This is a genomic window from Agromyces sp. G08B096 (genome assembly GCF_040267705.1).
Taxonomy (GTDB): domain Bacteria; phylum Actinomycetota; class Actinomycetes; order Actinomycetales; family Microbacteriaceae; genus Agromyces.
The window spans coordinates 3,425,088-3,593,141 of record NZ_CP158374.1; the positions used below are offsets into that span (position 1 = coordinate 3,425,088).

Consider the following 168,054-nt stretch of genomic DNA (forward strand, 5'->3'; position numbering starts at 1 on the left):
CGCGATGCGGGTGTCGTTGTACGCGGTGACCGCACCGTCGAACGTCGCCGCGAGCTTGTGCACGCCGACCGGGGCGTCGGCCGCAGGCGTGACCGTGAACGTCGCCTTCGTGGCATCCTCGTCGCCGATACCGCCGATCTCGACGGGGTCGGTGACCTGCCAGCCGGCGGGCACGGCGAGGCTCACGGTCCCGCCGTCGAGCTCGCCCGCCCCCGAGCGGGCCGCGACGGTGACCTCGAAGGGCTCGCCCGGGGCCTGGTAGTACTCGTCGACCGACAGCGAGAACTCCGAGCCGAGCGGCATGCCGCCCGGGTCGGCGATGACGGCGCCGTAGAGCACGGCGTCGTCGTTGGCCGACGCGGGTGCGCTGTTCGGCTGCATCGGCACGATCGACTGCGAGACCCCGTAGCGCTGGCAGGTCGGGTCGACGAGCGCCGTCTGCATGGTGCGCGCCTGGGTCGGGTGGGCGCGGCCGCCCTCGCGGCCGACCTGCGCCCAGGTCTTGGCGGAGCCCGCCTGCTGGCCGGCGAGGTTGCCCTCGGCCCAGACGTACGGCGAGTCGTAGCCGGTCCAGGTGCCGACCACGGTGAACGGGTTCGTGGGCGCGGGCGTGAAGCCGGTGTTGCAGTTCGGCGCGAGCGTCCCGCCGCTGCCGGTCGTCATCCCGCCCGCGAGGATCTTCTTCACCCGCCACGGCTCGACCGCCCCGAGGCCCTCGAGCTGCTCGGGGAACCTCGCGGGGTCGGCTGCCGCCGCCGCGGCCTCCCAGATCATGCGTCCCTGCGCGTACTGGTGGTTGCCGTGTCCGGCGGCGAGCGAAGGCGTCGACCCGACGAGGATCTCGGGCTGGGTCTCGCGGATGATGCGCACCGTCCGGCGCAGCGTCTCCTCCGCGTCCCAGACCTGCGCCGTCAGCGCGGCGGAGGTGTTGTAGAAGAAGTCGACCCGGTCGAGGTTGAAGATGTCGATCGTGCCGGAGCGCACGTGCGAGGTGCGGTCCTCGTTCTCGCGGCGCAGGCCGAGGTCGGGGCCGGCCTCGGGGCCCACCGAGTTCGAGCCGCCCTCGCCGCGGGTGGCCATGATGATGCCGCAGCGGACGCCGTAGAGGTCGTTCCAGACCCCGCACGGCGTGGTGAAGCCGGCATCGTCGTCGGGATGGGCCCAGATGCCCATGATGTCGATCTTGCCCCGCTCGGTGTCGATCGCGACCGAGGGGTCGCCGACCTCGAGCTTCGTGGCGGCATCGGCGGCAGCCGGAGCGCTCGTCGTCGCGGCGACGGCGGGCGCAGGTGCCGCGAGGACGGCCGCGGTCAGCAGCGAGGTGAGCAGGATGGCGGGATGTCGTTTCATGCGGTCCTCCGTTGGACGCTCGGACGACGGACTTGCCGCCCGATCACTCCCCCAAGCTAGGCAGTCCCGCTCGAACAATCAAGCAGTTTCGCGCAGTTTCACGCAGCACGCCTGCGCGTAGCTGCGCGGTTCCGTGGCACACCGATCCGCGGTGCGCGCAGGCCCCCTCGCGCACCGCCCCCCGGCCGGCACGGCGCCGGCTCGCCCATCACTCGCGCACGGCGCCCTCGATCATCCCCTTGATGAAATGCCGCTGGAGGAAGACGTAGAGCACCACGATCGGCAGCGCCACCATGACCGCGCCCGCCGCGAGGAGCGCCGTGCCCTGCGTGTACTGCCCCTGGAAGAACGCGAGACCGAGCGGCGCGGTGCGCACGGAGCCGTTCGGCGACATCACGAGCGGGATGAGGAATTCGTTCCACGTCCACATGAACGTCAGCAGCACGAGCGTCAGGACCGCGGGACGGCCGATCGGCACGAGCACCTGCCAGAGGATCCGCATGGAGCCCGCGCCGTCGAGGCGGGCCGCGTCGATGAGCGCGCGGCTCGACGTGCGGAAGTACGTCCGCATCCAGTACGTGCCGAACGCGATCGACATCGCGATCTGCGGCAGGGCGACGCCCCAGACCGTGTTCGTGAGCCCCAGGATCCGCAGGTCGAAGTAGAGCGGCACGATGAACGCCTCCGTGGGCACCATGATGCCGAGCAGGAACACGGAGAACACGACCCCGGCCCCGCGGAACTTCATGGTGCCGAGCGCGTATCCGGCGAGGATCGACGCGAGCACCGAGACGACGACCACGATGACGGCGACCACGACCGAGGTCAGCATGTACTGGCCGAAGCGGCCGATCTCCCAGGCCTCGGGGAAGTTCTCCGGGTGGAACCATCCGCCCTCCCGCGCGGCCGACGCGTTCTGCGGGCCGAAGGCGAGCGAGACGATGACGGCGATCGGGCCGAGGACGATGAGCGCGAACGCGACGAGCACGACGTAGTTCGCGGCGCGTTCGATCGGCGACACCTTCACTTGCGATCTCCGATCAGGTTCACGACGCCGTTGATGGCGAAGACGATGATGGTCAGCACGACGCCCACGGCGGTCGCCACGCCGACCTCGCCGAGCTCGAACGCCCGCCGGTAGATCTCATAGCTCGGCACCGTCGTCGACGTGCCCGGCCCGCCGCTCGTTGTGACGTAGACGAGGTCGAAGGTCTTCAGCGCCGCGACGATCGTGAGCGTGAGGGCGACCGTGATCTCCCCGCGCACCATCGGCAGCGTGATGGCGAAGAACTCGCGCGCCGGGCCCGATCCATCGAGCCGGGCGGCCTCGTACAGCTCGCGCGGCACCCGGCTCATTCCGGCCATGAGCAGCACGGTCACGAGGCCCGTGCAGACCCAGGTGCCGATGAGCCCGACCGCGGGCAGGGTGAACGTGTAGTCGCCGAGCCACGGGCGGGCCAGCGCACCGAGCCCGATCAGGCGCAGGAACCCGTTGAGCGGACCGTCGGGCGCGTAGATCTGGCGCCAGGTGACGGCGACGACGACCATGGCGATGACCTGCGGCAGGAAGATCACGCTGCGGAAGAAGCCGAGCCCCCGCACCTGTGCGCGCGTCAGCAGGCTCGCGAGCAGCAGTCCGATCGCGAGCGGCAGCACCGCGTAGAAGAACACGAGCACGAGGGCGTGCCAGAACGCTTCGCGGAGACGGGGATCCTGCAGGATCTCGGCGTAGTTCGCGAGTCCCACGAAGGTGGATGCCCCGAGCCCGTCCCATTCGAACAGCGAGTACTGCGCGGCCCGGCCCAGCGGGAAGAGCAGGAACGCTCCATAGAGCAGGATGGCCGGAGCCAGGTACGCCCACGGAACCCACGCCGATCGGGCGGAGCGCCGCGTGGCGCTCCGCCCGATCGTGGTCGAGCCGTCACTCATTGCTCGCGACGAACTCCGAGTAGTCGGCCTCGAGGGTCTCGGTGAACTGCTCCGGCGTCGCCTGCCCCGCAAGCAGGTCCTGAAGGGCCTGCCCCATCGTGTCGGCGAACGTCGGCGTCGCGTAGTCGAGGTAGGGCAGCAGCGCGCCCTCACCCGTCACGGTGTCGAAGACCGTGAACACGTCGGCGAGCACGCCCTCGCTCGGGGCGAGCTCGGCCGTGCGGTTCACCGGCAGGTTGCCCGTCTCGGCCAGCACGTCCATCGCCTCGTCACTCGTGATGAAGTCGATGTACGCGGCGGCGACGTCGGTGTTGTCGGCCGCCGAGGTGATCGTGAACGGCAGCCCGGTGCCGCCCGTGGTGGCCGGAGTGCCGTCGGCGCGGTTCGGCACGAAGAAGCCGACGTCCTCGCCCATGGCGTCGGCGAGGTCGGCCGCGAGCCACGAGCCGCCGATGAGGAAGACCCCGTCGCCGCCGGCGAGCGCCTGCCAGGCCGCGTCGTAGTCGGTGCCGTTCACGCCCTCGTTGAAGTACCCGGCCTCGACCCAGCCCTGCAGGGTCGACGCGGCCTCCACGTTCTCGGGCGTGGTCCAGCTCTGACCAGCGTTGCCGAGCCCGAGGTCGGTGATCACCTCGGCGTCGACGACGTCGCCCTGGACGGGGCCGAAGACGTGCAGCGCCGGCCACTGCTCGATATTGCCGAGCTGCATCGGCGTCTCGCCGGCGGCCTTGGCGGCCTCGAGGGCCGCCTCGAACCCGGCCCAGTCGGTCGGCACCTCGAGGCCGAGGCCCTCGAGCTTCGACTTGGAGTAGAAGACGCCGACGACCTCGCCGACCTGCGGCAGGCCGTAGAGGTCGCCGTCGCCGAACACGGTGGCGTCCTCGCTGTAGGTCGAGTACTGCAGCACCGACGGCGAGTACCGGTCGAACCATCCGTAGGCCTCGGCGTAGTCGTCGAGGGGGCGGAGCTGCCCGGCTGCGACGAACTGGCCCATCGTGTTGCGGCCGTTGTTGGCCTGCACGACGTCGGGAGCGTCGGCGTCGGTGAGCGCGAGGCGGAGGGTCGTCGCGAGGTCGTCGAACGACTGCGAGTTCCGCTCGATCGTGACGTTCGGGTACTTCTCCATGAACGCCTCGTTGAGCTGCTCCATCTGCTCGTTCTGGCCGCCGCGCACCTCCTGGTCCCAGACGGTGAGCGTGACGTCGCCGACGCCGGAGATGTCGGTGCTGATCTCTCCGCTGTCGGCCGTGCCGCCGGAGTCGCCGCCCGTGCCGGGGGCGCAGCTCGTGAGGGCGACGACGAGTGCCGCGCCGCTCAGGGCCGCAGCGGTCAGTCGGGTGTTCCGTCTCATGATGTACCTCTCTTGTCGGGGAACGATCGCCGGGCTGCTGTGGCTCCGTATTCGGCGAACGGCAGGGTGAACTCGGCTCTCCGGCGTCCGGATGTCTCGTCGGGAGCCTCGTCGAGGAAGGCGAATCGGGCGGCGAGCTCGGCATCGCCGGCCGCGCGCACGCGCGAACGCCAGTCGGCGAGGTCGCCCCAGCCGGGCGCGGCGAGCGCGCCGCCGGGCTGCTCGACCGCGAGCGCCGCGCAGAGCGCCGCGAACGACAGGCGGTCGGGGAGCGCCCAGTCGCGCAGGGTGCCGAGCACGAGGGCGGCGCCGAAGACGTCGCCGGCGCCCGTGGCATCCGTGCCGCGCGCGGGGACGGCGGGCACGACGACCTCGTCGCCGCTCGCGGAATCGATCGCGACGGCGCCGTGCTCGCCGCGCGTGACGACGACGAGCGGCACGAGGTCGGCGAGCGCGCGGGCGGCCGCGAGTGCGGAGTCGGTGCGGGTGTAGGCCATCGCCTCCGACTCGTTGGGCGTGAACGCGAAGCAGTCGGCGAGCGGGGCGAGGTCGGCCGGGTCCCACCGCTCGCTCGAGTCCCAGCCGATGTCGGCGAAGATCTTCGTGCCGGTGTGGGCCGCGTCCCGCCACCAGGCGTCGGGCTCGCGGCCGCGTGCGGCGCCGAGGTCGACGAAGGTCGCCCGGGCTGCTGCCCCGGCGACGAGCTCCGCTGCGGTGTGCGGCGCGACTTCCTCGCGCGTGACCATGCTGCGATCGCTGCCGGAGGCGATCGAGACGGTGACCGGGGTGGGCCAGCCGGGCACGAGGCGCGAGCGCGCGAGGTCGATGCCCTCGTGGTCGCCGAGGACGTCCCAGCACCAGCGACCGTAGACGTCGTCGCCGATCGTCGCGGCGAGGGAGGTGGACAGGCCGAGCCGGGCGGTCGCGACGGCGAGGTTGGCCACGCCTCCGGGGCTCGCGGCGAGGCCGTCTGCGTGGACCTCGGTGCCCGGGCGGGGCGCGCCGTTCACCTCGGTGAACACCAGGTCGAAGAACACCGGCCCGGTGAGCAGCACGTCGACGCGGTCGTCGGCAGCCCGTTCCGCCACGCATCCTCCTTGATTGCGATCGCTGGCGCGATCGTCGATCGGCTTTGACTGAACATACTCTCGAATGAACGATGCTGCGTCAATCACTGCTCGAAAACGTCAACGAATGCTCGAAGTTGACTGCTACCATCGGCGTCATGCTCACAGCAACGCGGCAGGCTCAGATCCTGAACTCCCTGCGCACCGACGGCGAAGTCACCGTCGAAGAGCTCGCCGTGCAGTTCGGCGTCTCGCTCTCGACGATCCGCCGCGACCTCAACGCCCTCAGCGCCGAGGGCCTGCTGCGCCGTGTGCGCGGCGGGGGCAGCATCGAGCCCGACCAGATCCCCTTCATCGACGTCGAGCGTCAGCACGCGCCCGAGAAGTCGCGCGTCGCCGAGCGCGCGGCCGCGCTCGTCGCGGAGGGCGACGTCGTCATCATCGACATCGGCACCACGACCGCCCTGCTCGCGCGACAGCTCCGCGGCCGCCGCATCACGGTGATCACCTCGAGCCTCGCGGTCATCGACGAACTCCGCGACGACGACGTCGTGGAGCTCATCGTGCTCGGCGGCGCGGTGCGCAAGAACTACAACTCGATGATCGGCACCCTCACCGAGCAGGCGCTCGCGCAGATCCGTGCGACGACCTGCTTCCTCGGCACGAGCGGCGTCCGCGCCGACGGCACCATCTCCGACACCACGGGCATGGAGGTGCCCGTCAAACGGGCCATGATCGAGTCGTCCCAGCGCACCGTCGTGCTCGCCGACGCCTCGAAGTTCCCCGGCGTCGGGGTGCTGAGCGTGTGCGGCCCGGAGCAGATCTCCGCGGTCGTCACGAACGACGACGCCGACGCGGCGACCCTCGAGGTGCTGCGCCAGGCCGGCGTGGAGGTGATGGTCGCGTGAAGCTCACCATCATCGGCGGCGGCGGGTTCCGCGTGCCCCAGGTGTTCGAGGCGGTCGCCGCCGACGACGCCCCCGTGCGCATCGACGAGCTCGTGCTGTACGACGTGAGCGCGTCGCGCCTCGACACCATCGGCGCGATCGTGTCGCGGCTCGCGCAGGAGCGCCGCCACGCGCCGGTCATCACGACGACCACCGACCTCGAGGAGGCGCTCACCGGCGCCGACTTCGTGTTCAGCGCCGTGCGCATCGGCGGCACGCGCGGGCGCGTCCTCGATGAGCGCACGGCCCTCGAGCTCGGCGTGCTCGGCCAGGAGACGGTGGGCCCCGGCGGCCTCGCCTACGCGCTGCGCACGGTGCCGTTCATGACCCGCCTCGCCGAGACCATCCGCCGCGTCGCCCCCGAAGCGTGGGTGATCAACTTCACGAACCCGGCCGGCATCGTCACCGAGGCGATGCAGCGCGTGCTCGGCGACCGCGTGGTCGGCATCTGCGACACGCCGATCGGGCTCATGCGCCGCGCCGCCGCCGCGGCCGGCAGCGCCCCGGGTGAGATCGCCTTCGACTACGTCGGCCTCAACCACCTGGGCTGGCTTCGTTCGCTGACCGCCGGCGGGCGGGAACTGCTCCCCGGACTGCTGGAATCGGATGCCTCGCTGCAGACCATCGAGGAGGCCCGTCTGATGGGCTTCGACTGGGTGCGCGCGATCGGCGCCCTGCCCAACGAGTACCTCTATTACTACTACTTCACGCGCGAGGCGACCGCCCGCATCCGTGCGGCGGCATCGACGCGCGGCGAGTTCATCGACCGGCAGCAGTCGACGTTCTACGGTGCACCCGGCGACGACCCCCTCGCGACGTGGCTCACGGCCCGTCACGAACGGGAGGCGAGCTACATGGCCGAGAGCCGCGCCGAGGACGAGGAACGACACGAGTCCGACGTCGACGGCGGCGGCTACCACCAGGTGGCGCTCGATCTCATGGCGGCGCTCGCGAGCGGACGCTCCGCGACGATGATCCTCAACGTGCGCAACAACGCGCTGGTGCCGCAGTTGCCGGAGGACGCGGTCGTCGAGGTGGGCTGCGTGGTCGACGCCGACGGCGTGCACCCGTGGCCGATCGCCCCCGTCACGGGCGAGATGCTCGGGCTCGTCTCGCAGGTGAAATCGGCGGAGCGGCTCGTCATCGGTGCCGTGCACGAGCGCTCGCGCCAGCTCGCGTGGCGCGCGTTCGCCGCGCACCCGCTCGTCGACTCGGTCGCGGTCGCCCGGTCGCTGGTCGACCGCTACACGCAAGGGTTCCCCGAGATCGGCGAGCTGCTCGCGCGGGCGTAGGCGCACGCAGAGGGCTCTCGGCGGCGCCCGCCGCATCGGAGGTCCCGCCTAGGCTCGAAGCATCGACACCACCGTTCCCCGGCGGCGCATCGGCGCCGTCGACCGAGACATCCTGCGCCTCGCCGTGCCCGCGCTCGGCGCGCTCATCGCCGAGCCCCTGTTCCTGCTCGCCGACACCGCCATGGTCGGCCACCTCGGCGCCGAGCCGCTCGCCGGGCTCGGACTCGCGAGCGCCGTGCTGCAGACGATCATCGGGCTCATGGTGTTCCTCGCCTACGCGACGACCCCGGCGGTCGCACGGCGCCTCGGCGCCGGCGACGAGCGCGGGGCGGTCACCGCGGGCGTCGACGGGCTCTGGCTCGCGCTCGGGCTCGGCATCGTGCTCGCCGTCGCCGGCTGGCTGGCGTCGCCCTGGCTCGTCGGGGTCTTCGGCGCGTCGGAGGCCGTCGCGGACGAGGCATCCGTCTACCTGTCGATCTCGATGGCCGGACTGCCGGCCATGCTCGTCGTATTCGCGGCGACCGGGCTGCTGCGGGGGCTGCAGGACACGCGCACCCCGCTCTGGGTCGCCGGCGTCGGCTTCGGCGCGAACATCGCGTTGAACTTCGTCTTCATCTACGTCGCCGGGCTCGGGCTCGCGGGGTCCGCGCTCGGCACCGTCGTCGCCCAGTGGGCCATGGTGGCGGTGTATCTCGTGGTGATCGCGCGCCACGTGCGGCGGACCGGGGCGAATCCGAGACCGCACCGGGCCGGACTGCTGCGCGGCGCGGCGTCGGGGGGCTGGCTGTTCCTGCGGACCGCAAGCCTGCGGGCGGCGCTGCTCTTCGCGACCTGGTCGGCGACGGCGCTCGGCCCCGACGAGCTCGCCGCGTACCAGGTGGTCATCTCGCTGTACTTCACGCTCGGGTTCGCGCTGGACGCGCTCGCGATCGCGGCGCAGGCACTCATCGGCCGCGATCTCGGCGCGGGCGACGTCACTGCGGTCCGCCAGGTGCTGCGCCGATGCGTGCAGTGGGGCGTCGGCGCGGGCGCCGTGCTCGGCCTGGTCGTCATCGCCACGGCGTGGGTGCTGCCCGGCGTCTTCACGTCGTCCGCGACGGTCGCCGCGCTTCTGCCGCCCGCCCTCGTCGTGCTCGGCCTGTCAGCACCGCTCGGCGGCCTCGTGTTCGTGCTCGACGGCGTGCTCATCGGCGCCGGCGACGCGAGATACCTCGCCTGGACCGGACTCCTGAACCTCGCCGCCTACGTGCCGCTGGCCGTGCTCGCCGTGTGGCGGTCGACCTTCGGCGACGTCGAGGCATCCGTCTCGCTGGCGCTCGTGACCGGTGCCTTCGTGATCGGATACCTCGCGGCCCGCGCGGTGACGCTCGCGTTCCGTGCGCGGGGCGCCGTGTGGATGGTGACCGGCGCGGCGTGACCGCCCCGCACGGCGAGGTCAGTCGAGGAACGCGCGGAGGAACTGCCCCGCGACTCCGGCGACACGGGCGGCCGCCTCCCAGTCCACCCGCTGCCTGGCGTCGTCCGGAGTGTTCCAGACGAGGAGCAGGCCGGCGGTCGTCTCGACCACGAGGCCGATGCACACCATGAGTTGTTTCCGGAGCAGGTCGAGCGGGAAGCCGTCCTCGAACGGGATGGCGGCCGCGATCGTCACGTCCCCATCGCCGTCGATGCCGAGGGCCGGGAGACCGAACGTGTCGGCGTTCGCGCTCGCGAACACGGTCGCATCGGTGATCGTGACACCCATGATGTAGGCGAGCACGACGAGCCGGGTCGGCGCGACCCGCGAGGTGACCCCGTCCTCCCACTCCTTCTTCTCGGCGACCTGCAGCTCGATGCCGTCGACGACGAGGTGGTAGAACGGATTGCCGTCGGGGGCCGCGCGCCGAGTCAGCGGCACCTGATTGGCCGAGAAGGGCCAGCCCTTCGCCGGGTCGAAGAGATCGTCGAGCACCAACGTCGGCGTCAGCATGAACCGGACGTTACCCCGTGCGGGAACTGACTACCAGCCCCGGTTCGGGAGGTGCGAGCCTGCGGCGTCAGCCGGCGACGCGGGCCGTCGTGTCGCCGATGTGCAGCGTGCTCGTGAACGCGACCGACTCGGGCTCCTCGCCGGCGAGCAGCCGCACCACGGCCTCGCCGGCGGCGCGTCCCTTCGCCGCGGACGGCTGATCGAGCGTCGTGAGGTCGTGCTGCAGCCCGTCGACGCGGATGCCGTCGAACCCGATGACGCTGAGCTCCCCCGGCACGTCGATGCCGAGTTCCTCCGCGGCCTGGATGACGCCGGCGGCGAGCAGGTCGGACTGGGCGATGACGGCCGTGGGCCGCTCGCCGGGCGCGACGTCGAGCAGCGCGAGCCCGGCGACCCGCCCTTCCTCGATGGAGCTCGCCGCCGTTTCCACCGCGGGGGCGTCGGGGTAGACCTCCCGCGCGCCCGCGAGGCGTTCGAGGGTGACCTCGTTCGTCGCCCCGGCGAGGGCCTCGGCCGTCACCGGGCCGCGCGTCCGCACGGTGTCGAGCGGCAGGGCCACCACCGCGACGCGCTCGTGCCCGAGCTCGCGCAGGTACTCGGCTCCGCGACGGGTCGCCTCGAGGTTATCGATCGTGATGCGCGGGATGCCGCCGCCGACGGCGCACTCGATCGCGACGGTCGGGATGCCGCGACTGCGCAGCGCCTCGACCGACTGGGCGCTCCGCAGCCCGCACCAGAGCAGGACGACCGCGTCGACGGGCGCCGACTCGATCGACACCGTCGAGTCGCCCTCGCCGAGGTCGGGCAGGAGCAGCAGGCCCGCGCCGAGGGGTGCGATGCCCTCGGCGATGCCGTCGAGCGTGCGGATCTTCACGGGGTCGAGGAAGGCCGCGCGCACGCGCTCCTCGAGCACGACGCCGACGATGCCGGATCGGCCGCGGCGGAGCGACCTGGCTCGAGGGTCGGGGCCGGCGTACCCCAGCTCGGCTGCGGCGGCGAGCACGCGCTCCTTCGTGGCATCCGAAACCGGGCCCGACCCGCTGAACGCGAGCGACGCCGTCGACCCGGAGACGCCCGCCTTCGCGGCGACGTCGGCGAGGGTGGGATGCCTCGGCGCGGACTCACGGGACATGGCTGGTCGCTCCTCGGGGCGGCGGCCGTCGGCGGTCGCCGACACGCCCGATTGTAGGTCATCCGGCTCGAATCGATTCGAGCTTGGCTCCCGTCCGCCGATCGATCACTCAGCGCCGTGCGCCGACACCGCGGCGCGGAGCACGTCGACCAGCCTGGGGATCGCGGTCTCGTCGGCGCGCGCGTGCGCCGGGTCGAGCTGGCCGATCGACATGCCCAGGCAGTCCGGATGCCGCCACAGCGTGCGCAGCGCGGGCTCCAGCTGGGCGAGCGACGGCCCGCTGTTGCGGCCGTTGAGGTTCTCGGCGATCGGGGCGTCGAGGAAGTCGAGGACGTCGACGTCGAGGTGAACGACGAACGCGCCAGGCGACAGTGCGTCGAGGGCCGCCGCGGCCGCGGCCGCCGGCTGCCCGGAGAGCTCCGACTGCGGCACCACGCGGATGCCGAGCGCCTGGACCTGCGCGCGCTCCCAGTCGGTGCCCCCGGTCGGGTCGACACCGAGGTACACGAGGTCCTCGGGGGCGAGGAGACCAGGGCCGCCTGCGGCTGCGACGAGTTCGTGCGCGGCCCCCGGCAGACCGAGGGCATGGGCCATGCCCATCCAGCTCAACGAGCCGTCCGTGGTCGACGCGGGCGTGTTGAGGTCGAAATGGCGGTCGACGTAGACGAGGCGCGGTCGCCGCCCCGACCGGGCGACTGCGGCGCACAACCCGAGTGCGGCCGTGCAGCTCCCGCCGAGCACGAGCAACCGATCGCCGTCGGCGAGGAGCGGCGCCGCGGCACCTGCGAGCTCGTCGAGCGCTTCCACCTCCTCGTCGAGGTTCTGCACGAAGGGACGCTCGCGGTCTGGCGACCACAGCCGGGTCGTGAGGTCGCCCGCGTCGACCACGTCGTCGCCGCCGGCCGCCAGGGCCGTGACGAGCCCGGCGTCACGCAGCACGCCCGGCGCGCGCTCCACCCCGACGCAGTACGCCCCGGAACTGCTCGGGACCCCGAGCACCGTGATCTTCATGAACGCCCCCCTCGTCCCCGTCAGTCAAGCATCGGCAGCCCGAACGGGCCACCCCTGACGGGCGGCCGGGTCATCCGTCGGCGGCCGCGCTCGCGACCGGCGTCGGCGCCCCACGCGACATGATGCGCCGGAGCACGGCGTCCACGATCGCCCCGACCACGGCCGCCACGACGACGGCGAGCACGATCGCGAGCAGCGGCTGGTCGTGCAGCCAGTGCCCGGCGACGATGCCGAACAGCGCCGAATAGGCCGCCCACGCGACGCCCGCCGCGATCGAGAGCGGCAGGAAGCGGGCGAGCGGGTAGCCGGTCGCGCCCGCCGTGGCGTTCACGGCGATGCGTCCGACGGGGATGTACCGCGCCGTGAAGATGAGGAGGGCGCCGCGACGATCGAGACCGCGGCGCGCCCAGGCGATGGTGGACGCGACGCGGCCCCTGCGCATCCACCGGAACCGCGTCGTTCCGAGCCCCCGGCCGAGCTGGTACGCGATGTTGTCGCCCAGGATCGCACCCACCGCTGCCGCGGCGATGAGGAGCACGAGGTTCGGCTCGCCGGTCGCCACGGAGACGGTCGCCGCGCCGACGACCACCGTCTCGCTCGGCACCGGCGGGAAGAAGCCGTCGATCACGCACACGGCGATCACGACCGCGTACACCCACGGGGAGGCCGCGAGGTCGGTCACGAGGTCGGTCAGCTGCGCGATCAGGTCCATGTCGGCGACGCTACGAGCGGAGCACGGGGCCGCACATCACCCCGAGGTCAGGGCCCACCCCTGACCTTCGTCGGGGGTGCGCGCACCTCCTCGTTCCTACGATGGAGGGATGCAGCAGCGCGTCGACCCCGACCGTCGGGGGATGCCGGTCGCGGTCGGGGTCGCCCTCCTCGCCGCCGCGACCGCGACGACGCTCCCCGTCGCGCGCTGGGGCGACTCCGCCGTCGTCCTGCTGGTGGTGCCCGCGGCCGTCGCCGGATACGTCGCCGGGCGACGCCTGCCGACGCTCGCTCCCGCCGTGCTCACCTTCACGCTGATGCTGGCGGCGTTGCTCCCGACGTCGTTCCTCCTTCCCGACGGCGCCCCGCTCGGCGACTGGCTGGTGAGCGTGCTCATCGCGCTGCTCGCCGTGGTCGCGCCGTGGTGGGTCGGGCGATACCGATTCCTGCGCGCCGAGCAGCGGGAGTCGGACGCCGCGGTCCTCGCCGAGCGGGCACAGGAAGAGGAGCGCGCGCGCATCGCCGACGATCTGCACGACACCATCGGCCACGAGCTCGCGCTGATCGCCGTGCAGGCCGGAGCGCTTGAGCTGTCACCGGAGCTGGCGCACGACCAGCGCGAGCAGTTCCGCGAGCTCCGGGAGGCCGCCGTGCGGGCGAGCGGGCGCCTTCGCGACGTGGTCCGGATGACTCGTCCCGACGGCCCCAGCCGGCTGACCCCGGCCGGCGGAGTCGACCTCGACGCGCTCGTGGCCGGGGCGCGCGACGCCGGCATGACGGTCCGCGCCGAGCTCGACCGACGCGTGCTCGCGGAGGCGCATCCGCTGCTCGCCGAGCTCGCGGCCCGGACGCTCCGGGAAGGGCTGACGAACTCCGCCCGGCACGCTGCCGGGGCCGCGGTCGACGTCGAGCTGGTTGCCGACCCCGGCGGCGGGTTCATCCTCTCGGTGCGCTCGGCTGCCATGCCCGAGCCGGGCACGCTCGACGCTCCAGCACACGCCGAGGTACTGGGCGGGCCAGGTGCCGGCCACGGCATCCCGAGCCTCCGCCGCCGCGCAGACGCCCTCGGTGCGAGCCTCGACGCCGGGCCTGCCGACGACGGCTTCCTGCTCCGGCTGCATGCCCCGGCGCGACCGGCGCCGACCGGATCACGCGCCGCCGAGCCCGCCGACCCGGCGCTGCGGTCGAACGCGCGAGCGGTCCGGCGCCGAGCGCTGCAGGCCTCCGTCGTGCCGGGGCTGATCCTCGCGCTCGCGCTCGCCGGATTCGTGGTGGTGCAGGCGGTCACGGTCACGCAGACCGCGATCTCGTCGGCGACGTACGACCGCATCGACCTCGGCACGCCGCGGTCCGAGCTCTCCGGGGTGCTCCCCGCCGGGCTTCCCGCCCCCGCCCCCGTCGTCGCCGAACCGTCAGCGCCCGACGGGGCCGACTGCGAGTACTACGCCGCCCGCGACGGGTGGCTGCACTTCACCGATGCGACGTACCGCCTCTGCTTCCGGGAGGGCGTGCTCGTCGAGAAGACCGCGCTCGGGGAGGCGCCGTGATCCGGGTGCTGATCGCCGACGACGAGGCCATGATCCGGGTCGGCGTGCGCTCGATCCTCCAGTCGGATCCCGGCATCGAGGTCGTCTTCGAAGCCGTCGACGGGCGGGAGGCGATCGCCGGGGCCCGCAGGCACCGGCCCGACGTCGCCGTGCTCGACATCCGGATGCCCGGCGTCGACGGCCTGGCCGCGGCCGCCGAGCTCGCCGCGACCGTGCCCGACACCCGAGTCGTCATGCTCACCACATTCGGAGAGGACGACTACGTCGAGCGCGCGCTCGGCGGCGGCGCGCTCGGGTTCCTCCTGAAGGCCGCAGACCCGCGCGAGCTGATCGCCGGGGTCAAGGCGGTCGCCGCCGGCGGCGCCTACCTCTCGCCCGAGATCACCCGCCGGGTGATCGCCCCGTACCTCGACGCCGCACCCAGCCGCGACGCGCGGGCGGCCGTCGCCTCGCTCACCGCTCGGGAACGCGACGTGCTCGCCCTCCTCGGCAACGGAGCGTCGAACGCCGAGATCGGCGACCGGCTGCACCTCGTCGAGGGCACCGTCAAGGGACACGTCAGCGCGATCCTCCTGAAGCTCGGCGCCCGCAACCGGGTCGAGGCCGCCGTCGTCGCGCACCGCGCCGGCCTCGTCCCGGAGTGACCGACGGCGTCTCGTCACTCACGCACCCGTCGGTCACCCGCATCCGTCGGTCACCCGCACCCGTCCGCCCCCCGTTCGGACGCGATCGGGCGGGCTCACGCGCCCTAGGCTGACCGCATGACCACCGCCCTCATCACCGGCGCCAGCTCGGGGCTCGGCGCCGAGTTCGCCCGGCAGCTCGCCGCCAAGGGCGCCGACCTCGTCCTCGTCGCCCGCGACCGTGAGGCGCTCGAGCAGGTCGCCGCCTCCGTCCGCGACCGCTTCGGCGTCGACGTCGAGGTGCTCCCCGCAGACCTCCTCGACCCGACCGACCGCGATCGCGTGGTCGCGAGGGTGGCGGATGCCGCCCGCCCCGTCGAGGTGCTCGTGAACAACGCCGGCTTCGGCCTGCCGCTCGACTTCGCCCGGAACGACGTCGACGACGAGGTCCGCCACCTCGGGCTGCACGTCGAGGCGCCGCTCCGGCTCATGCACGCCGCGTACGGCCCGATGCTCGCACGCGGCCACGGGCGCATCATCAACGTCGCGTCGGTCGCCGGGTTCATCCCGCGCTCGACGTACGGCGCGTGCAAGGGCTGGCTGATCTCGTTCAGCCGCTGGGCGAACGACCGCTACGGTGCGGAGGGCGTCACCACCACGGCCGTCTGCCCCGGCTTCACGCACACGAGCTTCCACGAGCGCATGGGGCTGCCGCCGGGCGAAGAGGGCATCCCCGGCTGGATGTGGCTCGACGCGCGCGCCGTCGTCGCCGAGGGACTCCGTGATGCGGCGCGCGGCAAGGCCGTGTCGGTGCCGTCGCTGCGGTACCGCCTGCTCGTCGGGCTCGCCGGACTCCTGCCGGCACGCATCACCGCCCGCGTCGGCGAGCGCGGGCGCTGACCCGGGCGACCGCGGGCGCTGGCCGCCCCGCCGCGGCGTGCACCGACGCCGGTTCCGCTCAGCCCCCGAGCACCTCGTCGCGCGCCGCGGCGAACGCCTCGACGCACCGGCGGATCTCGTCTTCGGTGTGCGCGGCCGAGAGCTGGACGCGGATGCGTGCGAGTCCCTTCGGCACCACCGGGTACGAGAACGCGGTGACGTAGACGCCGCGCCGCTGCAGGGCGTCGGCGATGCGGGCGGTCACGGCGGCGTCGCCGAACATGACCGGCACGATGGCGTGCTCGCCGGGGAGCAGCTCGAAGCCGGAGGCATCCATCAGCTCGCGGAACAGCGCCGCGTTCGCCTTCAGCCGCTCGCGCAGCTCGCCCGACCCGGCGAGCAGGTCGAGTGCCTGCAGCGTGCCGGCGACGATCGCCGGCGCCAGCGTGTTGGAGAACAGGTACGGGCGGGCGCGCTGGCGGAGGAGGTCGACGATTTCCTGACGGGCTGCGACGTATCCGCCGGATGCCCCGCCCAGCGCCTTGCCGAACGTGCCGGTCGTGATGTCGACCCGGCCCTCGACGCCGCACGCCTCGGGGGTGCCGCGGCCGTGCTCGCCGACGAACCCGACGGCGTGGGAGTCGTCGACGAAGACGAGCGCGTCGTAGCGGTCGGCGAGGTCGCAGATCTCTGCGAGGGGCGCGAGGTAGCCGTCCATCGAGAACACGCCGTCGGTGACGATGACGCGGCGGCGGGCGTCGGCGGCCTCCTGCAGCTTCGCCTCGAGGTCGGCAAGATCGCGATTGCGGTAGCGGAAGCGGCGCGCCTTCGAGAGCCGGATGCCGTCGATGATCGACGCGTGGTTCAGCTCGTCCGAGATGATCGCGTCCTCGGGCCCGAACAGCACCTCGAAGACGCCGCCGTTCGCGTCGAAGCACGACGAGAAGAGGATCGTGTCGTCGTAGCCGAGGAAGTCGGCGACCTTGCGTTCGAGCTCGAGGTGCTGGGTCTGCGTGCCGCAGATGAACCGCACGCTCGCCATGCCGTAGCCCCACTCGTCGAGGCCGCGGTGCGCCGCCGCCACGATGCGCGGGTCGTTGGCGAGTCCGAGGTAGTTGTTGGCGCAGAAGTTGAGCACCTCCTGGCCGGCGACCTCGACCTCCGACGACTGCGGGCCGACGATGCCGCGCTCTCGTTTGGTGAGGCCGGCCGCCTCGATCTCGTCGAGCTCGGCTCGCAGCTGCTCCTTCACCGATCCGTACATGCTCAGACCTCCGTCCAGTCGAGGATGACTTTGCCGACGCCGCCGGACTCGGCGGCGTCGAAGGCGGCGCGCCAGTCTCGCGCCGCGAAGCGATCGGAGATGATGGAGGCCACCCGCTCGCGGAGCACGTCGCTGGTCTGCAGCATCGCGCTCATCGAGTTCCAGGTCTCGAACATCTCGCGGCCGTAGATGCCCTTCAGAGTCAGCATGTGGGTGACGACTTTGCCCCAGTCGATCTCGAACGGCTCGCTCGGCAGGCCGAGCAGGGCGATGCGGCCGCCGTGGTTCATGTTGTCGATCATCTGCGGCAGCGCCTTCGGCGCCCCGCTCATCTCGAAGCCGACGTCGAACCCCTCGCGCATGCCGAGCCGGCGCTGCACGTCGTGCAGGTCCTCGCTGCGCACGTCGACCGCGGCGTCGGCGCCCATGCGCTCGGCGAGGGCGAGCCGGGCGGGCGAGACATCCGTCGCGACGATGAACCGGGCGCCCACGTGGCGGGCGACGGCGATCGACATGAGCCCGATGGGGCCGCAGCCGGTGACGAGCACGTCTTCGCCGACGACCGAGAACGACAGGGCCGTGTGCACGGCGTTGCCGAAGGGGTCGAAGATCGCCGCGACCTCGGGCTCGACCGGCGCGTGGTGCACCCAGACGTTCTCGCCGGGGATCACCACGTACTCGGCGAAGGCGCCGTCGCGGTGCAGGCCGAGGCCGAGGGTGCGGATGCACATCTGCCGGCGGCCGGCGCGGCAGTTGCGGCACATGCCGCAGACGATGTGCCCCTCGCCGGAGACCAGGTCGCCGACCTCGACGTCGTGCACGAGCGGGCCGACCTCGACGACCTCGCCGGCGAACTCGTGGCCGGCGACGAGCGGCGTGCGGATGGTCGACGCGGCCCAGTCGTCCCACTGCTCGATGTGCAGGTCGGTGCCGCAGATGCCGGTGCGCAGCACCCGGATCTTCACGTCCGCCGGGCCGGGCTCCGGCTCCGGGCGGTCCACGAACTCGAACCCCGCGCCGGGGGCGGGCTTGAAGAGGGCCTTCATCGATACCTCGTCGTTCAGAGCACGAGCCACTGGGTGCGGCGGCTCATGCGGGTGGTCCGGTGGGTGCGCCGGATGACTCAGCCATCGTACCGACGCGCGGGTCGCCGGTCAGGCGGGCACGGATGCCTCGACCTGGCCGCGCTCGAAGTAGGCGACGAGGTCGGGGTCGAGCTGAGGGACCGCGAGCGCCGACCCGTCGCCGCGGAGCGAGGTGGTGGCGAGGATGCCGGCCGCGACGGCCTCGCGTGCGGCGACGGGCGAGGTCTCGGTGAGACCGCCGTCGCGGACGAAGCGGAGGAACTCGGCGATGAGCAGCGCGTCGGCACCCTCGTGCCCGGCGTCGGCGACCTCGGGGACGATGAACGTCTCGTCCGCGGGCGCGGCGCCGTGGTGGCGCCGGTTCCAGAGCCGCACCTCGCTGCCGGCCGTGTCGCCGAGGTTCTCGATGCGCCCCTCGGTGCCGATGACGGTGTAGTTGCGCCAATAGTCGGGCGCGAAGTGGCACTGCTGGTAGGAGGCGAGCACGCCGTTCGCGAGGTGCAGGTTCACCATGGAGACGTCCTCGACGTCGATGACGGGGTTGAGCCCGGTCATCGAGGCGGGCGGCCAGTTGTCGAGGCTGAACCAGTCGGGCATCCGTTCTCCGCTGCGGTCGCGCCGGTCGGCGATGTCGCCGTAGACGCTGAGCGACCCCATGGCCGCGACCCGGTCGGTGTACGCGCCGGCGAGCCAGTGGATGACGTCGAGGTCGTGGGCGCCCTTCTGCAGCAGGAGGCCGGTGGTGCGGCGCCGGTCGGCGTGCCAGTCCTTGAAGTAGTAGTCGCCGCCGTTGCCGACGAAGTGCCGGCACCAGACGGCTTTCACCTCGCCGATGCGGCCCTCGAGGATGAGGCGGCGCATGAGGGCGACCACCGGCATGTGGCGCATGTTGTGGCCGACGTAGAGTCGGGTGCCCGTGCGCCGCGCGGTCTCGAGGATGGCATCGGCGTCGGCGAGGTCGATCGCGAGCGGCTTCTCGCAGAACACCGCGACGCCGGCCTCGAGCGCCGCGATCGCGATGCGGGCGTGGGTGTCGTCGGGCGTCAGCACCATGACGGCGTCGAGGCCGGCCGCGAGCAGCTCGTCGAGCGAGTCGGTGACGAGCGCGTCGGGGTACTCGGCCGCCGCGGCGGCGCGGGCGCGCTCGTCGAGGTCGCAGACGGCGACGACGCGCGAGCCTTCGCCCGGTCGGTGCGTCTCGCGACGCAGGCTGGCACGTGCGCCGAAGCCGACGATGCCGATCTTGAGGTCCACTGGTGGTGCTCCTTACAGCTGGTGGTGGAGAGGATGCCGCGGGCGTCGGGGGCCGGACGACCCCGGGCGACCGGCGAGCCGGCACCGGGGCGAGCCGCGGGCGAGCCGGCACCCGGTCTGGCCGGCGGCGCCGGTCAGGCCGGCCGGCGGGCGGCGGGCGGTGCGTCGAGGTCGGTGGATGCCCCCGGGAAGAGCGACCACGGGAACTCGTGCAGCTGCCCGCCCGAGGGCTCGGGGTCGAGCGCGCGCCCGACGATGATGCGCGCCTGGCGGTCGTAGAAGTCGGTGGGGCCGACGGTCGTGAGCGTCGGCGCGACGAGCCGGGCGTCGGGGGTGTTGCCGACGCCCACGACCGCGACATCGTGCGGCACCCGCAACCCGAGCATGTGCGCCGCGTTGATGGCCGCGATCGCCGCGAAGTCCGTCGTCGCGTAGATCGCCGTCGGCCGCTCGGGCGCAGAGAGGAGCTCGACTGCGGCCGAGAACGCGCTCGCCTGCGTGTCGGCGAAGGCCGCCGTCCACCGCGGGTCGGCGCGGAGACCGTGCTCCCGCATCCGCTCGAGGTACGGCGTCACGCGCGTGACGCCGCGCTCGGCCCCCGCGACGGCGCCGGCCGCGGCGAGGCATCCGATCGCGGTGTGCCGCTCGAGGAGGTGATCCATCGCGAGGTAGCAGCCCGGGATCGCGTCCGAGCGGATCACGTCGTAGCCCTCGGGCTCGAGCGTCTCGGAGAAGACGACGAGCCGCTGGCCGCGGTCGACGAGGTCGGCGAGCTTCACCCGCGCGTCCCCGTCTGCGCCGGCCGCATCGAGGTAGGCGACATCCGATTCGACCCGGTCGAGCGCCGTGTGCCAGTCGCCGTCGGCGAGGATGAGCGTCGTCAGCCCGTGCCGGTTCGCCTCCGCGTTCACGGCGTCGGCGACCGCGAGCGACCACGGGTCGCTCAGCATGTGCAGCGAGAGCTGCACCATGCCGCTGCGCCCCGTGCGCATCGCGCGCGCGGCGCTGTTCGGCCGGTAGTTCAGCCGCTCGGCGGCGTCGAGCACCCGCTTCGCGGTCTCCTCGGCGACGCCGGGACCGTCGGAGCCCGACCGACCGGAGAAGACGTACGACACCGTCGCGGTCGACACCCCCGCGAGCTCGGCGACCATGCGGAGCGTGGGCCGCCGGCGGCCGTTGCCTCGAGCGACGGCGTCACTGGTGCGTGGCATCCGTCACCCCTTCGTCCCCGAGAACGCGATGCCCTGGATGAACTGCCGCTGCAGGATCATGAAGGTGACGAGCATCGGCAGCGTCGCGAGCAGGGCGCCCGCCATGAGCACAGGGTAGTCAGTGCCGTGCAGGCCGACGAGCTGCGACAGGCCGACCGACAGCGGCATCCTGGCCGGGTCGGTCGTCACCACGAGCGGCCACAGTAGGTCGTTCCACGACCACAGCACCGTGAACACCGTGAGGGCGACGATGCCGGGCTTCGCGAGCGGCACCATGATGCGCCAGAACGTCTGCCACGGGTTCGCGCCGTCGATGCGCGCCGCCTCCTCGAGCTCGGCCGGCATCGACATGAAGAACTGCCGCATCAGGAAGGTGCCGAAGGCGCTGAAGATGCCCGGCACGATGAGCGCCTGCAGGGTGTTCAGCCAGCCGAGTGACTGGATGATCTCGTACTGCGGCAGCAGGTAGAGCTGCGACGGCACCATCAGCACCGAGAGGAACAGCACGAACACGACGTTGCGGCCCCGGAACGGGATGCGCGCGAACGCGTAGCCCGCCATCGTGCAGAGCACGACCTGGCCGACGGTGCGACCGACGGTGAGCAGCACCGAGTTCAGGAACATCTGCGCGAACGGCATCGAGTCGAAGACCTCGGCGAAGTTCGTGAACACCCACGGGTCGGGGAGCACGATCGGCGGCACCTGCGCCGAGTCCTGGAAGGTCTTGAACGCCGTGAGGGTCTGCCAGATGAAGGGGAAGACCATCACGATCGCGCCGGCGGCGAGCAGCAGGTGGACGAGCCAGTGGCCGCGCCCGGTGCGGCGGCCCGGGCGGCGCGCACGGCCGGCGGATGCCCCGCGCCGGCCTCTGCGGCCCTCCCCGGTCGCCGCACCGGTCATCGCGCGCGTGTCGAGGGAGAGGTCACTCATAGTGCACCCACTTCTTCTGGAGCCGGAACTGCACGACCGTGAGCACGAGGATGATCAGCAGCAGCAGGAACGCGATCGCCGCCGCGTAGCCGCGCTCGTTGTCGAGGAAGCCGGCCTCGTAGAACAGGTAGACGATGGTGCGGGTGTTCGGCATGGCGGGGTTGCTGCGGCCGAGCATCATGTAGACGAGGTCGAACACCTGCAGCGCGCCGATCACGCTGATCACGCTCACGAAGAAGATCGAGGGGCTGAGCAGCGGAATGGTGATCGAGAAGAACTTCCGCACCGGGCCTGCGCCGTCGAGGTCGGCCGCCTCCATCACGGTGTCGGGGATGCCCTGCAGGCCCGCCAGGAAGATGACGATGTTGGTGCCGAGGCCCGCCCAGATGCCGACGACCGCGATCGAGACGAGCGCAGTGCTCGGATCGGTGAGCCAGCTGCGGCCGTCGATGCCGACCAGGCCGAGCACCTCGTTGAGCACGCCGTAGTCGCCGTTGTAGATCATGCGCCAGACGAGCGCGATGGCGGCGGGCATCGTCACGACGGGGATGAAGTAGAGGGTGCGGTAGACGCTCCGGCCGCGCAGGCCTGCGGTGTTCAGCAACGCGGCGATCGCGACGGCGATCGGGATGCCGACGAGCGCGATGACGGTGTAGATCGCGCTGTTCCGGAGCGCGCCGATGAGCTCGGGGTCCTGGAACAGGCGCGCGTAGTTCTCGAAACCGACGAACTCCGAGCCACCGAACGGACCCGACTTCGTGAACGACAGGATGAGGGTGCGCACCGTCGGCCACAGGTAGAACGCGAGCAGGCCGAGTGCGGTCGGGCCGATGAACAGCACGGCCCACCAGGCGGACTGGCCGGGCCCGCGGCGCCCTCCGCCGCGTCGTCGCCCGCGGCCGCCGGGCCGGCCGGGAGCGGCCGCGGGCCGCTCCCGGTCGAGCTCGGTGATCGGCGCCGCGGTGCGCTGCGCGATCAGGTCGGTCATGCGATCACTCCGACTCGGCGTCGAGCGCCGCCTGCATCTCGTCGGCGAGCTGGGCCAGACCGTCCTCGGGGGTGACGGTGCCCGCCCACACCTGGGAGAGGATCTCGCTCTCGATCGAGGTCCATGCGCTGGTGTTCTTCGAGACCGGGTAGGGCACGGCGGTCTCGAGCGCGTCGATGTAGACCTGCAGGTCGTACTGCGGCAGCGCGTCGACCCAGGCCTGCTGGGTGCCGGTGAACGCCGGGATGACGGTGCCGGTCTCGGCCTGGATCTTGGCGGCCTCCTCGGAGCTCGCGAACGCGGCGAACTCCTTCGCCAGGTCGAGGTGGGCGCTCTTGGCGTTGGCGACGTTCGCGACGCCGTGGATCACGCTCTGGTTGCCGTCGGGGCCCGCGGCGAGCGGTGCGACGTTCACCTTCTCGGCGATGTCGGGGTTGTCGGCGTAGGCGATGGCCGCCCACGAGCCGTTCTGGAACATCGCGACCTTGCCCGACAGGAAGAAGTCCTCGGGGTTGGTGTCGGTCATCTGCTGCGCGGTGGGCGACGAGCCGGCCTCGATGAGATCGGTCCAGAGCTCGATGCCGGCGAGCGCCTCGGGGCTGTCGTAGCCGGTGGTCGTGCCGTCGGCGGAGATGACCTCGCCGCCCGCCTGGGCGATGGAGTTGTAGTAGTTCTCCTGGCCGTACTGGCTCGCGGCGATGCCGTACTGGCCGGTCGCCGGGTCGGTGAGCTTCGCGGCGGCGGCCTTCAGGTCGTCCCAGGTCCAGCCGGCGGAGGGGTACTCCACGCCAGCGGCGTCGAACAGTTCGGTGTTGTACCAGAGCGCGACGGTGTCGAAGTCCTTCGGGGCGCCGTAGAGCTCGCCGTCGAAGGTGTAGAGGTCGATGAGGCCCTGCGGGTAGTCGGCGGGGTCGAGCGCGTCGTCGCCGAGCGGGGCGATCACGCCGTTCCCGGCGTAGAGCTGGAAGTTGGGGCCGTTCATCCAGAACACGTCGGCCGCCGAGCCGCCGGACACGGCCGTCTGCAGCTTGGTGAAGTACTCCTTGTACGGCGTCAGCTGGATCTCGATCTCGACGTTCGGGTGCTCCTCGGTGAACGCGTCGGCGATCTGCTCCATCGCGGGCTGCTGGTTCTGATCCCAGATGGCGTAGGTGAGCGTGACGTCGCCGCCGGCCTCGGCGTCGGCTCCGCCGGCGCAGCCGGCGAGCACGAGCAGGCTGGCACCTGAGACGGCGATGGCCGCGGCGAGGCGGCGCTGTGGGACGTGGCGCATGTGACTCCTTCGTCGGTGATGGCGGATGCCGCTCACGATCATGTTAATCGTTTAGCACGGCAAGATATCTGCGCCCCCGGCGGACGCGCAAGCATCGGATCCGATGCCCGGCGTGCACGCCGACTGCGCGATTCCACGGGTCCGAGAGACCCGGCCGGCCGCCGTGGCGCGTGATCGCGGCGATGCCCCGCGCGCAGTCCGAGTGCGCGAACGGAGCTCCCGATGCGCGAAATCCGTTCCAGCCCGAGCCGCCCGTCGGCAGCCGAGCAGCGCGCTGCCGTTTGCCGGTCGCGTCGACGCCTGCTAGCGTCCTGCAGATCGTGACCCGTCGACAGGAGGTGAGACCCATGAACGCAGCAGCAGTGGGTGCTCCCCAGTCGTCCACGATCGTGCGGCCGAAGTAGTCGTCGCCGGGAGCGCCGCATCGGCATCCCTCGAAAGGCGACTCCCATGGACCGCACCCCTTCCCTTCCTCCTCGTCCGCAGATCGACGCGGCCGGACGCATCCCCGCCGGTGAGCGCGCGCTCGTCCTCGGCGGCGGCGGATCCACCGGCAACGCCTGGCTGATCGGCGTCGTCGCCGGCTTGCACGCAGCCGGCCTCGACGTCACCTCCGCGGATCTCACGATCGGCACCTCGGCCGGATCGACGGCCGCGGCCCAGTTCGCCGGCGCGAGCCCGGCCGACCTGTTCGCCGCGACCGTCGCCGCCGTCCCGCCCGGCCGGGCCGGGCGCCCGGGCTCGGCAGGTCGCGTGCAGGCCGCGGCCGACCACATCGACCGGATGACCGCGACCGTGGCGGCGGCGCGCGACGCGGATGACCTGCGCCACCGGATGTGCGCCGCCGCGCTCGACCGGCCCGGATCCGCGGACGCCGAGCTGCAGGCCCGGTGGCGCGCCACGGTCGCGGCCCGGCTGCCACGGCCGGACTGGCCCGAACGCGCCGTGCTCATCACGGCGGTCGACGCCGAGCGGGCCGAACCGGTGGTGTTCGACCGGCTGAGCGGCGTGGAGCTCGCCGACGCGGTGGCCGCCAGCTGCTCGAGCGGGTTCGCGTACCGGATCGGCGACCGCCGGTACGTCGACGGCGGCTACCGGCGCAACGCGGAGAACGCCGACCTCGCGGCGGGGTACGGGCGCGTACTCGTGCTGTCGCCGTTCGGAGGACGCTCCTTCGCGCCGGCGGAATGGGGCACCGACCTCGCGGCCCAGGTCGACGAGCTTCGCGCGCAGGGCAGTCGCGTGGAGACCGTCACGCCCTCGCCGGACGCCGAGCGCCTGTTCGGCGCGAACGCGATGGACCTCTCGCTTCGGCCCGACGCGGCACGCGCCGGATTCGCGCAGGGTGAGGCGCTGGCGGGGCGGCTGGCCCGATTCTGGGCCTGAGGGCGAATGGCGCTCGACGCGGCCGCGGTCGAGCGCTACGATCGAATCGATTCGAGTCGAATCGATTCGAGCCACCTTCTTCAGCCCACCCCGACCACCTCAGCGAGGAGCACACGATGGCGCACGAGGCATCCGTCGATAGCGTGGACGCCGTGAGCGACCGCGGAACCGAGCGAGCCGGCCGGCCGTCGCGGGCGCCGCACGGCGCACGCGCCTGGCGCAACGCGGTCTTCGCGGTGTTCTTCCTCAGCGGGCTCAGCATGGCCAGCTGGGTGGCGCGCATCCCCGCCGTCCGCGACTTCACCGATCTCTCGACGCAGGGCGTGGGCCTCGTCATCCTCAGCATGTCGATCGGCTCCATCGTCGGTCTCGTCGTCGCCCCGCTCGTGCTCGCGAGGTGGGGCACGCGCATCGGCGAGACGGCCATGCTCGGCACCGTCTCGGTGGGGCTCGTGCTCATCGGACTCGGCGGCTCGGTGGTGCCCTCGGTGCCGCTGGTCGTCATCGGGCTCGTGCTCTTCGGGTTCGGCAACGGCGCCGTCGACGTCATGATGAACGTCGACGGGGCGATGGCCGAGAAGGAGATCGGCAAGACGCTCATGCCGCTCATGCACGCCTTCTTCAGCTTCGGCACGGTCGCGGGCGCCGGTCTCGCCGTGGTCGCCTCGGCCATCGACCTCGCCGTCATCTGGCACCTCGGCGCCGTCGCGGTGCTGATCGCGGTCGCGGTCGGCATCGCCGTGCGGTTCGTGCCCCGCGACTCCTCCGACTCGGTCGCGCAGCAGCGGGCGGATGCCTCCGCCCCGCGCCGCCCGTGGCGCGAGCGGGTCCGCGAGAGCCTGTCGGTCTGGGCCGACCCCGGACTCCTGCTCATCGGCGCGATCATGCTCAGCATGTCGTTCGCCGAGGGCAGCGCGAACGACTGGATCGCCCTCGCCGCGGTCGACGGGCACGGCTACGACCAGACCACGGGCGCGATGGTCTTCACCGTCTTCACCATCTCGATGACGGTCGCCCGCGTGCTCGGCGGTCCCGTGCTCGACCGGTTCGGCCGGGTTGCCGTGCTGCGCGTGCTGTCGGCGACGGGCGTGGTCGGCCTCGGCCTGTTCATCTTCGGCACCGAGCCCTGGATGATCGTCATCGGCACGGCCCTCTGGGCGGTCGGCTGCTCGCTCGGCTTCCCGGTCGGCATGTCGGCCGCGGCCGATCACCCGCACCGGTCGGCGGCGCGCGTCTCCGCGGTCGCGATCATCGGCTACTGCGCCTTCCTCGCCGGCCCGCCGCTGCTCGGCTTCCTCGGCGAGCACTACGGGCTGCTGAACGCGCTGCTCGTGCTCATGGGGCTCATGGTCGTGGCGGGCCTGCTCGCCCCCGCGGCCCGCGAGCACTCGCGGCGCCTCGGCTGAGCGGGGGGGTCGCGTGAGCGGGCGGGTCGACTGAGCAGGCGGGTCGCCGGCGCGTCCTAGACTCGAACGGTGCGTCTCGTCATCGCCCGCTGCTCCGTCGACTACGCGGGGCGCCTCTCGGCGCATCTGCCGCTCGCGACCCGGCTGCTCATGGTCAAGGGCGACGGAAGCCTCCTCGTGCACTCCGACGGCGGCAGCTACAAGCCGCTGAACTGGATGAGCCCGCCGTGCACGCTCGCGACCTCCGAGCCCGACGAGGAGCAGCGTGCCGCCGGCATCTCCGAGGTCTGGACCGTCACGCACAAGAAGACGGCCGACCGCCTCGTCGTCTCGATCCACGAGGTGCTGCACGACTCCAATCACGATCTCGGCGTCGACCCCGGTCTGGTGAAGGACGGCGTGGAGTCGCACCTGCAGCAGCTGCTCGCCGAGCAGATCGAACTGCTCGGCGACGGCTACCGACTGGTGCGCCGCGAGTACATGACGGCGATCGGCCCGGTCGACATCCTGGCGACGGATGCCTCGGGCGCGAGCGTCGCCGTCGAGCTGAAGCGCCGCGGCGACATCGACGGCGTGGAGCAGCTCACCCGCTACCTCGAGCTGATGAACCGCGACCCGCTGCTCGCACCCGTCACCGGGGTCTTCGCCGCGCAGGAGATCAAGCCGCAGGCGCGCACGCTCGCCGAGGACCGGGGCATCCGCTGCGTGGTGCTCGATTACGACGCGATGCGGGGCATCGAGGGCGGCCACGCGCGGTTGTTCTGACCGTTTCCTGAGCGGTGCTCGGGATTCGTGCGCCTAGGATGTCACGGTGACCTCGACGCTTCCCACCCGAACGGCCCAGGCGCCCGCGCGCACCTGGACGGCCGTGCTCTTCGACCTCGACGGCACCATCGTCGACTCGGAGACGGAGATCACGAACTCCCTCGCGCACATGTTCGTCACGATGGGCCTGCCCGTGCCCGACGACGAGACGCTGCGCTCGTACGTCGGCCCGCCCCTGCTCGACAGCCTGCGCATGACCGCGGGCTTCACCGACGCGGACGCGTGGGAGGCGCTGCACGTCTACCGTGACCACTACGACGAGCACCTGCTCGCCTCGCCCGTGTTCCCGGGCGTCGCCGGCGTCCTCGAGCGGCTGCACGCTGCGGGCATGCCGATCGCCCTCGCGACCTCGAAGCCCGAGTCGATGGCCCGTCTCGTCCTCGAGCACACGGGGCTCGCGAAGTACTTCGACGTCATCGCCGGCGCGAGCGAGGACGAGGAGCGCAGCACGAAGGCCGACGTCGTGGCCGAAGCGCTGCGCCGGCTGCAGGCCCAGGGCGTCGACACGGCCGATGCCGTCATGGTCGGCGACCGCGGCTACGACACGCTCGGCGCGGCGGCCAACGGCGTGCCGACGATCCTCGTCGAGTGGGGCTACGGCTCGCCCGCCGAGGCGCAGGACGCCTTCGCGGTGGTGCACTCGGCCGACCAGCTGCGCTCGCTGCTGCTCGGCTGACCCGGACTACTCCTCGGCGTTCACGACCTCGACGGTGAAGGCCACCGACTCGCCCGTCGCGGTGTTGTCGAGGGTCACGTCGGTCTCGCCGACGGCGAGCGCCTCCAGCCCCGGATCGAACTGCGCGCTGCCGTCGTCACGGCCGGGCGTGAACGAGACGATGGACTCGTCTGCGATGTCGGCCGTCCACTCCGTGTAGGTCTCGTCGTCGCCGGTGAGGTCGATGACGTTGCCGACCTGCACTTCGACCGTGGTGCCCTCGAGCTCCGCGATCTCCACGACGACCGGCGCGGGCAGCCCGTCGGAGCGTCCATCGGTCGGCTCAGGCGTCGCGTCGCCTCCCGATCCGGCCGTGCATCCGGCGAGCGCGAGCGCCCCCACGACAGCGATCACGGATGCCACGAATCCGATGTTGCTCCGCATCTCGTCCTCCCCCTCGAACGATCGGCGCCTCCCCCGACGCACCGGGTTCAGGCTAGCGCGGCGGTCGCGGACGCAGACGAGCCCGGCACCCCGCACGGGAATCCTCCAACAGTGAGTCATCCTCATCGAACAGCCTTCGAGCTGCGCTCGTCTTCACGCAGCATCCTTGTGCGTCGCGCACGATTCCCGCGTCTTCCTCGGAACATCGGCGGTTGGGTCTTCCCCCCGAGTGGGGGTCACCGGCAGGATGCCTGCTACGTCCGTCCACTCGGCGGACGTCAGTCGTGTCGAGCGGATACCCCGCACGACACTCGGAGGGAGAACCAATGTCACATCGCACCACGCGCGCGCGCAGGCGCGCGGTGGCGTCGATCCCGATGATCGCGCTCGTCGCCACCGGCCTCACGGCCTTCGGCGCGAGCGCGGCCTCGGCGGAGACGTCACGCCCGGCGGCGCCCGTGATCTCGGACGACGAGTACTACATGAACTACGTGGCCCCGCGGGCCGAAGCCGTCGTCGGCAGCGACGAGGAGGCCGTCTACGACATCAATGGCAACAAGGTCGTCGGCACCGGGTCGCCCGACGAGACCGCGGCCGCCCTCGAGGCCGCCACCGCGATCGACCAGAAGTTCGCCCAGGGCAACCCCCAGGCGGCCGAGGGCCTCGCCATGCTCGAGAGCCAGTCGATCGAGACCGGCAAGAGCCCCAAGGAGCTCAAGCAGGAGAACCGCGGCACGGGGCACGGCCACAAGAAGCCGAAGAAGGACCCCAACTACAAGCAGGCCGACGAGACGCAGGAAGCCAAGCTCCTCACGATCCTCGTGGAGTTCGACGAGAACGCCAACGACGACTTCTCCGACCTCTACGTGCCCACCGAATGGGGCGGCACCGAGTGCAAGCCCGGCGACGTGCAGAACGGCCCCCTCCACAACAACATCCCGAACCCCGCCGACTACGAGCTCGAGGACAACAACTCGATGTGGGTGCCCGACTTCAGCTCGGAGCACTTCAACAAGATGCTCTTCACCGACGAGGGCATCACGGAGCGCGTGCGCACCGACCTGACCGGCCCTGACGGGAAGCCCGGCTTCGACATCTCCGGCTACACGATGAAGAACATGTACGAGGAGATGTCGCACGGCGCCTACACGGTCACCGGCGCGGCGACCCCCTGGATCAAGGTGCCCCACTCCGAGGCGTACTACGGCGCCACGGTCTGCCACCTGAACGAGGAGGGCGTGTACGAGGCCGGCCCCATGCAGGACATGCAGGGCCACCCCGACAACCCGCTCGGCCCGGGCCAGCTCCCGATCGACGCCGTGGGCGCCCTCGCCGAGGCGCAGCCCGACTTCCCGTGGGCCGACTACGACATCGAGGACCAGGGCGACCGTGACGGCGACGGCAACGTGCTCGAGCCCGACGGCGTGATCGACCACGTCGTGCTCGTCCACGCCGGCGAGGACAAGTCGGGCGGCGGCGGGGCCGAGGGCACGTACGCCATCTGGGCGCACTCCTCCGCCGTCGCCGGCGGCGCCGACATCCCCGGCACCGACCTCAAGCTGTCGAACTACATCGTGCAGCCCGAGGACTCGGGCGTCGGCGTGTTCGCGCACGAGTACGGCCACGACCTCGGCCTGCCCGACCTCTACGACACGTCCAACGCGGCCAGCTCCGACGTCGACTTCTGGGACCTCATGAGCTCCGGCTCGCACGCGGGACCGATCTTCCAGTCGATGCCGACGCACATGGGCCTCTGGGACAAGTGGGTGCTCGGCTGGGCCGACCCGCTCGAGGTGAACCCCGGCGACGACGAGCTCACCGTCAAGGTCGGCCAGAACTCGCGCCCCATCAAGGGCACCGAGGACGGCGTGAAGATCAACCTGCCCGACAAGGTGATCACCCTCGCGACCCCGCACAGCGGCGAGCACATGTGGTACACCGGCGCCGACCAGGACTGGGCCGACCTCCGGCTCGGCCGCACGATCGACGTCCCCGCCACCGAGCCGAAGTTCTGGATGTGGAACGACTTCGTGATCGAGGAGGACTGGGACTACGGCTACGTCGAGGTCTCGACCGACGGCGGCACCACCTGGACCGAGCAGAAGGTCTTCTCCGAGGACGGCACCGAGGTGTCGACGCCCGACGGGTACGCCGACCCGAACGGCCGCATGGCCGACTTCGGCGCCGCCGAGGGTGCGCCCAAGCAGTACGGCCTCACCGGCTCGAGCGAGGGCTGGCGTCACGACTACGTCGACCTCACCCCGTACGCCGGCACGACGGTGCAGCTGCGCCTGCGGCTCGCGACGGACGCCGCCTACCAGGACCGCGGCTGGTTCACCGACGACCTCGCGGTCACGAGCGGTGCGGACGTGGTCTGGAGCGACGACGTCGAGTCGGGCGACGACAACGGCTGGACCAAGGAGGTCGCCTCGTTCACGACGACCACCGGCCCCGGCTGGCGTCAGGACACCGGCACGTCGGTGAAGGCGCAGTACTACCTGGCGGAATGGCGCAACTTCGACGGCTTCGACGAGGGCCTGAAGTACGGCTACAACAGCATCTACCAGGACGGTGCGTGGAAGGTCGAGAAGCTCGCGTACAACGCGCCGGGCATGCTCGTCTGGTACCGCGACACCACGTACGGCAACTCGAACATGATCACGGCCAACGAGACCGCGCTGCCGAGCTACGGCGCCAAGGGCGGTCTGCTCGTCGTGGACAGCCACTTCAACCCGCTGCAGCGCACGGGTGAGGCGGCCGAGGCCGACCCGTCGACCATGAACGCGATGCCCTCGCGGGCGCAGTCTTCGAATGCGGCCTTCGGTCTGCAGGCGACGTACCCCTTCACGGAGTGCTTCATCCTGACCGACCCGAGCGACGAGTACTGCACCGACATCCCCGCCCTCGACCCGGTGCGCACCTTCACCGACGACCAGGGCTGGGTGCCGGGCTTCGCGCTGAACCCGCAGACCGGCCAGCTGTACTACCGCGACCGTGACGCCTCGACGGTCGTGCCGTCGGTCGGCAACGCGCAGTACACGACACCGCTGTACGACCTGCAGGGCAACCGCCTGCCGCAGTACGACGGCGTCGACGTCGGCTACGGGCCCTTCGGCTCGGGCAACCCGGCCGACTCGGGCGTGGGCTACGGCACGGTCATCTCGGTGAAGAAGGCCATGAAGGGCAACACGTCCGCGCTGTTCAGCATCACCCCGCCGAGCGCGGAGTGAGGCCGACGGCCTGAACCGGCGGAGGGCCGGAGCCTGCGGGCTCCGGCCCTCCGTCGTGCGGGCAGTAGGCTGACGCCGACCCGAGGAGGTGTCGTGCCCGAGACCCGAGGCATCCGTTCACCCGAGCGCGAGCTCACCGCACCCGTCTCGCTCACCGGCGCCGACGGGCGGCTGAACCGCGACGCGGTGGGGTGGACGAGGCATCCGCTGCACGACACCGGTGGCATCGGCCACGGCCGCACCGCGTGGGGGCGCAACAAGCGCTGGGAGTACTGGGCGATCACGTCGCCCGAGCTCATCGTCGCGGTCACCGTCGCGACGCTCGACTATGCGACGCTCAGCCAGGTGTGGGCGCTCGATCGCCGCACCGGCGCCGAGATCGACCGGTCGGCCGTCACCCCGCTCTCGCGTGGCGTCGAGCTGCCCGGCACCCTGGGCAAGGGGCTCGCGACGGCACGGGTTCCGGGCATCGAGGTCGACCTCGACGAGATCGAGGGCGGCACACGCATCCGGGCTCGGACCGACCGCGTCGACCTCGACGTGGTCGCGGAGCGGCCGGCCGGGCACGAGGCGCTCGGCGTGGTCGTGCCGTGGAGCGACCGCCGGTTCCAGTACACGGTGAAGGATGTCGCGCGGCCCGCGCGCGGCACCGTCGCCGTCGACGGGCACCGCGTCGAGCTGCCCGCCGGCGAGAGCTGGGCGGTGCTCGACCACGGGCGCGGCCGCTGGCCGTACTCGATGCGCTGGCATTGGGGCGCGGCATCCGGGATCGAGCACGGTGTGCGGATCGGACTGCAGCTCGGCGGCCTGTGGACGGCGGGCACCGGTTCGACCGAGAACGCGCTCTCCGTCGACGGGCGGCTCTCCAAGATCGGCGACGAGCTCGACTGGCGCTTCGACCCGGGCGACCACCTCGCGCCCTGGACGATCACCGGGGAGCGGGTCGACCTCGTGTTCACACCGTTCCACGACCGCCACGCGAGGACGGCGCTCGGCGTCATCCACTCCGAGACGCACCAGTGCTTCGGCACGTACTGCGGCACCGTGATCGACGACGACGGCAAGTCGCAGAGCGTCGACGCGCTGCTCGGCTGGGCGGAGGTCGTCAGGAACCGCTGGTGACGTCGACGCGGACCCGGCGACGACGGTCGGCCGCGACGCGCTCGGCCGCGAGCTGGATGGCGAGCGTCAGCACGCCGCCGATGATGATCGACGTGAGGTTGATCACCAGCTGCAGGCTCGAGGTGCCCACCTGCGCCCATTCCGCCGACGCCACCGCGAGCGCGATGGCCCCGGCGGCGGGCACCGTCGTCACCGAGATCAGCACGCCGATGAGCGCCCCCGACTTCGCCGACGTGAGCGAGAGCACCCCGGCGATCCCGGCGAGGAACGCCACGACGTAGCTCAGCGCGTCGGGCTGCCAGATGAACTCGGTGAGCGGATGCTCCTCCGCGAACGGGTCCGGCGGGAAGACGCCGAGCAGCCGGAGCAGGAAGACGAATCCGATCGTGACGAGGATGGCGAATGCGAACCCGGAGAGCAGCGTGCCGGTCGAGCGCCACACCACCTGCGGGCGACGGCGGACGATGCCGACGGCGATCGCCGCGAGCGGGCCGAAGTCCGGTCCGACGACCATGGCCCCGACGATGAGGATCGGCTGGTCGATGACCACGCCCACGGCCGCGATCATCGTCGCGACGCTCATGAAGGCGAGGAACGTGGCCGAGAGCCGCACCTCGTCGTCCGTTCTCGACTCGACCTCCTGCCAGACGACCGCGTCGTCCTGACCGCCGAACACGGCGACGGCGTTCCGGCGGTCGCGGCGCGACATCGCGAGGTCGACCTGCTCGGCGGTGATCGAGCCCGTCTCGTCGAGGCCGATCGCGTGCAGCCGTTCGAGCACGCCGCTCGCCTGCGCGCGGTCGACGTCGCAGATGATGACGTCCCCGGCCGGGCTCACCGCCGCGCCGGGCAGCACCACGACGTTCGAGATGCCGGACTCGGGGTCGGCGACGATGGCGTCGACGGCGTCCCGCAGGTCAGCGGGGACGATGAGGCGGAGGTGCAGCACGGCGCCAGTCTCGCCGACGAGGACGCGGGGCGCGCAGCGGCGCGCGGTGCGTCCGCGCTCAGCGCGTCGAGGCGATGCCGGCAGGCACGAGCCATCCGTCGACCAGTCGGCCGACGGCGGTGCGGAACTCGGTCTCGTCGCCGGTGCGCAGCCCCAGTGCGGCGCCGGCGTCGGTGATGGGATGCTTCGTCTCGTCGCTCCACAGGGTCGCGGAGGCCGGCTCGGCCGGGGCATCCGACCAGGCGGTCTCGAGTGCGACCTGCCCGAGGACGTGGGCGAGCAGGGCGTGCGCGGCGCGGGCGGCGTCGTCGCGGTCGAGACCCGCCGCAACGAACGATGCGCCGAGGCCCTCCGTCAGCGCGAGGGCGACCGGTCCGTCGAGCGGCCCGCTCGTGACGAGCGCGACTGCTCCGGGGTGAGCGCGGAGGCGGACGCGTAGCGCGGCGGCGGTCTCGACGAGCGCCGAGCGGGCGACACCGGCTGAGTCGGTGTCGCCGTCAACGGTGACACCGCCTGAGACGGTGACGCCTGCGAGCAGCTGCTCGACCATCGCCGTGAGCAGCGCCTGCTTGGCCGGGAAGTACGTGTACATCGCCGTCGGCGTGAGCCCGAGCGCCCCGGCCACGCCTCGCACCGACACCGCGGCGAAGCCGCGCTCGGCGAGGATCTCGAACGCCGCGGCGACGATCTCTGACTGGCTGATGCTTCGGCGGGGGCCGGGTTTCATGGTGCTCCTCGGGGTCCCGACTACGGTACCCGGGCGCACGGCCGGTCAGCGGACGAAGCGGACCTCGCGCACCTGCCAGAGCTCGTCCCACTTCTCGGTGCCGTCGAGCTCGAACCCGTTGCGGCGATAGAAGGCGTGCGCCCGCGGATTCCGGTCGAGCGCCCAGAGGAAGGCTGGCCGGTCGCCGAGCGCCCGGTCGAGGAGCGCCTGCCCGACGCCGGCGCCGTGGAAGGACTGCAGCACGTAGAGGCCCTCGAGCTCGAGGGCTCGCGGCAGGTCCTCGCCCCGGCCCGCGCTGGTGTTCGCCCAGCCCACCACCTCGCCGTCGACCTCGGCGACGAAGATCTCCATCGCGTGGAAGCCCTCCGGCGGCGGGAACACGCCGGACGCGATCGCGGTGTACGCGCTCCACGCGCCCACGCGGTCGCGCATCGTCCACGCCTCGACTCGCTCACGGCTGACGAGCCCGGGTTCGACGTAGGCCTCCTGGTGGGAGATCCAGTGCACGCGGGCGATCGCCGGCGCGTCGGCGACGGCGGCCGGGCGCACGAGCACGTCGTCGACGGCCACGCGGCTACCCGGGCAGCGCCGACTCGATCGCGGCGATCACCGCGGGATCGTCGGGCTCGGTCGTCGGGCGGAACCTCGTCACCGAACGGTCGGGCGCCACGAGGAACTTCTCGAAGTTCCAGGACACCCGGCCGGCCTTGCCGGAGGCATCCGGCGTCTTCTTCAACTCGGTGTAGAGCGGGTGCTCGTGCTTCCCGTTGACGCGAACCCGGTCGACGATCGGGAAGGTGATGCCCCACGTCGTGGAGCAGTACTCGGAGATCGCCTCGTTGGTCGAGAGCTCCTGCAGGAACTGGTTGCTCGGGAAGCCGATGACGGTGAACCCCCGGTCGGCGTACTGCCGCTGCAGTTCCTCGAGCTTGCCGTACTGTGGCGCGAGCCCGCAGCGCGAGGCGACGTTCACGACGAGCACCGCCTTTCCTGCGTAGTCGGCGAGCGACGTCGAGCCGCCGTCCATGGTGGTGATGGGGATGTCATCGATTCCGGTCATCTGTACCTCCGCGTCGAGCCTACGTCGGAGGCGAGCGGCGATGGCCGGCTCGCAGGCGCTATCTGAGCGCGCCGGCGCGCACGGCGGCCTCGGTGCGGGTGGCCGCCCCGAGCTTGCGGAGGATCGCGGAGACGTGCACGCTCGCCGTCTTGCCGCTGATGAAGAGCCGCTCGCCGATCTGCTTGTTGCTGAGGCCCTCGGCGATGAGGTCGAGCACCTGGCGCTCGCGGGCGGTGAGCTCGACGAGCGACGGGTCGGCGGACGCCTCGCCCCCGCCCGTGGGCGGAACGGCCGGCGCCGGCGAGCCGCCGCCGGCGAGGCCGGCCGCGCGCGCGACGCGCTCCACATGGGATGCCACGAGCCCGACGCCCGTCCGCTCGGCGAGGTCGCCCGCCGCTCGCAGGCTCGCCCGCGCCGCGACCCGGTCGCCGGCGGCGATCTCGGCCTCGGCGAGGCGGAACCTCGCGTACGGCGCGAGGAAGACGTGGGATTCGGGCACCTCGGTCGCACGCTCCGCCGCCTGCCAAGCGCGGATGCGCTCGGACGGCTCGGTGAACTCCGTCAGCTCGGCCTCGAAGAACGCGGTCCAGAGCGGGGTCGTCGGCCACGCGGGAAGCCCGTTCAGGACGGCGCGGAGCCGTTCGGCCTCATGGCGGGCGTCGGCGACCGCCGGCGTCTCGTCGATGCTCGCCTCGGTGGCCGCGAGCACGCGCGCGCCGACCCAGAGATAGGGCAGCGTGTAGCCGGGCGAGAGCGGCAGCCGCTCCTCGAAGATCGGCGCCACCCGGCGCCACGCCTCGGCGAGATCGCCCGACTCGAGCGCCAGCTCGGCGGCGACGCGGCCCACGCTCATGCGGGTCTGCAGCTCCAGCTCCATGAGCGGCATCATCAGCGGACGCACCGCGGCGAACACGGCGGCGGCCTCCTCGAGCCGGCCGCGCCACAGCAGCGACCAGATGCGGGCGCGGTGCAGGTACACCGTGAACTGCGCGGACGGATCGAGCGCGAGCGCGCGGTCGATGAGCTCGTCGGCCCGTTCCCACTCGCCGAGCGCGAGCAGCGGGTCGACGGCATTGGAGGCGAGGATGACGCCCGAGCTGCGCTCGACGCCCTGTTCGCGCGAGCGCTCGAGGCCCTCTTCGGCGAGGCGCACGGCCTGCCGATGTGAGCCGATCAGATAGTGCAGGTCGCTCGCGTTGACCCAGTAGCGCAGCAGGGCCGACCCGTCGCCCCGGGCGAGCTCCCGCGCCTCCTCGAGTCCGGCGAGCGCCTCTTCGACCTCGCCGCGGATCGCGCGGCTGATCGACTCGATGTTCTTCGCCACCGACGCCGACCGGGCCGCGCCCACCTGCAGGGCGATCGCGAGGGCCTCGCGGGCGGTCTCGAGCGAGTCGGTCTTCGCGCCCGACACCATCTGCCGGCCGGCGAGGGTCGTGAGGACCGTGGCGCGCAGGTCGAGCGAGGCGGGATCGTCGCGGTCGCCGAGGTGTTCGAGCGCCCGCTCGAGCAATTGGGTCGCGCCCGGGCGGCCGAGGTTCGCGAGCACCAGCGCCTGATCGCGCAGCAGTCGCGGCACCTGCGGGTCGTCGCCGGGGCACTCCTCGAGCGCGGCCTTCACGAGGGCGAGGGCGCGCTCGCTCTCGCCCGCGTTGCGGAGGTGCGATGCGGTGCGCCCCATGAGCTCGATCTTCCCCATGCCCGCCATCCGCTCGGCGCCGGGCACGACCTCCCACAGCGAGATGGCGCGCTCGCCGAGCTGGGCGGCCGTCGCGTACGCGGCCGAGGCGCGGGCCTCGCGCATCGCCTGGATGGTCGCGGGGAACGCGCGCACGGCGTCGTGCGCGCCGAGCCAGTGGAACGAGATCTCGGCCGCGAGCCGCCTCGTGCCGCTCGCGGACATGGCCTCGTACGCCTCGGCGTACCGGGCGTGGAAGCGCCCGCGTTCGCCGGGCAGCAGGTCGGCGACGATCGCCTCCCTGACGAGCGCGTGCCGGAACGCGTAGTCGTCGCGGTCGACCGTGAGCACTCCGGCGAGCACCGCTTCGCGGAGCGCGACGTCGAGGTCGTCGGGGTCGCCCTGGTACACCGAGGCGAGCAGCGTGTGCGACACCCGCACGCCGCCGATGGAGAGGAGCCGGAGCACGTGCTGGGCCCGCTCGGGGAGGCGTTCGTAGCGGACCAGGAGCAGGTCGCGGAGGGTGTCGGGCAAGGCCGTGTCGTCGCGGCATCCGTCGATGCCGATGAGCTCCTCGACGAAGAACGGCACGCCCTCGCTGCGTCGGTAGACGCTGTCGATGGTGGCGTCGGTGGGCGTGTCGGAGATGAGCATCCGGGCCATCTTGCGCACCTGGGCGCGGGTGAGGCGGGAGAGCTCGCGCCGCTGCACCCAGCGGTCGCGCTCGATCTCGGTGAGGAATCCGCGGACGGGGTGGCCGCGACCGATGTCTTCGGTGCGGTAGGTCAGGACGATGAGGACGCGGCTCGAGGTGAGCGCGCGCATGAGGAAGCGGAGCAGCGCGAGCGAGGCGACGTCGATCCAGTGGAGGTCTTCGATGGCCAGCACCGTGGGCCGGTCGCGGGAGACGGTCTCGAGCAGCACGGCGATGGCCTCGTGCAGCTGCCCGGCCGCGGCGGCGCCGCCGGCCTGCGCGGACGCGGGCGCGGCGTCGGCATCGGCCAGTTCGGGGAGGAGGGCGATGAGCGCGGGTCGCCCGGGGCCGACCGCATCGAGCACCGCCTCGGCGCCGATCTCGGCCACGAGCGTGCGGAGCGCAGCCTTGACGGGCGCGTAGGGTGCGGCGACATCGCCGAGGTCGACGCTCTGCCCGAAGAGGAGGCGGACGTCGGGCCCGAGACGGCCGATGAACTCGCGGAACAGCCGGGTCTTGCCGATGCCGGCCTCTCCGCCGAGCACGACGGTGCGCGGCGCGCCCTGTCGCGCCTCCTCGAGCAAGCCTTCGAGCCACGCGAGGTCGGCCTGCCGACCCACCATCGCGGGACTCGACACCGACGTCGTCACCCAGTCATCGTGCCACGACCCGCCGACGTCCGCCGACGTGGCGGGCGCGGTTCCGCTCTCAGGAGAACGCTCCGTCTGCGCCCCGTCGGGCGTGCCGGTGGCCGACGCCGTCATGGTCGCCGTCGCCGGGACGGTGAGCGAGCCGGTCCCCTGCCCGCTCACCGAAGGGCGAGGCGGGGAAGGCGGTGCGCACGGCGGTGACGCCGTGCGGTCGCCGGGGCGGGCGCGGCGTCATCCGCGCCCGCCTGATCGTCGACGCTGCGACGCAGGCCGATCTCGCGCTCCGCGCGGAGCACGTTCGCCTCGTGCAGGTGCATCGTGACGAGTTCTGCCGAGTACTGCATGATTCCTCCAGTGGTCTCCGGGATGTCTCCAGCGTGCTCGCTAAGGCACCCCCGCCCCATCGGGCGATCGCCCTATTTCGGTGCGGCGGGGCGCGGCCGCGGTCCGACCGGCTTAAGCCGGTGCGGGGTGGGAGCCGTCCGCGGAGCCGGGAGGATGCGGGCATCCGGCCGGTCTCCCCGGCTCAGGCGGTCCGGGCGGGCAGGCGGCGGTAGCCGTCGCGGTGCAGCTGCACCAGTGACGCGCCGATCGCCGACGCGGCCAGCGCGCCGAGCGCCAGTACCAATACGGTCGCGAACATCGCGCACCTCCTCTCTCAGGTCAGGCTTCAGGACGGCGCGCCGGTCGTCGCCAGCGCGACCACCGATTCCGGGACGGGCACACCCGCAGGGGTGAGCACCGAAGCGACGGGCTCGCCCCAGGTGCGGGCGAGCGGCACGACGCCGGCCCAGCTGGAGTGGTCTTCGCCGTCGTCGGGCGACTCCGACGGACCGCCGGCGCGCGCTTTCATGACGACGTCGTCGAGCGCGAGCCGGAGCACCCGCGTGGCGGCGAGCTCCTTGCGCGTGCTCGCGCGCACCTCCCGGGCACGGCCGGGCAGCAGGCGCTCGGTGAGCAGGTCGAGGGCGGATGCCTCGTCCTCGACGGCCTCGAGCACGCCGTAGACGATCGCGCTGCGGTAGTTCATCGAGTGGTCGTAGAGCGAGCGGGCGACGACCAGGCCGTCGAGGCTGGTCACGGCGAAGGCGACGGGGGTGCGCTCCGCGGCGGCCCGGAGGGCGAACCCGCCTCCGGTGGAGCCGTGCAGCAGCAGGTGGTCGCCGGCGCGGGCGTAGGCCATGGGCACCACGATGGGTCCGCCGTAGTGGGTGGCGGCGAGGTGGCCGACGAGCTCGGCGTCGAGCAGCGCATGCAGCGCGGCCTGGTCGGTCACCTGGCGTTCGGGCATCCGTCGGATGCGGCGGTCGGGGGCGGGGGCGGAGAGGTCGGTGCTGGTCACGGCTCCAGTCTCTGGCGCATACTGGACCGGTCGGCAGTCCAGTCGACGACGGAACAACCAGACCAGTGAGGTGCCGATGGATGGCCCGCTGCTCGTCGTCGACCGCGACCGGACCACGCCGATCGGCGTGCAGCTCGTCGAGGGGCTGCGGCGGGGCATCCTCTCGGGCGCGCTCCGCGCCGGCGATCCGATGCCGTCGACGCGCGCACTCGCGGCCGAGCTGGGCGTCGCGCGGAGCTCGGTCGTGCAGGCGTACGACCGCCTCGCCGGCGAGGGCTACCTCGAGTCGCGGCAGGGTGCGCCCACGCGCGTGGCCGCGCTGGAGCGCCCGGCCGGCAGTGGATTCGCGCCGTCCGCCGACCGCGCGGACGAAGGGGCACCGGTGCCGGATGCGTCGGCACCGGCCCTCGCCCTCATCGACCTCTCCCCGGGCATCCCGTCGACGGCGCGCATCGACGAGCGCGCGTGGCGGGCGGCGTGGCGCCGCGCGGCCGCCGTGCCCGTGTCGTCGTGGTCGCCGCCGGCGTTCGGCCTGCCTGAGCTCCGCGCCGCGATCGCCGACCACCTGCGGCTCGCCCGCGGCGTGCGGTGCTCGGCCGACGACGTCGTCGTGACCGCGGGTACCGCGGATGCGCTCGCGCTGCTCGCGGTCGCCCTGCGCGCCGTCCGCGGCGAGCGCCCGCGGGTCGTCGTCGAGGATCCGGGGTACCCGTCGGCGCGCCGCACGCTCGCTCGACGGGGCGTGCACCTCCGGCCCGTCGCCGTCGGGCCGGACGGCCTCGACCTCGCGGCGCTCGACCGCGTCCGCGGTCCCGTGGACGCGGTCATGGTGACCCCGAGCCACCAGTACCCGCTCGGAGGCCGGCTGCCCGTGGCCGACCGGCTCGCCCTGCTCGACTGGGCCGGTCGGCGGGACGCGCTGGTCATCGAGGACGACTACGACAGCGAGTTCCGGCACACGGGGGCGCCGCTGCCGGCGCTCGCCTCGCTCGACGAGGAGGGGCGTGTAGTGCTCGTCGGCAGCTTCTCCAAAGTGCTGACGCCGTGGGTGCGGTTCGGCTACCTCGTGCTGCCGCCCGAGACCAGCGACCCGGCGCTTCGCGACGCCGTGACGGCGATCCGCGCCGACGAGCACGGGCCGGTGGCCGGGCCGGTGCAGCACGCCATGGCCGACCTCCTCGCGTCCGGCGCCCTCCGCCGCCATATTGCGGCCACCCGGCGCGAGTACGGACACCGGCGCCGGCTGGTGCTCGACGCCCTGGGGGGCCTCGAATCGCCGGCGCGGGGCATCCGGCTCACCGCGCTCGACGGCGGACTGCACGCGGTACTCGAGCTGCCCGACGAGGCCGCCACGGACGCCGTCGTCGAGCGGCTCGCGCGGGAGGGGGTGGTCGTCGCACCGCTGTCCCTCTACTCGGCCGCCGCGGATGTCCCGCCGGCGGCCGGCTGCGAGCGCTCCGGCTCGGCCGGGAACGCGCACGCCGGCCTCGTCATCGGCTACGCCGGCGTCGGTGACACGGCGCTCGCGGACGCGCTCGCCCGCATCCGGCGGGCGGTGCAGCAGCAGTGCGGCGACCGGTGAACGCCCTGGCGCACCGCTCCCTCCACAGGCCCCGCCGCGCATGGACGTGCGGGGGGCCCGCTGCATAGGCTGACCCGGACGGCAGGGCGACGGGAGGCCACGTGGAACGAGCGGGATCGCGACGAGGCATCCGCACGACGGCGATCGGCACGCTGGCACTCTCGGCCGCGCTCGCCCTCGCCTCGTGCGCCCCGGCGGCCGAAGAACCCGCGGCGACCGTCGTCGTCACCGTGACGGCCACGCCGACCCCCACGCCGACCCCGACGCCCACGCCGACTCCCCCGCCCGCCGCCGAACCCGCTCCCGCCCCGGCCCCGGTGCCGAACGCCCCCGCCCCCGTGTACGAGCCGGGCCCGGCGTACGACAACGGGCCCATCCCCGGCGCGATGGCCACGCCCCAGACCGACGCGTCGGGCATGCCGATCCTCTACGTCGTCGTGGAGGGCGACAGCTTCTTCGACATCGCGCAGCGGTTCGACCTGCCGCAGCAGCAACTCCTGCGGATGAACCCGCAGATCCACGACTTCGGCGAGACGGTGTACATCGGCGACCGCATCAACCTCGACTGGACCAAGACGGGCGTCGACTGATGGAGGTCGTCCTCGAGCCGTGGAACCCGTGGCCGCTGGTGTTCCCGCTGCTCGTGCTCGTCGCCGGCGCCGTCCTCGCGATCGCCGGGCGCGAGACCCGCTGGATGCGCGATGTCGGCTACGTCCTCGTCGTCCTCGGGCCGCTCTCGGCGTTCGGCCTGCTCGGCTTCCTCTCCGGCACCTGGGACCAGGGCCAGCGCCGCGACGCGCTCGTCGAGCTCGGCTACGAGCAGCCCACGTTCTCGGGCGGCGAGGGCATCGTGGGCGGCTCCCCCGGCGCGATCGACTTCCGAGCCGAGCGCGACGGCGAGATCGTCGAGGGCCAGCTCGTGCCGCTCGGCGGCGACCGGTGGCGCGTCGACGAGGGCGCGGCGCCGACGGGCGGCGACCGATGATGACCGAGGTCGTCACCATCGAGCCGTGGAACCCGTGGCCGCTCGTCTTCCCCGTGGCGGTGCTCGCCTTCGGCGTGTTCGCCTCGATCGTCGGCGCCAGGCGGCGCTCGAAGCCGCTCCGGGAGGCCGGCTACACGGGCGTGCTCCTCGGCGGGCTGGCGCTCGTCGCGATGCAGTTCGCCCTGGCCGGCATGTGGGACTCCGGCGCCCGCGTCGACGCACTGCGGGAGGCCGGGTACGACCAGGCGACCTTCGGCGGGCACCTCGCCCTCGTCGGCGACGGGCTGCCGCCGATCGCGTTCCAGGCCGACCGCGACGGCGAGCGCGTGCGCGGCACGCTGCACCACCTCGGCGGTGATCGCTGGGAGATCCACGAGGTGGGCGGGCCGGACTGACCCGCGCTCCCTCGGGTCTCAGTCGAAGAGCGCCTGGCCCACGAACTCGCCCTCGCTCGCTCCGGGCGGGACGGCGAAGATCGCCGAACCCACGTGCTTCAGGTACTCGTTCAGCCCATCGGCGGCGAGGCTCGTCTGCACATCGATGAACTGCTGCGGCGACCGCTGGAAGGAGAGGAAGAACAGCCCCGCGTCGAGCCGGCCGAGCTCGTCGTTGCCGTCGACGAAGTTGTACCCGCGGCGCAGCATGCGTGCGCCGCCGTTGACGGAGTGGTGCGCGAGCCGCACGTGCGCCGTCGGCGCGATCAGCGGCGCGCCGGTCGCGCCCTCGACCGCGAAGTCGGGTTCGCTGAACTCCGTGCCGCCCGAGAGCGGCGCGCCCTCGCCCTTGGAGCGGCCCACGAGCGCCTCCTGCTCGCCGAGCTGCACCCGGTCCCAGTTCTCGATCACCATGCGGATCTTGCGGGCGACGAGGTACGTGCCGCCGGCCAGCCAGGCGGGCCCGTCGGATGCCGCGACCCAGACGTGCTCGTCGAGCAGGTCGCCGTCCTCGGCCTTCAGGTTCGCGGTGCCGTCTTTGAAGCCGAAGAGGTTGCGCGGCGTCTGCTGCGCGCGCGACGTCGAGGAGGTGCGGCCGAAGCCCAGCTGCGACCAGCGCAGGCTCGCCCGGCCGAAGGCGATGCGGCTGAGGTTGCGGATGGCGTGCACGGCGACCTGGGGGTCGCCGGCGCAGGCCTGCACGGCGAGGTCGCCTCCGGTCCACTCGGGCTTCAGCGCGTCGCCCTGGAAGCGCGGCAGCGCCGCGAGGTCTGCCGGCCGCTGGGCGGCGAGCCCGAACCGGTCGCCGCCGTCCTCGCCCTCCCCGCCCTGGAAGAGGCCGGGGCCGAAGCCGAACGTGATCGTCAGCCCGCTCGCCGGCAGGCCGAGCGCCTCACCGGTGTCGGCCGGCGGCGCGTAGTCGGAGCCGCCGACCGCCCCGCCCTCTTCGACCTCGAGCCCCTGGGTGAGCCGGGCCGCCGCCGCGGTCCAGTCCTGCAGGAGGCGGATGAGCCCGTCGCGGTCGAGCGTGCTCGACACGTCGAACGCCGCGAAGTGCAGGCGGTCCTGCGCGGGCGTCACGATGCCGGCCTGGTGGCCGCCGTAGAAGGCGAACGGGGATGCCCCGGCCCCGCCGGTCGCCGTGGCGGCGCCCGTGACCGCCGAGGCGACGGCGGATCCGACGGCGGCGCCGCCGACGGCGCCGACCGCGACACCCGCGGCGCCCGCACCCGCGAGGCCCAGCAGCTGCCGGCGGCTCACGCCGCGCGAGGCATCCGTCTCGGTCATCAGACCCCGAGCACCGTGCTCGTCAGCTGCGACAGCGGTTCGGCGAGCGCGTTGACCTGGTCGCTCAGCGCCTTCATGTCCGCGTCGGTGAGGGTGGCGTAGTCGGCGAACCCGGCGTCGAGCGAACCGTGCACCGCGAGGGCCTCCTCGAGCGCGGCGAACTGCCCCTCGATCTCCTCGGCGAGCGCGGCACCCTCGTCGCCCTTCGATTCCGCGAGCGCACGCACGGCGCCGAACGCGACGCCGGCCCCCTGCACGTTGGCGGCGAAGTCCGACAGGTCGGTGCCCGACCACCAGTCCTCCTCGCCGGTGATCTTGCCCGAGGCCACCTCGTCGAGCAGCGCGATCGCGCCGTTCGAGATGTCGGCGAGCGAGACCGCGAAGTCGTCGGCCGTCACCAGGTCGTGGAGCTCGGTGACATCGGCGACGAGGCCGTCGGCGAAGCCCTGACGCTGCTCGGGGGTGGAGGGGCTCCAGCCCTGGAGCGCGTCCTGCCCGTCGGAGTTCAGGTCGCCCGGCTGCGGCGCCCAGAGATCCTTCTCGATCCGGTGGAACCCGGTCCAGTCGAGCCCGTCGGCGACCGCGTCGACCTCGCGGAAGTCGATCTTCGGATCGAGGTCGCCGAAGGCCTCCGCGGTGGGCTCGATGCGCTCGTAGGGCACGCGGGCCGCGGCGAAGAGCGACCGGGCGGTCGCGTCGTCGCCGGCCGCGTACGCGTCGGCGAGCTGCTGCACGAGCGGCAGCAGCTCGGCGACCTGGGAGCGCACGTACGCGAGGTACTCGGCCACCGCCTGGTCGGCCAGCTGCTGCTCGTCGGAGGAGACCGCGGCCTGCTCGCCGGTGACGGTGAACTTCGCGAGACCGATCGGCGCCCCGACCTGCTGGAACTTGCACGCGGTGTAGTACGTGCCCGGCTGGAGCTGGGCGGTGAACTCGACCTGCTGCCCGGGGGTGACGTTCTCCTTCTCGCCGACGATGCGGAGCTTGTCGTCGGCGAGGATCTCGAACTCGTTCACATCGGTGCCGGTGTTCTCCAGCGCGAACGTGACCGCGCCGGCGCCGGCCGTCGAGACGCCGACCGTGCAGGCGTCGTCGGAGAGGTCGACGGGGATCGCCTCGGCGAGCTCGCTCTTGGCCACGCAGCCGGTGAGGACGAGCGCGGTGAGTGCGGTCACGGCGACGGAGGCCGCGAGGGCGCGACGGGTCATGAGGGCTCCTGTGAGGTGAGGTGAGGCGAGTGGCTGAGGTGGTGAGCTGAGGCTGCTGAGGCGTGGCGGTCGGGCGGTCAGTGCGCGGGCACCGCGGCGGGCGGGGCGTCCGCGACTGCGGCCGGTCGCGGCCGGTGCCGTCGGCGGAGCATCCGGAGGTAGAGCCAGCCGGTGACCGCCACGTACAGGGTCCAGCCGGCCACCTGCGCCCACGTCGGCTCGGGGGTGAAGTTGAAGATGCCGCCGAGCAGGGTGTCGAGGAAACCGCCCGGCTGGACGACGCCGGCGAGGCTGTACGCCGCCGCGCCCCAGCCCGGCACGACGGCGGCCTCCTGCAGGTCGCCGATGCCGTACGCGAGGACGCCCGCGGCGACGAGGATGAGGAAGAGTCCCGTCCACGTGAAGAACGCCGAGAGGTTCACCTTCACGAGGCCCTTCGAGATGCCCCAGGAGATCGCGACGGCCGTGACGATGCCGAGCACCGCGCCGGTCGTGCCGAGCACCGGGTCGTTGCCTCCGGCGACGTTGGCCCACACGAAGAGCGCCGTCTCGATGCCCTCGCGGCCCACGGAGAGCGCCCCGAGCACGACGAGCGCGATCCACGACCGGTCGATGGCCTGATCGACCTGCCCGCGGAGCTCCTTCGACAGCCCCGCGCCGTGGGTGCCCATCCAGAAGATCATCCAGGTGACCATGGCGACCGCGACGAGGGAGAGGGCGCCGCCGAGGATCTCCTGCGCCTGGAACGTCAGCGCGTACGGGCCCCAGGTGAGCAGGGCGCCGAAGCCCAAGGAGACGGCGATGGCGAGCCCGATGCCGAGCCAGAGCCGGCCGAGCAGGTCGCGTCGGCCGAGCTTGCCGAGGTAGGCGACGAGGATGCCGACGACGAGGCCGGCCTCGAGGCCCTCGCGGAGGCCGATGAGGTAGTTCGCGAGCACGGAGGTCTCCCGGAAGCGGATGGGTGAAGTGAGCTAAGGCTAACCTCACTTCGCCGAATCGTCGAACCCGGGTCGCGTTCGGCGACCGCGAACGGCTCCGACGGTGGGCGTACCGTGGAACCGTGCTGACTCCGCCAGAGACCCCGAAGCGTCCGACGACGAGGGAGCACCACGGCGACGTGGTGGTCGACGACTACGAGTGGCTGCGCGACAAGGACGACCCCGAGGTCATCGCGCACCTGCACGCCGAGAACGCGTACACCAACGCCCGCACCGAGCACCTCGCCGTGCTCACCGAGCAGATCTTCGAGGAGATCACCGAACGCACCAAGGAGACCGACCTCTCCGTGCCGACCCGCGAGGGCGACTGGTGGTATTTCACCCGGACCGTCGAGGGCAGCCAGTACGGCATCCACTGCCGCGTCCCCGCCGCAGGGCCGGACGACTGGGAACCGCCGGTGCTGCCCGAGACCACCGGCGACGAGCTGACGGATGCCTCCTACGCGCCGCTGCCCGGCGAACAGGTGCTGCTCGACGAGAACGCCGAGGCCGAGGGCCACGACTACTTCTCGCTCGGCAGCTTCGACATCACCCCCGACGGCTCCACGCTGCTCTACGCCGTCGACGTCGAGGGAGACGAACGCTACACGCTGCGCCTCCGCGCGCTCGACGGTTCGAGCCGCACCTACGACGACACCATCGAGGGCACGGCCGCGGGCGCCGTCTTCGACCCGACGGGCCGGTACGTCTTCTACGCCACCGTCGACGAGGCCTGGCGCCCCGACACCATCTGGCGACACGAGGTCGGCACCGAGGCATCCGCCGATGTGCGGGTGTTCACCGAACCCGACGAACGGTTCTGGCTCGGCGTCGGCGTGACGCGGAGCCGCCGGTTCCTCGTCATCGAGGCCGGCTCGAACGTCACGAGCGAGACCTGGCTGCTGGATGCCTCGGACCCGACCGGCGAGTTCCGCGTCGTCTGGCCCCGGAAGGACGGCGTCGAGTACGACGTCGAGCACGTCGTCGCCGGCGGGAAGGACCGCCTGCTCATCGTCCACAACGACGGCGCGGTGAACTTCGAGCTGGTCTCCGTCGCGGCATCCGACCCTCAGGGGCCGCGGCGGATGCTGCTGCCCCACAGCGAGGCGGTGCGCCTCGAGGCCGTCGACGCGTTCCGCGACTTCGTGGCGCTGGAGTACCGCCGCGACGGGCTGCCGCGGGTGGCGATCGCCAAGCTGCCGCCCGCGGGTCTGCCGGCCGACGCGACGCCTGACGACACGCTGCACGAGCTCGTCTTCGACGAGCCGCTGATCTCGGTCGCCGTCGGCAGCAATCCCGACTGGGAGCAGCCGACATTGCGCATCGAGACGGCGAGCTTCGTCACGCCGCCCACGGTCACCGACCTCGTGGTCGCGACCGGTGAGCGCCGGCTGCGGAAGCAGCAGCCCGTGCTCGGCGGGTACGACCCTTCGCGATACACGCAGCGGCGGGAGTGGGCGACGGCCTCCGACGGCACGCGCATCCCGATCTCGCTCGTGTACCGCACCGACCTCGTCGAGCTCGGCACGCCCGCCCCGACGCTTCTCTACGGCTACGGCTCCTACGAGTTCTCGGTGGACCCGGCGTTCGCGATCCCGAGGCTGTCGCTGCTCGACCGCGGCATGATCTACGCGGTCGCGCACGTCCGAGGCGGCGGCGAGATGGGCCGGCTCTGGTACGAGCACGGGAAACGACTGAAGAAGCGGGCGACCTTCACGGACTTCGTCGCGGTCGCCGAGCATCTCGTCGACAACGACATCACGGCACCCGACCGGCTCGTGGCGCACGGCGGTTCCGCGGGCGGGCTCCTCGTCGGTGCGGTGGCGAACCTCGCTCCGAGGCTCTTCTCCGGGATCCTCGCGCGCGTGCCGTTCGTCGACCCGCTCACCTCGATCCTCGATCCGTCGCTGCCGCTCACCGTGATCGAGTGGGACGAGTGGGGCAACCCGCTCGACGACCCAGAGGTCTACGCGTACATGAAGTCGTACTCCCCGTACGAGAACGTGCACGAGAACCACTACCCGCCGATCCTCGCCATCACCTCCCTGAACGACACCCGGGTGCTGTACGTCGAGCCGGCGAAGTGGGTCGCGAAGCTGCGCGATGCGGGCGCCGACCCGCTGCTCAAGACCGAGATGGCGGCCGGGCACGGCGGCTCCTCCGGCCGGTACTCGGCATGGCGGGAGCGCGCGTTCGCGTACGCGTGGGTGATCGACCGGGCGAGGGCGCACCCGTCGGGCGAGTGAGCGGCTCGGGCGAGTGAGCGAATCCGGCACGTGAGCCGCTCGGGCGCGGGCCGGACCGCCCCGCGTTCGCCGGCAGCGAGCATGTCTGTCGGATGTCGGCGCGCGCTGGCAGACTCGCGCCATGTCCATCCTCTCGTCGCTCACCGAACGCGTCCCCGATCGGGCCTTCGGCCCCGGCTCCCCTGAGTACGACGCCGGCCGCACCGTGTTCGCCGGAGTCGGCGAGCCCGAGGCCGTCGTCCGCCCCACCACCGCCGACGAGGTCGCCATGGCGGTGCGCACGGCGGTCGACCACGGCCGTCCGATCGCCGTCCGCAGCGGCGGGCACGGCAGCCTGCCGGTGACCGGCGGCGTCGTGATCGACCTCTCCGCGCTCGACGCGATCTCGGTCGGAGCCGACGGGCTGGTCTCGGTCGGCGGCGGTGCCCGCTGGGGCGACGTCGCGGCCGCGCTGGCGCCGCACGGGCTCGCCCTCACGTCGGGCGACACGCGCGAGGTGGGCGTCGGCGGCATCGGCGTGGGCGGGGGCATCGGCTGGCTCGTGCGCACGCACGGACTCACGATCGACCTGGTGCGCGAGGTCGAGGTCGTCACGGCGGCCGGCGCCGTCGTCACGGCGAACGCCGGCACCCACCCCGAGCTCTTCTGGGCGCTTCGCGGCGGCGGGGGCAACTTCGGCATCGTGACGAGGTTCACCTTCCAGGCGGCCCGGGTGGGCGACTTCGTCGGCGGACACGTGCGGTTCGACGCATCCGACGTCGGTGCGATCCTCCGCGCCTGGCGCGACGTGACGGTGGCCTCGCCCGACGAGCTCAATTCGACGCTCATGGTGATACCGCCGTTCGGGCCCGAGATGCCCGGCGGGCCGCAGCTGGCGGTGGCGCTGCAGGGCACCGAGGAGGAGCTCCGGCGCCTCCTCGACCCGCTGCTGTCGCTGCCGTCGGTCACCGAGGTCTCGCTCGCGCCCGTCGCGTTCGGCGACCTGCTCGAGTCCGCCCCGCCCGGGCGTCCGCCGTTCCGCTTCGTCGGCAGCAACGGGTTCGTGCCCGAGCTGTCCGACGAGTTCCTTGCCTCGTGCGAGCAGGCCCTCGCGGTCGGCGCGCCCACGATGCTCATGCTCCGCGCGCTCGGCGGCGCGTTCGCCCGCGTCGCGCCGGATGCCACGCCGATCGCGTTCCGCGACGCTCAGGCCTTCTTCATGGTGAACGCGCTGCTGCCGGCGGACGCGAGCGACGACGATCTCGCCGCGCTGCGCCTCCAGCTCGATGCGCCGTTCGATCACACGTCGGGCAAGTACGCCAACTTCACCCAGGAGTACGGCGACGACGTGCTCGCGACGATCTATGCGCCCTCCGCGCTCGAACGGCTCCGGCGGGTCAAGGCGGAGTTCGACCCCGGCGACGTGTTCCGCGGGGCGCACCACATCGCCCCGGCCTGACGGGTGGGCGCAATCCGGGCCTGCAGCGGATCCGATGCAGGCGCCACTACTTTGTAAGGACATTCTGTGTAAACTGTGACGCACGGTCCGTCAACGAGGGAGTGACACGGCGCGCATGAGCACACGAGAACCGGGCTCCTTCGAGGTCCTCACCATCGGCCGCGTCGGCATCGATCTCTATCCAGTGGAGACCGGCCGCACTCTCGATGAGGTCGAGACCTTCACCAAATCGCTCGGGGGAAGTCCCGCGAACGTCGCCATCGCCGCGGCACGCCACGGCCGGCGCAGTGCGCTCGTCAGCAAGACCGGGGCCGACGCATTCGGCCGGTTCGTGCACCGCGAGCTCGAGCGCCTCGGCGTCGACGCCTCCGCCGTGGGAACGACGCCCGAGCTGCAGACGCCGCTGACGTTCTGCGAGATCTTCCCGCCCGACGACTTCCCCCTCACCTTCTACCGACGGCCGAAGGCGCCCGACCTGGAGATCGGGGCCGGCGACGTGCCGCTCGACCAGGTCCGTGCCGCCGGCGTCTACTGGTCCACGGTGACGGGCCTCAGCGAGGAACCGAGCCGATCCGCGCACCACGCCGCATGGGCGGCACGGGGCCGCGCTCCGCTCACGGTGCTCGACCTCGACTACCGGCCGATGTTCTGGCCCTCGGCCGAGGAGGCGAGCCGCGAGGTGCGCCGGGCCCTCACGCAGGTGACGGTCGCGGTCGGCAACCTCGACGAGTGCGAAGTGGCGGTCGGCGAACGGGACCCCCGACGAGCGGCCGAGGCGCTGCTCGAGGCCGGGCTCGAGCTCGCCGTCGTGAAGCAGGGTCCACGAGGCGTCCTCGCGATGACGCGCGACGAGGTGGTCGAGTCTCCGCCGATCCCCGTCGACGTGGTGAACGGGCTCGGCGCTGGCGACGGGTTCGGCGGCGCCCTCTGCCACGGACTGCTCGCGGGCTGGCCGCTCGAACGCACCATCCGGTTCGCGAACGCGGCCGGGGCCATCGTCGCCACCCGCCGGGAATGCTCCACCGCGATGCCGTCGACCGAGGAGGTCGAGGGGCTCCTCGCAGAGCGGGCCGGCACGCCGACCGGAGGAGGCGCCGATGCCATCGCGTGAGGAGTGGTTCATCGATCCGGTGCGGTTCGACGAGATGCGACGCATCCGCGCCACCGACCCCGCGGCGGTCGCCGCCGCGCACGCGTCGCGCCGGAAGCGACCGCTGCTCGGCGACACGGGCCGGCTGTTCATCCTCGCCGCCGACCACCCCGCGCGGGGCGCGCTCGGCGTCGGCGAGGAACCGCTCGCCATGGCCGACCGGTACCGCCTGCTCGACCGGCTCGCCCTCGCCCTCAGCCGGCCGGGCGTCGACGGCGTGCTCGGCACGCCCGACATCATCGACGACCTGACCCTGCTCGGCGTGCTCGACGACAAGGTCGTCGTCGGGTCCATGAACCGCGGAGGCCTCCGCGGGTCCGTCTTCGAGATGGACGACCGCTTCACCGGCTACGACATCCCCGGCATCGTGCGCGACCGCCTCGATTTCGCGAAGTGCCTGCTGCGCATCAACCTGAAGGACCCGGCGACCAGCGCCACGCTCGAGGCGGTCGCCGCAGCCGTGAGCGCCGCGGCCGCCGCCGGCGTCCCGATCATGCTCGAGCCGTTCATGAGCGCCTGGGCCGACGGCGCGATCGTCAACGAGCTCACCGCAGACGCCGTGATCACCTCGGTCGCGATCGCAGCGGGGCTCGGCACCAGCTCGGCGTACACCTGGATGAAGCTGCCCGTCGTGCCCGAGATGGACCGCGTCATGGCCGCGACGACGCTGCCGACGCTGCTCCTCGGCGGCGAGCGGGGCGACGATCAGGAAGAGACCTACGCCGGGTGGGAGCGGGCGCTCGAGCTGCCCGGGGTCCGCGGGCTGGTCGTGGGCCGCACCCTCGTGTATCCGCCCGACGACGACGTCGTCCGCGCCGTCGACACGGCCGCCGCGCTCGTCCACGATCGATGAGGGAGGACGACACGATGAACGACATCCCATCGGAGCCGCTGCACGACGAGGCATCCTCTGACGATCGCCGGACCTGGGTGCATCCAGCCGGGGCTCTCGCCCGTGACGGGTGGCAGGTCGTGGTCGACTCGTCCATCGCCGGCTGGCGGCACACGGCGCTCCGCGTGGGCGAGCCGGGCGACACCGGTCTCGGGCTCCCGGCCGCAGATCTGGAGCGCCTGATCGTGCCGCTGCACGGCTCTTTCACCGTCGGGGTCGATGCGCCGGACGACGACGCCCCCGCCACGGAGCGGTTCGAGCTCGCCGGGCGACCCTCGGTGTTCTCAGGGCCGACCGACACCCTCTTCCTCCCGCCGGGCGCGGCCGCCCGGATCACGGGCCGCGGGCGCGTCGCCGTCGCGGAGGCCCCCTCGACGACCCGCCGCCCCGTCCGGCACCTTCCCGTCGAGGCGGCCCCCGTCGAGCTCCGCGGTCGCGGACGCGCCAGCCGGCAGGTGCACGACCTCGGCACGCCCGCGGTGCTCGACGCCGACCGGCTCATCGTCTGCGAGGTGCTCACGCCGGCCGGCAACTGGTCGTCGTACCCGCCGCACAAGCACGACGAGCACCGGCCGGGCGTCGAGTCGCGGCTCGAGGAGATCTACTACTTCGAGGTCGAGCCGGAGACGGGCGGCGACGGCCGCACCGGAACGGACCCGTTCGCCCTCTTCAGCGCCTCCTCGTCACCGCAGGTGCACATCGAGATCGACGAGCGGGTGCGCACCGGCGACGTGGTGCTGCTCCCGGGCGGCTACCACGGTCCCGCGGCGGCCGCGCCGGGATACGACCTCTACTACCTCAATGTGATGGCGGGGCCCGGCGACCGGGTCTGGCAGATCACCGACGAGCCCGGCCACGCCTGGGTCCGGCAGACCTGGGACGACGAGGAGCTCGACCCCCGCCTGCCGTTCGGAGCCGCCGACCGACGGTCGGCCGACGATGCGAAGGAGCACACCCCATGACGCGCATGACCGTCGCCCAGGCCCTCGTCGAGTTCCTGGCTCACCAGTGGACGGTCGACGGCGACGTCCGCGAGCGCACGATCCCCGGCGTGATCGGCATCTTCGGCCACGGCAACGTCGCCGGCCTCGGCGAAGCCCTGCTCGCCTCCAATCGGCGCGACCCCGACGAGCTGCCGTACCTGCAGGCGCGCACCGAGCAGGCGATGGTGCACCAGGCGGTCGGGTACGCGCGGATGCGCCGGCGCCGGGCGACCTTCGCGTGCGCGGCATCCGTCGGACCCGGCTCGTCGAACATGCTCACCGGTGCGGCGCTCGCGACCGCGAACCGGCTGCCGGCCCTGCTGCTGCCGAGCGACACGTTCGCGACGCGCGTGGCCGACCCGGTGCTGCAGCAGCTCGAGCTGCCGCACGACCCGAGCGTGCAGGTGACCGACGCCTTCCGCCCGCTGTCGCGCTTCTTCGACCGGGTCGAACGGCCCGAACAGCTGTTCTCGATCGCACTCGGCGCGATGCGCGTGCTCACCGACCCCGCCGACACAGGCGCCGTGACCATCGCGCTCCCGGAGGATGTGCAGGCCGAGTCGATCGACGTGCCCGACGAGTTCCTCGCCGACCGGGAGTGGCACGTCCGCCGTCCGCTGCCGGAGCCGGGGCCGCTCGCCCGCGCGGTCGCCGCGATCCGGGGAGCCCGTCGGCCGCTCATCGTCGCGGGCGGCGGGGTGCTGTACTCGGGCGCGGAGGACGCACTCCGAACGCTCGCCGAGGCGACGGGCATCCCCGTCTCGACGACGCAGGCCGGCGGCGGGTCGATCCTGTGGGACCACCCCGCCGCCGTCGGCGGAGTCGGGGCGACCGGATCCACCGCCGCGAACCGGCTCGCGGCCGACGCCGACGTGATCATCGGCATCGGCACGAGGTACAGCGACTTCACCACGGCGAGCCGCACCGCGTTCCGGCATCCCGGCGTCGCGTTCGTGAACGTGAACGTCGCGCCGATCGACGCGTACAAGCACGGCACGAACCTCCCCCTCGTCGCCGACGCGCGCACCGCCGTCGAGGCGCTCACCCGCGACCTCGCCGGGTATCGCGTGGAGGCCGCGTACGCCGAGCGCATCGCCGCGGAGAAGCGCGAGTGGGATGCCACGGTGGACGCCGCGTTCGCCCCGTCGCACCGCGACCGCCCGGCCCAATCGGAGATCATCGGCGCGGTGCACGCGGCGAGCGACCCGCGCGACGTCGTGGTGCAGGCCGCCGGCTCCCTGCCGGGCGACCTGCAGCGTCTCTGGCGCGTCCGCGACGCGCTCGGCTACCACGTCGAGTACGCCTTCTCGTGCATGGGGTACGAGATCGCCGGCGGCCTCGGCGTGCGCCGCGCGGCGCCAGACCGGGATGTCATCGTGATGGTCGGCGACGGGTCGTACCTCATGCTGCACACCGAGCTCGTCACCGCGGTCGCCGAGGGCCTGAAGCTCGTCGTCGTGCTCGTCCAGAACCAGGGCTTCGCCTCGATCGGCAACCTGTCGGAGTCGGTCGGCGCGCAGCGCTTCGGCACGAGGTATCGCCGCTACGACCCCGCCGCGCGCGACTTCCAGCGGGGCGACGTCCTGCCTGTGGATCTCGCCGCGAACGCCCGCAGCTACGGCGTCGACGTGATCGAGATCGCACCCGGTCCCGACGCGATCGACGACCTCCGTCGTGCGGTCGAGGCGGCGAAGGCGTCGGACCGCACGACCCTCATCCACGTCGAGAGCGACCCCCTGCTGCCGGGGCCCGATGGCGAGGGCTGGTGGGATGTCCCCATGGCCGAGGTCTCCGACCTCGACACCGTCCGCACGGCGCGCGCCGTCTACGAGGAGGAGCGCCGCGCGCAGCGGCCGCTGCTCGGCTGAGCGCGCCGAGTCTCGAGCTCAGGGGTTCCGCCCAGGTCAGGACCGGTTTATGGTCGTGAGCGTGGGCGGCCGGCCCGCCGGCGCGCTCGCTTCGATGGGGAGGAGAGCACCATGGACGACCGCAATGCCGCGGAGGAGTCGGAGACCCAGCCGGACCCCGATCTCAGATCGCTGGACCGGCTGGTCGGCACCTGGACGGTGTCGGGTGAAGCCGAGGGGACCGTCGTGTACGAGTGGACCGAGGGCGGGTTCTTCCTGCTCCAGCACGTCGAGCTCGGGGGCACCAAGGGCCTGGAAGTGATCGGCCACCTGCGGGGGTACGGCGAATCGCCGAGCGCCGACATCAGGTCGCGGTACTACGGCTTCTCCGAGGGCGAGACGCTCGACTACACGTACGAGATCGTGGGCGACACGCTCACCATCTGGATGGGCGAACGCGGCTCGCCGGCGTATTACGAGGGCACCTTCAGCGAAGACGACTCGACGTTGACGGGCGCCTGGCACTACCCGGGCGGCGGTGGGTACTCGACCGTGTCGACGCGCCTCGGATAGCGCGTGCGCCACGCCGGGCCCCCGGGCCGCCGCTCAGCGGCGGAGTGCGGTGGCGTACCGGCAGCCGATCGCGATGAGCGCCGTCAGCACCGGGATGACCCACAGCGCGGCGCTCAGCGATGAGACGGCGGAAAGCATGCCGATGAGCGGCGGGCCGGCGAAGATGCCGATCCAGCCGATCCCGGAGACCACGGTCACCGCGAACCCCGGGTGGGTGCCCGGGATGCGTCCGGCCGCGCTGAACACCGTCGGAACGACGGTGCCGAGCCCGAGACCGAGTACGAAGAGCGCGGCGATCGCGGCGGGCACGGTGCCGACGAGCAGTGCGCCGGCGAACGCGACGGCCCCGACCCCGGCGAGGAGCGGCAGCAGGACGTGGATGGGGAACCGGGCGACGAGCCGGTTGCCGAACAGTCGGACGAGGACCATCGCGAGGGTGAAGCTCGTGTAGCCGAGGCCGGCGGCGGCACCGCCGCCGAGCGAATCGCGAAGGTAGACCGACGACCAATCGGCCACCGCACCCTCGATGAGCAGCGTCGCGAAGGCGATGCCGCCCAGCACGAGCATCATCGGCGACACCCGGCGCCGCGTCGGCGAGGACCGGGCGCCGTCTGAGGCGGGCTCGGCATCGGCCAGCATGCGCGTGCTCAGCCAGAGCCCGATCACGAGCGCGGGGGTGCCGATGAGGACGAGCTGGAGGGTCAGCGGTGTGCCGAGCGCGACGCCGGCCGCTCCGGTCGCCGCACCGACGAACGCGCCGATGCTCCAGCTCGCCTGCATGCCGTTCATGATCGGGCGGTCGCGGACCTTCTCCACCGCGACCGCCTGGGTCGTCATCGCGATGTCGAGCAGGCCCTGGAAGAGACCCCACACGAGCAGCGCGGCGAACAGCGCCCACAGCGTTCCGGCGAGGCCGACGAACGGTCCCGCCGCGCAGCAGCCCACGAGCGCGAGCTGCACCAGCCGGCGACTGCCGAGACGCGGGATCACGGCCGAGCTCACCCCGACCGCGAGCAGGGATCCCGCCGGGATGCCCAGCAGGCCGAGCCCGAGGGCACCGTCGTCCAGTCCGATGTGCGCCTTCACGAGCGGGATGTGCGCAGTCCAGGACGCGAAGAGCAGACCGTGCGAGAAGAACACGGCGACCACGCCCGTCTGTGCGCGCCGCCCCGCACGGTCTGCCGAGATCGGCGGACGGTGGGTGCCAGCCACGACCGCAGGCTACCCCACGGCGCACCCGGCGGTCAGCGGTCGACGAGCGTCACCTCGAACGAGTAGCGGTCGGGGCGGTAGCAGTGCTGGCCGAACTCCACGGCGACGCCCGAGTTGTCGAACACCGTCCGCGACATGGTGAGGATCGGCGCCCCGCGGGACAGGTCGAGCAGCTCGGCCTCCTGCGAGGTCGCCGCGCGCGCGCCGATGCGCTGCTTGGCGACCCGCATGGTCACGCCCCTCGCTCGCAGCAGCTGGTACAGCCCGTGCTTCTCGAGCGACTCGCGGTCGAGGTCGGCGAACGGCGCGGGGAGCAGGTTGTCGAGGATCGCGAGCGGCGCGCCGTCGGCGATCCGCAGCCGCCGGACGTGCAGCACCTCGCTGCCCGGGGCGACGCCGAGCGCCTCGGCGGCGACCTCGTCGGCCGCGACGGTGCCCACGGCCAGCACCTGCGTCTCGGGCTGCTGGCCCGACCGCTCGAGGTCCTCGTAGAGGCTCGTGAGCTCGACGTTCCGGGTGACCTTGCCGTGCACGACCTGCGTGCCGATGCCGCGCCGGCGCACGAGCAGTCCCTGGTCGACCAGGTCTTGGATGGCCCGCCGGATCGTGGGCCGCGACAGGCCGAGCCGGGCCGCGAGGGCCACCTCGTTCTCGAGTCGCGACCCGGCGGGCAGCGTCTCGTCGCGGATCGCCTGCTCGAGCCGGCTCGCGATCTGGTAGTAGAGCGGCACGGGACCCGACCGGTCGAGGTCGAGGAACAGCTCGACGGGTAGCCGGTGCTCCGGTAGCTGCGCCATGCTCACTCCAATTCGTGCGGATGTTCTGACAGTAGAGGCTCCGGGTGCACCGGCCGTCACCCGTGATCGGGGGTGTCCGCCGTGTCGAGCCGACGCCGGAAGGTCTCGATCCTCGCGGCCCCGATCACGTACTCGGCGAGGTCGACGTCGGTCTCCAGCACCGCGCCCGCCAGGTCGGTGCGGTCCCATCGCCCGGCGGCGGAGGCGGCCAGCCGCTGCGGATCGGCGCGGTAGTTCACGAACCGCGCCTCGACCGCCGGGGCGCCGGAGGCATCCGTCACGGTGCGGTACGACTCCAGCACCACGTCGCCGGCGACCTCGAGCACCGGCTCCGCAGGGAGCTCGCCGATCGCGCCGCTCGCGCCGCCGGCGCCGGCGACGCCGCCGACGACCGCCGGCCCGCCGCGCGTGCCGCGGACCACCTCGGGCTCGGAGCGCACCAGTTCGGCCCAGCGCCCCACCTCGGCCTCGGGCCAGCCGGCAGCCGACGGGAGCACGGCGAACGTGGTGTGCACGGGCGTGCCGAGGTACCGGGCGCCGGGCACGGAGAACTCCGCCCCGGCGGGTTCATCGCGGAGCGGGTGCACGTTGACGCTCATCATGCCGACGGCGCGCACGAGCGTGAGCGCGATCGCGTCGCCGCCTGACTCGGGATCGGCGACGACCTCGTACTCCGAGTGCTTGGTGACGATGAGGTTCGCGCGGCCCGCGTGCACGAACCGTGCGACCGGATACGTCGGCAACGGGAACTCGCCCCAGCCGCCCTCGCCGGAGCGCCCGCGCGCGGTCACGGCGTACTGCCCGGCCGCCTCCGAGCCCGCGAGTTCGGCGACCCCGGCCGGCACGAGCACCCGGAGCCGGTGGTCGGCCGCCGGGTTCACGAAGTCGACGCCGACGCGGAGCAGCGGCTCGCCCTCGCGGAGCTCGAGCACGGTGTCGACGACGAGCGGCACCCGCTCCGGCGAGCGCCGATCGGGATCCGCCGGGTCGAGCGTCGCCGGCACGTCGTAGCGCCGGCGTACGAGCAGTCGCCCGCGGATGGGTCCGGCCTCGAGCACGCGCACCTCGACCGACACGGGGTCGGTGATCTCCTGCCCGGGTGCCACCGGGCCGAAGTTGTAGGAGTCGCCCCGGTCGCCCTCGTCGACGAGGCGCAGCACATCGGTGAGCACGGTCCCGTCGGCCGCCTCGATGCGCACGCCGCCGCGGTCGTCGACCTCGACGCGGATGCGGGAGTTCGCCAGCGAGCGCTCGCCGACCCGCACGGGGTCGTCCGACGCCGTGGCGGTCGCGGGGTCGAGCGCGACGACGCCGAGCCCGCCGACCGGCACGCCGACGACCGCGGTCCGCCTGGGCAGGGCGATGACCTGCACCCGCCACTGGCGCACGCCCGAGGCATCCGAGGCGATGCGCCGTTCGAGCTCCGCCGTGAAGGCGGCCAGATCGAAATCGCCCACCGGTGCCTCCGCGACGTCGAACTGCAGCCCGTCGTCGCTGAACGACCACGCGTTGATCAGCTGCCCGAACAGCTCGCGCCCGTGGATCCGCGCGAGCAGCTTCGGCAGCTCGGCGGTGGTCATGGTCTCGTCGCCGAGCACCTCGGGCAGCGCGTCGAGCAGCTGCACGCCGCTGCCGAGCTCGAGCCGCTCGGGGTCGTGCAGCCGGATCTCGACGTGAGCACGGCGGGCGAATCCGGTGGGGTTCGCGACGACGTGGCGGTCGGGCGTGACGGATGCGGCGAGCCGTTCCATCGTGCGGAGCGTCACGCCCCGCGCGACGTGGGCGGCGGTCGCGAGCCGGTTCTCGACCTCGGCGGCCGTGGCATCCACCCCGCAGCCCGTGACGGAATCGTGGGCGGTGCTCTCCACGAGCCGGTACCACGCGGTGTCGAAGAAGGCGCGGTGGTCGTCGGCTCCGAAGGCGGCGTCGAGCCGCTCGGCGGTGCTGAGCCGCCGCTCGGCCTCGGCCATCGCGCGCTTGAGGTTCGTCCGGATCGAGAACACGCCGGGCAGCAGGTTTCCCCGGGCGTGGGAGCGCAGTTCGCCCGCGACCGTCGGCAGCCCGGCGAGGGCGTCGTCATCGCCCGCCGACCAGGCCGGGGCGACCCGCTCGACATAGCCCTCGATGGTTTCGACCGCCAGGCGTACGGCGCCGAGGCGCTCGTTCGCCGCGTCGACGACCTGCATGAGGTCGGCGGGCGGGGCGCTGTGGTCGGTGCCGAGCATGCCGAGCACGGGATCCGCGCCGTACCAGCCGGCGATCGAGCGCCCGTACTCGGCGACCAGCGCATCCAGTTGCCCCGGCAGGGCGAACAGGTCGAGCGCGTTGCCGTAGCCGTCGAGGAGGTACTCCGTCCGCACGGCGGAGCCGTCGGGCGCGACCCACGCGAACCCGTGCCGGTCGATGCGCGCCGGCACCCCGCGCCAGAGCGCCGCGTGCCGGAGGCCGAACCCACGCAGGAACTGCGGCATCTGCGCCGCATGGCCGAACATGTCGGGCAGGTACCCGACGCGCATCTCCGGCCCGATACGGCGGCTCGCGGCGATGCCGAGCTCGAGGTTGCGCACGATCGTCTCGCCGTCGCAGAGGAACTCGTCGAGCAGGATCAGGAACGGCCCGATCGCAAGCTGCCCGCGCGCGACGGCCGCGGCGACGCGGTCGCGCTGCTCGGGCCGGATCTCGAGGTAGTCGTCGACGGCGGCCGCCTGGCCGTCGAGGGTGAACCGGTAGCCGGGGTTCGCCTCGAGCGTGTCGAGCAGGCGGTCGAGCATGTGCACGAGGCGCAGACGGAACACGTCGTGCGGCTCGTACCATTCGCGATCCCAGTGGGTGTGCGGGACGACGACGAGTTCGTCGGGGGCATCCATCGGTGGTCTCCGGTTCGGTGCGGTGGGCTGGGCAGGGTGGGCGCGGTCGCTCGCCGGCCGTCAGGCGCTGAGCGCCATGATGCGCCGGTCGGCGAGGACGAGGTGGAACGGGCCGTCGGCCGGGTCGGCCGCGAACGACGCCCGGGCGGAGGTGACCGTGCGACGGCGGCCGGCGCCGTCGACGAGCACGAGCCCCTCGGCGTCGACGGCCACGAGCTCGCCGCCCACACGGAGGAGGGCGGGTGTGCCCATGAGGTCGGGCAGCAGCACGCCATCGGCGAAGGTGCTGCCGCCGGTCACCGCGGTGCGGCCGCGGCGGACCCCGTCGAGGATCGCCTCGGCGCTGTCGTCCTCGGCCGCGACCCAGGTCGTCGGGGTGCCGGGACGCTGCGGCTCCTCGAGCAGGTGCGTGTCGCTTCCGCCGAGGATCGTCGCCCCGGCCGGCCAGGTGCGGAACCACGCGAACGGCGCCGTCGAGATGAGCTCGTGGAACCAGGTCGAGTGCCAGAGCTCGACCCCGGCCGGGCGTCGCTCGAGGCGGTGCAGCCACGAGCAGTCGCCCGAGATCGGATGGTTGATGCTGAGGATGCCTCCCCGCCGCTCGACCTCGTCGACCCAGGTCTGCGCGGGTCGGCGGAAGTCGATCCACCCGATGTCGCCGAAGGCGTTCGCGTGCCCGAGGTGGGTGGTGACCTCCTGGCCGGGCAGCAGCGTGATGCCGTGCCTGGCTCCCTCGGCGGGCAGGTGGGCGTGGTGGCTGACCGTGTTGTGGTCGGTCACCGCCATGAAGTCGAGACCGGATGCGACGCCGAGTGCCGCGAGGCCGCCGATCGGCAGCCGGCCGTCGGAGTGCAGCGTGTGGCCGTGGAAGTCGCCCGCGTACCAGGTGAGCCCAGGGTCGGCCGGCAGGCCGCGGTCGCTGCCGCGGAGCCGCCGTTCGACGGGCGGCGCCGCGGGCATCGGCGGCACGGGGCGGGTCGCGGGGACCTGGATCTCCACATCGACGTCCACGCCCTGCGCCGGCACGCGGTGCAGGCCGAGCACGACCTTCCACTCCCCCGCTTCGGGTCGCCCCGGGAGATACCCGGGCGTCGCGGCATCCGCGGCGATCACGTACTCGGTGCGCGCGCCGCCCGACCAGCCGCGCCACCCGGCGGCGCCCTCGCAGCCGAGGTCGATGCCCGCCTCGGTCGGGTCGAACCGGATCGCCACCTCGAGCGAGTCGGTGCCCGCCGGCACGTCGAACGGCACCTCGACGTAGCGGTGCTCGTTCTGCGTGTCGAGCGTGACGTGGATCCGGCGGCGGATGACGCCCACGCCTCAGCCGATCCGCTCGGTCGAGTCCGCGTCGAAGAGCAGCGTCTTCGCCGTCTGCGGCACGACCCAGCCGCGGTCGCCTGGGGCCGGCTCCTGGTCTTCAGGCACCGCGACCTGCAGCTTCAGGTCGCCGACGTTCACGACGATGAGCACGCTCGCGCCGAGGTTCTCGACGACGCTCACCTCGGCGGGCAGGGCGCCTGCCTCCTCCGCGGTCGCCCAGCGCAGGTACTCGGGCCGGATGCCCCACACCACCTGCTGTCCGTCGCGCACGAGCCCGTCGGTGCCGGGCGGCAGCGCCACGGTCACGCCGCCGAGGGCGAGCGAGCCGCCTGCCACCTCGCCCGGCAGCAGGTTCATCGGATTCGACCCGATGAAGCCCGCGACGAACGTGTTGTTCGGGCGCTGGAAGACCTCGCGCGGCGTGCCGATCTGCTGCAGCTTCCCCGCCCGCATGACCGCGATGCGGTCGGCGAGCGCGAGCGCCTCCGCCTGGTCGTGCGTGACGAAGACCGTCGTCACGCCGAGGTCGCGCTGCAGCTCCTTCAGGAACGTGCGCGCCTCGAGCCGGAGCCGGGCGTCGAGGTTCGACAACGGCTCGTCGAGCAGGAGCACGTCGGGCCGGGTGGCCACGGCGCGCGCGAGCGCGACGCGCTGCTGCTGGCCGCCCGAGAGCTGCCCCGGACGGCGCTCGATCAGCCCCTGCAGCGAGAGCCCGTCGGCGACCTTCGAGGCCGTCGCCCGGCGTTCGTCGCGCTTCACGCGCTTGATCCGCAGGGGGTAGGCGATGTTGTCGGCGACATCCATGTGCGGGAACAGCGCGTAGTCCTGGAAGACCATCGCGACGCCGCGCTCGCCCGGCTCGGCGTTCGTCACGTCGCGGTCGCCGATCACGAGCGAGCCGCCCGTGATCGCCTCGAGGCCTGCGATGGAGCGCAGCAGCGTCGTCTTGCCGCAGCCCGAGGGGCCGAGCAGCGCGAAGAACTCGCCGTCGCGGATCTCGACGTCGATCTCGTCGACGCCGCGGACGCCTCCGGGGTACTCCTTGACGAGTTGAGTGGCGGTGATGCCGGCCATCAGGACTTGATACCTCCATGGAAGCGGAAACCGTAACGACGGTTGACGACGAAGTAGATGATGAGCACCGGTGCCGAGAACAGCAGGGCGAACGTCGAGATGAGGCGGAGATCGGCCTGGCCGCTCTCCGTGTAGAAGGTGTACATGAGCACGGCCGCCGGCTGCAGGTCGGGGCTGCGGAGCAGGATGAAGGGCACCAGGAAGTTGCCCCACACCTGCACGATGGTCCAGATCGCGATGAAGGCCAGTCCCGGGCGGGCGATCGGGGCGACCACGTCCTTCAGGATCCGGAACGGCCCAGCGCCGTAGAGCCGCGCCGACTCCTCGTAGGACTTCGGGATGGAGTCCATGAAGTCCTTCAGGATGAAGATGACGGTGGGCAGGATGCCTCCGGCCAGCACGAGCAGCACGCCCACGTAGTTGTTGATGAGGCCGAGCTGGGTGATGATCTGGAACGTCGGCACCATGGCGGCCGTGCCCGTCACGATCGACGAGAGCAGCAGCAGCCCGTAGAGGATGCCGTCGCGTCCGGGGATCCGGATGCGCGACATCGCGTACGCCGCGAGGGCGCCGAGCACGACCACCACGATCATGGTGCCGACGCCGAGGATCAGCGAGTTGCCGATCGAGCGCAGCGCGTAGGGGTTCTCGGCGAGCCTGGCGAAGTTGTCGAGCGTCCAGTCGGGCCACTCGAGCGATAGCGACGGCGTCGCGTCGAACGGCGCGAGCACGAGCCAGACCATCGGCAGCGCGAACAGCACGCCCACGAGCGCCATGAGCACCGCGAACAGGACTCGCGAGACGTAGTGCCGGACGGTGCGGTTGCGGGCGACGGTCTTCACGGGCCCGGTCTTCACGGGTGTCGCGGTCATCGCTTCCTCCTCCCCTGCGCCACGCGCACGTACCCGAGCGCGATGACCAGGTTGATCAGCAGCATGATGAGCGAGATCGCGGCGCCGAGGCCGAGCTGGCCGCCGGGGATCGCCGTCTCGTAGATGTACACCGAGAGGATCTCGGTCTTGCCGTTCGGCCCGCCCGCCGTCACGAGGTACGGGGTGAACGTGTTGAACGTCCAGAGGGTGATGAGCAGCGTGTTCGTGAGGATGTGGCCCTTGATGTTCGGCACGATCACGTCGCGCAGCTGCTGCCAGCCCGAGGCGCCGACCATCTTCGCGCTCTCGATCTGCGACGGGGGCACGGCGCTGAGCGCCGAGGAGAACAGCTGCATGGAGAACGCGGTGCCGACCCAGATGTTGAAGACGATGATCGCCTCCATCGGGTGGTCGATGAGCCAGGCGGTGCCCTCGGTGCCGAGCAATGCGTTCACGGTGCCCGAGCGCCGGTCGAGGAGCGCGAGCCAGAGGAACGAGGCCACCGATGCGGGGATGACCCACGCCGCGAGCACGAGTCCCTCGATGAGCGCCTTCGCCCAGCCGCGGATGTTGCGCACGCTCCAGGCGAGCCCGAACCCGATGAGGGTCTGGCCGACGATGCCCGAGGCGATCACGAAGATCAGCGTGAGCCAGAGCGAGTTCCAGAACGACGGGTCGGTGAGCGCCTCGACGTAGTTGTCGAGGCCGACGAAGTCGGGCGACGCAGCCTGCAGGCCCGTCAACCGGTAGTCGGTCATGCCGAGCCAGATCGTCCACACCGCAGGGAACAGCAGGAAGACGCCGATGATGATGAGGGCGGGGGCGACGAAGAGCCCGGCTCTGGCGGTGCCGAGCCCGGCGACGTCGTCGGCCCGCCGCCGGCGGGGAGCGATCGCGCTCCCCGCCGGCGTGGTGGTGCCGGTCGTCATCAGTCGCCCGAGACCGCGTCGTCTCCGACGATGTCCTTCACCGAGTCGACGTAGGCCGACATCGCGTCGTCGACGCTGCCGCCCGAGACGACGTCGAGGGTCGCCTGCTGCAGGGCCGTCGAGACCTGCGGGTAGGCGGCCAGCGGCGGACGGTACGCCGTGATCGGCAGGACCTCTTCGCTGACGTAGGTGAGCATCGGGTCCTCGGCGAGGATCTCGTCGTTCACGTCGGTGCGCGGCGTGATCGAGATCGTCGTGGCGTTGCGCGCCTCGTACGCCTCGGCCGAGTTCATGAACGCCAGCAGCTCCCACGCGAGCTCAGGGTGCTCGCTGTTCGGGTTCAGCACGCGGCCCGTGCCGCCGGACATCGAGACGAAGTCCTGGTCCTTGATGCCGGAGCCCGGCTCCATCGCGGGGATCTTCGTGTACCCGACGGCGGTGTCGCGGTCGGCCATCGGCGCGGTGCCGATGCCCTCGGCGGGGTTGATGACGCTCCGCCAGAAGTAGTCGCCCTCGAGCAGGATGCCGATCTGGTTCGACGCGAACAGCTGGAACGAGGTGTCGCGGCCGGCCGCCTCCTGCTGGAGCACGGCGTCGCCGAGGCCCTCGTCGACGTAGATCGTGCGGTACAGGTCGAGCACGTCGCGGAGGCCCTGGGTGTCGCCCACCCACTTGCCGTCCTCGTAGACCTGCTCGCCCGTGCCGACGAGCAGCGGCAGCAGGCCCTGCATCGTGGTGGCCTCGCCCATGGCGGTGCCGGCGTTCAGCTGGATCGGCGTGACGCCCTCGAGCTGCTTCAGGTCGCGGGCGGCGTCGAGCACGTCGTCCCAGCTCTCGGGCTGCCAGTCGGCCGGGAGGCCGGCCTGCGCGAACAGGGTCTTGTTGTAGTAGAGCACCCGGCCGTCCGCACCCTGGGGCACGCCGTAGCGCTGGTCGTCGAACGAGAGCGCGGCCTGTACGGCCTCGGGGATCTGGTCCCAGCCGTCCCACGAGTCGACCGCGTCGCCCGCGACATCCGCCAGCGGCTCGATGTAGCCGGCCTCGGCGAACTCGCCGACCCAGATGCCGTCCATGCCGATGATGTCGGCACCCTCGCCCGACTGCAGGTCGAGCGCGATCTTCGTCTTGTAGTTCTCGTCGTCGACGCCCTGGGGCTCGAACTCGACGGTGACGTCGCGCCCGTCCTCCTCCATCGCCGCCTCGAACTCGGGGATCACCCAGTCGGCGATCCAGTCGGCCTCGGCGGCGTTCTTGCCGCCGGTGATGGCGTTGGTGGTGATGGTGAGCGTGACGGGACCGTCTTCGGTCGCCTCGGGCTGCTCGCCGGAGCATCCGGCGAGGACGAGCGCGCCCGCGGTCGCGACGGCGAAAGCCGCCACGGCGCTGCGCCTGCTGCGGTGGATCATCTTCGACCTCTTTCTCGGTGGACCCTCGGGGGCGAGGGGTGGTGCCTCAGGGTGGATCAGGTCTCGGTGGGTGCCGACGGGTTCGGCGCTGCGGCCGCCTCCGCGCCGGACGGGAGCGGCGTGCCGGCCGCCTCCGCGATGGCTCGGATCATCCGCTGCCCGACGAGGATGTCCGCGGCGGCGGCATCGACCGACGGGCCGTCCGACGGGCGGCCTTCGAGCAGGTCGGCGAAGGCGCGGAGCTCGCGCTCGAACGCCTCCTCCTGCATGAAGCGGGTCTCGGCGATGCGGCTGCCGAGCGGGGCGACGCCGTCGACGACGGTCAGCACGGTGGGGGCGTTCAGCACGTACGGCACGGCGAAGCGGAGCGAGATGCTGCCCTGCTCGTGGTGGAACGTCGCGGTCTCGCGGTACTCCGGGTACTCGGGGATGAAGTGCCAGTCGATGGCCCACGGCACGTCCGGCTGCTCGGCGAGCCGTCCGCCGAGCGAGACCGACCCGGGGAATCCGGCCCAGTGGGCGGCCCGGTCGACGGCGCCGATGCCGCCGACGAGGTGTCGCAGCAGGCCGATATCGTGGATCACCGAGCCGAGCACCACATTCGGGTACAGCTTCGCGAGCGGCTCCTCGGTGGTGCCGATCGCGTGGAGGATGATCTCAGAGGTCTGCGCCATGAGCGCGGCGATCGTCTGCTCGGGCACATCGGCGGGCGGCGCCGCGAGGTTCGCGAAGGCGAGCTGCGCCCCGTCGGCCGGGTGCAGCACCTCGACCTGCACGTGCCGCAGGCGCACGTTCGCGAGCAGTTCGCGCGCCATCTCCGACGCGGGGTCGTGCTCCTTCATATAGCCGACGCGCACCCAGTCGGCCGGGTCGCGCCCGGCCTCCGCGGCGGTGGCCCGCAGGCGTTCGATCTCGGCGAGTGAGAAGGCGAGCGGCTTCTCGGCGAGCACTCGGATGCCTGCGGCGACGAGCCGCTCGACGTCGGGCGCGTGCGAGCCCGAGGTCGCGAGGACGACGCCGTCGACGGCGACGGCGCCCTCCGCCACCGCGGCCAGCAGCTCGTCGATGGAGCCGAAGGCTGCGACGGCGCCGCCGTGCGCGGCCGCGATGGCGCGCGCCCGGTCGCGCGACAGGTCGACGACGGCGGCGAGCTCGAGCCGTTCGGCGTTCCGGCGGATGAGGGGCAGGTGCACGCTCTGGCTGATCGCGCCGAGACCGACGACGGCGACGCGGGGCCGCGAGCCGGCGGTCATGCGAACCACCGCCGGAGGCGCTCGCGGTTGGCGACCTGGTCGGCGCGAGCGCGCTCGACGTCGGCGGCGTCCTGCAGGATCACGTCCTGCTCGACGACGAGCCAGCCGTCGTAGCCCGACTCGACGATCGCGTCGACGATCCGGTCGACGTCGAGGTCTCCGTCGCCGAGCGCGACGAAGACGCGGCGCTGCCAGATCTCCCGCATCGGGTCGTCGGTGCCCGCCGCTCGGCGGAGCACCCCGCGGTCGGCGTCCTTCAGGTGGATGTGGTTGATGCGCTCGCGCCACCGCGGGAAGTCGGTCACCGGATCACCGCCGCCGATGAGGAGGTGCCCGGTGTCGAACGTGAGCCCGATATCGGTGTCGGCGAGGAGCCGCTCGATCTCGTGGGGCGTCTCGACGTACGTGCTGGCGTGGTGGTGGAAGGTCGGCTCGAGTCCGGCGGCGCGGGTGCGGTCGGCCGCGCGCTGCACGCGATCGGCAAACCGGTGCCAGGCGTCGCCGTCGAGCTCGAGCTCGGGCGCACCGCCCGGACGGGCCTTGCGCTCGGGCGAGCCGGAGTCGGCGATCGTGGGCTTCGGCAGGCGGTCGGGGTCGGCGTCCGCCGCGGCCCGGAACAGCTCGAGCGCGGAGTCGAGTCCGCGCATGCCGTGGTCGAACTCCTCGTCGGTGCCGGAGAAGGGCAGGTCGACCCAGCCGCCGGCGAGACCCAGTCCGTGGCGGCGGAGCAGCGCCGGCAGGCTCTCGCGGTCGCCGAACAGCCCGCTCGGGCCGAGATCGACGCCGTCGTAGCCCGCCTCGGCGACCCAGGCGGCGAGTTGCTCGCCATCGGGCAGGGGCACGAGGTCGGGGCGCGACAGTTCGAAGACGCCGTAGCTCACAGGCGCGTTCGCGGTGCGGATCACGTGGGTCCTCTCGACATCGGCGTCGCAGCTCCGCGACTCCGGCGACCACGTTACTAGGTTCTGACATATTTACAACCGCATGTCAGATCTTCATCTCCGCGCCATCCCGCGTTCGGGCCGCGGGCGTGGCGCCCGCCCGGCTCAGGCCGTCGGCGGATCTTCGTGGAGGTCGGCGTCGGGCGCCGCGAGCACCCACCTGGTGAAGCGCACCTCGAGCCCCTGACGCATGGGCGCGCACACCAGCGGCCCCGCCTCCGCTCGTGCCGGCAGGGCCGCGAACGGGGCGACGCGGATGGTCCGCCACGGCCCGTCGCCGGCCCGCGCGCGGAGGACCACCGCGTCGGCCGACCGGCTGGCCCGCACCGTGATCACCTGGCCCGCCCAGTCGGGCACCGGCGCGAGGGACCAGTCGGAGACGCGGTCGGTGACCACGGCCCCGACGTGCGGCACGCCGTCGTTCAGCTCGATGCCCGCCTTGATCCACCGGTCCTCCCCGGCACGGAGGAAGATGCCGGCCTGGTCGTACAGCTCGGTGAGCGCCGACGAGTCGAACGCCACCTCCATCGCCGCATCGGCCGGCCACTCGGTGAGCAGGCCGTGCCCGTCGTCGTGCAGGAAGCCGTAGTACGTGGTGCGCCAGTAGTCGCTGCCCTCGGCCGCGGCGACGACGAGGTCGTCATCGTCGATGCGCGCGGCGACGGGCTCACGGGTCCAGGTGCCGGCCGTCCAGTGGACGGCCTCGGTCTCACGGGTCATCCCGCCACGCTAGCGCCGACACCCGACGCGCCCGCCAGCCCTCAGCCCACGAACCCCGCGAACGGGTCGTCGAGCTCCTCGCGGCGCCGCTCGGCACGACGGACGGCGAGATCGAGGTCGAGCGCGAGTTCGCGCATCCGCTCGTAGCGGGCGAGCTCGTACTCGGCGTCGACCTCGATCTCGGGCCACTCGCGGTCGAGGCGCTGCTCGATGACCTCGGCGACTTCCTCCCAGGCGGCGTCGCGCGCGCGGGCGGCGAACGCGGCGAGGTACTCGGGGTCTTCGCGCAGCTGCCAGAGGCGCTTGGCGATCTCGGCGTACACCTTCTCGCGCCGGCGCAGGTTCAGCACGTCCGCGCGATGGTAGTCGTGCTGATGCGTCGAGCGGCCGTCGCGGTTGGAGGCGGCGGCGCGCTCCTCCTGCGAGAGCTCGGCGGTCTCGTCGGCCTCCTGGACGAGCTCGTACAGGACCTCGCGTGCGGCGGCGGCGGCGCGCTGGTCGTCGTAGGGCTCCTCGCCGCGGAGCGCCTGCACGATGAACCGGTTCTTCAGGGCGAGGCGCCCGGCGGCCTCGGCCATCATCAGGCCGTCGTCGACCATGTCGTCGAACGAGGCGGGCGGCACCTCGGGGAGGGCGGTGCGATCGAATGGCTTGAACTTCGCGCGCCTGCGCCCGCGCAGTCGTGAGAACCAGCCCACTCCGATCACCTCCCCGACGCTCGCTCGCCGCTCGGCCATACGATCGCGTCGACGACGATCGCGACATCGAGCCTAGCGAGGCGCGCCGACGGTCGCAGAGGCGGCGCGGCCCGGCGCGTCAGGGGCAGTGCAACTGGGTCCGCGGAGCGGTGCGGTCGATCACATGCTCGGACATGGGCTTGCCGCAGAGCGGGCATCCCGGTGCTGCGGCGGGCTGGGCGGGCTCGTCGTAGGGGCCGAGGGGCGGCGGGCCGATCCAGGGCAGCAGCTTCGCATTGAGCCGGTCGATGAGCCCGGCGTAGCCCTTCCGGCGTGCGGGGGCGCTCGGGGAGGGCTCGGCCGGGTCGGCGTCGCGTGATCGCATATGGTTAGTGTACTAACTATTCGCCCGAACGTCATACTGGAGCCATGGCAACGCAGACCACCACCGAGCGAGCGGATGCCGCGCACGAGGCATCCGTCGACCTGCTCGCCCTCGAGAACCAGGTGTGCTTCGCCCTCGCCGTCGCCGCCCGCGGCGTCATCGGCGTGTACCGGCCCATCCTCGAACCGCTCGGCCTCACCCACCCGCAGTACCTCGTCATGCTCGCGCTCTGGCAGCGAAGCCCGCGCACCGTGCGCGACCTCGGCGCCGCGCTGCAGCTCGAGCCCGCGACGCTCTCCCCGCTGCTGAAGCGGCTCGAGGCGCAGGGCTATGTGACCCGGCGGCGGAGCGCCCGCGACGAGCGCGCCCTCGACGTCGAGCTCACGCCGGCCGGGCGGGCGCTCCGGGAACGCGCGCTGGAGATCCCGCCGCAGGTCGTCGATCGCCTCGGGATGAGCCTCGACGAGCTCGGTGCGCTGCGCGACCGCCTCACCGACGTGATCGCCGCGGTCCAGCGCAGCGCCTGACCCGCCGGGTCGTCACGACTCGGGATCGAAGCCCGCGACCCGTCCCTCGGGCGACGGGAACTTCGCCACGAGGCTCGCGTCCTTGCCGCCGTAGCCCTCGTCGATCAGCCGCCGGAACTGCTCCAGCGCGATCGCGGCCGCCGGCGTCCGCAGTCCGGATGCCTCCGCCGCGGCGAGCGCGAAGGAGAGGTCCTTCTCCGCGAGCGCGGTGGTGAAGGTCGCCTCGTAGCCCCGGTTCGCGGGGCTCGTCGGCACGACCCCGGGCGCCGGATACCAGGTGCGGAGCGGCCACGACTCCCCCGACGACACCGACGCCACCTCGAAGAAGCGCTTCGCATCGAGTCCGAGCGACGCCGCGAGCTGCGCCCCCTCGGCGACGCCGAGCAGCGACACGAACAGCATGAGGTTGTTCGCGAGCTTCGCGGCGATGCCGAGCGTCGGGCCTCCGAGGTCGAACACGTGCCCCGCCATGGGCTCGACGAGGGGCCTGGCCGCGTCGACCGCGTCGGCGCTGCCGCCGAGCATGAAGGTCAGCGACCCCGCGATCGCACCCGGGATGCCGCCGGAGATCGGCGAGTCGACGAACCGGAAGCCGCGTGCGGCCGACTGCTCGTGGCACCACCGCGACGTCTCGACGTCGACGGTCGAGGTGTCGAGCAGCAGGGCACCGGGCTCGGCGGTCGCCCACACACCGCCGGTCGCGTCGTACACCTGGCGCACGTGCTCGTTGCGGGGCAGCGAGGTGAACACCGCCCCGGCGCCCGCGACGGCGTCGGCGATGGACTCCCGCACCCGAACGCCGGCCGCTTCCGCCGCCTCGAGCGCGGCCCGGTCGAGGTCGAACCCGCGGACCTCATGGCCCGCCTCGACGAGGTGGGCCGACATCGGCCCGCCCATGTGCCCGAGCCCGATCCACGCGATGACCGCCATGGCGCCTCCTCGACTGCAGTGTCGTCGGCCCCACGCTACGACGCCGGCCGCACCGCCGCCAGGGTCGGACCCGTCAGCCGGCGAGCTGCTCGACGAACGCGAGCGGCACGCCGCGGCGCTCCGGGTCGGCCGCGGAGGCCGCCGCGGCGACGAAGCCGTCCCGGCGCACCAGGTACACCCGATCGGCGCGCAGCCGGCCCTGCACGTCGGGCGGGAACACGTGCCATTCGAGCCCTAGATCGCGCGCGATGCGCTCGGCCAGGTCGGCGGATGCCCCGTACCCGTGCACCTGCCAGGTGAGGTGCCGCAGCGGGACGTGGTTTCCGCCGGTCCACGGCAGCCGGAGGCCCACCGCCGGGTCGGCGGCGCCGCGCGTCGGCGGGGACATCCGATAGCGGATGCGGGTCTGCGAGACGTAGCCGAACAGACGCCGACCGCCGATGAGCCGGGGCAGCACCCGGATCATGAGCGGGCCGATCCTGGGCAGGACGCGGCCGCGCACGAACCGCGCCTCCGCAGACTCCGACGTGATGCGGCCGAACAGCCGGTCGGTGGTGTCGACGAGGCGTTTCGCCACCGGCCGGCGTTCGATCTCGTAGCGGTCGAGGCGACGGTCGGGCATGCCGGCCAGGAGCACGTCCGCGAACGCGCAGGCGAGGTCGTGCGCCTCCTGCAGCCCGGTGTTCATGCCCTGCCCGCCGACCGGCGAGTGGATGTGCGCCGCATCGCCCGCGAGGAAGCACGGCCCCACCCGGAAGCGGTCGGCGAGGCGGTGGTGCAGCCGGTAGGTCGCGAACCACGTCCGTTCGGCGTACTCCACCCCGAACGTGTCGCGCAGCCGGGCGCGGACGAGGTCCTCCGGGAGGGTGCCGTCGGCCGCGAGGTCGCGGTTCCGGACGACGCCGAGCAGCCGGTCGCGTCCGTCTCGCCCCATGGGGAAGGTCAGCAGCAGATCGTCGTCGGCGACGCGGACGTTCACCGCGTCCTCCACGAGGCCCGTGGTCCCGTGCGCATCGGCGACGTAGAACGTGTGCGCGTTCGTCACGCCGCTGAACGGCACGCCGAGCGCCGTCCGCACCGGCGAGTGCGCGCCGTCGGCCCCGACGAGGTACCGGGCGTGCACGACGACGTCCCCGTCGGGGCCGGCGAGGGTCGCCTCGACCCCGACCGCCGAGTCGGCGTCGGGGGCATCCGCCGCCATCGACCGGCCGTCGGCCTGCAGGAGCCGCAGCGACGTCAGCGCGTGGCCCCACAGCGGCTCAGCGCCCGCCGCGGTCAGCGCGTCGGCGAGCAGCCGCTCGTTCCGGCTCTGCTCGAGCACGAAGACCTCGTTGAACCGGCTCACGGACGCGCCCGCGCGCCGCAGATCGAACCGCCCGAACGGCCGGTTGCGATACCCGGGCACAAGCGATCCGGCCGGATGCCCCTCAGCCAGCGCGCGCTCGAGCACCCCGAGCTGGTCGTACAGCTCGAGCGTCCGCGCCTGCACCACGAGCGCCCGCGACTCGCGGGTCGGCCCGTCCTTCCCGTCGGCCACGATCGCCCGCACGCCGAGGCGCGCCAGCGTCAGCCCCAGCATCAGTCCCGTGGGGCCCCCGCCCACCACGAGCACCTCGGTCTCCAGCACTCCCCCTGCACCGCCGTCCACGGACACCACTGTCGCACCGCGGCCCGCCGCTGCCAAGGGGCGACGGATGCCTCGCCCGGTGCCAGACTCGGAGACCGGGAGGTGGCGCATGGTCGAGGAGCCGGCACCTGGGGCCGACGCGGCGCCCGTCGAGGCGGGTCGCGACGCGGCGGGTCGCGTGGAGGCCGGTCGCGATGCGCGCGCCGCCCGCCCCGCGAACGAGAGCCTCGGCACCGTGCTCGTCGCCCTCGTCGCGAACGCGCTCATCGCCGTGGCGAAGTCGGTCGCCGCGTCCCTTACCGGCTCCGCGTCGATGCTCGCCGAGGCGGCGCACTCGTGGGCCGACACCGGCAACGAGGTGCTGCTCGTCGTCGCCGAGCGGCGCTCCGCGAAGCCCGCCGACGCGAGGCATCCGTTCGGCTACGGCAAGGACGCGTACATCTGGTCGATGTTCGCCGCCTTCGGCCTCTTCACCGCCGGGGCCGTCGTCTCCATCCAGCACGGCGTGCAGGAGCTGCTCGACCCCGAGCCGGCGGGCGACTACGGCATCGCCTACGTCGTGCTCGCGGTCGCGTTCGTCCTCGAGGGCATCTCGTTCGTGCGCGCCTACCGGCAGGCGCGCGGCGACGCCCGCCGACGGCACACCGGCACGCTCGAGCACGTCGTGGAGAGTTCCAATCCGACCCTGCGCGCGGTGTTCGCCGAAGACGCCGCAGCCCTCATCGGGCTGGTCATCGCGTTCCTCGGCGTGCTGCTGCACCAGGTCACCGGCTCGCCGCTCTACGACGCGGCCGGCTCCATCCTCGTCGGCGTGCTCCTCGGCGTCGTCGCGATCGTGCTCATCGCCCGGAACCGCGCCTTCCTCCTCGGCGAGGCGATCGACGACGAGGTGCGCAGCGACGTCCTCCGCCAGCTGCTCGCCCGGCCCGAGATCGACCGCGTGACCGCGCTCCACATCGAGTTCATCGGCCCGGGGCGCGTGCTGCTCATCGCGGCCGTCGACCTCGTGGGCGATCTGCCGGAGGCCACGGTGGCCGAGAGCCTGCGCCGCCTCGAGCGAGAGATCGAGCGGCGCGAGCAGGTCGGCACCGCGGTGCTCACGCTGAGCGCGCCGGATGAGCCGTCGCTCACCCCGTCCCACCCCTGACCGCATCCTCGACCCCGGAGGCCTCGTGACCATCGACCGGTTCGACCTCGGCACGCTGCGCGTGCCCGTCATTCAGGCGCCGATGGCCGGCGGCCCGTCGACCCCGGCGCTCGCGGCGGCGGTTTCGGAGTCAGGCGGGCTGGGCTTCCTCGCCGCCGGATACCTCACCGCCGAGCGAGTCGAGGCCGACATAGCGGCCACCCGGCACCTCACCCTGCGGCCGTTCGGCGTGAACCTGTTCGTGCCGCAGCCCTCCGTGGCCGATCCCGCGCAGCTCGCCGCATACCGCGAGGCGCTCACGGCCGACGCGGCGCGGTACGGCGTCGAACCCGGCCACCCCCGCCCCGACGACGACGGCTGGGACGCCAAACTCGACGTGCTGCTCCGCACCCGGCCGGCGCTCGCGTCGTTCACGTTCGGCAGCCCCGACGCGGCGACCGTCAGCGCCCTGCAGGATGCGGGCATCGCGGTGGCGGTCACCGTGACCACGCCGAAGGAGGCGAGCGAGGCGGATGCCGCGGGCGCCGACCTGCTCGTCGTGCAGGGCCCGGAGGCCGGCGGGCACCGCGGCACCTTCGACCCTGCGGCCCCTCCGGCGACGGAGCCGCTCGACGAGCTGCTGGCCATGATCCGCACCGTGAGCGAGCGGCCGATCGTGGCCGCGGGCGGCGTGGCCTCTGCGGCAGACGTCGGCCGCGTCCTCGCCGCCGGCGCCGTGGCCGCGCAGGCCGGCACGGCGTTCCTCCGCGCCGATGAGGCGGGGACGCGAGGGCCGCACCGCGACGCGTTGGCCTCCGGTCGGTTCACCCGCACCGAGGTCACCACCGCGTTCTCCGGCCGACCGGCGCGGGGGCTCGTGAACGCGTTCCTCGCCGAGCACCGCGACGCACCCCTCGGCTATCCGGAGGTGAACCAGCTCACCGCGCCCATCCGCGCCGCGGCGGCGGCGGCCGGCGATGCGGACCGGCTGAACCTGTGGGCCGGCATCGGCTTCGCGCGTGCCGCCGCGGCGCCCGCGGCACAAATCGTGGAGGCACTCGCGCCGGCACCGTGACGTCACCTGGGGCGGGAGGCTCGGCGCGGTGCGTCCGAGTGCGGCTCAGAGGATGACGTCGCCCGGTTCATCGAGTCGCCGCCATCCGGCGGCCCGCAAGGTGGGCGGGAAGCGGTCGGCCGCGACGTACTCCGACAGGTCGAGGCCGGTGAGCGCCGCGATATCGGCGATCGGCACCTGGAAGGTCTTGAAGGGGCCGAGCTCGGGGACCCCGGCGGCGCCCGGCTCGACGGGTCGGGCCCCGCGCTCGAGGTCGCGCTCGTCGAGCACGGGAGCCTGGTCGAGCACGAAGCCCGCCGCCGCGAGCGCGTCGCCGTCGCGCCAGGCGACCACCTTCCAGAACCGCAGCGGCACTCGGATGCCCCGGTACGGCGGATCGCCCGCGGCCAGCACCGGCGCCGTGCACACGGACAGCCGCAGGTCGTTGACGTCGGCGAAGGCGAGGACCTGGTCTTCGAGCCCGAGCCAGAGCTCCTTCGACTGGTTGAACCCCGACGCCTGCGGCGCGGCGTTGGGGTACCGGAAGGTGTCGGCGTTGGCGCGCGCCGCGACGGCGGGGGCGCCCCACACCGGGTCGCGGCGCCGCACGAGGTGCCCGCGGTCGAGGTCGTTGGCCGCGTACACTTCGGGCCCGGCCTGCCAGTCGGCGGGGATGCGCTCGTCGAGCTGCCAGTCGTCGCCGCGTTCGAGGTCGAGCAGTGCGGCCCCGTCGACGTTCACCCCGGTGACCTGGGCGAGACGCCGCACGGTGTCGAGCACGACCGTGAAGTGCAGGTAGTCGAGGTCGACGCAGGCCTCGGCCTCCGACTCGGGGACTCGCGGCAGCGCCGCCTCCACACCCAGGAACCGCGCGTCGAAGCCCATGCCGAGAGTCGATCACGCTCCGCCGACATGGGTCGGGCGAACCGCCGCGAGCTGGGTCACTCGAGCTCGCGCAGTCGCGCCACCACCCCGCCGCCCTGCGCCGTGCGCCGCTCCCAGCCGACCGCGATGGCCAGCAGCACCGCCCCGGCGGTCGCCAGGGTGATCCACCAGGGCATCGCACCGACGGTGCGGTCGAGCTGCGCGGCGAACACGACGATGTTCTCGAGCGGCAGCACCGCGAGACCGAGCAGGAACGGCGCGGCGAGCTTCCGCGTCGCCCCGACGAGGATCGCGACGAGCGCCATCGCGATGACGAGGATCGGCCGGTAGAGCTGCGGGTCGGTGCCGGTGGCGAGCACCGACGGCAGCAGCGTCAGCACGATGCCCGGCCCGAGGAGCGACCATGAACCGCGGAATCCCATCGGCCAGGACGCGAGCGAGGGGCGGATGCCCGAGGCCTGCGCTCGCATCCCGATCACGCCGGCGACGACGACCGCGAGACCGAGGGGCAGCGAGAACACCTCGACCCGCAGGTCGCGGGCGCTCCAGCCGGCGACACCCGCCGCCCACGCGAGGGCGTACGTGAACCAGAACGGCGGGAGCACGGCCGGATGCCTCCGCGCGAGCGCGACCCCCGTCATCGCGACGGCGAGCAGGAGGAGCATCAGCGTCCAGAGCGACCAGATCGTGAGCCAGTCGCGGTGCGCCGCCGCCACCGGCCCCGCCACGAGGAAGGCGAGCGCGGGGGCGAGCGCCCAGCGCGCACCCGGCGCGCCCGCCCGCCGGGCCAGCAGTCCGGCCCAGGCCGCGATCGCCGCGGCGGCGACCGACACCCCGAGCACGGGGAGCATCGTCTGGTCGGCCGCGTCGACCGGCGCGGGGTCGATGCCGAGTCCCCAGCGGACGGCCTGCACCGGCCACGCACCGGCGGCGGCCACCGCCGCGACCGCGAGCGGGCGCCGGAGCCCCGCGAGGCGCTCGTTCCAGTCCGTCAGCCGGCCCGCGACCAGGCCCGCCGCCGCCAGCAGCACCGCGGCGATCTCGAGCCCGGTCGCGCGGGCCGCGCCGCCCTCAGCCCCGAGGACGAGAAGCAGGAGCGACGGCGCGACGGCGGCTCCGAGCCCCGCGAGGAGCAGCGGCCGGCCGCGGCCGCCGCGCGCGACCCCGACGACGCCGACGACCATCGCGGCGAGCGCGGGCGGCAGCGTGTACGGCTCCACCACGTCGACACCCCCGAGGGCGAGCAGGCTCCACAGCGCGCCGGTCCAGGCCGCGGCCGCAGCCGGCCACCCGTACCGGCGACCGGCGAACACCCGCGCCGCGACCGCGCCGAAGCCGAGCACCAGGAGCACGAGCGCGGCGATGCCCGGCCCCGCCGCCTCGCGCACGAGCGCGAGCAGCACCGCGATGACGGCGGTCGCGAGCGACGACCCCTCGATCGCAAGCCTCACGCCCGTGGCATCCGCGTCGGAGCGCCCGCGCCGCCGCATCGCGACCTCGACCCAGGCGCTCAGCGGCACCGCGACCGCGACGATGACCGCGATCGCGGGCAGGACGACGGGCGAGCCGCTCATCTCGAGGAACTGGGCGCCGGCGCTGACCGCCACGACCGCGAGCGCCGGCACCAGCAGCGCGGCGGCCACGGCGCGGACGACGGGGTTCAGGCCCGGGCGGCGGGTGAGCACCAGGGCGAGGGCGAGCGCGAAGATCACACCCGTCGAGAGCGCCGTCCACCCGCTGCGCTCGACGAGCACGGTACCGACCCCCGCGAGGAACGGCGCCGCCGTGACGAGGAGGATCGCGTACCAGTCGGCCGCCCGGACTCGACGGATCAGCGTCGCCGCGAGGGCGAACAGGCCGGCGAACGCCGTGGTGAGGCAGAGCACGGGCAGCCAGTCGAGGCCGGCGCGGTCGAGCGCAGTCGCGAGCACCACCAGCAGATACGCGTACGCGGCGGCGTGGTGCACGGGTCGCGCGGGTGCCGGCACCGTGCGGGCGACGAGGAGCAGCACGACCACGGCGCCGATGCCGACGGGTACCACCGTCGGCGGCGCGGTCCACGACACGAGGACGGCGCCGGCCACCGCGCTGTGCGCGAACGCGACGATCGGCGCTCGGACCGCCGCGCCCGCACGCGCCAGGCGTGAGCGCGGCACGACGACGATCAGCGTCGCGAGAACCGCCCCGGCGAGCAGAGCCGCCGCCCGCCACTCCGGTGCGAGGGCGGGCCAGGTCCCGAGCACGAGCGGCGCGGCGGCGGCGGGCCAGAGCCCCGCGATCAGCATCGTCACGGGGGTGCGGCCCCGGTCGCGACGGCGCATCACCGCGGCCGCGACGACGAGGCCGGCCGCCGCGGCGGCGAACCCGAGCGCCGCGGCCGGGATCGACAGGTCCGGGCCGGCGACGCCGACCGGGGAGGGCCAGGTTGACGCCGGCTCGGGGCTCGACCCACCATGACCGCCGCCGACCGCGAGCAGGACGTCGGACCCGGCCCGCAGCGCCGTCGCGAACGGCATGAACGTGGCCGCGGCGAGCACGGTGAGCGCGCCCCCGCGGAGTGGGGCGGCCGCGACGAGGCGCCCGGTGGCCGCCCCGGTCGCGGCCACCACGACGGCCGCGGCGAGCGGCACCAGGGCCAGCAGCCAGTCGGACTCGATCCGCTCGGCTCGGAGCGGCACGCTCACGGCGGCGGCCGCCGCGAAGAACCCCGCCAGCCAGGCCCACCAGCGACGGGCGGCGAAGCGCCCGGATGCCGCGGCCAGCACCGCGATCGACCCGAGCAGTGCCGCCGGCCCGACGAGCCGGGCGAACTCGGCGTCTGCGGGGAGGAAGATCACCTGCACGGGCACGACAGCTGCGGCAAAGGTCTGCACGACGGTGATACCGCCCCGCTCCGCCCGGAGCGTCGCGCCGAACCGGCGCCCGAACGGGCCGAGGGCGGCGAGGAGGCCGACCCCGGCGGCGACGACCGCGACATGCCCCCAGGCCGCCCACCAGCCCCCGCCCGCGTACCCGAACATCGCCGGCGTCACCGTGAGCCAGACCGACCCGAGCCACAGCCAGGTGCGCAGCCGCACGGCCCACGCGATCGCCAGCGTGGCACCCCCGGCGACGGCGGATCCGAGTCCCGCGAACAGCCAGGCGCCGGTACCCTCCGGGGCCGCGTCGGCGAACGCCTGCACGTCGAGCACGAGGAAGACCATGCCGAGGGCGCCGATCGCCTCGGCGGAGAAGCGCAGGCTCCGGCGTGCGAGCAGCCAGGCGCCGCCGAGGAAGACGGCGGTCACGATCGCGATGACGATCGTGCGCGTCGCGACGTCGAGGTCGGGGTTGAGGAAGGTGAACACGACGGCGGCCACGGCGACGAGCGCAGCGCCGGCGACCGCGAGCACGGACTGCACGCTCACGAGCGAGGCGGGCGCGTCGGGCGACGTCGTGGCGGTCGCCGCGGCGGGCAGCGACCCCGCGCGGGGTGCCGGGTCGGCGGGCGGAGCGGGCGCGGCCGTCTCGGCCTCGGCGGCTGCCGCGGTCGCCACCGGCGCGACGCGGGGCACGTCGGCGACGGCAGCGACAGGCGCCGCCGCCTCCACGGGAGGAACCGCCCACGCCCGAGCGGACGGCGCCGGCGCGGCGACGGCGGCGGTCGGCACGAGCGCGAGCAGCGCGGCGCGCTCGCGGATCGCGTCGGCGGCACGCACGGATGCCGCGTACACCGCCGCTCCCTCGGATCCGCCGAGCATCGCGCCGCACGTCCGGCAGGTCTGCGCATCGAGCACGGCGCCGCAGCGGGGGCAGCGCTCGGCGTCGAGGAGATAGGCGGCCGCCCTGGCGTTCCAGTCGTCGGTCATCCCCGGAGTCCAGGGACGATGGGCACTCAGGCACCGTTTTCCACACCCCGCGCGAGCCGAGAACGGCGAAGCGGGATGCCCCGTCGAGGCATCCCGCTTCGTATTCGGTTCAGGCGGCGGCGACGCGCGTCGCCTTCGCCAGGTTCGCTTCCAGCTCGGCGACGTCCTGCCGGGGGGGCGTACGCGGGCTGGTCGCGCTCGACGCGCCAGCTCTCGGCGAGGGAGCCGATCACGACGGTGTCGAACCCGAGCTCGTCGTAGAGGCGGGTGACGAACTCGGCGGCCTCCGGGAAGTCGCTCGCCGTGGCGAGGGCGCGCCGTCCGGGGGTGCCGGCGGGCGACCCGGTCGACCGGATCTCGAGCGCCGCGATGTGGTTGAACGCCTTCGCGACCTTCGAGTCCGCCAGGTGCGCCTGCAGCAGGCCCGAGCTCGTCGCCGCGCCGCGGTCGAGCTCGTCGACGTGGCCGTCGCGCTCCCAGTAGTAGTTGTTCGTGTCGAGCACGATCTTGCCCGCGAGCGGGGCGACCGGGATGTCGCCGATGGCGTGGAACGGCACGGTGACGACGACGACCTCGCCGGCGGCCGCCGCCTCCTCGACCGTCGCAGCCGTGGCGAGCGGGCCCAGCTCGGCGACGAGTTCGGCGAGCGTCTCGGGCCCTCTCGAGTTCGCGATCACCACCTCGTGTCCGCGCGCCGTGAGCGCCCCCGCGAGCGTGCCGCCGATGTTGCCGGCCCCGATGATCCCGAATCTCGTGTTCGTCATGCGCATCGGCAACGCGGCCGCGACGGCGGGCATTCCCGGATGGTCGTACCGTGACGCGTCCACTGGGTCATCGGCGACGTCAGCCGGCCGCGAGCAGCACGCCGCCGAGCGCCGTGCCGGCGACCACCAGAGTCGAGATCGCGCCGAGCGCGACGGGGCGGAGCCCCACCCGGCGGAGCACCGAGATCCGCACGTTCGCCCCGAGCGCGAACATCGCGGCGGCGAGCAGCACCGTCTGCACGATCCCCGCCGCGTGCACCGCCTCGACGGGAACGAGCCCGGACGAGCGCACGAGCATGAGGGCGATGAAGCCGACCACGAACAGCGGCACGATCGGAGGCCGCGCGGCCGAGGCATCCGTTCGACGCAGCTCGCGCCGGCGCCGGAACGACACGATCGCGAGCACGGGGGCGAGCATGAGCACGCGCGCGAGCTTCACCACCACCGCGGCCGCGAGCGCGGCGCCGCCGAGCGCGGACCCCGCGGCGACGACCTGGGCGACCTCGTGGATCGACCCGCCCGCCCAGAGGCCGGCGTCGACCTCGGCGAGCCCGAGGGCGCCGGCGGCGAGCGGCACGAGCGGGATCATCAGCGTGCCGAACACCACCACGAGGGCGAGCGCGGTGACGACGTCCTCCTCCTCGGACTCGACGACGCCGTCGACGGCCGCGACGGCAGCGGCACCGCAGATCGAGAAGCCGCAGGCGATGAGCAGGCGCTGCGCGGGCGGCACGCCGAGCCAGCGCCCGGCGGCGAGGGTCGCGCCGATGCCGACGGCCACGATCGCGACCACGACGGCGATCATGCCGGGCCCGAGGGCGAGGATGTCGCCGAGCACGAGCTGGAGTCCGAGCAGCACGATGCCGATGCGGAGCACGCGCTTCGCGGCGACGGCGAGTCCGGGCTCGAGCGCGGCGGGCAACGGCAGCAGATTGCGGGCGAGCACGCCGAGCACGATCGCGACGAGCAGCGCGCTCACGGCCGGCAACACGAGGGTCGCCGCGAGCGATGCGCCGGCGGCGAGCGCGGCGACGGCGAGGCCGGGTGCGAGGGTCGCGGCCCGGCGACGCAGGGATGCCCCGGGCGCGGTGGTGCTCATCGTTCCAGCGTCTGCGGCGTCGGGCGCCCGCGGTAGCCGTCGGTTCGGCATCGAGGCATATCATTCGGATATGACTGACCCGCGGCATTCGCGCGCCGGCCGCGGGGCCTGGCCCGATCTCGCGGTGCTCGAGCTGCTCGTCGCCGTCTCCGAGCACGGCGGCCTCGGTGCTGCGGCCCGCGCCATCGGGATGGCGCAGCCGAACGCGAGCCGCGCGATGGCCAGGCTCGAACGCTCGCTCGGCCTCGAGCTGCTGGAGCGCCACCCGCGCGGTTCCCGCCTCACGCCTGAGGGGGCGACCGTCGCCGACTGGGCACGGCGCGTCCTCGACGAGGCGCGCGAGCTCATGACGGCGAGCACCGCGCTCCGAGCCGGGCGCGCGGCCTCGCTCGACGTCGCCGCGAGCATGACCGTCGCCGAGTACCTCGCGCCGGCGTGGCTCGCCGAGCTCCGCCGGGTGCGGGCGACCGAGGTGCGCCTGCGTGTGGCCAACTCGACCGAGGTCGTCGACCTCGTCTCGTCGGGCGCGTGCGAGGTCGGGTTCATCGAATCGCCCGACGTCGCGGGCGGCCTCCGCAGCGCCACGGTGGCGCACGACCGGCTCGTCGTGGTCGTCGCGCCGGGGCATCCGTGGGCGCGCCGGCGGCGCCCCGTGACCATCGCCGAGCTCGCCGCGACACCGCTCGTGGTCCGCGAGGCCGGGTCGGGCACCCGAACGACGCTCGCGTACGCCCTCGCCGGCCACGAGGTGGTGCCGCCCACGCTCGAGCTCGGCAGCAACGCGGCCGTACGGGTCAGCGTGGAGTCGGGAGCCGGGCCGGCCGTGCTGAGCGAACTCGCGGTGGCGGGCTGGATCGACCGCGGTGAGCTGGTCGAAGTGCGCATCGACGGGCTCGACCTGCGGCGGAGCATCCGTGCGGTCTGGCGGCCGGGTGCGCAGCCGACGGATGCCGCGGCCGAGCTCGTCGCGATCGCCGCGCGCTCCCGCCACGCCCGCCCGGCCTGAGGCGCGCCGCTCCGCCTCCGCGCACGCACCCTCCGCCTCCGCGCGCTCGCGCGTGCTCGCACCCTCCCCCGCCGCGCCAGTTCGCGGCGACTGCGCCACCCCGCCCGCACTCCCGCCCCGCCTCCGCGCCGGCGACCGAAGGCGGGCGACCGACCGGCACGACGTGGAGCGCGGGCCCGCGCATCCGAACATTGAACTTTTCGGTTCAGTGTTCTACACTGAACCACATGGTTCAGCAACAGGCACTCGATCGGACGTTCGCCGCCCTGGCCGACGAGACGCGACGGGGCATCCTCATCCGCCTCGGCGACGGCCCGGCCACGATCAGCGAGCTCGCGCAGCCCACGGGCATGACGCTCACCGGCATCCGCAAGCACGTGGACGTGCTGGTCGACGCCGGGCTCGTCGCGACCGAGAAGGTCGGCCGCACCAGGCGGTGCCGCCTCGGCACCGAGCGATTGGACGACGCCATGGCCTGGATCGGCTTCTACCAGCGGCTCTGGGAGCGCCGCCTCGACGGCCTCGACGCGTACTTCACACTGCGCGCCGGCACCGGCCGACGCCCGGGTGACGAGTCCGGTCCGCAACGGACCGGCAACGCCGACGCCGACACCACCGACACCGACACCACGAAGGGAACGGAATCATGACCGACGCCACCGAGGAGGCCATCGGCCTCACCATGTCGCGGGTGCTGCCCGCGACGCCCGAGGACGTCTTCGACGCGTACACCGACGCAGAACAGCAGAAGATCTGGTTCTCGATCCTCGACGAGGAGCCCGGGATCGTGGAGATCGAGGTCGACCTGCGGGTGGGCGGAGTACAGACCGCCGTCTGGGGCCCCGACCGCGACACCCTCTTCCGCGAGGTGCAGACCTTCCTCGAGATCGACCGGCCCAACCGGCTCGTCACGTCGTCCACGGGCACCGACCCGAGCGGCCAGGAGATGAGGACCCGCGTCGAGGTCACCTTCGAGCCGGTCGACGGCGGCACGCTGATGACCGTGCAGCAGACCGGCTTCCCGACGCCCGAGGTGCGGGACTTCTTCCAGACCATGGCGTGGGTCGGCGCGTTCGACCGCATCCAGGCCTATCTCGAGCGCCGCTGACGCGCCGGTGCGGATCCGCCGTGCCGGATCCGCACCCCGCTGTCAACGCCTCGACGGGATGCCTCGCCCCGGCGCAGCATCGAAGCACGGGCGGCCGTGAACCGGCGCGAGGACCCGAGCAGTCACGAGCACCACGGGAGGACGAGATGAGCGACGGACCCATCGAGGAGGGCGCGACCGAGGCGTCGCGCGAAGAGCAGATCCGCGGCATCCTCAACCAGGTGCAGGAGGACGTGCGCATGGGGCATGCGCACGACGAGGAGGAGCTGCTGCGTCAGCGGCTCCACGAGGCCGGCATCTCGGTGCGGGAGGACGAGCTGCGGCTCTACCTGCAGTAGCCCCTGCAGCCCCATTCGCATACGCTCACGCAACATCGGGCGCGCTTGGCTGGGCTCATGCCAGCCAGCACTCCCCTGCACGAGGCCGACACCCGCACCGAGCCTGCGACCCGGGGCCGCGGGTTCGTGGCCGTCCTGTTCGCCGTCTACCTCGCGCTGCTCGTCTGGCTCGTGCTGTGGAAGCTCCAGCCGCCGTGGATCGGCACCGACGCCGACCGCGTCGTGAAGCTGGTGCCGTTCGTCGCGGCGGGCGGCGAGGGGGCGAGCAATCCACGCGAGGTCCTCGCGAACCTGCTGCTGTTCGTGCCGTTCGGGCTCTACCTCGGGCTGCTCGCACCGCGATGGCCGTGGTGGCGCAGCACCGCGGTCCTCGCCGGCGTCAGCCTCGGCCTCGAGCTGGCCCAGTTCGTCCTCGCGGTGGGCAGCACCGATCTCACCGACGTCCTCGTCAACACCGCGGGCGGCGGCGTCGGGCTCGCGCTGCTCGCGCTCGCCCGCCGAGCGCTGCGGGGACATACGGCCGCCGTGCTCGGACCGGTCTGCGCGGTCGGGACGGCGGTGGCGGTACTCGCCACGGTGCTGGTCGTCGCCTCCCCCGTCCGCTTCGGGCCGCCCGATCGCGGCGGCCTCCGCGACGCCGAGCCGGCGCCGCACTCACTGACGCCCTGATCCGGCGGCGAGCACTCCGGCGCTGGACGGCGGGCGACGCCCGGCGGGGGTGGACCTCCCGTCGGCCGATGATGCGACGATGGCGTGATGAACGCGAAGCGCATCCTCTTCATCGGCGGCACCGGCGTCATCAGCTCGGCGTGCGTCCGGCAGGCCGTCGCCGCAGGACACGAGGTCAGCGTGCTGAACCGCGGCACGACCTCGACGCGGCCGCTGCCCGAGGGCGTCCGCTCGATCGCCGCCGACATCCGCGACCCCGAGGCGACGGATGCCGCGCTCGAGGCGGCAGGCAGTGACTTCGACGTCGTCGCCGAGTTCCTCGCCTTCACCACCGACCAGGTGCAGGCCGACCTCGACCGCTTCGAAGGCCGGGTGGGCCAGTACGTCTTCATCAGCTCGGCGTCGGCGTACCAGACGCCGCCCTCGCGGCTGCCCGTCACCGAGTCCACGCCGCTGCGGAACCCGGTCTGGCAGTACTCGCGCGACAAGATCGCGTGCGAAGACCTGCTCGTCGCGGCGTACCGCGATCGCGGCGTCCCGGCCACGATCGTCCGGCCGTCGCACACCTACGACGAGACCCTGCTGCCCACGCTCGGCCACTGGACCGACATCGCCCGCATGCGGGCGGGCAAGCCCGTCGTGGTGCACGGCGACGGCACGAGCCTCTGGACCATCACGCACGCACGCGACTTCGCCGTCGCCTTCACGGGCCTGCTCGGCAACCCGATGGCGGTCGGCGAGGCGTTCCACATCACGGGCGACCACGCCCCGACCTGGAACCAGATCTACGGATGGCTCGGCGACGCCGCCGGCGTGGAGCCGGAGCTCGTGCACGTGGCATCCGAGACCATCGCCGCCGTGCATCCGGAGTGGGGCCCCGGCCTCATCGGCGACAAGGCGAACTCGATGGTGTTCGACAACGCGAAGGTGCGCGCGCTCGTGCCCGAGTTCCGCACGACGGTGCGGTTCGACGAGGGCGCGCGCGAGATCGTCGAGTGGTACGACGCGCACCCCGAGCAGCAGGTCGTCGACCCCGTCGCCGACGCCGCGTTCGAGCGGATCCTCGCGCTGCCGCGCGGCTGAGCGTCCGCTCACGCCGCGCGCGACACCTCCGCTCAGGCCGCGCGCGACTCCCCCGCTCGCAGCAGCCGACGGCTGAGCGCGCTCGCCTCGGTGACCTCGAGCAGCCTCGCCGCGCCGTCGAGCGGGTCCGACGTGCCCACGCGGATCGCCGCCCCGGGGAAGACCTGGCGCACGGCCGCCTCGAACCCGGCCGCCACGTGGGCCGACCGGAACACGCCGCCGACGGCGCGGACCTCCGGCGCGGCGGCCAGATCCTCGCCGACGCGGCGAAGCCCGGTCACCGCCGAGAGGGCGAGCTCGCGGGCGGCGCGGTGCACGATCGCCGCCGCGACGCGGTCGTCGGCGGCGAGTGCGGTGACCGCGCGCGCGTACGCCGCGATGCGCTGCACCCGGTCGGGCGCGGCCTGCAGCTCGATGTAGGCGCTCTCGAGGTCGTCGAAGTCGGCCCGGACGGCGTCGGTGAGCGCGGTCGCCGGTCCGCGACCGTCGACCTCTCGCATGACGGCCTCCAGGGCTTCACGCCCGATCCAGTAGCCGCTGCCGGCGTCGCCCATGAGGTTGCCCCACCCGTCGACGCGCGCCACGTCGCGGGCGCCGACCGCGAGGGTGACCACGCCGGTGCCCGCGGCGGTCACGACACCTCGCTCGTCGCCGAGCGCACCGAGGTAGGCCGTTACGGAGTCATGCGCGAGCGTGACCGATCGGGCGCCCAGCGCCCGGGCGGCGTCGAGCAGCGCTCCGGCGTCGGCGTCCCGGTCGGTGAGCCCCGAGACGCCGACGCCCACGGCCTCGGCGCGTACCCCGCGCGCGCCGGCGAGGGCCAGCACGTCGACGAGCTGGGGCAGCAACGGCAGGTCGGTGCGGATGCCCGGCGCGGCCCACTCCTCGGAGGTCCCGTCGACGAGGTGCCTGACCTTGATGCCGGTCTGGCCCGCGTCGATCGCGAGCACGGCGCTCATGCGGAGGTCCTCGCGCGGTACGTCGCGCGCAGGAACTCGCCCGCGGGCTTGCCGTACGGGCAGTAGTCGTCGTTGCCTGGGGCATCCGCTGCGTCGTAGAGCGCGGCGGGCCAGTCCCACAGCATGACGCCGCCGACCCATGCTCGCTCGTCGCACGCCTCGAACATCTCGCGGTAGTACGCCAGCTGCGCCTCGCCCGACGGCTCGCCCGCGAGGGTCCAGTCGTTCGGCCGGGCCGGCGAGCCGACGCGCGAGGGGCAGCCGGCCTCCATGAAGAAGAAGGGCTTCGCGGATGCCGCGACGACGGGTTCGATGCGATCGAGCTCCGCCCGCCAGCGGTCGATCGGGTAGTACCCGCTCGAGCTGATGACGTCGACCGCGTCCCACCAGGTGAGGCGGTCCTCCTGGTATTTGTCGCAGTTGTACGTGATGGGTCCGGTGTACACCTCGCGCACGGCGCCGATGAGGGCGCGCCATTCCGCCTCGCGGGCGTCCGCGCGCACCATCTCGCAGCCGATGCAGAGCAGGTCGCAGCCCTCGGCCTCGGCCAGTCGGGCCGCGTGCAGGATGAACTCGCGGTACGACGCGAACCATTCCGCCCAGGTGGGCTCACCCGGGACGTCCTGGTCGAAGAACCCGATGTGGGCGCGCCAGGTGCCGTCGGCGACGTTCACGACGGGCTTCAGGCACACCTTGAGCCCGAGCGCCTTCGCCTCGCGGATGGCGGCGACGATCTCGGCGTCGGTCACGGTGGGCTCGTCGCGGAAGCGCACCTCGGTCGACTGCGCGGTGTCCTGGAGGGCGGCGTAGGCGAGCGCGGTCCAGTTCACGCCGTGCTCGGCCATGCGGCGCATCGACTCGGATGCCTCGGGCTTGGCCCAGCTGCCCCGCACTCCGGTCCAGCCCCAGGTCATGCCCGCGACGTACGGGACGAGCCGAGACCCCGCCTCGACGGGCGTCACCGCGCGACCAGTTCGTTCATCGTGCGGAGCACGCGGGGGTCGGCGAAGGCGCCGGGCTCGATGGCCCTGCGGTGCGTGACGACGAAGGACGCCGTCTCACCGGGCAGCAGCGTGACCAGTCCGTCCTCGGTGGAGGCGCCGGGGTCGAGCTTGTCGACGAGCAGGGCGAGGTCGCGCACGAGGTTCGCCGCGCGGACCCGCACCTCGGTGCCGCCGTCGATCGGCAGGGCGTCGACCGCGAGGCGGGCCGGCTCGAGCATCGAGTCGCGCGGCTCGGCGAAGAACCACAACCCCCGCTCGGTGCCGGCGTCCGCGCTGAGCAGCTCGGCCGACGCATCCCTCGGCTGCGCGACACCCCCGTCGATCGGCACGGTCGCCGTGCCGTGGGCGGGCACGTGGAAGGGCACCGACTGCTCGGCGAGGGTCGCGCCGTCGAAGCCGAGCCGGCGCACGACGAGGTCGCCCGACCACGGGGCATCCGTGTCGTTGCCGAGCACGGCCCCGAGGCCGCCATCGCGCGGTTGCACGCTGACGACCCGCGGCGCGAACGCGATGCGGAGGGCGTGCCACAGCGGCTTCAGCCGCTCGTCGCCGTCGATCGCGGCCCACGAGGTGACCGGCCAGCAGTCGTTCAGCTGCCAGACGACGGCTCCCATCGTGTGCGGCGCCGAGGCTCGGAAGTGCTCGAGCGCGAACCGCACGGCGTCGGCCTGGTTGAGCTGCATCGCCCAGTGCCACGTCTCCATGTCGCGGGGCACGCGCAGGTGCGGCACGAGTCCGCCGGTGAGCTTGGCGTTGCCCTCCATGGCCTTCTGGTGCACGATCATGCCGGGCGACTCGGGGGTCAGCGGGTCGTCGGAGATCGCGCGTGTGAGCGTGGACCAGGCCGGCGGGCCCTGCCAGCCGAACTCCGCCACGAACCGCGGCCGGTGGTCGCGATACGTGGTCCAGTCGAGCCGGTTCCACTGCTCCCAGAGATGCATCGAGCCGTGCGCCTCGTCGTTGGGATGCCGCGCCTCGCCGTCGGGCCCAGCCGGGCTGAACGGGCTGCCTGGCGTGTACGGCACCTGCGGCGCGAGCTCGGCGACGAGCGACGGGAACAGCTCGTCGTAGTACCAGGCGCCCCACGTCGCGCCGTCGAGCGCAGCCTTCCAGCCCCAGTCCTCGTATCCCCAGAGGTTCTCGTTGTTGCCGTTCAGGAGCACGAGCGACGGGTGCGAGGCGAGCCGCACGATCTGCTCGCGCGCCTCGGCTTCGATCTCGCTCCGCAGCGGCTCCTCCTCGGGATATGCGGCGCACGCGAAGAGGAAGTCCTGCCAGGTGAGCAGGCCGAGCTCGTCGCAGAGATCGTAGAAGTCGTCGGACTCGTAGAGGCCGCCGCCCCAGACCCGGATGAGGTTGAGGTTCGCCGCCACCGCCTGGCGGAGCCGCCGCTCGTATCGGGCCCGGTCGACGCGCACCGGCAGGGCGTCGTCGGGGATCCAGTTCACGCCCTTCACGAAGATCGGCCGGTCGTTCACGACGAGCGTGAACGGGGTGCCCGCCGCATCGGGCTCGGTATCCCAGCGCACGGTGCGGAAGCCGACGACGCGGTGCGTCGCGTCGAGCGGGTCGGGCGCGTCGCCGTGGAGCCGGACGTCGACGACGTATCTCGGCTGCTCGCCGTGGCCCACCGGCCACCACCGTTCGACCTTCGGCAGCGTGAGCGTCACGCGCGCCCGGTCGCCCTCGATCTCGCCCGTCGTCGCGGGCAGCGGGCCGTCACCGAGACCTGGTCCGTTCACCGCGACGCTGACGAACGCAGAGATCGCCGTGGCATCCGTCGCCGAGGCATCCGCGTCGCTCGCCCGTTGGATCGTGAGGTCGACCTCGACGGTGCCGCCGTCGCCGTCGGGCATGGCGACCACGCGCACCTCGGCGAGGCGGGCCACAGACCACGACTCGAGCCGAACCGGCCGCCAGATGCCGCTCGTGTACGTCGCGATGCCCCAGTCCCAGCCGAAGTTGCACGCCGACTTGCGGATCGCCTCGTACGGCATCGGGTACGGCCGCGGCCGGGCGCCGAGCGCGAGGCTCTGCGCGTTCGCGTACCGCACCGGGGAGCGGAACGCGACCTCGAGCGTGTTCTCGCCCTCGACGAGCCCGTCGCGCACGTCGACCCGGTACGAGCGGTGCTGGTTGGCCGACTCGCGCACGACGCGCCCGTTCAGCCGGACCGTCGCGACCGTGTCGAGCCCGTCGAAGACGAGGTCGTGTCGCTCGTGGCCGTCGGGCCGCCAGTCGAAGCTCGTCTCGTACGTCCAGTCCACCTGGCCGATCCAGGCGAGGAGCGCCTCGTGGTCGTCGAGGTACGGGTCGGGAATGAGCCCGGCGGCGAGCAGATCGGTGTGCACGCAGCCCGGCACCGCGGCGGGCACGAGGGCGTCGGCGATCGGCTCGGGCACGGACCCGGCCGCGGCGCGGAGGCGCCAGCCGTCGTGCAGGTCGCGGCGGACGAGGTGCGGCTCGGTGGGGTGGGGCATGGCTACTTGACGGCTCCGGAGGTCAGGCCCTTGTAGATCCAGCGTTGCAGCAGGACGAAGGCGATGATCGTGGGGATGATGACGAGGATCGTGCCGGCCGCGATGACCTCCCACTGTGCGCCGAACGGTCCCTTGAACCGGAACAGCGACGTCGAGATGAGGCCCTCGGACGGCAGGTAGAGGAAGGGCAGGTAGAACTCGTTGTACACGGCGATGCCCTTGATGATCACGACGGTCGCGATCGCGGGCTTCAGCAGAGGCAGGATGATCCGCCAGTAGATCGTCCACCGGTTCGCGCCGTCGATCATCGCCGCCTCGTCGAGCGAGACGGGGATCGCCTGCATGAACTGGATGAACAGGTAGATCGCGATGATGTCGGTGCCCATGAAGAGCAGGATGAGCGCGGCCTTCGTGTCGTACAGCCCCAGCCCGTTCACCACCTGGAAGGTCGCGACCTGGCTCGTCACGCTCGGGATGAGCGTCGCCACGAGGAAGAGCCCGAAGACGAGCTTCTTGCCGCGGAACGCGAACCGGTCGAGCGCGTAGGCGCACATCGTGCCGAGCGCGATGGTGCCGATGAGCGACACCACGAGCACGACGAGCGTGTTGAGGAAGCCCTCGAGCATCTCGCCGCTCGTGAACGCGGTGACGAAGTTGTCGAGGTTCAGCCAGTTCGCGGGCGGGTCGAACGGACCCGTCTGGCCGTACTCCTGGCTCGTCTTCAGGCTCGCGATGAGCACGACCGACAGCGGCAGCAGCGTGACGAGCACCGCGATGACGAGGCTCAGGTACTTCGCCGTCGTGGCGCTGAGCCCTCGCAGACGCGACGCGGTCGACCTGCCGGAGCGGGCGGCCGAGGGCCGGCCCGGGCGCGTGGTCACGGCGCTCATGTGAGATCCACCTTCTCGTCGGGGAACACCTTCCGCTGGATCCAGGTAACGATGAGCACGATGACGAGCAGCACGACCGCCATCGCCGAGGCGAGGCCGACGTTGCGGAAGTTGAACGCCGTCGAGATCGTCTCGATGACGAACGTGCTCGAGCCGTTCGCCCCGCCGGTCATGATGAACGGGATCTCGAAGACGCTCAGGCTCCCCGAGATCGCGAGGATGAACGAGAGGCCGACGACCCGCCGGATGCCGGGTAAGATGATCGCCCAGAACTGCTGCCAGCGGTTCGCGCCGTCGAGCTCGGCCGCCTCGTAGATCTCGTGCGGGATCGACTGGATCGCGCCGAGGAAGAGCACGAAGTTCAGGCCGGTGTACCGCCACACCGAGGTGGCCGCGAGCGACGTGTTCACGATGTCGGGGTCGCCGAGCCAGTGCGGCGGATCGCTCAGGCCGAACCATCCGAGCGCGGTGTCGAGGGTGCCGCCCGGCTGGAAGAGGTAGAGGAAGACGAAGCCGATCGCGACGCCGTTGATGAGGTACGGGAAGAACAGCACGCCCTTGAAGAAGTTCGCGAATCGGGTGCTGAAGCTGAGGATCGTCGCGAAGTACAGCGCGAGCGCCATCTGCACGAAGGATGCCGCGAAGTAGTAGAGGCTCACGCCGAAGACGCTGAAGATGCGGGGGTTCGTGAACACCTCGACGTAGTTGTCGAAGCCGATCACGTTCTTGGTCAGGTCGAGCCCGTCCCAGTCGGTGATGCTGTAGTACAGCAGGTTGGCGGCCGGCCAGTAGGTGAAGACCAGCAGCAGCCCCACGGCGCCGGCCACGAAGAGCCAGGGCGTGAGCTGCCGCCGGAGTCGTCCGCGCGCCGAGCCGCCGACCGGCCGGGCGCCGGTCCCGCGGGAGTCCCCGCGGAACCGGCGGCCCGAGCCGGCCGGCACCGTGACGGCGGCGCGCGTGTCCGCCGGGGCGGTGTCGAGTGCCGTGTCGGTCATCGTGTTCGTCCGCTCCGGGGGTCAGCCCGCGAGCTTCCCGACGGAGGCGCCCCAGCGCTCGTTGAGCTCGGCGAAGTAGCTCTCCTTGTCGCCGTCGGCGGCACCGCGCGCGATGTCGACCATCTTCTGGCGGTACAGCTGGCCCCAGAGGTCGATCTGGGAGTCGTTGGAGACGTCGCTCAGCAGGCTCTCCTTGCCGGCGGGCGCCGGGTTCACCTCGAACAGCTCGACGCCGTTCTCGGTGAAGCCCGAGAGGTTGTCGGGCAGCGGCTTCTCGGCGACCGTCGAGATCATGCCCTGCGTCTCGGTGAAGCCCGAGTCCTCGATGAGCCACTGGATCCAGGCCCAGGCGGCGGCCTTGGCCTTGGAGTGCTTGCTGATGCCGAGGTTGTAGTCGCCGCCGATGAGGGCGTACTGGGTGCCGTCGATGTTCGACGGGAACGCCATGTAGCCGATGTCGTCGGGCGAGGCGCCGTTGTCCTCCGCGGCGGCCTGCATCTGCGAGATCGCCCACGAGCCGAGCGTCATCGCACCGATCTTGCCGGTGGCGATGTCGACCTTCGACTGCTCCCAGTTCGTGGTCAGCGGGTCCTCCTCGGTGAGGCCCGCGGCGACCGACTCGTAGAGCAGCGAGTCGATGGCGTAGATGTCGGTGCCCTCGGTCCACGGCGCGGGGTCCTCGGCCATCTCGATGCCGGCATCCGGGTTGTTGGTGATGGACCCCAGGTTGCTGAAGGACTGCGACAGCGGCCAGCCGTCCTTGTAGTTCGTGTAGAGCGGGATGGCGTCGGTGTTGTCCTTGACCTTCTGGAGCGCGGCGAGCCACTCCTCCTCGGAGGTGGGCAGCTCGGTGACGCCGGCCTCCTCGAAGACGCGCGTGTTGTACAGCACGCCCTGGGCGTTGCCGCCGATGGCGAGGCCGTACTGCGTGCCCTCGTAGGTGTGCGTCGTGAGGAACCGGTAGGTGTCCTCGAAGTCCGCGGTCTCGCCGAGCGGCTCGAGGAACTGCTCGAACTGGCTCGGCTGCATGGTCGGGATGCCGATGACGTCGCCGTAGTTCGTCGAGCTCAGGCGGGTCTTCATCTCGCCCTCGTAGTCGGTGATGCCCTCGAACGTCACGTTCACGTCGGGGTAGAGCTTCTGGAACTCCTTCGCGTACTCGTCGAACGTGCCGTCCTCGACCAGGTCGGTGCGCCAGGTGACGACGGTGATGTCGCCCTTCACCTCGCCGTCGATGGTGTTCGAGGCGTCCTCCGCGCCGCCCGCCGAGCACCCGCTGAGCGCGAGGCCGGCCACGGCGAGGAGCGCGAGTCGCGCCACTGCCTTCGTTGCCATGTGTACTCCTTGTCAGGTTCACCCTTGAACGCCGTCCGCTGGGGGCGCGGACCACGGGGCCAGGCTAGGCAGTGGAGAGCGCTCCCCGCAATGGTCATGTCAACGCTGTCCTTTTGGAATCGCGCGTTCACGAAAGTCCAGAAAGCTGCTTTTACCTGGAATTCTCGCTGCCAGGACAGTGGAATGAATTTCGAAAATGTCTGTCGAATGTCCGACGATAGACAGGCGGATCCCTGCGTTGCTATGCTCCCCGTAGCCCGACGATGGGGAGGACCATGACCGGCCAGCAGCAGCGTGCGACGCTCGACGACGTCGCGCGGCTCGCGGGCGTGAGCTCGAAGACGGTGTCGCGGGTGTTCACCAACCGCGAGCTCGTCGCCCCCGAGACGGTCGAACGCGTGCTCACGGCAGCCAAGCGCCTTCGGTTCCGCCCGAACACGCTGGCCCGCAGCCTCCGGCGCGGCGGCGCCACGAACACCATCGGCTTCGTCATGGGCGAGCTCGGCAACCCCTTCTACTACAAGGTCGCCGCGGGCATCGAGCAGGAGCTCGCCCGCAACGGGTACGCACTGCTCGTGGCGACGACGGACGACACCCCCGACGGCGAGGAGCGCGTCGTCGACGCCCTGCTCGCCCAGCGCATCGGCGCCCTGCTGCTCATCCCTGTCGGCGACGACCAGTCGTACCTCGAGGGCGAGCGGCACCTCGGCACGCCGGTCATCGCGATCGACCGGCCGGCGCGCAATCTCGTCGCCGACGCCCTGGTGCTCGAGAACCATCGCGGCGTGTTCGACGCGACGTCGCGCCTCATCGCGCTCGGGCACCGCCGCATCGCCTACGCCTGCAACCCGGCCGCCGTCTACACGCAGGCCGAGCGGGTGCGCGGATACCGCGACGCCATGGCTGCCGCCGGCATCCACGACACGCACCGCTGGGAACGTCTCGTCGACGATCGCACCGTGGCGCCCGACGACCTCGTCGGCGACCTCCTCGACCGCGACGACGCCCCCACCGCGATCATCACGGGCAACAACCGCATGACCGTCGGCGCACTCCGCGCCCTGCGGGCGCGCGGGGCCGACGGCCGCGTCGCCCTCATCGGGTTCGACGACTTCGACACCGCGGACGTGCTGGGCGTGAGCGTCATCTCCTACGACCCGGTCGCCCTCGGCCGCCAAGCGGCCCGGCTCGCGATCGAGCGCATCGGCGAACCCGCCGGATTCACCAAGCAGATCGAGCTGCCCACCTGGGTGGTCGAACGCGGCACCGGCGAACGGCCGCCCGCAGAAGGGGTCGGGGCATGACCGACGAACTCGTCCACCTGGAGTCCGGCGGGGTCGCGGTGCTCATCGACGCGTCGGGCCCCGGCCTGCCGTCGGTGCTGCACTGGGGCGCCGCGCTCGGGAAGCTCGGCGAAGAGGCCGCGGCGGGGCTGCGGGCCGCGGTGAGCCGGCAGACCGCGCCGCGGACGCTCGACGCCGCGTGGAACCTCTCGCTCTCACCGCTCGAGGGCGACGGCTGGAGCGGGCGGCCTGGGCTGCAGCTGCGCCGCGACGGCGTGCTGCTCCGCCCGCGCTGGAAGCTCGGCGAGGTCCGGACGTCGGCGACCGGGTTCGCGTGCACCGCCCGCGACGAGGCATCCGGTCTGGAACTCGATCTGGTGATCTCGATCGAGGCGGGCGGCGTGGTCGCGGTCGACCACCGGCTGCGGCACGCCGGCGGCGAAGGCCGCCTCCCCGTGGAGGTCGAGTGGGTGGAGGCGACGCTGCCGGTGCCGAAGAGCACCGACCGGCTGCTCACCTTCGACGGCCGGTGGAGCCGGGAGAAGCGACCGGTGACCACCGCCATGCCGGCGGGGTCGATCGTGCGCCAGTCGCGCCGTGGCCGCCCGGGCCATGATGCGCCGATGCTGTTCGCCGCGCTCGAGGGCGAGCCGCGCTGGCGGACGGGTCGCGTGTGGGCGGCGCACGTCGCCTGGTCATCGGATGCCACGTACCGCCTCGACCATGTGACCGACTCGGCCATCCTGGTCGGCGGCGGCGAGGTGCTGCGCCCCGGCGAGCTGGTGCTCGCGCCCGGGGACGAGTACGCGGCGCCGCGCGTGCTGTTCGCCTACTCCGATGCCGGCCTCGACGGCGTCGCGGCCGCGTTCCACGACCTGCTCCGCGCACGACCGGGCCACCCGTCGTCGCCGCGCCCGTTCGTGCTGAACACGTGGGAGGCGGTGTACTTCGACCACGACCCGGCTCGCGTGCTCGCCCTCGCCGAACGGGCCGCCTCGGTGGGCGTGGAGCGGTTCGTGCTCGACGACGGCTGGTTCCTCGGCCGGCGCGACGACACGACGAGCCTGGGCGACTGGATCGTCGACCGCAGCGTGTGGCCCGACGGGCTCCGCCCGCTCGCCGACCGGGTCCACGAGCTCGGCATGCAGTTCGGCCTGTGGTTCGAGCCCGAGATGGTGAGCCTCGACTCCGAGGTCGCGAGGGCGCACCCCGAGTGGCTGCTGCACGACCCGGCGCATCTCCGCCACGACCCGGGCCTCAGCTGGCGCGATCAGTACGTTCTCGACCTGGCCGACCCCGGCGCGTACGCGCACGTGCTCGGCCAGATCAGCGGGCTCGTCGACGACCTGGGCATCGATTTCATCAAGTGGGACCACAACCGCGACCTGGTCGACACGGTGCACGACGGGCGCCCGGGCGTTCACGCGCAGATGATCGCCGTGTACCGGCTCCTCGACGAGCTCCGGGCGCGGCATCCGCGGCTCGAGATCGAGTCGTGCTCGTCGGGCGGCGCCCGCACCGACCTCGGCATGCTCGCGCACACCGACCGGGTGTGGGCCAGCGACTCCAACGACGCGGTCGAGCGTCAGGACATCCAGCGATGGACCGGCCTGCTGCTGCCGCCCGAGCTGGTCGGCGCGCACGTCGGCCCGCCGACGTCGCACAGCTCGGGCCGCACGCTCGGGCTGACCTACCGCATGGCGACGAGCCTGCTGGGATCGGCGGGGCTGGAGTGGAACATCCTCGACTGCGACGCCGACGAGCTCGAGGCGATCACACGCTTCACGGCGCTGTACCGAGAACTCCGCCCGGTCACGCACCGCGGCCGCGTCGTGCACCCCGACCTCCGCGATCCGGCCTGGCGGGTCACCGGGTTCGTCGCCGATGACGCAGCGGTCTTCGTCGTCGCGACGGTCGCGAGTCTCGAAGACGCGCGAGCCGAGCGGCTCCGGCTGCCCGGTCTCGACCCGTCCCGTGTCTATCGCGTCCGCGTGCGCCGCGAGCTCGGCCGCGCCGCGCACGGCGGCAACACTCCCGAGTGGTACCGCACGGGCGACCTCGACCTGCCGGGCGCCGTGCTCACCGAGGTCGGACTCCAGCTGCCGACCCTGTGGCCCGAGCAGGCGTTCGTGCTCCACCTCGAGGGGCGCTAGCGGGGCCCGCGAACCGAGGCCGCGGCGACCGCGGAGCGCCGGGCGACGACTTGGCGGGGGCGCTCAGACCCGCTCGGCGAGCCAGGCCGCCTGGCGCTGCCAGTGCACGCCCTGGCCGCCCTCGTGCTCGTTGAACGCGTACTCGACGACGGTGGTCTCACCGCCGTAGTGGTTCGCCGCGGCGAACACCGTCGAGGGCGGGCACACCGGGTCCATCAGCGCTGCCGACACGAGCGCGGGTGCGGTCGCACGCTTGGCGAGGTTCACGCCGTCGAAGTACGACAGCGTCTCGAACACCCGCTCCGCGGCGTCGCGGTGCACGGCGAGGTAGCGGACGATCTCGGCGTACGGGTCGCGGTCGGTGAGGCCCACGGCGCGTTCGAAGTGGCAGAGGAACGGGACATCCGGCATCGCGGCGATCAGGCCGTCGCTGAGTGCGGCGGCGGCGAAGGCGATGCCGCCGCCCTGGCTGGCGCCGGTCACGGCGACCCGGTCGGCGTCGACGACGTCGAGCGTGCGGACCGCGTCGATGAGCAGCGCGGCGTCGGTGAACACGCGCCGGTAGTAATAGGTCTCGGGGTCGAGGATGCCGCGGGTCATGAACCCGGGCACCGAGGGCCCGGTGCCGTGCGGGTCGGGTGTGACGCCGCCGGTGCCCCACTGACTGCCCTGGCCGCGCGTGTCCATGAACGCCCACGCGTAGCCGGATGCCGCCCACGCGAGCCGCTCGTGCGGCAGGCCCCGGCCGCCGTTGTAGCCGTTGTACTCGACGACGGTCGGCAGCGGCTCGCTCGCGCCGGCCGGCACGACGAGCCAGCCGCGCACGACGTCGCCGGCGTATCCGCTGAAGGCGAGGTCGTAGACGTCGACGAGCGCGAGCGGCGAGTCGACCTTCGTGAGCACCGGCGCCTCGGCGACGGCGCGCGACTCGGCGAGGGTGCGCTGCCAGAACGCGTCGAAGTCGGCCGGCTCGGCGACCGTCGGGCGGTAGGCGCGGAGCTCGGCGGGCGGCAGGTCGAAGCGGGGCATGGGGGTCCTTTCGGGCGGGGAGGGCCGAACTGATCGAGGGGGTCGCCGCCCGCGTGCGGCCGCGGCGCCCGCCGCCAGCGTAGCGAAGCGACCCGCGCCGTCACGTGACGTTCGCGCCCGTCCACTCGGGTTCCCGCTACGCTCTCCCCATGACTGCAAGCGTTTGCATCGTGGGGCCGGCGTCCTGGAACCGCATCGTGCTGCTCGACCGGCTGCCCGAGCCCGTCCCCCATATGCAGTTCGCGCTCGACGAATGGGAGACCGTCGGCGCCACCTCGGCCGGCAAGGCACTCGGCCTTGCGGCCCTCGGCCGCCCGGTCGCCCTGCACGCCCTCATCGGCGACGACGCCGACGGCCGGCGGGTCCGCCAGGCGCTCGAGGCATCCGGCGTGCGCGTGCTCGGCGACCCGGCCGACCGCACCGAACGCCATCTCAACCTCATGACGCGTGCCGGTGAACGCGTGTCGCTCTACCTTTCGACGCCGACCGACGACCCGGCCGGCCCGGGCGATGAGGTGCTGCAGGCGATGGCCGCCGCCGAGGCGATCGTGCTCGACCTCGCCGAGCGGTCGCGCCGGCTGATCCCGGCCGCGCGCGCCGCGAACCGCCCGATCTGGACCGACGTGCACGACTACGACGGGGAGGCCGAGTTCCACCGGCCCTTCCTCGAGGCCGCCGACGCCGTGTTCATGAACGCCGACCGCATCGGCGACCCATGGCCGTTCCTCGAACGCTGCATCCGCGGCGGCGCGTCGCTCGCGGTCTGCACGCTCGGCGCAGACGGCGCGATCGCGGTCGATGAGCGGATGACCCGCCACGACGTGCCCGCCGTGCCGGTCGAGGTGCTCGACACGAACGGCGCGGGCGACGCCTTCATGGCGGGTGTGCTCGATGCGACGCTCGCGGGCGCCGGCGTCGACGACGCGCTCCGCGCCGGGGCCGCGCACGCGGCGACCGTGCTGACCACGCGCCACCTGCATCCCTCGCTCGACGCAGTGCTCGGCGGCTGACGCCGCCGCGCCGCACGCCACTCAGTAGGCGCGGTGGTCGACGAAGGCGAGGCGCGGCCCGCGGCGCGGTCTGCCCCGCACGCCCGCCGCGCCGAGTAACCGGATGACCCGGTATCGGTGCCCGGCCCACGGCGAGAGCACCTCGAGCATCTCCTCGTCGGTCATGTCGCGGCCGGCGAGCGCGTGCCCGACGTAGTTCGACAGGTGGTAGTCGCCGACCGAGACCGCGTCGGCGTCGCCGAGGGCTCGCTGGGCGACTTCGGCGACCGTCCAGACGCCGATGCCGGGGAACAGCGTCAGCCGTGCGGCGGCCGCCTCTGGCGTCATGCCCGCGGCCTCGTCGATGCGGTCGGCGAACCGCGCCGCGTTCACGATCGTGCGCGCCCGGCGGGGGTCGACGCCCGCGCGATGCCAGTCCCACGTGGGGATGTCGGCCCATGCCGCCGGTGTCGGCACGACCTTCATGGGGCGCGGCGTCGGGCCGGGGGCATCCGACCCGTGCCGCAGCAGCAGCCACCGCCACGACGCATGCGCCTGCAGCGTGATGACCTTCTGCTCGAGGATGGCGGGCACGAGCGCCTCGAACACCGCGGCCGTGCGCGGGATCCGGAGCCCGGGATTGCGCCGGTGCGCATCGTGCAGCACGTCGAGTCGCGGCTCGAAGCCCGACGGATCGTCGCGCGCACCGAGCAGCTCGGGCGCCTGCGCCACGGCGAGCGCGGCGCCCTCGCCCCACCCCTCGGCCCGGAGCACGTCGGGCGACGGCTGCGTCAGCCGGAGCGTCGCGGACCCGTCCACGGTGCGGGTGGTGCGCCACACCTCGCCCGCCACGGCCGCGAAGGTCGGGTCGCCTGGCCCGCGGCGCAGGCTTCCGGCGGTCTGCAGGAGATCGGTCGGATGCCTCGGCCGCCACTCGAGCGTGTGGGGGGCGATGGACACGGCACCAGTGTGCACCCCCCACCTGACAGTGACCGCCGGGTAACACCCGCGCGCAGCGCCGGTCAAGCCCTGGGGCCCGTCGTACCCCGCACGTAGCGTTGAGCCGACGCACGAGGCGAGGGGGCGATCGATGACCATGTCGGCACCGGCATCCGTTGGAGCGAGCGAGCGGTGGCCGATGCCGCTGCCCGAGGCCCGCGGGGAGGTGAGCCGGCTCGTCATCGAGCGGCTCCGCGGCGGGCCCGTCGCCGCCGAGCTCGACCCCGCGGCCGCGGCATCCGCCGTCTCGTCGTCGCGGGGCCTGCTCGAGGACGACGACGTGCAGCTCGCGCTGTTCCTCCTCTACGAGCTGCACTACGGCGGGCTCGCGGGCGTCGACGACCGGCTCGAGTGGGAGCCGGCGATCCTCGCGTTCCGCCGCGAGCTCGAGACGGCGTACGAGGCCGAGCTGCGGCAGCTCATCCCGCAGCCGCACGCGACCCGCGACGTGCCCGAGGCGCTGTTCGCCCTCGTCGAGGCATCCGACGACGGCCCGGGCCTATCGAACTGGGTCGAGACCGACGCGACCGCCGAGCAGGTGCGCGAGGTCATGGTGCACCGCTCGATCTACACGCTGAAGGAGGCCGATCCGCACAGCTGGGCCATCCCTCGGCTGCACGGCCGCGCGAAGGCGGCGCTCGTCGAGATCCAGGCCGACGAGTACGGCGGCGGCCGCCCCGAACGGCTGCACGCCGAGATCTTCGCCAAGACGCTGCGCGCGCTCGGCCTCGACGACCGCTACGGCGCCTACGCCGACCACGTGCCCGCCCTCGTCTACGCCTCGATGAACCTCATGTCGCTCCTCGGCCTGCATCGGCGCCTCCGCGGGGCGATCGCCGGCCACCTGGCGGCGTACGAGATGACCAGCTCGATCCCGTGCCGTGCGTATGCCAACGGGTTCCGCCGCCTGGGGCTCGGCGACGAGGCGGCCGACTACTTCGACGAGCACGTCGAGGCCGATGCGGTGCACGAGCAGGTCGCGGCGCGCGACCTCGCGGGCGGGCTCGCGGCGGACGAGCCCGAACTCGCCGACGACATCCTCTTCGGTGCCGCGGCCTGCCTCACGGTCGACGGACGGCTCTGGTCGAGCATCCGCTCCGCGTTCGAGGCGGGCGGCACGGCCCTGCGGAAGCCGCTGTCATGACCGCCGCCGGGCCGTCGGTCGTCGCCTGCCCCAACGGGCCGCTCCTCGTGCGCGGCGACGTAGAGATCCGCGACGAGCACGGGGAGCTGGTCGACCCGCACCGTCGGACGGTCGCACTCTGCCGGTGCGGCGCGTCGGCGATCCGCCCGTTCTGCGACGGCAGCCACAAGCTCGTCGGCTTTCGCACGGTGCGACCCGAGCGGACGCCCGCCGTCGTGTACGACGACCCGGCCGGTCCATGACCTCCCCCGAGGCGGTGCGCCGGCCGCGCGGTGCGAACGCCTGGCTCGCGGCCCACGAACGCGACCTCGCCGACGACCTCCTGCGCTGGGTCGCGATCCCCTCCGTCGCGGGCGACCCCGAACGCACGGACGCGCTCGCATGGTCGGCCGCCGAGCTCGAGGCGCTCTGCCGCACCGCCGGCTTCCCGGTGGTCGAGACCTGGGAGCAGGGCGAGAGCTGCACGGTGTTCGCCGAGTGGACGACGGATGCCTCGGCGCCGACGGTCCTCGTCTACAGCCACCACGATGTGCGGGCCACGCAGGGCGAGCGCTGGACCGAGACCGAGCCGTTCACGCCCGTCGAACGCGACGGCGTCGTCTTCGGCCGCGGTGCATCTGATGCGAAGGGCCAGGTGCTCGCGCACCTGTGGGGGCTCCGTGCGCATCTCGTCGCCGGCGGCCGCACCGCACCGGCGGTGAACCTCAAGCTCCTCATCGAGGGCGAGGAGGAGCTGGGCTCGCCGAACCTCGCCGACCTGCTCGAAGAGCACCGCGACCGGCTCGACTGCGACCTGATCGTCTTCTCCGACACCACGCTCCTCGACGCCGATCACCCCGCGATCTGCATGAGCGTGCGCGGCATGGTCGGGGCGACGATCACCGTGCACGGGCCTGAGGCCGACGTGCACAGCGGAGCCGTCTCGGGTGCGGCGCCGAACCCGGTGCTGGAGCTCGCCGGGCTCCTGGCGGGCCTCCAGGACGACGCGCAGCGGATCACCCTGCCCGGCCACTACGACGACGTGGTGACCCCGACGCCGGAGGAACGTCGCTGGTACGAGCGGCTGCCCTTCGACGAGGCCGACTGGGTCGAGCGGTCGCGAACGACGCGGGTGGTCGGAGAGTCCGGCTACCACGTGCCCGAGCGGCTCTGGGCGCGACCCTCGCTCGAGGTCATCACGGTCCGCGCGGGCGACGTCGAAGGGATGACCCGCGCGGTCATCCCCGCGACGGCGACCGCGGAGCTCAGCATCCGCCTGGTCGACGGCCAGCACCCCCAGCGTGTCGCCGAGCAGCTCGAACGCTGGCTCGCCGAGCGGATGCCCCGCGACCGGTGGGAGCTCGAGATCACCCACAAGACGGCCGGAGCGCCGTACCGCACGCCATCCGACCACCCGGCGGTCGGAGCGCTGGCCGAGGCCATGGCCACGGGCTTCGGTGTCGGGGTCGACGAGGTCGGGCGTATGGGCAACGCGGGCGGCGGGCCGGCGGATCTACTGACCCGCACGCTCGGGGCGCCCATCGTGTTCTTCGGCACGGGGCTCGTGGAAGACCGCTGGCATGCCCCCGACGAGCGGGTCCGCCTCGACGTGCTGCGCCACGGCGCCGCGACGCTCGCCGACTGGTGGCCGCGGCTCGCCGACGCGCTGCGGTGACGCCTGCCTCCGGGCGGGGCCCGCTCACGACCTACGCTGTCGGGCATGAGCAAGCGTTCGCCCGAGGCGCCGCGCGTGCATCTGCTGTCCGCACCGGCGGACAGCTGGCCGCGACGGATCAAGATCACGAACACCCACAGCGCGCCCATCCACGACGTGCGGATCTGGGTGATGGACGAGTTCGGCGGCTACGCCCCGCAGTCGACCGAGGTCATCCAGCGGCTCGAGGCCGGCGCCGCGACCGTCATGCCGGCTCCGGAGACCAGCCGGCTGTTCTCGGACAGCATCAGCGACGTCTGGATGCAGGTCACGTTCCGGGTCGGCGACGAGTGGTGGACCGCGGATGCCGGCGGCCGCGTGGAGCCGACCACGGTCGAGCGGATCGACTACCGCATTAGCATCCAGTAGGCGCGTGTCGCGACCCCGTGCGCACGCACTGATCATGCGTTCGGCCGTGCGTCACGCGCGCTTCGTTGCGCGCGAATCCGGTTTCGCGCCATGGAGTTGCGTTCGCGTCCGGGAGTGAGCACACTGGCTGTCGCCCACCGATCCCGGCCCGGAGGACTCATGGCCATCACCCGCATGCACGAGGTCACGCCCGAGAACGAGCGACTCGTCGACCTCGTGCTCGACTACTCCCGTCGCCGCATCCTCTCGAGCGACACGCCGCTCGACAAGCCCGCCTCACCCGCCGAGCTCACCCGGCTCGCCGGACGCACCATCGACGAGCGCGGCATCGGGGCAGAGCGGGCGCTGTCGATCTTCGAGCACGTGCTCGCGCCCGCGTGCATCACCACCGACCACGCCCGGTACCTCTCGTTCATCCCGACGGCGCCGACGAAGGCGGCGACCGCGTTCGACCTCGTGGTCTCGGCGAGCGCCCTCTACGGCGGGTCCTGGCTCGAGGGCGCGGGTGCGGTGCACGCCGAGAACGAGGTGCTGGCCTGGCTTGCGAACGAGTTCGGCCTGCCCGCCACCGCGGGCGGTGTCTTCGTGCAGGGCGGCACCCTCGGCAACCTCTCCGCCCTCGTCGCGGCGCGCGAGGCCGCCCGGCTGCGGGTGAACCTCGCCGGCGAAGAGCCGCCCGCGAGGTGGAAGGTCGTCTGCAGCGCCGAGGCGCACTCGTCGGTCGCCTCGGCCGCACGGGTCATGGATGTGGACGTCGTGGCCGTTCGGCCGGGCGCCGACGGCACCCTCCGCGGCGACGCCGTGCGTGCGGCGCTCGACGAGCACGGGGCATCCGTCTTCGCCGTCGTCGCGACCGGCGGCTCGACGAACTTCGGCATCGTCGACGACCTCGCCTCGATCGCCGCGTTGAAGGCCGACTACGACGTGTGGCTGCACGTCGACGGCGCCTACGGCCTGGCCGCGATGCTCTCCCCGCTCGGCCGTGACCGGTTCTCGGGCGTCGAGCACGCCGACTCGGTCATCGTCGACCCGCACAAGTGGCTCTTCGCCCCGTTCGACGCGTGCGCGCTGATCTACCGCGACCCCGAGGCGGGCCGCCGGGCGCACACCCAGCACGCCGAGTACCTCGACACCCTGACCGAGACCGCCGACTGGAGCCCGTCGGACTACGCCGCCCACCTCACCCGACGCGCCCGCGGCCTGCCGTTCTGGTTCTCGCTCGCGAGCTACGGCGCCGGCGCCTACCGCGACGCGATCTCCAACTCGATCCGGCTCGCCGCCGAGATCGCCGACGAGATCCGCGGACGCGACGGGTTCACTCTCGTGCGGGAGCCGCAGCTCGGCGTCGTGGTGTTCGAGCGCGACGGCTGGTCGAAGGCCGACTACGACGCGTGGTCGCTGCGCCTGCTCGACGAGCAGCGTGCGTTCGTGGTGCCGAGCTCGCACGACGGACGGCCGAACACCCGGTTCGCGATCCTCAACCCGCGCACCACGTTCGCCGACCTCACGGGCATCCTCGACAGCATGGAGTGACCTCCGGCCACTGCCGGAGACGCCCCGCGCGGTGTTAGGTTGCCAGCAGCGGGCGGCACCGGAGTCGCCCGTCAGACATGCTCCGGGGGGCCACGCATGAGCGATCCGATCTACCCGTTCGACGACACCCGCGACCTCGAGGATGCCGCGCGCGGCCACCTCGCGTCGCTCGAGCCGCCGCAGGTTCGGAATGATGCCGGTGAGGTCGTGTGGGATGCCGCGTCCTACGACTTCCTCGACGGCGACGCGCCCGACACCGTGAACCCGAGTCTCTGGCGCCAGTCGCGGCTGGTCGCGAGGCAGGGCCTCTTCGAGGTGGTCGACGGCATCTACCAGGTGCGCGGGCTCGACCTCTCGAACGTCACCTTCGTCGAGGGCGACACCGGGGTGATCGTGATCGACCCGCTCATCTCGACTGAGACCGCGGCGGCGGCGCTGGAGCTCTACCGCTCGGTCCGCGGCGACCGGCCCGTCACGGGCCTCATCTACACGCACAGCCACGTCGACCACTTCGGCGGCGCGAAGGGCGTGACCACGCAGGAGGACGTCGACACCGGCCGCGTGCCTGTGCTCGCGCCCGACGGATTCCTCGAGCACGCCATCGCCGAGAACGTCTACGCGGGCACCGCGATGGCCCGCCGCGCGGGCTACATGTATGGCGCGGCGCTGCCGAGGAACGCGAGGGGCGGAGTCGGCGCCGGGCTCGGCCAGACGACCTCGACCGGCACGGTGACGCTCATCCCGCCGACCGACCTCATCCGGGAGACGGGCGAGGAGCGGACGATCGACGGCGTGCGCATCGTGTTCCAGATGGCGCCCGGCACCGAGGCCCCCGCCGAGATGCACTTCCTCTTCCCCGACCGGCGTGCGCTGTGCATGGCCGAGAACGCCACCCACACGCTGCACAACCTGCTCACCCTGCGCGGCGCGCTGGTGCGCGACCCGCACGTCTGGGCGGAGTACCTGAGCGAGGCGATCGAGCGCTTCGCCGACGACGCCGACGTCGTGTTCGCCTCGCACCACTGGCCGACCTGGGGACGCGACCGCATCGTCGAGTTCCTCGGCCTGCAGCGCGACCTCTACGCGTACCTGCACGACCAGACGCTCCGACTCCTGAACCAGGGGTACACGGGCATCGAGATCGCCGAGCTCATCGAGCTCCCGCCGGCACTCGAGCGGGCGTGGCACACCCACGGCTACTACGGGTCGGTGAGCCACAACGTGAAGGCGATCTACCAGCGCTACATGGGCTGGTACGACGGCAACCCGGCCCGGCTCTGGAAGCTGCCGCCGGCCGACGCCGCGACCCGCTACGTGGAGTTCATGGGCGGCGCCGACGCCGTGGTCGAGAAGGCGAGGGCCTCGTTCGAGGCGGGCGAGCTGCGCTGGGCCGCCGAGGTGCTCGACCACGTGGTCTTCGCCGAGCCGCAGCACGAGGGGGCGAAGCACCTGCTCGCCGACGTGCTCGAGCAGCTCGGGTTCGGGTCGGAGAACGGCACCTGGCGGAGCGCCTACCTGTCCGCGGCGATGGAGCTGCGCTCGGGCAACTTCGGCACGCCGACCCAGACCTCATCGCACGACCTGCTCGCCGAGCTGCCGCCGAAGCTGTTCCTCGACGCCGTGGCCGTGCAGGTGAACGGACCGAAGGCGTGGGACCTCGATCTCGCGATCGCGTGGGAGTTCCCCGACCACGGCGAGCGCTACCGCTCGACGCTCCGCAACGGGGTGTTCTCCGCGGTCCGCGACGGCCGCGGCGAGACGACGCTCAGCGTCACCGTGCCGCGGGCCGCCCTCGGCGCGCTGGCGGCCGGCGACGTGGCCGCATCCGAGGCGGCGGGCCTGGCGCTCGACGGCGACGAGGCGCTGCTGCCGCAGCTGCTCGGCGTGCTCGACCCGGGCGACCCCGGCTTCGCGATCATCACGCCGTAGGACTCGGCGGCGAGCGACCCGCCGCGTGAGGGATGCCTCGGCCGGAGGCATCCCTCAGCCGTAGATCTTCTCCGCGTACGACGGGCCGTAGTAGGCCTCGAGTTCCTCGAGGGAGTCGTCGGGGCGTTCGAGCGTCTGCGCGATGACGGCGCGGCGGGGCGCGGCGTCGGGCGTCCAGGTCTCGGGGTCCCAGGTCTTCGACCGGAGGAACGCCTTCGAGCAGTGGAAGAACACCTCGTCGACGCTGACCTCGACCACGAGCGTCGGCACGTGACCGCGCACCGTCATGCGGTCGGCGTAGGGCACGTCCCGCAGCACCCGGGCCCGGCCGTTGATGCGGAGCGTGTCGCCGCGCCCGGGGATGACGTAGACGAGCCCGACGTGCGGGTTCGCGAGGAGGTTGTGGAAGCCGTCGGCGCGCCGGTTGCCCGGCCGTTCGGGGATCGCGATGGTGTGCTCGTCGAGCACGAGCGTGAAGCCGGGTGGGTCGCCCTTCGGCGAGACATCCGCGTTGCCGGCCGCGTCGGCCGTCGCGATGAAGCACAGGGGGGATGCCTCGAGCCATCGCCGGTGGATCTCGTGCAGCCGGTGGCGGGTCTTGCCCCGTGCGGACGGGAGCGGCTGGCCGACGATCTCCTCGAGCTCGGCGACGGTTGTGACGGGTGTTCCTCCGTGGCCCATGCTCCCCAACCTACGCCCGCTCCGCGCGGCCGCGTGTCGGCGGGATCCGCCGGTGGGAACCGCCTCGCACCGGCAGATCCCGCCCGCACGGGGGCCTTCCGCCGAGCCCGACCGCCACGGGCGGTTACGCTGGTCGGGTGCGGAGGGATCGGAGCGCGAAGCTCGCGCGAGGCAGTGCGATCGCGGTGTTCGCGACCTTCGTCGCCTCGCTCGCGCACACCCTCGGCGGCGGCGCCGCACCCGGCGCGGTGACGATCGCCCTGGCCCTCGCATTCGCGGTCCCGTTCGCGGCGGTCGTCGTCGGCGTTCCGGGACGGCGGGGCGGCCGCGCCGGAGGCATCCGCACCGCCGTCGCCGCGCTCGGCGCGCAGGTCGCGCTGCACGCGCTGTACTCGCTCGGCACCGGCGCTCCGGTCACGGGCGTCGTCACGGCCGAGTCGGCGGGGCACCGGCACGAGCGCATCGTGCTGCCGCCGTCCGCCGGCCTGGATGCCGCAGGCCTGGCGCATCCAGGCCATCTCGGACTCTTGATGCTGCTCGCCCACGCGGTCGCGGCCATGCTCACCGTCGGGTTCATCCTCTGGGCCGGCCGGGTGCTCGCGGGGCTGCGGACTCTCGCGCGAGGCATCCTCGTCGCCGTCGCGCTCGTCGTGGGCGCGGCACCCCTGCCCGCGGCTGCGCCGCGGCTCCGCACGCTCCCCCGGCCGGCGGTCACGGCCGCCCGCGACCTGCACCTCGTCTCCCTGCGGCATCGGGGTCCGCCGATCGGCGCTGCGGCCGCCTGAGCGGCCACGCGAACCGATCATCATCCTCAGCGGACGCGATCCGCGCCTCGTGGCGCGCGCGTCCGCGGGCACGTCCGACGTGCCGAGACCGCAGAGAGCAGCACATGACCCAGCACATCCCTACCCCGCGCCCCCGCACCGCCCGCCCCCGCACCGCCCTGGCCGCGACGGCCGCCCTCGGCGGCGGCCTCCTCCTCGCCCTCGCCGCGCCGCTGTCGGCATCGGCGCACGTCGGCGTCGAGCCGACCAGCACCGCAGAAGGCTCGTACACCGTCGTCGCCTTCGCCATCCCGCACGGCTGCGGCGACAGCCCGACCACGAAGCTCACGTTCACCATGCCCGAGGGCGTCGACCGGGTCACCCCGACGGTCAACTCCGGCTGGACGATCGAGAAGGTGGTCGAGGAACTGCCCGAGCCGAAGACCGACAGCCACGGGGCGAACCTCGTCGACCGTGACGCGCAGGTCGTCTACACGGCCGTCACTCCGCTGCCGTCCGACCTCCGCGACGTGATCGAGCTCAGCTTCCAGCTGCCCGCCGACGCGGCCGGCGAGACGCTCGCCTTCCCGGTGCTGCAGGAGTGCGCCGAGGGCTCGACCGACTGGAGCGAGCTCGCCGAGGAGGGCGAAGAGGAGCCCGAGCACCCGGCGCCCTCGATCGTCGTCACCGCCGCGGAGGCCGGCGGCCACGGCCACGGCGGCGCGAGCGATGAAGCGATGGATGACCCGGCCGACGCCTCGGGCGCTTCCGATGCGACTGCCGCGACCGGCGACGACCCGGTCGCGCGCTGGCTCGCCGTCGGCGGGCTCGCCGTCGGCGTCGCGGGCGTGGTGCTCGCGGTGCTCGCGCGCCGTCGCCCCGCGCGCGGCTGATCTCCGAATGAAGGGATGCCCCGCCCGAGTCGTCTCGGGCGGGGCATCCCTGTCTCGCGGACCGGCCGCGGGCTCAGCCCGGCAGCAGGTCGGCGACGAGCGCCTCGACGCGACGCCGGATCTCGTCGCGGATGGGTCGCACGGCTTCGATCGCCTGGCCGGCCGGGTCGTCGAGCTCCCAGTCCTCGTACCGCTTGCCGGGGAAGATCGGGCACGCGTCGCCGCAGCCCATGGTGATGACCACGTCGGACTCCTTGACGGCGTCGACCGTGAGGATCTTCGGGGTGGCGCCGGCGAGATCGATGCCCTCCTCGGCCATCGCTGCGACGGCAACGGGGTTGATCTCGTCCTTCGGTTCGGAGCCCGCGGAGCGCACCTCGACCCGGTCGCCGGCGAGGGCGCGCAGGTACCCGGCGGCCATCTGCGAGCGGCCGGCGTTGTGCACGCAGACGAAGAGGACGGAGGGGCGGTCGGTCATGCCGGGATCATAGGTCATCCGGGTGAACGCGCTGCGGCGGGCGACGGGCGGCGATCCCGGTCGGCCGTCGCACCCGTCACCCGCAGCATCCGCCGCCGTCGGAGGGGCCGCACGACGAGCCGTCGGGCGCGAGGCTCGTGGAGCACACCCCGGTTGCGGGCAGCTCGAGCTCGACCGCGCTGGCCGCGGCGAGGTCGCCCGCGAGCCAGGCGGCGATCGAGCGCACCTGCTCGTAGCCCGTGGCGAGGAGGAACGTGGGCGCCCGGCCGTAGCTCTTCATGCCCGCGAGGAAGAAGCCCGGCTCGGGGTGCTCGAGCTCGGCGAAGCCGTGGGGTTCGACCGTGCCGCACGTGTGCACATTGGGGTCGATGAGGGGCGCCAGGCGCCTCGGCGCCTCCACGACCTCGTCGAGATCGAGGCGGATCTCGCGGAGCATCGCGAGGTCGGGGCGGAAACCGGTGGCGTTCACCACGAGGTCGGTGTCGTGCTCGACGAGGTCGTCGCCGCGCGCGCCGATCAGCCGGACCGCGCCGTCGGCCGCCACGCCATCGTCGAGCCGCGCCAGCCGCACGATCTCGAACCGGTCGACCACCCGGATCCGGCCGGCCGCGACGAGCGCGTCGACGCGTCGGCCGATGGACGCGCGGGCGGCGAGTCCGTCGTCGTCGGAGGTCGTGACCCGGACGGCGCTCGCGTTGCGGATGAGCCAGGTGATGCGGGTCGCCGGCTCCTCCTCGGCCAGCTCGGCCAGGGCGAGCAGTGTATTGGCCGCGGAGTGGCCCGCGCCGACGACCGTGACGTGGCGGCCGGCGAAGTGCTCGCGGTCGCGGCCGAGCACGTCGGGCAGGGCGTGCCAGACCCGGTCGGCGACCCCGTCGAGGCCGAGCGGGTCGAGGCCGGACGAGCCGAGGCTGTTCGGATGCTCCGACGTGCCGGACGTGTCGATCACCGCGCGTGCGAGGAGTTCCTCGGTTCCGTCGGACGTGCGGATCCGGAGCAGGAACGGCGTCTCAGCGCGCCCCGCCGACCGGGTGCGGTCCATGCCGCGCCGGGTCACGGCCTCGACTCTGGCACCGGTGCGGATGCGCCCGTCGAGCGGCTCGAGCAGGGCGAGCGGTTCGAGGTAGCGCTCGACGAGTTCGGTTCCGGTGGGCAGGTGCTCGGCGGCGGGGAGCGTCCATCCGCTCGCCTCGAGGCGGCGACGCGACGCCGGGTCGACGACGTGCTTCCACGGCGAGAAGAGCCGGGTGTGCCCCCATCTCCGGATGCCGGCGCCGACGGCGTCGCCCGCTTCGAGGATCACGAACGGCAGGCCGCGTTCGGCGAGGTGCGCCGCGGCCGCGAGCCCGATCGGGCCGGCGCCGATGACGGCGACGGGCAGGGGGTCGAGTTCGGGCGCGGTGAGCGGTCGACGCAGGGCGGGGGTCTCGAGGAGGGTCATGGTGACTCCGGTGGGTAGATCGCGGCGAGCGCGGTATCGATGTTCTTCGATGCCGACTGTGCCACGCGGTATTGGTGGATGTCAATATCGACTATCATCGATGCCATGGCTGCGACCGAGCTCACCCTCACGCCCGTCGGCGAGGCATCCGCCTGCTGCGCCCCGCTCACGGCCGAGGTCATCACGAGTGACGACGCCGAACGCCTCGCCCGGCGCTTCAAGGCCCTCGGCGACCCGACGAGGCTGCGCCTGCTCTCGATCGTCGCGGCGTCTGCGGGGCAGGAGGCCTGCGTCTGCGATCTCGTCGACCCCGTGGGCCTCAGCCAGCCGACCGTCTCGCACCACCTGAAGCAGCTCATGGACGCCGGCTTCCTCACCCGCACCCGCCGCGGCTCCTGGGCGTACTACCGACTCGTGCCCGGCTCCCTCGACGGCGTCGCGAGCGCGTTGCTGCCCGCCGGCGCCGTGAGCGGCGCCGCTGCAGCCCTCGCTGGCGCACCGGCGGCCGTGTAGCGAATCCCGCCGACGCGCGTCAACGCCCGCCGCCCGCTGCGGGCTGCGCGTTACCGTGATGCCGTGGGGCTTCGGATCGGTCATGGCGCGCGCAGCGCGCGGTGGCCCGGTCGTCGGCGGATCACGACCGCCCTCGTCATGGGGGCGTGCGCCCTCGTCCTCGCCGGATGCGCGCCGCTGTCGCAGACGATGACGGATGCCGCGGCGCAGGGCCGCTCTGCGGTGGAGACCGCGAGCCTGGCGCTGGAACTCGAGCAGCACGGCCGCGCGCTCTTCGGCGTCTCCGCGACCGCGTTCGACGACGCGGAGCGCGAGCTGTCGGATGCCGCCCGCACCGTCTCGGAGGCCGACGTCGCCACCGACGAGGAGCGGACGCTCCGCGCGGAGACACGGGACGCGATCCGTGCGGGCCTCGACGCGGTCGACGCGGCGCGCGAGTCGATGCAGGGCCTCGTCGATGCGGATGCCGCGGCGGACGCCCTCGAGGCCGCGTCGGCGCGACTCAACGCGTTGGTGCAGGCGGGTGAGGGCTGATGGCGACGAAGTCGGGCGCCACCAAGATCTTCGCCGTCGCCCTCGGCATCCTCACCGCCATCGGCGGGTTCGTCGACATCGGCGACCTCGTGACGAACGCGGTGGTCGGCTCGCGCTTCGGTCTGGGGCTCGTGTGGGTCGTGATCGTCGGCGTCGTGGGCATCTGCGTGTACGCCCAGATGGCCGGCCGGGTCGCCGCGGTGAGCGGGCGGGCGACGTTCGAGATCGTGCGCGAACGGCTGGGGCCGCGCGCAGCGCTGGCGAACCTCACGGGCTCGTTCCTCATCAACCTGCTGACGGTGACGGCGGAGATCGGCGGCATCGCCCTCACGCTGCAGCTCGCGTCGAGCCTGCCGCCCGCGGTGTGGATCCCGCTGGCGATGTTCGGCGTCTGGATCGCCGTGTGGCGGGCGAAGTTCTCGTTCCTCGAGAACACCACCGGCCTGCTCGGGCTGACCCTCGTCGTCTTCCTCGTCGCCGTGTTCCTGCTCGGTCCGGACTGGGGCGACCTCGGCGGCCAGCTCGTGCCGCACGTGCCGCAGGGCGAGACCATCGCCACGTACGCGTTCTACGCCATCGCGCTCTTCGGCGCCGCGATGACGCCGTACGAGGTGTTCTTCTTCTCGTCGGGAGCGATCGAGGACGGCTGGACGGCGAAGGACCTCGCCCAGTCGAAGGCGAACGTCTTCGTCGGCTTCCCGCTCGGCGGCCTCCTCTCGATCGCGATCGCCGCGTGCGCGACGATCGTGCTGCTGCCGCGCGACATCGAGGTGACGAGCCCCCCCAGGTCGTCCTGCCCGTCGCCGACGCCGGCGGCGTGATCGCCCTCTGTTTCGTGCTCGTCGGCATCCTCGCCGCGACGTTCGGGGCGGCGCTCGAGACGACGCTGTCGTCGGGCTACACGCTCGCGCAGTTCTTCGGCTGGTCGTGGGGCAAGTTCCGCCGCCCGGCGGACGCGTCGCGCTTCCACCTGTCGATGATCGTGTGCATCCTCGTCGCGGGAGGCATCCTCGCCACGGGCGTCGACCCGATCCAGGTGACGGAGTTCTCGGTCGTCTTCTCCGCGGTGGCCCTGCCGCTGACGTACCTGCCGATCCTGCTCATCGCCAACGACCGGGAGTACATGGGCGAGCACGTGAACGGCCGGGGCATGAATGCGATCGCGCTCGTGTTGCTCGTGATCATCCTGATCGCGTCGCTCGCGGCGATCCCGCTCATGATCATCACGGGGGCGGGCGCATGAGCGGAACGGGCGAGCGCACGGGGGCCGGCCGCGGCGGGCAGGCCGGGCCCGGCCGGGTGCTCGACGCGACCCTGCACCTGCTCGACCGGCAGCTGCTCGACCGCGACGGCACCCCCATCACCACGGTCGACGACCTCGAGCTCTCCGACGACCTCGTGTTCGGCGAGCCCATCGATCACCGCCGGCCCGCTCCGGTGATCACGTCGATCCTCACCGGCCCCGTGCTCGCGACCCGCATCTTCGGCGGCCGGCCGCCGTCGTCCCGCTGGGCGCGCATCCCGTGGCGCCTGGTCGCCGAGGTCGGCGTGGTCCTCCGACTCGGCTCGGTCGGCACCGAACTGGATGCCGCGTGGACCGAGCGCTGGGTCCGCGACCGCATCATCGCCCGCATCCCGGGCGGCCGGCACGACCCGGAGGGCTCGTCATGATCCTCGGCGACCTGCTCGGACTGCCCGTGTTCGACGCCGCCGGCGAACGGCTCGGATTCCTCATCGACGTGCGCTTCGTGCTCGACGGGGCCGTCCGCCCCGACGCGGCCCTCGCGGAGGCGCGGATCGCGGGCTTCGTCGTCTCGCCTCGCACCCGTTCGTCGTACTGGGGCTACGAGCGCACCGAGCAGACGGCGCCCGCCCTGATCGCCCGGTTCCTGGCGAGACGCCACCGCGGCACCTTCCTCGTGCCATGGGCGTCGGTGGCCCGCGTCGATCGCGACGCGGTCCATCTCGTTCCGGAGCACGAGGCGCTCGACCCGGCGCTCTGACGGCGGCCGCTCAGCGCAGCTTTCCACGGCACGGCGCGTCCGCCTCACCCGCTCACCGCGGCGCGAAGGCGAGGTCGATCAGCTCCCGCGCCCGGTGTGCGGCGGTGAGCCGGTCGGGGTCGTCGGTGTGCGCGGCGAGCTCGGCGAGCATCGTGACCACGAGGAGCACATCGCGCGAGGTGATGTGCTCGCCCACCCGGCCGGCCGCGTGCTCGCGGGCGAGCACCCGGTCGGCGATCGCCGCGAGCCGCACGCCGAAGTGCTCGACGCGTACGTCGTGGCGTTCCGACCAGATCAGGTCGATGAGTGCGGTGGAGACGACGGCCTGGCCGATGATCGCGTCGAGCAGGTCGTCGAGGGTGGCCTCGGGCGATGCGACGGATGCCTCGAGCTCGTCGAGGTTCTCGTCGAACACGGCGATCGCGAGCGAGAGCCGGTCGGGGAAGTGCCGGTAGAGGCTGCCCTGCCCCACACCGGCTTTCTTCGCGATCGAGTTGAAGGGGGCCTGCAGCCCGTCGGCGGCGAACACCTCGCGCGCCGCGGCGATGAGGGCGCGCCGGTTCTCGGGGCCGGCGCTCGGCCCTCGGTTGGGTCTGCGGGGGGCCGCGGCACCCTTCCCACGCTCGGGCATGGGTGCTAGCGTACTACCGGACAATGATGTCCGGTGCAAGCCCCGAGGCCGCCACCGCGGCACCGCACCCCTGAAAGAAGAAGGAACCACCCGCATGACCCCGAAGACCCTCACCGGCGACGACTCGATCAAGACCTGGCTCGAGCACCCCGTCGGCGGCCCCATCGTCCGCGACCTGCTCGCCCAGGCGGGGCAGAGCCCCGACGCCCTGCGTCCGGTCAGCCGGCTGGCGCTGAAGCGCCTCATCAAGCTCAGCAAGGGCCAGTTCAGCCAGGAGATGGTCGACGACCTGGTCGCGCGCGCTGCGGCGGGCGACGTGCCGGCCGGCGCGGCGACGGATGCCTCGGCCGAGGCATCCGCGTCGACCGACGACGCCGCCGAGCCCGCTGCCACCGAGGAGGCCGCGCCCGCCGGGGTCGAGCGCCCCGAGTGGGTGGAGCGGCTCGACCAGGGCCGGTTCGCCGGCAAGACCGTCATCGTGACGGGCGCGGGGTCCGGCATCGGCCGCGCGACGGCCTCGCGCATCGCGCGCGAGGGCGGCCGCGTGATCGCGGTCGACGTGTCGCAGGAGCGCCTCGACGAGTTCGCCGCCGACCACGCCGGTGCCGAGGTCGTGACGCTCGTGGCCGACATCACCGACGACGCCGCGGTCGCCCGCATCGTCGAGGCGGCGGGCGAGCGCATCGACGGCCTCGCGAACATCGCCGGGATCATGGACGACATGACGCCCGTCGGCGAGCTCACCGACGCCGTCTGGCAGCGCGTCATGCGGGTGAACGTCGACGGCACGATGAAGCTCATGCGGGCGGTCGTGCCGACGATGGTCGCCCAGGGCACCGGCTCGATCGTGAACACCGCGTCCGAGGCCGCGCTCCGCGGCTCGGCCGCTGGCGTCGCGTACACCACGTCGAAGCACGCGGTGGTGGGGCTCACCAAGTCGACCGCGTTCATGTACGGGCCCAGCGGCCTGCGCGTGAACGCCGTCGCCCCCGGCCCGACGATCACCAACATCGAGGCGACGTTCGCGTCGCAGCTCGGCGCCGAGCGCGTGCAGCTCGCGATGACGATCCTGCCCGACGCCGCGGAGGCCGAGGCGCTCGCGGCATCCATCACCTTCCTGCTCTCCGACGACGGCGTGAACATCAACGGCGTGGTGCTCGCGTCCGATGGCGGGTGGTCGGCGGCGTAGCCTCCGACGCCTCCCGGCCGACTCCCGGGCGGGCCTGCTCATGTGAGCACGGCCCGCCCGTTCGTCACGTCCGGGGAGTAAGGTCGTCCCACCGCCGATCGATTTGGAGACTCGTGTCCCGTTTCCATCCCGACCTCGCCGTCGCCCGGTTCATCCCGAAGCTCTCGGTGTCGCGCGCCGTGCTGCCCCTCATGCGGCGCGAGCGGCCGAGGCTGCCCGAGCCCGCCGACGTGCGCATCCAGAACCTCACCGTGCCCGGCGCCCACGGCGGCGCCGACGTCGATCTCCGCATCTACGACCCCCGCGGCCGGAGCGAGGACTCCCCCGCGCTGCTGTGGCTCCACGGCGGCGGGTTCCTGCTCGGCGACCCCGAACAGGACGAGGCGTCGAGCATCGCGTTCGCACGCGAGCTCGGCATCCTCGTCGTGTCGGCCTGCTATCGGCTCGCGCCCGAGCACCCCGCACCCGCGGCCCTCGAAGACGCCTACTCCGCGCTCAGCTGGCTCTTCGCCGAGGCCGGTGCTCGCGGCGTCGATCCCGCGCGCATCGCCATCGGCGGCGCCTCCGCCGGCGGCGGGCTCGCGGCGGCGCTCGCCCAGGCCGCGCACGACCGCGGCGAGTTCCGACCGGCGTTCCAGCTGCTCGTCTACCCGATGCTCGACGACCGCACGGTGCTCCGCACCGACGTCGACACGCGCGGCGTCCGCGGCTGGACGCCGGCCAGCAACCGGTTCGCGTGGACCAGCTACCTCGGCGGCGCCCCCGGCCGACCCGAGGTACACCCGTACGCGGCACCCGCGCGCCGCGCCGACCTCACCGGCCTGCCGCCCGCCTGGATCGGCGTCGGCACGCTCGACCTGTTCCACGACGAGGACGTCGCCTACGCCCACCGCCTGCAGGACGCCGGGGTTCCGTGCGAACTCGTCATCGTCGACGGCGCATTCCACGGATTCGACGCGCTGCTCCGGAACGCCGGCGTCTCCCGGGCGTTCTGGAAGGCGCAGGCGGGCGCGCTCCGCGACGGGCTGCTCGCGGTGGGCTGACGGATGTCACCCGCCCGTGCCACGCTTGGCTGAGGCCCGACACGGAGGAGGCAGGCATGTGCGGCAGGTTCGTCGTCTCGCAGAAGGTCACCGACCTCACCGACGTCTTCGACGCCGAAGACGACTTCCCCGAGTGGGAGCCGAGCTTCAGCCTCGCCCCCACCGACGTCGTGCCGATCATCCGCGAGCGGCCGAAGGCCGAGACCGGCGAGTTCGTGCGGCGTCTCGAGCCGGCGGTGTGGAACTTCCGGCCCTCGTTCATGCGCGAGTCGAAGCGGCCGCAGTTCAACAGCCGCATCGAGACGGTCGCCACGAACGGCCTGTGGAAGAGCGCGTTCGCCTCCGGCCGGTGCATCGTGCCGATGCAGGGCTACTACGAGTGGACCGGCGAGCCCGGGCACAAGCAGGCGCACTTCCTGCACGGGCCCGACCAGCTCCTCGCGGCCGCCGGCATCGCCACGGCCCGCAAGCTTGAGGACGGCAGCTGGGAGGTCTCGACCTCGATCATCACGCGGGAAGCGAGGGATGCCTCCGGCGAGGTGCACGACCGCATGCCCGTCTACCTCCCGCTCGACGAGATCGACCGCTACCTCGACCCCGTGAAGCTCGACGCGGGCGGCATGCAGGCGATGGTCGACTTCCTGCTCGAGGCATCCGATCGCGTCGCGCCGACCATCACCGAGTACGAGGTCGATCCGCGGGTGAACAACCACCGCCGCATCGACCCCGGCGACCCGACGCTCATCGAGCCGCTCGAGCGCTGAGGCATCCATGAGCGACGGGACCCCGATGAGCTCACCCGTCTTCGTGCGGTCCGCACACGGCCGGTCGCACGGCCGGTTCCGGCGGGCGCGCCTCATCCCCCTGGAGGACGCCGCGAGTTGACGGCCGTCAGCGTCCGAGCGCCGCGAGGATGCGCGCGACGACCTCGCCCGGCTCGCCGAGGTTCTCCACCTGAACGCCCCGCTCCCCCTCGCCGAGCGGCTCGAGCGCGTCGAGCTGCGAGGTCAGCAGGCTCGCCGGCATGAAGTGCCCCCGTCGCGCGGCGAGCCGGTCGGCGAGCAGCTGCTCACTGCCCGACAGGTGCACGAACACGGGGTGCGCGTCGCCCGCCGCGGCCGCGATCCGGTCGCGATGCACGCGCTTCAGCGCGGAGCAGGCCATCACGACCGCGCGGCCGCCCGTGTGCTCCGCCCCGATCGACTCGCCGACGGCGTCGAGCCAGGGCCAGCGGTCGTCGTCGTCGAGCGGGACGCCGGCGGCCATCTTGCGGCGGTTGGCGTCGGGGTGCAGGTCGTCGGCGTCGAGGAACGCCGCGCCGATCGCGTCGGCGAGCGCGGCGCCGATGGTCGACTTGCCCGACCCCGAGACGCCCATGACGACGATCGCCTCCGGCCCGGCCATGCTCATCGCTCCTCCACGGGCCTCGCGCGGCCCCGTCCGATGCTGCCACATCCGCGGGCGGCTTCCGTCAACCCCTGTCACGACCCGATGCCCCGGCCTACGCTCGCAGCGATGAGGGGAGCCCGCCATGACCGCACGGGGAACCGGCCGATCGACGACCGAGGTCATCCACGACCATCTCGCCAGGCGGCTGGCCGGCGACATCGACGGAGACATCGAGGCGAACTACTCCGCCGACGTGGTGCTGCTCAGCCGTTCGGGTGAGTTCCGGGGGCCCGACGGGGTGCGCGACTCCGCGGCCGAACTCGCCGGCTGCTCGGGCCGGCCGAGTTCGCCTACCGGCACACCGTGATCTCGGGCGACTACGCCTTCCTCGTCTGGTCGGGCGACGCCGATGGCCGCAGCGCGATCGACGGCGCCGACAGCTTCGTCGTGCGCAACGGCCGCATCGTCATGCAGACGGTCCACTTCCGGATGACGGCCGAGGACGGCTGACCCGCGCCGCGAAGGCGAGCGACCGCGAGAGCAGCGCGTCGCGGTCGATGTCGCCTTCGAAGCGGTGCCCGGCTCCTTCGACGAGCACGAGCTCGACATCGCCGCCGACCGATTGGAGGGCATCGGCGAGCGCCCGGGCCTGCGACGGCGGCACGGTGTGGTCGGCCGTGCCGTTCACGATGAAGAACGGCGGCGGGGCATCCCCGGAGCGCCGGCGCGCCTGCCGCGCGGGGCTTGCGGCCTCCGCGAGGTCGGGCCGCTCCCCCACCGTCGCGCCGAACCATCTCGCCTCGCTGCAGTCGGGGTCGTCGGTTCGGCCGAGGAGCCGGGCGTGCTCGATGAAGTCCGTCGGGCCGTACCAGCTCACCACGCCCGCCGTCGCGGCGCCGTCGCGGAGGCCGGCGAGGGCGGCGAGCGTGGCGCCCGCGGACTCGCCCCAGAGCACGACACGCCCCGGGTCGATGCCGAGCTCCACCGCATGGTCCCGGAGCCAGGCGAGGGCCGCCACGATGTCGTCGACCTGGGCGGGGAACGTCGCCTCCCCGCTCAGCCGGTAGTCGACCGAGGCGACGGCGAAGCCGGCCGCGGCGATGCGGGCGAAGCCGTCGTCGATGTCGGGCCCGAACTCGCGCCGACTGCCCGACTGCCAGCCGCCGCCGTGGGCGTACACGACGAGCGGGAGCCGATCGCCGCCGGCCGGATCCGCCGGCAGGTGCAGGTCGAGCGCCAGCGGGCGGAAGCCCGGCCGCTCCGCGTAGACGAGGTCGCGCAGCACTCGCAGACCGGATGCCTCCGCGCCCGACGCCGGCCCGAGCACGGTGCTCACGAGCCGCTCGGCGGCACCGTCTTCGGCGGGCGCGCGGCTGAGCGCGCGGAGCACGAGCGGGCCGACCATGGCTTCGACGATCTCGGCGAGCGGCGCGTCGGGCCGGAGCTGGCCCGCCCGGCGTGCGGTCTCGAGACGAGCCGTGAGCAGCGATCCCGCGCCGATGCTGTCGCGCAGGCGGTCGCCGACCTCTTCGTTCTCGGTGGCCGCCGCGACGAGCGACCGGAGCAGGCTGGCGTTGCCGGGGTCGGCGAGGAAGTCGAAGAGCACGTCGAGCCACGCGGCGAGGTCGGCGCGCACGTCGCCGGTGTCTGCGGGCGTGAAGCGGTCGGGCAGGAGCATCCCCTCGAGGAGCGTCTCGGCCACGAGCGCGCTCTTCGACGGCCACCAGCGGTAGATCGTCTGCTTGCCGACGCCGGCCTCGGCGGCGATGCCCTCCATCGTGAGGTGGTCGTAGCCGCGGGCCGCGAACAGCGTGGCGGTCGCCCGGAGGATCGCGATCCGCGCCGCCTCGCTCCGCGCCGCACCGCGCCGTCCTGCCGCCATCCTCACATCCTACGTTCAGTCAACGAGACGCACCGTTGCGTATTCTTGGTCTGCCTTTCGGCGACGGCCGGAAGTAGGAAGGATCAGCACATGGCCGAACTGCTCTACCGGCTCGGGAAATTCGCGGCCCGCCGCGGCTGGGTGGTCGTCGCGTCGTGGGTCGTGGTCCTCGCCATCGCCGCCGGCGGCTTCCTCATCGGGTTCAAGGGACTCGCCACCAGCTTCGACATCCCCGGCACCGCCTCGGGCGAGGTCATCGAGGAGCTCGAGGGCGAGCTGCCCGACTTCGCCGGCGCCTCCGGCACCGTCGTCTTCGAGACGGTCGACGGCTCGCCGCTGTCCGACGAGCAGCAGGCGGCGATCAGCGATCTCGCAGACTCCGCGACCGGGCTTCCCGACGTCGCCGACGTCATCGACCCGTTCGAGACCGAGCAGGAGCGCGCCGACCGCCAGCAGGAGCTCGCCGACGGCCGCACCGAGCTGGAGAACGGTCGGGCCCAGCTCGACGCCGGGCAGGCGCAGCTCGACGCCGCTCGCGCCCAGGCCGCCGACGGGCAGGCCCAGCTCGACGCGGGTCAGGCGCAGCTCGACGCCGCGCGCGCCCAGGCCGAGGCGGCCGGCGCACCCGAGGAGCAGCTCGCCGCCCTCGACGCCCAGCAGGCCCAGCTCGACGCGCAGCAGGCCCAGCTCGACGCCGGTCAGGCGCAGCTCGACGCCGAGCAGGCGAAGCTCGACGAGGGCCGCGACGAGCTCGAGGCCAATGCCGAGCAGCTCGAACAGGGCGCCGAACTGCTCGCCCTCTCCGACGGCATCCGCGTCGTCTCCGAAGACGGCTCGACGGCCCTCGTGAACGTGGCCTTCACCGAGCCGAGACTCGAACTGCCCGAAGAGTCGAAGCAGGCCGTCATCGACCACTTCGAGTCCGAGCCGATCGACGGCGTCGAGGTCTCGTTCTCGACCGATATCGCCCAGGGCGTGCCGCAGATCGTCGGTGTCGGCGAGGTCGTCGGTGTGGTGTTCGCCGCGGTCGTGCTGCTCGTCATGCTCGGCTCGCTCATCGCCGCCTCGCTGCCGATCGTCACCGCCATCCTCGGCGTCGCGATCGCCGCACTCGGCACGCTCGCTTTCTCGGGTGTCGTGCAGATGGCCTCGGTCACGCCCATCCTCGGCGTGATGCTCGGCCTCGCGGTCGGCATCGACTACTCGCTGTTCATCATCAACCGGCATCGCAAGCAGCTGCTCCAGGGCGCCGAGCCGCACGAGTCGGTCGGGCTCGCCAACGGCACCGCCGGCAACGCCGTCGTGTTCGCCGGCGCCACCGTCATCGTCGCACTGCTCGCCCTGAACGTCACCGGCGTGCCGTTCCTCGGGCTCATGGGCACCGTCGGTGCCGTGGCCGTCGCGATCGCGGTGCTCATCGCGATCAGCCTCACCCCCGCCATCCTCGGTCTGCTCGGCACCCGGGTGCTCGGCCGGCGCGCCCGTGCGCGCATCGGCGAGGAACATCACGAAGACCTCGACGCGAAGCCGATGTCGACCTGGCGCGCCGTCGTCACCGTCGTCGCGACGGCCGCCGCGCTGCTCACCATCGCGATCCCGGCCCTGTCCATGCGAGTCGGCCTGCCCGACGGGTCATCCGAGCCGGTCGAGTCCGCGTCGTACCGGGCATTCGCCACCACCGAGGAGGCCCTCGGCGCGGGTGCCAACGGCCCGCTCCTCGTTGCGGCGACCCTGCCCGAGGACCTCGACGACGACGAGGTGCTCCAGGCGCAGCTCGACGTGGCGACGACCCTCGCCGACCTGGACGACGTGGTCGCGGTCGCCCCGATCGCCGTCTCCGACGACGGCACCCTCGCCGCGTTCCAGGTGGTACCGGCGGAGGGCCCGAACAGCCAGTCCACCGAACAGCTCGTCCGGGACATCCGCGCCCTGCCGCCGGTCGACGGCGATATCACGCTCGGCGTCGCAGGCCAGGCGGCGATCAACATCGACGTCTCGCAGAACCTCGCCGACGTCCTGCCGCTCTACCTCGTCGTGGTCGTGGGCCTGTCGCTGCTCATCATGATCCTGGTGTTCCGGTCGATCCTGGTGCCGCTCATCGCCACCGGCGGATTCATCCTGTCGCTGTTCGCCACCTTCGGCGCGGTGGTCGCCGTGTTCCAGTGGGGCTGGGGCGCCGACGCGCTCGGCATCCACACCGGGCCCATCCTGAGCTTCCTGCCGGTCATCCTCGTGGGCATCCTCTTCGGCCTCGCGATGGACTACCAGCTGTTCCTCGCCTCGGGCATGCGGGAGGCGTACGTGCACGGCGCGCCCGCCAGACTCGCGGTGGCCCGCGGCTTCCGCGCCGGCCGGTCGGTCGTGGTGGCCGCCGGGCTCATCATGATCTCGGTGTTCGGCGGATTCGTCTTCAGCGAGTCGACGATGATCCGGTCGATCGGCTTCGGCCTCGCGTTCGGCGTGCTGGTCGACGCGTTCGTCGTGCGGATGCTCCTCATGCCGGCCCTCATGCACCTGCTCGGCCGCTCGGCGTGGTGGCTGCCGAAGTGGCTCGACCGCATCATGCCCGACGTCGATGTGGAGGGCGCGGCGCTCGAGCGGCGCCACCACGTGGAGCCGACAGCTGCCCCCGCCGACGCCTCGACGGATGTCCCGCCGTCGGCCCGCCCCGGATTGTAGGCATCCCGGCGCCTGCGCGCCACCGGTTTCGCGGATCGAGCCCGCCCGGAAGCATTGAGCCGAGGGAAGGATTCACCGTGGGCGTCTTCGTGTACGAGAACCGCGACATCGAGGTCGACGACCGGGTGCTGGCGCACTTGCAGGTCGTGATCGTCGACAAGCTGCGCCGGAGGGAGTCGTTCCCCCTCACGCTCGACGACGATGGGCGCTCGGTGACGATGTGGCTGGCGCCGGCGACCGCGCTCCAGTTCGTGTTCCACGGCAACCGGGTGCCGAAGCTGAACCGGAACTGGCTCGAACGGCTCGCCGAGAGCGCCGGGTCGGCGAACGGGCTGCAGCAGGTGCCGGAGCCGCCGGATCTCGACGCGAGCTGAGGCGGCGCTGCGCGCCGCTGCTCAGAACCAGTGGCGGTGCTTGAAGCGCCAGTAGACGGCGAGGTCGATCGCGACGATCAGGGCGGTCACGACGAGCCATCCCCACTGCCACTGCACGAGCGGCAGGTTCTTGAAGTTCATGCCGTACACCCCGGCGATGAGCGTGGGGATCGCCAGCAGCGCGGCGAACGCGGAGATGGTGCGCATGTCCTGGTTCTGCCGCATCGCGACGTTCGACTCGTGGCTCGAGACGATCGCCTCGAGCGCGCGCGCCTGATCGGTGGCGAGCACCGTGGTGCCCGCGATGTCGTCGATGAGATCGCGGAGGTACGGCCCGAGCTTCTCGCGGTCGAGGGCGAGCTCCTCGAAATGGCCGAGGCTCGCCTCGAGGGCAGCCGAGAGGCTCGCCACGGCCCGTTCGAGGCGGCCGATGTTCTGGCGCACGAGGAGGATGCGCGCGACGTCGTCGGTGGTGTCGGGATCGAACACCTCGCCCTCGAGCCGTTCGAGCTCGGTCTCGACGTCGGCGGCCGCGGCCGTGTAGCGGCTCACGATGTCCCTGAGCAGCACAGCGGTCGCCGCGACGGGGCCTTCGCCGAGATCCCGGCCGTGGGTCTCCATGACCGAGCACAGGTCGGTCACCTCCTGGCCGTGCGCGTGCTGCACAGTGACGAGCCATCCGCTGCCGATGAAGAAGAACACCTCGCCGACGACCATGCGCTGATCGTCGCCCGGGAGCAGGTCCCACGCGACGACGAAGATGTGAGCGCCGAACCGCTGCACCTTCGGCTGCTGTCGGCCGACCGAGACGTCCTCGACCGCGAGCGGGTGGAGGTCGAGCTGCTCGCCCAGGCGCGCCAGGACCTCCTCATCGGGGTCGACGAGGCAGTACCAGGTGGTGCCGTGGCGTGAGCCTTTCGGCGGGGGCGGGAGGTCGGAGGGGTCGGGGTCGCCGTCGAGCTCGGTGACTTCCCCGCGATCGAGTTCGAGCACTCTCGCGTGCATCGCGTGCCTCCTTCGTGCCTCCATTCCGCCCGATCCGGACGCGGTGCGTCAACCCCGGGCGGCCGCCGCCGATCCGCGCTACGGTCACGGGATGGGGGATGCCTCGCACTCGGACGCGCACGCCGACGGCGCCGGGCCGGACGCCGGCGACGCCGTGCCCCCCATCGACACGATCGCCGCGCTGGCGCGCGCGCTCGGCGAGCAGCCCGCCTACATCCGCTACTCGGAGGGCCCGTCCGACGACCTGACCCGCGGCTCCATCGACACCGAGAGCGGGCTCGAACTGCCCGGCCTCTCGGTCAACCCGCTGGACCCCGAGCCGTGGTGGACCCGGCCCGTCGAGGACTGGCTCGCCCGGCAGCTGTGCCAGTACAAGCATCTGCACGACCGCAACCCCGACCGGCGCGCCTGGCTGGTGCGCGGCCGGGTCGTGGGTCGCGGCCCCGACTGCGAGCCGTTGCTCGCCGATGTCGAGTTCGAGGCCGAGCTCGACGAGACGCTGCTCGCCGAAGCGGAGGAGCGGTACCACGAGCGGTTCGACGCGGGCACGGGCCCCGAGGGCCCGGAGTAGGCGCCCCGCCTGCCGAACGCGTGTTCGGATCCTCGCGGGTTATACGCCCCGGTGTGGATCACCGCAAGTCCCTGTCCGCCCCGATTTCCCGCTCCTAGCCTGGCCACCTCATCGCACGACCGTTCGAGACTCGCACCCGGCGAGCCGAGTCGGTCGCGCGCTCAGGAGGGTGAGCCAGATGATCGATCCGAACCCCACGACCACCACGAGCGGCACCACCGGTAGCGATGCGGGCGACGCCGCCCGGCACGTCGCCGACACCGCGAAGCGCGAGACGGCGTCGGTCGCCGCGGAAGCGAAGGACCAGGTCCGCTCGTTCGCCGGCCGGGTCCGCGACGAGGTGCGTTCGCAGGCGTCTACCCAGCAGTCGCGCGCCGCGGACGGCCTGCGTTCGACGGCGTCGAGCTTCACGACGATGGCGGATGCCCCTGACGCGTCCGGCATCGGACCGCAGCTGGCACGCGCCGCGGGCGAGCGCGTGGAACGTGCCGCCGACTGGCTCGGCACGCGCGAGCCCGGCGACGTCGTCGACGAGGTGAAGGCGTTCGCCAGGCGCCGCCCCGGCGTGTTCATCGCGATCGCGGTCGGCGCCGGCGTCGTCGTCGGGCGCCTCGTGCGCGCGCTGTCGACCCAGGCCGACACGCCTTCCACCGGCGGCCGGCCATGACCACCGGTGACGACGGCCTCACGCCGTCGGAACGACAGGCCGAGCGCACCTCGCTCGGCGACCTGCTCGGCGAGGTCACGCGCGACCTTTCGACGCTCATGCGTCAGGAGGTGCAGCTCGCCAAAGCCGAGATCACCGAGAGCGGCAAACGCGCCGGACGAGCCGGCGGGCTGTTCGGCGGGGCCGGAGTCGCGGGCCTGCTCGCACTCGCGTTCCTCTCGGTGGCCCTGTGGTGGGCGCTCGGCTACCTGATCGGCAACGCCTGGTCGGCGGTCGTGGTCGCCGTCATCTGGGGCATCGTCGCGGCCGTGCTGGTCGCCGCGGGTCGCCGAGAGGCCAAGCGCATCGCCGGCATGCCCGAGACCGTCGACACGCTTCGGGAGATCCCCGACACGTTCAAGAGGAATGAGGAGAACCGATGAGCAATCCGGATGAGATCCGAGACGACATCGAGCGCACGCGGGCCGAGCTCGGCCAGGACGTCGACGCGCTCGCCGACAAGGTCAACCCCGGCAAGGCCGCGGCCCGCCAGGGCCGCCGGGTCAGGGAGGCGATGACCTCGCTGAAGGATCGCGTCATGGGCGCGGCATCCGATGCCGCCGACTCGACGCAGGGCGCATTGCACCACGCGGGCGACGCCGTCGCGCATGCGCCGGCGAAGCTGGCGTCGGGCACGCGCGGCAATCCGATCGCCGTGGGGCTGATCGCGTTCGGCGCGGGCCTGCTGGCGGCGTCGCTGATCCCGAGCTCCCGCCCGGAGCAGCGCGCGGCCGAGAAGGTGAAGGATGCCGCGGAGCCCATGGTCGACCAGGTGAAAGACGCGGTCGGCGAGTCGGCCGAACACCTCCGTGAACCGGCCGCCGAAGCGGTGGAGCACGTGAAGGAGCGTGCAGCGGACGCGGTCGGCGCGGTGAAGGCGGAGGCCGGCGGCCAGTCGGGCGACGGGTCGGGCGGAAGCCAGACCGGCGGCGGCCAGACGACCGGCGGATCCGGTGTGCCGACGCCGCCGACCGTGCCGCCGACCGGTGCGGCCCCCGTGGGGACGCAGCCGCAGGCACCGATGGGCACCGGCGGACCGCAGACCGGGACGCTGCCCGGCCAGCAGCCGCTGCCGTGAGCCCGCTGCCCTGAGCGCGACGCCCGGAACACGACGGAGGCGCGCGACCACCGGGGCGCGCGCCTCCGCTGCTTCGCTCAGGCGACGAGCGACTGCAGCGTCGTCTTCAGCTCCTCGCTCGTGTGGACCTCCTGGTCGAGGTTCGCCTGGAGGAGCGACACCGCGTCGACGAGGCCGAGCGCGGTCGCCGGCAGGATGAGTCCCTCGTACGCCGAGATCTCGTAGTGCTCGTTGCCGAGGGCGCTCGCGAGCGCCACCTGGTCGCGGAGCTTCGGAGCGCTGCGCTCCAGGAGCGACGCGGCCTGCTTCGAGATGCCCTTCGTGCTCGGCGAGGGCGCCGTCGTCTCCTTGTAGTCGAGCAGCTTGAACACCTGCTGCAGGTTCGCGATCTGCTCCTTTGTCTCGTCCGCGTGGTGACGGAAGAGCTGCTTGATCTCGGGGCTCTTGGCGGCGCTGGCGAGCTCGCCGAGCGCGGCGAGCGAGTCGTTCTCCATCGTCAGTGCGCTGCGCAGCTGGTAGTGGAGGAGTTCTTCCGCAGTCGTGAGCGTCTGCTGGACCATTGACCGTCCTTCCGTGACATCCGCGCCGTCGTCCACGGCACGGGTTCCCATCGTCGCGCCGGCCGCACCGGGGTGTCAGGGGGTTGCGAGGTCCGCGGGCCTCCGGCTATCCGGGCCCGCGTCCCCGGGCACGCGCGGGCACGCAGCGACCTCGTCCCGGGTCGGGCGCCCGCCGTCAACCCCCGCCCGGTTCGGGCCGGACGGCGAGAGGATCGGCGGAACGGAAGGACCGCCATGACCGCGAACGCACCATCCTCCCCTCGCCACGGCGAACCCGCGAGCGCCGTCCCACCCGGCACCGAGGCGATGCACCGGGCGAAGCATCCCCGCGCCGTCGTCGCCGGGCCCTACGGTCACCCGTTCCACCCCATCCTCGTGACGATCCCCATCGGATGCTGGGTCGCGAGCTTCGTCTTCGACATCGTGTCCTGGTTCTCCGACGACCCCGGGGCGTTCACGTCGGGCGCGAAGCTGCTGATCGCGATCGGACTCGTCGGCGCCGTGCTCGCCGCCGTGTTCGGGCTGCTCGACCTCTCGATGATCCAGGGCGGCACTCGGGCGCGTGCGACAGCACTGCTGCACCTCACACTGAACCTGGTCGTCGTGGCGCTCTTCCTCGGCAGTCTCATCGGCCGCTTCGCCGTGGGCTCCGACGTGAGTGTGATGGGCGTCGTCCTGAGCGTCGTCGGTCTCCTGGTGCTGGGAGTGTCCGGATGGCTCGGCGGCAAGCTGGCCTACCGGTACGGCGTGCGTGTGGCCGACGAGGGCGTGCAGTCCGAGGGCTACGCCTGAGCGCGAGTCCTCCGGGGCCGCTGCGCGGGAGTCATCCTGGTCGTCGGCCGCGCCGTGGATGCGCTGCTCGGTCGTTGCGCGCTCGGCGACGCCTCGCGCCGGCGCCGAGCCCGCCCACCAGCGCGGCGCCCGCCAGTGTCGCGACCACGCGCGCCGGGGTCGAACGCCATCCGCCGGTGACCCGCTCCGTCCCTGGCTGCGGGCCGAGCGCCGCGCCGTCGGTACTCGGAACCGCCCGGCGCCCGCGCCGGAGCGCCGCCGTGTCCATGACCCGGCGCATGAGCCGGGCGTACCCGCTCGGCCACAGCACGGCGAGCGGCACGGCCACCCGCTGGCCGAGCCCCACCGTGGTCTCCGGTCGCGGGCGCCCGGCGACGCGCACGATGACCCGCGCCACGCGCTCGGGCGTGATCGCCGGCGGCAGCGGGTGCACGCGCCTGCCCGTCACATTCGCCGCGCGCTGGTAGATCGGCGTGTCCACCGTCGCGGGCAGCACGAGTGCCACCCGGATGCCTCGCACGCCGACGAGCTCCTGCCGGAGCACCGCCGCGAGGCCGCGCAGGGCGAACTTGCTCGAGACGTACGGCGCGACGTAGGCCGACGCGACCTTGCCGTAGACCGAGCCGATGAGCACCAGCGTGCCTCGGCCCTGATGCCGGAAGGTCGGCAGCACCGCGCGGGCGCCGTGCACCTGTCCCCAGTAGTTCGTCTGCATCACCGCGCGGAACAGCTCGAGCGGGGTCTCCTCGATGCCGCCGTAGCTCATGACGGCCGCGGCACCGACCCACACGTCGATGCGGCCGAACTCCGCGAGTGCGGCGGCGGCGAGCGCCTGCACCTGCCGTTCGTCGCCCACGTCGGTCGGCACTGCGAGCACGCGAGCACCCGCCGACCGGCACTCGGCCGCGGCCTGCTCGAGGGCCTCGGGGCCGCGTGCGGCGAGCACCAGACGAGCGCCCCGGCGGGCGAACGCGTGGGCCGCGGCCCGGCCGATGCCGCTCGAGGCTCCGGTGATGACGACGACGTCCGCCCGCTCACGCATGCGGCATTGTCGCACCGGGGCGCAGACGCCGGAACCCCGTGGCGGATCTGACGGCTGGAGCATCCGAGGCGGGAGTTCGCGTGCCTCGGATGGGTCGGGGTGTCTCGCAGCGATCACGCGGCCGACGACGGGGCCCCGCCCCGTCGCGCACGACGGCGCAGAAGCGCCCAGGCGATGGCCGAGCCGATGAGGATGCCGGTGATGTCGGCCACGACGTCCCATACGTCGCCGGACCGATCCGGGAGCACCAGGTGCTGCACCGCCTCGGAGAGCACGGCGTGGGCGGCCAGCACGCCGGCGAGGGCGAGCGCCGGGATGCCGGCGAGCGTGCCGAGCAGCGCCGGCAGGAGGAAGATCGCCGCGTGCACGGCCTTGTCGGTGCCGGGGATACCTGGGCCCTCCGGGGCGGAGGGCAGGTAGAGCACGACGAGCTGCAGGAGCACCGCCAGCGCGAACCCCGCCCAGACCGCGGCGTGACGCGCCCGAATTCCCATGCCTCGATCGTCGCATCCGCCGCGGGGAACCGGTCACCCGGCGTGCGGTGCGAGGCCCGCCCCGCCCGAAGCGCCCGGCGAGGCGGCATCCGTCAGCTCTCCGCTGCGCCCCGCGCTCCACCGCGCGGTCGGCCCTTGGGCCGATAGGTCCGGCCGAAGCTCCGGGGACTCTCGGTGAAGATCTCGTCGAGCTCCCAGTCGATGCGCCGGCCGCCGGGTACGTCGAAGATGCGGGTCCCGTCCCCGAGGAACACCGGTGCGACGAACACCTGCAGCTCGTCGAGGAGGTCGTGCTCGAGCGCCTGCCGGGCGATGTCGGCGCTGATGATCTGCACGTCGAGATCGCCCGCGAGCTCCTTGGCGCGGCGCACCGCTTCGACGACGTCGCAGTCGAGCGCGATGACGGATGCATCCCCCGCGAGCTCCTCCGGACGGTGGGTGAGCACGATCTCGGTGCCGGACCAGGCGCCGCCGTAGGCCTCGGAGGTGAGCTCGTCGCGTTCTCCGCGCTGGGCGAGCGCGGCGTCGTAGCCGACTCGGCCGGAGATGATGACGCCGACGCGGGCGGCCAGCCGTTCGGTGGTGCCCTCGGCGAGCGCGTCGCCCGCCGAGAGCCAGCTCATGTCGTGGCCGGGGCCGGCGATGAAGCCGTCGATCGAGGAGGTGAATCCCCAGGCGACCTTGCCCATGGATGCCTCCTACTCCGTCACGCCCGCGGCGCGGCGGGTGAGGCCGAGGTGGACGACGCCGCTCGGCGAGGACACCTGCTCGATCTCGTAGTCCGCCTCGAGGCCCTCGAGTCCGTCCCACAGGCGCACGCCGCGACCGAGCACGATCGGCACGACGACGAGGTGGGCGACGTCGACGAGTCCGGCCGCGAAGAACTCGCGGATGCTGGTCGCGCCGCCGCCGAGTCGGATGTCCCGCCCGCCGGCGGCCTCGCGGGCGAGCGCGAGGGCTTCCTCGGGTGACGCGTCGACGAAGTGGAAGACGGTGCCTCCGGCCATCTCGATGGAGGGCCGCGGGTGGTGGGTGAGCACGAACACCGGTGTGTGGAAGGGCGGCTCGTCGCCCCACCAGCCGCGCCATTCGTCGTCCTGACCGAGGTCGGTCCAGGGCCCGGTCTGCGGGCCGAACTTGCCGCGGCCCATGATCTCGGCCCCGATGTCGAGGGTGTCGTGGCGCTGGGCGAACGCGTTGTCGACGCCGTCGGAACCGTCGCCGCCGCCGAACATGCCGCGTCCGAAGCGCGTGGCGAACATCCACTCGTGGAGCCGCTCCCCCGCGTGCCCGAACGGCTCCTCGAAGGTGAGCCCCTCGCCCGTGCCGAAGCCGTCGAGGGAGATGGAGAAGTTCTGGATGCGGATGAGAGACATGACGGCTCCAAGCGGTTGCAGATCGAGATCACCTGGACGCTAGCGAAACCGATTGCAGACCGCAACCACTAAACTCGGATGCATGGACTCCGCCCCGCGCTCCGGCTGTGCGATCAACGCCGCCGTCGAGGTGCTCGGCGACCCGTGGTCGATGCTCGTGCTGCGCGACATCATGTTCGGCGACCGCCGCCACTTCCGCGAGCTCCTCGCCGGCTCGGAGGAGGGCATCGCGTCCAATATCCTCGCCAACCGGCTGAAGCGCCTCGTCGACGGCGGACTGCTCACTCGCGACGACGCCCGCCGCGGTCAGCGCGCCGCGTACTCCCTCACCGAGGCCGGCATCCAGGTGCTGCCCATCATGGTCGCGCTCGGAACATGGGGTCTCGCCCACCGAGGCGGCGAGCGTCGCCTCCGGGTCCGCGCCGAGCTCCTGCGCGACGGCGGCCCGCAGCTCGTCGAGGCGATGATGGACGAGCTCCGCGAGGCGCACCTCGGCATCCCGCGCCCCGACCCAGCCGCACCCCGTCCGAGCGAGCTCCTCGCAGCCGCCTACGAGGACGCCATGCGCGAGACGGGCTGAGCCGGAGACCGCATCGCCCACGGCCGCGCATCTGATCCTGACATTTCCTCGCCTTTAGTCCACCCCGTGCGCTACCGTGAGCCCAGGACGACGACGTTCCCGGGGGGTCGAGATGGACATCGTTCTGGTCATCCTGCAGGCCTGCGTCGTGATCGGCGCCATCGTTCTCGGTGTCCGAACCGGCGGAATCGGGCTCGGATTGTGGGGAGTCGTCGGCACGGCAATCCTCGTGTTCGTCTTCCAGTTGCCGCCCGGCGCGGTCCCGATCGATGCGTTCTTCATCATCATCGCCGTGATCACCGCGTCATCGGCGATGCAGGCCGCCGGCGGCATCGACTACCTGGTCGGCATCGCCTCGAAGATCATCCAGCGCAACCCGAAGCGGCTGACCTACGTGGCGCCGATCGTCGCGTTCGTCTTCACGGTGCTGTCCGGCACGTCGAACATCTTCTTCGCCCTCATCCCGGTCATCTACGAGACGGCGTACCGCAACGGGCAACGGCCCGAGCGGGCGTTGGCGGCCTCGACCGTCACCTCTGGTCTCGGCATCACCGCGAGCCCCGTCTCTGCGGCGATGGCTGCCTACCTCGTCCTCATGGAGGGCACCGGCTACGGGCTGCCGCAGATCCTGCTGATCACCATTCCCTCCGCCCTCGTCGCCTGCATCGCCACCGCGGTGGTGCAGCAGCGCATCGGCCGAGACCTCCTCGACGACCCGGTCTTCCTGAAGCGCGTCGAGAACGGCACCGTCGAGGTGCCGGCCGCACTCAGCGCGCGGTACGCGGCGATGACGGCAGGCGGAACGGCGGTCGCAGCGCCCGCTGCGGAGACCGTCGCCGTCTCCGGCGACGCGGCGGTCACGACATCGCCGCCCCCGCCGCCGGCCGCGGCGACCCGACGCGGACGGACGGCGGCCGCGCGGAACCAGGACGTCGCGGTGATCGAGCACCCCGTTCCTCCGGGCGGCGCCACCGCCGCCTGGATCTTCGTCGCCGGCACGATGTTGATCGTCCTGCTCGGACTCTTCCCCGCCCTTCGTCCCGCCTTCCCGACCGAAGAGGGCGAGGTCGAGCCGATCCCGATGGCGACCGTCATCGAGATGGTCATGTTCACCGCGGCGCTCGTGATCATCCTCGTACGAAGGGTCAAGCCCAGCGCGGTCGTCGAGCAGCCCCTGCTCAAGGCGGGCTTCGTAGCGGCCGTCGCCCTCTTCGGCATCGCCTGGATGGCCGACACGTTCATCTCGGCGAACGAGGAGACGATCATCGAGCCGCTCGGCGCGATGATCGAGGCGAACCCCCTGCTGCTCGCGTTCGCGCTCTTCCTCGTCTGCGGCCTGACGACCAGCCAGTCCGCGACGACGAACACCATGATCCCGATCGCCCTCGCGGCCGGGCTCGCGCCGGGAGTCATCACCGCCATGTGGCCGTCGCTCATCGGCGTCTGGCTGTTCCCGGCGAACGGGTCGCAGATCGCGGCCGTCGAGACCGACCGCACCGGATCCACCAAGCTCACGCAGATCCCCGTGTGGCACTCGTTCACCATCCCGATGCTCGTGTCGTGGGTGGCGGTGGTGCTCTCGGGCCTGCTCATCCAACTCGTCGTCCCGGCCTGATCGCCGGGAGGCATCCGTTCGCCGCGCACCCGCGCGCGATCTCACGAAGGAGGCGTCATGACCGACGTGCAGCCCGACACCGCCGGCACGCGTGCGCAGGCCGGCGACCTGATGCCCGAGGTCCTGGAGCGACTGGACGGACTCGTGCGGATCCCGTCCGTCGCGTTCCCCGGGTTCGATCCCGAACCCGTGCACCGGATGGGCCGGGAGGTCGTCGCGCTCTTCGAGGCGGCGGGCGCGACGGGCGTCGAGCTCCTCGACGTCCCCGACGGCTACCCCTGCGTGTACGCGGACCTGCCCGGTCCGCACGGCTCGCCGACAGTCCTGCTCTACGCGCACTACGACGTGCAGCCGGCGCCCGAGAGCCAGGGCTGGACGAGCCCGCCGTTCGAGCCCACGACGAAGGACGACGGTCGGATCTACGGGCGGGGCGCCGCCGACGACAAATCGGGGCTGGTCATCCACTACGGCACGCTCAAGCTGCTGGGTCCCGACCGGCCCTGCCGCGTCAAACTGCTCGTGGAAGGCGAGGAGGAGACGATCTCGCATCTCGAGGCCTTCGTCGAGGCGAACCCCGAGCGCTTCGCCGCCGACGCGTACGTCATCGCGGACATCGGCCCGCAGGAGGTCGGCAAGCCTGGGCTGACGACGGCGCTCCGCGGCGATGTCGCGTGCACCATCACGGTCCGCTCGCTCGCCGCGCCGGTGCATTCCGGGCTCTTCGGAGGCGCCGCACCCGATGCGATGACGGCCATGATCCGCATCCTCGACACACTGCACGACGAGCACGGCGACACCGTCGTGCCCGGGGTCGACTCCGGCACCTGGGACGGCGCCGAGATGGACGAGCAGGTGTACCGCGACGGCTCGTCGATCCTGCCCGGCGTGGAGTTCCTCGGCACCGGGTCGCTCTCGGACCGGCTCTGGGCGAAGCCGTCGGTGACGGTGCTCGGCATGGATGTGCCGACCACGGCAGAGGCGTCGAACGTGCTCCTGCCCGAGGTCACGGCCAAGCTCTCGCTGCGCATCGCGCCGGGCTCCGACGGCGAGCAGCAGCTCGAGGCGCTGATGACGCACCTGCGGTCGCAGCGGCCCTGGAATGTGGAGGTCGACGTCGAGCGGGTGAAGGTCGGCCACGCGTTCGCGGTGGATGCCTCGCATCCCGCGATCGTCGCCGCAGAGGAAGCCATGCGCGAGGTGTACGGCAGCGAGGTCGAGCGGATCGGCAGCGGGGCCTCCATCCCGCTCGTGGCGTCGCTGCAGAAGGTCTCGCCCGGGGCCGCCATCGTGCTCTGGGGCGCCGAGGACACGGCGAAGGCGCGCATCCACGCGTCGGACGAGTCCGTGGACCCGGAGGAGATCGAACGCATGATCGCCGCGCAGACCGTGTTCATCCGCAAGCTCGCCGCGGCCTCGGCCGGGTAGCCCGCCATGGCCGATCGCCCGGCCGGGGCATCCACGACGCCGGATGCGCCGCCCCGCAAGCACATGACGGTGCTGCAGGCGACGTTCATCGGCGTCGGCTCGATGGTGGGTGCCGGCATCTTCGCGCTCCTCGGCGCCGCCGGCGCCGTCGCCGGCTCCGCGGTGTGGCTGTCGTTCCTGATCGCCGGGATCATCGCCGGCCTGCAGGGATACTCGTTCGCCAAGCTCGGCGCCGCATATCCGTCGGGCGGCGGGATCCTCACCTTCCTCTCACGCGGCTTCGGTGAGGGCCATCTCGCCGGCATCGGGTCGTGGCTGTTCTTCGTCGCCGGTGCGATCGTCGTCGCGATGATCGCGAGTTCCTTCGGCGGCTACGCGAGCTCCATCGTCGCTGACGGCGATGCGACGTGGGCGAAGATCCTCGCGGTGGCCCTCATCGTGGTCATGAGCGGGCTGAACACGATCGGATCGACTGCGGTGGCCCGAGTCCAGTCCGTGATCGTGGTCGTCGTGCTCGCGATCCTGGTCCTGTTCGCCGCCGTCACGATCGCGAACCTCGACCCGGCGCTGCTCGCACCGGCCGGCTACCCGGATCCCCGGCAGATCATCTCGAGCGTCGCCCTCACCTTCTTCGCCTTCCTCGGTTTCGGCGTCATCACGTTCACGGCGAAGGATCTCGCGAAGCCCGCGCGGGAACTGCCGATCGCGATCTACTCGGCACTGGCGGTGGCGACCGCGGTCTATGTCGCGGTCGCGCTCGGCGTCTTCGGCACCCTCACCTCCGAGGAGGTCGTCGAGTACGGGACGACCGCGTTGGCCGAGGCGGCCAAACCGGCGCTCGGCGACGCCGGATACGTGCTGATGGTGGTCACGGCGCTGTTCTCCACGACGGGCGCGGTGAACGCCGGTCTGTATCCATCGATCGGGATGACCCGGCACCTCGCGTCGGTGGGGCAGTTCCCGCCCGTGTTCGGTCGATCCATGGGGCCGTTCCCCGTGGGCCTCGTCGTCATGGCGGTGCTCGCGAGCGTGCTCGTCGCCGGCTTCGACCTGAACAAGATCGCCTCGATCGGCAGTGCCGTCGCCCTGCTGGTCTTCTCGGCCGTGTCGGTCGCGCACCTCCGGCTGTTCCGCACGACCGGCGCGAACGCCGTCGTGCTGGTCATCGGATTGCTCGCGACGCTCGGCACCTTCGTCGTCTTCTGCACGACCACGCTCGCCGCGGAGCCGGCGACCGCGATCGCCCTCGTCGTGATCATCGTGCTCTCGATCGCCGTGGACCTCGGCTGGAAGGCCGCGGCGCGGCGTCGCGGGGCGGCCGTCTGACCGACGGCAGGGACCGCATCCCGGATGGCCCTGGCACACTCGTTCCATGCCCACGTCGTCCGGTGACCGCCTCGGCGGCGCCCACCTCGATGGCGCCGCGGCTCGCACCACGGCCGGCGCCGACGCTCGGCCGACCGCTCGGCAGCAGCGCCTGGCGGCCCGTGACGCCGCCGTGTACGCCTGGCGGGCCCGTCCAGGCGAGCCGGCCGTGCTCGAACGCCTCGGCCATTCGCCCTGGCTGGCGCAGTTCCTGGTGCACCTGTTCGCGCTCGTGATGATGCTGGTGGTCGCCGCGAGCTGGCTCGTCCCGGCCGTGGCCGTGGGAATCGCGCTCGGCTGGGCGACGACGATGGAGGGCGGACCCGCCCGAGCCGTCGGGCTCACGGGGCCCGCCTGGATGTACGGGCTGTTCGGCCTCGCGTTCCTCGCGATCGCCATCAGCGGCATCCCGTACGTGGCGAGCCAGACGCGGAAGGACCGGAGACCGGCCGCGATCCTCGCGCTCTCGCCCGAGCACGTCCTGGTCGAGACCGTCCGGGCCGTGCCGCTCGGCGGCCGGTCGGCCGAGACGCGGCGGCGCGTCGCGCCCGCACACCTCAGGTGGCACGACATCCGAGCGGTCGCCCGCAGCTCCGACGCGGCTGACGAACGACCCGAGCTCCTGGTCAGACGCTCGGCGGTCGAGCATCTCGGCGTCCCGCTCGACGGCGCCGGCGACGAGGTCGCGATCCGCATCCGCGGCGACCGCCGTGACCTGCCCGTGCTCGCGCATTTCCTCCGTGAGCGGGACGAGCGACGTCGGCTCGGCTCGGCAGAGTCCCTCCGTGTGGCCCAGCGCCTGTCAGCGGCGACGTGACGCCGTTCGCCGAACGGTTCGATGCCGGCTCCGAACGACGCAAGCCCCGGCGATCCCGCCGGGGCTTGCTTCGTATGAATCCCGTCCTCGAGATCACTGGATCTCGCTGGACTTCTGTGCGCAAGGGGGGAGTTGAACCCCCACGCCCTCACGGGCACACGGACCTGAACCGTGCGCGTCTGCCTATTCCGCCACTTGCGCATACCGACGCACACAGGTGCGCATCAGCCAACCGAGACTAACATCTCGTCGCGGCAATCGCCATTCGGGCACCGGCGCCCTCACTCCCCCACCCGCCCCTCGCACCTCGCGCGGCATCCGGAATAGCATCGAACCCTGGGTTCGCCGTCCCCGGCCCCGACGCGAGGAAAGGACCGCCCCAGTGACCCATTCCCCCACCATCGACCCGGCCGAGGTCGACCTCTCCGGTATCCGCGGCTGGCTGTTCGATCTCGACGGCGTGCTCACGCCGACGGCGACGGTGCACATGCACGCGTGGGCGCGACTGTTCACGCCGTTCCTCGCCGCGCGCGGTGCCGAGCCGTACACCGACGCCGACTATTTCGCGTACATCGACGGCAAGCCGCGCTACGACGGCGTGCGGTCGCTGCTGGCGAGTCGGGGCATCCATCTGCCCGAGGGCGGCGTCACCGACGCGCCCGCCGAAGACACGGTCCACGGCCTCGGCAACCGCAAGAACCAGGCCTTCAACGCCACCCTCGCCGAGGAGGGTGTCGCCGCCTATCCGGCGTCCGTCGCGTTCCTCGACGCGGTGCAGGCGGCCGGATGCCTCGTCGCCGTGGTCTCCAGCTCGAAGAACGCCCCGGCCGTACTCGAGGCCGCCGGACTGGCCGACCGGTTCGAGGTCGTCGTCGACGGTCAGGTCGCCGCGCGCGATGGTCTGCCGGGCAAGCCGTTCCCCGATACGTTCGTGCGCGCCGCAGATCTGCTGCGCCTGCCGGTCGAGGCGTGCGCGGTCGTCGAAGATGCCGAGTCGGGCGTCCGGGCGGGCGCCGCGGCGGACTTCGGACTCGTCGTCGGCGTCGACCGGGGTGTCGGCCGCGACACGCTCGCGCGGCTCGGCGCCGAGGTCGTCGTCGACGAGCTCGACGAGCTCATCCCGGCCGTCGAGCGCGCGGCATCCGCACCCGCCGCACCGGCTGCACCCGCCGAATCCAACGAATCGAACGAACCCACCCGAGAGGACCAGGCATGAGGTTCGCCGACACCGACCCGCTGAACCGCACCCGGTTCCCGATCGACGAGTGGGCGCTCGTCGAGACCGAGTTCGGCATCGACGACCAGGGGCGCACCGAGACGCTCTTCGCCGTCGGCAACGGGTACCTCGGCCTCCGCGGCAACGTCGAGGAAGGCCGCGACGGCCACATGCACGGCACGTTCGTGAACGGCTTCCACGAGACGTGGCCGATCCGGCACGCCGAGGAGGCGTTCGGCTTCGCGCGCGTCGGGCAGACGATCGTGAACGCGCCCGACGCGAAGGTCATCCGCCTCTACGTCGACGACGAGCCGCTCGTCATGACCGAGGCCGAGATCCTCTCGTACGAGCGCCGGCTCGACTTCCGCACCGGGTCGCTCAGCCGCTCGGTGGAGTGGCGCACCCCGTCGGGCAAGCGCGTGCTCATCACGAGCCGTCGCATGACGAGTTTCACCGACCGGCACCTCGCACTCATCGACTACGAGGTCGAGTTGCTCGACGCCGACGCGGCGATCACCATCTCGAGCCAGATCCTGAACCGGCAGGACGGGCGCGACGAGTACCGCGCTGGCGTGCCCGAGGCGCCGGCCGGGTTCGACCCGCGGAAGGCCGAGACGTTCATCGACCGGGTCATGCAGCCGCGCGCGAAGCGCCACGGCGACGGCCGGTACATCCTCGGCTACCAGACCACGAACTCGGGCATGACGATCGCCGTGGGCGCACAGCACTCGATCGTCACCGACAACCCGTTCACGGAGTCGGGGTCGATCGGCGACGATCTCGCGAAGCACATCTACAAGGTGCAGGCCACGCAGGGCGTCCCGATCCGGGTCACCAAGGCCGTGAGCTACCACACGGCCCGGAAGGTGCCCGTGCGGGAGCTCGTCGATCGCGCCGACCGCACGCTCGACCGCGCCGCCGAGCTCGGCGTGGCCGAGATCTTCGCCCAGCAGCGCGCGTGGCTCGACGACTACTGGACGCGGTCGGATGTCGAGATCCCGGGTCAGCCGCTGCTGCAGCAGGCCACCCGCTGGAACCTGTTCCAGCTCGCGCAGGCGACCGCCCGCACCGACGGCGGCGGCGTCGCGGCCAAGGGCGTGTCCGGCTCGGGGTACGGCGGCCACTACTTCTGGGACTCCGAGATCTACGTGATGCCGTTCCTCACGTACACGGCCCCCATCGTGGCCAGGAACGTGCTGCGGTTCCGCCAGAAGATGCTCGACGCGGCGCGCGCGAGGGCGACCGAGCTCAACCAGCTCGGCGCGCTGTTCCCGTGGCGCACGATCAACGGGCAGGAGTCGAGCGCGTACTACGCGGCCGGCACGGCGCAGTACCACATCGACGCCGACATCTCCTATGCCCTCATGCAGTACGTCGCGGCGACCGGCGACGAGGACTTCCTCGCCCGCGGCGCGATCGACATCCTCGTCGAGACGGCGCGTATGTGGGAGGACCTCGGGTTCTGGCGTTCGAACGCCGACGACGTGTTCCACATCCACGGCGTGACCGGGCCCGACGAGTACACGACGGTCGTGAACGACAACCTGTACACGAACGTCATGGCCCGGGCGAACCTCGAGGCGGCCGCCAAGGCGGTCGACGATCTGCAGGTGCACCAGCCGACCGAGTACCGCCGGCTCGTCGAGCGGCTCTCGGTGACCCCGGCCGAGGTCGCGAGCTGGCGCCGGGCGGGCGCGCACATGCACATCCCGTTCGACCCGCAGCTCGGCGTGCACCCGCAGGACTCCGCCTTCCTCGAGAAGGAGCTGTGGGACCTCGAGCACACGCCCGAAGACCGCCGCCCGCTGCTGCTGCATTACCACCCGCTCGTCATCTACCGCTTCCAGGTGCTGAAGCAGGCCGACGTGGTGCTCGCCCTGTTCCTGCAGGGCAACCGGTTCACGACCGAGCAGAAGCTCGCCGACTTCGAGTACTACGACCCGCTGACCACGGGCGACTCGACGCTGTCGGCGGTCGTACAGTCGATCATCGCCGCCGAGGTGGGGTACCACGAGCTCGCGCTGCGCTACTTCCGTGCGGCCCTGTTCGTCGACCTCGCCGACCTGCACCACAACGCGGCCGACGGCGTGCACGTGGCATCCACCGGCGGGGTGTGGAGCGCGCTCGCGTTCGGCTTCGGCGGCTTCCGCGACCACGGCGGGAAGTTCTCGTTCGACCCGCGCCTGCCCGACGGCTGGACCGCGCTGACGTACCGGGTGACGCTCCGCGGCACGCGGCTGCGCGTCACGGTCGAGCACGATGCGATCACGTTCCAGGTCGAGGAGGGCGAGGGAGCCGAGGTCTCGGTCCGCGGTCAGTCGGTGCGGATCAGCGCGGGCGAGCCCGTCCGGGTGCCGCTCGACGGGCAGGGTCCGCGCATCCTCGGCGCCCCCACGATGCGCGACGTCACCGGCACGCGCCGGGCCGACGGCACCCTGCTGACGGCGTCGATCCCGACGCTGTCGCTCGATGTCGACGAGGACGATTCGCCCATCCCGGTGGACTGAGCGGGAGCGTTTTCAGCCCTTCGCGCTATCCTGTCGCGAAGTCACGGATACCGGATCGGGAGACCTGTGGGCCTACTGGACAACTTCGAGAAGGGTCTCGAGCGCGCCGTCAACGGCGCGTTCGCGAAGACCTTCCGCTCGGGGCTGCAGCCCGTGGAGATCACTTCCGCGCTGAAGCGCGAGATCGACACGAAGGCGGCGGTCGTCTCGCGCGACCGCGTGCTGGTGCCCAACAGCTTCACCGTGCGCATGTCGCCCGAAGACCACGATCGGATGACCCGCCTCGGGCCCGCCCTCATCGACGAGCTCGTCGACCTGGTGCAGAAGCACGCGGCGAGCCAGCGCTTCCAGTTCGCCGGCGGCGTCTCGATCGTGCTGCAGCCCGACGAGAGCCTCGCGGTCGGCCTGGTGCAGGTCGACTCGACGAACGTGAAGGGCCGGGTGGCCTGGACCCCGGTCCTCGACGTGAACGGCAAGCGGTACCCCATCATCAAGGGCCGCACCGTCATCGGTCGGGGCAGCGAGGCGGATGTCACGCTGGATGACACCGGCGCGAGCCGTCGTCATGCCGAGGTGCAGTGGGACGGCTCCCGCGCCCGGGTCCGCGACCTCGGCTCGACGAACGGCACCCAGCTGAACGGCGCCCCCGTGAAGGACGCCGTGCTCGAGCCCGACTCGGTCATCACGATCGGCCGGTCGCGCATCGTCTTCCGGGTGCTGGCGCAGGCGAGCGGCGGCGACGCTCGTCCGCCGGCGACTCAGCGGTCCGATCTCGGCGGGTTCTGGGGGCCTGCCTCGTGAGCGAACTGACCCTCCTCGTCCTCCAGCTCGGCTTCCTGCTCCTGCTCTGGGTGTTCGTGTTCGCGATCGTGTACGCGCTGCGGAGCGACCTGTTCGGCCAGCGGGTGCGGAAGCTTCCGGATGCCGCGGCCGCGTCGGCCGCTCCCGTGGCGGCGGCACCCGTGGCGGCGCCGGTCGCCTCGGCATTCCCGTCGTCACAGGTCTCGCAGGCGCCGACCGAGGCGGTTACCCGCCCGGGCGGGGCATCCGTCGCCGGCGATCACGCCTCGACCGAGAACGCCACCCGCCTCGTGATCACGTCTGGCCAGAAGACTGGCGCCGAGTTTCCGCTCGGCCGCGACGAGATCACGATCGGCCGGTCGAGCGACTCGGCGATCATCATCCGCGACGACTACACCTCCACCCACCACGCCCGCCTCATGCTGTGGAACGGCCGCTGGATGATCCAGGACCTCGATTCCACGAACGGCACGTTCCTCGACGGCTCCCGAGTGACCGTGCCCACCCCCGTGCCGCTCGGAGCCACGGTCAAGGTCGGGGCGACGACGTTCGAGCTGCGGCGGTAGGCCATGGCTGGAGTCAAGGCGAGCGCTGCGGTCTCGCACGTCGGCCGGATCCGCTCGAACAACCAGGATTCCGGCTACGCCGGCCGTCGCCTGTTCTTCGTGGCCGACGGCATGGGCGGGCACGCGGGCGGCGACGTGGCGAGCGCGATAGCCGCGCACCGCATCGCCGAGGCCGATGTCGACCACCAGAGCGCGACGGAGGCCGCGGCCGAGCTCGAGTCGGCACTGCTCGCCGCGAACCGGCGCATCACCGAGACCGTCGCCGACCACTCCGAGCTCACGGGCATGGGCACCACGGTCAGCGCCCTGCTCATCGAAGACAGCCGCGCCGTGATCGCCCATATCGGCGACTCCCGCATCTACCTCATGCGATCGGGCGAGCTCAGCCAGATCTCCACCGACCACACGTTCGTGCAGCGCCTCGTCGACGCCGGCCGCATCACCGCCGAGGAAGCCATGGTGCACCCGCGGCGGTCGGTGCTCATGCGGGTGCTCGGCGACGTGGAGTCCGCGCCCGAGGTCGACACCATGGTGCTCGACACCCGGCCCGGCGATCGCTGGCTGCTCTGCTCCGATGGCCTCTCGGGCGTCGTGTCCTTCGACGAGATCCACCAGCTGCTCGCCTCCGACGCCGGAGCGAAGCAGGTCGCCGACCGGCTCGTGAAGGCCTCGCTCGACGGCGGCGCCCCCGACAACGTCACGGTCGTGCTCGTCGACATCGGGGAGCCGCCCGCACCGGCCACTCCCCCGCTGATCGTCGGGTCCGCCGCGGCGCCGCTGGCCTTCGGCCAGCCCTCCGAGCCCGTGCGGCCGCGTGGCATCTTCCTCACGCCGTTCCGTCCGCACCCCGTGCAGGAGACGCACTTCGAACCCGACTCCGAGGAGTTCTTCGACGAGCTCATCGAGGAGGACGCGCGCCGTCGCCGTCGCCGCCGGTTCGTCTGGGGATTCTGGATCGTGCTCCTCGTCGCCGCGATCGTGGCGGTGTTCGTGCTCGGCTACCAGTGGACCCAGACCAGGTTCTACGTCGGCGAGTCGAACGGCCGGGTGGCGATCTTCCAGGGCATCCAGCAAGACCTGGGGCCGATCTCGCTGCACGAACTGCACACCGAGACCTCGCTCGAAGTGTCCGAACTGCGCACCTACGACCAGCAACGGGTCGAGCAGACCATCACCGCGGGCGACCTGGCCGAGGCGTACCGCATCGTGCAACGGCTGGAGGCGTCCCTTGAGTGACCGACGCGTTCAGACGCCGCCCCAGGGCAGCGCGGCGACGCCGCCCGGCGGCGTGCGCCGCATCCGGCTGCCGCAGAAGCTGCGCAACCTCGAGCTGTGGCTGCTCGCGTTCGCGTGCGCGATCAACGCGTGCTCGATCGTCCTCGTGCAGCTCGGCGCGCTCGGCACGATCGACACCCAGCTCGTACTGCTCGGAGCGGGCCTGTCGCTGCTCGTCTTCGGCCTGCACATCGCCATGCGCTTCGTCGCCCGCGACGCCGATCCGTTCCTGCTGCCCATCGCGACCGTGCTGAACGGGCTCGGCATCGCGATGATCTACCGCATCGACATCGCCGAGGGCGACGCGGGCTGGGAGTCGGCCGCGGTGCGGCAGATCGCGTGGAGCGCGATCGCCATCGTCTGCGCCATCGCCACGATCCTGCTGATCCGCAACCACCGGATGCTGTTCCGCTACACCTACGTCGCCGGGTTCCTCGCGATCGTGCTGCTGCTGCTGCCGCTCGTGCCGGGTCTCGGGCGCGAGGTGTACGGCGCGCGGGTGTGGATCTCGTTCGGTGAGTTCGCCTCGTTCCAGCCTGGTGAGATCGCGAAGATCGCCCTCGCGGTGTTCTTCGCGGGCTACCTCGTCCGCAACCGCGACTCGCTGTCGATGGTCGGCAGGAAGTTCCTCGGCATGCAGTTCCCGCGCGCTCGCGACCTCGGGCCGCTGCTCATCGTGTGGGCGCTGTCGATGGGCGTCATCGTGTTCCAGCGCGACCTCGGCACGGCACTGCTGTACTTCGGCCTGTTCCTCGTCATGCTCTACGTCGCCACGAGCCGGCTGTCGTGGGTGGTGCTCGGCCTCAGCCTGTTCCTCGCGGGTGCGCTCATCGCCAGTCAGACCCTCGACTACGTCGGCAACCGCTTCGCGAACTGGCTCGACCCGTTCAACCCCGAGCGCTACGACGCGGAGACGGGCGGCAGCTACCAGCTCGTCCAGGGCCTGTTCGGCCTCTCGAACGGCGGTCTCATCGGCACCGGCTGGGGTCAGGGACGTCCCGACATCACCCCGGTGCCGCAGTCGGACTACATCATCGCGAGCCTCGGCGAGGAGCTCGGGCTCGCGGGCGTGTTCGCCATCCTCGCGCTCTACGTGCTCTTCGTGGCGCGCGGCTTCCGCATCGGGTTCGCCGGCCAGGACGACTTCGGCAAGCTCCTCGGCGTGGGCCTGTCGTTCACGCTCGCCCTGCAGGTCTTCATCGTGGTCGGCGGCGTGATGCGGGTCATCCCGCTCACCGGTCTGACGACGCCGTTCCTCGCCGCCGGCGGGTCCTCGCTGGTCGCGAACTGGATCATCGTCGCGCTGCTGCTGCGCCTGTCCGACACGATCCGCAACCATCCGAGGCTGGTGATCGACGGATGAATCGCGAACTGAAGCGGGTCACCCTGCTCGTGCTGGTCATGTTCCTGACGCTGTTCGTGGCGTCGTCGGTGATCCAGTACGCGCAGGCCGAGACCCTCGCGCAAGACCCCCGCAACTCCCGGACCCTCTACGAGAGCTACTCGGTTGAGCGCGGGCCGATCCTCGTCGGCGGCGAGCCGATCGCGTACTCGCAGCCGTCGGGCGACGACTACAAGTTCCAGCGCGTGTACGCGAACGGCCCGCTCTACGCGCCCGTGACCGGCTTCATCCCGGTGAACGGGGAGGCGACCGGGCTCGAGCGGTCGGCGAACTCGTATCTGTCAGGGCAGTCCTCGACCCAGTTCTTCGACCAGCTCAACCGCATCATCTCCGGGCAGGACCCGATGGGGGCATCCGTCGAGGTTTCGATCGACGCGCAGGTGCAGCAGGCCGCGTGGGACGCCCTCGGCGACTACACCGGCGCGGTCATCGTGACCGAGCCGGCGACCGGTCGCATCCTCGCGATGGTGAGCAAGCCCACCTACGACCCCAATACGCTCGCCGTGCACGACGGCGCCCAGGTCGAGGCGACGTACCAGGCGCTTGTCGACGACCCCATGGACCCCCTCTACAACCGCGCGACGGGCGGCGACATGAACCCGCCCGGCTCGGTGTTCAAGCTCGTCGTCACCGCCGCCGCGCTCGAGTCGGGCCGGTACACCCCCGACAGCACGTTCCCGAACCCGGCGACGTACACCCTCCCCGGCAGCAGCTCGATCGTGCGCAACTCCAGCGGCGGCACGTGCGGCCCGGGCGCAGAGGTCACCCTCGCCGATGCGCTGCGTCTCTCGTGCAACATCCCGTTCGCCGAGCTCGGCGTCGAGCTGGGCGACACCGCGATCCGTGAGCAGGCCGAGAAGTTCGGCTTCAACTCCGAGTTCGAGATCCCGACGGCCACCGAGCCGAACATCTACCCCCGCGGACTGGATGACGCGCAGACCGCGCTGTCCGCCTTCGGCCAAGGTCCGGTGCGCGCGACGCCGCTGCAGATGGCCATGGTCTCGGCCGCGATCGCGAACGGCGGCATCGTGATGAACCCCACCGTCGTCGACCAGATCACGGCCCCCGACTTCAGCCCGCTGCAGGAGTTCGAGGCGACCGAGTTCGGCCGGGCGATCAGCGAGGAGACGGCCGCGACCATGGTGCAGATGATGGTCAACGGCGTCGAAAACGGTGCCGCCGATAATGCAAGAATAGACGGCGTCAGCGTGGCCGGTAAGACGGGTACAGCGGAGAACGGCGAGAGTGACCCGTACACTCTCTGGTTCACCGGTTTTGCCCCCGCCGACGACCCTCAGTATGCGATCACGGTACTCGTGGAGGATGGCGGGGGACTTGGTCAGGAGGGGTTCGGCAACGGAATTGCCGCTCCCGTCGCACAACAGGTACTAGAGGCGGTGCTGAACAAATGAGACCGAGCGCTGGGCTCACCTTCGGAGGACGGTACGAGCTGCAGTCCCGGATCGCCATCGGCGGTATGGGAGAAGTGTGGCAGGCCACCGACCTCGTGATCGGGCGACAGGTCGCCATCAAGATCCTGAAGGACGAGTACCTCGGCGACCCCGGCTTCCTCGAGCGGTTCCGCGCCGAGGCCCGTCACGCCGCGCTCGTGAACCACGAGGGCATCGCCAACGTGTTCGACTACGGCGAGGAGGACGGCAGCGCCTACCTCGTGATGGAGCTCGTGCCCGGTGAGGCGCTGTCCACCATCCTCGAGCGCGAGCACGTCCTGTCGACCGACAAGGTGCTCGACATCGTCGCGCAGACGGCAGCCGCGCTGCAGGCCGCGCACGCGGCGGGCCTTGTGCACCGCGACATCAAGCCCGGCAATCTGCTCATCACGCCTGACGGCCGGGTCAAGATCACCGACTTCGGCATCGCCCGCATCGCCGACCAGGTGCCGCTCACGGCGACCGGTCAGGTCATGGGCACGGTGCAGTACCTCTCGCCTGAGCAGGCCTCGGGCCACCCGGCGTCCCCGACGACCGACATCTACTCGCTCGGCATCGTGGCCTACGAGTGCCTCGCCGGCCGTCGGCCGTTCACGGGCGAGTCGCAGGTGGCGATCGCCATGGCGCAGATCAACGAGACGCCGCCCGAGCTGCCCGTGACCGTCTCCGAGCCGGTGCGCAATCTCGTGTACGCCTGCATCGCGAAGAACCCGGCCGACCGGCCCCAGTCGGCAGCGCACCTCGCGCGTGCCGCGCAGGCGCTGCGCCGCGGCGACGTGCAGGCGGCTGCCGCAGCCGTGCCCGCCGTGCTCGGTGCCGCGGGCGCCACCGCCGCGACGATGCTCATGCCGCAGCAGGGGCAGACGGCCGCGACGACGGTCCTGCCGAGCGCCGCGGGAGCCTCGACCACGACGGTCACCGATGAGGAGGGCGTCGAGGAGGAGCCGAAGAAGCGCAGCCCCTGGACGTGGCCGCTGATCATCCTCATCGCGATCCTCGCGATCGTGCTCATCGGCACGATCATCGCGCTGCTCACCAACCAGGGCGGCGGCGGCGAGGAGCCGTCCCGGAGCACGCCGCGCACCACGGCGGCATCCACGCCGGCCACGACCCCGACCACGCCGCCGACGAGCGAGGCGCCGCAGACCGTGCAGGTCGACCGGGCCGCCTACCTGGGCATGAACGTCGACGACGCCGCGGCCGCCATCGAGGCGCTCGGCCTCCCGACGAGTCGCGTCGAGGGCGGTCCCGCGACCGACCCCGGCCAGACCAACACCGTCACCGACGTGAACCCGTCGGGCCCGGTGCAGCCCGGCACGACGATCACGCTCACCTACCTCACCGCGCCGGAGGAGCCGGCTGCGCCGAGCGGGCCTCCGACCGTGAACAACGACGAGGTCAAGCCCGGTGCCACCGTTCAGGTCAGCTGGCCCGCCCAGACCTGCCCGTCGGGTCAGCAGCTGAGCGGCTACCAGCTCACGGCCTCGAACGGCGCGACGCCCGCGTCGTCGGTGCTGCCGGCCGGCACGACGAACACGGTCGTGACCGCTCCGAACGCCGAGGGCACGTTCGACCTCTCGTTCTCGTACTTCTGCGGCCAGCTCCAGTCGCCGGCCTCCTCCGCGACCACGGTGACGGTGAGCAACTCGGCATCCTGACCCCGAGGAGCCGCCCTCACCCGCCCAGCCACCCGAGGAACCAGACGACAGGAGCAGATGCACCGTGAACGATGAAGGACGTGTCCTCGCGGGTCGCTACCGCGTCGGCGCCCTCATCGGGCGCGGCGGCATGTCGGACGTGCACGTCGGCACGGACTCGCGGCTCGGCCGTCAGGTGGCGATCAAGCTCCTGAAGCCGCAGCTCGCGACCGACCCGGCCTTCCGCATGCGCTTCCGCCAGGAGGCGCAGTCCGCGGCCCGCATGGCGCACCCGACGATCGTGCGGGTGTTCGACGCGGGCGAGGAGACCGTGGTCGACGCGTCCGGCCACGAGGTGCAGCTGCCCTTCATCGTCATGGAGTACGTCGAGGGCCGGCTGCTCAAAGACATCATCCACGACGGTCCGCTCGAGGCGCAGGCCGCGGTCCGGGTGATCGACGGCGTGCTCACCGCGCTCGAGTACTCGCATCGCGCCGGTGTCGTGCACCGCGACATCAAGCCGGGCAACATCATGATCACCACCGCCGGCCAGGTGAAGGTGATGGACTTCGGCATCGCCCGGGCCGTCTCCGACTCCGCGACGACGGTCGCGCAGACGACCGCGATCCTCGGCACCGCCGCCTATTTCTCGCCCGAGCAGGCGAAGGGCGAGACGGTGGATGCCCGTACCGACCTGTATTCGGCGGGCGTGGTGCTGTTCGAGATGCTGACCGGCCGGCCGCCGTTCCGCGGCGACACGCCGGTCGCGGTCGCGTACCAGCACGTCAGCGAGCGTCCGGTGAAGCCGAGCGTGATCAACCCGCGGGTCTCCCCGGCACTCGACGCCGTCGTGATGCGGGCGCTCACGAAGGACCGCACGAAGCGGTACCAGACGGCCGCCGAGTTCCGCGAGGACGTCGAGATCGCGGCATCCGGTCGCGTGCCGGTGCACCGCGAAGCCGAGGGGGCCGCAGCCCTGTTCGGCACCACGCCGACGGGCTCGCTCTCGTTGTCGACCTCGGAGCTCGCGCTCCGGCAGCTCACTGAAGACGACACCATGGTGCGCACCCAGCGGCGCCCGCCGGCGGTGTGGATCTGGTCGGGCATCGTCGCGGTCGTCGTCATCGTCATCGCGGTCATGTACTGGGCGTTCAACCTGCAGCCGGCCGATCAGCTCCCGTCCAACGTGCGCGAGGTCCCAGCCCTCGCCGGGATGACCTACGAGGAAGCCGCCGACCAGCTCGAGCAGCTCACCCTCCCGCCGACGAAAGTCGACGAGACCAGCGAGACCGTCCCGAGCGGCCAGGTCATCCGCACCGATCCGCCCGCGGGCGAGAAGGTCGCGACGGAGACCGAGATCACGGTCTACGTGTCGAGCGGTCGGGTGCCGGTCGCCGTGCCGCCCGTGACGAACATGACCGTCGACCAGGCCAAGGAGGCGCTCACCGCGGCCGGCCTCGTGCCGGGCGCCGAGACGCGCCAGAGCTCGCCGACCGTCGCCGCGGAGACCGTGCTGGGCACGACGCCCGAGGCGGGCGCGACGGTGCAGGCCGGGTCATCCGTCGATCTGCTGATCTCGAGCGGCAAGGTGACGCTCACCGACCTCACGGGTCAGACGCTGGCCGCGGCATCCGACTTCCTGCGGGCCGCCGACCTGCAGCTCACGCCCGTGCCGAAGCCCGACGGGTCGTGCAAGGCGCAGCCCGGTTCGCCGGTGACGCGTCAGTCGCCCGCGCCGGGCGAGGTGGCCCAGAAGTCGAGCGTCGAGCTCACCTACTGCGCCGGCTGAGCACAGCCGGCCGCCGCGCCGCCGGCAGGGTCTCGCCCGTCAGGCCGTCGCGCGCACGAGCGGGTTCAGCTTCGCCGCGCGCTCACGCGCACCCGGCAGGCCGACGACGTCGAGCCAGTTGCCGAGCATCCGGTAGCCGCCCTCGGTGAGCACCGACTCGGGGTGGAACTGCACGCCGAAGAGCGGAGCCGCCTCGTGGCGGAGCCCCATGATCACACCGCCCTGGGTCCGGCTCGTGACGACGAGCTCGCTCGGCACCGTGTCGTCGACGACCGCGAGCGAGTGGTACCTCGTGGCGGTGAAGGGCTGCGGCACGCCGTCGTAGAAGTCGCTGCCGTCGTGCTCGATGCGCGACGTCTTGCCGTGCATCAGCTCTTCGGCGTTCGTGACGACGGCGCCGAACGCCTCGGCGATGGCCTGGTGTCCGAGGCAGACGCCGAGCAGCGGCTGCCCGCTCGCGAGCGCCGCCTCGACCACCGGGATCGAGACGCCCGCGTCGGCCGGCTTGCCGGGCCCGGGCGAGATGAGCACGCCGTCGTACTCGGCGATGCGAGCCGGCACCTCGGATGCCTCGAACGCGTCGTTTCTGAGCACGTCGGTCTCCGCGCCGAGCTCCTGCAGGTAGCCGTTCAGCGTGTAGACGAAGCTGTCGTAGTTGTCGATGACGAGGATGCGGGTCATTGGTCCACCGTGACGTTGATCGGGTTGAGAATGCCGTCGACCCAGGGGAAGACCCAGGTGAAGAGGGCGTAGACGACGGCCGCCGCCAGGATGAGGAGGATGAGGAGCCGGACCCACCAGGGGCCGGGCAGGACTCGCCAGAGCGCTCCGTACATATCAGCTCTCCCAGCTCGCGACGGCGTCGGCGATCTCCGCCGGCGGGTTGGCGGCACCTGGCTGCCACGACTCGAGGACCCCGTACGCGATGATGCGCTCGGCGGTCGAGTACAGCGGGTTGCAGCTGGTGAGCGTGATGATGCGGTCGGTCGGCTGCAGGTCGGGATGGTGCGGCACCGGAGCCAGGACATCGACGGTCTCGGGCGTCACGTACTCGAAGTCGCGGAACCGGTAGGTGTACCAGCCGTCCTTCGTCTGGATGTAGATCGCGTCGCCGAGCTGCAGCTGTTCGATCTCGTGCATGCCACCGCCGTAGGCGCTGCGGTGCGCCGCGATCGCGAAGTTGCCGACGGCACCGGGCATCGCAGTGCCCGGGTAGTGGCCGACGCCGAGGCTGAAGCTGTTGAGCACGTCGAGACCGGTGCCCTCGGCGATGTTGCGGACCGAGTCGAACGTGCCCTCGGCGTTGAAGCGCGGGACGTACATCACGGCGAACGCGTCGCCGTTGCCGTACTTCGTCTGATCGACCACGGGCTCGCCCGGATCGGCGGGCGGCGGGGTCGCGGCGGGGTCGCCGTGCTCCGCCCGGTCCTGCTCGGCCCACGACGTACTGCGATCGGACGCGGCATCCGACTGCTGACCTGCCATGATCGCGTCGTTCCACCAGAGCTGCCAGCCGAGGAACAGCAGGATCAGGACGCCCGCCGTCAGCAGCAGCTCGCCCAGCACGCCGACGACGCTGACCCGACGGCGCGGGCGAGCGGTGGCGGACTCGGACATACCGGCGATTCTAGCCGCGCAGCCCGGCCGCCCCGCTGGGAGTCCGGCGGCGCCTCGGCTAGAATCGCCCGCATGGCACGTACGAAGTCCCCCAAGCCCGCGCGCGCGGAGGTCGCTCCCGGCGAGGACGCCCCGAACCCCGTCTGGTTCAAGCCGGTCATGTTCGGCTTCATGCTGGTGGGGCTCGCCTGGATCATCGTGTTCTACGTCTCCGGCGGCGCGTTCCCCATCCCCGACCTCGGGTCGTGGAACATCCTCATCGGGTTCGGCATCGCGTTCATCGGGTTCCTCATGACCACGAGGTGGCGATAGCCGCTGCGGCACGGTCGCCGCATCGACACGAGAAAAGGGCGGATGCTTCGGCATCCGCCCTTTTCCCATACTTGTCCCCAGTTCTGCACACACTGTGGAAACCGGGAAAGCCCGGTTTTCCGCGGATCTGGGGAATGACACCGATGTGATTCTCCCCAGGGTGTGGAGAACCTGTGGATAACTAGCCGAGCAGTGGGAAGTACACGTACCGGAGGCTCGCGACCAGCAGGAGCGCCGTCAGGCCCACGAGGAGTCCGATCTGCAGGCCCCGCTGATCGCGCTTGCGGGTCTCCACGAAGATCCACCCGACCAGAGCGCCGACCGCCAAGCCGCCGAGATGCGCCTGCCAGGCGATGTTCCAGCCGGGTACGAACCCGATCACCAGGTTGATCGCGAGCAGCACGAACAGCTGCGTGGTCTGCCCGCCGAGGCGGCGCTGGATGACGAGGAACGCGCCCATCAGGCCGAAGATGGCACCGGATGCCCCGACGACCGACGTATTCGGGTCGGACAGCCAGACCACGCCGACCGATCCGCCGAGTCCGGCGATGAGGTAGAGCGCGAGGAAACGCCAGCGCCCGAGCAGCCCTTCGAGCAACTGCCCGAAGATCCACAGGGTGTACATGTTCAGCAGGACGTGGAAGATCAACGCCGTCGAATGCACGAACACCGTCGTGATGAGCCGCCACGGCTCCAGGTGGATGTCGCTCACGGCGAGCGGCGTGAAATACAGCCAGTTCGTCACGCCGAGCCCCGGGACCAGCTGCAGCAGGAACACCGCCACCGTCACCCCGATGAGGGAGTAGGTCACGACCGGCGCACCCCGACCGCTCGCCGAACGCATGCGCGTGAGCACCGCCGGCTTGGTCTTCGGCGCCTGCGCGCGCTGCTCCTTCATGCACTCGGGGCAGATCACGCCGACCGGGGCCGGCGTCTGGCACTCACCGCAGATGGTGCGGCCGCACCGCTGGCACAGCACGAAGCTCTGCCGATCGGGATGCCGATAGCAGAATCCGTTGCGGTCGCCGGCCGCGTCGCTCACGCGAGTCAGCGCGGCTCGACGGTGATGCGCTCGATGACGACGTCCTCGAGCGGCTTGTCGCGGCCGTCGGTCGGGACGGTCGCGAGCTTGTCGACGACCGCCTGGCTCGCGGCATCCGTCACCTTGCCGAAGATCGTGTGCTTGCCCTGCAGCCAGGTGGTGGGGCCGACGGTGATGAAGAACTGCGAGCCGTTGGTGCCGCCGCCCGTGATGCGGTCCTTGCCGGCGTTGGCCATGGCGAGGACGTAGGGCTCGGTGAAGTCGAGCTCGGGGTTGATCTCGTCGTCGAACTGGTAGCCGGGGCCGCCGACGCCCTGTCCGAGCGGGTCGCCGCCCTGGATCATGAATCCGGGGATGATGCGGTGGAAGATGACGCCGTCGTAGAGCGGGTCGGTGCTCTTCTGACCGGTGGCAGGGTGCGTCCACTCGATCTCGCCGGTCGCGAGGCCGACGAAGTTCTTGATGGTCTTCGGGGCGTGGTGGCCGTAGAGCTCGACCTCGATGGGGCCGTGGTTGGTGTGGAGCGTCGCGACAGCGGTGGGAATCGGCATTCCCATATTCTCTCACGCGCCCATTCGTCAACCGGCAGGCCGCATCTGGACTCCCACCCCATTTCCAGGCGGCTCGGTGGCAAGATGGAGGAACTCGCTGCACAACGATGGAGGTCGGTATGAGCCTGTCACGCAAGCGCAAGAAGGAACTCAAGCGGCTGCGCAGGAGTGCGGAGGAGCTGTGGGGGAACCAGCAGGCGGTGCTCGAGCACGCGAACGCCGTGGCGCGTGAGGCGAGCCACCAGCTCGGCAACCTCACCCGCGAAGAGGTCGTTCCGCGCGTGCGCAGCGGCTACGAGACGTACGTCCGCCCGGGCATGGAGCAGGCGAAGGGCTTCGCCCGCACCGCCGGCTCGACCGCCGAGCGCACGCTCGGCAACGTGCTCGGATCGGTGCTCTCGATCGGCGACATCGCCAACGACGCCCGGGTGCGTCGGGCGGTCGAGCGCGTCTCGCCGCGGGCGGTCGCGATCGTCGACAAGAAGAAGGGTCCGGGCGTCGGCACGTACCTCGCGATCGGCGCGGCCGTCGTCGCGGCCGCCGGCGTCGCCTACGCGGTCTGGCAGACGTTCCGCGCCGATGACGAGCTCTGGGTCGCCGACGACGAGCCGTCCGGCACGGCCGGGTCCGACTCCCCCGCGCTCTGACGCGCATCTGAGACACCCGAACGGCCCCGTCGCATCGCGGCGGGGCCGTTCGTCGTCTCAGGGCTGACCCTGATTTCCAGCCGATTTCCATATTCGTGTGCATGGGAGCTTGCGCCCGCGTTCCGAAGCCCGATAGTGTCATGAACCGATCCGCTGAAATCTGAGAGGAGTGATGACCGATGATGCGTATTCAGAATCGACGGCACGGCTTCACCCTCGTCGGCGGCCACGCCTGCTGAGCCTTCCCGGCATCGCCTGCCGCGCGTGAAGCCTCACCGCCCCGCGTGAACACGGTCTGACCCGTCACGCACTGCGTCATCCGACGCCGTCGCCCTGCGACCGCCGGAACACACGCCATCTCCGGATGCCCCGCCGACACCTGCCGGCCTCGTTCGAGGCTCGGCCCGCGGCGGTCCGCTTCGACTCCGGCCGCACCAGCGGCCGAGGTCGCGGCCCGAGCATCCGCGCCATTCCCTCACGTCACCTCAGACGAGTGCGCGCCCGCGCGCTCGACCTCTCTCCACCGAAGAAGAAGGAACCACCGTGAACACCACGCTCACCGCAGTCCGCTCCTCCTCCGGGAGCACCGACCGCGTCCGCCAGCAGGCACGACTCGCCCGCGAACGCACGGTCACCCGCGTCGGCCTGGCCCTGGTCGCCTGGGGCCGCCGGCTCGACGCCCGTCTCACCACCGAGGCGGTCACGATGAGTCGCCGCAACGCCGAGCTCGCCAACGCCCTGCGCGACGGCACCTATGCCGGCGTCTCGACGCTCACCCGGCCCTCCCTCTGACGATCATGTTCGCCGCAGGGACGCCACTCGAACGGCCCCGTCCGCACTGGACGGGGCCGTTCCGCGTTGCCGGCGAGGGCCGCTACGCCTGGGGCGGCACGCCGTCGGCGGGCTCGGCCCGGTTCAGCCGGAGCGCGATGTCGACGAGCGCGACCCGCTTCAACCGCGGCACTTCGGCGAGGGGGAACCAGTGCGCCTCGTCGCTCGAACCGCCCACCTCGTTCCTGAGCTCGCCACCGAGAACGCTCGCGCGGTAGACGACACGCATCGCGTAGAGCGGATCCGCTCCGCGATGCCGCTTCGCCGCAGGGATCACCATCGTGTCGATACCGAGCAGTCGGTCGACGGATGCCTCGTACCCCGTCTCCTCGAAGATCTCGCGCTTCGCCGCGACGGTGGGGTGCTCGTCGCCCTCGACCCCGCCGCCGGGGAGGGTCCATCCGGAGCGGCCGTGCTCGTTCCAGTGCGCGAGCAGGATGCGATCGCCGTCGATGATGACCCCGTAGGCCGCGATGCGGATGTCCATCCCGTCACTGTACTTGCGAGGCCTCCAAGGCCCTGAGTCCGGTCAGGCTCGCCAGCCGGCGGCCCGAGCGCTCCGCGATGACCACGAGCACCGCATCGCAGTGCCCGCAGCGGCCGACCGATCCCATCGCCGTGCGGTACACCATGAGCCCGGCCACCGGCGCGCGCGCACCGCATTCGGCGCAGGAGGCGAGCATCCCGGTGAGGTCGGCCCCGAAGAGGTCGGCGAACGCTCCGGCGAGCGCGTTGCCGTCGACGTGCTGCATCAGGCACCTCCGAATCGCTCGGTGCGGATGGATGACGCGGGATGCCCGGCGGCGACCAGCCAGTCGGCGACGGACTCGACGAACGGCGTCGGTCCGCAGACGAAGATCCTCGGCTCGCGCTCGACCGGCCACACGAGTTCGCCCAGCACGTCGGCCGTGAGGCGCCCCGGTGCACGCGTCGCGCCGGCTGGCGCCTGCCGGGTGTAGACGACGTCGAGCGCGAGCCGCGTCGGCTCCGGGGCGGCGGCGAGCGCCGCGAGGTCGTCGGCGAAGAAGAGGTCCTCGGGGGTGCGCACCGAGTAGAGGAGACGGAAGGGCGTGGCATCCGCCGCCGCCGCGTGCGCCGACGCCATCGCGAACAGCGGCACGACGCCCGATCCCCCGGCGATGAGCTGGACCGGTCGCGGCATCGCGGCCGCGTCGGCGCCCGCTGAGCTGTCGGCCGCGTCGCCGGGTGCGCCGTCGCGGGCCGGCCGCCAGACGAAGAACGCGCCGAGCGGGCCGTGCACCTCGATCTGATCGCCGACCTGCAGATCGTGCACCAGGAACGGCGACACCTCGCCGCCGTCGACCTCCGCGATCGCGAGCACGACCCGGGTGCCCGGGCCGGACGACGCGATCGAGTAGGACCGGCTCGCCTGGTAGCCGTCCTCGGCCGTCAGCCGCAGGTCGAGATGGGCGCCGGCCTCGTTGCCGGGCCAGGTCGGAATGTCGAGGGCGATCCGACGCGAGGTCGGCGTCTCCTGGCGCGCCTCCGCGACGGTGGCGACATGCCAGGCGGCGCGGGTCACCAATAGCGCTCCTCGCGCCAGGGATCGCCGTGCAGGTGGTAGCCGTTCTGCTCCCAGAACCCCGGGTCGTCGGTCGGCATCGTGACGAGCCCCCGGATCCACTTCGCGCTCTTCCAGAAGTAGAGGTGCGGGACGAGTAGCCGCGCAGGGCCGCCGTGCTCGGGGTCGAGCGGCTCTCCGTCGGCTTCGAACGCGATCCAGGCCTGCCCGTCGAGGAGCTCATCGAGCGGCACGTTCGTCGTGTATCCGCCGTAGCTGTGGGCCATGACGTAGTCGTGGCTCGTCTCGACCTCCTCGAAGATCTTGTCGAGCGGCACACCCCGCCAGGCCATGCCGAGCTTCGACCAGTGGGTCACGCAGTGGATGTCGACCGTGACATCCTCGACCCCGAGGGCCTGCATTTCGTCCCAGGTCCACTCCTTCCGACCGGCCTCGGTACGCACCTCGAACCGCCACTCGTCGGTCGAGATCTCGGGCGTCGGCCCGGCCGAGAGCACGGGCCAGTCTTCGACGAGCGTCTGCCCCGGTGGGAGCCGCTCGTCGCGATCCCGTCCCCGACCTGAGAACCCGCGTGTGATGAACGACATCCTCCACCCCTTCCGACCCTGCTCACGTTAGTGAGCGCAGCGGCGGATGTCACCGATCGGCGCGCACGGGTTCTCCCTCGGCGCCGCGCGGCCGACTCATCGGGTCATCCGCTACCGTGGTCGAGTCCACGACGGAAGGGTGCGGCTGATGAAGACCGGTCTCGTCGCGATGGGGATCGGCGCAGGGGTACTCGCGCTCCTCGGCCTCGTGCTCACGCTGTTTCCGGGCCCGTCGGCCACGTTCGGCTGGTTCGCGTACCAACCCATGGGCGACTTCGGCTTCGTCGGCGGAATGCCGTTCGTGCCCACGACACGCCTGTGGGGTCTCGGGCTCATCGCCGTCGCACTGGTCATCGGCGCCTTCGTGGCGGGGTGGGCAGTGGGAACCGCGCACGCCAGCCGAGTTCGGCGCTAGGTACCGGGTTCACTCCTGCACGGCGCCGCGCAGGACGTCCGAGGTGAGTGCATCCATGGGGTAGAACGCCTCGAGCCGCAGTTCGTCGATGGTGACGTCGAGCGCGGACTCGACGGCCGAGGAGATGCTGAACATGCGGAGGGTGCGTCCATCGATGTCGACCTCCAGCGGGACGACCACATCGGTCGGGAGTGGCCGCCCGGCGAGCTCGCCCGGGTAGGACTCGGCCTCTTCGAGCAGGTCGCGCAGTCTCCGATCCCCCGTGCGTTCGGCGCGGTTGCCGAGCTGACCGAGGAGATGTGAGCGCCATTGCCCGAGGTTCCGGATGCGCGGCGCGAGCCCTTCGGGGTGCAGCGAAAGGCGTATGGCGTTGACCGGCGGCTCGAGCAGGTGGTCTGCGCAGCCGTGGAGCAGGAGGTCGGTCGCCGTGTTGCGGTCGACGATGTCCCACCACCGATCGACCAACAGGGCGGGGTGCGGGACGTGCGCATCGAGGATCTGCTGGAAGGCCGCGCTCACCGCGAGCAGCTCCGGTGCGGCGAGCGACCGTTGCGGATGCCGCGGAGCGAACCCGCCGGCGTGGAGGAGCTGGTTCCGCTCACGAAGCGGGAGCTCCAGGTTGGCGGCCAGCCGGTTGATCATGTCCCGGCTCGGCGCGGATTTGCCGGTCTCGACGAAGCTCAGATGCCGAGCGGAGATCCCCGTGAGCGAGGAGAGCTGGAGCTGACTCAGGCGCCGCCGCTCACGCCAACTGCGGAGCAGGCTCCCGACCTCCGGGCTGTCGACACTGGTCATGCTCCGACCCTATGGCCGGCCCGGCGAGGCGCGCGATGACCTCCCAGGTCATCGACACGGTGACGTCTCCGATCGGAGCATGGGTGCAGCGACGCACCAGTCGCCACGACCGAAGGGACATCCGATGACCACCATCACCGATCGCTACCTCACGGCTTGGAACTCCACCGACCCGTCCGAGCGAGCCCGCCTGCTCGCCGAGCACTGGCGTGACGACGCCACCTACACCGATCCGCTCGTCGAAGTCACCGGTCGTGATGCGATCGCGGCCACAATGGCCGCCGTGCAGACCCAGTTCCCGGGCTTCGTATTCTCACTCATCGGCACGCCCGACACCCACCACCGGCAGACGAGATTCCAGTGGGGACTCGGGCCGGAGGGTGCGGAGCCGCCCATCGTCGGCTTCGACGTCATCGTTGCCGACGAGGACGGCCGCATCCAGCAAGTCCTCGGCTTCCTCGACCGGGTGCCCGCCTGACGACCGCTGCTGCTAGTTTCCTGGCCATGACGTCTCTCAGTGCCACGGTCTCCCCGACGTCCTCCCCGGTGACCGCGCGGAGCGGTCGACGCTGGGTCATCACGGCAGGGATCGCTGTGCTCGTTCTCGCCACGGCGTATCTCCTGGCCGTCTGGACCATCGGTGGTCAGGAGCTCGAGAACGCGGCGCTGCGCGGAGCCGACCAGGTACGCGCAGATGAACGCACCGCCGCCGACGAGGCGCTCGGAGCGATCACGATCTGGTCGCTGGGCGTCGCGATCGTGATCGTGGCCGCGATCGCTCTGGTACGTCGGCGGGTCGACCTCGCGGTGGCGGCGGTGGGGGTGATCGTGCTGGGCCAGCTCATCACCCAGTCCCTCAAGCGCTTCATCCTCCCCCGTCCCCCGCTCGTGGAGGTCGTCGGGGACTACGCCGGCAACAGCTTCCCGAGCGGCCACACCACCATCGCGATGACGGTCCTGTTCGCGATGCTCATCGTGGTCCCGTATCGGTGGCGCGGACTGACCATGTTCCTCGTGCTGAGCTGGGCGATCGGCATCGGGGCGTACACCGTCACCGCGAAGTGGCACCGATTCAGCGACACCCTCGGTGCTGACGCCGTGGCGCTGCTGTGCGCCAGCCTGGCCAGCCTGTGGCTCGCCCGCCGTGGGGCCGTCGCACGGTACGAGGGTCGGCCGCATCGGGCGCGCGTCGTCCTTGTGGTCCTCGTCGCCATCGCCACCGCCACGCTTCTCGCCGTGGGGGCCCTGCTGTGGGGCATCCCCCTTGCGCGCGGAACCGATCTCGCGCTGCGCGATCCGGTCCAGGACTACACGGCCTACCTGGGCGCGCACTCGCTCGCCGCCGGCGCATCGGGAACAGCCGCGCTCGCCTTCTGGCGGCTGTGGTATCGCCGCGAGGTCACCAGCGGCAGGCGAACCCCTGCCGGCCCGGAACTCGAGCACAGCACCGGTCACCGGTGAACACCGGCGGCTGGGCTCAACGCGAAGATGTCGAAACTGTGGAGCCTAGGAGATTCGAACTCCTGACATCCTGCTTGCAAAGCAGGCGCTCTACCAACTGAGCTAAGGCCCCGAACGAGCCGAACGGCTCGTGGTGTGGAGTTGTGGAGTGGGGATACGAGGACTTGAACCTCGGACCTCTTCGTTATCAGCGAAGCGCTCTAACCGCCTGAGCTATATCCCCGAGAGGTGCCGGCCGTTTCAGGCCGAAGGACAGCCTACCCGACCCGTGACGAAAGTCCGAATCGAGCGAGGCCGTCCTTCGGCCGAACGGTCAGTTGTTGGTGAAGCCGACCAGCAGGCCGCCGGTGATCCGCACGCTGAGGTTGTACAGCACCGCGATGACCGCGCCGAGCACCGTCGTCACGACGAGGTTGATCAGCGAGCCCACGACGGCGAAGCCCATCACGTTGCCGAGGGACAGGAAGGCCGTCAGGTCGGTGCCCGACCCCGCGACATCCTGAACCAGGTTGTTCACGAGCGTGAAGATGCCGGTCGAGTTGAGCACCGTCCACACCAGGAACGACGCGACGATGTTGACGACCGCGAGGCAGATCGCCACGAGGAACGACAGCTTCACCGTCGACCAGAAGTCGATGTAGACCAGGCGCAGCCGCACCTGCTTCGCCGGAGGGCGACGGGTCGACTTGCGAGCCAGCTTGTCGGCGACGCTACTCATGAAAACGCTCACTCCTCTTCCGCGACCTGCGTCGCTTCGGCCTCGGTGGCCTCCTCGGCGGCGTCCTCCACGAGATTCCGCTCGGAGTTCTTCGCGACGGCGATGATGCGGTCTTCCTGCGCGAACTTCGCGAAGACGACCCCCATCGTGTCACGGCCCTTGGCGGGCACCTCGGCGACGTCAGAGCGTACCACCTTGCCACTGGCAAGAACCACAAGGACCTCGTCGCTCCGGGAGACGATGAGCGCACCGGCGAGGTCGCCGCGTTCGTCGTTCAGCTTGGCCACCTTGATGCCCAGGCCGCCGCGCTGCTGCTTGCGGTACTCCTCGATACGGGTGCGCTTGGCGTAGCCGCCCTCGGTCACGACGAAGACGTAGGTGTCGGTGTCGCTGAGCTTCTGGCCGGCGATCTCCTCGCCGGCGTCGTCGGTGGAAGCATCCGTCTCATCGGAGGACCCGACGACGGATGCCTCGAGCAGCGAATCGTCACCGCGGAACGACATGCCCTTCACCCCGGACGTCGCACGGCCCATCGGGCGGAGCGCGTCGTCGTTGGCCTCGAACCGCAGCGACATGCCCTTGCGCGAGACGAGGAGGATCTCGTCGTCCTCGTCGGCGAGCATCGCCGAGACGAGCTCGTCGCCCTCGCGCAGGTTGATCGCGATGACGCCGCGCGACCGGTTGGTGTCGTACGCCGTCAGCTCGGTCTTCTTCACCAGGCCGTCGCGGGTCGCGAGCACGAGGTACTTCGCCACCTCGTAGTCGCGGATGTCGAGGATCTCCGCGATCTGCTCGTCGGGCTGCAGCTCGAGCAGGTTCGCGACGTGCTGGCCCTTCGAGTCGCGGCCGCCTTCCTGCAGCTCGTACGTCTTCGCCCGGTACACCCGGCCCTGGTTCGTGAAGAACAGCAGCCAGTGGTGCGTGGTGGTGACGAAGAAGTGCTCGACGACGTCGTCGGCGCGGAGCGCCGCGCCCTTCACGCCGCGGCCGCCGCGGTGCTGCGACCGATAGTTGTCGCTCCGGGTGCGCTTCACGTAGCCGCCGCGGGTGACGGTGACGACCATCTCCTCCTCGGGGATGAGGTCTTCGATCGACATGTCGCCGTCGAACCCGGGGACGATGTGCGTGCGGCGCTCGTCGCCGTATCTGTCGGCGATCTCGCGGAGCTCGTCGGCGATGATCGAACGCTGGCGCGACGGAGTCGCGAGGATGTCGCGGTAGTCGGCGATCTCCCGCTCGAGGTCGGCGGCCTCGTCCATGATCTTCTGCCGCTCGAGGGCTGCGAGGCGGCGCAGCTGCAGCTCGAGGATGGCGCGGGCCTGGATCTCGTCGATGTCGAGCAGCTCGATCAGGCCGTCGCGGGCCTCCTCGACCGTCGGCGAACGGCGGATGAGTGCGATGACCTCGTCGAGCGCGTCGAGCGCCTTGAGGTAGCCGCGCAGGATGTGCATCCGCTCTTCGGCCTTGCGCAGCCGGAACTCGGTGCGCCGCACGATGACGTCGATCTGGTGGTCGACCCAGTGCGCGATGAAGCCGTCGATCGAGAGCGTGCGGGGCACGCCGTCGACGATGGCGAGCATGTTGGCGCCGAAGTTCTCCTGCAGCGACGTGTGCTTGTACAGGTTGTTCAGCACGACCTTCGCCACCGCATCGCGCTTCAGCACGATCACGAGACGCTGGCCCGTGCGGCCCGAAGACTCGTCGCGGATGTCGGCGATGCCCTGGATCTTGCCGTCCTTCACCAGGTCGGCGATCTTGATGGCGAGGTTGTCGGGGTTCACCTGGTACGGCAGCTCGGTGACCACGAGCGAGGTGCGGCCCTGGATCTCCTCGACGCTCACGACCGCGCGCATCGTGATCGACCCGCGACCGGTGCGGTACGCGTCGATGATGCCCTTCTGGCCGAGGATCTGCGCTCCGGTCGGGAAGTCGGGCCCCTTGATCCGCTGGATCAGCGCTTCCTGCAGCTCCTCGCGCGAGGCATCCGGATGCTCCAGCGCCCACAGGGCGCCCTCGGCGACCTCGCGCAGGTTGTGCGGCGGGATGTTGGTCGCCATGCCGACCGCGATGCCGACCGATCCGTTGACCAGCAGGTTCGGGAACCGCGCCGGCAGCACTGTGGGCTCCTGGGTGCGGCCGTCGTAGTTGTCCTGGAAGTCGACGGTCTCTTCCTCGATGTCCCGCACCATCTCCATGGCGAGCGGGGCCATCTTGGTCTCGGTGTACCGGTGGGCCGCGGCGCCGTCGTTGCCGGGCGAGCCGAAGTTGCCCTGGCCGAGCGCGAGCGGGTACCGCAGCGACCACGGCTGCACCAAGCGGACGAGCGCGTCGTAGACCGACGAGTCGCCGTGCGGGTGGAACTGACCCATGACGTCGCCGATGACGCGCGTGCACTTCGAGAACGAGCGGTCGGGACGGTACCCGCCGTCGTACATGGTGTAGACGACCCGGCGGTGCACGGGCTTCAGGCCGTCGCGCACGTCGGGCAGCGCGCGCTGGATGATCACGCTCATCGCGTAGTCGAGGAAGGAGCGCTGCATCTCCAGGTTCAGGTCGACCTGGTCGATGCGGCCGTGGATGCCGTAGCCGCCGTTCTCGCCCTCGCCCGCGGTGCCGGGCTCGATCACGTCAGATGTCAAGGAAACGCACGTCCTTCGCGTTCTTCTGGATGAAGGTCCGTCGGCTCTCGACGTCGTCGCCCATCAGCGTCGAGAAGATCTCGTCGGCTGCGGCGGCGTCCTCCATGGTCACCTGGAGCAGGGTGCGGGTCTCGGGGTTCATCGTGGTGTCCCACAGCTCCTGGTGGTTCATCTCGCCGAGACCCTTGTAGCGCTGGATGCCGTTTTCCTTCGGCATCCGCTTGCCCTCGGCGGCGCCCGCGGCGAGCAGCGCGTCGCGCTCGCGGTCGGAGTACACGTACTCGTGCTCGGCGTTGGTCCACTTCAGGCGGTACAGCGGCGGCTGCGCGAGGTACACGTAGCCCATGTCGATGAGCGGCCGCATGTAGCGGAACAGGAGCGTGAGCAGCAGCGTCGTGATGTGCTGGCCGTCGACGTCGGCGTCGGCCATGAGCACGATCTTGTGGTACCTGGCCTTCTCGGGGTTGAAGTCCTCCCCGATGCCGGTGCCGAACGCGGTGATCATCGCCTGGATCTCGGCGTTGCCGAGCGCTCGGTCGAGGCGCGCCTTCTCGACGTTCAGAATCTTCCCGCGAAGCGGCAGGATCGCCTGGGTCTCGGGGTTGCGCCCGGTCTTCGCCGAGCCGCCGGCCGAGTCGCCCTCGACGATGAAGATCTCGGACACCGTCGGGTCTTTCGAGGTGCAGTCGGAGAGCTTGCCCGGCATGCCGCTGGACTCGAGGAAGCCCTTCCGGCGGGTGGCCTCGCGCGCCTTGCGGGCGGCGATGCGCGCCGTCGCGGCCTGGATCGCCTTGCGGATGATCTCGCGGGCCTGCGTCGGGTTGCGGTCGAACCAGTCGCCGAGCTGGTCGCCGGTCACGCGCTGCACGAACGACTTCGCCTCGGTGTTGCCGAGCTTGGTCTTCGTCTGACCCTCGAACTGCGGCTCGGACAGCTTCACCGAGATGACGGCGGTGAGGCCCTCGCGCACGTCCTCGCCGGAGAGGTTGTCGTCCTTCTCCTTGAGAATGCCCTTCTCGCGGGCGTACCGGTTCACGAGCGTGGTGAGCGCCGCACGGAACCCCTCTTCGTGGGTGCCGCCCTCGTGCGTGTTGATGGTGTTCGCGTAGGTGTGCACCGACTCGGTGTACGCCGTCGTCCACTGCATGGCGACCTCGAGCGCGATCTTCCGCTCGGTGTCCTCCGACTCGAAGGAGATGACCTCGTCGTTGACGAGCTCGGCCTTCTTCGACTTGTTGAGGTATTCGACGTAGTCGACGAGCCCGCGCTCGTAGAGGAAGGTGTCGGTGCGCGGCGCCTCGACCGTGGCATCCGTGACGTTCTCGACGTCGGCCGGGTCGGCGGGCTCGCCCGCGTGGCGCAGGTCGGTGAGGCTGATGCGCAGGCCCTTGTTGAGGAAGGCCATCTGCTGCAGGCGTGCCCGGAGCGTCTCGTAGTCGTACTCGACGGTCTCGAAGATGTCGGGGCTCGCCCAGAACGTGGTGGTCGTGCCGGTCTCGTCGCTGGCCTCGTCTTGCGAGAGGGGGGCGAGCGGCACGCCGATCTCGTACGCCTGACGCCAGACGTGGCCCTCACGACGGACCTCGACCTCGAACCGCGTGGAGAGCGCGTTGACGACGGAGGCGCCGACGCCGTGCAGACCGCCGGAGACGGCATACCCGCCGCCGCCGAACTTGCCGCCGGCATGCAGCACGGTGTGCACGACCTCGACCGTCGAGCGGCCCTCGGTCTTGTGCATGCCCACGGGGATACCGCGGCCGTTGTCGACGACCTTGATGCCGCCGTCGGCGAGGATCGTCACATCGATGCCGGTGGCGTAGCCCGCGAGCGCCTCGTCGACGGAGTTGTCCACGATCTCGTAGACCAGGTGGTGGAGTCCGCGCGGCCCCGTGGAGCCGATGTACATGCCTGGCCGCTTGCGTACCGCTTCGAGGCCCTCGAGAACCTGGATCGCGTCTGCGCCGTATTCAGGCGCACTCTGGGCCTTCGTCGGTTCCGCTGTCATGGGTGAATCGGGCTCCAAACCGTCGTTGTGGCGACATCCGATCCTATCAAACGGAGCCTCCCGCCCAACCCGCGACGGGCCATCTGAGGGCATTTCACGCGTGGAGCGACCGTTTTCGTCACCTCAGCCGTAGGTATCGCGCGGACCGCGCCCTGGAACCGATCTGGGACCCCATTTCCAGGTGGGGGCGTCCGGCCCCTGGAAGCGGATCGTCTCGACACCCGCCCCCGGGTACCGTTCGACGATGCGCGTGACGAGCTCGGCACGCATCATCCGCAGCTGCGTCGCCCATGCCGTGGAGTCGCACCGCACCTGCAGCACGCCGCCCTCGATCGCGATGGGCTCGGAGTGCTTCGCCGTCTCTTCGCCCGCGACCTCGGTCCAGGACGCGAGCAGATCGTGCTGCGACAGCGGGCCCGACCAGCCGAGCTGGGAGGAGAGCTGATCGATGGCGTCGCCGAGCGGCTTCGGGTCGCGGCCGGGCGTGAACGGCTCGCTGCCGGTGCGCGGCGTCGCCCGCCGCGACGACCGCGGACGCGGGCGGTCGTCGCCGAACAGCTCGCGGAAGTGCTGATAGACGCGGGCCGCCTCAGACATGCGCGCTCCGATCAGGTGCATCGGATGCCTCGGATGCCTCGCCGGCGGCGGGCTCTTCCGCGTCGCCCGCCCCGTCCTCGTGCTCAGCGCCCGCGTCGACGATGCGGCCGGACTCGATGTGCACGATGCGCGCCGTGAGCGGCTCGGGCACGTCCTCGAGCACCGCGGCCGTGACGAGCACCTGCTCGAACCCGCCGATCGCCGCGGCGAGACGCTCGCGACGAAGCCGGTCGAGCTCGGCGAACACGTCGTCGAGCACGAGCACCGGATCGCCCGTCGACGAATCGCGGCGCAGCAGCTCGGCCGACGCGAGCCGCAGCGCGAGGGCGAACGACCACGACTCGCCATGGCTCGCATACCCCTTCGCCGGCAGGCCGTTCAGCAGCAGCAGCACGTCGTCGCGGTGCGGACCTGAGAGCGTGAGCCCTCGCTCGAGCTCCTTGCTGCGCCGCGAACGGAGGGCCGCCGCGAAGCGCTCGGCGGTCGAGACCCGGTCGACGGATGCCTCGGCCGAGGCATCCGCCATCGCGTCGTCGTCTTCGGGGTCGGCGCCGTCGATCGAGAGCACCGGCCGGAGCGACGGCGCATGGTCGGCATCGACGATCGCGCGGTACGCGTCGGCGAGCGGCTGAGCCAGCTCCGTGACGAGCGCGAGCCGCTGATCGATGAGCTCCGAGCCGAGCTCGACGAGGCGCTCGTCCCAGATGTCGAGCGTGGGCAGCGCGTCGGGCCGGAGTCCCCGTGCCCTGGCGCTCTTCAGCAGGGTGTTGCGCTGCTTCAGCACGCGCTCGTAGTCGGAGAGCACGCCGGCGAGACGCGGAGTGCGCTGCACCAGCAGCTCGTCGAGGAGCCGTCGGCGCACGGACGGCTCGCCCCGCACGATCGCGAGGTCTTCGGGGGCGAAGAGCACCGAGTGCGCGTAGCGCGGCAGCTCGCGCGGCTTCACCTGCGAGCGGTTGAGCTGCGCCTTGTTCGCACCCTGCCGGTTCAGCTGCAGCTCGACGAGCACGCGCCGGTCGCCGTGGGCGAGCAGCGCCCGCACGATGGCCGCGTCGGCGCCGGCGCGGATGAGCGCCTGATCACCGGAGACCCGGTGCGAGCCGAGCGTCGCGAGATAGCCGATCGACTCGACGAGGTTCGTCTTGCCCTGACCGTTGCGGCCGACGAGCACCGTGGCGCCCGGACCGAGCTCCAGCTCGGCGCGCGCGTAGTTGCGGTAGTCGGTGAGGGAGAGGCGTTCGACGTGCACGCTGGACTCCCTTCCCCTCGATCGACCGGAACCACGCTACCCTCGGCCGCCGACGGGCGGCCTCGCTACCGGAGCAGCAGGTTCGGCTGCAGCAGGTACCGGTAGCTGTCGTTGCCGGCCTGCTCGCGCGAGGTCTGGCTCGTGATGAGCACCGGCCCCGGCTTGTTCGGGTTCTCGGTCTTCGTGAACCCGATCCGCACGAACTCGCTCGGCACCGCCGAGAGGCCGTCGAGCAGGAACTGCGGCTTCAGCGAGACGACGGTCTCGTCGCCGGTGAGGATCGCGTCGATCGACTCCGACGCCTGCGCCTGCTCGCTGCCGATGGCCTCGAGGGTCAGCCCGTCGGCCGTGAAGCTGTAGCGGAGCGCGGCCTCGCGCTCCAGAACGAGGGCGACACGACGGGTCGCCTCGATGAGCTCGGCCGTGTTCATCACCGCGTAGTTGTCGACGGTGTCGGGGAACAGCCGGCGCACGGGCGGGAAGTTGCCCTTGATGAGCAGGCTGGTCACGGTCTTCTTGTCGGCGCTGAACGCGATGAGCTCGCGGTCGTCGCGGCTGGTGATCGCGACCTGAATGGTGCCCGAGTGCCCGAAGGTCTTGCCGACCTCCTGCAGGGTGCGGGCCGGCACGAGGGCGGTGTGGGTCTCCTCGGAGGCGACGCTGCCGCCGTCCCAGGCGATCTCGCGGATCGCGACGCGGTACCGGTCGGTGGCGACGAGGCTCAGGCTGTTCTCGCGCACCTCGAGCTGCACGCCGGTGATGACGGGGGTCACGTCGTCGCGCGAGGCCGCGACGGCGACCTGGGCGACGGCGCCCGCGAACTCGTCGGCCGGAACGACGCCGGTCTGCTCGCCGATCTCGGGGATCGAGGGATATTCCTCGACGGGCATCGACAGGAGCGTGAAGCTCGCGGAGCCGCAGGTGACGGAGATGCGGGACTCCTCGGTCGCGATCCGCACCGGGGCGTTCGGCAGGCGGCCGGCGATCTCGGCGAGGAGGCGGCCTGAGACCAGGACGGTGCCGGGCTCCTCGACGTCGGCCTGGATCTCGGTCTGGCTCGAGACCTCGTAGTCGAACGAGGAGAGCACGAGGCCGTCGTCGTTCGCTTGGATGAGCACGCCCGACAGGATCGGCAGCGTGGTGCGCTGGGGCAGCAGCTTGACGGCGAAGGAGACGGCCTCACTGAAGACGTCGCGATTGACCTGGAACTTCACGGTTCTCCCGTCGTGGAGGTGCTGAATCGAACCCATGCTAGCGGCTGGGCCGCGCGGCGACCCGGGCGGAGCCGGGCGCGACGCGCGGAATCGAGCCGATCGCGCGCCGATCGCGGAGCGATCGCGACCTGTCGGAGAGACCGCGACCCGCCACCGATCGACGCTCGTCGACCAGGTTGCCGAGCGCCCATCTTGAATCACTAATTCTCTTAACGGTGTTAACCGTTGTGGAAACTGTGGATGGTGTCAGGTGTTCCGCACGACCACGCCGATCGCGGCCGATCACGACTGTGCACGGTGTGTGGAATCCGTGCCGACAGCGGGAGGCCGCGCGTCAGCGGCCGCGGGCGTCTTCCACAGCCGGTCGTCGCGTCTCAACAGCCGTC

Annotated in this window: 162 protein-coding genes, 3 tRNA genes and 1 pseudogene (1 of these 166 cut by a window edge); 81 read left to right on the forward strand and 85 right to left on the reverse strand. The window is 72.1% G+C overall.

Annotated features, from left to right (window positions below; translation table 11 throughout):
- The 5 genes from ABIQ69_RS16415 to ABIQ69_RS16435 all read right to left on the reverse strand — a co-directional run.
- On the reverse strand, positions 1-1,350 hold the 5' portion of the coding sequence (locus ABIQ69_RS16415; RefSeq protein ID WP_350348193.1) for an NEW3 domain-containing protein. It extends 1,716 nt beyond the left edge of the window; 1,350 of the gene's 3,066 nt are visible here — the first part of the coding sequence; the start codon lies at positions 1,348-1,350; its stop codon lies beyond the left edge, outside the window.
- A gap of 208 nt (positions 1,351-1,558) precedes the next feature.
- Positions 1,559-2,377 carry a carbohydrate ABC transporter permease gene (locus ABIQ69_RS16420; RefSeq protein ID WP_350348194.1) on the reverse strand — a complete coding sequence of 273 codons (819 nt, stop codon included), beginning with the start codon at positions 2,375-2,377 and terminating at the stop codon, positions 1,559-1,561.
- A complete protein-coding gene (locus ABIQ69_RS16425; RefSeq protein WP_350348195.1) occupies positions 2,374-3,279 on the reverse strand; it encodes a sugar ABC transporter permease in 906 nt (301 codons plus the stop codon). Before ABIQ69_RS16425 ends, ABIQ69_RS16420 begins: the two co-directional genes overlap by 4 nt.
- A complete protein-coding gene (locus ABIQ69_RS16430; protein WP_350348196.1) occupies positions 3,272-4,630 on the reverse strand; it encodes an extracellular solute-binding protein in 1,359 nt (452 codons plus the stop codon). Before ABIQ69_RS16430 ends, ABIQ69_RS16425 begins: the two co-directional genes overlap by 8 nt.
- Complete coding sequence (locus tag ABIQ69_RS16435; RefSeq protein WP_350348197.1) at positions 4,627-5,718, reverse strand: PfkB family carbohydrate kinase; 1,092 nt, start codon at positions 5,716-5,718, stop codon at positions 4,627-4,629. The genes ABIQ69_RS16430 and ABIQ69_RS16435 overlap by 4 nt, the downstream gene beginning before the upstream one ends.
- Before the next feature lie 137 nt (positions 5,719-5,855).
- Here ABIQ69_RS16435 and ABIQ69_RS16440 point away from each other — a divergent pair, with 137 nt between their 5' ends.
- From ABIQ69_RS16440 to ABIQ69_RS16450, 3 genes are all read left to right on the forward strand, one after another.
- Complete coding sequence (locus ABIQ69_RS16440; protein ID WP_350348198.1) at positions 5,856-6,605, forward strand: DeoR/GlpR family DNA-binding transcription regulator; 750 nt, start codon at positions 5,856-5,858, stop codon at positions 6,603-6,605.
- Positions 6,602-7,936, forward strand: coding sequence for a 6-phospho-beta-glucosidase (locus tag ABIQ69_RS16445; RefSeq protein ID WP_350348199.1), 1,335 nt, complete (start codon positions 6,602-6,604; stop codon positions 7,934-7,936). Before ABIQ69_RS16440 ends, ABIQ69_RS16445 begins: the two co-directional genes overlap by 4 nt.
- Before the next feature lie 124 nt (positions 7,937-8,060).
- Positions 8,061-9,353: an MATE family efflux transporter gene (locus ABIQ69_RS16450; protein ID WP_350348200.1), complete on the forward strand. Its 1,293-nt coding sequence runs from the start codon at positions 8,061-8,063 to the stop codon at positions 9,351-9,353.
- Between the two features lie 18 nt (positions 9,354-9,371).
- Here ABIQ69_RS16450 and ABIQ69_RS16455 read toward each other — a convergent pair whose 3' ends face one another.
- From ABIQ69_RS16455 to ABIQ69_RS16470, 4 genes are all read right to left on the reverse strand, one after another.
- Positions 9,372-9,905 carry a hypothetical protein gene (locus tag ABIQ69_RS16455; RefSeq protein ID WP_350348201.1) on the reverse strand — a complete coding sequence of 178 codons (534 nt, stop codon included), beginning with the start codon at positions 9,903-9,905 and terminating at the stop codon, positions 9,372-9,374.
- Positions 9,906-9,972: 67 nt separating this feature from the next.
- The gene (locus ABIQ69_RS16460; protein ID WP_350348202.1) at positions 9,973-11,037 is read right to left on the reverse strand and encodes a LacI family DNA-binding transcriptional regulator; all 1,065 of its coding nucleotides are present in this window, start codon (positions 11,035-11,037) and stop codon (positions 9,973-9,975) included.
- A 105-nt stretch (positions 11,038-11,142) separates the two neighbouring features.
- Entirely contained in the window at positions 11,143-12,048 is a 906-nt protein-coding gene (locus ABIQ69_RS16465) for an arginase family protein (protein WP_350348203.1), read from the reverse strand.
- A gap of 70 nt (positions 12,049-12,118) precedes the next feature.
- The gene (locus tag ABIQ69_RS16470) at positions 12,119-12,760 is read right to left on the reverse strand and encodes a DedA family protein (RefSeq protein ID WP_350348204.1); all 642 of its coding nucleotides are present in this window, start codon (positions 12,758-12,760) and stop codon (positions 12,119-12,121) included.
- 109 nt (positions 12,761-12,869) lie between these two features.
- Between ABIQ69_RS16470 and ABIQ69_RS16475 the strand changes: the two genes are divergently transcribed.
- The 3 genes from ABIQ69_RS16475 (at position 12,870) to ABIQ69_RS16485 (ending at position 15,829) form a co-directional block, all read left to right on the forward strand.
- On the forward strand, positions 12,870-14,306 hold the full coding sequence (locus ABIQ69_RS16475; protein WP_350348205.1) for a histidine kinase: 1,437 nt from the start codon (positions 12,870-12,872) through the stop codon (positions 14,304-14,306).
- A complete protein-coding gene (locus tag ABIQ69_RS16480) occupies positions 14,303-14,950 on the forward strand; it encodes a response regulator transcription factor (RefSeq protein WP_350348206.1) in 648 nt (215 codons plus the stop codon). The genes ABIQ69_RS16475 and ABIQ69_RS16480 overlap by 4 nt, the downstream gene beginning before the upstream one ends.
- A gap of 117 nt (positions 14,951-15,067) precedes the next feature.
- Complete coding sequence (locus ABIQ69_RS16485) at positions 15,068-15,829, forward strand: SDR family NAD(P)-dependent oxidoreductase (protein WP_350348207.1); 762 nt, start codon at positions 15,068-15,070, stop codon at positions 15,827-15,829.
- A gap of 58 nt (positions 15,830-15,887) precedes the next feature.
- Here ABIQ69_RS16485 and ABIQ69_RS16490 read toward each other — a convergent pair whose 3' ends face one another.
- The 7 genes from ABIQ69_RS16490 to ABIQ69_RS16520 form a co-directional block, all read right to left on the reverse strand.
- The gene (locus ABIQ69_RS16490) at positions 15,888-17,072 is read right to left on the reverse strand and encodes a glycine C-acetyltransferase (protein WP_350348208.1); all 1,185 of its coding nucleotides are present in this window, start codon (positions 17,070-17,072) and stop codon (positions 15,888-15,890) included.
- Between the two features lie 2 nt (positions 17,073-17,074).
- Entirely contained in the window at positions 17,075-18,118 is a 1,044-nt protein-coding gene (tdh, locus tag ABIQ69_RS16495) for an L-threonine 3-dehydrogenase (protein WP_350348209.1), read from the reverse strand.
- Between the two features lie 108 nt (positions 18,119-18,226).
- The gene (locus tag ABIQ69_RS16500; protein ID WP_350348210.1) at positions 18,227-19,411 is read right to left on the reverse strand and encodes a Gfo/Idh/MocA family oxidoreductase; all 1,185 of its coding nucleotides are present in this window, start codon (positions 19,409-19,411) and stop codon (positions 18,227-18,229) included.
- Positions 19,412-19,545: 134 nt separating this feature from the next.
- Positions 19,546-20,622, reverse strand: coding sequence for a LacI family DNA-binding transcriptional regulator (locus ABIQ69_RS16505; protein WP_350348211.1), 1,077 nt, complete (start codon positions 20,620-20,622; stop codon positions 19,546-19,548).
- Positions 20,623-20,625: 3 nt separating this feature from the next.
- Positions 20,626-21,552 (reverse strand): carbohydrate ABC transporter permease, encoded by a 927-nt coding sequence (locus tag ABIQ69_RS16510; protein WP_350348212.1) that lies wholly within the window; start codon positions 21,550-21,552, stop codon positions 20,626-20,628.
- Complete coding sequence (locus ABIQ69_RS16515) at positions 21,545-22,540, reverse strand: sugar ABC transporter permease (protein ID WP_350348213.1); 996 nt, start codon at positions 22,538-22,540, stop codon at positions 21,545-21,547. The genes ABIQ69_RS16510 and ABIQ69_RS16515 overlap by 8 nt, the downstream gene beginning before the upstream one ends.
- A 4-nt stretch (positions 22,541-22,544) precedes the next feature.
- Positions 22,545-23,813, reverse strand: a complete 1,269-nt coding sequence (locus ABIQ69_RS16520) for a sugar ABC transporter substrate-binding protein (RefSeq protein ID WP_350348214.1) — start codon at positions 23,811-23,813, stop codon at positions 22,545-22,547.
- 450 nt (positions 23,814-24,263) lie between these two features.
- On the opposite strand from ABIQ69_RS16520, the gene ABIQ69_RS16525 reads away from it, so the two are divergent.
- The 4 genes from ABIQ69_RS16525 (at position 24,264) to ABIQ69_RS16540 (ending at position 28,106) form a co-directional block, all read left to right on the forward strand.
- A complete protein-coding gene (locus tag ABIQ69_RS16525) occupies positions 24,264-25,199 on the forward strand; it encodes a patatin-like phospholipase family protein (RefSeq protein WP_350348215.1) in 936 nt (311 codons plus the stop codon).
- Positions 25,200-25,351: 152 nt separating this feature from the next.
- A complete protein-coding gene (locus ABIQ69_RS16530; protein WP_350348216.1) occupies positions 25,352-26,605 on the forward strand; it encodes an MFS transporter in 1,254 nt (417 codons plus the stop codon).
- Positions 26,606-26,674: 69 nt separating this feature from the next.
- Complete coding sequence (gene nucS / locus ABIQ69_RS16535) at positions 26,675-27,370, forward strand: endonuclease NucS (RefSeq protein WP_350348217.1); 696 nt, start codon at positions 26,675-26,677, stop codon at positions 27,368-27,370.
- Positions 27,371-27,416: 46 nt separating this feature from the next.
- Positions 27,417-28,106, forward strand: coding sequence for an HAD hydrolase-like protein (locus tag ABIQ69_RS16540; protein ID WP_350348218.1), 690 nt, complete (start codon positions 27,417-27,419; stop codon positions 28,104-28,106).
- A 6-nt stretch (positions 28,107-28,112) separates the two neighbouring features.
- Here the strand turns inward: ABIQ69_RS16540 and ABIQ69_RS16545 are convergent, their stop codons facing one another.
- Complete coding sequence (locus ABIQ69_RS16545) at positions 28,113-28,529, reverse strand: hypothetical protein (protein ID WP_350348219.1); 417 nt, start codon at positions 28,527-28,529, stop codon at positions 28,113-28,115.
- Positions 28,530-28,855: 326 nt separating this feature from the next.
- Here ABIQ69_RS16545 and ABIQ69_RS16550 point away from each other — a divergent pair, with 326 nt between their 5' ends.
- Both ABIQ69_RS16550 and ABIQ69_RS16555 read left to right on the forward strand, forming a co-directional pair.
- Positions 28,856-31,759: an immune inhibitor A domain-containing protein gene (locus tag ABIQ69_RS16550; RefSeq protein WP_350348220.1), complete on the forward strand. Its 2,904-nt coding sequence runs from the start codon at positions 28,856-28,858 to the stop codon at positions 31,757-31,759.
- A gap of 93 nt (positions 31,760-31,852) precedes the next feature.
- Positions 31,853-32,881, forward strand: a complete 1,029-nt coding sequence (locus ABIQ69_RS16555; protein ID WP_350348221.1) for a DUF2804 domain-containing protein — start codon at positions 31,853-31,855, stop codon at positions 32,879-32,881.
- Here ABIQ69_RS16555 and ABIQ69_RS16560 read toward each other — a convergent pair.
- From ABIQ69_RS16560 to ABIQ69_RS16590, 7 genes are all read right to left on the reverse strand, one after another.
- Entirely contained in the window at positions 32,865-33,830 is a 966-nt protein-coding gene (locus ABIQ69_RS16560; protein ID WP_350348222.1) for a DUF389 domain-containing protein, read from the reverse strand. The two genes, ABIQ69_RS16555 and ABIQ69_RS16560, sit on opposite strands and share 17 nt — an antisense overlap.
- A 58-nt stretch (positions 33,831-33,888) precedes the next feature.
- Entirely contained in the window at positions 33,889-34,557 is a 669-nt protein-coding gene (locus tag ABIQ69_RS16565; protein WP_350348223.1) for a TetR/AcrR family transcriptional regulator, read from the reverse strand.
- Between the two features lie 45 nt (positions 34,558-34,602).
- Positions 34,603-35,127 carry a GNAT family N-acetyltransferase gene (locus ABIQ69_RS16570; RefSeq protein WP_350348224.1) on the reverse strand — a complete coding sequence of 175 codons (525 nt, stop codon included), beginning with the start codon at positions 35,125-35,127 and terminating at the stop codon, positions 34,603-34,605.
- Positions 35,128-35,131: 4 nt separating this feature from the next.
- On the reverse strand, positions 35,132-35,617 hold the full coding sequence (locus tag ABIQ69_RS16575; RefSeq protein ID WP_350348225.1) for a glutathione peroxidase: 486 nt from the start codon (positions 35,615-35,617) through the stop codon (positions 35,132-35,134).
- Between the two features lie 58 nt (positions 35,618-35,675).
- Positions 35,676-38,798, reverse strand: coding sequence for an AAA family ATPase (locus ABIQ69_RS16580; protein WP_350348226.1), 3,123 nt, complete (start codon positions 38,796-38,798; stop codon positions 35,676-35,678).
- On the reverse strand, positions 38,795-38,980 hold the full coding sequence (locus ABIQ69_RS16585; RefSeq protein WP_350348227.1) for a hypothetical protein: 186 nt from the start codon (positions 38,978-38,980) through the stop codon (positions 38,795-38,797). The genes ABIQ69_RS16580 and ABIQ69_RS16585 overlap by 4 nt, the downstream gene beginning before the upstream one ends.
- Positions 38,981-39,306: 326 nt before the next feature.
- Positions 39,307-39,978: a pyridoxamine 5'-phosphate oxidase family protein gene (locus ABIQ69_RS16590; RefSeq protein ID WP_350348228.1), complete on the reverse strand. Its 672-nt coding sequence runs from the start codon at positions 39,976-39,978 to the stop codon at positions 39,307-39,309.
- Between the two features lie 76 nt (positions 39,979-40,054).
- Here ABIQ69_RS16590 and ABIQ69_RS16595 point away from each other — a divergent pair, with 76 nt between their 5' ends.
- The 4 genes from ABIQ69_RS16595 (at position 40,055) to ABIQ69_RS16610 (ending at position 42,940) form a co-directional block, all read left to right on the forward strand.
- Complete coding sequence (locus ABIQ69_RS16595; RefSeq protein ID WP_350348229.1) at positions 40,055-41,560, forward strand: PLP-dependent aminotransferase family protein; 1,506 nt, start codon at positions 40,055-40,057, stop codon at positions 41,558-41,560.
- A gap of 101 nt (positions 41,561-41,661) precedes the next feature.
- Complete coding sequence (locus ABIQ69_RS16600) at positions 41,662-42,150, forward strand: LysM domain-containing protein (RefSeq protein WP_350348230.1); 489 nt, start codon at positions 41,662-41,664, stop codon at positions 42,148-42,150.
- Positions 42,150-42,545 (forward strand): hypothetical protein, encoded by a 396-nt coding sequence (locus ABIQ69_RS16605; RefSeq protein WP_350348231.1) that lies wholly within the window; start codon positions 42,150-42,152, stop codon positions 42,543-42,545. Before ABIQ69_RS16600 ends, ABIQ69_RS16605 begins: the two co-directional genes overlap by 1 nt.
- Positions 42,545-42,940: a hypothetical protein gene (locus ABIQ69_RS16610; protein WP_350348232.1), complete on the forward strand. Its 396-nt coding sequence runs from the start codon at positions 42,545-42,547 to the stop codon at positions 42,938-42,940. Before ABIQ69_RS16605 ends, ABIQ69_RS16610 begins: the two co-directional genes overlap by 1 nt.
- 18 nt (positions 42,941-42,958) lie before the next feature.
- On the opposite strand, the gene efeB is transcribed toward ABIQ69_RS16610, so the two are convergent.
- From efeB to efeU, 3 genes are all read right to left on the reverse strand, one after another.
- Positions 42,959-44,266, reverse strand: a complete 1,308-nt coding sequence (gene efeB / locus ABIQ69_RS16615; protein ID WP_350348233.1) for an iron uptake transporter deferrochelatase/peroxidase subunit — start codon at positions 44,264-44,266, stop codon at positions 42,959-42,961.
- Complete coding sequence (gene efeO, locus ABIQ69_RS16620) at positions 44,266-45,474, reverse strand: iron uptake system protein EfeO (RefSeq protein ID WP_350348234.1); 1,209 nt, start codon at positions 45,472-45,474, stop codon at positions 44,266-44,268. Before efeO ends, efeB begins: the two co-directional genes overlap by 1 nt.
- Before the next feature lie 77 nt (positions 45,475-45,551).
- Positions 45,552-46,412 (reverse strand): iron uptake transporter permease EfeU, encoded by an 861-nt coding sequence (efeU, locus tag ABIQ69_RS16625; protein WP_350348235.1) that lies wholly within the window; start codon positions 46,410-46,412, stop codon positions 45,552-45,554.
- Positions 46,413-46,534: 122 nt separating this feature from the next.
- Between efeU and ABIQ69_RS16630 the strand changes: the two genes are divergently transcribed.
- The 7 genes from ABIQ69_RS16630 (at position 46,535) to ABIQ69_RS16660 (ending at position 55,580) form a co-directional block, all read left to right on the forward strand.
- Positions 46,535-48,697 carry a S9 family peptidase gene (locus ABIQ69_RS16630; RefSeq protein WP_350348236.1) on the forward strand — a complete coding sequence of 721 codons (2,163 nt, stop codon included), beginning with the start codon at positions 46,535-46,537 and terminating at the stop codon, positions 48,695-48,697.
- Between the two features lie 121 nt (positions 48,698-48,818).
- Positions 48,819-50,135, forward strand: coding sequence for an FAD-binding oxidoreductase (locus tag ABIQ69_RS16635; RefSeq protein WP_350348237.1), 1,317 nt, complete (start codon positions 48,819-48,821; stop codon positions 50,133-50,135).
- Positions 50,136-50,250: 115 nt separating this feature from the next.
- On the forward strand, positions 50,251-51,246 hold the full coding sequence (gene iolC / locus ABIQ69_RS16640; RefSeq protein WP_350348238.1) for a 5-dehydro-2-deoxygluconokinase: 996 nt from the start codon (positions 50,251-50,253) through the stop codon (positions 51,244-51,246).
- Positions 51,233-52,138 carry a deoxyribose-phosphate aldolase gene (locus ABIQ69_RS16645; RefSeq protein ID WP_350348239.1) on the forward strand — a complete coding sequence of 302 codons (906 nt, stop codon included), beginning with the start codon at positions 51,233-51,235 and terminating at the stop codon, positions 52,136-52,138. The genes iolC and ABIQ69_RS16645 overlap by 14 nt, the downstream gene beginning before the upstream one ends.
- Before the next feature lie 14 nt (positions 52,139-52,152).
- Positions 52,153-53,139, forward strand: a complete 987-nt coding sequence (iolB, locus tag ABIQ69_RS16650) for a 5-deoxy-glucuronate isomerase (RefSeq protein ID WP_350348240.1) — start codon at positions 52,153-52,155, stop codon at positions 53,137-53,139.
- On the forward strand, positions 53,136-55,028 hold the full coding sequence (gene iolD / locus ABIQ69_RS16655; RefSeq protein ID WP_350348241.1) for a 3D-(3,5/4)-trihydroxycyclohexane-1,2-dione acylhydrolase (decyclizing): 1,893 nt from the start codon (positions 53,136-53,138) through the stop codon (positions 55,026-55,028). The genes iolB and iolD overlap by 4 nt, the downstream gene beginning before the upstream one ends.
- 111 nt (positions 55,029-55,139) lie before the next feature.
- Positions 55,140-55,580: a hypothetical protein gene (locus tag ABIQ69_RS16660; RefSeq protein WP_350348242.1), complete on the forward strand. Its 441-nt coding sequence runs from the start codon at positions 55,140-55,142 to the stop codon at positions 55,578-55,580.
- A 33-nt stretch (positions 55,581-55,613) separates the two neighbouring features.
- Here ABIQ69_RS16660 and ABIQ69_RS16665 read toward each other — a convergent pair whose 3' ends face one another.
- The 13 genes from ABIQ69_RS16665 to ABIQ69_RS16725 all read right to left on the reverse strand — a co-directional run bounded on the left by ABIQ69_RS16665 (position 55,614) and on the right by ABIQ69_RS16725 (position 70,033).
- Positions 55,614-56,792, reverse strand: a complete 1,179-nt coding sequence (locus tag ABIQ69_RS16665) for an MFS transporter (protein ID WP_350348243.1) — start codon at positions 56,790-56,792, stop codon at positions 55,614-55,616.
- Positions 56,793-56,824: 32 nt separating this feature from the next.
- Positions 56,825-57,589 (reverse strand): GntR family transcriptional regulator, encoded by a 765-nt coding sequence (locus ABIQ69_RS16670; protein ID WP_350348244.1) that lies wholly within the window; start codon positions 57,587-57,589, stop codon positions 56,825-56,827.
- A gap of 56 nt (positions 57,590-57,645) precedes the next feature.
- Entirely contained in the window at positions 57,646-60,456 is a 2,811-nt protein-coding gene (locus ABIQ69_RS16675; protein WP_350348245.1) for a hypothetical protein, read from the reverse strand.
- A gap of 60 nt (positions 60,457-60,516) precedes the next feature.
- Positions 60,517-61,773 (reverse strand): CehA/McbA family metallohydrolase, encoded by a 1,257-nt coding sequence (locus ABIQ69_RS16680; RefSeq protein ID WP_350348246.1) that lies wholly within the window; start codon positions 61,771-61,773, stop codon positions 60,517-60,519.
- A 3-nt stretch (positions 61,774-61,776) separates the two neighbouring features.
- On the reverse strand, positions 61,777-62,850 hold the full coding sequence (locus ABIQ69_RS16685; RefSeq protein WP_350348247.1) for an ABC transporter ATP-binding protein: 1,074 nt from the start codon (positions 62,848-62,850) through the stop codon (positions 61,777-61,779).
- Positions 62,850-63,722: a carbohydrate ABC transporter permease gene (locus tag ABIQ69_RS16690; protein ID WP_350348248.1), complete on the reverse strand. Its 873-nt coding sequence runs from the start codon at positions 63,720-63,722 to the stop codon at positions 62,850-62,852. Before ABIQ69_RS16690 ends, ABIQ69_RS16685 begins: the two co-directional genes overlap by 1 nt.
- Positions 63,719-64,651 carry a sugar ABC transporter permease gene (locus tag ABIQ69_RS16695; RefSeq protein WP_350348249.1) on the reverse strand — a complete coding sequence of 311 codons (933 nt, stop codon included), beginning with the start codon at positions 64,649-64,651 and terminating at the stop codon, positions 63,719-63,721. The genes ABIQ69_RS16690 and ABIQ69_RS16695 overlap by 4 nt, the downstream gene beginning before the upstream one ends.
- Positions 64,651-66,057, reverse strand: coding sequence for an extracellular solute-binding protein (locus ABIQ69_RS16700; protein ID WP_350348250.1), 1,407 nt, complete (start codon positions 66,055-66,057; stop codon positions 64,651-64,653). The genes ABIQ69_RS16695 and ABIQ69_RS16700 overlap by 1 nt, the downstream gene beginning before the upstream one ends.
- A 56-nt stretch (positions 66,058-66,113) precedes the next feature.
- Positions 66,114-67,310, reverse strand: a complete 1,197-nt coding sequence (locus tag ABIQ69_RS16705) for a Gfo/Idh/MocA family oxidoreductase (RefSeq protein WP_350348251.1) — start codon at positions 67,308-67,310, stop codon at positions 66,114-66,116.
- On the reverse strand, positions 67,307-68,215 hold the full coding sequence (locus ABIQ69_RS16710) for a TIM barrel protein (protein ID WP_350348252.1): 909 nt from the start codon (positions 68,213-68,215) through the stop codon (positions 67,307-67,309). Before ABIQ69_RS16710 ends, ABIQ69_RS16705 begins: the two co-directional genes overlap by 4 nt.
- A 141-nt stretch (positions 68,216-68,356) precedes the next feature.
- Complete coding sequence (locus tag ABIQ69_RS16715; RefSeq protein ID WP_350348253.1) at positions 68,357-68,971, reverse strand: DUF1349 domain-containing protein; 615 nt, start codon at positions 68,969-68,971, stop codon at positions 68,357-68,359.
- A gap of 41 nt (positions 68,972-69,012) precedes the next feature.
- Entirely contained in the window at positions 69,013-69,708 is a 696-nt protein-coding gene (locus ABIQ69_RS16720; RefSeq protein WP_350348254.1) for an asparagine synthase, read from the reverse strand.
- A 79-nt stretch (positions 69,709-69,787) separates the two neighbouring features.
- Positions 69,788-70,033 carry a hypothetical protein gene (locus ABIQ69_RS16725; RefSeq protein WP_350348255.1) on the reverse strand — a complete coding sequence of 82 codons (246 nt, stop codon included), beginning with the start codon at positions 70,031-70,033 and terminating at the stop codon, positions 69,788-69,790.
- 44 nt (positions 70,034-70,077) lie between these two features.
- On the opposite strand from ABIQ69_RS16725, the gene ABIQ69_RS16730 reads away from it, so the two are divergent.
- On the forward strand, positions 70,078-70,560 hold the full coding sequence (locus ABIQ69_RS16730; RefSeq protein WP_350348256.1) for a MarR family transcriptional regulator: 483 nt from the start codon (positions 70,078-70,080) through the stop codon (positions 70,558-70,560).
- A 12-nt stretch (positions 70,561-70,572) separates the two neighbouring features.
- Here the strand turns inward: ABIQ69_RS16730 and ABIQ69_RS16735 are convergent, their stop codons facing one another.
- Both ABIQ69_RS16735 and ABIQ69_RS16740 read right to left on the reverse strand, forming a co-directional pair.
- Entirely contained in the window at positions 70,573-71,490 is a 918-nt protein-coding gene (locus tag ABIQ69_RS16735) for an NAD(P)-binding domain-containing protein (RefSeq protein WP_350348257.1), read from the reverse strand.
- Positions 71,491-71,563: 73 nt separating this feature from the next.
- Positions 71,564-73,138, reverse strand: coding sequence for an FAD-dependent monooxygenase (locus ABIQ69_RS16740; RefSeq protein ID WP_350348258.1), 1,575 nt, complete (start codon positions 73,136-73,138; stop codon positions 71,564-71,566).
- Positions 73,139-73,226: 88 nt separating this feature from the next.
- Between ABIQ69_RS16740 and ABIQ69_RS16745 the strand changes: the two genes are divergently transcribed.
- On the forward strand, positions 73,227-74,264 hold the full coding sequence (locus ABIQ69_RS16745) for a cation diffusion facilitator family transporter (RefSeq protein ID WP_350348259.1): 1,038 nt from the start codon (positions 73,227-73,229) through the stop codon (positions 74,262-74,264).
- A complete protein-coding gene (locus ABIQ69_RS16750) occupies positions 74,233-75,318 on the forward strand; it encodes a nitronate monooxygenase (protein WP_350348260.1) in 1,086 nt (361 codons plus the stop codon). Before ABIQ69_RS16745 ends, ABIQ69_RS16750 begins: the two co-directional genes overlap by 32 nt.
- 45 nt (positions 75,319-75,363) lie before the next feature.
- Here the strand turns inward: ABIQ69_RS16750 and ABIQ69_RS16755 are convergent, their stop codons facing one another.
- The 4 genes and pseudogenes from ABIQ69_RS16755 to ABIQ69_RS16770 form a co-directional block, all read right to left on the reverse strand.
- A complete protein-coding gene (locus tag ABIQ69_RS16755; RefSeq protein ID WP_350348261.1) occupies positions 75,364-76,182 on the reverse strand; it encodes a DNA/RNA non-specific endonuclease in 819 nt (272 codons plus the stop codon).
- A gap of 56 nt (positions 76,183-76,238) precedes the next feature.
- Positions 76,239-80,030, reverse strand: a complete 3,792-nt coding sequence (locus ABIQ69_RS16760) for a hypothetical protein (protein WP_350348262.1) — start codon at positions 80,028-80,030, stop codon at positions 76,239-76,241.
- A gap of 109 nt (positions 80,031-80,139) precedes the next feature.
- Positions 80,140-80,794 (reverse strand): annotated as a pseudogene (locus tag ABIQ69_RS16765) (NAD(P)-binding domain-containing protein).
- 79 nt (positions 80,795-80,873) lie between these two features.
- On the reverse strand, positions 80,874-81,893 hold the full coding sequence (locus ABIQ69_RS16770) for a putative sulfate exporter family transporter (protein WP_350348263.1): 1,020 nt from the start codon (positions 81,891-81,893) through the stop codon (positions 80,874-80,876).
- A gap of 70 nt (positions 81,894-81,963) precedes the next feature.
- Here ABIQ69_RS16770 and ABIQ69_RS16775 point away from each other — a divergent pair, with 70 nt between their 5' ends.
- The 6 genes from ABIQ69_RS16775 (at position 81,964) to ABIQ69_RS16800 (ending at position 86,097) form a co-directional block, all read left to right on the forward strand.
- Complete coding sequence (locus tag ABIQ69_RS16775) at positions 81,964-82,899, forward strand: LysR family transcriptional regulator (RefSeq protein WP_350348264.1); 936 nt, start codon at positions 81,964-81,966, stop codon at positions 82,897-82,899.
- Between the two features lie 227 nt (positions 82,900-83,126).
- Positions 83,127-83,549: a metalloregulator ArsR/SmtB family transcription factor gene (locus tag ABIQ69_RS16780; RefSeq protein ID WP_350348265.1), complete on the forward strand. Its 423-nt coding sequence runs from the start codon at positions 83,127-83,129 to the stop codon at positions 83,547-83,549.
- Entirely contained in the window at positions 83,546-84,007 is a 462-nt protein-coding gene (locus ABIQ69_RS16785; protein ID WP_350348266.1) for an SRPBCC domain-containing protein, read from the forward strand. The genes ABIQ69_RS16780 and ABIQ69_RS16785 overlap by 4 nt, the downstream gene beginning before the upstream one ends.
- A 146-nt stretch (positions 84,008-84,153) precedes the next feature.
- A complete protein-coding gene (locus ABIQ69_RS16790; RefSeq protein WP_350348267.1) occupies positions 84,154-84,345 on the forward strand; it encodes a hypothetical protein in 192 nt (63 codons plus the stop codon).
- A gap of 57 nt (positions 84,346-84,402) precedes the next feature.
- Positions 84,403-85,014 carry a VanZ family protein gene (locus tag ABIQ69_RS16795; protein WP_350348268.1) on the forward strand — a complete coding sequence of 204 codons (612 nt, stop codon included), beginning with the start codon at positions 84,403-84,405 and terminating at the stop codon, positions 85,012-85,014.
- A gap of 87 nt (positions 85,015-85,101) precedes the next feature.
- The gene (locus tag ABIQ69_RS16800; RefSeq protein ID WP_350348269.1) at positions 85,102-86,097 is read left to right on the forward strand and encodes an SDR family oxidoreductase; all 996 of its coding nucleotides are present in this window, start codon (positions 85,102-85,104) and stop codon (positions 86,095-86,097) included.
- Between the two features lie 32 nt (positions 86,098-86,129).
- Here ABIQ69_RS16800 and ABIQ69_RS16805 read toward each other — a convergent pair whose 3' ends face one another.
- The 6 genes from ABIQ69_RS16805 to ABIQ69_RS16830 are packed head-to-tail and all read right to left on the reverse strand — an operon-like array spanning position 86,130 to position 93,760.
- Complete coding sequence (locus tag ABIQ69_RS16805; protein ID WP_350348270.1) at positions 86,130-87,056, reverse strand: BadF/BadG/BcrA/BcrD ATPase family protein; 927 nt, start codon at positions 87,054-87,056, stop codon at positions 86,130-86,132.
- A complete protein-coding gene (locus tag ABIQ69_RS16810; RefSeq protein ID WP_350350045.1) occupies positions 87,053-87,970 on the reverse strand; it encodes a 1,4-beta-xylanase in 918 nt (305 codons plus the stop codon). The genes ABIQ69_RS16805 and ABIQ69_RS16810 overlap by 4 nt, the downstream gene beginning before the upstream one ends.
- 44 nt (positions 87,971-88,014) lie before the next feature.
- Entirely contained in the window at positions 88,015-90,540 is a 2,526-nt protein-coding gene (locus ABIQ69_RS16815; protein WP_350348271.1) for a glycoside hydrolase family 2 protein, read from the reverse strand.
- A gap of 2 nt (positions 90,541-90,542) precedes the next feature.
- Positions 90,543-91,430, reverse strand: a complete 888-nt coding sequence (locus ABIQ69_RS16820; RefSeq protein WP_350348272.1) for a carbohydrate ABC transporter permease — start codon at positions 91,428-91,430, stop codon at positions 90,543-90,545.
- Positions 91,427-92,425 (reverse strand): sugar ABC transporter permease, encoded by a 999-nt coding sequence (locus tag ABIQ69_RS16825; RefSeq protein ID WP_350348273.1) that lies wholly within the window; start codon positions 92,423-92,425, stop codon positions 91,427-91,429. Before ABIQ69_RS16825 ends, ABIQ69_RS16820 begins: the two co-directional genes overlap by 4 nt.
- A 21-nt stretch (positions 92,426-92,446) precedes the next feature.
- Positions 92,447-93,760, reverse strand: a complete 1,314-nt coding sequence (locus ABIQ69_RS16830; protein ID WP_350348274.1) for an ABC transporter substrate-binding protein — start codon at positions 93,758-93,760, stop codon at positions 92,447-92,449.
- Positions 93,761-94,035: 275 nt separating this feature from the next.
- Here ABIQ69_RS16830 and ABIQ69_RS16835 point away from each other — a divergent pair, with 275 nt between their 5' ends.
- Positions 94,036-95,064 (forward strand): LacI family DNA-binding transcriptional regulator, encoded by a 1,029-nt coding sequence (locus ABIQ69_RS16835; protein ID WP_350348275.1) that lies wholly within the window; start codon positions 94,036-94,038, stop codon positions 95,062-95,064.
- A complete protein-coding gene (locus tag ABIQ69_RS16840) occupies positions 95,061-97,196 on the forward strand; it encodes an alpha-galactosidase (protein ID WP_350348276.1) in 2,136 nt (711 codons plus the stop codon). Before ABIQ69_RS16835 ends, ABIQ69_RS16840 begins: the two co-directional genes overlap by 4 nt.
- 63 nt (positions 97,197-97,259) lie before the next feature.
- Here the strand turns inward: ABIQ69_RS16840 and ABIQ69_RS16845 are convergent, their stop codons facing one another.
- Positions 97,260-98,225 carry an acetylxylan esterase gene (locus ABIQ69_RS16845; RefSeq protein WP_350348277.1) on the reverse strand — a complete coding sequence of 322 codons (966 nt, stop codon included), beginning with the start codon at positions 98,223-98,225 and terminating at the stop codon, positions 97,260-97,262.
- A 149-nt stretch (positions 98,226-98,374) separates the two neighbouring features.
- Here ABIQ69_RS16845 and ABIQ69_RS16850 point away from each other — a divergent pair, with 149 nt between their 5' ends.
- Positions 98,375-99,235, forward strand: coding sequence for a carbohydrate kinase family protein (locus ABIQ69_RS16850; protein ID WP_350348278.1), 861 nt, complete (start codon positions 98,375-98,377; stop codon positions 99,233-99,235).
- A 21-nt stretch (positions 99,236-99,256) separates the two neighbouring features.
- Here ABIQ69_RS16850 and ABIQ69_RS16855 read toward each other — a convergent pair whose 3' ends face one another.
- Positions 99,257-100,174 carry a DNA-3-methyladenine glycosylase 2 family protein gene (locus tag ABIQ69_RS16855; protein ID WP_350348279.1) on the reverse strand — a complete coding sequence of 306 codons (918 nt, stop codon included), beginning with the start codon at positions 100,172-100,174 and terminating at the stop codon, positions 99,257-99,259.
- A 130-nt stretch (positions 100,175-100,304) separates the two neighbouring features.
- Between ABIQ69_RS16855 and ABIQ69_RS16860 the strand changes: the two genes are divergently transcribed.
- The 6 genes from ABIQ69_RS16860 (at position 100,305) to ABIQ69_RS16885 (ending at position 106,881) form a co-directional block, all read left to right on the forward strand.
- A complete protein-coding gene (locus ABIQ69_RS16860) occupies positions 100,305-101,357 on the forward strand; it encodes an iron-containing redox enzyme family protein (RefSeq protein WP_350348280.1) in 1,053 nt (350 codons plus the stop codon).
- A complete protein-coding gene (locus ABIQ69_RS16865; protein ID WP_350348281.1) occupies positions 101,354-101,599 on the forward strand; it encodes a CDGSH iron-sulfur domain-containing protein in 246 nt (81 codons plus the stop codon). Before ABIQ69_RS16860 ends, ABIQ69_RS16865 begins: the two co-directional genes overlap by 4 nt.
- Positions 101,596-103,011: a M20/M25/M40 family metallo-hydrolase gene (locus ABIQ69_RS16870; protein WP_350348282.1), complete on the forward strand. Its 1,416-nt coding sequence runs from the start codon at positions 101,596-101,598 to the stop codon at positions 103,009-103,011. Before ABIQ69_RS16865 ends, ABIQ69_RS16870 begins: the two co-directional genes overlap by 4 nt.
- A 45-nt stretch (positions 103,012-103,056) precedes the next feature.
- Positions 103,057-103,419 carry a hypothetical protein gene (locus tag ABIQ69_RS16875; RefSeq protein WP_350348283.1) on the forward strand — a complete coding sequence of 121 codons (363 nt, stop codon included), beginning with the start codon at positions 103,057-103,059 and terminating at the stop codon, positions 103,417-103,419.
- A gap of 159 nt (positions 103,420-103,578) precedes the next feature.
- A complete protein-coding gene (locus ABIQ69_RS16880) occupies positions 103,579-104,952 on the forward strand; it encodes a pyridoxal-dependent decarboxylase (protein WP_350348284.1) in 1,374 nt (457 codons plus the stop codon).
- A 96-nt stretch (positions 104,953-105,048) separates the two neighbouring features.
- Positions 105,049-106,881 (forward strand): alkyl sulfatase dimerization domain-containing protein, encoded by a 1,833-nt coding sequence (locus ABIQ69_RS16885; protein WP_350348285.1) that lies wholly within the window; start codon positions 105,049-105,051, stop codon positions 106,879-106,881.
- A 54-nt stretch (positions 106,882-106,935) separates the two neighbouring features.
- Here the strand turns inward: ABIQ69_RS16885 and ABIQ69_RS16890 are convergent, their stop codons facing one another.
- Positions 106,936-107,562, reverse strand: a complete 627-nt coding sequence (locus ABIQ69_RS16890; protein WP_350348286.1) for a pyridoxamine 5'-phosphate oxidase family protein — start codon at positions 107,560-107,562, stop codon at positions 106,936-106,938.
- Between the two features lie 137 nt (positions 107,563-107,699).
- On the opposite strand from ABIQ69_RS16890, the gene ABIQ69_RS16895 reads away from it, so the two are divergent.
- A complete protein-coding gene (locus ABIQ69_RS16895) occupies positions 107,700-108,347 on the forward strand; it encodes a hypothetical protein (protein ID WP_350348287.1) in 648 nt (215 codons plus the stop codon).
- A 104-nt stretch (positions 108,348-108,451) separates the two neighbouring features.
- A complete protein-coding gene (locus ABIQ69_RS16900; RefSeq protein ID WP_350348288.1) occupies positions 108,452-109,219 on the forward strand; it encodes a YcnI family protein in 768 nt (255 codons plus the stop codon).
- 73 nt (positions 109,220-109,292) lie between these two features.
- Here the strand turns inward: ABIQ69_RS16900 and ABIQ69_RS16905 are convergent, their stop codons facing one another.
- On the reverse strand, positions 109,293-109,697 hold the full coding sequence (locus ABIQ69_RS16905; protein WP_350348289.1) for an arsenate reductase ArsC: 405 nt from the start codon (positions 109,695-109,697) through the stop codon (positions 109,293-109,295).
- Between the two features lie 76 nt (positions 109,698-109,773).
- Positions 109,774-111,138, reverse strand: coding sequence for an NAD(P)-binding domain-containing protein (locus tag ABIQ69_RS16910; protein WP_350348290.1), 1,365 nt, complete (start codon positions 111,136-111,138; stop codon positions 109,774-109,776).
- A gap of 105 nt (positions 111,139-111,243) precedes the next feature.
- On the opposite strand from ABIQ69_RS16910, the gene ABIQ69_RS16915 reads away from it, so the two are divergent.
- The 6 genes from ABIQ69_RS16915 (at position 111,244) to ABIQ69_RS16940 (ending at position 114,188) form a co-directional block, all read left to right on the forward strand.
- Positions 111,244-111,651, forward strand: a complete 408-nt coding sequence (locus tag ABIQ69_RS16915; RefSeq protein WP_350348291.1) for a metalloregulator ArsR/SmtB family transcription factor — start codon at positions 111,244-111,246, stop codon at positions 111,649-111,651.
- A 63-nt stretch (positions 111,652-111,714) separates the two neighbouring features.
- Positions 111,715-112,185, forward strand: coding sequence for a hypothetical protein (locus tag ABIQ69_RS16920; RefSeq protein WP_350348292.1), 471 nt, complete (start codon positions 111,715-111,717; stop codon positions 112,183-112,185).
- Complete coding sequence (locus ABIQ69_RS16925) at positions 112,185-113,006, forward strand: divalent metal cation transporter (RefSeq protein ID WP_350348293.1); 822 nt, start codon at positions 112,185-112,187, stop codon at positions 113,004-113,006. Before ABIQ69_RS16920 ends, ABIQ69_RS16925 begins: the two co-directional genes overlap by 1 nt.
- Positions 113,003-113,428 carry a divalent metal cation transporter gene (locus tag ABIQ69_RS16930; RefSeq protein WP_350348294.1) on the forward strand — a complete coding sequence of 142 codons (426 nt, stop codon included), beginning with the start codon at positions 113,003-113,005 and terminating at the stop codon, positions 113,426-113,428. The genes ABIQ69_RS16925 and ABIQ69_RS16930 overlap by 4 nt, the downstream gene beginning before the upstream one ends.
- The gene (locus ABIQ69_RS16935; RefSeq protein ID WP_350348295.1) at positions 113,425-113,856 is read left to right on the forward strand and encodes a hypothetical protein; all 432 of its coding nucleotides are present in this window, start codon (positions 113,425-113,427) and stop codon (positions 113,854-113,856) included. The genes ABIQ69_RS16930 and ABIQ69_RS16935 overlap by 4 nt, the downstream gene beginning before the upstream one ends.
- Positions 113,853-114,188, forward strand: coding sequence for a PRC-barrel domain containing protein (locus ABIQ69_RS16940; RefSeq protein WP_350348296.1), 336 nt, complete (start codon positions 113,853-113,855; stop codon positions 114,186-114,188). Before ABIQ69_RS16935 ends, ABIQ69_RS16940 begins: the two co-directional genes overlap by 4 nt.
- A gap of 52 nt (positions 114,189-114,240) precedes the next feature.
- On the opposite strand, the gene ABIQ69_RS16945 is transcribed toward ABIQ69_RS16940, so the two are convergent.
- Positions 114,241-114,819 carry a helix-turn-helix domain-containing protein gene (locus ABIQ69_RS16945; RefSeq protein ID WP_350348297.1) on the reverse strand — a complete coding sequence of 193 codons (579 nt, stop codon included), beginning with the start codon at positions 114,817-114,819 and terminating at the stop codon, positions 114,241-114,243.
- Positions 114,820-114,913: 94 nt separating this feature from the next.
- Here ABIQ69_RS16945 and ABIQ69_RS16950 point away from each other — a divergent pair, with 94 nt between their 5' ends.
- The 3 genes from ABIQ69_RS16950 to ABIQ69_RS16960 all read left to right on the forward strand — a co-directional run bounded on the left by ABIQ69_RS16950 (position 114,914) and on the right by ABIQ69_RS16960 (position 117,815).
- Positions 114,914-116,008 (forward strand): SDR family NAD(P)-dependent oxidoreductase, encoded by a 1,095-nt coding sequence (locus tag ABIQ69_RS16950; protein ID WP_350348298.1) that lies wholly within the window; start codon positions 114,914-114,916, stop codon positions 116,006-116,008.
- 113 nt (positions 116,009-116,121) lie between these two features.
- Entirely contained in the window at positions 116,122-117,051 is a 930-nt protein-coding gene (locus tag ABIQ69_RS16955; RefSeq protein WP_350348299.1) for an alpha/beta hydrolase, read from the forward strand.
- Between the two features lie 56 nt (positions 117,052-117,107).
- Positions 117,108-117,815: an SOS response-associated peptidase gene (locus ABIQ69_RS16960; RefSeq protein ID WP_350348300.1), complete on the forward strand. Its 708-nt coding sequence runs from the start codon at positions 117,108-117,110 to the stop codon at positions 117,813-117,815.
- Positions 117,816-117,942: 127 nt separating this feature from the next.
- Here ABIQ69_RS16960 and ABIQ69_RS16965 read toward each other — a convergent pair whose 3' ends face one another.
- Positions 117,943-118,455, reverse strand: a complete 513-nt coding sequence (locus tag ABIQ69_RS16965) for a gluconokinase (protein WP_350348301.1) — start codon at positions 118,453-118,455, stop codon at positions 117,943-117,945.
- A gap of 127 nt (positions 118,456-118,582) precedes the next feature.
- Between ABIQ69_RS16965 and ABIQ69_RS16970 the strand changes: the two genes are divergently transcribed.
- The gene (locus tag ABIQ69_RS16970; protein ID WP_350348302.1) at positions 118,583-118,807 is read left to right on the forward strand and encodes a hypothetical protein; all 225 of its coding nucleotides are present in this window, start codon (positions 118,583-118,585) and stop codon (positions 118,805-118,807) included.
- Positions 118,804-118,950 (forward strand): hypothetical protein, encoded by a 147-nt coding sequence (locus ABIQ69_RS16975; protein ID WP_350348303.1) that lies wholly within the window; start codon positions 118,804-118,806, stop codon positions 118,948-118,950. The genes ABIQ69_RS16970 and ABIQ69_RS16975 overlap by 4 nt, the downstream gene beginning before the upstream one ends.
- Here the strand turns inward: ABIQ69_RS16975 and ABIQ69_RS16980 are convergent.
- Entirely contained in the window at positions 118,907-120,322 is a 1,416-nt protein-coding gene (locus ABIQ69_RS16980; RefSeq protein WP_350348304.1) for an alpha/beta hydrolase fold domain-containing protein, read from the reverse strand. The two genes, ABIQ69_RS16975 and ABIQ69_RS16980, sit on opposite strands and share 44 nt — an antisense overlap.
- 90 nt (positions 120,323-120,412) lie before the next feature.
- Here ABIQ69_RS16980 and ABIQ69_RS16985 point away from each other — a divergent pair, with 90 nt between their 5' ends.
- Both ABIQ69_RS16985 and ABIQ69_RS16990 read left to right on the forward strand, forming a co-directional pair.
- On the forward strand, positions 120,413-123,001 hold the full coding sequence (locus tag ABIQ69_RS16985) for an MMPL family transporter (RefSeq protein ID WP_350348305.1): 2,589 nt from the start codon (positions 120,413-120,415) through the stop codon (positions 122,999-123,001).
- A gap of 77 nt (positions 123,002-123,078) precedes the next feature.
- Positions 123,079-123,375, forward strand: coding sequence for an ATP-dependent DNA ligase (locus ABIQ69_RS16990; protein ID WP_350348306.1), 297 nt, complete (start codon positions 123,079-123,081; stop codon positions 123,373-123,375).
- A 21-nt stretch (positions 123,376-123,396) separates the two neighbouring features.
- On the opposite strand, the gene ABIQ69_RS16995 is transcribed toward ABIQ69_RS16990, so the two are convergent.
- Positions 123,397-124,380, reverse strand: a complete 984-nt coding sequence (locus tag ABIQ69_RS16995; RefSeq protein WP_350348307.1) for a CorA family divalent cation transporter — start codon at positions 124,378-124,380, stop codon at positions 123,397-123,399.
- Between the two features lie 91 nt (positions 124,381-124,471).
- Between ABIQ69_RS16995 and ABIQ69_RS17000 the strand changes: the two genes are divergently transcribed.
- The 4 genes from ABIQ69_RS17000 (at position 124,472) to ABIQ69_RS17015 (ending at position 126,735) form a co-directional block, all read left to right on the forward strand.
- Positions 124,472-124,951 (forward strand): DUF6098 family protein, encoded by a 480-nt coding sequence (locus tag ABIQ69_RS17000; RefSeq protein WP_350348308.1) that lies wholly within the window; start codon positions 124,472-124,474, stop codon positions 124,949-124,951.
- 178 nt (positions 124,952-125,129) lie between these two features.
- Complete coding sequence (locus tag ABIQ69_RS17005; RefSeq protein ID WP_350348309.1) at positions 125,130-125,618, forward strand: hypothetical protein; 489 nt, start codon at positions 125,130-125,132, stop codon at positions 125,616-125,618.
- Positions 125,615-126,040, forward strand: coding sequence for a phage holin family protein (locus tag ABIQ69_RS17010; RefSeq protein ID WP_350348310.1), 426 nt, complete (start codon positions 125,615-125,617; stop codon positions 126,038-126,040). The genes ABIQ69_RS17005 and ABIQ69_RS17010 overlap by 4 nt, the downstream gene beginning before the upstream one ends.
- Positions 126,037-126,735 carry a DUF3618 domain-containing protein gene (locus ABIQ69_RS17015; RefSeq protein WP_350348311.1) on the forward strand — a complete coding sequence of 233 codons (699 nt, stop codon included), beginning with the start codon at positions 126,037-126,039 and terminating at the stop codon, positions 126,733-126,735. The genes ABIQ69_RS17010 and ABIQ69_RS17015 overlap by 4 nt, the downstream gene beginning before the upstream one ends.
- Positions 126,736-126,812: 77 nt before the next feature.
- On the opposite strand, the gene ABIQ69_RS17020 is transcribed toward ABIQ69_RS17015, so the two are convergent.
- On the reverse strand, positions 126,813-127,295 hold the full coding sequence (locus ABIQ69_RS17020; protein WP_350348312.1) for a DUF892 family protein: 483 nt from the start codon (positions 127,293-127,295) through the stop codon (positions 126,813-126,815).
- 234 nt (positions 127,296-127,529) lie between these two features.
- Between ABIQ69_RS17020 and ABIQ69_RS17025 the strand changes: the two genes are divergently transcribed.
- Entirely contained in the window at positions 127,530-128,087 is a 558-nt protein-coding gene (locus ABIQ69_RS17025; RefSeq protein ID WP_350348313.1) for a DUF2231 domain-containing protein, read from the forward strand.
- 31 nt (positions 128,088-128,118) lie between these two features.
- Here the strand turns inward: ABIQ69_RS17025 and ABIQ69_RS17030 are convergent, their stop codons facing one another.
- The 4 genes from ABIQ69_RS17030 to ABIQ69_RS17045 all read right to left on the reverse strand — a co-directional run bounded on the left by ABIQ69_RS17030 (position 128,119) and on the right by ABIQ69_RS17045 (position 130,999).
- Positions 128,119-129,129: an SDR family NAD(P)-dependent oxidoreductase gene (locus ABIQ69_RS17030; RefSeq protein WP_350348314.1), complete on the reverse strand. Its 1,011-nt coding sequence runs from the start codon at positions 129,127-129,129 to the stop codon at positions 128,119-128,121.
- Between the two features lie 113 nt (positions 129,130-129,242).
- The gene (locus ABIQ69_RS17035) at positions 129,243-129,623 is read right to left on the reverse strand and encodes a VanZ family protein (protein ID WP_350348315.1); all 381 of its coding nucleotides are present in this window, start codon (positions 129,621-129,623) and stop codon (positions 129,243-129,245) included.
- Positions 129,624-129,715: 92 nt separating this feature from the next.
- Positions 129,716-130,312, reverse strand: coding sequence for a dihydrofolate reductase family protein (locus ABIQ69_RS17040; RefSeq protein WP_350348316.1), 597 nt, complete (start codon positions 130,310-130,312; stop codon positions 129,716-129,718).
- A 9-nt stretch (positions 130,313-130,321) separates the two neighbouring features.
- A complete protein-coding gene (locus ABIQ69_RS17045; RefSeq protein WP_350348317.1) occupies positions 130,322-130,999 on the reverse strand; it encodes a dihydrofolate reductase family protein in 678 nt (225 codons plus the stop codon).
- A gap of 82 nt (positions 131,000-131,081) precedes the next feature.
- Here ABIQ69_RS17045 and ABIQ69_RS17050 point away from each other — a divergent pair, with 82 nt between their 5' ends.
- The 5 genes from ABIQ69_RS17050 to ABIQ69_RS17070 all read left to right on the forward strand — a co-directional run bounded on the left by ABIQ69_RS17050 (position 131,082) and on the right by ABIQ69_RS17070 (position 136,801).
- Entirely contained in the window at positions 131,082-131,579 is a 498-nt protein-coding gene (locus ABIQ69_RS17050) for a helix-turn-helix domain-containing protein (RefSeq protein ID WP_350348318.1), read from the forward strand.
- Between the two features lie 112 nt (positions 131,580-131,691).
- Positions 131,692-133,194 carry an anaerobic C4-dicarboxylate transporter family protein gene (locus ABIQ69_RS17055; RefSeq protein ID WP_350348319.1) on the forward strand — a complete coding sequence of 501 codons (1,503 nt, stop codon included), beginning with the start codon at positions 131,692-131,694 and terminating at the stop codon, positions 133,192-133,194.
- A gap of 57 nt (positions 133,195-133,251) precedes the next feature.
- On the forward strand, positions 133,252-134,619 hold the full coding sequence (locus ABIQ69_RS17060) for a M20/M25/M40 family metallo-hydrolase (protein WP_350348320.1): 1,368 nt from the start codon (positions 133,252-133,254) through the stop codon (positions 134,617-134,619).
- A gap of 6 nt (positions 134,620-134,625) precedes the next feature.
- A complete protein-coding gene (locus ABIQ69_RS17065) occupies positions 134,626-135,945 on the forward strand; it encodes an APC family permease (RefSeq protein WP_350348321.1) in 1,320 nt (439 codons plus the stop codon).
- Positions 135,946-135,991: 46 nt separating this feature from the next.
- Positions 135,992-136,801, forward strand: coding sequence for a hypothetical protein (locus ABIQ69_RS17070; protein WP_350348322.1), 810 nt, complete (start codon positions 135,992-135,994; stop codon positions 136,799-136,801).
- 117 nt (positions 136,802-136,918) lie between these two features.
- Here ABIQ69_RS17070 and ABIQ69_RS17075 read toward each other — a convergent pair.
- Positions 136,919-137,002 (reverse strand) — tRNA-Leu (locus ABIQ69_RS17075).
- A 181-nt stretch (positions 137,003-137,183) separates the two neighbouring features.
- Between ABIQ69_RS17075 and ABIQ69_RS17080 the strand changes: the two genes are divergently transcribed.
- The 9 genes from ABIQ69_RS17080 (at position 137,184) to pknB (ending at position 149,445) form a co-directional block, all read left to right on the forward strand.
- The gene (locus ABIQ69_RS17080; RefSeq protein WP_350348323.1) at positions 137,184-138,017 is read left to right on the forward strand and encodes a beta-phosphoglucomutase family hydrolase; all 834 of its coding nucleotides are present in this window, start codon (positions 137,184-137,186) and stop codon (positions 138,015-138,017) included.
- Positions 138,014-140,524, forward strand: a complete 2,511-nt coding sequence (locus ABIQ69_RS17085; protein WP_350348324.1) for a glycosyl hydrolase family 65 protein — start codon at positions 138,014-138,016, stop codon at positions 140,522-140,524. The genes ABIQ69_RS17080 and ABIQ69_RS17085 overlap by 4 nt, the downstream gene beginning before the upstream one ends.
- Positions 140,525-140,590: 66 nt before the next feature.
- Positions 140,591-141,325, forward strand: a complete 735-nt coding sequence (locus tag ABIQ69_RS17090; RefSeq protein ID WP_350348325.1) for a DUF3662 and FHA domain-containing protein — start codon at positions 140,591-140,593, stop codon at positions 141,323-141,325.
- Entirely contained in the window at positions 141,322-141,891 is a 570-nt protein-coding gene (locus ABIQ69_RS17095) for an FHA domain-containing protein (RefSeq protein ID WP_350348326.1), read from the forward strand. The genes ABIQ69_RS17090 and ABIQ69_RS17095 overlap by 4 nt, the downstream gene beginning before the upstream one ends.
- Before the next feature lie 3 nt (positions 141,892-141,894).
- The gene (locus ABIQ69_RS17100; protein ID WP_350348327.1) at positions 141,895-143,127 is read left to right on the forward strand and encodes a Stp1/IreP family PP2C-type Ser/Thr phosphatase; all 1,233 of its coding nucleotides are present in this window, start codon (positions 141,895-141,897) and stop codon (positions 143,125-143,127) included.
- Entirely contained in the window at positions 143,120-144,529 is a 1,410-nt protein-coding gene (locus tag ABIQ69_RS17105) for an FtsW/RodA/SpoVE family cell cycle protein (RefSeq protein ID WP_350348328.1), read from the forward strand. The genes ABIQ69_RS17100 and ABIQ69_RS17105 overlap by 8 nt, the downstream gene beginning before the upstream one ends.
- Positions 144,526-145,980 carry a penicillin-binding protein 2 gene (locus ABIQ69_RS17110; protein ID WP_350348329.1) on the forward strand — a complete coding sequence of 485 codons (1,455 nt, stop codon included), beginning with the start codon at positions 144,526-144,528 and terminating at the stop codon, positions 145,978-145,980. The genes ABIQ69_RS17105 and ABIQ69_RS17110 overlap by 4 nt, the downstream gene beginning before the upstream one ends.
- Complete coding sequence (locus tag ABIQ69_RS17115) at positions 145,977-147,677, forward strand: serine/threonine-protein kinase (protein ID WP_350348330.1); 1,701 nt, start codon at positions 145,977-145,979, stop codon at positions 147,675-147,677. The genes ABIQ69_RS17110 and ABIQ69_RS17115 overlap by 4 nt, the downstream gene beginning before the upstream one ends.
- Before the next feature lie 64 nt (positions 147,678-147,741).
- A complete protein-coding gene (gene pknB / locus ABIQ69_RS17120) occupies positions 147,742-149,445 on the forward strand; it encodes a Stk1 family PASTA domain-containing Ser/Thr kinase (protein WP_350348331.1) in 1,704 nt (567 codons plus the stop codon).
- Between the two features lie 39 nt (positions 149,446-149,484).
- Here the strand turns inward: pknB and ABIQ69_RS17125 are convergent, their stop codons facing one another.
- From ABIQ69_RS17125 to ABIQ69_RS17135, 3 genes are read right to left on the reverse strand one after another with little or no spacing between them, the layout of a single operon-like run.
- Entirely contained in the window at positions 149,485-150,126 is a 642-nt protein-coding gene (locus tag ABIQ69_RS17125) for a gamma-glutamyl-gamma-aminobutyrate hydrolase family protein (protein ID WP_350348332.1), read from the reverse strand.
- Positions 150,123-150,281 carry a hypothetical protein gene (locus tag ABIQ69_RS17130; RefSeq protein WP_350348333.1) on the reverse strand — a complete coding sequence of 53 codons (159 nt, stop codon included), beginning with the start codon at positions 150,279-150,281 and terminating at the stop codon, positions 150,123-150,125. Before ABIQ69_RS17130 ends, ABIQ69_RS17125 begins: the two co-directional genes overlap by 4 nt.
- Position 150,282: 1 nt before the next feature.
- A complete protein-coding gene (locus tag ABIQ69_RS17135) occupies positions 150,283-151,062 on the reverse strand; it encodes a class E sortase (protein ID WP_350348334.1) in 780 nt (259 codons plus the stop codon).
- 72 nt (positions 151,063-151,134) lie between these two features.
- Here ABIQ69_RS17135 and ABIQ69_RS17140 point away from each other — a divergent pair, with 72 nt between their 5' ends.
- Positions 151,135-151,374, forward strand: coding sequence for a cell division protein CrgA (locus tag ABIQ69_RS17140; RefSeq protein ID WP_350348335.1), 240 nt, complete (start codon positions 151,135-151,137; stop codon positions 151,372-151,374).
- A gap of 181 nt (positions 151,375-151,555) precedes the next feature.
- Here ABIQ69_RS17140 and ABIQ69_RS17145 read toward each other — a convergent pair whose 3' ends face one another.
- Together ABIQ69_RS17145 and ABIQ69_RS17150 are read right to left on the reverse strand one after the other, a co-directional pair.
- A complete protein-coding gene (locus ABIQ69_RS17145) occupies positions 151,556-152,416 on the reverse strand; it encodes a rhomboid family intramembrane serine protease (RefSeq protein ID WP_350348336.1) in 861 nt (286 codons plus the stop codon).
- 5 nt (positions 152,417-152,421) lie between these two features.
- The gene (locus tag ABIQ69_RS17150; RefSeq protein WP_350348337.1) at positions 152,422-152,967 is read right to left on the reverse strand and encodes a peptidylprolyl isomerase; all 546 of its coding nucleotides are present in this window, start codon (positions 152,965-152,967) and stop codon (positions 152,422-152,424) included.
- Between the two features lie 119 nt (positions 152,968-153,086).
- On the opposite strand from ABIQ69_RS17150, the gene ABIQ69_RS17155 reads away from it, so the two are divergent.
- Positions 153,087-153,614: a hypothetical protein gene (locus ABIQ69_RS17155; RefSeq protein ID WP_350348338.1), complete on the forward strand. Its 528-nt coding sequence runs from the start codon at positions 153,087-153,089 to the stop codon at positions 153,612-153,614.
- 543 nt (positions 153,615-154,157) lie between these two features.
- Positions 154,158-154,406, forward strand: a complete 249-nt coding sequence (locus tag ABIQ69_RS17160; RefSeq protein ID WP_350348339.1) for a hypothetical protein — start codon at positions 154,158-154,160, stop codon at positions 154,404-154,406.
- A gap of 82 nt (positions 154,407-154,488) precedes the next feature.
- Here the strand turns inward: ABIQ69_RS17160 and ABIQ69_RS17165 are convergent, their stop codons facing one another.
- Genes ABIQ69_RS17165 through ABIQ69_RS17180 form a run of 4 tightly spaced genes read right to left on the reverse strand, consistent with a single transcriptional unit; the run spans position 154,489 to position 156,575 of the window.
- A complete protein-coding gene (locus ABIQ69_RS17165) occupies positions 154,489-154,932 on the reverse strand; it encodes an NUDIX hydrolase (RefSeq protein WP_350348340.1) in 444 nt (147 codons plus the stop codon).
- A gap of 4 nt (positions 154,933-154,936) precedes the next feature.
- Positions 154,937-155,197 (reverse strand): DUF6510 family protein, encoded by a 261-nt coding sequence (locus tag ABIQ69_RS17170; protein WP_350348341.1) that lies wholly within the window; start codon positions 155,195-155,197, stop codon positions 154,937-154,939.
- On the reverse strand, positions 155,197-155,988 hold the full coding sequence (locus tag ABIQ69_RS17175) for an FAD-binding oxidoreductase (protein ID WP_350348342.1): 792 nt from the start codon (positions 155,986-155,988) through the stop codon (positions 155,197-155,199). Before ABIQ69_RS17175 ends, ABIQ69_RS17170 begins: the two co-directional genes overlap by 1 nt.
- Entirely contained in the window at positions 155,985-156,575 is a 591-nt protein-coding gene (locus ABIQ69_RS17180) for a molybdopterin-dependent oxidoreductase (RefSeq protein WP_350348343.1), read from the reverse strand. The genes ABIQ69_RS17175 and ABIQ69_RS17180 overlap by 4 nt, the downstream gene beginning before the upstream one ends.
- A gap of 148 nt (positions 156,576-156,723) precedes the next feature.
- On the opposite strand from ABIQ69_RS17180, the gene ABIQ69_RS17185 reads away from it, so the two are divergent.
- Positions 156,724-156,990 (forward strand): hypothetical protein, encoded by a 267-nt coding sequence (locus ABIQ69_RS17185; protein WP_350348344.1) that lies wholly within the window; start codon positions 156,724-156,726, stop codon positions 156,988-156,990.
- Between the two features lie 9 nt (positions 156,991-156,999).
- Here ABIQ69_RS17185 and ABIQ69_RS17190 read toward each other — a convergent pair whose 3' ends face one another.
- A complete protein-coding gene (locus ABIQ69_RS17190; RefSeq protein ID WP_350348345.1) occupies positions 157,000-157,785 on the reverse strand; it encodes a helix-turn-helix transcriptional regulator in 786 nt (261 codons plus the stop codon).
- A 124-nt stretch (positions 157,786-157,909) separates the two neighbouring features.
- Here ABIQ69_RS17190 and ABIQ69_RS17195 point away from each other — a divergent pair, with 124 nt between their 5' ends.
- Together ABIQ69_RS17195 and ABIQ69_RS17200 are read left to right on the forward strand one after the other, a co-directional pair.
- Positions 157,910-158,263: a nuclear transport factor 2 family protein gene (locus ABIQ69_RS17195; RefSeq protein WP_350348346.1), complete on the forward strand. Its 354-nt coding sequence runs from the start codon at positions 157,910-157,912 to the stop codon at positions 158,261-158,263.
- Positions 158,264-158,331: 68 nt separating this feature from the next.
- Positions 158,332-159,246 (forward strand): phosphatase PAP2 family protein, encoded by a 915-nt coding sequence (locus ABIQ69_RS17200; RefSeq protein ID WP_350348347.1) that lies wholly within the window; start codon positions 158,332-158,334, stop codon positions 159,244-159,246.
- Between the two features lie 39 nt (positions 159,247-159,285).
- On the opposite strand, the gene ABIQ69_RS17205 is transcribed toward ABIQ69_RS17200, so the two are convergent.
- The 8 genes from ABIQ69_RS17205 to dnaN form a co-directional block, all read right to left on the reverse strand.
- Positions 159,286-159,358 (reverse strand) — tRNA-Ala (locus ABIQ69_RS17205).
- A 37-nt stretch (positions 159,359-159,395) separates the two neighbouring features.
- Positions 159,396-159,469 (reverse strand) — tRNA-Ile (locus ABIQ69_RS17210).
- A gap of 90 nt (positions 159,470-159,559) precedes the next feature.
- Positions 159,560-159,964 carry a DUF3566 domain-containing protein gene (locus ABIQ69_RS17215; protein ID WP_350348348.1) on the reverse strand — a complete coding sequence of 135 codons (405 nt, stop codon included), beginning with the start codon at positions 159,962-159,964 and terminating at the stop codon, positions 159,560-159,562.
- Positions 159,965-159,972: 8 nt separating this feature from the next.
- Positions 159,973-162,591 carry a DNA gyrase subunit A gene (gene gyrA / locus ABIQ69_RS17220; protein ID WP_350348349.1) on the reverse strand — a complete coding sequence of 873 codons (2,619 nt, stop codon included), beginning with the start codon at positions 162,589-162,591 and terminating at the stop codon, positions 159,973-159,975.
- Position 162,592: 1 nt separating this feature from the next.
- On the reverse strand, positions 162,593-164,608 hold the full coding sequence (gene gyrB / locus ABIQ69_RS17225; RefSeq protein WP_350348350.1) for a DNA topoisomerase (ATP-hydrolyzing) subunit B: 2,016 nt from the start codon (positions 164,606-164,608) through the stop codon (positions 162,593-162,595).
- A 123-nt stretch (positions 164,609-164,731) separates the two neighbouring features.
- Positions 164,732-165,205: a DciA family protein gene (locus ABIQ69_RS17230; protein WP_350348351.1), complete on the reverse strand. Its 474-nt coding sequence runs from the start codon at positions 165,203-165,205 to the stop codon at positions 164,732-164,734.
- Positions 165,198-166,454 carry a DNA replication/repair protein RecF gene (recF, locus tag ABIQ69_RS17235; RefSeq protein ID WP_350348352.1) on the reverse strand — a complete coding sequence of 419 codons (1,257 nt, stop codon included), beginning with the start codon at positions 166,452-166,454 and terminating at the stop codon, positions 165,198-165,200. Before recF ends, ABIQ69_RS17230 begins: the two co-directional genes overlap by 8 nt.
- Before the next feature lie 65 nt (positions 166,455-166,519).
- Positions 166,520-167,668, reverse strand: a complete 1,149-nt coding sequence (dnaN, locus tag ABIQ69_RS17240; protein WP_350348353.1) for a DNA polymerase III subunit beta — start codon at positions 167,666-167,668, stop codon at positions 166,520-166,522.
- Positions 167,669-168,054 lie beyond the last annotated feature (386 nt).

Coding starts and splice junctions, on each gene's coding strand:
- iolC (WP_350348238.1), top strand. CDS start 50,251: ATGAGCACACGAGAACCGGGCTCCTTCGAGGTCCTCACCATCGGCCGC.
- ABIQ69_RS16880 (WP_350348284.1), top strand. CDS start 103,579: ATGGCCATCACCCGCATGCACGAGGTCACGCCCGAGAACGAGCGACTC.
- ABIQ69_RS17010 (WP_350348310.1), top strand. CDS start 125,615: ATGACCACCGGTGACGACGGCCTCACGCCGTCGGAACGACAGGCCGAG.
- ABIQ69_RS16845 (WP_350348277.1), bottom strand. CDS start 98,225: ATGCCCCGCTTCGACCTGCCGCCCGCCGAGCTCCGCGCCTACCGCCCG.
- ABIQ69_RS17040 (WP_350348316.1), bottom strand. CDS start 130,312: ATGGGCAAGGTCGCCTGGGGATTCACCTCCTCGATCGACGGCTTCATC.
- ABIQ69_RS16755 (WP_350348261.1), bottom strand. CDS start 76,182: ATGGGCTTCGACGCGCGGTTCCTGGGTGTGGAGGCGGCGCTGCCGCGA.
- ABIQ69_RS16810 (WP_350350045.1), bottom strand. CDS start 87,970: ATGACCTGGGGCTGGACCGGAGTGCGGGGCAGCTGGGCCAAGCCCGAG.
- ABIQ69_RS17025 (WP_350348313.1), top strand. CDS start 127,530: ATGACCGCGAACGCACCATCCTCCCCTCGCCACGGCGAACCCGCGAGC.
- ABIQ69_RS16750 (WP_350348260.1), top strand. CDS start 74,233: ATGAGCCGTCGCTCACCCCGTCCCACCCCTGACCGCATCCTCGACCCC.
- ABIQ69_RS16950 (WP_350348298.1), top strand. CDS start 114,914: ATGACCCCGAAGACCCTCACCGGCGACGACTCGATCAAGACCTGGCTC.
- ABIQ69_RS16940 (WP_350348296.1), top strand. CDS start 113,853: ATGATCCTCGGCGACCTGCTCGGACTGCCCGTGTTCGACGCCGCCGGC.
- ABIQ69_RS17165 (WP_350348340.1), bottom strand. CDS start 154,932: ATGGACATCCGCATCGCGGCCTACGGGGTCATCATCGACGGCGATCGC.
- ABIQ69_RS16770 (WP_350348263.1), bottom strand. CDS start 81,893: ATGAGCACCACCGCGCCCGGGGCATCCCTGCGTCGCCGGGCCGCGACC.
- ABIQ69_RS16820 (WP_350348272.1), bottom strand. CDS start 91,430: ATGAGCGCCGTGACCACGCGCCCGGGCCGGCCCTCGGCCGCCCGCTCC.
- ABIQ69_RS16585 (WP_350348227.1), bottom strand. CDS start 38,980: ATGCAGTACTCGGCAGAACTCGTCACGATGCACCTGCACGAGGCGAAC.
- ABIQ69_RS16995 (WP_350348307.1), bottom strand. CDS start 124,380: ATGCACGCGAGAGTGCTCGAACTCGATCGCGGGGAAGTCACCGAGCTC.
- ABIQ69_RS16550 (WP_350348220.1), top strand. CDS start 28,856: ATGTCACATCGCACCACGCGCGCGCGCAGGCGCGCGGTGGCGTCGATC.
- ABIQ69_RS16605 (WP_350348231.1), top strand. CDS start 42,150: ATGGAGGTCGTCCTCGAGCCGTGGAACCCGTGGCCGCTGGTGTTCCCG.
- ABIQ69_RS17085 (WP_350348324.1), top strand. CDS start 138,014: ATGAGGTTCGCCGACACCGACCCGCTGAACCGCACCCGGTTCCCGATC.
- ABIQ69_RS17115 (WP_350348330.1), top strand. CDS start 145,977: ATGAGACCGAGCGCTGGGCTCACCTTCGGAGGACGGTACGAGCTGCAG.
- ABIQ69_RS16890 (WP_350348286.1), bottom strand. CDS start 107,562: ATGGGCCACGGAGGAACACCCGTCACAACCGTCGCCGAGCTCGAGGAG.
- ABIQ69_RS16660 (WP_350348242.1), top strand. CDS start 55,140: ATGGACGACCGCAATGCCGCGGAGGAGTCGGAGACCCAGCCGGACCCC.
- ABIQ69_RS16830 (WP_350348274.1), bottom strand. CDS start 93,760: ATGGCAACGAAGGCAGTGGCGCGACTCGCGCTCCTCGCCGTGGCCGGC.
- ABIQ69_RS17180 (WP_350348343.1), bottom strand. CDS start 156,575: ATGTCGTTCATCACACGCGGGTTCTCAGGTCGGGGACGGGATCGCGAC.
- ABIQ69_RS16440 (WP_350348198.1), top strand. CDS start 5,856: ATGCTCACAGCAACGCGGCAGGCTCAGATCCTGAACTCCCTGCGCACC.
- ABIQ69_RS16695 (WP_350348249.1), bottom strand. CDS start 64,651: ATGACGACCGGCACCACCACGCCGGCGGGGAGCGCGATCGCTCCCCGC.
- ABIQ69_RS16685 (WP_350348247.1), bottom strand. CDS start 62,850: ATGGCCGGCATCACCGCCACTCAACTCGTCAAGGAGTACCCCGGAGGC.
- ABIQ69_RS16790 (WP_350348267.1), top strand. CDS start 84,154: ATGAGCGACGGACCCATCGAGGAGGGCGCGACCGAGGCGTCGCGCGAA.
- ABIQ69_RS17190 (WP_350348345.1), bottom strand. CDS start 157,785: ATGACCAGTGTCGACAGCCCGGAGGTCGGGAGCCTGCTCCGCAGTTGG.
- ABIQ69_RS17015 (WP_350348311.1), top strand. CDS start 126,037: ATGAGCAATCCGGATGAGATCCGAGACGACATCGAGCGCACGCGGGCC.
- ABIQ69_RS17125 (WP_350348332.1), bottom strand. CDS start 150,126: ATGACCCGCATCCTCGTCATCGACAACTACGACAGCTTCGTCTACACG.
- ABIQ69_RS16840 (WP_350348276.1), top strand. CDS start 95,061: ATGACCGACGAACTCGTCCACCTGGAGTCCGGCGGGGTCGCGGTGCTC.
- ABIQ69_RS17130 (WP_350348333.1), bottom strand. CDS start 150,281: ATGTACGGAGCGCTCTGGCGAGTCCTGCCCGGCCCCTGGTGGGTCCGG.
- ABIQ69_RS16785 (WP_350348266.1), top strand. CDS start 83,546: ATGACCGACGCCACCGAGGAGGCCATCGGCCTCACCATGTCGCGGGTG.
- ABIQ69_RS17170 (WP_350348341.1), bottom strand. CDS start 155,197: ATGCAGCACGTCGACGGCAACGCGCTCGCCGGAGCGTTCGCCGACCTC.
- ABIQ69_RS16835 (WP_350348275.1), top strand. CDS start 94,036: ATGACCGGCCAGCAGCAGCGTGCGACGCTCGACGACGTCGCGCGGCTC.
- ABIQ69_RS16735 (WP_350348257.1), bottom strand. CDS start 71,490: ATGGCGGTCATCGCGTGGATCGGGCTCGGGCACATGGGCGGGCCGATG.
- ABIQ69_RS16670 (WP_350348244.1), bottom strand. CDS start 57,589: ATGGCGCAGCTACCGGAGCACCGGCTACCCGTCGAGCTGTTCCTCGAC.
- ABIQ69_RS16985 (WP_350348305.1), top strand. CDS start 120,413: ATGGCCGAACTGCTCTACCGGCTCGGGAAATTCGCGGCCCGCCGCGGC.
- ABIQ69_RS16645 (WP_350348239.1), top strand. CDS start 51,233: ATGCCATCGCGTGAGGAGTGGTTCATCGATCCGGTGCGGTTCGACGAG.
- ABIQ69_RS16885 (WP_350348285.1), top strand. CDS start 105,049: ATGAGCGATCCGATCTACCCGTTCGACGACACCCGCGACCTCGAGGAT.
- ABIQ69_RS17185 (WP_350348344.1), top strand. CDS start 156,724: ATGAAGACCGGTCTCGTCGCGATGGGGATCGGCGCAGGGGTACTCGCG.
- ABIQ69_RS16925 (WP_350348293.1), top strand. CDS start 112,185: ATGGCGACGAAGTCGGGCGCCACCAAGATCTTCGCCGTCGCCCTCGGC.
- ABIQ69_RS17000 (WP_350348308.1), top strand. CDS start 124,472: ATGGGGGATGCCTCGCACTCGGACGCGCACGCCGACGGCGCCGGGCCG.
- ABIQ69_RS16575 (WP_350348225.1), bottom strand. CDS start 35,617: ATGACCGGAATCGATGACATCCCCATCACCACCATGGACGGCGGCTCG.
- ABIQ69_RS17060 (WP_350348320.1), top strand. CDS start 133,252: ATGACCGACGTGCAGCCCGACACCGCCGGCACGCGTGCGCAGGCCGGC.
- ABIQ69_RS16475 (WP_350348205.1), top strand. CDS start 12,870: ATGCAGCAGCGCGTCGACCCCGACCGTCGGGGGATGCCGGTCGCGGTC.
- ABIQ69_RS16505 (WP_350348211.1), bottom strand. CDS start 20,622: ATGCCACGCACCAGTGACGCCGTCGCTCGAGGCAACGGCCGCCGGCGG.
- ABIQ69_RS16965 (WP_350348301.1), bottom strand. CDS start 118,455: ATGGCCGGGCCGGAGGCGATCGTCGTCATGGGCGTCTCGGGGTCGGGC.
- ABIQ69_RS16425 (WP_350348195.1), bottom strand. CDS start 3,279: ATGAGTGACGGCTCGACCACGATCGGGCGGAGCGCCACGCGGCGCTCC.
- ABIQ69_RS16510 (WP_350348212.1), bottom strand. CDS start 21,552: ATGAGTGACCTCTCCCTCGACACGCGCGCGATGACCGGTGCGGCGACC.
- ABIQ69_RS17070 (WP_350348322.1), top strand. CDS start 135,992: ATGCCCACGTCGTCCGGTGACCGCCTCGGCGGCGCCCACCTCGATGGC.
- ABIQ69_RS16675 (WP_350348245.1), bottom strand. CDS start 60,456: ATGGATGCCCCCGACGAACTCGTCGTCGTCCCGCACACCCACTGGGAT.
- ABIQ69_RS16730 (WP_350348256.1), top strand. CDS start 70,078: ATGGCAACGCAGACCACCACCGAGCGAGCGGATGCCGCGCACGAGGCA.
- ABIQ69_RS16715 (WP_350348253.1), bottom strand. CDS start 68,971: ATGACCCGTGAGACCGAGGCCGTCCACTGGACGGCCGGCACCTGGACC.
- ABIQ69_RS16460 (WP_350348202.1), bottom strand. CDS start 11,037: ATGTCCCGTGAGTCCGCGCCGAGGCATCCCACCCTCGCCGACGTCGCC.
- ABIQ69_RS16805 (WP_350348270.1), bottom strand. CDS start 87,056: ATGAGCGCCGTGCTCGCGATCGACGCGGGCCAGACCGGCATCAAGGTC.
- ABIQ69_RS17140 (WP_350348335.1), top strand. CDS start 151,135: ATGGCACGTACGAAGTCCCCCAAGCCCGCGCGCGCGGAGGTCGCTCCC.
- ABIQ69_RS16470 (WP_350348204.1), bottom strand. CDS start 12,760: ATGGACCTGATCGCGCAGCTGACCGACCTCGTGACCGACCTCGCGGCC.
- ABIQ69_RS17065 (WP_350348321.1), top strand. CDS start 134,626: ATGGCCGATCGCCCGGCCGGGGCATCCACGACGCCGGATGCGCCGCCC.
- ABIQ69_RS16945 (WP_350348297.1), bottom strand. CDS start 114,819: ATGCCCGAGCGTGGGAAGGGTGCCGCGGCCCCCCGCAGACCCAACCGA.
- ABIQ69_RS16745 (WP_350348259.1), top strand. CDS start 73,227: ATGGTCGAGGAGCCGGCACCTGGGGCCGACGCGGCGCCCGTCGAGGCG.
- ABIQ69_RS16690 (WP_350348248.1), bottom strand. CDS start 63,722: ATGACCGCGACACCCGTGAAGACCGGGCCCGTGAAGACCGTCGCCCGC.
- ABIQ69_RS17020 (WP_350348312.1), bottom strand. CDS start 127,295: ATGGTCCAGCAGACGCTCACGACTGCGGAAGAACTCCTCCACTACCAG.
- ABIQ69_RS16520 (WP_350348214.1), bottom strand. CDS start 23,813: ATGCGCCACGTCCCACAGCGCCGCCTCGCCGCGGCCATCGCCGTCTCA.
- ABIQ69_RS16980 (WP_350348304.1), bottom strand. CDS start 120,322: ATGGCGGCAGGACGGCGCGGTGCGGCGCGGAGCGAGGCGGCGCGGATC.
- tdh (WP_350348209.1), bottom strand. CDS start 18,118: ATGAAGGCCCTCTTCAAGCCCGCCCCCGGCGCGGGGTTCGAGTTCGTG.
- ABIQ69_RS16865 (WP_350348281.1), top strand. CDS start 101,354: ATGACCGCCGCCGGGCCGTCGGTCGTCGCCTGCCCCAACGGGCCGCTC.
- ABIQ69_RS16825 (WP_350348273.1), bottom strand. CDS start 92,425: ATGACCGACACGGCACTCGACACCGCCCCGGCGGACACGCGCGCCGCC.
- ABIQ69_RS16720 (WP_350348254.1), bottom strand. CDS start 69,708: ATGGCCGAGCGGCGAGCGAGCGTCGGGGAGGTGATCGGAGTGGGCTGG.
- ABIQ69_RS17055 (WP_350348319.1), top strand. CDS start 131,692: ATGGACATCGTTCTGGTCATCCTGCAGGCCTGCGTCGTGATCGGCGCC.
- ABIQ69_RS16775 (WP_350348264.1), top strand. CDS start 81,964: ATGACTGACCCGCGGCATTCGCGCGCCGGCCGCGGGGCCTGGCCCGAT.
- ABIQ69_RS17045 (WP_350348317.1), bottom strand. CDS start 130,999: ATGTCTCTCATCCGCATCCAGAACTTCTCCATCTCCCTCGACGGCTTC.
- efeB (WP_350348233.1), bottom strand. CDS start 44,266: ATGACCGAGACGGATGCCTCGCGCGGCGTGAGCCGCCGGCAGCTGCTG.
- ABIQ69_RS16525 (WP_350348215.1), top strand. CDS start 24,264: ATGGACCGCACCCCTTCCCTTCCTCCTCGTCCGCAGATCGACGCGGCC.
- ABIQ69_RS17135 (WP_350348334.1), bottom strand. CDS start 151,062: ATGTCCGAGTCCGCCACCGCTCGCCCGCGCCGTCGGGTCAGCGTCGTC.
- ABIQ69_RS17110 (WP_350348329.1), top strand. CDS start 144,526: ATGAATCGCGAACTGAAGCGGGTCACCCTGCTCGTGCTGGTCATGTTC.
- ABIQ69_RS17215 (WP_350348348.1), bottom strand. CDS start 159,964: ATGAGTAGCGTCGCCGACAAGCTGGCTCGCAAGTCGACCCGTCGCCCT.
- ABIQ69_RS16795 (WP_350348268.1), top strand. CDS start 84,403: ATGCCAGCCAGCACTCCCCTGCACGAGGCCGACACCCGCACCGAGCCT.
- ABIQ69_RS16545 (WP_350348219.1), bottom strand. CDS start 28,529: ATGCGGAGCAACATCGGATTCGTGGCATCCGTGATCGCTGTCGTGGGG.
- ABIQ69_RS17155 (WP_350348338.1), top strand. CDS start 153,087: ATGAGCCTGTCACGCAAGCGCAAGAAGGAACTCAAGCGGCTGCGCAGG.
- ABIQ69_RS16780 (WP_350348265.1), top strand. CDS start 83,127: ATGGTTCAGCAACAGGCACTCGATCGGACGTTCGCCGCCCTGGCCGAC.
- ABIQ69_RS16860 (WP_350348280.1), top strand. CDS start 100,305: ATGACCATGTCGGCACCGGCATCCGTTGGAGCGAGCGAGCGGTGGCCG.
- ABIQ69_RS16595 (WP_350348229.1), top strand. CDS start 40,055: ATGGATGGCCCGCTGCTCGTCGTCGACCGCGACCGGACCACGCCGATC.
- iolB (WP_350348240.1), top strand. CDS start 52,153: ATGAACGACATCCCATCGGAGCCGCTGCACGACGAGGCATCCTCTGAC.
- ABIQ69_RS16485 (WP_350348207.1), top strand. CDS start 15,068: ATGACCACCGCCCTCATCACCGGCGCCAGCTCGGGGCTCGGCGCCGAG.
- ABIQ69_RS16800 (WP_350348269.1), top strand. CDS start 85,102: ATGAACGCGAAGCGCATCCTCTTCATCGGCGGCACCGGCGTCATCAGC.
- ABIQ69_RS16515 (WP_350348213.1), bottom strand. CDS start 22,540: ATGACCGACCTGATCGCGCAGCGCACCGCGGCGCCGATCACCGAGCTC.
- ABIQ69_RS16900 (WP_350348288.1), top strand. CDS start 108,452: ATGACCCAGCACATCCCTACCCCGCGCCCCCGCACCGCCCGCCCCCGC.
- ABIQ69_RS16960 (WP_350348300.1), top strand. CDS start 117,108: ATGTGCGGCAGGTTCGTCGTCTCGCAGAAGGTCACCGACCTCACCGAC.
- ABIQ69_RS17050 (WP_350348318.1), top strand. CDS start 131,082: ATGGACTCCGCCCCGCGCTCCGGCTGTGCGATCAACGCCGCCGTCGAG.
- ABIQ69_RS16850 (WP_350348278.1), top strand. CDS start 98,375: ATGACTGCAAGCGTTTGCATCGTGGGGCCGGCGTCCTGGAACCGCATC.
- efeO (WP_350348234.1), bottom strand. CDS start 45,474: ATGACCCGTCGCGCCCTCGCGGCCTCCGTCGCCGTGACCGCACTCACC.
- ABIQ69_RS16490 (WP_350348208.1), bottom strand. CDS start 17,072: ATGTACGGATCGGTGAAGGAGCAGCTGCGAGCCGAGCTCGACGAGATC.
- ABIQ69_RS17100 (WP_350348327.1), top strand. CDS start 141,895: ATGGCTGGAGTCAAGGCGAGCGCTGCGGTCTCGCACGTCGGCCGGATC.
- ABIQ69_RS17035 (WP_350348315.1), bottom strand. CDS start 129,623: ATGGGAATTCGGGCGCGTCACGCCGCGGTCTGGGCGGGGTTCGCGCTG.
- ABIQ69_RS16700 (WP_350348250.1), bottom strand. CDS start 66,057: ATGATCCACCGCAGCAGGCGCAGCGCCGTGGCGGCTTTCGCCGTCGCG.
- ABIQ69_RS16760 (WP_350348262.1), bottom strand. CDS start 80,030: ATGACCGACGACTGGAACGCCAGGGCGGCCGCCTATCTCCTCGACGCC.
- ABIQ69_RS17195 (WP_350348346.1), top strand. CDS start 157,910: ATGACCACCATCACCGATCGCTACCTCACGGCTTGGAACTCCACCGAC.
- ABIQ69_RS16935 (WP_350348295.1), top strand. CDS start 113,425: ATGAGCGGAACGGGCGAGCGCACGGGGGCCGGCCGCGGCGGGCAGGCC.
- ABIQ69_RS16430 (WP_350348196.1), bottom strand. CDS start 4,630: ATGAGACGGAACACCCGACTGACCGCTGCGGCCCTGAGCGGCGCGGCA.
- ABIQ69_RS16870 (WP_350348282.1), top strand. CDS start 101,596: ATGACCTCCCCCGAGGCGGTGCGCCGGCCGCGCGGTGCGAACGCCTGG.
- ABIQ69_RS16915 (WP_350348291.1), top strand. CDS start 111,244: ATGGCTGCGACCGAGCTCACCCTCACGCCCGTCGGCGAGGCATCCGCC.
- ABIQ69_RS16970 (WP_350348302.1), top strand. CDS start 118,583: ATGACCGCACGGGGAACCGGCCGATCGACGACCGAGGTCATCCACGAC.
- ABIQ69_RS16705 (WP_350348251.1), bottom strand. CDS start 67,310: ATGACCGCCGGCTCGCGGCCCCGCGTCGCCGTCGTCGGTCTCGGCGCG.
- ABIQ69_RS16815 (WP_350348271.1), bottom strand. CDS start 90,540: ATGCCCCACCCCACCGAGCCGCACCTCGTCCGCCGCGACCTGCACGAC.
- ABIQ69_RS16635 (WP_350348237.1), top strand. CDS start 48,819: ATGTCCATCCTCTCGTCGCTCACCGAACGCGTCCCCGATCGGGCCTTC.
- ABIQ69_RS16910 (WP_350348290.1), bottom strand. CDS start 111,138: ATGACCCTCCTCGAGACCCCCGCCCTGCGTCGACCGCTCACCGCGCCC.
- iolD (WP_350348241.1), top strand. CDS start 53,136: ATGACGCGCATGACCGTCGCCCAGGCCCTCGTCGAGTTCCTGGCTCAC.
- ABIQ69_RS16905 (WP_350348289.1), bottom strand. CDS start 109,697: ATGACCGACCGCCCCTCCGTCCTCTTCGTCTGCGTGCACAACGCCGGC.
- ABIQ69_RS17230 (WP_350348351.1), bottom strand. CDS start 165,205: ATGTCTGAGGCGGCCCGCGTCTATCAGCACTTCCGCGAGCTGTTCGGC.
- ABIQ69_RS17030 (WP_350348314.1), bottom strand. CDS start 129,129: ATGCGTGAGCGGGCGGACGTCGTCGTCATCACCGGAGCCTCGAGCGGC.
- ABIQ69_RS16725 (WP_350348255.1), bottom strand. CDS start 70,033: ATGCGATCACGCGACGCCGACCCGGCCGAGCCCTCCCCGAGCGCCCCC.
- ABIQ69_RS16565 (WP_350348223.1), bottom strand. CDS start 34,557: ATGAAACCCGGCCCCCGCCGAAGCATCAGCCAGTCAGAGATCGTCGCC.
- ABIQ69_RS16875 (WP_350348283.1), top strand. CDS start 103,057: ATGAGCAAGCGTTCGCCCGAGGCGCCGCGCGTGCATCTGCTGTCCGCA.
- ABIQ69_RS16455 (WP_350348201.1), bottom strand. CDS start 9,905: ATGCTGACGCCGACGTTGGTGCTCGACGATCTCTTCGACCCGGCGAAG.
- ABIQ69_RS16610 (WP_350348232.1), top strand. CDS start 42,545: ATGACCGAGGTCGTCACCATCGAGCCGTGGAACCCGTGGCCGCTCGTC.
- ABIQ69_RS17005 (WP_350348309.1), top strand. CDS start 125,130: ATGATCGATCCGAACCCCACGACCACCACGAGCGGCACCACCGGTAGC.
- gyrB (WP_350348350.1), bottom strand. CDS start 164,608: ATGACAGCGGAACCGACGAAGGCCCAGAGTGCGCCTGAATACGGCGCA.
- ABIQ69_RS16465 (WP_350348203.1), bottom strand. CDS start 12,048: ATGAAGATCACGGTGCTCGGGGTCCCGAGCAGTTCCGGGGCGTACTGC.
- ABIQ69_RS17150 (WP_350348337.1), bottom strand. CDS start 152,967: ATGCCGATTCCCACCGCTGTCGCGACGCTCCACACCAACCACGGCCCC.